The sequence below is a fragment of the Klebsiella sp. A52 genome (assembly GCF_018388785.1).
Lineage (GTDB): Bacteria > Pseudomonadota > Gammaproteobacteria > Enterobacterales > Enterobacteriaceae > Klebsiella > Klebsiella aerogenes.
Genome location: NZ_CP074437.1, coordinates 4246088 through 4476773, shown reverse-complemented (window position 1 = coordinate 4476773; position 230686 = coordinate 4246088). Strand labels below are relative to the sequence as shown.

The window sequence follows — 230686 nt, the reverse complement described above, 5'->3', positions numbered from 1 at the left end:
GCATCGCTGGCTTCGCGGACGTAGCCGACGATATCTTTCGGCTCCGCCGGGTTAATGACCGGCTGCATCTCGCCTTCGGCCACCGGCTGCTCCAGCATCGGTAGCGCCTGCCATTTATGCAGCGCGCTGTTAAGCAGCGAAGAGGAGAGGGAGGCCAGTCGGTGTTCGTTAGCCAGATCCAGACCGGCGGAGTTGCTGCGGCCGTTACCGTAGAGATCGCGCGGCAGCGGAATTTTCGGATGCGGCAGGCCGGCCTGGCCTTCCTGCTGCGCCAGTTTTTCGACCGCGCTGACCGGATCGGCCACCAGTTCGTCCAGCGGCAGGGTATTATCCGCGATACGGTTAACGAAGGAGGTATTGGCGCCGTTTTCCAACAAACGACGCACCAGATACGCCAGCAGCGTTTCATGGGTACCGACCGGCGCGTAGATACGACACGGACGGTTTAGTTTGCCGTCGGCGACTTTGCCCACGACCTGCTCATACAGCGGTTCGCCCATGCCGTGCAGGCACTGGAACTCGTACTGGCCAGGATAGTAGTTTTGCCCCGCCAACTGGTAGATAGCCGCCAGCGTATGGGCGTTATGGGTGGCAAACTGCGGATAAATCAGGTTCGGTACCGCCAGCAGCTTCTTGGCGCAGGCGAGATAAGAAACGTCGGTGTAGACCTTACGGGTATAAACCGGATAGCCTTCGAGGCCTTCCATCTGCGCGCGTTTGATTTCGCTATCCCAATAGGCGCCTTTCACCAGGCGGATCATCAGGCGACGACGGCTGCGGGTCGCCATGTCGATCAGCGAATCAATCACAAACGGGCAGCGTTTCTGGTAGGCCTGAATAACAAAGCCGATTCCGTTCCAGCCGGCCAGCTCCGGTTCGAAGCACAGTTTTTCCAGCAGATCGAGGGAGATCTCCAGACGATCGGCCTCTTCGGCGTCGATGTTAATACCGATGTCGTACTGGCGCGCCAGCAGCGTCAGCGATTTAAGGCGCGGATAGAGCTCTTCCATGACCCGATCATACTGCGCGCGGCTGTAGCGCGGGTGCAGCGCGGAAAGTTTAATCGAGATCCCCGGCCCTTCATAAATGCCGCGGCCGTTAGAGGCTTTGCCGATGGCGTGGATCGCCTGCTGATAAGAGACCATATAGGCCTGCGCATCGGCGGCGGTCAGCGCGGCTTCGCCGAGCATATCGTAGGAGTAACGGAACCCTTTCTCTTCCAGCTTGCGGGCGTTGGCCAGCGCTTCGGCGATGGTTTCGCCAGTGACGAACTGCTCGCCCATCAGGCGCATCGCCATATCCACGCCTTTGCGGATCAGCGGTTCGCCGCTCTTGCCAATAATGCGGTTCAGCGAGCGGGAGAGGCTGGTCTCATTATGCGTCGACACCAGTTTCCCGGTAAACAACAGCCCCCAGGTGGCGGCGTTAACGAACAGCGACGGGCTGCGGCCGATATGCGATTGCCAGTTGCCGTTGCTGATTTTGTCGCGGATTAGCGCATCGCGGGTGGCTTTATCCGGAATGCGCAGCAGCGCTTCGGCCAGGCACATCAGCGCCACGCCTTCCTGCGAGGAAAGCGAGAACTCCTGCAGCAGGCTCTGCACCATGCCGGCGCGGCCGCTGGCGGTTTTCTGGTTGCGTAGCTTTTCCGCCAGCTGGTAGGCCAGCTTGTGCGCCTGTTCGCCTAACGGCTGCGGCAGACGGGCCTGCTCCAGCAACATCGGTACCGCATCGGTTTCCGGGCGTCGCCAGGCGGCGGTGATCGCCGCGCGGCTGACCGATTGCGGCAGAATTTGTTCGGCGAACTCCAGGAACGGCTGATACGGCTCGTCCGCCGGAGCGCCTGCTTCATCGCTTTCATTGGCGGCGCCGGAAAGGAGCGCCGGCAGTTCCGGTAGCGTCTCGTCGTTTTCCAGCTTTTCCAGATAGTTGAAGATGGCTTGCTTAATCAGCCAGTGCGGCGTGCGGTCAATACGGCTCGCGGCGGACTTAATGCGTTCGCGCGTGGCGTCGTCAAGTTTTACACCCATGGTGGTGGTGCCCATTGCGGGAACTCCTGTTAGCTATGTAATGCCCTTTTATTGGTTGCGTAGAAATATCACCCATGTTGCAACTTTGTGCAACCTTGTTAATTGTGACCTGGCTAGCAAGCTGAGAAATGAATGAATTGTTAATAGCCTTGATAAGATTTTCCAATAAATAGCCTCATTCAAATAACGTATTTATCTGCGTTGCTTAACAGTTTTTTCAGGTGCAACCCGTAAAAACGTGAGGGAGTGCAACCTATAGAAAATTGCTATTTTTCCTGAGACAACTTTCGTGTAAATGCTGTGTTAAATCGTTTGTGAAATACCGACGCATCCGTCAGGATACGCTCGCCCAATACAACCAATACGCCATTACCCCGTTCCGGTAGTGGATAAAACGACAAAGTTGGACGTTGTCGAAATAAATTCTGGAGATTTGCATGGCTATTAGCACACCCATGTTGGTGACGTTTATTGTTTATATTTTTGGCATGGTACTGATAGGTTTTATTGCCTGGCGCTCAACCAAGAACTTTGACGATTATATTCTCGGCGGCCGCAGTCTTGGCCCATTTGTGACCGCGCTCTCTGCCGGTGCATCAGATATGAGCGGCTGGCTGCTGATGGGGTTACCGGGGGCGATTTTTCTCTCCGGGATTTCCGAAAGCTGGATCGCCATCGGCCTGACCCTGGGGGCGTGGATTAACTGGAAACTGGTGGCCGGGCGCCTGCGCGTGCATACCGAAGTCAACAACAACGCCCTGACGCTGCCGGACTATTTTACCGGACGCTTCGAAGATAAAAGCCGTGTGCTGCGTATTATCTCCGCGCTGGTTATCTTACTGTTCTTCACTATTTATTGTGCTTCCGGGATTGTTGCCGGCGCGCGTCTGTTCGAAAGCACCTTCGGTATGAGCTATGAAACCGCGCTGTGGGCCGGTGCCGCCGCGACAATCATCTATACCTTCGTGGGCGGTTTCCTGGCGGTAAGCTGGACCGATACCGTGCAGGCCAGCCTGATGATCTTCGCGCTGATTTTAACGCCGGTGATGGTGATTATCTCGGTCGGCGGTTTCGGCGATTCGCTGGAAGTGATTAAGCAAAAAAGCATCGAAAATATCGACATGCTCAAGGGACTGAACTTCGTGGCGATTATTTCGCTGATGGGTTGGGGTCTCGGTTATTTCGGCCAGCCGCATATTCTGGCGCGCTTTATGGCGGCGGATTCTCACCACAGCATTGTTCATGCGCGTCGTATTAGTATGACCTGGATGATCCTCTGTCTGGCGGGCGCGGTATCGGTCGGTTTCTTCGGTATCGCCTACTTTAATAACAACCCGAGCCTGGCGGGCGCGGTTAATCAGAACGCCGAACGGGTATTTATCGAACTGGCGCAAATCCTGTTTAACCCGTGGATTGCCGGGATCCTGCTGTCGGCCATTCTGGCGGCGGTCATGTCGACCCTGAGCTGCCAGCTGCTGGTCTGCTCCAGCGCGATTACCGAAGATCTGTATAAAGCCTTCCTGCGTAAAAACGCCGGTCAGAAAGAGTTGGTCTGGATCGGCCGCTTCATGGTGCTGGTGGTAGCGCTGATTGCGATTGCGCTGGCCGCTAACCCGGAAAACCGCGTACTGGGTCTGGTCAGCTACGCATGGGCAGGATTCGGCGCCGCATTTGGCCCGGTGGTGCTGTTCTCGGTGATGTGGTCGCGTATGACTCGTAACGGCGCGCTGGCCGGGATGATTATTGGCGCGGTTACGGTTATCGTCTGGAAACAGTTCGGCTGGCTGGGACTGTATGAAATCATCCCTGGTTTCCTGTTCGGCAGTATCGGGATTGTGGTCTTCAGCCTGCTTGGCAAAGCGCCATCGGCGGCCATGCAGCAGCGTTTTGCCGAAGCGGACGCGCATTACCATTCTGCGCCGCCGGTAGGCGCTACCGCTGAATAAAAGTAGCGAGCACCAGAAACCGCAACGGCTCCCATCAGGGAGCCGTTTTTTTTGCCGCCTGTACGGCCCGGCGGAGAACTGCTGGCGGTCAGGCGGTTACTTCGCCGCGCCTTCGTTTACCCAGTTCATGAAGATCAGATATCCGATGGAGAGCAGAGTGGCGCCAATAAACATCCCGAGAATGCCATCGGTGGCCATGCCGCCCAACGCGCCGAGCAGAACGATCGGCATCGGCGCGTCTACGCCGCGGCCCAGCATAAGCGGTTTGAGGACGTTATCGACCATCCCGGCGACAATCAGCAGGACGGTAAACACAATATTAACCGCGGTGCCGTGGTCGCCGGTCATCCACATAATGGCAATCGCCGGGGCGGTGACCAGTATCACCGGGATTTGCGCGATACCGAGCACCAGCGCCAGCACGAAGAAGATACCGGCGGCCGGGATCCCCGCCAATGCAATGATAATTCCCGTCAGCAAGGCCTGAATCAGCGCCACGCCGATCACCCCCTGCGCGACGGCGCGAATGGTGCCGGTGCACAGGCGGCTCAGGGCAACACCTTTAGTTTCATCGGTGATACGGATGGCGATACGTTTAGCGCTGTTGGCGCCTGCCGCGCCCCAGGTCATGATGGCGCCAGCGACAATAAAGGAGAGGACAAAGCCCAGCAGCCCGCCGCCCATACTTGCCAGCACGCCGAGCACCAGTTTCGCCGCCTCGCCAATTTGCGTGTGATAACTGCTCAGTACCGCCGGCAGGTCCGCCGAGGCCTTCAGCCAGAACGCATACAGCTTACCGCCGACGAGTGGAATAGAGGCGACGTTGGCCGATGGCGGCGGCAGCGTCAGATCGCTGCCGCTGACCTTATCAATCAGGCTACCGGCGCTTTCGCCAAGCGAGGTCACCATGAAAATGGTCGGGATGACGATAATCAGCAGGCCGAATAATACCAATATAGTTGATGCCAGCCCCTGTCGCCCGCCGATACGTCGCGCGATGTGTTGATGTAAAGGGTAGAGGGTGACGGCCAGGATCAGCGCCCATAGCATCATGTTCAGGAACGGCGAGAAGACGGTAAAGCAGAAGGAGGCCAGCGCCAGTATCAAGCCGAACTTAATAAACATATCGAGAAAGCGGGTGACAATTCTTTTCTCAATATTAGCTAACTCATTATTTTCTATCATGAATTATTCCAGTTGTTATTTTACGCGGCCGCCAGGCCAGTTAAAAACGCTCAACTATAGAGAAGTCTTTGAAATAAAAAACGCAGGAAATAATTTAAAAAAGAATTTCGCCCAGGCTGTGTTTATCAGTGTAGAACAAAAGAAAATACGCCGTATCGCCAGAGAGTAATGTTCGCGCTGCTCTTGCTAATTCACTGAAAATACGCTGATATCTGGGTACAAAAAACAATGAGGATAGCAAATGAAATTACCCCAAACCGCCGCGGCGCTGATCGTTGCCGCACTGTTGACAGGATGCGTGGCGCCATCCGAGAAAAGCGCCGCGCGCGTTGATAATAACGTCTGCCCGGCGGACAACGCGATGGTGCAAACCACCCTTTATTTCGGCCTTAGCCGGCCAGCGGGGAAAGATATTACCGCCCAGGAGTGGCAGCAGTTTGTCGACCGCGATGTGACGCCGCGTTTTCGCGATGGCCTGACGGTTTTTGATGCCCGCGGCCAGTGGTTAGGTAACAATGGCACAGTGGCCCGCGAGTCCAGTAAGGCGCTGATGCTGATTCACAGCAATGATGCGAAAAGTGAGCAGGGGATTGAAGCGCTGCGTAATACGTATAAGACGCGATTCGCCCAGGAGTCCGTTATGCGCGTTGATCAGCCGGTGTGCGTACATTTCTGACGAACAGGGCGGGGAGAGCCCCCGCCCGACGAGTTACAGCACCAGCCCGGCAAAACTGGCGGACAGCAGGCTAACCAGCGTCGCGCCATAGACCAGACGCAGGCCGAAGCGGGAAACGGTGTTGCCCTGTTGCTCGTTAAGCCCTTTAATCGCCCCGGCAATGATGCCAATGGAGGCGAAGTTGGCGAACGAGACGAGAAACACGGAAAGGATCCCTAGCCCGCGCGGCGTCATGCTGGCGGCAATTTTCTGCAGCTCGATCATCGCCACGAATTCGTTAGCGACCAGCTTGGTGGCCATAATACTCCCGGCATTTAGCGCGTCGCTTAATGGAATACCCACCAGCCACGCCAGCGGATAAAACACGTAACCGAGAATTTGCTGGAAGCTTAGGCCGAAAATGGTCGCAAATAACGCATTAACGGCGCTAATCAGGGCGATAAAACCGATTAGCATCGCCAGAATAATCATCGCCACCTTAAAGCCCGCCAGGATATATTCGCCCAGCATTTCAAAGAAACTCTGCGATTCATGCATCTTTTCAAGCTTTATTTCAGCTTCGCTGCCGGGGCGCGTAGGGTTAATAATCGACAGCACAATAAAGGTGCTGAACATATTAAGAATCAACGCCGCCACCACGTATTTCGCATCAAGCATGGTCATATAGGCGCCGACGATCGACAGCGATACCGTTGACATGGCGGTCGCCGCCATCGTGAACAGGCGACGCGGAGAGAGGTCCCCGAGTACGCCTTTGTAAGCAATAAAGTTTTCCGACTGGCCGAGGATCAGCGAGCTGACGGCATTGAATGATTCCAGCTTGCCCATGCCGTTCACCTTCGACAGCAGGGTGCCGATCAGACGAATAAAGATCGGCAGAATACGCCAGTGTTGCAGAATACCTATCAGCGCGGAAATAAAGACGATTGGACACAGTACGCCGAGGAAAATAAAGGCCAGCCCTTTTTCACCCATCCCGCCAAATACGAAGTTGGTCCCTTCAGCGGCGAACCCGAGTAACGAGGCAAAAAAGCCTGAAATATTTTTCACTACCCATAACCCGCTTTCGGCGTGAAGGAAAAAGAAAGCCAGGGTGATTTCAATAATAATTAACTGCAGAATGTAGCGAATGCGGATTTTTTGACGGTCATAGCTGGCAAGCCAGGCGAGGGCGAGAATAACCGCCAGCGCCAGCAGGAAATGCAAAATTTGAGTCATGTTATTTATTTCGCAGATAAATCAGGACCGCCATTTAGCCACAGCGCTATGGTCCGGTAAATATGCGACATAAAAAATCATGCTATTTGCCATTTTAATGCTTAGCTGGTGAGATATTTTCGTAAGTGACTATTTTGTAGCGATTAATTTACAACTTGTCATCATTCCCTGAACATTTCGCTTGTGTTTCTCATTGTTGTAATGATAATCACTATCATAAATATTTACCTATCTTTGCATCCGTTGACTGCGGTTCACATTTAAGGGTTTCGGCATGTTTGTTCCATTTCTCATCATGTTACGCGAAGGGCTGGAAGCCGCGCTGATTGTCAGCCTGATTGCCAGCTATTTAAAACGAACCCAGCGCGGCAGCTGGATCGGCGTCATGTGGATTGGCGTATTCCTCGCGGCGGCGCTCTGTCTCGGGTTGGGGATTTTTATCAACGAGACCACCGGAGAATTTCCGCAGCGCGAGCAGGAACTGTTTGAAGGCATCGTGGCGGTGATAGCGGTATTTATCCTCACCTGGATGGTGTTCTGGATGCGTAAAGTGTCGCGCAACGTCAAACAACAGCTGGAGCAGGCGGTGGATAACGCGCTACAGCGCGGGAATAACCACGGCTGGGCGCTGGTGATGATGGTGTTTTTTGCGGTTGCCCGCGAAGGCCTGGAGTCGGTTTTTTTCCTGCTGGCGGCATTCCAGCAGGATGTGGGCATCTGGCCGCCGCTGGGGGCGATGCTCGGGCTGGCGACGGCGGTAGTATTAGGTTTCCTGCTTTACTGGGGCGGTATCCGTCTTAATCTCGGCGTGTTCTTCAAATGGACCAGTCTGTTTATCCTGCTGGTGGCGGCTGGTCTGGCCGCCGGGGCGATTCGCGCCTTCCACGAGGCGGGATTGTGGAATTACTTCCAGAATGTCGCCTTTGACCTTAGCAACGTGGTATCGACGCATACGCTGTTCGGCACGCTGCTGGAAGGCATCTTTGGTTATCAGGAGACGCCCACCGTCAGTGAAGTGGCGGTTTATCTCCTCTATTTGATCCCGGCGCTGGTGTGCTTTGCCTTGCCGCCGGGCAGCAAAACGACAGCATCGCGAGCCGCGTAATTCAGGCGCCGCTGATTAATATAGTTACAACATACTTTTCGAAAGGGATGGTCATGATGATTCATTTTCGCCGTACTGCGCTGCAGTTAACCGTCGCCGCGCTGTTCAGTTCCGCCTTTTACGCTCAGGCTGCGGATATTCCGCAGGTCAAAGTTACCGTCAACGATAAGCAGTGCGAACCTATGCAGGTAACGGTGAAGGCGGGTAAAACCCAGTTCATCATCCAGAACCACAGCCAGAAAGCGCTGGAGTGGGAGATCCTGAAAGGGGTAATGGTGGTCGAGGAGCGGGAAAACATCGCGCCAGGATTCACGCAAAAATTGACGGCTAACCTGCAGCCGGGCGAATACGATATGACCTGTGGCCTGCTGACTAACCCGAAAGGTAAGCTGATTGTCACCGGTGAAACCAGCAAAGATGCGGCGAAAGCCGATGCGGTGCTGAGTCTTGGCGAGGCGATTACTGCCTATAAAGCCTACGTCACCGCGGAGACAGCGCAGCTGGTTAGCGGTACTAAAGCCTTTACCGATGCGGTAAAAGCCGGTGATATCGAGAAAGCGAAGGCGCTGTATGCCCCGACCCGGCAGCACTACGAGCGCATCGAACCGATTGCCGAACTGTTCTCCGACCTCGACGGCAGCATTGACGCCCGTGAAGATGATTTCGAGAAAAAAGCCGAAGACCCGAAATTTACCGGCTTCCACCGTCTGGAAAAAGCGCTGTTTGGCGATAACAGCGTGAAGGGAATGGAAAACTATGCCGAACAGTTGAACAGCGATGTGCTGGAACTGCAAAAACGCATTAGCGAGCTGGCCTTCCCGCCGTCGAAAGTGGTAGGCGGCGCGGCGGGGCTGATTGAAGAAGTGGCGGCCAGCAAAATTAGCGGCGAAGAAGATCGTTACAGCCATACCGACCTGTGGGACTTCCAGGCCAATATCGACGGCGCACAGAAAATCGTCGACCTGCTGCGCCCGCAGCTGCAAAAAGATAATAGCGCGCTGCTGGCCAAAGTTGACGCCAACTTCAAAAAAGTTGATGCCATCCTTGCTAAATACCGTACGAAAGACGGTTTCGAGACCTATGACAAGCTCACCACCGCTGACCGTAATGCGCTGAAAGGGCCGATCACGACGCTGGCAGAAGATCTGGCTCAACTGCGCGGAATTTTGGGCCTGGATTAATTCGATGACACAACAGAAACCACGCGACGTGAATGAACCGTCACGTCGCCGCTTACTGAAGGGGATCGGCGCGCTTGGCGGCGCGCTGGCCATCAGCGGCGGTTGCCCGATGGCGCAGGCGGCGAAAGCGGAAAGCTCCCCCGGCACGCTCGCTCCGGATGCGCGTCAGGAAAAACAGCCATTTTATGGCCCGCATCAGGCGGGCATCCTGACGCCGCAGCAGGCCTCGATGATGCTGGTGGCGTTTGATGTACTGGCGGCGGATAAAGCTGACCTCGAACGCCTGTTCCGCTTGCTGACCCAGCGGATCGCCTTTTTAACCGCAGGCGGTCCGGCGCCGGATACCCCGAATCCCCGATTGCCGCCGATGGATTCCGGGATTTTAGGGCCGTGGATTGCGCCGGATAACCTGACTATCACCGTCTCGGTCGGCCATTCGCTGTTCGATGAGCGCTTTGGATTAGCGGATAAAGCGCCAAAAAAACTGCAGGCAATGACGCGTTTCCCGAATGATTCGCTGGATGCCGCACTGTGCCATGGCGATTTACTACTGCAGATTTGCGCCAATACCCAGGATACGGTCATTCACGCGCTACGTGACATTATCAAACACACGCCCGATCTACTGAGCGTGCGCTGGAAGCGGGAAGGGTTTATCTCTGATAGCGCGGCCCGTAGCAAAGGCAAAGAGACGCCAATTAACCTGCTGGGCTTTAAAGACGGTACCGCTAATCCGTCGAGCCAGGATAAAGCGCTAATGGATAACGTGGTGTGGGTGACTGCCGACCAGGGCGAACCGGCCTGGGCGATCGGCGGTAGTTATCAGGCTGCGCGTATCATTCAGTTCCACGTTGAGTTCTGGGATCGTACGCCGCTGAAAGAGCAGCAGACGATTTTTGGCCGCGATAAACATTCTGGCGCGCCGTTGGGGATGAAGCATGAACATGATGTTCCGGACTACAGTCGCGATCCGCACGGTGAAGTGATTGCCCTTGATAGCCATATTCGTCTTGCGAACCCGCGTACGCCGGAAACGCAGTCCAGCCTGATGATGCGCCGCGGTTACAGCTATTCGTTAGGCGTCACCAACTCAGGGCAACTGGATATGGGGTTATTGTTTGTCTGCTATCAGCACGATCTGGAAAAGGGATTCCTGACGGTGCAGAAACGGCTGAACGGCGAGGCCCTGGAGGAGTACGTTAAACCTATTGGCGGCGGATACTTCTTTGTGTTGCCCGGCGTGATGAATGACCAGCATTATCTTGGACAATCGCTGTTACAAGCCTGATAGGCGTCCTGCCGGCTAAGGCAGGGCGTTTTCTGCTGTTTTTCTCGGATTCAATATATTTCCTGCCATGTGTTATATTTCTGTAATACAAATGACGGATAGTTTTCTACAATGATTTTAGAAATCATTGTTGCGTCAATGTAAAAAATAAGTTGCATTAAGAATAATTTTTGATGTACTTATTACATACGCGGTAGTTCCCGGCAGTGATGTCGCTCACTATGGAGATCGCGAATGGTAAGGTCCTGTAGCGGACAACGTAAAACCACATACCGTACTTTCCAGCACGGGGGCCCAGCTTCCGGCAGCGATTTTCACTCTGTAACCCCAATTTCTTCCACTACTAATCAGGCTAACTCTGGCAGGGTACGCGGTGCGCGTAGCCGCGACTCGTTGTCCATTCAACCGGCAAGCAATGGCTTACAAGGAAGCCAAACCTCAATCGTTCGTGCGCATAATCGCGTTGCTCTTGACGCGCGTGATGTAAACCAACAACGCAAGGTGCTATCCATGGGAAGACAAAAAGCAGTGATCAAAGCTCGTCGTGAGGCAAAACGTGTGCTGAGACGGGATTCGCGTAGCCATAAACAACGTGAAGAAGAATCGGTCACATCGCTTGTGCAAATGAGTGGCGTAGAAGCAATCGGCATGGCGCGGGATAGCCGCGATCTTTCACCGATTGAGGCGCGTAATGAAGCTCAGGCGCATTATTTGAATGCCATCGACAATAAACAGCTGATTTTCGCCACCGGCGAAGCCGGGTGCGGGAAGACCTGGATCAGCGCGGCTAAAGCAGCTGAAGCCCTGATCCATAAGGATGTGGACAGAATTATTGTTACCCGTCCCGTTCTGCAGGCCGACGAAGATCTCGGCTTCTTACCGGGAGATATCGCCGAAAAATTCGCTCCCTATTTCCGACCGGTATATGACGTGCTGGTGAAGAGGTTGGGCGCTTCCTTTATGCAATATTGCCTGCGCCCGGAAATCGGCAAGGTAGAAATCGCGCCGTTCGCCTATATGCGCGGACGCACCTTTGAAAACGCGGTGGTGATTCTGGACGAGGCCCAGAACGTGACCGCGGCGCAAATGAAGATGTTTTTAACCCGCCTCGGGGAGAACGTCACGGTGATCGTCAACGGCGATATTACCCAGTGTGATTTGCCCTCTGGCGTAAAATCGGGTCTGAGCGATGCGTTGTCGCGTTTTGAAGAAGACGAGATGATTGGCATTGTGCGCTTTACTACCGATGACTGCGTGCGTTCAACGCTTTGCCAGCGAACGTTGAAAGCCTATTACTAAACGCTAGTGAGTGTGCAAAGCCCGGGATATCCCGGGCTTTGTTGTTTTTGCAGCATTTTCCCGCGGCACTGTGCCTGGACGGGCTACTGGTGGTGGGGCCTGTGGGGTTTCCCGGCGGCGCTACGCCTGGACGGGCTACTGGCTGGTGCGGGCTGTGGGGTTTCCCGGCGGCGCTGCGCTTGGCCGGGCTACTGGTTGGTGGTGCGGCCTGTGGGATGGGTAGCCCGGGCGAGGCATTTATGCCGACCCCGGGAAGGGCGGCGGTGCCACATGCGAAAAAAGAGCCCGTACTTTCGTACGGGCTCTTATCTCGAATATGGCGGTGAGGGGGGGATTGACTCGCTTCGCTTGCCCCTGCGGGGCAGCCCGCTTACTGCGTTCGCGGTCTGTCCAACTGGCTGCGCCAGTTGTCGAACCCCGGTCGGGGGTTCTCATCCCCCCTAACGGAGAATATAAAAGAAAAGAGCCCGTACTTTCGTACGAGCTCTCATCTCGAATATGGCGGTGAGGGGGGGGATTGACTCGCTTCGCTCGCCCCTGCGGGGCAGCCCGCTTACTGCGTTCGCGGTCTGTCCAACTGGCTGCGCCAGTTGTCGAACCCCGGTCGGGGGTTCTCATCCCCCCTAACGGAGAATATAAAAGAAAAGAGCCCGTACTTTCGTACGAGCTCTCATCTCGAATATGGCGGTGAGGGGGGGATTCGAACCCCCGATACGTTGCCGTATACACACTTTCCAGGCGTGCTCCTTCAGCCACTCGGACACCTCACCATATTGTCTTGCTGCTCACCTTGGGTGGGCAACGGGGCGCTACTATAGGGAGTTGCGCTAAAACGGTCAAGCATATTTTTTTCTTTCTTTACCGTTCGGTTAAGCAATGAACACTGCCCCGTCGATTCATCGACGGGGCAGCTATTTTAACGCTGGGAATCCAGCTTTTCGTTGTTCTTCACGACATCCTGCGCCTTGCTGTAGCTTTCAATCAGCAACTGGTACGCCGGGAAGACTTTGGTATACACCTCAGCCCACTCGGCGGCATCCGGACGGTTCCAGGTGCGCTGCAGTTCAGAGGCTACCGCAGCAGTATCCATTGGCACTACACCGGCCTGGACTATGCGGGCCAGGGTGATCTCCTGCGCCATTTTGCTATAGGTACCCGAGGCGTCGATAACGGCAAACACCTTATAACCGTCGGCGACGGCGGCAATTGCCGGGAAAGCCATGCAGACGCTGGTAATGGTACCGGCGATGATTAAGGTTTTGCGCCCGGTCGCTTTCACCGCGGCGACAAACTCCGGGTTGTCCCAGGCATTGATTTCGCCTTTACGCGCAATATATTTCGCATGCGGCGCGTTCTCATGAATTTCCGGAATCAACGGGCCGTTCGGGCCTTGCGGTACGGAAGCGGTGGTGATCACCGGGATCCCGGCAAGGGATGCCATTTTCGCCAGCGCGGCGGCGCGAGCGCGCAGTTCCGGCATCGGCATATCGCCGACGGTCTGGAACAGGCCGCTTTGGTGGTCAATCAACAACATCGCGGTATCGTTAACATCAATCACCGGACGAGAACCGTTAAAGTTAGCTGGAGTAGACATATTCTTCACCTCAATTTCGTTAGATTTGGCCAAAACGGCCGCTGTTAAAATCGCGAATTGCCTCGGCAATTTGCGTTTTGGTATTCATCACAAACGGGCCGTAGCCCACGATCGGCTCCTGCAGCGGCTCGCCGGCCATCAGCAGAACCTTCGCGTCGGAGCCCGCTTCCAGATGGAAGGCTTCGCCTTTCTGGCTCAGTACTACCAGCTGTCCTTCCCGGGCGTTTTCCGTACCGTTAACGGTGACTTCGCCTTCCAGTACGACCAACGCGGTGCTCCAGCCTTCCGGCTGATGCAACGTCACATCGTGACTTTGCTTGAGCTGCATATCCCACACGTTCAACGCTGAGAACGTGTGCGCTGGGCCGGCGACATCGCCGTAACGCCCGGCAATCACTCTGACGGTCCCGGCATCGTCTTCCAGCGTCGCTTGCGGAATGACGTCTGCGGTAATGCTCTGATAGCCCGGAGTCGTCATTTTGTCTTTCGCCGGCAGGTTGACCCACAGCTGCATCATTTTCAGTTCACCGCCGGAGCGGGTGAACGCTTCGGAGTGAAACTCTTCATGCAGGATCCCGGCGCCTGCCGTCATCCACTGCACGTCGCCAGGGCCGATAACGCCGCCTCTGCCGGTTGAGTCGCGATGCTCTACTTCACCGGAGTAGACAATGGTGACGGTTTCGAATCCGCGATGCGGATGTTCGCCGACGCCGCGTTTACCGTTTCCCGCCGGAAAAGTGTGCGGGCCGGCGTAGTCGAGCAGTAAGAACGGGCTCAGTTGTTCGCCGTGGGTCTGGTAAGAAAACATTGAGCGAACCGGGAAACCGTCGCCCACCCAGTGCTGCGAAGGAGCGGTGTAAACGCCAGTAATCTGTTTCATGGTTATCTCCTGCATGTCTGTATCTGATGTGAATAAGCTTATATCTGGAGCTAATATTCCGGTAGATAGCGAAAATGACCTATACTGTTCTAAAAATGGAACGATGGAGAAAAGGATGCAGGATCTCAACGACCTGGCCTGGTTTGTTCAGGTGGTAGACCATGGCGGTTTTGCCGCTGCCGGTCGGGCGCTTGACCAGCCTAAATCCAAACTCAGCCGCCGCATTGCGCAACTGGAAGAACGCCTGGGCGTGCGCCTGATTCAACGAACCACCCGACAGTTCGCCGTAACGGAAGTCGGCCAAACCTTCTATCAACACTGCAAGGCGATGTTGATAGAAGCCGAAGCGGCGCATCAGGCGGTAGAAACGCTGCAGTCTGAACCGCGCGGCAGCGTTAAGCTCACCTGTCCGGTAACCCTGTTGCATGCCCATGTTGGCCCGATGCTGGCGCGCTTTATGGTGCGATACCCAGGGGTGACGCTACATCTTGAAGCCACTAACCGGCGGGTGGACGTGGTGGGCGAGGGGGTTGATGTGGCCATCCGCGTGCGGCCAAGGCCATTTGAAGATAGCGACCTGGTCATGCGGGTGTTGGCCGATCGCGGCCATCGCCTGGTGGCGAGTCCGGCGCTGATCGCTCGGCTTGGGCGCCCACAGGCGCCGGCGGAATTGAGTACCTGGCCGGGGCTAAGTATTGGCGCCGGAAAACATCAGCATAAATGGCAATTGACCGGCCCGGAGGGGGCGCGAGCCGAGGTTTATTTCACCCCGCGAATGGTGACCAGCGATATGCTGGCGCTGCGCGAGGCGGCTATGGCGGGCGTTGGCGTGGTACAGCTTCCTTTATTAATGGTGCGCGATCAGCTGGCATCAGGGGAGCTTGAAATCGTGCTTGATGAGTGGCAACCGCGACGGGAAGTCATTCACGCGGTGTTTGCCTCGCGGCGCGGTTTATTACCTTCCGTCAGAGCGTTGGTGGATTATCTCAGCGAGGAGTATCAGCGCATGGAAGAGGATTAGCTTAGGCTCTTTTTCCCCGGCGGCGCTGCGCCTGGCCGGGCTACTGGTGGTGCGGCCTACGGGGTTCCCGGCGGCGCTGCGCCTGGACGGGCTACTGGTGGCGGGGCCTGCGGGGTTCCCTGCGGCGCTGCGCCTGGGCGGGCTACTGGTGGTGCGGCCTGTGGGATTCCCGGCGGCGCTGCGCCTGGACGGGCTACTGGCTGGTGCGGCCTGCGGAATTCCCGGCGGCGCTTCGCTTGGCCGGGCTACTGGCTGGTGGTGCGGCCTTTGGGATGGGTAGCCCGGGCGAGGCATTTATGCCGACCCCGGGAAGGGCGGCGGTGCCACATGTGAAAAAAAGCCCATACTTTCGTACGAGCTTTAATCTCGAATATGGCGGTGAGGGGGGGGATTGACTCGCTTCGCTCGCCGTTACTCGGCCCATCCATGGGCCTCGCCCCTTCGGGGCCAACGCAGGCGTTGTTCAAAAACGCTCCCGGCGTTTTTGTCGGGGCAGCCCGCTTACTGCGTGCGCGGTCTGTCCAACTGGCTGCGCCAGTTGTCGAACCCCGGTCGGGGGTTCTTATCCCCCCAACGGAGAATATAAAAGAAAAGAGCCCGTACTTTCGTACGAGCTCTCATCTCGAATATGGCGGTGAGGGGGGGATTCGAACCCCCGATACGTTGCCGTATACACACTTTCCAGGCGTGCTCCTTCAGCCACTCGGACACCTCACCATATTGTCTTTCCCGTTGTTGCTGGGAACGGGCGCTAATGTAGGGAAATACGTATCTCCCGTCAATCAACTTTTTTAAAAAAAGATGCGTTTAGCCAAACTTCAAACAACTTGCTTCTTAAACGCGCGGGAATCGTTTTTTTTGTCACCATTCTCTTTATTCCTCGATAGCGATACGAAATTTGTTATGCTGGCAAACCAATACAAAACAAAGAGTAAAACACGACGCAAACCTCAACCTACTCACGCGTCAGTAATCAGGAGTCATTATGGAGATTATTTTTTACCACCCGACGTTCGATACCCCGTACTGGATAGCAGAGTTGGAAAAACATCTGCCGGGAGCGCGCGTTCGTGAGTGGAAACCTGGCGACAATCAACCAGCCGACTATGCGCTGGTCTGGCATCCACCGGTAGAAATGCTTCAGGGGCGCGAGCTGAAAGCGGTTTTTGCTCTCGGCGCTGGCGTGGATTCCATTCTTAGCAAGCTGCGGGAGCATCCGGAAATGCTGCCGCTTTCTGTCCCGCTGTTCCGCCTCGAAGATACCGGCATGGGCCTGCAGATGCAGGAATATGCGGTAAGCCAGGTACTGCACTGGTTCCGTCGCTTTGATGATTATCATGCGCTGAAGCAGGAATCCCGCTGGCAACCCTTGCCGGAATACCGCCGCGAGGATTTCACTATTGGCATCATGGGGGCAGGGGTGTTGGGCGGCAAAGTTGCGGAAAGCCTGTTGCGCTGGGGATTCCCGCTGCGCTGCTGGAGCCGTAGCCACAAATCCTGGCCGCAGGTCGAGAGTTTTGCCGGTCAGGAAGAGTTGGGCGCGTTTCTACGAGAAACCCGCGTGCTGATCAACCTGTTGCCAAATACGGCCGAAACTGTCGGTATCATCAATAAAACGCTACTGTCCCAGTTGCCGGATAACAGCTATGTTCTGAACCTTGCCCGCGGCGTGCATATCGTCGAGCCGGATCTACTGGCGGCGCTTGATAGCGGCAAACTGAAAGGGGCGATGCTGGATGTCTTTAGCCGCGAACCGCTGCCGAAAGAGAGCCCGCTGTGGGCGCATCCGCGCGTGGCCATGACGCCGCATATTGCCGCCGTTACCCGTCCGCAGGAAGCAATTGCCTATATTGCCAGCACCATTAGCCGCCTGGAGCGTGGTGAAACGGTCAGTGGGCAGGTCGACCGCCAGCGCGGCTACTAATCGATAGCCCCGCTACGGCGGGGTTTTTACTGATCATGACTCCTGATTCCTGCTATTCTTGCCACAAACAGAGGAGGAGATTGTGATGTATCCTGTTGACCTGCACATGCATACCGTCGCCAGCACCCACGCCTACAGTACCTTGCATGACTATATTGCCGAGGCCAAACGTAAAGGCATCAAACTTTTTGCCATCACCGATCACGGCCCGGATATGGCCGATGCCCCGCACTACTGGCATTTCGTCAATATGCGTATCTGGCCGCGTCTGGTTGATGGCGTCGGCATCCTGCGCGGCATTGAAGCGAATATCAAAAATACCCAGGGTGAAATTGACTGTACCGGACCAATGCTGACCTCGCTGGATCTGATCATTGCCGGTTTTCATGAGCCGGTATTCCCGCCTCAGGATAAAGCCACCCACACTGAAGCGATGATTGCCGCGATTGCCAGTGGCGCAGTCCACATGATTAGCCATCCTGGTAATCCGAAGTTCCCAATCGATATTCCGGCGGTGGCCGAAGCGGCGGCAAAGCATCATGTGGCGCTGGAAATTAATAATTCCTCTTTCCTTTCGTCGCGTATTGGTAGTGAGGATAATTGCCGGGCGATCGCCGCCGCCGTGCGTGATGCGGGTGGTTGGGTGGCGCTGGGTTCGGACTCGCATACCGCCTTTACCCTTGGCGAATTTACCGAATGCCGCAAAATTCTCGACGCGGTGAATTTCCCGGAAGAGCGGATCCTTAACGTCAGCCCGCGTCGACTACTGAATTTCCTTGAATCGCGTGGGATGCCGGCGATTGCGGAATTTGCAGACCTTTAATTAGAACCACTGGAACATATTGTATGAATGAATTTTCAATCCTCTGTCGCGTGCTGGGCTCGCTCTATTATCGTCAACCGCAGGACCCGCTGTTGGTGCCGCTGTTCACGCTGATTCGCGATGGCAAGCTGGCCGCCAGTTGGCCGCTGGAACAGGATGAATTACTGGAGCGTCTGCAGAAGAGTTGTGATACCCAGCCGTTAACCGCTGATTATAACGCCCTGTTCGTTGGGGAAGAATGTGCGGTCTCGCCTTATCGCAGCGCGTGGGTTGAAGGGGCAACTGAAGCGGAAGTTCGTGGTTTTCTGACGCAACACGGCATTCCTACTGGCGAAGGCCCAACCGATCATATTGGATCCTTACTGCTGGCCGCATCATGGCTTGAAGATCACGCCACGGAAGATGAAAGCGAAACGCTGGAAACGTTATTTGCCGATTATCTATTACCGTGGTGTGGTACCTTCCTTGGAAAAGTGGAGGCGCATGCGCAAACCGCATTCTGGCGCACCATGGCGCTATTAACGCGTGAAGCGATTTCCGCAATGTGGGATGAACTGCAGGAAGAAAACGACGAATAAATGTGACTAAAGTCACTTTTATTGTGAAACAGCAAACTCACGCTTTCATATTGTGTGTTCTGGATCGCATTTGGTTGCCGCGTATCTGCTATGATACGCGGCATGAACATACTCTTCGCAATCGCACTCACGACGGGCATTCTCTCCGGTCTCTGGGGATGGGTGGCGGTCTCACTTGGCCTGCTGAGCTGGGCCGGATTCCTCGGCTGTACGGCCTATTTCGCGTGCCCACAAGGCGGCCTGAAAGGGCTGTTGATTTCTGCCTGCACGGTCATGAGCGGCGTGATATGGGCGCTGGTGATTATTTACGGTAGCGCGCTGGCGCCGCAGTTAGAAATCCTCAGCTACGTGATGACCGGAATAGTCGCCTTCCTGATGTGTATTCAGGCGCGCCAGCTGCTACTTTCTTTTGTTCCCGGAACCTTTATCGGCGCCTGCGCGACGTTCGCCGCGAGCGGCGACTGGCGCATTGTCGTGCCGTCTCTGGCGCTGGGATTGGTCTTTGGCTATGCCATGAAAAACAGCGGACTGTGGCTGGCGGCACGAGCGACAAAGAGCAAGTCTCTGGCTAACGATAACGTCTGATTTTCTTCATATTTCCTCGATGACAGGAGCAAGGCTCCTGTCACGCACTACATGAAAGCCTTTTTGCATCAACCCCTCTTCGATTGTTTTTTCCTCTTAATGCAGACATTTTGAGCAAACAAACCATAATAATTTGATACCGTTTGCAAAAACGGAGAGAAAAAAGTATCTACAGGTACTTCATATATATACTGATTTTGTATGTAGTTGCTTGTATTCAACTGCGCTCATGGATGATTTGTAAGGTTTTTTTGACCGTTACGCAGAGGGGTTTTGCCGTGAAAAAAATGACTGGCGTACTACTTGCTACAGTTTGTTTCCTTCCCGCTTTATTGACGTTTTCAACTACCTCTAACGCCGCAAGCGGCGTGATTCGTTTCCACGGCGGCGTTGTCGAACCGCCTTGTAAAATTCGTTCTTCAGAAGATCAGGTCTCGATGGCCTGCGTGAAGCAGAAGTCAGTCACTTTTTCTGCTCAGCAGGTAGCCCGAGGGGATCTGCAACATGCCAATATCAAATCTACGCAATTAACCTACATTAATCCTCAGCACACTAACGCTATCCTCGAAGTGAATTATCGTTAACAGTACAGCCCCTGCCGGATCTGCAGGGGTTTTCCCGTCTCTCACCTGATATTCCCCGCAGATTTTTTGTAGCAAAATCAAGATGAATCGGTTTTGTTATCAAAAAGAAAACAAAAAGTAATATATTTGTGTTTTGTAACGCAATCATTGCCTTGCCGTAGTCTGGCGGCGCAGTGCGCTCAGGGATGGCCTGTTGCTTCTTTGCTATTCATACAGAGGAGTCTGCCGTGATAAAAAAAATCCACGCCTTAGCTGTGCCATGTCTGATGTTGTCATGCTTATTTGGCTCAGTGAATGCCGCGCCGACCGGCGGCGTTGTCGCCATTTACGGGCAGGTCGTTGACCCTTCCTGCGAGGCCAATAGTATGAATGGTAAGATTGAAATGGCCTGCCCGCGGCTGGGTAGCCAGGCGATTTCGCCGCAGGTGCTGACGACGGGGAATTTCAGTAATGACGCCGTCGGTTCGGCACAATTAAAGTATATTGATCCGCAACATACCCGCGCTATCCTCGAAGTGAATTATCGCTAATTACTGGCCCTCAGGCTTTCGCCTTGGGGGCTATCATGCCATAGTAGACATCACTCTGAGTATGAAGACGTTTGCCGACAGGAGGGGGAAATGGTGGTTCAACCTGAAGTGGTTCTCGGCGATATTACGACGTTGCAGGTAGATGTTATTGTCAATGCGGCAAACCCATCATTACTGGGTGGCGGCGGCGTTGATGGCGCCATTCATCGCGCAGCCGGCCCGGAACTACTGGCGGCCTGCAAAATAGTTCGTCAGCAGCAGGGCGAATGTCCTCCGGGGCATGCGGTTATCACCAGCGCCGGTAATCTACCGGCCAGCGCGGTGATTCATGCGGTCGGCCCCGTCTGGCACGGCGGCGGCGAGCAGGAAGCCGAATTACTGGCGGATGCCTATCGCAATAGTCTGTTGCTGGCGGCAGCCAATAATTATCGTTCTATTGCTTTTCCGGCTATCAGCACCGGCGTATATGGCTATCCGAAACAGGCGGCGGCGGAAATTGCGGTGAAAACGGTGAATGCTTTCCTCACCCGATATAATCCGCTGGAACGGGTGTGCTTCGTCTGCTTTGATAACGAAACGGCGGAGATCTATCAGCGATTATTGCGGGCGGAATGAATCGTTACACCGGCAGCACGCGGGCGCGCTGCCGGTTGAGGCGTTTAGTTAACCGACACCGGCGTTTTAGCCGGTTTTTGCTGCGGTTTACCCGAGAACAGGAAGCGGAGCAGCGGAATGCGTAGATGGATTTCGTACAATATCAGCGCAATCCCCACCACAAATACCAGTCCGGTGATAAAACCTAACAGGTTCGATTTTATTATCGGCGTAATCCATGCCCCATACAGCAGAGTCAGCGGATGGTGCACCAGGTAGATAAACAGCGAGGCGTTGACGAAGTAAGTCACCCGTGCGGACTGGAAGTTGAGCAGGCGGTGGCCCAGTGAGAACACCACGTTTACCATCCACAGCCCCAGTACCATCGTAATCACCGATTCGGTTTCATACATCCAGCCATCGCCAGAACCATACTGCTGGTTAAGACGATAGGCGATAAAGCCCAGCAGTGCGCCAACAAAACACCACGGTGATGAGGTGGTGAACATCGCTTTCAGTCGCGGATTGATGAACGTCTGCGCGCCGAGAATAAAGAACGGCAGATAGAACAGGGTCTGCATCACGATGAAGTTAAACAATCCGTTACTGAGAATAGGCGGGTAAATAATAAAAATGGTGCGACGGATCACCGCGTACAATACGCCAAGTCCCAGAAAAATCAGTGATAATTGACTGAATGTGACGGTGTCACCAAAGCTGTTGTCCTGCTTTTTCCGCCGATTGGCCAGCCATTTAAACAGCACTACCCCGGCGGTGGTCAGCACCACGAGCACCAGCAAAAACCACAGATGGGAGATAAGCTCCCAGGCCAGAGTATTGAATTTGTCATAGCCGGAGAGCGTATGCCAGTCCTGGGCTTTACCATTGACGTATTGCAGCATCAGAAACTGCGGCAGCGTAAGCAGCGGGATCGCGGTGAGCATCGGGATGCCAACTCGCTCTACGCGCACTTTCCACCATTTCTTCAGCGGATAGCGGAGAAACAGCATGTATGAGAAATAGCCGGAAATAACAAAGAAGACCTGCATACGGAAGGCATGGATAAAATCGTTGAACAGCGTTAGCCCCCAGGAGGGCTCCAGGCTATTCACATGCCAGCTGTGGCTGGAGTAGATAAGTGAGATGTGAAACGGGATCCCCAACAGCATCAGCCAGGCGCGGATACTGTCGAAGAAATATTCACGTTCTACTGGTGTTTTATTCATAAATTCACAACAATCTCAGACAATTCGTCTTATCACTCAGGGCGATAACGGGTACATTGCCAGCAACCCTACATGAACTCAGGGTATCTGTCTCCAGGATAAGTACGCAAAGTGCAATATGGGACAGAGAACTGTTTATTCCCTGGTCCGCTAAGCTGAACAATGCAGGGATTATGTTGTCGGATTGCCTGAGTTTCCATTAAAATAGATCGGATCGATTTAAGCACACAAAGGGGGAAGTGCTTACTTACTATGAAACATAAACCACAGATGATGAAAATGCGTTGGTTAAGCGCAGCCGTAATGTTGTCCCTGTGTACTTCATCTGCATGGGCATTCAGCATTGATGACGTAGCAAAACAGGCGAAAACGTTAGCCGGGAAAGGCTATGAAGCGCCGAAAAGTAACTTACCCTCCGCCTTCCGCGATATGAAATACGCGGATTACCAGCAAATCCAGTTCAATCACGATAAAGCCTACTGGAATAACCTGAAGACCCCGTTCAAGCTGGAATTTTACCACCAGGGTATGTATTTCGACACGCCGGTTACTATTAATGAAGTGACCAGCACCAGCGTACGTAAAATTAAATATAGCCCGGATTATTTTAATTTTGGCAATGTTCAGCACGATAAAGACACGGTGAAAGACCTTGGTTTCGCCGGTTTCAAAGTACTGTATCCGATCAATAGCAAAGACAAGAATGACGAAATCGTCAGCATGCTCGGTGCCAGCTACTTCCGCGTTCTGGGCCAGGGTCAGGTATATGGGCTTTCCGCCCGCGGCCTGGCTATCGATACCGCGCTGCCGTCCGGCGAAGAGTTCCCTCGCTTCCGCGAGTTCTGGATTGAGCGTCCGAAAGCGACCGATAAACGCTTAACCATCTATGCGCTGCTGGATTCCCCGCGTGCGACCGGCGCCTATCGTTTTGTGATTATGCCAGGCCGCGACACCGTGGTTGATGTGCAGTCGAAGGTCTATCTGCGCGACAAAGTCGGCAAGCTTGGTGTGGCGCCGTTGACCAGTATGTTCCTGTTTGGGCCGAACCAACCGTCGCCGACCACCAACTATCGTCCGGAATTACATGACTCCAACGGTCTGTCGATTCTTGCCGGTAACGGCGAGTGGATCTGGCGTCCGCTGAATAACCCGAAACATCTGGCCGTTAGCAGTTATGCGATGGAAAACCCGCAAGGGTTTGGCCTGCTGCAGCGTGGCCGCCAGTTCTCCCGCTTTGAAGATCTCGACGATCGTTACGACCAGCGCCCGAGCGCGTGGATCACCCCGAAAGGCGACTGGGGTAAGGGTAAAGTCGAATTGGTTGAAATCCCGACTAACGATGAAACCAACGATAATATCGTCACCTACTGGACCCCGGATCAGCTGCCGGAACCAGGCAAAGAGATGAACTTCAAGTACTCCATTACCTTTAGCCGTGATGAAGACAAACTGCATGCCCCAGACAACGCTTATGTGGTGCAGACTCGCCGCTCAACCGGTGATGTGAAGCAGTCTAATCTCATTCGCCAGCCAGATGGCACTATCGCTTTCATCGTTGATTTCACCGGCGCTGACATGAAAAAAATGGCGGCGGATACTCCGGTAACGGCGCAGGCGAGCATCGGCGATAACGCCGAAATCGTGGAAAACTCGGTGCGCTATAACCCGGTTATTAAAGGTTGGCGTATGACCCTGCGCGTGAAAGTGAAAGATCCGAAGAAAACCACGGAAATGCGCGCGGCGCTGGTCAATGGCGATCAGACGCTAAGCGAAACCTGGAGCTATCAGCTGCCTGCCAATGAATAAGATAACGAATTATATCGACGCATTGCCGCTGTCGGATGCAGAAAAAGCCGCTTTACCTGATGCGAACCTGCAAGCCGTACATGAAGCGCTTGACGCAGAGCATCATCATTTTCCGCGCGATGAAGATTCCCCGTTAGGATCGGTAAAAGCGCGGCTGGAGCATAGCTGGCCGGACTCTCTGGCCGGCGAGCAACTGGTGAAAGATGATGAAGGGCGCACGCAGCTTCATGCGATGCCGAAAGCCAAACGCTCTTCTATGATCCCGGATCCGTGGCGTACCAACCCGGTAGGCCGCTTCTGGGATCGTCTGCGCGGCCGCGACGTGACCCCGCGCTATCTCTCTCGTCTTACGCAAGAAGAGCGCGAAAGCGAACAGAAATGGCGTACCGTCGGCACCATTCGCCGCTACATTTTGCTGCTGCTGACGCTGGCGCAAACGGTAGTGGCTACCTGGTATATGAAGACCATCCTCCCTTATCAGGGCTGGGCGCTGATCAATCCATCCGATATGGTTGGCCAGGATCTGTGGGTCTCCTTCATGCAATTACTGCCGTACGTATTGCAGAGCGGCATCCTGATCCTCTTCGCGGTACTGTTCTGCTGGGTCTCGGCCGGTTTCTGGACCGCCCTGATGGGATTCCTGCAACTGCTGATCGGGCGTGATAAATACAGTATTTCGGCATCCACCGTTGGCGACGAGCCGCTGAACCCGGAACACCGGACCGCGCTTATCATGCCTATCTGTAACGAAGATGTTGATCGTGTGTTTGCCGGCCTGCGCGCCACCTGGGAATCGGTGAAAGCGACGGGTAACGCTGCGCACTTTGACGTTTACGTGCTAAGCGACAGCTACGACCCGGACATCTGCGTTGCCGAGCAGAAAGCGTGGATGGAGTTGATTGCTGAAGTGCAGGGCGAAGGCCAGATCTTCTATCGTCGTCGTCGTCGTCGCGTGAAACGTAAAAGCGGCAACATCGATGATTTCTGCCGTCGCTGGGGTAGCCAGTATAGCTATATGGTGGTGCTCGACGCTGACTCAGTGATGACCGGTGAGTGCCTGAGCGGGCTGGTGCGCCTGATGGAAGCGAATCCGAATGCCGGGATCATCCAGTCTTCGCCGCGCGCCTCCGGTATGGATACCCTGTATGCGCGCTGCCAGCAGTTCGCCACCCGCGTGTACGGTCCGCTGTTTACCGCCGGGCTGCACTTCTGGCAGTTGGGGGAATCACACTATTGGGGCCACAACGCCATTATCCGCGTGAAGCCGTTCATTGAGCACTGTGCGCTGGCGCCGCTGCCGGGCGAAGGTAACTTTGCCGGCTCGATTCTGTCGCACGACTTCGTGGAAGCCGCGCTGATGCGCCGTGCGGGGTGGGGCGTTTGGATCGCCTACGATCTGCCGGGCTCCTATGAAGAGCTGCCGCCGAACCTGCTGGATGAGCTGAAACGCGACCGCCGCTGGTGTCAGGGTAACCTGATGAACTTCCGCCTATTCCTGGTAAAAGGGATGCACCCGGTACACCGTGCGGTGTTCCTGACCGGCGTCATGTCCTATCTGTCGGCGCCGCTGTGGTTTATGTTCCTCGCGCTGTCGACGGCGCTGCAGGTCGTGCACGCCCTGACCGAGCCGCAGTACTTCCTGCAGCCGCGTCAGCTGTTCCCGGTATGGCCGCAGTGGCGTCCGGAGCTGGCTATCGCGCTGTTTGCCTCGACCATGGTGCTGCTGTTCCTGCCAAAACTGCTGAGTATCATTCTGGTGTGGTGCAAGGGGCCGAAAGAGTACGGCGGCTTCTTCCGCGTGACGCTTTCCCTGCTGCTGGAGGTGCTGTTCTCGGTGCTGCTGGCGCCGGTACGCATGCTGTTCCATACCGTGTTCGTGGTCAGCGCGTTCCTTGGTTGGGAGGTGGTGTGGAATTCACCGCAGCGCGATGATGACTCAACGCCGTGGGGCGAGGCCTTTATGCGTCATGGTTCACAGCTGCTGCTGGGGCTGGTATGGGCGGTGGGCATGGCGTGGCTGGATCTGCGTTTCCTGTTCTGGCTGGCGCCGATCGTCGTGTCGCTGATCCTCTCTCCGTTTGTCTCGGCGATTTCCAGCCGCGCGACGGTAGGTCTGCGCACTAAGCGTTGGAAATTGTTCCTGATCCCCGAAGAGTATTCGCCGCCGCAGGTATTGAAAGATACCGATGCTTATCTGACCCTGAACCGTCAGCGTTCGCTGGGCGATGGCTTTATGCACGCGGTATTTAACCCATCGTTTAACGCTCTGGCGACGGCAATGGCAACGGCGCGTCACCGCCACGGGCATATCCTGGATATCGCCCGGGAACGCCACGTCGAGCAGGCGCTAAATGAAACGCCTGATAAGCTTAACCGCGATCGTCGGCTGGTGCTGTTAAGCGATCCGGTAACGATGTCGCGCCTGCACTATCGCGTGTGGAACTCCCCGGAGAAATACTCCTCCTGGGTGGGTGAGTATCAGAAACTCACGCTGAACCCGCTGGCGTTGAAAACGAAGTAAGCCGTACGTTAAGGAAAATACCGGCAATTGTGCCGGTATTTTTTTGCCTGAGAGGAAGTGAATGAGAATATTTCTGCTTATCGCCATGACGCTGGTCCTCAGCGGCTGCGGCAGCATTATTAGCCGTACGGTGCCGGGGCAGGGCCATGGCAACCAGTATTACCCCGGTGTACAGTGGGATGTTCGCGATTCAGGCTGGCGCTATCTGACTATTCTCGATCTGCCATTCTCGCTGGTATTCGATACGCTGTTGCTGCCGCTAGACGCCAGCCATGGTCCCTACGAGTAATTAACGCTCATCCCACTCATCGGCTGCGGTCTGCCCCTCTTCGGTATCCAGGGAGGGCTCCAGCTGAAACTCGCCTTCGTCCCATTCGTGTAGCGTATTCTCTTCCACCCACTCCTGGCGTAGCTCGATTTCGTCATAATCGCCGTCAAATACGCTCTGTGCCGCCTCACCACTGAGCATGGGCAAACACTCGCCTTCTTCATCTTCGCTGGCGAAGAATTCGGCCCGCCAGGCGATATCGCCGTCCTGGAGAATGTATTTCTGCATATTGAACTGTTCGATATCGGCACTTTCTTCATCGCTGTCGGGATTATCGGCCAAAAACTCTTCCCGGGCGGCGTCGATTGCCTCTTCGAGCGTGGCGTAGAAAACTGATTCCGTTGACATAGCTAACCCCCTAAGAAGAATGAAAAAGGACACGTTTCAATCTATAGAAGGCGGTTAGCCTGGCGTCAAGGCGGAGTAGCGCTGAAGCGCTTAATTTACCGAACGTTTACCCGAGCCTCCGTCATCCGCTGAAGCGTTGTACCGTGGGCGGCGCAGACTGATGGTTGAGTAAAAGGCGTTAAACAGGACGACGCAGGCGGTGACGAGGAACACGGCGCGGAAGCCGTAGTTGGCCGAGACCGAGGCGCCGATTAACGGCCCGGTGACGTTACCAATATCGCGAAACGACTGGTTATAACTGAAGATGCGCCCTGATATCTGGCTGGTGGAGTTGTAGACCAGCAGAGTTTGTACGGCGGGTAACAGCGCGCCGTCGGCGGCGCCGAGCAAAAAGCGCAGAATGCCTAGCTGCAGCGGCGTCTGTACGAAGGACATCGGGATTAACAGCAGCACGGAAATAACCAGGGCAACGATCAGGATCTTTTCCGGCCCGATACGATCGCCGAGCTTGCCTAAACGTGGCGCGCTCAGCAGGGCGGCAATGCCGGGTACGGAGGCAATCATACCGCTAATAAAGGCGATATTACTGACGTTACCCGCCAGGTCGCGCACGTAGAGCGTCAGGATCGGCGCAATGGATCCGGTAGCGACCTGGATAATCAATGAGGTGACGAACAAGCTGAGCACCAGTTTCGGGTTCTTAAGCGAACCGAAAACGTCCCTGGCATTGAGCATCTCTTTTTTGTTCACCGGAACAAAGTTTTCGCGGATTAAAAACAGGGTGAACAGGAAGCAGATAAACAGCACCGTGGCGGTCATGAAGAAGACGGTGCGCAATCCCCAGTGGTCGGCAAGGAAACCGCCCGCCAGCGGGCCCAGCAGCGCGCCGCTTACCGCGCCGGTTGAAAGCGTTCCTAGCGCCCAGCCGCTTTTCTGACGCGGGATTTGGGTCGCGATCAGCGCATTGGCATTGGGGATAAATCCGCCCAGTAAACCCAGCAGCGCGCGCAGGATCAGGAATTGCCATATGTTCTGCGCCATGCCCATCAGCATCATGACGATGGCCATCCCCAGCGCCGAGCGTAGCAGCATAATCTTACGCCCTTTACGGTCGGCCAATCCGCCCCAGAACGGCGAGGCGATGGCGGAAAACAAGAAGGTAATGCTAAAGACCAGCCCTGACCACATATTCAGCGCGCTATGGCCGGTCACGCCCAACTGTTCGACGTAGAGCGGCAAAAAAGGCATCACGAGGCTAAAGGCGGCGCCGGTTAAAAAGCAGCCAAGCCAGGTGACGGTAAGATTTCGTTTCCAGTTGATAGGCGTATCAGCAGACGGCATAAGGTCTCACTGGCCCGCGGCGCGGGTCAAAATAAAGGAAAATATGAGCCTGCTAATTATGCGCCTGAGAAATGGTTGCCGCAATGGAGCGTAGCTTTTAAAGCTAAAGGAGTATTAAAAAGGACTGGCGGTAGAATTTATCCGGGCGAGGACCACCCGGATAGAGAGTCAATCAGTAGCGCGAAGGTACGCCTTCCGGACGAGTTTTAAAGCGGCGATGCAGCCACATATATTGCTCTGGCGCCATCATGATGCATTTTTCGACGATTTTGTTCATCCACGCGGCGGTGGTTTCTGCGTTTTCCAGAGGCGGATCGCATTCCGGCGGCAGCATAATGAGCTCATAGCCTTTGCCGTTTGGTTTACGTCGTGGGACAAACGGCACAATGCAGGCTTTGGACATTTTCGCCAGCATCCAGGTGCCGGAAGTGGTGGCGGCCTGGTCGACGGCGAACAGCGGCGCGAAGACGCTGGCGGTCGGGCCGTAGTCGTGATCCGGGGCGTACCAGACCACTTCGCCTTTTTTTAGCGCGCGGATCATGCCTTTGAGATCTTTACGGTCAATCATATCTTTGTTGGAACGCAGGCGGCCCCAGGTCTGCAGCCAGTCGATAACCGGGTTGTCATTTGGCCGATAAACCCCGATACCGGGCTCGTTCATGCCGAACATGCGCGCGCCCATTTCCAGCGTCAGGAAATGGATACCAATCAGCAGAATACCGCGGTTTTGCGCCTGCACGTCACGGACATATTCAAAGCCAATGGTATCGGTCCAGCGCGCAATGCGGCGGGTAGGCCAGAACCATGCCATGCCGGTTTCCATCAGGCCCATGCCGACGGACTCAAAGTTTTGCACTACCAGTTGATGACGCTCTTGTTCGCTCTTCTCAGGAAAGCAGAGCTCAAGATTGCGATAAGCGATTTTTGCGCGGCGCTTCATAAAACGCATTGCCAGGCGACCGATGGCATTACCGAGACGGTAGATAATCGGATAAGGGAGCTGGACGACTAACCACAACAGGCCAATGCCCAGCCACAGCAGCCAGTAGCGCGGATGGAGCAGCGCGGCGGAAAATTTCGGTAAATGGGTCATTTCATACCTGTCTGATTTAACAACGCGTTCTATTATCGCATTTTTTTCCGCTGTCGCCAAAAGCCGTCTCCTGCCGCAGATGATTGTTAATGACTGAAAATTGCGTGGATGAAATGTAGCGTAAAATGTAGGGATGTAAATTAACGGGGTTTGCTATATGATGCCCGCCGTTTATTTTACTCATTTCCTATGTCGAGCAGGTACACCATGCCAGTGTTACACAACCGCATTTCAAATGAGACGTTAAAGGCGCAGATGTTGGCTGAAACCGAGCCGCGCACGACGATCTCGTTCTATAAATATTTCACTATCGTTGACCCGAAAGCGACCCGTGATGCCCTGTGGCTGGCGCTGACTAAGCTGAATGTCTTTGGTCGCATCTATCTGGCGCATGAAGGTATTAATGCGCAGATCAGCGTGCCGGAAAGCAAGGTCGCGGCGCTGCGTGAATTTCTTGATGGCTTTGACCCGGCGCTGAAGGGGTTACGTCTGAATATCGCGCTGGATGATGACGGTAAATCCTTCTGGGTCCTGCGTCTCAAGGTCCGCGACCGTATTGTGGCCGACGGTATTGATGACCCGACCTTTAACCCCTCTGACGTTGGCGAGTACCTGAAAGCGGCGGAAGTGAACGCGATGCTGGACGATCCGGACGCGGTATTCATCGATATGCGCAACCATTATGAGTACGAAGTCGGTCACTTCGAGAACGCGATGGAAATTCCGGCGGATACCTTCCGCGATCAATTGCCGAAAGCGGTTGAGATGATGCAGGAGTATAAAGACAAGAAGATTGTCATGTACTGTACCGGCGGCATTCGCTGTGAGAAGGCCAGCGCCTGGATGAAACATAGCGGTTTCAATAAGGTGTGGCACATTGAAGGCGGGATTATCGAGTACGCGCGACGCGCCCGTGAACAGGGCTTGCCGGTACGCTTTATCGGTAAGAACTTTGTCTTTGACGAGAGAATGGGCGAGCGTATTTCTGATGATGTGATTGCCCACTGCCATCAATGCGGCGCACCGTGCGACAGCCACACCAATTGCCTGAATGACGGTTGCCATTTGCTTTTTATTCAGTGCCCGGCTTGTGCCGAGAAATTTGCCGGTTGCTGTAGCGAAGCCTGCATGGAAGAGCATAAACTGCCGGAAGAGGAGCAGCGCAAACTGCGGGCGGGACGAGAGAATGGCAATAAGATTTTTAATAAATCCCGCGGCCGTCTGAATACCAAATTAGGTATCCCGGATCCCGACCCGTCAGTAAAACCATAACCAGATGAGGTCGATTGCCGCTAGCAGCAGCCACAGCGCGAGATAAATCATAAAGTGCTCGCGCACGTTGTTGACTAACCAGTGATACAGGCGACGCATACACACTCTCTGATATGAAACGGCCTCGATTGAGGCCGTTTGGTTTTATGGCCGGCTATTATTGCGAAAAGCGCGCCAGCGAGAAGGGAGTCAGATCAAACTCCGTCGTTTCACCTTGCGCAAATTGCGTCGCAATTTCGCCTAGTACCGGGGCAAACTTGAAACCGTGACCGCTTAACCCGGTAATGAGTAATGTATTGTCGTGACCGGGAAGCGTATCGATGATGAAGTCTTCATCGACCGTATTATCGTAAGTGCAGGAGGCGCCGTGCAGGCAGCCGCCAATCCCGGGTAGCACGTTGCGCAGGAAGTTGAACGACTCCGAGCCATCGCTGGCCACCGCGCCAAACGGTTTCCGCTCTTCCGGTTCGGAAATCAGCTGGCCGCCGTTATGCTTGCCGATCTTCAATTCGTTGTCTTCTGCCGGGAAGCCATAATACTGATCGCCATTCGGCAGTTCGCCGGTGAAAGCAGGGAAGTTGTTTTTCGCGCTATAGCGACCATCGGCCTGGAACCAGGCGAAGACTTTACGTACCGGTTGAATGGGCAGTTCCGGCAATAATTTTGTTACCCAGGTTCCGGCGCTGATCAGCAGTTTTTTGCCGCTGTAGCTACCATCGGCGGTATCGATGGTCACGCCGTCGGTGTGATGGTGAATTGCGGTAACCGGGCAGTTGAACAGTTGGGCGCAGCCCGCTTCGCGCGCCAGGCGAATCCAGGTTTCTACCGCCAGCTCGCTGCGTAACACGCCGGAAGCCGGTTCAAAAATAGCCCGGTAATCTTGCGGAATACGAATCTCCGGCCAACGTTTCATGACCGCCTCAGCATCCAACTCTTCCACGTTAAGCTCGAACTGACGCGCGCTGTGAGCCACGTTATTGAGAAAATCGGAGCTAGCGGGGCCAAGGTTAATAACCCCAGTTTTTTCGAATACGGCCTCGCCGCTACTTTGCGCAAATTCGTCCCATAGCTGCTGGGCGCGTAGCACCAACGGCACGTATCTTTCGCCCTCGCCATAGGCGTGACGAATCAGCCGCGTACTGCCATGGTGGCTGCCTTCCTGGTGCGGCGGTTTGTGGGCATCGGTCATCAGGACATTCAGACCGGCGCGACGGGCGTAATAGCCGGCGGCAGCGCCAACGGAGCCACTACCGATAATGATGAGGTCGTATTGCATGGTGAGTTCCGGGTTATTGTTTTATTAGCAGGGTAATTAACATCAGCCGGATGTACAAGCGCGAAAAATAATTCAGGCACCCGCAGGTGCCTGTTCAGTGAATATTTAGACATCATCGGTGATGCTAATGTCTGCGATACTCATTTTCCTGGTAATCGCCAGATTCTATCTTCGCTATTCCTGCTTCCAGAATAGAAATAAACTGACGTGCGACATCCGTCGTTAGCCATAGCGTCTGGCCAATTTCTGCTTCTTTATTGCTTTCTTGCGTGGGGTTTTGGTAGTGCAGGCGCAACATCAGCGCATCGTAGCTATCAACGGTGCTGATGTCCCATCCGACGAGGGGATGGGTCTGGATGACTTCATTATTCTTTTCCATCATAACCCCTTATTCATATGTTAAAAGACAACAATTCTCGAGGTTTAATGCTTGTTTTCTGAAGCACGTTAATTATATCAGCAGTTAAGTACAAACTCGAGAAAATAAATAATTAGAGACAAATTTTGCTCTGATTGGCGGTTTTTTGCGCGAGTTTCGTCCTGGGTCTCATTATTTTTTAAGGAATTTATCAGGATATTAAGGAAAGTCTTAGTTATAAGCGGAGATAAAAAAGCCGGGGCGACCCGGCAAAAAAAAGCACAATGAGGGAGCAAATTGATTTTGCGTAAGCAAACCCGGAGGCTTAGTCGTGGATAAACCAGTCGTCGGCGCTTTCCCAGGTTTCCTGCAGGATTTCGCTAATCCGGTCTTTGTCTTCTTTCAAACCACCGATGACCGACAAATTATTGCCGGCGGCATAACGTACCGTGACCTGGTTTTCACGTTCCGGGTAGTGTTGAGCGATACGTTTAGAGAGTTCGTTATTCAGCGCTTCCAGCGCGCCGCTGGGTAAGGCTGTGGTTTTGGCAATTGACACTTCGATGCGCATAATGGCCCCCTGGGTAATATACTGTTTATTTATACAGTAATGCTTGCGCATTTACAACAGGGGGCAAAAAACTTTATTTTTTCATCGTCCAACGCACGGTTTCACCGGCCAGGAACGGCACCAACGTATCGCCTGGAAGGGCGATGCTTTCGGCAACGGTGCTTTCTTCGCGTACCAGTTCAACGTAGCTTTCATTCACCGGCAGGCCGTAGAAGCGCGGGCCATTCAGCGAGCAGAAAGCCTCAAAATGCGCCAGCGCGTTCATCTCTTCAAAGACGGTGGCGTAGCTGCCGAGCGCGGTTGGGGCATTGAAACAGCCCGCACAGCCGCAGCTGGCCTCTTTACGGTGGCGCGCGTGCGGGGCGGAGTCGGTGCCGAGGAAGGCGCGACTGAACCCGCTGGCGACCAGTTCACGCAGCGCCTGCTGGTGGACATTACGCTTGAGGATCGGCAGGCAGTATAGATGCGGACGAATACCGCCAACCAGCATATGATTGCGGTTAAACATCAGATGCTGCGGCGTGATGGTGGCGGCCAGCAGTTCGTTGCCGTCGCGCACGTATTCAGCGGCATCTTTGGTGGTGATATGTTCGAAGACCACTTTTAACCCCGGCAGCCGTTTGCGCAGCGGTTCCATCACCGTCTCGATAAAGCGCGCTTCGCGATCGAAGATATCAATATCAGCGTGGGTAACTTCGCCGTGCACCAGTAGCGGCATGCCCAGTTTTTCCATCCGTTCCAGCACCGGCATAATGGCATCGGTGCTGGTCACGCCGTGACTGGAGTTGGTGGTGGCGTTTGCCGGGTAGAGTTTGGCTGCGGTAAATACGCCTTCATGGAATCCGCGTTCCAGTTCGTCCGGGTCGAGCGTGTCGGTCAGGTAGCAGGTCATCAGCGGAGTGAAATCATGCCCGGCGGGAATCGCATCGATGATGCGCTGGCGGTAAGCAATGGCAGCAGCGACGGTCGTTACCGGCGGTACCAGATTCGGCATCACGATCGCCCGGCCATAAAACTCACTGGTGTAAGGCACGACGGTTTTTAACATATCATCATCGCGAAGATGGATATGCCAGTCGTCTGGGCGGCGGATTTTCAATACCTGGGGTTGTGCTGTCATGGAAGGCTCCGGCTAATTGGTTCAGTCATCAGGGCTGTTTTTTGCCGGGCACTAAGGATAAGCGTAAACGTTTTCCTTTGCACTCATTTCCGTAAAAAATTAAGGGCGCTATATTCAGCGCCCTTATCGTTTAGTCAGTGAAGGGGATGATTATCTCGCCCGGTTTCACTTCAATTCCTTTCGCGTATTTCTTCGCTAAGGCCTCGCCGGTGCTGGCATCTTCACGCAGAACGTAGGCCGGTTGCTGGTTGAAATAGCTGCGCAGCGACTGATTCAGATAGGGGATCAGCGTCTGTACCACGGAGGTGAGCTTTTCCGGCTTAACTTTCGCATCGACGACTTCCATTTCACGCAGATAAATCGCGCCTTGCTCTTTATTGAACACCGGCAGCGCTTTAAGCTTCAGGTCGATGGTCGCTTTCTGATTGCCAAACAGCGAATTCAGATCCAGATTAGCGGTTCCGCTCAGCGCCACTTTGTTAGGCTCTTCACGACCGATGGCGCTGGTCAGGTTTTGCAGTTCAATATGCGCATCCGCTACGCCAGGCAGGCCGATATCTTTGGCGAAGTGATTACGTTTCTGCAGCGCCTGGTTAATCTCCTGCTCGCTCACCGAGTATTGCGTAAGCTGGTTACATCCGCTCAGAAGGCCGCTGACAATCAGCGCGGCCGCGATCAACATCTTTTTCATTGGGTTCCTTAACGTCATGCCATGGCTAATGCTGACACAAAGCAGCATGGTCTGCTAGCCCCGCTTGTACTAGCGGAAAATGCTGAAAAAAAGGATTACCACTTTGGCCGCGCGTCAGATGCGCGGTTCCAGCATACCGGAAGCCGACCGTTTCTGGCTGAACTGCCACCACAATGCAATGAATGTCGCAAAGCCGATAATGCCCAACATCAACCACGGGAGTTCAGGCTGACTGAGCACTTTACCGGCATCAAACAGCCAGCCGCCGCCGGCGTACCCCAGCGCGCCGCCGAAGGCCAGGCCAAGGCGGCTGAAACCCATATAGCTGCCGCGAGCGCGGGCATCGGCCAGTGACGCGCCCAGCGTTTCGCGCGCGGGTTCGGCAATGATCGACCCGATATAAAAGATACAAATCAGGGTAAAGAGCTGCTGTAGCGTGCTGGTTAAGCCAATCGGCAGCATCGCCGCCGTCATTACCAGCAAACCCGCCATCAGACGATGCTCGAGGCGAAAACGTTTTTCGCTCCAGCGGGCGATGGGGTACAGCAGGGTCAGGGAAATTGTCGCTTCAATGGCATACATCCATTTCACCGCCGCCGGAGAACCCGCAATATCGTTAACCATAATCGGCAGCATGAGCATCACCTGTACGGCCAGCATGTAGTAACCGGTCAGGGTCAGCACGTAAGTGACAAAGCGCTTATCGCGTAACACCAGCCCCAACCCTTCGCGGACCGGCGTTTTGACCGTCGAGAGTTTCCAGGCCGGTAGGTACCAGGCGTTAAACGCGGCGCAGGCAATAAAAAGCGCCGCCCCCGCGCTGCATACCAGACGGAAATCGTACTGTAATAGCCAGCTGCCTAGCAGGGCGCCGATTACCGCGCCGGCGCTATCCTGCATCATCAGGATAGAGAAGAAGCGACCGCGTTGATGCGGGCGCACCAGCTTGACCACCAGCGCCGCTCGCGGCGGGTCGAACAGTGTGCCGCCGAGACCGGACAAAATGCACGAGAGCCAGAGTACCCAGGGCTCATGGGCGACGGCCATCGCCGCGAAACCGCCGGCGCGCATCAGCATCCCGGTGACGATCATCGGTTTAGCGCCAAAACGATCGGCGATCGCCCCACCGAAGATGCCTAAACCTTGTTGCACCAGCTGACGCAGACCGAGGGCAATACCGACCATCAGCGCTGCCCAGCCCATCTGGTCGACAAAACGGATCGATATCAGGGGGAATACGACAAAAAAGCCGAGAACAACCAGCATGTTATCGACTAACAGGAAATATTTACCCAGGCTCCTTGCCTGCGATACGCGGGACATTTCCCCTCCAGGGAAAAAGAAAGATAAGCTTAGATATTCTGCGGGTGCGCCGGTTATTTTCCCAGCATACTGGCGACAATATTTTTTTATCAAAAAGCAAGATCGATTGAGGCTATTCATCGAAAAATGGAGATGGTGCAGAAAATGGTATGTTGCTGTTTTCACACCTTCACTCAGGGAAGGTATAGTGAAAGATATCAGTTTGGGGCAGGGAACAGGAGTGAGGAATGTTTGGCTATCGCAGTAACGTACCCAAGGTGCGTTTGACGACGGACCGGCTGGTGGTGCGGCTGGTTCACGATCGTGACGCTTGGCGTCTGGCCGATTACTACGCGGAAAACAAAGGGTTCCTGAAACCCTGGGAGCCGGTGCGCGATGAAAGCCACTGTTATCCCTCCGGCTGGCAGGCGCGATTGTCGATGATTACGGAATTTCATAAACAAGGTTCGGCATTCTATTTCGCGCTGCTCGATCCTGATGAGAAAGAGATTATTGGCGTAGCGAACTTCTCCAACGTGGTACGCGGTTCATTCCACGCCTGCTATCTCGGCTATTCCATTGGTGAAAAGTGGCAAGGGCAGGGGCTGATGTTTGAAGCGCTGACCGCGGCGATTCGCTATATGCAGCGTACGCAGCATATCCATCGCATCATGGCCAACTATATGCCGCACAATAAACGCAGCGGTGACTTGCTCGCCCGACTGGGTTTCGAGAAAGAGGGTTACGCTAAGGACTACCTCCTCATTGATGGGCAATGGCGAGATCACGTATTGACGGCATTAACGACCACTGACTGGACCCCGGGGCGCTAAGGAGACAACATGAAATATCAGCTAACCGCACATGAAGCGCGCATTATTGGTTGCCTGCTGGAGAAGCAAGTGACCACACCCGAACAATATCCGCTGTCGGTGAATGCGGTGGTCACCGCCTGTAACCAGAAAACCAACCGCGAGCCGGTGATGTCGCTGGCGGAAAGCGATGTTCAGGATTTGCTGGATGAACTGGTTAAACGCCACTATCTGCGTACGGTAAGCGGTTTTGGCAATCGAGTGACCAAATATGAACAGCGCTTCTGTAATTCCGAATTTGGCGACCTCAAGTTAACAGCGGCGGAAGTCGCCATCGTCACGACGCTGCTGCTGCGCGGCGCGCAAACGCCAGGCGAGTTGCGCAGCCGCGCGCAGCGGATGTATGAATTCCGCGATATGGCCGAGGTGGAAAGCACGCTCGACAATTTGGCCAGTCGCGAAGACGGCCCGTACGTCGCGCGCCTTCCGCGCGAACCGGGTAAACGCGAAAGCCGCTATATGCACCTGTTTTGTGATGACATGGATTCGCTCATTACCGTCGTGGAAGCCGTGTCGCCGCCGAATGACGATCTGCAGGCGCGCGTTGAGGCGCTGGAGGCGGAAGTGGCTGAGCTCAAAGTACGCCTTGATTCACTGCTGGCTCACTTAGGAGAGTAATTGTGACGGCAAAATTACGCGTTGGCGTGGTGGGGCTCGGCGGCATTGCGCAAAAGGCATGGCTGCCGGTGCTTGGCGCCGCCGATGGTTGGACGCTGCAGGCCGCCTGGTCGCCGGGGAAAGAGAAAGCGTTACGCATCTGTGAAACCTGGCGCCTACCTTATGCCGAGTCTCTGGATGCGCTGGCGGCGCAATGTGATGCGGTATTTGTCCATACCTCAACCGCTTCACATTATGAAGTGGTGCATCATCTGCTGAATGCAGGAGTTCATGTTTGCGTGGACAAGCCGCTGGCGGACAAGCTCAGCGAAGCCGAATCACTGGTTGAACTGGCGGCGCGTCGGCGTTTAACGTTAATGGTGGGTTTCAATCGCCGTTTTGCGCCGCTGTATCGTGAATTAAAAGCGCATCTCAACGATGCGGCGTCATTGCGCATGGATAAGCATCGTAACGATAGCGTGGGTAAAGAGCTGCGTTTCACCCTGCTGGATGATTATCTGCATGTTGTCGATACCGCGCTGTGGCTGGCGGGAGATAAGGCGCGGGTGAATGGCGGGGTCCTGCAAACCACTTCTCAAGGGGAAATGCTTTACGCCGAGCATCACTTCAGCGCGGGGCAGCTGCAAATCACGACCAGCATGCATCGTCGCGCCGGAAGCCAGCGTGAGTGGGTACAGGCGGTGACCGATGGCGGGCTGTATGAGGTGAGCGATATGCGCGAATGGCGTGAAGAGCGGGGCAGCGGTATCCTGCAGCGCCCGGCGCCCGGCTGGCAAACGACGCTTGAGCAGCGTGGATTCGACGGCTGCGCGCGGCACTTCGTTGAATGCGTGCAAAATCAGACGGTTCCGGAAACCGCCGGTGAGCAGGCGCTCTTAGCCCAGCGGATCGTGGAAAAGCTCTGGCGTGAAGCGATGAGCGAATAACTGGTTGTAACAACTGACAGTAGTAATTCATTGCGAACCCGGTAGACTATCGCCACTTTCCAGCGCCCGCTTTTGCGGGCGTTTTACTCCATGGGTTGTGGAATAAGACAGTAATGAATCTATTAAAATCATTAGCGGCAGTCAGCTCGATGACCATGTTCTCGCGCGTACTGGGGTTCGCCCGCGATGCTATCGTCGCGCGTATTTTTGGCGCCGGGATGGCGACCGACGCCTTTTTTGTGGCCTTCAAACTGCCAAACCTTTTGCGGCGTATTTTTGCCGAAGGCGCCTTTTCTCAGGCCTTTGTGCCGATCCTCGCTGAATATAAAAGCAAACAGGGCGAAGACGCGACGCGGGTGTTCGTCTCCTATGTTTCCGGGCTATTGACCCTGGTTCTGGCGCTGGTCACGGTGGCGGGGATGCTGGCTGCGCCGTGGGTGATTACCGTTACCGCACCGGGCTTTGCCGATACGCCGGATAAGTTTGCCTTAACCACCCAGCTGCTGCGTATCACCTTCCCCTATATATTATTGATCTCGCTGGCATCGCTGGTGGGGGCGATCCTTAACACCTGGAACCGCTTCTCGGTTCCCGCCTTTGCGCCGACCTTCCTCAACGTCAGCATGATTGGTTTTGCCCTGTTTGCCGCGCCTTATTTTCATCCGCCAATGCTGGCGATGGCCTGGGCGGTTACGGTTGGCGGTATCCTGCAACTGGCGTATCAACTGCCGCATCTGAAAAAAATCGGTATGCTGGTACTGCCGCGGGTTAATCTGAAAGATGCCGGGGCGATTCGCGTGGTTAAGCAGATGGGGCCGGCGATCCTCGGCGTCTCCGTCAGCCAGATTTCGCTTATTATCAATACCATTTTCGCCTCCTTCCTGGTCTCAGGTTCGGTCTCCTGGATGTATTATGCCGACCGTCTGATGGAGTTCCCCTCCGGCGTGTTGGGCGTGGCGCTGGGGACTATCCTGTTGCCATCGCTATCAAAAAGTTTCGCCAGCGGCAACCATGATGAATATTGCCGACTGATGGATTGGGGGCTGCGCCTGTGTTTCCTGCTGGCCTTGCCGAGCGCGGTAGCCTTAGGCATTCTCGCTAAGCCGCTGACGGTATCGCTATTCCAGTATGGTAAGTTCAATGCTTTCGATGCGGCGATGACTCAACGCGCGCTGGTGGCTTATTCGGTTGGGCTGATGGGGCTTATCGTGGTGAAGGTGCTGGCGCCGGGCTTTTACTCGCGCCAGGATATCAAGACGCCGGTTAAAATCGCCATTGTTACTCTGATAATGACCCAGGTGATGAACCTGGCGTTTATTGGTCCGTTGAAGCATGCCGGCTTGTCACTGTCTATTGGTCTGGCCGCTTGTCTGAACGCCGCGCTGCTTTACTGGCAACTGCGTAAGCAGAAAATCTTCACCCCGCAGCCGGGCTGGTTCGTCTTCCTGCTGCGTCTGGTCATCGCGGTGCTGGTCATGGCGGCAGCGCTCGTCGGCGTGATGTATCTGATGCCGGAGTGGTCGCAGGGGACGATGCCGTTCCGCCTGATGCGCCTGATGGTAGTGGTGGTGGCCGGCGTAGTCGCCTATTTCGCAACCTTGCTGCTGCTCGGTTTCCGCCTGAAAGAGTTTGCCCGCCGCACGATTTAAATTCATCGCTACGTCGGGCCTGATTAACCCGTTCCGCTATGCGGAGCGGGTTTTTTTATCTCACGGCGCGGTCAGCGGCCTGTAGACGGGCATTTTCCAGCAGGCGGATAATCAGAGCAATCGCGCCGCTGCTCACCGCCAGAATCACCACGCCATTCCAGCCAGCCAGCACGTACAGTTTACTTCCCAGCACCGAACCCAGAGCCATACCAATGAAGACCACGGTAAACAGCAAGGCGTTAAGCCTGCCGCGGGCCTGGGGCTCCAGGCTGTAAACCAGATTTTGATGCGCCACCAGACTTGATTGCAGACCAAGGTCAAAACCGATAGCCGATAGTGCAATCAGCGCCAGTTGGCCATGTACCGGCAGGGCGGGCAGCAGCAACATCAGGGCAAAGGAGACGGTGACGAATGCCGCGCCGAGCTGGGTGACTCTCCCCGCGCCAACTTTATCCGCCAGACCGCCTGCCAGCGGTGCCGCCAGGGCGCCTGCCGCGCCCGCGATACCGAAGCCGCCGGCGACCGCGCTACCCATCTGGTAATGTTCGGCGAGCATCACCGCCAGCGTCGACCAGAACGCGCTAAAGGCGATAGATAAAAAGCCCTGAGCGAATGCCGCGCGGCGTAGCGCGGGATAGCGCTGCCACAGATGGGCCATCGACTTCATCAACTGCGGATAGCTGAGGGTAGAGTGGATCTCAAAACGCGGCAGAACACGCCACATTAACAGGCCGATGAAAGCGATACTGACTGCCGCAGCCTGGTACATGACTCGCCAGCCAAATAGCGCGCCGACCAGCCCGCTGACGGTACGCGAAAGTAGGATCCCCAGTAGCAGGCCGGTCATCACCGTACCGACCATTTTCCCCTGTTTGCCCGCCGGCGCAAGAATGGCCGCTGCCGGGACAATATCCTGCGCCATGGTCGCCGCCATGCCGATCAGCAGGCTGACGACCAGCAGCGAGGTCAGTTGTCCGGTCAGGCTGCAGAGCAGTAACAGCGCCGCCAGTACGGCGCTTTTCAGCAGGATAAGCGTTCTGCGATCGTGGCGATCGCCGAGCGGCAGCAGGAATAATATTCCCAATGCATAGCCTGCCTGGGTCAACGTGGGCACTAGCCCCATTCCTTCAACGCTGAGATGCAGGTTGGCGCCGATTAATGGCAGCAGCGGCTGGGCGTAGTAGATGGATGCGACGCTAAAGCCTGCGCCGAGCGCGAGAATAAATATAACCCAGCCGGCCTGGCGGGTGGATAAAGGAAGCGGTGTCATAGTAATGCCCTCGTAAATGCGTTGGCGCTATTGTTCCCCGAAGCGGACTGGCGTGGAAGATAGGGTAGTGGTAAAACGGTTATACGTAGCACGTATAGGCAAAATATAAATGAAGAAACATGAGCGTATAGATCGGATTGAGCTGATGCGGACGTTTATTCGCATCGTCGAAGCGGGTTCGCTCTCGGCGGCTGCTCTGCAGATGAGTACGACTCAGGCGACCGTTAGCCGACGCTTGCAGTCGCTGGAGACGTTACTCGGCGCAAGGCTTATTCTGCGCACGACCCATGCAATGAAACTAACCGATGACGGCGAGCGCTGCTATCAACATGCGCGGCGGCTGGTGGACAGCTGGCTGGCGCTGGAAGATGATCTACGCATCGAGGAAGACCGGCCGGTTGGCGTGCTGCGGGTGCGGGCGCCGCACGCTTTTGGCCAACAGCAGCTGCTGGGCCCGCTGGTTAGCTTTCTGCAGCGTTATCCTGAGCTTTCCGTTGAGTGGATGCTGAATGATAAAACCGTCGATTTTCTTAGCGATAATATTGATTGCGCGATCCGCGTTGGTGCGGAAGTGGATCCGTCAACCGTCTCGGTACTATTGGCTGTGGTTCCCCGCAGCCTGGTGGTTGCGCCTGAGCTATTGGCGCGCCATCCGGAACTCGGCGAACCGCAGGCGCTTTCCGCGCTGCCCTGGGTCGCTATTAGCACCTTTTACCAGCATGAAGTCACACTACAGCATCAGGTGGGCGGGCAGTTGATGAGTTTCCCGATCGTTCCTTGTCTGAGTACCGATAGCGTCTACGTTGCGCGTAATACCGCTCTGGCGGGGTTGGGAGCGGCAATTGTTTCCAGCTGGGCGGTGGAGGAGGATATTGCGGCAGGCAGGCTGATTGAGCCGTTTGCGCAGTGGCGGGCTTCGCCGCTGCCGGTGCATCTGGTTTATCCCTGGGCGCGCTATTACCCAACGCGGCTGCGCAAGTTTCTCGATTTGATGCGCGAAGTGATGCCGCAGGTGGCGGGGATGCAGCGCCCGGACGAGAACAAATAAAAAACCGGCCAGTTGGCCGGTTTTTTAGTCGTGCACCGTTACTCTACAGGTTGCGGGCGAGTCGCTTCCGCCGTGGCCTGATGAGTAGCGCTATGGCCGCCTGCGGACCCTTTACCCTCAAAGGCAAACGGTGGGCGAACCCAATCGCTTTGGCGCGGCGCTTCCGGCACGTATTCCGGCGCCGGGGCGCGGGTCATCGGCGCGGTCGCGTGTCGAGTTGCGGTGGTTGCCGGTTGCGCTTTTACCACTGGCGCGGCGCTGACGACCGGCGTCGGTTCAACAACCGGCGTGGTTTCTTCAGTTGCGGTAACGGTCGTTTCTTCGGCAACAGCGGTTTCTTCTGCGGCAATTGTTGGCTGCGCAGCGTCGGTTTCTTCAGTCACCGGAGCTGGCGTGGTCTCAGTTTCTTCGACAACGGCCTCTGCTGGCGCACTGACCTCTGCCTGCGGCGCAACGGTTTCTGCTACAACTGCAGTCTCTTCAACCACTGCCGTTTCTTCGGCAACCGGGGCTTCAACTACGCTTGCTTCTGCGGTCGGTTCGCTGGTCACTGTCGGTGCGACAGTTTCTGCTGCGACGGTTTCCGCAACGACAACCGGAGCGATAGTCTCCGCGACGACTGGCGTGATGATAGGCTCAACGCTGCTGGTTTCCTGCACCGGTAACTCTTCCTGCAGCTGATCCTGCACGCGAGCAATCGGATAACGGATCCACGCTTTACCTGATGCCAGCTCAGGCGACGCGCAGGCGATAGCCAGCGGCATCGGCGACTGGGTCGGATAACGCTCATCGCGGTAACGACGGCGACGTTGGCCGCTTACGCGCAGGTGGCGCGGAGAGCGACGTGAACGACGCGGCATACCGTTAGATTCACGAGCGTCGCCGTTTTCATCCTGCTCAGCGGCAGTTTCAACGACGGCCGGCAGATCGACTTTTGCCAGTTCGGTACGCGGCGTAGTGGATTCCGCCTGCTGCTCGGCAACGGCTTCGACAACCTGCTCGGTTTCTGCGGATTCAAAGCGGACTTTCTGCGCCAGCTGACGCGGTTTACGACGCGGCATGCTCTGAACGCGTTCTTCCTGCTCGGTCTCCTGCTGAACTACCGGTTCTTCGCGGGACTGAGATTTTGCTTCCTGCTGTGCCTGGCGCTTGTCATCATTCCGACGACGGTTGCGTTCACGGCGCGGTTGCTGCTGCTCATCGCGAGATTTACTGTTATCAGCCTCATTGCCAGCGGTTTGACGTGATTCGCGCTGTTCAGCGTTCTGCGGCTGTTTCTCACGGCGATTACGGCGGTTTTCCTCACGAGATTCGCGACCTTCCGCGTTTTCTCCGCGATTATCGCGATTGTCACGGTTATCGCGATTATCGCGGTTATCACGACGTTCATTACGATCGCGGCGATTATTAGAACGCGGTTTACGACGCTCTTGCTGACGTTCCGGTTTCTCTTCTGTTTTTTGCTCAGCCTTGACTTCCGCCGGTTTGACTTCTTCTGCGCCAGCAAAAATGTTTTTCAAAGCGCCAAAGAAACGGGACAGCAGGCCAGGCTGGGCAGGCGTTGCTACTTTTGCGGCTGGAGCGGCGGCGGCTTTCGCTGCGACCGGTGCGGCTGCGGTTTCTTCCTGTACCGGTACTGGCGGCGCATCCGGCATCACGAAAGCGGCAAGAGCTGGCTCTTCACGGCGCTTGCGTTCAGCTGGTTCATCGTCGGACGGCATCGCCATCTCTTCTTCGTGCAGTTTCGGCAGCAAATAGCTCAGGGTTGAGGTCTCTTCGCCTTTACGCACGCGCAGCACGGAGTAGTGCGGGGTTTGCATCTCATCGTTCGGGACGATGATGACGCGAATGTCGCTCTGACGGGTTTCAATCGCGCTGACTGCGGCACGTTTTTCGTTAAGCAGATAGGAAGCGATAGGTACCGGAACGATCGCATGGACTTCTTTGGTGTTCTCTTTCAGCGCTTCTTCTTCAATCAGACGCAGGATAGAGAGCGACAGCGATTCGTTGTCACGCACGGTACCGGTGCCGCTACAGCGTGGGCACACGTGGTGGCTGGACTCGCCCAGCGACGGGCTCAGACGCTGGCGGGACATCTCCAGCAGGCCGAAGCGCGAGATGTGGCTGATCTGGATACGCGCGCGGTCCTGACGAACGGCCTCACGCAGGCGGTTTTCAACCGCACGCTGGTGGCGCACCGGAGTCATATCGATGAAGTCGATAACGATCAGGCCGCCAAGGTCGCGCAGACGCAGCTGGCGCGCAATTTCGTCAGCCGCTTCGAGGTTAGTATTGAACGCCGTTTCTTCGATATCGCCGCCGCGGGTCGCGCGAGCGGAGTTGATGTCGATAGCGGTCAGCGCTTCGGTGCTATCGATAACGATAGAGCCGCCGGAAGGCAGGCGAACTTCACGCTGGAACGCGGATTCAATCTGGGATTCGATCTGGTAATGGCTGAACAGCGGGATTTCACCGGTGTACAGTTTGATTTTGCTGCTGAAATCCGGACGACCGAGGGCGGCGATATGCTGGCGCGCCAGCTCAAGCACTTTCGGGTTATCGATCAGGATTTCGCCGATGTCCTGGCGCAGATAGTCGCGGAAGGCACGTACGATAACGTTACTTTCCTGGTGGATCAGGAACGGAGCAGGGCGACTCTCAGCGGCTTTCTGAATCGCTTCCCAGTGCTTCAGGCGGAAGCTCAGATCCCACTGCAGCGCTTCAGCGGATTTGCCGACGCCCGCGGTACGTACGATAAGACCCATGCCGTCCGGCAACTGAAGGCTCGCCAGCGCTTCTTTCAGCTCGGTACGATCGTCACCTTCGATACGGCGCGAAATACCGCCGGCGCGAGGGTTATTCGGCATCAGTACCAGGTAGCTGCCGGCCAGGCTGATGAAGGTCGTCAGCGCAGCGCCTTTATTACCACGCTCTTCTTTATCAATCTGAACAATGACTTCCTGACCTTCACGCAGAACATCCTTAATGTTAGGACGACCATGAGAGCTGTAATTGGCAGGGAAGTATTCGCGGGCAATTTCTTTGAGGGGGAGGAAACCATGACGCTCAGCGCCGTAATCGACAAACGCGGCTTCAAGGCTAGGTTCAATACGAGTGATTTTGCCTTTGTAGATGTTCGCTTTTTTCTGCTCGTGCCCGGGGCTTTCGATATCCAGGTCGTACAGGCGCTGCCCATCAACAAGAGCGACGCGCAACTCTTCCTGCTGAGTTGCGTTGATTAACATTCTTTTCATCGTAACTTACTCATTATTCTTACATTGACGACTAAGCTACGGGCAGAGTAACGCCTTACCGGGTGAAAACCGATGGCCTCGAGTCTGGTTCACGTCGCCAACCTCACGGTTGTCGCGCGCTTAAGAGGCGCAGAGTGTCGGTCGCCTGTGTTTCAAACGGAAACACAGCGCAATTATTCAGGGGAACAGCCTGGGATGTATCACCAGAGAATATTCCATTTATACACTTCATCCTTTAAGTGATTTCGCGTTGGCCGCGCTTGTTCACTTCAATCGATTGCTTGTACAACCGACTGAAGATTCTCTCTTTTGCAGCCTTGACGCACCTCAAACGATGTTGCGTATATTCTCATCGTCTCTCACGTCGCAGGGGTAATGGCTTAACCTGTTCACCTCAATCGGAGGATTCAGATGAACTCCCGGTAGTCCCGGAGTCGTCGCCGTCCTGCCACGCAAAAATCTTATAGAGCCTGTGCCGGTAAGGACTGCAACCCGCAGCCCGCTAACTGTCTGAAAGATCAATACGTCTTACGCCATTGCTGCGTGGATGATCGGTCAGACAAAATTGGTCATTCCGCTAATTTCTTGTTCTAACAAGTGTCAACACGGAAAACGGCTTCATTATTCCATTGCTAACCTTGTTATAGCAAGTTCACTTTTACCTTTTATCACCGGGTTACTCACAGTTTTTTCACCAGCGTCTACAGATTGTTCTAATAACAAACAAAACGCCGATGAAGCATGCGATGAAATCCGGATACTGATAAATATAAGCATATAAAAATGAGTGGCGCTAATGCCCTCGGCTATTTAGAATCGCCGACCATGAAAACTGAGACTCCAACCGTAAAAATGGTTGCCATTTCCGCCGATGAAGCGGGGCAACGTATCGACAACTTTTTGCGTACGCAACTTAAGGGCGTACCGAAGAGCATGATTTATCGCATCCTGCGTAAAGGCGAGGTGCGGGTGAACAAAAAGCGCGTCAAGCCGGAATATAAACTGGAAGACGGCGATGAAGTGCGTATCCCGCCGGTGCGGGTCGCCGAGCGCGAAGAAGAGGCCGTTTCGCCGCATCTACAAAAGGTGGCGGCGTTGTCGGATGTGATCCTCTATGAAGACGATCATATCCTGGTGCTCAACAAGCCTTCCGGCACCGCGGTACACGGCGGCAGCGGTCTGAGCTTCGGCGTGATTGAAGGGCTGCGGGCGCTACGCCCCGAGGCCCGCTTCCTGGAGCTGGTTCACCGTCTTGACCGGGATACCTCCGGCGTTCTGTTGGTAGCAAAAAAACGCTCGGCGCTTCGCTCGCTTCACGAGCAGCTGCGTGAGAAAGGGATGCAGAAGGATTATCTGGCGCTGGTCCGCGGTCAGTGGCAGTCGCACACCAAGGCGGTACAAGCGCCGCTGCTGAAAAATATCCTGCAGAGCGGCGAGCGCATCGTGCGCGTGAGTCAGGAAGGTAAGCCGTCCGAAACGCGCTTTAAAGTGGAAGAGCGTTACGCGTTTGCCACCCTGGTGCGCTGTAGCCCGGTTACCGGGCGTACGCACCAGATTCGCGTTCACACTCAGTATGCGGGACATCCCATCGCTTTTGACGATCGCTATGGCGATCGCGAGTTTGACAAGCAGCTTTCAGGGACGGGCTTAAACCGCCTGTTTTTGCATGCCGCAGCGCTGAAGTTCACTCATCCAGGCACCGGTGAAGTGATGCGTATTGAAGCGCCGTTGGATAATCAACTGAAGCACTGCTTACAGGTTTTGCGCAATAGCAAATAACCACAGCGGCGGATTCATACTCCGCCGCTTTCTTTAATGGCTAGCTAAGCAGGGGGTTAAAGCCCTCCCGGCGCAACATCTGGCATAGCGCGATCAGCGGTAGCCCCACCAGCGAATTAGGGTCGCGTCCTTCCAGTCGTTCAAATAGCGTGATGCCTAAGCCTTCGCTTTTAAAACTGCCGGCACACTGCAGAGGGTTCTCTTTACGGATATAGGCCTCGATCTCCTGATCGCTCAAATGACGAAAATGGACGTCGAAAGGTTCGCATTCCGTTTGCAGGTGTCCGTTGGCCGAATTATAGAGCGCAAGACCAGTATAAAAAGTGACAATCGTGCCGCTGGCCTTGCGTAGCTGACGGTAGGCATTTTCTTCAGTGTGCGGTTTACCGGTGATGTCGCCGTCTAAGACACAAACCTGATCGGAACCTATAATAAGGTGTTGAGGGAAGCGGGATGCCAGCGCCTGGGCTTTGGCTTGCGCCAGACGCGTAACCAACTGGCGGGCGGATTCGCCGGGCAGAGGCGTTTCGTTAACCTCTGGCGCCGCGCATTCGAATGGCAGCGAGAGTTTTTCCAGCAGCATTCGCCGCCACGGCGAGGTTGAGGCCAGGAGAAGATTAGACATATTTTTTCATCCACATATAGCGCTTCGCAGAGCATCATTTTAAACTATGCGCCGCAATGTGTGCGAATAAATGGCAAAAGGCAACCTGAGGCTGCCTTTTTCTTTGACTCTATGACATTACAAAGTTAATATGCGCGCCCTATGCAAAAGGTAAAATTACCCCTGACTCTCGATCCGGTTCGCACGGCTCAAAAACGCCTTGATTACGAGGGTATCTACGCCCGTGATCAGGTTGGCCGTGTCGCCGATTCAGTCGTCAGCGTGGACAGTGATGTGGAATGCAGCATGTCGTTCGCTATCGATAACCAGCGTCTCGCCGTTATTACCGGTGATGCGAAGGTGTCGGTAACCCTCGAATGTCAGCGTTGCGGGAAACCGTTCCCTCATCATGTCCACACAACGTATTGTTTCAGCCCTGTCAGAAATGACGAACAGGCAGAAGCACTACCGGAAGCGTATGAGCCGATTGAGGTTAACGAATTCGGTGAAATCGATCTGCAGGCGATGGTTGAGGATGAAATCATTCTTTCCTTGCCGGTAGTTCCGGTGCATGATTCTGAACACTGTGAAGTGTCCGACGCGGACATGGTCTTTGGCGAACTGCCTGAAGAGGCACAAAAACCAAACCCATTTGCCGTATTAGCCAGCTTAAAGCATAAGTAATTGAGGAGTAAGGTCCATGGCCGTACAACAGAATAAACCAACCCGTTCCAAACGTGGCATGCGTCGTTCCCATGACGCTCTGACCGCAGTCACCAGCCTGTCTGTAGACAAAACTTCTGGTGAGAAACACCTGCGTCACCACATCACTGCCGACGGTTTCTACCGCGGTCGCAAGGTAATCGCTAAGTAATCACGCCTTACTCCGTGGATTTCACGTTGCAAGAAAACGTACCTAACGTCCTTGCAACGTGAAAGACAAGAGTAAAAGCGTGGTGAAGCTTAGTGAGGATCTCCCCGGGTAACTGGGGAATAACCGAACCGGGCAGCGACGAGACCTTGACACGTCTAACCCTGGCGTTAGATGTCATGGGGGGCGATTTTGGCCCATCCGTGACAGTGCCTGCAGCACTGCAGGCACTGAACTCTAATTCGCAACTCACTCTTCTTCTAGTCGGCGACCCCGACGCCATCACGCCATTACTTGCCAAAGCTGATTTCGAACAACGTTCGCGATTGCAGATTATTCCTGCACAGTCAGTTATTGCCAGTGATGCGCGACCCGCACAGGCTATCCGCAGTAGTCGCGGAAGCTCGATGCGCCTGGCGCTGGAGCTGGTAAAAGAGGGCCGAGCCGAAGCCTGCGTTAGCGCGGGAAATACCGGCGCGCTGATGGGGCTCGCGAAATTATTGCTCAAGCCCATTGAGGGGATTGAGCGCCCGGCGCTGGTGACGGTACTGCCGCATCAGCAAAAGGGCAAAACGGTGGTGCTGGATTTAGGCGCCAACGTCGATTGCGATAGCACCATGCTGGTGCAGTTCGCGGTGATGGGCGCGGTGTTAGCCGAAGAAGTCGTGGGGATTAAAAATCCGCGCATTGCGCTGTTGAATATCGGCGAAGAAGAGATGAAAGGCCTCAACAGCATCCGTGATGCGTCGGCGATTCTCAAAAAGCTGCCGTCGTTCAACTATATTGGTTACCTTGAAGCTAACGAGTTGCTGACGGGGAAAACGGATGTTCTGGTTTGTGATGGATTCACCGGCAACGTCACATTAAAGACGATGGAAGGTGTTGTCAGAATGTTCCTTTCGCTGCTGAAATCACAGGGAGAGGGAAAAAAAAGGTCGTGGTGGCTGATTTTATTAAAGCGTTGGTTACAAAAAAGCCTAAGCAGGCGATTCAGTCACCTCAACCCCGACCAGTATAATGGCGCCTGTCTGTTAGGATTGCGCGGTTCTGTGATCAAAAGTCATGGCGCTGCCAACCAGCGCGCATTTTGCGTCGCAATAGAGCAGGCAGTGCAGGCGGTGCAGCGGCAAGTTCCACAGCGGATCGCCGCTCGCCTGGAATCGTTATACCCAGCAGGTTTTGAACTGCCAGGGAGCAGCAGCGGTAACGGGAATGCCCGACAGCACACCGGGACCAACGGATACGACTGACGCCCTGCGGTTTTAACAACGCGGGTATATTACCCAAGAGTGACTGAGCGTACATGTATACAAAGATTATTGGCACCGGCAGCTACCTGCCTGAGCAAGTGCGTACTAACGCCGACCTGGAAAAAATGGTTGAAACGACTGACGAGTGGATTGTCACGCGTACAGGTATTCGTGAACGCCGTATTGCCGCAGCGAACGAAACAGTTGCTACGATGGGCTTCGAAGCCGCAAAGAAAGCGCTGGAAATGGCGAATGTCAACCCGGAGCAAATTGGTCTGATCGTTGTTGCGACCACCTCGGGCACGCATGCCTTCCCGAGCTCTGCGTGCCAGATTCAATCTATGCTGGGGGTAAAAGGGTGCCCGGCGTTTGACGTCGCAGCCGCCTGCGCGGGCTTTACCTATGCCTTGAGCATCGCCGATCAGTACGTGAAAAACGGCGCCGTCGATTATGCGCTGGTGATCGGTGCTGATGTGCTGGCGCGTACCTGCGATCCAACCGATCGCGGCACGATCATTATCTTCGGCGACGGCGCGGGCGCGGTGGTGCTTGGCGCTTCCGAAGAGCCGGGCATTATCTCTACGCATCTGCACGCCGATGGCCGCTACGGCGACCTGTTAACGCTGCCGAATGCCGATCGCGTTGAGCCGGAAAACCCGATTTATCTGACGATGGCCGGCAACGAAGTGTTTAAAGTCGCGGTCACCGAACTGGCGCATATCGTTGACGAGACGCTGGCGGCCAACAACCTTGAGCGCTCGGCGCTGGATTGGCTGGTCCCGCACCAGGCTAACCTGCGTATCATCAGCGCGACGGCGAAAAAGCTGGGGATGTCGATGGATAACGTGGTGGTCACGCTCGATCGTCACGGTAATACCTCTGCCGCTTCGGTTCCTTGCGCGCTCGACGAAGCCGTGCGCGATGGCCGTATTCAACGCGGCCAGTTGATTCTGCTGGAAGCCTTCGGTGGTGGTTTCACCTGGGGTTCCGCGCTGGTTCGTTTTTAGTATAAGGATTTAAACATGACGCAATTTGCTTTTGTGTTCCCCGGACAGGGCTCTCAGGCTGTCGGTATGCTGGCAGATATGGCCGCGACCTGGCCTGTGATTGAAGAGACCTTCGGCGAAGCTTCCGCAGCGTTGGGTTACGATCTGTGGGCGCTTGCCCAACAGGGCCCGGCAGAAGAACTGAATAAAACCTGGCAAACGCAACCGGCGCTGCTGACCGCCTCCGTCGCGTTATATCGCGTATGGCAGCAGCAGGGCGGTAAAGCGCCGGCGCTGTTAGCCGGTCATAGCCTTGGCGAATACTCTGCGCTGGTCTGCGCAGGCGTTATCAATTTCGCTGATGCCGTTCGTCTGGTTGAACTGCGTGGTAAATTCATGCAGGAAGCGGTACCGGAAGGCACCGGCGCGATGTCTGCAATTATTGGTCTCGACGATGCGTCCATTGCGAAAGCCTGTGAGGAATCTGCGCAAGGGCAGGTGGTTTCGCCGGTGAACTACAATTCTCCGGGCCAGGTGGTTATCGCCGGGCACAAAGAAGCCGTTGAACGTGCAGGCGCCGCGTGTAAAGCCGCAGGCGCCAAACGCGCGTTGCCGCTGCCGGTCAGCGTACCGTCCCACTGCGCGCTGATGAAACCTGCCGCAGAAAAACTGGCGGTTGAACTGCAGAAAATCACTTTTAACGCGCCGACGATTCCGGTCGTGAATAACGTCGACGTGAAGTGTGAAACCGCGCCGGATGCTATCCGCGATGCGCTGATTCGTCAGCTGTACAGCCCGGTTCAGTGGACTAAGACCGTTGAGTTTATGGCATCTCAGGGCGTCGAGCACCTGTATGAAATGGGTCCGGGTAAAGTCCTCACCGGCCTGACCAAACGTATTGTTGACACCCTGACTGCTTCTGCGCTCAACGAGCCGGCTGCGATGTCTGCGGCGCTTGAGCAATAAAAGAGGAATACCATGAGTTTTGAAGGAAAAATCGCGCTGGTTACCGGTGCAAGCCGCGGTATCGGCCGTGCAATCGCTGAAACCCTCGCCGCGCGCGGCGCGAAAGTTATCGGTACTGCCACCAGCGAAAGCGGTGCGCAGGCGATCAGCGACTATTTAGGCGCCAACGGTAAAGGTCTGATGTTGAATGTGACCGACCCGGCATCTATTGAATCTGTTCTGGAAAATGTTCGCGCAGAGTTTGGCGAAGTTGACATCCTGGTCAATAATGCCGGGATTACTCGTGATAACCTGTTAATGCGAATGAAAGATGATGAGTGGAACGATATTATCGAAACCAACCTGTCATCTGTATTCCGTCTGTCAAAAGCGGTAATGCGCGCTATGATGAAAAAGCGTCATGGACGTATTATCACTATCGGTTCTGTGGTTGGTACCATGGGAAATGCTGGTCAGGCTAACTACGCTGCGGCGAAAGCGGGTCTGATTGGTTTCAGTAAGTCACTGGCACGTGAAGTTGCGTCTCGCGGTATTACTGTAAACGTTGTTGCTCCGGGCTTTATTGAAACGGACATGACGCGTGCGCTGACCGATGAGCAGCGTGCGGGTACGCTGGCTGCAGTTCCTGCGGGGCGCCTTGGCTCCCCAAATGAAATCGCCAGCGCGGTTGCATTCTTAGCCTCTGACGAAGCGGGTTACATCACTGGTGAAACCCTGCACGTCAATGGCGGGATGTATATGGTCTGACCGAGATTTGCGCAAAATGTTCAGGAAGCGCGCAGTCTGCACGCTTGCGGGTACTGTTTTGTGCGAAATCATTTGCGTTATTAGGGCAAACAGCCGCAAAATAGCGTAAAATCGTGGTAAGACCTGCCGGGATTTAGTTGCAAATTTTTCAACATTTTATACACTACGAAAACCATCGCGAAAGCGAGTTTTGATAGGAAATTTAAGAGTATGAGCACTATCGAAGAACGCGTTAAGAAAATTATCGGCGAACAGCTGGGCGTTAAGCAGGAAGAAGTTACCAACAATGCTTCCTTCGTTGAAGACCTGGGCGCTGATTCTCTTGACACCGTTGAGCTGGTAATGGCTCTGGAAGAAGAGTTTGATACTGAGATTCCGGACGAAGAAGCTGAGAAAATCACCACCGTTCAGGCTGCCATTGATTACATCAACGGCCACCAGGCGTAAGTGAACATCTCCAGGCGGTCATTCGACCGCCTGAGTTTTATCTTTTTTTGTCCCACAAGAATCTATTTTCCCTCCCTGGAGGACAACCGTGTCTAAGCGTCGTGTAGTTGTGACCGGACTGGGCATGTTGTCTCCTGTCGGCAATACCGTAGAGTCTACCTGGAAAGCTCTCCTTGCCGGTCAGAGTGGCATCAGCCTGATCGACCATTTCGATACTAGCGCCTATGCAACGAAATTTGCTGGCTTAGTAAAGGATTTTAACTGTGATGATATCATCTCGCGCAAAGAACAGCGCAAGATGGATGCCTTCATTCAATATGGAATTGTCGCTGGCGTTCAGGCCATGCAGGATTCTGGCCTTGAAGTGACGGAAGAAAACGCAACCCGCATCGGCGCCGCTATCGGTTCCGGTATTGGTGGCCTCGGCTTGATCGAAGAGAACCACAGTTCGCTGGTAAATGGCGGACCGCGGAAGATCAGCCCGTTCTTCGTACCGTCCACAATTGTTAACATGGTGGCCGGTCATCTGACCATCATGTTTGGTCTGCGTGGACCGAGTATCTCCATCGCGACCGCGTGTACTTCAGGCGTACATAACATCGGCCACGCGGCGCGTATTATCGCTTACGGCGATGCCGACGCGATGGTTGCCGGTGGTGCAGAGAAGGCGAGTACGCCGCTGGGCGTAGGCGGCTTTGGCGCTGCGCGCGCGCTGTCTACCCGCAATGATAACCCGCAGGCGGCAAGCCGTCCGTGGGATAAAGAGCGTGATGGCTTTGTGCTGGGCGACGGTGCTGGTATGGTCGTGCTGGAAGAGTACGAGCATGCGAAAAAACGCGGCGCGAAAATCTACGCTGAGATCGTCGGTTTTGGTATGAGCAGCGATGCGTACCATATGACGTCTCCACCGGAAGATGGCGCTGGCGCTGCGCTGGCGATGGTTAACGCCATTCGCGATGCGGCGATTGAACCGGGCCAGATTGGCTATGTCAACGCCCACGGTACTTCGACGCCAGCCGGTGATAAAGCAGAAGCCCAGGCGGTGAAATCCGTGTTTGGCGATGCGGCAAGCCGCGTGATGGTGAGCTCCACCAAATCAATGACCGGCCACCTGTTAGGCGCGGCTGGCGCAGTAGAGTCTATCTACTCTATTCTGGCGCTGCGCGATCAGGCGGTTCCGCCGACCATCAACCTGGATAACCCGGATGAAGGTTGCGACCTCGACTTCGTTCCTCATGAAGCGCGTCAGGTTTCCGGTATGGAATACACCCTGTGTAACTCCTTCGGCTTTGGCGGTACTAACGGTTCGATTATCTTCAAAAAAGTATGATCAACCGCTAATGCTGGTTCAGCGTTGACGAAAAGACCCGCCTGGCGGGTCTTTTTTTATTCGGTTTTCTCCGCTTGTTCTCTGCTTTTTATCCTGAGACACTGTGCCATCGGTGAGAGGAGCCCCCTATGTTCTTGATAAATGGTGTCGAGCAGAGTGTACTGGCAGCTAACGACCGTGCTATTCAATTCGGTGATGGCTGTTTTACCACCTCACGAATCATCAACGGTCAGATAGCCTTCTTCAATGCCCATTTGGCCCGTTTGCAGGATACGTGCGAAAAACTCTTTATTCCTTTTACTGCGTGGCAAATGCTGGCCGCAGAGATGCAAGAACTCGCAAAGTCGCATCGTGAAGGCGTCCTCAAGGTGATCATTACGCGTGGTTCAGGAGGTCGGGGATATAGCGCGAGCGGATGCATTCAACCTACCCGCATGATGAGTGTGTCGTCTTTCCCCGCGCATTATGCGCGTTGGCGAGAAGAGGGAATAACTCTGGCGTTAAGCCCGATCCGCCTGGGGCGCAATCCTTCGCTGGCGGGGCTCAAACATCTTAATCGCCTCGAACAAGTCTTAATTCGTTCTCATCTTGAGCAGACGGACGCCGATGAGGCGCTGGTTCTTGACAGCGACGGGTGGCTTACGGAATGCTGTGCCGCGAATGTGTTCTGGCGTAAAGGAAGCCAGGTGTTCACGCCGCGCCTCGATCAGGCGGGCGTTAATGGCATTATGCGCCAGCACTGTATGGCTATGTTGGCACGTTCTTCTTTTGATGTTGTCGAAGTATCCATGCGCCCTGATGTACTGCGCGATGCCGATGAAGTGCTGATTTGCAATGCGCTTATGCCGCTGGTACCGGTTTGTCGTTGGGATGACGTCTGTTGGTCTGAACGCGATCTTTACCATTTTTTAGCCCCATTGTGTGAGCTGCCTGGTTAGTCATGAAGAAAATGTTACGTTTTGTCCTGCTGTTAGTCGTGGTGTTCGGTATTGCCGCAGCGGCAGGTATGTGGAAAGTCCGCCAACTGGCAGATAGTAAGTTGCTTATTAAAGAAGAGACCATCTTCACCCTTGAGCCAGGAACCGGGCGAGTGGTGCTTGGTCAGCAGCTGTATGGCGATAAAATCATTAATCGTCCACGCGTATTCCAGTGGCTGCTGCGCGTCGAACCTGAACTTTCTCATTTCAAAGCGGGTACCTATCGCTTCACACCGCGAATGACGGTGCGCGAGATGCTGCAGCTTTTAGCGAGCGGTAAAGAAGCGCAGTTCCCGCTACGGTTTGTTGAAGGGATGCGCGTTAGCGACTATTTGCGTCAGCTGCGCGATGCGCCGTATGTGAAGCACACTTTAGAAGACGACAGTTACGAAACGGTGGCCAAAGCGCTGGGTCTTGAGCACGCCGATTGGGTTGAAGGTTGGTTATGGCCGGATACCTGGATGTACACCGCCAATACCAGCGATATCGCCATTCTTAAACGCGCGCACCAGAAAATGGTCGCTGCGGTAGCGAAAGCCTGGGAAGGGCGGGCGGATAATCTGCCGTATAAAGATCAAAACCAGTTACTGACCATGGCCTCTATCGTTGAGAAAGAGACCGCGGTTCCTGCCGAGCGCGATCGCGTGGCGTCGGTCTTTATCAACCGTCTACGCATTGGCATGCGTTTGCAGACCGACCCTACCGTAATTTACGGCATGGGAGAGCGCTATAATGGTAAACTGTCGCGTAAAGATCTGGAGACGCCGACCGCTTATAACACCTATGTGATTAGCGGTATGCCGCCAGGGCCAATCGCCGTGCCGGGCGAAGCGTCTCTCAATGCGGCCGCGCATCCGGCGAAAACGCCGTACCTCTATTTTGTTGCCGACGGAAAAGGCGGCCATACGTTCAATACCAATCTGGCCAGCCATAACCGTTCGGTTCAGGACTATTTAAAAGTACTTAAGGAAAAAAATGCGCAGTAACTATATCGTCATCGAAGGCCTGGAAGGGGCGGGGAAAACGACCGCACGCAATCTGGTCGTTGAGACACTCGAACAGCTGGGTATCCGCGATATGGTGTTTACCCGTGAACCGGGCGGTACCATCCTGGCTGAAAAACTGCGCAGCCTGGTGCTGGATATCCAGTCTACCGGCGATGAAGTCATTAACGATAAAGCGGAAGTGCTGATGTTTTACGCTGCCCGCGTACAGCTGGTCGAAACCGTTATCAAGCCGGCGCTGGCCCGCGGTCAATGGGTCATTGGCGACCGTCACGATCTCTCAACTCAGGCCTACCAGGGCGGCGGACGCGGTATCGATCAGCGAATGCTGGCGACGCTACGCGATGCGGTGCTCGGCGATTTCCGCCCTGATTTAACGCTCTACCTTGACGTGACGCCGGAGGTCGGCCTCAAGCGCGCGCGAGCGCGCGGCGATCTGGATCGTATCGAGCAGGAGTCGATGAATTTCTTTAATCGTACCCGCGCGCGCTACCTTGAGCTGGCGGCGCAGGATCCGACTATCCGCACCGTGGATGCGACGCAGCCGCTGGAAGCGGTTGAGCGCGACATTCGCGCGGTTGTCACGCAATGGGTTGCGGAGCAGCGCGCATGAAATGGTATCCGTGGTTACGCCCGTCCTTCGAGCAGCTAGTCGCTGGTTATCAGGCAGGACGGGGTCACCATGCGTTATTACTGCAGGCGTTGCCGGGAATGGGGGGCGATGCGCTTATCTACGCATTATGCCGATTCCTGATGTGCCGCCAGCCGGAGGGGCATAAAAGCTGCGGCCATTGCCATAGCTGTCAGCTTATGCAGGCCGGCACCCATCCTGATTACTACACGCTTGTCCCGGAGAAAGGCAAGAGCGCGCTAGGCATCGATGCGGTGCGCGGCATCACTGAAAAACTCTATGAGCGCGCGCGTCTTGGCGGCGCGAAGGTGGTGTGGATCAACGATGCGACGTTGTTAACCGATGCTGCCGCGAATGCTTTGCTGAAGACGCTGGAAGAGCCGCCGGAAAACACCTGGTTTTTCCTGGCCTGTCAGGAGCCGGCGCGTCTACTCGCCACCTTGCGTAGCCGGTGCTTCTCATATCACCTTGCTCCGCCTTCTGAAGCCTGGGCATTAGGGTGGTTAGAGCGCGAAGTGACAATGTCACAAGATGCTTTACTGGCAGCGCTGCGCCTCAGCGCTAACGCTCCCGCGGCAGCGCTGGCGTTACTGCAAGAAGCCAACTGGGCGCCGCGACAACAGCTCTGCCAGGCGCTAGCGAGCGCGTTAACCAGCGGCGACTGGCTGTCATTATTACCGGTTCTGAATCACGAACAGGCTCCGGTGCGCCTGCACTGGCTGGCATCGCTGCTGTTGGATGCGCAAAAAAGGCAGCAGGGCATTTCGCTTCTGAGTAATCCGGATGCCTGGACGCTGGTCAACCAGCTGGCGCAAACACTTTCGGGCACACGTCTTGAGGCTATCACGCGCGATGTGAGCGCCTGTCGCGAACAGTTGCTGAGCGTGGTCGGCGTCAATCGCGAACTGCTGCTCACCGAGCGCCTTCTGCGCTGGGAACATTACCTGCAACCCGGGGCGGTTCTGCCCGTCTCGCATCTCTGAGAATAAGAATATGTTTTTAGTCGATTCCCACTGCCATCTTGATGGCCTGGATTATCAAACGTTGCATAAAGACGTCGATGATGTTCTGGCGAAAGCCGCCGCGCGTGATGTCAGGTTTTTCCTGGCTGTCGCCACGACGCTGCCGGGATACCGCGGGATGCGTGAATTAATCGGCCAGCGCGATGACGTTGTCTTTTCTTGCGGCGTGCATCCCCTGAACCAGGATGAAGCGTATGACTATGAGGAGCTGCGTACGCTGGCGGCGGAAGAGGGCGTAGTGGCGATGGGGGAAACCGGGCTCGATTACTTCTATACCCCGGAAACCAAACTGCGCCAGCAGGAGTCTTTCCGTCAGCATATCCGCATTGGCCGCGAATTAAATAAACCGGTGATTGTGCATACCCGTGATGCGCGCGCCGACACGCTTGCAATTTTGCAGGAAGAAAACGTGACGGATTGCGGTGGCGTACTACACTGTTTCACAGAGGATAGAGAGACCGCGGGTAAACTGCTCGATATGGGGTTCTATATTTCGTTTTCCGGTATCGTCACGTTCCGTAATGCCGAACAGCTGCGAGATGCAGCGCGTTATGTGCCGCTCGATCGCCTGCTGGTAGAGACCGATTCGCCCTATCTGGCGCCGGTGCCGCATCGCGGTAAAGAGAACCAGCCGGCGATGGTGCGTGATGTCGCCGAATACATGGCGGTCTTGAAGGGCGTGTCGCTGGAGCAACTTGCGCAACAAACCACCGAAAACTTTGCCAGCTTGTTCCACATCGACCCTGCCAGACTGCAACCTGCCTGATCTTTCTATTATTTTAAGGCTCGTAATTAATACTCAAAGCGAGTAAAGTTCACCGCCGCGACAGAGGCGGTGAACGCATTTCTGCAACATACAGATACACATTATGTAAATCAGTGTAAATTTTTATATGTTGACTGAATGAAACGTGATAGCCGTCAAACAATCTCCGCGTTAATTATTTTACTCTGTGTAATAAATAAAGGGCGCTTAGATGTCCTGTCCACGGCACGGTTCTCCCCCCGGGCCAATGCGTGAAAACGTAAAAAAGTACCAAATACTCAGGAGCACTCTCAATTATGTTTAAGAATGCATTTGCTAACCTGCAGAAGGTCGGTAAATCGCTGATGCTGCCAGTATCCGTACTGCCTATCGCAGGTATTCTGCTGGGCGTCGGTTCTGCCAACTTCAGCTGGCTGCCTGCCGTGGTTTCCCACGTCATGGCAGAAGCAGGCGGTTCAGTTTTCGCCAATATGCCGCTGATCTTCGCAATCGGTGTTGCGCTTGGCTTCACCAATAACGACGGTGTATCCGCACTGGCTGCAGTCGTAGCTTACGGCATCATGGTGAAAACCATGGCGGTAGTCGCGCCGCTGGTTCTGCATTTACCTGCTGAGGAAATCGCAGCGAAACACCTGGCTGATACCGGCGTGCTTGGCGGTATTATTTCCGGTGCGATTGCAGCCTACATGTTCAACCGCTTCTACCGTATCAAGCTGCCTGAATATCTCGGCTTCTTCGCGGGCAAGCGCTTTGTGCCGATTATCTCTGGTCTCGCCGCTATCTTCACCGGCGTGATCCTGTCCTTCATCTGGCCGCCGATCGGTTCCGCCATCCAGACCTTCTCTCAATGGGCGGCTTACCAGAACCCGGTTGTGGCGTTCGGTATCTACGGCTTCATTGAGCGCTGCCTGGTACCGTTTGGTCTGCACCATATCTGGAACGTACCTTTCCAGATGCAGATTGGTGAATACACCAACGCTGCAGGTCAGGTGTTCCACGGCGACATCCCGCGTTACATGGCCGGCGACCCGACTGCGGGTAAACTGTCTGGCGGCTTCCTGTTCAAAATGTACGGCCTGCCGGCTGCAGCTATCGCGATTTGGCACTCTGCTAAACCAGAGAACCGCGCCAAAGTCGGTGGTATCATGATCTCCGCTGCGCTGACCTCGTTCCTGACCGGTATTACCGAGCCGATCGAGTTCTCCTTCATGTTCGTTGCGCCGATCCTGTATATCATTCACGCGATTCTTGCAGGCCTGGCATTCCCGATCTGTATCCTGCTGGGTATGCGTGACGGTACTTCATTCTCTCACGGTCTGATCGACTTTATCGTTCTGTCCGGCAACAGCAGCAAGCTGTGGCTGTTCCCGATTGTCGGTATTTGCTACGCGATCGTGTACTACGTAGTCTTCCGTGTGCTGATTAAAGCGCTGGACCTGAAAACTCCGGGTCGTGAAGATGCCACTGAAGACAGCAAAGGCGCCGCTACCAGTGAAATGGCCCCAGCTCTGATTGCTGCTTTCGGCGGTAAAGAGAACATCACTAACCTCGACGCATGTATTACTCGTCTGCGCGTGAGCGTGGCTGACGTAGCGAAAGTTGATCAGGCTGGTCTGAAAAAACTGGGTGCTGCTGGCGTAGTTGTTGCAGGTTCTGGCGTTCAGGCCATTTTCGGTACCAAGTCCGATAACCTGAAAACCGAAATGGATGAATACATCCGCAACAGCTAAGACGTAGTGTGGGGAGACTAAGGCAGCCAAATGGCTGCCTTTTTTACGTCGGTATTCTGCTCATTGTTGGCAATGGCAGGAAAATGGGGAGAAATGCTTATTCCCTCAGCAGCTAAGTCTATAGTTGAATAAGAAAAACTGCATTCAGGTTGAAAGAGAGGGAGGAAGTCGCTCATACTCTTAGCTGATCCTGTGCATTCGTGTTTATCTGCAGAGGCAGGCCGGAGCACGGTATAAAACTAATAAGGAATCAGTCATGGCAGAAGAAACGATTTTCAGCAAAATCATTCGCCGGGAAATCCCGTCGGATATTGTTTATCAGGATGAGCTGGTCACCGCTTTTCGCGATATCTCTCCGCAGGCGCCGACCCATATTCTGATTATCCCGAATATCCTGATTCCGACCGTGAACGACGTTACGACTGAGCACGAACTGGCGCTGGGCCGTATGATGACCGTCGCGGCCAGGATTGCCCGTGATGAAGGCCTGGCTGATGACGGCTACCGCCTTATCGTAAACTGCAACCGCCACGGCGGCCAGGAAGTCTACCATATTCATATGCACCTGCTGGGCGGCCGTCCGTTAGGCCCGATGCTGGCGCATAAAGGCTAAACCGATGCGCGCTGCTTATTCAGGCGTTTTGATTCTGGCGGCGCTGCTGGCCGGATGTAGTTCGCGCCCGGAAATTCCGGTTGGCGAACAGCAGACTTTGGTGATGGAATCCAGCGTTCTGGCGGCGGGTATCAGCGCCGATCCACCGTCGGTCACCGCCTCGGAAATTCAGGCCACCGCTACCTCAAGATTATTTAACGAACGGCAACAGCCCATTACTGTGCACTACCGTTTTTTCTGGTATGACGCTCATGGGCTGGAGATGCATCCGTTGGAACCTGCGCGAAGCGTGACGGTTCCCGCCCACTCGTCCGTTGTGCTCTACGGCAGTGCAAATATTCTCGGGGCGCACAAAGCCCGCCTTTATCTTTATCTCTAAGAGGTCATCATAATGATTAAAATGTGTCGCTATGCGTTAATCACTGCACTGGCGATATTCCTGGCAGGCTGTGTGGGACAACGTAATGAACCTGCGCCAGTCGAGGAGGCCAAGCCGAAGCCGGAGCAACCTGCGCAGCCGCAGCCGACGGTGCCTGCCGTGCCGACGGTGCCAACGCAGCCGGGTCCAATCGAACACGGCAGCGAGCAGCCTTCACAGCCCTCTCAGCCTGCGCCGCGCGTGCGCCACTACAACTGGGACGGCGCTGTGCAACCGATGATCGGCCAGATGCTGCAGGCGGGCGGCGTGAACGCGGGCAGTATTCTGCTGGTGGATAGCGTCAATAACCGTACCAACGGATCGCTGAACGCGTCTGAAGCGACCTCCGCGCTGCGCAATGCGCTGGCGGGCAACGGCAAGTTTACGCTGGTCTCCCCGCAGCAGCTCTCCGTAGCGAAACAACAATTAGGTCTTTCGCCGCAGGATAGTCTCGGCAGCCGCAGCAAAGCGATGGGAATTGCGCGCACCGTTGGCGCTCAGTACGTGCTGTACTCGAATGCCACCGGTAACGTCAACTCGCCGGAGCTGAAAATGCAACTGATGCTGGTGCAGTCCGGCGAGATTATCTGGTCAGGCAAAGGTGCGGTTCAGCAACAATAAGCTTACGCGCGACGAGCTCTTGTCGCGCTTTTTCCCCCGCTATTCACCTGTCGCCGCGCTGACTGAAAACGGTCTTAGCGGCGGCAGCTGTATTATCAGCGATGGCGTCCGCCGGCTGGTGCTGCGCCAGCCGCACGATCCGCAGGCGCCGCTCAGCCATTTTTTACGCCAGTACCGCGCGCTTCAGCGCCTCCCCGCGACGCTGTCGCCGGCGGCGGTATTTTTTTCGCCGTGCTGGATGGTGGTGGAGTATTGCGCAGGGGAGGTGAAAAGCGCGCTGCCGGAGTGCCCTTCACTTGCCGGCTTATTGTATCATCTGCATCAACAGCCGCGTTTTGGTTGGCGTGTCGAGCTGGCGCCATTACTTGAATTGTACTGGCAGCAGTGCGATCCGACCCGGCGTACGCTTTTGTGGTTACGCTGGCAGAAACGGTTATTGCGCCGGCGAGAACCACAGCCGTTGCGTTTGGCGCCTCTGCATATGGACGTCCACGCCGGCAATATCATTCACCGCGACGACGGCCTGCGCTTGATTGACTGGGAGTATGCCGGAGACGGCGATATCGCGCTTGAACTGGCAGCGGTATGGTGCGATGCCCCTACGCGTTGCCAGCTGCTTAAAGACTATTCACGGCTCGCGCAGCTTGATGAGCGTCAACTGCGGCGGCAAATACAACGCTGGCGACCGTGGGTGCTCATGCTGATGGCGGGATGGTATGAACGGCGCTGGCAGCAGAGCGGCGACCGGCAATTTATTACGCTGGCGGATGCGACATGGCGTCAGTTAGAAACAGAAAACAAAGGATAAGAGAGGTCTGTGTGGGTCCGGTAATGTTGGATGTCGAAGGTTTTGAACTGGATGCGGAAGAGCGTGAGATTCTGGCTCATCCTTTGGTTGGCGGCTTAATTTTGTTTACCCGCAACTACCACGATCCGGCGCAATTGCGTGAACTGGTACGCCAAATCCGCGCGGCCTCGCGGAATCATCTCGTGGTGGCGGTTGATCAAGAAGGCGGGCGCGTGCAGCGTTTCCGCGAAGGTTTTACTCGCCTGCCCGCCGCGCAGTCTTTTGCGGCGCTGTTGGGGATGGAAGAGGGCGGTAAGCTTGCCGTAGAAGCCGGTTGGCTGATGGCCAGTGAAATGATCGCTATGGATATTGATATCAGCTTTGCGCCGGTGCTGGATGTCGGCCATATCAGCGCCGCGATCGGCGAACGCTCCTGGCATGAAGACCCGCAAAAGGCGCTGGCGATGGCTCGCCATTTCATTGACGGTATGCATGCTGCGGGCATGAAAACCACCGGTAAACACTTCCCTGGCCACGGCGCGGTGACGGCGGATTCACACAAAGAGACGCCGATTGATCCGCGTCCGGCGGCGGAAATTCGCGCCAAAGATATGGCGGTGTTCAAAAGTCTGATCGATGAACAACGGCTGGATGCGATTATGCCGGCGCACGTGATTTATCCTGATATCGATCCGCGTCCGGCCAGTGGTTCCGAATACTGGCTGAAGACGGTGTTGCGCGGCGAGCTGGGCTTTGACGGCGTCATCTTCTCTGACGACCTGTCGATGGAAGGAGCGGCGATCATGGGCAGCTATGCTGAACGTGGGCAGGCATCGCTCGATGCCGGTTGCGATATGATCCTGGTCTGCAATAATCGTAAAGGCGCGGTGAGCGTATTGGATAACCTGTCCCCGATCAAAGCAGAGCGTGTTACAAAATTGTATCATAAAGGTTCATTTACCCGTCAGGAACTGCGAGATTCCGCGCGTTGGCAGACGGTCAACGCACAGCTGGAGGCGCTCCATGCGCGCTGGCAAGAAGCGAAGTCTGCGTAATTAACCTGAAGGGCGTTGTTGTCTGGTGAGGATACGATGATTATCTATTTACACGGTTTTGACTCTAACAGCCCCGGTAACCATGAAAAGGTGCTGCAGCTGCAGTTTATCGATCCTGACGTACGGTTGATTAGCTACAGTACGCTCCATCCAAAACATGATATGCAGCATTTGTTGAAGGAAGTCGACAAAATGCTGCAGCTCACTGCCGACGATCGGCCGCTGATATGCGGTGTCGGGTTAGGTGGCTACTGGGCGGAAAGGATTGGTTTTCTCTGTGATATTCGCCAGGCCGTGTTCAACCCGAATCTGTTCCCTCACGAGAACATGGAAGGGAAAATCGACAGGCCGGAAGAGTATCAGGATATCGCCACCAAGTGTGTGAACAACTTCCGTGAAAAAAATCGCGACCGCTGCCTGGTGGTGCTATCACGTCATGATGAGGCGCTGGATAGCCAACGCTCGGCTGACTTGCTGCATCATTATTACGAAATCATCTGGGATGAAGAACAGACGCATAAATTTAAAAGTCTTTCGCCGCACCTGCAGCGAATAAAGGCTTTTAAGACCCTCGGTTAATCCTGTTTTCACCTATTCAGCCCGCGGCGTGCAAACGCCGCGGGCTTTTTCTTGTCCATAATTGACGTTGTTCGTTTAAAAAATATGCGGTAAAACTTGATGCACATCAATTTTGGTATGACCAATGTTCCGTTCATGCTATTCTCGGTGCTGCTGAATGGTTTCATCGCTGCAACCTATTGTTAACTAAGAGCTATTTGGATAACTTTTAATTAACAATTGGTTAATAATTTTAGGGGGTCTTGTGACTACGCCATTGAAAAGAATCGTTATTGTAGGTGGTGGTGCCGGCGGACTGGAACTGGCTACTCAGTTGGGTAGAAAGCTGGGCCGCAACAAAAAAGCGAAAATTACGCTGGTGGACCGCAACCATAGCCACCTGTGGAAGCCGTTGCTGCACGAAGTAGCGACCGGTTCTCTGGATGAAGGCGTTGACGCGCTGAGCTATCTGGCGCACGCGCGCAACCACGGTTTCCAGTTCCAGCTAGGCTCGGTGGTGGATATCAATCGCGAAGGGAAAACCATTACCCTCGCGGAACTGCGTAACGAGAAAGGCGAGCTGTTGGTTGCCGAGCGTAAGCTGCCGTACGACACGCTGGTGATGGCGCTGGGCAGCACCTCCAATGACTTTAATACTCCAGGGGTGAAGGAAAACTGCATTTTCCTTGATAACCCGCACCAGGCGCGCCGTTTCCATCAGGAAATGCTTAACCTGTTCCTCAAGTATTCTGCAAACCTCGGCGCGAACGGTAAGGTCAATATCGCTATCGTCGGCGGAGGGGCCACCGGGGTTGAGCTGTCCGCTGAGCTACATAATGCGGTGAAACAGCTGCATAGCTATGGCTATAAAGGATTGACCAACGAAGCGCTGAACGTGACGCTGGTCGAAGCCGGCGAACGTATTCTTCCGGCGCTGCCGCCGCGTATTTCCGGCGCCGCGCACAATGAGCTGACCAAACTTGGCGTTCGTGTCCTGACCCAGACTATGGTGACCAGCGCAGACGTTAACGGCCTGCATACTAAAGACGGGCAGTTTATTGATGCCGACCTGATGGTGTGGGCAGCGGGCATCAAAGCGCCTGATTTTATGAAAGAGATTGGCGGCCTGGAGACCAACCGCATTAACCAACTGGTGGTTGAGCCAACGCTGCAGACCACCCGTGATCCGGATATTTACGCTATCGGCGATTGCGCCTCCTGCGCTCGTCCGGAAGGCGGCTTTGTACCTCCACGCGCCCAGGCGGCGCACCAGATGGCAACCTGCGCGCTGAATAACATTCTGGCGCAGATGAAAGGCAAAGCGCTGAAACCGTATGTCTACAAAGATCACGGTTCACTGGTGTCGCTGTCGAACTACTCCACCGTTGGCAGCCTGATGGGCAACCTGATGCGCGGCTCGATGATGGTTGAAGGGCGAATTGCGCGCTTCGTGTATATCTCGCTGTATCGCATGCATCAGATTGCGTTACACGGCTATTTCAAAACCGGCCTGATGATGCTGGTGGGGCGTATTAACCGCATTATTCGTCCGCGTCTCAAGCTGCACTAAGCGGCAAGTAATCAGGATAGCGTCATCGCGACGCTATCCTGAAAACACAGCATATCCTTCTGCCTGAATCGCAACTTCCCGTTAGGAATCCTCTGAATCCCCTTGATTTGCCGTAGGTTCCCGCATTTTTCATCCGCTTTCTGATTTGCATACCCCCTGAGCAGAACGCAGAATTGCTAGTAACAGCAATGAAGGAGGAACTCCCGTGAATAAATCAATGTTGGCGGGTATTGGGATTGGCGTTGCCGCCGCGTTGGGCGTCGCCGCCGTTGCCGGTCTCAATGTATTAGATCGTGGCCCGCAATATGCGCAAGTGGTGTCCAGTACGCCAATAAATGAAAGCATAAAAACGCCGCGTCAGGAGTGCCGTAACGTCACCGTTACCCATCGTCGCCCGGTTCAGGATGAAAACCGTATTGCCGGTTCCGTTCTCGGCGCGGTCGCCGGCGGCGTGATTGGCCATCAGTTTGGCGGCGGTCGCGGTCGTAGCGTGGCAACCGTCGTCGGCGCGCTGGGCGGCGGCTATGCTGGTAACCAAATTCAGGGCTCGATGCAGGAAAACGACACCTATACCACCACCCAGCAGCGCTGTAAGACGGTCTACGACAAGTCGGAAAAAATGCTTGGTTATGACGTCACCTATAAAATCGGCGACCAGCAGGGCAAGATTCGCATGGACCATCAACCGGGGGCGCAAATACCCCTCGATAGCAACGGTCAGCTGATTCTGAATAACAAAGCGTAAAATAGCAGTTTTAAGCGATTAGCCCCTCAATCACTCAGGCTGAGGGGCTTTTTTTATCAGAACGTTAACGCGTAGTTCAGGCCGAAGGTCCGGCCGCGTCCTTTATATTCGTACAGCCCGGCGCTGCCATAGGTTGGGCTATACAACAGCGGCGCACGCTGTCCCCAGATGGTGACGTAATCTTCGTTCAGCAAGTTTTCGATGCTAAAGGTCAGTTTACCCACCGGCAGCAAATAGCTACCGATAAAATCGACGGTGTTGTACCCATCAAGCTTATTGCCACTGGCGTCGCTTAAATCAAATACCTGCTGGCTCTGCACACGCAGCGACCACGGGTCAGGCGCCCAGCCGACCCAGGCGGTGGCTTTCGACGGCGAGGCCAGGGTGACGTCCCACTTCTGCCAACTGCCATCGGTTTTAACTTGCGATTTCAGCACGTTGAAGTTAGCGCCCAGACTCCAGTCGCTATCAGGCACGAAGTAGTCCACCGCGCCTTCCACGCCGTAAATGCGACGTTTATCCGATTGCACATCAATGGTCATGTCGCTGCGGTTAACTACGATGGTTTTGTCTGATGTCGAGTAATAAGCGGCAAGCTGCGTGCGCAGGTTGTCGCCGGTGTAGCGCCAGCCCAGCTCCCAGGAGTTAACTTTGATCCCCTGCAGCGGCGAGTCGCCGACGTTAACGCTCGAGATCAGCGGCAGATGGCCGTTAACCGCCGCGCCGTAGCTGCCGATACCATAATATTTTCCCGGATCCGGCAGTTCGACGCCCTGAGAGAAGTTAAACCAGGTCTGCTGGCGTTCGGTAATGTGGGCGACGATCCCGGCATTAAAGAGGAAGTTATCATAATCGGTCTTGCCGCCAGGAATGGCGTCAGCCGACCGGTATTTGCCTTTAGCGACATCCTGCTGCTGCGCGTAGCCGACAAAATCATCGACCCGGTTTTCCGTCCACTGATAACGCACGCCGCCGCTAAGGGTGAAGATGTCGTTCAGGTCGTAACTGCTTTGCAGGAACGGCGCAAGATTGGTGATGCTGTAGCCAGGATAACGGCCGGTGGTATAGGCAGACTGATTATTCAGGCCGCCGGAAGCCATCGCCTTATCCAGATCGAAGAACATCTGGTTGGAATTAAAGGTTTCATGGTCGGCGTCAACGCCCCAGGTCAGATCCCATCCCGTTAGCGGCTGGCTGTTGAAGGTGATCTTAGCGCCGTACTGATCGGTATCCTGCTGTGAGGCGGAAAAACTGCTGATTTTACCTTTGCTCAAGGCCGGGAAGGGGTAGAAGGTCAGCGACTCATCGCGGTAGTAAATCTGGCTGACCAGATTCTGGCCGAAGAAGTCGGCGTCGGAATATTGCAGGCTGATCAAATGACGCTCGGTGCCGGGCACGCGGTCAGAGTTAAGCCCGTCAGAGGTCCAGGCTTTACTTTCACCAAGCACCGCCGACATATCTTTGCCCAGATTCAGACCATAATCATCGCCCTGGCTTTTATAGTACTGCGTGACCAGCTGGAGCTGGCGCTGGTCATCGATTTCTATGGTTCCGGTGCCCATCACGTCGAGTCGGTCCGAATGTTGTAAGCCGGTTTGCGTATTATCGAGGATCAGCGCGTCATTGTTGGCGTCATACCAGCCGCCGAAGCGTTGATACGCCACTGATAGACGGCCGGAAGCATGATCGGTACCGCCGCTGACGGCCGCCGCCACCCGTTCATCATGATCGTTGCTATTGGCAAAGCCGGTTTTACCACCCAACTCCAGATCCACCTGGCGTTCCTGCTGGCCCTTTTTCGTGACGATATTAATCAGACCGCCGGTACTGCCGCCGCCGTATAACGATGTGGCGCCGGATATAACTTCAATATGTTCGATGTTAAACGGATCGATGGCATCAAGCTGGCGGCTATCGGTGCGCGATGAATTGAGGCGCACGCCGTCGATCAGTACCACGATGGCGCGTCCGCGCATGTTCATGCCGTAGTTGGTACGCCCCTGGCTGCTGACATCTATTCCGGGGATCAACTGCGCGAGGACGTCTTTAAACTCTTTACCACCCTGAACCTGTTGCTCAATTTCCTGGCCTTCAATCACCCAGGTGGTTTGCGCCATCTCGGCGACGGTACGGTGGTTACGGTTGGCGCTGACGATGATATCGTCTTCATCGGCGGCCTGCGCGGCAAAGGCAGGCAGGGCGGTGGCCAGCAGCAGGGGATTGAGCAGCCAGAGGCGCTTGTTCATTCGCATTCCTTGATATGAGTTAGTCATTACTGTTGTTATTTTTTTCAGCCACAGGCGCGGCTGTTACAGCGTGAAACATATAGAAAGACAAATGCGAATTTTGCACATATTGATTATCGTTATCAATATCATTTACAACAAATCAACATAATGAAAATATTGAGAAAAGTAAGGGTATTTAGCAGAAGGGGAAAAAACCGGCGAGCGAGGGCCGCCGGTAGGGGATTAAGGTTGCAGGATTTGCGGCCACAGGCGCAGCGTAGTGTCGCTAATTTGTTTCAGCGTGGCGAAATCAGCGCCTTCGCGCGCGCTGATTGACATTCCTTGCAGCACGCAGTTTAAAAACTGCGCCAACTGCAAGACATTGCCCTGCGCAGGGAGTTCGCCGCGCTGCTGGCGCTGCTGTAAAAATTGCGTCAACGTTTGTTCCTGCACCGCGTGCCGCGACTTAATAGTGTTGGCGATATCGGTTGAAGAGGCGGCCAGCGCCGCGGAGGTGTTAATCATAAAACAGCCTGCCGGGGTATCTTTGCTGGTAAAGCAGGTAGCGACAGCGGTGAAATAGTCGCGCAGCGCCTGATCGACGGTTTTTTGGTCATCGAATAGCAGGGCTTCATGTTTCGCGGCAAAGCGGGAGATGTAGCGATCCAGCACCGCGCGGAATAAGCCTTCTTTGTTCACGAACTCGGCGTACAGCGTCGGGGCTTTCGCGCCGGTCGCTTCGACGAGATCGGCAAGCGAAGTTGCTTCATAGCCGTGCTGCCAGAAAAGTGTCATGGCCTTGTCCAGCGCCGCGTCCCTGTCGAACACTTTAGGTCGGCCACGGCTTTTTTTTGCGCAACTTTGAACGTCAGTTGTCATGATGCCGTTGTACCTATGTTGGGTTGTTGAACGGCCATTATAAAAATAAACGTGTCATGCCGCCAGCGGCAGAAGTCCAAAAATAAATAATTCATATATGTATGAAAATTAAGCATTTTATAAATAGTTAAATGATCGTTATAAAAATGAGTTGACCTGTGACATGGATCACATTATCATTTACCTATCGATCGTTAAGTTAATTCTTACGACCCTACTATAAAAATCATCTGCATAGGTATAATAATCATGAAAAACGTCCAAAAACTGGCACTTGCTGCCGTACTGAGCTCACTCTCATTTGCAAGTTTCGCCGCTGTTGAGGTGCAATCCACCCCAGCAGGCCAACATAAAATCGGTACCGTTTCCGCATCCGCCGGCACCAATCTGGGTTCGCTCGAAGATCAGCTGGCGCAGAAAGCCGACGAAATGGGGGCGACCTCTTACCGCATTACTTCGGTAACCGGTCCTAATACCCTGCACGGTACCGCAGTTATCTATAAATAAATGTTGTAACCCCTGTCATGCCACTGACAAAACGCGTTCCTGACCCCCTTCAGCAGAACGCGTGTAGTAAGCAGTAAACGTAGTTCCCTTTGTTATGCCACTCTCGCGACGCGGTCCACACCCCTTCATGGGACCGCGCCCCGCGAAACCTCGTCAGCGAAGCTGGCGATTGCCACAAAAAAACCCGCCGTGCCTGGCGGGTTTTTACTTTCTGCAATTCGCAAATGTATTACAAGGCTTGCTCGGCGGAAAGCTGGTGGTGGGTCACATCGACCGGCATTCCGGAACGCAGCGCCATTGCGCTTTCCATTACCTGCTGATTGGTCTGCGGCGCCTGCTTAAAGTTCTTCATGCTGGCGTTCAGGACGATTGGCAGCGTTTGCGGATCGTCATTGATATGTTCGGAGAGCGGCTGGTGGACTTCCACCAGACGGGTACCGTTTGGCTCTACCGAAACTTTGATAGGTTCGTTGATGATATTCACCCTGGTGCCCGGCGTGATTTTGTTATACAGAGACTTTATATCAGCATCGCGCAGGCGGATACAGCCTGAACTGACGCGCATCCCGATGCCAAAATCGGCGTTGGTGCCGTGCAGTAGATAGACGCCGCCGTAGGCCGCAAGACGAATCGCGTGATGTCCCATCGGGTTATTCGGCCCGGCCGGAACCACTGCCGGCAAATCGATCCCCATCGCTTTATAACGCGCGCGAATGTTGGCGGTTGGCGTCCAGGTCGGGTTGGCGCGCTTATCTGAAACGGTAGTGACCATCGTCGGAGTCAGGGTATCGCCGCCAAGCTGGCCGATACCGATCGGGTAAACGGTCACGCTATTCTGTCCCGGTGGGTAATAGTACAGACGCAGCTCGGCGATATTGAGCACCAGACCTTCACGGGGGGCGTCAGGCAGCAGTGTCTGCAGCGGGATGGTCAGCACGCTCCCGGCGCGCGGCACATAAGGATCGACACCGGGATTAGCCTGCAGCAGCGCGAGAAAACCAACGTTGTATTTTTTGGCAATCGCTTCCAGCGACCCGCCGTTATCCTGCACTACATGAAACTGATTCTGCCCGACCAGACGGCTACCGCTCGGCGGTAACGGCCAGGTATTGGCGCGGGCGGGAAGGGCCAGCGTCGCCGCGAGAGCGAATGCCGTCAGCCAGGTTGAAACACGCGAGATATTTATCATTACCATAATTCCACAATAAACAAACGGTTATTTTTATAAGATAATCAATGTCAATTATGGCGCGGGAGAGTGTTGGGAAATCCAGGTGGATTGCAAAATGTTTGTAAAGTTTGCTAACAGTGACAGGTAAAGAGATGCGGTTTTGACAACCGCATCTCTTCGTTCTCAAGCGGTAGCGTTTTCTTCCAGCTGACGCATAAACTGGCGTACCCAGTCCATGCGCGTTTTACGCTCATCAAGCTCCTGGAAGAATTTGAGCCTTGTCGGCCCATCCAGCCGGTAATGCTGCGGCTGCTTCTGCAATAGGCCGATAAGCCAGACCGGATTAACGTTATTTTTCTCGTTAAACTCGATCACGCCGCCTTTTTCATTGCACTCCAGCTTGCGGATCCCCAGCTTTTGCGCCTGCTGGCGTAGGCGCGTGATATCCAGCAAATTACGCGCCGCATCCGGCAATGTACCAAAGCGATCGATCAGCTCGACTTTGATCTCATCGAGATCGTGTTCGTTTTTGGTGCTGGCGATACGCTTATAGAACGACAGACGGGTGTTAACGTCGGGAATAAAGTCATCCGGCAGCAGCGCCGGCATGCGCAGCTCCACTTCCGTCTGCTGGCTGGTGAGATCTTCCAGCGACGGCTCGCGACCCTCTTTCAGGGCATCGACGGCGTTCTCCAGCAGTTCCATATACAGCGAGAAGCCAATGGTTTCCATCTGTCCGCTCTGACCTTCTCCCAGCAGTTCGCCGGCGCCGCGAATTTCAAGATCGTGGGTCGCGAGGGCAAAACCGGCGCCGAGGTCTTCCAGCGAAGCGATAGCTTCCAGGCGTTTCTGCGCGTCTGTAGTCATCGCTTTTGGATGTGGGGTGAGCAGCCAGGCGTAGGCCTGATGGTGCGAACGACCCACGCGGCCGCGCAGCTGGTGTAGCTGGGCAAGGCCGAAGTGATCGGCGCGCTCAATGATGATGGTATTGGCGGTTGGGATATCGATGCCGGTTTCAATGATTGTCGTACAGACCAGCACGTTAAAACGCTGGTGATGGAAATCATTCATCACCCGTTCCAGTTCGCGTTCGCGCATCTGGCCGTGACCGATGGCAATTCGCGCCTCCGGTACCAGTTCAGCCAGACGATCCGCCGCTTTCTGAATATTTTCAACATCGTTATACAGATAGTAAACCTGACCGCCGCGCAGGACTTCACGCAGGATCGCCTCGCGAACCACCAGCGCGTCATATTCGCGGACAAAGGTTTTTACCGCCAGACGGCGAGCTGGCGGGGTGGCGATAATGGACAGATCGCGCATTCCGCTCATCGCCATATTCAGCGTACGCGGAATAGGCGTGGCGGTCAGCGTCAGGATATCGACGTCCGCGCGCATCGCCTTGATGCGTTCTTTATGACGCACCCCGAAGCGGTGTTCTTCATCGACGATAAGCAGACCCAGGTCGCGCAGCTTGACTTCATTTTGCAGCAGCTTATGGGTACCGATCAGAATATCGATTTTACCTTCTGCCGCCTGTTCAAGTATCTGCGCCTGCTCTTTGGCGCTGCGGAAACGGGATAGCATCTCAATACGTACCGGCCAGTTGGCGAAGCGGTCGCGGAAGTTATCGTAGTGCTGCTGGGCGAGCAGGGTGGTCGGCACCAGCACGGCCACCTGTTTGTGGTTTTCGACGGCGAGGAAGGCGGCGCGCATCGCCACTTCGGTTTTCCCGAAGCCAACGTCGCCGCAGACCAGGCGGTCCATTGCCAGCGGCTGGCACATATCGCTGAGAACGGCGTTAATTGCCTGCGCCTGATCCGGCGTGGTTTCGAACGGGAAACCGTCGCAGAATAATTGATACTGCTCGCGGTCATGCTTAAAGGCGAAGCCTTCTTTGGCCGCGCGCTGGGCGTAGATATCCAGCAGTTCGGCGGCCACGTCGCGCACTTTCTCCGCCGCTTTTTGCCTTGCCCGCGCCCAGGCGTCGCCGCCCAGTTTGTGTAGCGGCGCATTTTCTTCCGCGCCGCCGGCGTAGCGGCTAATCAAATGCAGTGACGATACCGGGACGTACAGTTTGGCGTCGTTGGCGTAGGTCAGCATCAGATATTCGCCTTTGATGCCCCCGGCTTCGAGGGTGGTCATCCCGGCATAACGACCCACCCCGTGTTCAAGGTGTACCACCGGCTGTCCGATATGCAGTTCCGCCAGGTTGCGAATGAGCGTGTCGGGGTTAATGGTACGGCGGGAATCCTGACGGCGGCGGGCGACGCGTTCGCCCAGCAGATCGCTTTCGCAAATCAGCGCCAGATTTGCCTGGCTGTCGATAAATCCGTGCTCGGCGGCGCCGATCATCAGGAAGCGACCATTTCCGGTTGCTTCCTGCAGGCGCAATATATGTTTTGGCGCAACTTTGATGCGTGCCAGCATTTCGCTCAGCGCCTCGCGGCGGCCTTCGCTTTCCACTGAGAAAATCACCGGGCCGCTGAAGGATTCAAGGAAGCGACGCAGGTTGTCCAGCGGCGCTTTATTTTGCGCCTGAATCGCCAGCTCGGGCAGGGGTTGATAGCCGAGGTTAGTATGAGCGGCTTTCTCCGCCAGACGTTCAGTTTTTAACTGGACCCGCGGCCATTTTTTCAGCTCGCTAAAAAGCTCGTCGCTGCGCAGCCACAGCTGCTCCGGCGGTAGCAGCGGGCGCATCGGATCGACGCCGCGGTTTTCAAAGCGGGCGCGGGTCTCATTCTGGAAACGCTCGGCGCTGTGCTCCAGATCGCCGGTATTCACAATCAGCGTACTGGGCGGGAAATAGCTAAACAGCGGCGGCAGCGGCTCGTTGAAGAACAGCGGTTGCCAGTATTCGATCCCGGCGGGCAGGGTACCTTTGCTCACCTGCTGGTAGATATGTTCCGGGTCGCGCTTCACGTCAAAGCGATCGCGCCACTGGCTGCGGAACAGTTCGATCGCCGCCTGGTCGGTCGGGAACTCATGCGCCGGCAGCAGATTGATGGCCTCGACTTCTTCCAGAGTACGCTGGCTATCAACATCGAATAACCGCAGGCTGTCTATTTCGTCATCAAAGAAATCGAGGCGATAGGGCTGCTCGCTGCCCATCGGGAAGAGATCGAGCAGGGCGCCGCGGGTCGCGTATTCGCCGTGTTCCATTACCTGATCGACATGGCGGTAACCGGCGCTGTCCAACTGCGTGCGTAGCGCATCGCGCGACAGACGCTGCCCTTTTTTCATTACCAGCGCGTGACCGTGCAGATAATTATGCGGGCAGACCTTCTGCATCAGAGTGCTTACGGGAACGATAAGCACCCCGCGCTGCATGGTCGGCAACTGATATAAAGTCGCAAGGCGCGAAGAGATAATATCCTGATGTGGCGAAAAGCTATCGTAGGGCAGGGTTTCCCAGTCAGCGAGGCCGATCACCATGCTATCGGTAAATTGCCTGATTTCATCATTCAAACGCAGGGCGTTTTGCATGTCGGGCGCAACCAGCACCACCGGGCCATGATGGCGTTCGGCCATTTCGGCTACCAGCGTGGCGCAGGCGGCGCCGGTGAGTTCGCCAAGCTGGCGCTGATCGCCGGCTTTGACCGGCAGAGTATAGCGATATTGTTCAGGCATAACGGTTGTCAGGATCCCTTAGCGCCTATCCCATCAGGCGATTGTTTGTACTGTTTGGCCGCAGTCGGCCAACTCGCTCTACGATGTAGGGGCAAATTGCTGATATTCAATGTCTCTGATTATCCGCAATTGGTCTGATTTCGCCAACCCGATTGGCCTCCTGCGCCATGTTTTCTACAGCGCAAGGCGATTGATAAATATATACACTCTAAATTAACCCTCTGATTTAAAACTATTACTTTGTTATTTTGGCGAAAAAATCTACCGTATCAGCGATTTACGCGTTGGGCTATGCCATATATACTCGAACATCGGCTATCAGCAACCAGATGGATTACATGTACCAACCTGCCGCACTATTTATCGGCCTTCGCTACATGCGCGGGCGCGCAGCCGACCGCTTCGGCCGTTTCGTCTCCTGGCTTTCGACCATCGGCATTACGCTTGGCGTGATGGCGCTGGTGACCGTCCTGTCGGTGATGAACGGTTTTGAGCGTGAGCTGCAAAACAACATCCTGGGGCTGATGCCGCAGGCTATCATTAGCGCCCAGCAGGGCTCTATCAACCCGCAAAAAATGCCGGAAAGCGCCGTTAAGCTGCAGGGCGTGACGCGCGTCGCGCCGCTCACCACCGGTGATGTGGTGCTGCAAAGCGCCCGCAGCGTCGCCGTCGGCGTGATGCTGGGTATCGACCCGGCGCAAAAAGATCCGCTGACGCCTTACCTGGTGAACGTGAAACAAAGCGATCTGCAGGCCGGCAAATATAACGTCATTCTCGGTGAACAGCTGGCCGGCCAGTTGGGGGTTAACCGTGGCGATCAAATTCGCGTGATGGTGCCTTCCGCCAGCCAGTTTACGCCGATGGGCCGTGTCCCGAGCCAGCGTTTGTTTAACGTCATCGGCACCTTTGCCGCCAACAGCGAAGTCGATGGCTATCAAATGCTGACCAACATTGATGACGCCTCCCGCCTGATGCGCTATCCGCTGGGCAATATTACCGGCTGGCGTCTGTGGCTCAGCCAACCGCTGCAGGTTGATACGCTCAGTCAACAGAAGCTGCCCGACGGCACCAAATGGCAGGACTGGCGCGAGCGCAAAGGCGAGCTGTTCCAGGCCGTGCGAATGGAGAAAAATATGATGGGGCTGCTGCTGAGCCTGATCGTCGCCGTCGCCGCTTTCAACATCATTACCTCTCTTGGCATGATGGTGATGGAGAAGCAGGGCGAGGTGGCTATTCTGCAGACCCAGGGGCTGACGCCGCGGCAGATCATGGCCGTCTTTATGGTACAGGGCGCCAGCGCTGGTATTGTCGGCGCGCTGCTTGGCGCGCTGCTCGGCGTGCTGTTGGCCAGCCAGCTGAATAATTTGATGCCGATTATCGGCGCGTTTTTGGACGGCGCGGCCCTGCCGGTGGCGATTGAGCCGCTGCAGGTGATTATTATCGCTCTGGTGGCGATGGCGCTGGCCCTGTTGTCTACGTTGTATCCTTCCTGGCGCGCTGCCGCCACCCAACCCGCTGAGGCTTTACGTTATGAATAAGATCCTGCTGCAATGCGACAACCTGTGCAAACGCTATCAGGAAGGCAACGTGCAAACCGATGTGCTGCACGATGTCAGCTTCAGCATTCAAGAGGGTGAAATGATGGCGATTGTCGGCTCTTCAGGTTCCGGCAAAAGTACGCTACTGCACCTGCTTGGCGGGCTGGATACGCCGACCTCCGGCGATGTTATTTTCTCCGGTCAGCCGATGAGCTCGCTTTCTGCGGCGGCTCGCGCCGATCTGCGTAATCGCGAACTCGGGTTTATCTATCAGTTCCACCACCTGCTGCCGGACTTTACCGCGCTGGAAAACGTGGCGATGCCGCTGCTGATTGGCAAGAAAAAAGCGGCGGATATCGAACGCCAGGCGAAAGCGATGCTGCAGGCGGTCGGCCTGGAACACCGTAGCCACCATCGTCCGTCTGAGCTTTCCGGCGGCGAGCGCCAGCGTGTGGCGATTGCCCGCGCGCTGGTGAACAAACCGCGGCTGGTACTGGCGGATGAACCGACCGGCAACCTCGACGCCCGCAACGCCGACAGCATTTTTGAGCTGCTGGGCGAGCTCAACGTGGCGCAGCGTACCGCTTTCCTGGTGGTGACTCATGACCTGCAGCTGGCGAAACGGATGAACCGCCAGCTGGAGATGCGCGATGGCCGCCTGACGGCCGACCTGACCCTGATGGGGGCCCAGTAATGGCTTCACCGTTATCGTTACTGATTGCGTTGCGTTTTAGCCGCGGCAGACGCCGCGGCGGCATGGTTTCGCTGATTTCCGTCATCTCTACTATCGGCATCGCATTAGGGGTGGCGGTACTGATCGTCGGCCTGAGCGCGATGAACGGTTTCGAGCGCGAGCTCAATAATCGCATTCTGGCGGTGGTGCCGCACGGCGAAATCGAGCCGGTTAACCAGCCGTGGAATAACTGGAACGAGGCGCTGTCGAAGGTTGAAAAAGTGAAAGGCATCGTCGCCGCTGCGCCCTATATCAACTTTACCGGGCTGGTGGAGAGCGGCAGCAATATGCGCGCCATTCAGGTCAAGGGCGTCGATCCGCAGCAGGAGAGCCGCCTGAGTTCGCTACCAAACTTTGTGCAGAACAACGCATGGGCAGGTTTTAAGGCCGGCGAGCAGCAGGTTATTCTGGGCAAAGGCGTCGCCGATGCGCTGCATGTGAAGCAGGGCGATTGGGTGTCGATCATGATCCCCAATTCAGATTCCGAGCACCAGCTGTTGCAGCCGAAACGCGTCAGGCTACACGTGACCGGGATTCTGCAACTGAGCGGCCAACTGGACCATAGCTTCGCGATGATCCCGATGGCGGACGCCCAGCAGTATCTGGATATGGGCAGCAGCGTGACCGGCATCGCCATTAAAGTCACCGACGTTTTCCACGCCAATACGCTGGTACGCGACGCCGGCGAGGTGACCAACAGCTACGTCTATATCAAGAGCTGGATCGGCACTTATGGCTATATGTACCGTGATATTCAGATGATTCGCGCCATTATGTATCTCGCCATGGTACTGGTTATCGGCGTCGCCTGTTTTAACATCGTCTCGACGCTGGTGATGGCGGTAAAAGATAAAAGCGGCGATATTGCGGTGCTGCGCACGCTTGGCGCGAAAGACGGCTTAATCCGCGCGATTTTCGTATGGTATGGTTTATTGGCCGGTTCGGTCGGGAGCCTGATCGGGGTGGTTATCGGCGTGGTAGCCGCGCTGAAGCTGACATCGATTATCAACGGTATCGAAACGTTGATCGGGCATAAATTCCTTTCCGGCGACATCTATTTTATTGACTTCCTGCCGTCTGAATTGCACTGGCTGGACGTCGTTTATGTGCTGGTGACAGCACTGTTGCTGAGTTTGCTGGCCAGCTGGTATCCCGCCCGCCGCGCCAGTCGTATTGACCCGGCGAGGGTGCTGAGTGGCCAGTAATTTATCGTCGTGGCCCATCAAACGCCGCATCCCTTAGGCCAGTGCTGTGAAAGCAGATACAGCCCAAAGGATGAGGGGTTGGGGCCAATAAGAGGAATGGCTGAAATGTACTACGGATTTGACATTGGCGGCAGCAAGATAGCGTTGGGCGTATTTGATAACGCCCGACAACTGCAGTGGGAAAAACGCGTCCCCACTCCGACGGAAAGCTATGAGGCTTTCCTGCAGGCGATTGAAGCGCTGGTTCGCGAAGCCGATCGGCGCTTTGGCGTGGAGGGCGCGGTCGGTATCGGTATCCCCGGTATGCCGGAAACCGCGGACGGCAAGCTGTATGCCGCCAACGTTCCCGCCGCCAGCGGCCAACCGCTGCGCGTTGATCTCAGCGCACGCCTGGGGCGTGAAGTTCGTCTTGATAATGACGCCAACTGCTTTGCGTTATCTGAAGCGTGGGATGATGAATTTACCCAATATCCGCTGGTGATGGGGTTAATCCTCGGCACCGGCGTCGGCGGCGGGATCGTGCTTAACGGCAAATCAATAACCGGTCACAGCTACATCACCGGCGAGTTCGGTCATATTCGTCTGCCGGTGGACGCCCTGGAAGTAGTGGGGCGCGATTTTCCGCTAACCCGCTGCGGCTGCGGCCAGCTCGGCTGCATCGAGAACTATCTTTCCGGCCGCGGATTCGCCTGGCTGTATCAGCATTTTTATCATCAATCCTTAACTTCGCCACAGATCGTCGATCTGTGGCAGCAGGGTGATGCGCAGGCGCGGGAGCACGTCGAACGTTACCTCGATCTACTGGCCGTTTGTCTGGGCAATATCCTCACCATTGTCGATCCGGATCTGCTGGTGTTAGGTGGCGGATTATCTAATTTTACTGCTATAACCGAAGGGCTGGCGCAGCGCCTGCCGCGTCATTTGCTTCCGGTCGCCCGGGTGCCGCGCATTGAGCGCGCGCGTCACGGCGACGCCGGAGGTATGCGCGGTGCGGCCTTCCTTCATTTGACTCATTAATTACAGGGGTAGCTATGCTGTCGCGCCGCTTACATCGCTTAAGCCGTTTCCGCCGTAAAAAACGCCAGTTGCGCGATCGCTTACGGCAACGTGTCTTCTTCGGCGAAGACAAAACGCCGCCGCAGGCAATAGACAAACCGCGGGTGGTGGTGTTAACCGGCGCCGGTATTTCGGCGGAGTCGGGGATTAAAACCTTCCGCGCCGCCGATGGCTTGTGGGAAGAACATCGGGTGGAAGATGTGGCGACGCCGGAAGGTTTTGCCCGTGACCCGGCGCTGGTGCAGGCGTTTTATAACGCCCGCCGCCGCCAGTTGCAGAGCGCGGAAATCGCGCCCAATGCCGCGCATCTGGCGCTGGCGAGGCTGGAAGAGGCGCTGGGCGATCGTTTTCTGCTGGTGACGCAGAACATCGATAATCTGCACGAGCGCGCGGGTAACCGCCGGGTTATCCATATGCACGGCGAGTTACTGAAAGTGCGCTGTTCGTGGAGCGGACAGGTGCTGGAGTGGACCGGCGACGTGACGGCGGATGACAAATGCCACTGCTGCCAGTTCCCGGCGGCGCTGCGCCCGCACGTGGTATGGTTCGGCGAGATGCCGCTGGGCATGGATGAGATCTACAGCGGGTTGGCCGAGGCCGATATCTTTATCGCGATTGGGACTTCCGGTCACGTCTACCCGGCCGCAGGTTTTGTCCATGAAGCTCGTCTGCACGGCGCGCATACCGTCGAGCTTAACCTTGAACCAAGCCAGGTCGGCAGCGAATTCGCTGAGAAACATTACGGGCTGGCAAGCGAAGTCGTGCCAGCCTTCATCGATAAGCTGTTGCAGGAAAACTCGCTATAAACTGAATCAGCCTGCCGGGTAGCATGGGCACAGCCCTTTGCTTCCGGCAGAGCTGTTACCAAGGATGAAACGTCATGACAGGAGTCAGACTATGCATAACCCGCTGATTATCGAAGCGATCATGTTGATTGCGGCCATTATCGTCGGCGTATGGAGCCAGAACGCTTTACCTATGTACGCCGATAGTCGACCGATCCTCTTCCTGCTGTGCCTGGTCATTGGTATCGGCAGCACATTGTGCCTGCTACTGGATGGCTTAGCCCTGCTGTTCATCGGTCAGGTTGCAACAGGTAGCGTGCGGATATATGGCCCCATGCTGCTGCTGGTGGTGCTATGGAAACCCTTTAATGCGATCTTCGGCATCATTGAGGATTTTTTGCAGCGCAGAGAAGCCAGAGGGAAATCCCGGCGACAGAAGTGAAATTAGAAACGTCTTAACGGTCGGAAGCTTCCGACCGCGATGAATTATTGCTCAAAAAACTGAAAGCCCGTCAATCTGAATATTATGGACAGATTTTAATGCTCGCAACAACAGGTCTGTAAGCCACTCTGGCCACTTCTGATATTTAACTATCCGACGTCGATTCCGTCTGTGCGAAATCAGACCAGAGTGTATCGGGAAGTCTTCGCAGAATACTGCGCAGCGCCAGCGCATCGATTAATATAATTGGCACAAAAAGAAATGATATCAACCAAAAGAATGGATTACGGATAGGGAAAATGGTGGTCCAGCGATCGCTATCATCGACGCGTGATAACAATCTATTGCTCAGCGTCGTTACGCAGTATTTAAAGGTGGCGCGAGGTTGTGTCAAAAGAGTAACGGGAGAATTTATACCATTCATATAATCGTTACACCATTGCCAGGACTCGGCATAGCTAATAATCGTATCCTCAATGCTAATGAAGTAACGTGATGCGTAAAAAAATAAAGGTATATTATCATCGCTGATGATAATTTTGACCTTTGGGCTGTCAGGTGGATTAATATGCCAGGCATACCACGTCCGTGAACTTGCCGAACCGGAACCGTTTCTGAAACTGGGGCGAATAACGTCACTCCAGTCGAAAACTAGCGTTTCAACGGGCCATTTAGCAAAAATATTATGGTTATGGCAATGCTTCTGGATATAGATTTTCTGCTGACGGCGATTTAGCCGAATTATCATATCCTTGGGCTTGCTAATGAAAAGGCGTAGTGCATGTATTGCGCTATATAACAACAGGATAAGTATTGGGACAACAAATATTAGCTCCTGAAGGTAACCAACCAAAGGCACGATAATAAACAGGCCTAACAGCGAAACAAAAACTAAGGCAAAAGGTAAGGTGACGCCTAACCACTCACTTCGTGGTACATTCCTACTGATATCACAGTAAATATCATTAACTTCCGTAACGCCGAAGAGTGGCGGGGCTTTAATTTTTATGTTGTTTTTCATTCCATGTCCTTATGTAATGTCGGGGTTAATCCTTTAGATATTCATTTCGGTTATGTTTGGCGTGCTAAATAATGACGATTATCTCTTTCAGCGTTACCTTGTTTTATTTATGCAGATTAGCGCCACCCGTAAAGCAGCAAGAACGATGTAGAATAACGACAGCGCGAGTGAGAAGCAATATATATAGCGATTGAATAAGTTCGGGCGAAATGAATAACCCGCAGCACTTTATTTGTATATGCTTATTAGCGGATAATTGGTAGTGAATATATTAGCTTTTTATATGCTGGATAGCATCGACGCTATCCAGCATAGTATGACAATTAACGACCGGCTTTCAACTTCTGGTAATACTCTTCATAAATAGCGCTGGCGCTGCCGACATCATTTTGCCATTCGCCTTTTTCGATAGTGGCGGCATCCGGATACAGCGATTTATCGTTGGCGACTTCCGGGCTGAGCATTTTGCGCGCGGCCAGGTTCGGCGTCGGATAACCGATAGTTTCAGCTACCTGTTTCGCGACATCAGGGCGCAACAGGAAGTTAATTAGCTTCAGCGCGCCGTCAACGTTTTTGGCATTCGCCGGAATAGACAGGCTATCCATCCAGAAGATGCCGCCTTCTTTTGGCCAAATCACTTCCAACGGGGTACCTGCCTGACGCGCGACATAAGCGGAACCGTTCCATACCATGCCGAGGTTCACTTCGCCTTCCATATACGGGTTTGCCGGGTTATCGGAGTTGAACGCCGCGACGTTTGGCATCAGTTTTTTCAGCTCGTTATAAGCCGCTTCAATCTCTTTTGGATCGGTGGTGTTACCGGAATAGCCCAGTTTACGCAGCGCCATCTGGAACACCTCGCGCGCGTCGTCGGTCAGCAGCAGGCTGCTTTTATATTCCGGTTTCCACAGGTCGGCCCAACTGGTCACGGTTTTCGGGTCGATAGCATCGCTATTGACGCCGATTGCCGTCGCGCCCCAGATGTAGGGAATCGAGTAGTCGTTATTCGGATCGAAAGGTTTATTCAGCATCTGCGGATCGAGGTTGCTGAAGTTACTCAGCTTGCTCTTATCAATCTTTTGCAGCATACCTTCTTTACGCATTTTGTCGACGAAATAGGTCGATGGCACCACCAGATCGTAAGCGCCATCTTTATAGGTTTTGAGCTTGGCGTACATGGTTTCATTCGACTCGTAGGTCGAATAGATCACCTTGATGCCGGTCTCTTTGGTGAACTGTTCCAGCAGGCCTGGCGGCACGTATTCGGTCCAGTTATAGAAGTAGAGCGTTTTGCTATCGTCTGCCTGCGCGGCGCCCATGCCTAAAGCCAGAGCGCCCGCAGCGAGCAGGTGGCGTGACCATTTTTTCATTTTGACGTCCCCTGAGTTTTATCACGTGCAATTAACTGACTGGCGATGACCATCACCAGCGAAAGAACCAACAGAATCGTCGCCAGCGCGTTCACTTCTGGCGAAACGCCGACCTTAACCATGGAATAGATCTTCAGCGGCAGGATTTCATAACCCGGACCGGTGACAAACGAAGAGACCACCACGTCATCCATCGACAGGGTAAAGCTCAACAGCCACCCGGCCGCTACCGCCGGCAGCGCCAGCGGCAGGATAATTTTGCGCAGGATGGTCATCTCGCTGGCGCCGAGGTCTTTCGCCGCTTCCAGCATGCGCACATCAAAGCCTTTCAAGCGTGAGAACACGGTTACCACCACGAAGGGCAGGCAGAAGGTGATATGCGAAAACAGCAGCGACCAGAAACCCAATTGAATACCGATCAGCATAAACAGCACCAGCAGGGAGATAGCCATCACGATATCCGGCGACATCATCACGACGAATAGCATTCCGCTGACGAACGGCTTACCGCGAAAACGGTAGCGATACAGCGCCACGGCGGTGAGCGAGCCGATAAGCGTGGCGAAGGTCGCCGACAACACTGCCATGGTCAGCGAATGCTGGGCGGCCTGCAGCAGGCTATCGTTATTCATCAGCAGGCTATACCAGTCGGTGGTGAAGCCTTGCCAGTTGATGCCAAAGCGCGAGCGGTTAAACGAGTTAACGATCAGAATAATAATAGGGATGTAGAGATACGCGTAAATGGCGGTCATAAAGCCGCCGCGCAGCAGTCGACCGATCATTCCAGCTCCACCTTTTTATTCAGCAGGCGCGCCGCGCGCCAGTAAATCAACAACATCAGCCCCATCACCAGCGTTAAGGTGATACTGGTCGCCGCGCCGAACGGCCAGTCGCGGATATTCAGGAACTGACTCTTGATAACGTTGCCGATCAGCAGGTTTTTGGCGCCGCCCATCAGGTCTGAAACATAAAAGAGCCCCATTGCCGGCAGCATCACCAGCAGACAGCCGGCGATAATTCCCGGCATGGTGAGCGGTATAATGATGCGGATAAAGGTCTGCAGCTTGCTGGCGCCGAGGTCTTTTGCCGCCTCCAGCAGCGGACGATCCAGTTTTTCAATGCTGGAGTAGAGTGGCATCACCATAAACGGCAGCAAAATGTAGACCAGGCCGATGATCACTGCTGACGGCGTGTACATAATGCGTACCGGCGTATCGATAACCCCTGACCACAGCAGGAACTCATTCAGATAGCCTTTGGTACTGAGGAAAATCTTCAGCCCATAGATACGAATAAGCGAGTTAGTCCAGAACGGAACGATCAGCAGGAATAGCAGCAGCGGGCGTACTTTTTGCGGCAAGCGCGCCAGAAACCACGCGAACGGATAGCCCAACGCCAGGCAGGCGAGGGTCGCCAGCAGCGCCATATTCAACGAATGCAGCAGCACATCGTAATAGAGCGGATCCAGCAGCCGCGAGTAGTTATCGAGCGTGAAGACCATTTTGACGAAGTTCGCATCGTCGCGGGTCAGGAAGCTGGTGGCGATGATCATCAGGTTGGGCAGAAAGACGAACAGTACAAGCCAGCCCACGATGGTGGCGATCACCACATTCTGGAATTTACTGGTGTTCTTCATCGGCCAGCACAACCTCCCAGCTTTCTACCCAATTAATGGCCATTTTCTGGTCGAGCGAGTGGTCAAAGTCCGGATCGTCTTCATTGAAGAATTCGCTGACCATGACCATCTTGCCGTTTTCCAGCTCAACAACCGACTCAAGGGTCATTCCCTTGTAGTTGCGCTCGCGCACGTAGCCGATAAGGCCGTCCGCTTCGCTACCGTGATGAATTTCATCAACGCGTAGATCTTCCGGACGGAGCAGTACGTTCAGCTGTTGCCCTTTTTCAACGGCGAAGTTGACGTAGATATTGCACTCGCGGCCTTCGACGCAGGCGCGTACGCGCTGTTCATCCAGGCGTTCAATAACGGTTGCGTTGAATATGTTGATTTCGCCAATAAAACTGGCGACGAACAGATTCTTCGGCTCTTCGTAGATTTCACGCGGGGTACCGTCCTGCTCGATTTTGCCATCGCGCATTACCACAATGCGGTCGGACATCGTCAGGGCTTCTTCCTGGTCATGGGTGACGAAAACAAAAGTGATGCCGAGCTTGCGCTGTAGCGCTTTGAGTTCGTTCTGCATCTGCTTACGCAGCTTGTAGTCGAGCGCCGAGAGCGACTCATCAAGCAGCAGCAGACGCGGTTTATTGACCACCGCCCGGGCGATGGCGACGCGCTGCTGCTGGCCGCCGGAGAGCTGGTGGGGTTTGCGTTGGGCAAACTCCTCCAGCTGTACCATTTTCAATGCATCCACCACCCGCGGGGTGATTTCTGCCGCCGGGGTTTTTTGCATCCGCAGGCCGAAGGCAACGTTTTCAAACACCGTCATGTGCGGGAATAGCGCGTAGCTTTGGAATACGGTATTGACGTGGCGGTTTTCCGCCGGGACATGGGTGATATCCTGGTCTTCCAGGTGGATACGTCCGACATCGACGCTTTCCAGACCAGCGATTAGACGAAGAACGGTTGTTTTACCGCAGCCAGAGGGGCCAAGCAGGGTGAGAAATTCACCATTATTGATGGTTAAGTTGAGATCGGAGATAACGGTCTTACCATCAAAGCTTTTGCGAATTCCCGCGAGTTGTACCAGCGGAGAAAGCGAACGCGGTTGTATATTCAATTTTTGACTCTGTCCCATGTAGACGCAACGGAAAAGGGATCGCTGCGGGGTTTGTGATTAACCACCTTTGGGGTTGCACATAATTAATAAGGGCCAGCATTTTACGGCAAACGATTGTAATCGCCAATCATTGTTGTTCTGCGGTGTATCACCTTTACACAGAATGCACGCAAATGTATTAAATTTTGGTTTACGGGCTAAAAATGACCTGACGCAATATTTGTCTTTTCGCCCTTATTGATAATGTTGTCACAAAAAAAGAGGGTGGCCACATGGATAAATTGCTTGAGCGTTTTCTGCAGTATGTTTCTTTAGATACGCAATCGAAGCCTGGCGTACGTCAGGTTCCCAGTACCGAAGGGCAGTGGAAGCTGCTGCGTTTGCTGCAGAGCCAGCTGGAAGAAATGGGGCTGGTCAACGTGACGCTAAGTGAGAAGGGTACGGTGATGGGGACGCTGCCGGCCAATGTCGCAGGGGAAATCCCGGCCATCGGTTTTATTTCCCACGTCGATACCTCGCCGGATTTCAGCGGTAAGAACGTGAATCCGCAAATTGTTGAAAACTACCGCGGCGGCGATATCGCCCTCGGCATCGGCGATGAAGTGTTGTCGCCGGTGATGTTCCCGGTTCTGCATCAGCTGTTAGGCCAGACGCTTATTACCACCGACGGTAAAACGCTGCTCGGCGCCGACGACAAAGCGGGCATCGCTGAGATCATGACGGCGCTGGCGACGCTGCAGGCGAAAAAAATCCCTCACGGTGATATTCGTGTTGCTTTTACGCCGGATGAAGAGGTCGGGAAAGGCGCGAAGCACTTTGACGTTGCCGCGTTTGATGCCCGCTGGGCGTACACCGTTGATGGCGGCGGGGTCGGTGAGCTGGAATTTGAAAACTTCAATGCCGCGTCGGTCACTATCAAAATCGTTGGCAATAATGTGCATCCAGGTACCGCGAAAGGGGTGATGGTTAACGCTTTATCGCTGGCGGCGCGAATTCATGCCGAAGTGCCCGCCAATGAAGCGCCGGAAACCACCGACGGTTATGAAGGCTTTTATCACCTGACCAGCATCAAAGGCAGCGTTGACCGGGCGGAGATGCACTATATTTTGCGTGATTTCGATCGCAAGCAGTTTGAAGCGCGTAAACGCAAAATGATGGAGATCGCCAAAAAGGTCGGTAAAGGGCTGCACCCTGACTGCTACATTGAACTGGTGATCGAAGATAGCTATTACAACATGCATGAGAAGGTGATTGCCCATCCGCACGTAGTGGACATCGCGCGTCAGGCGATGGTGGACTGCGATATCGAGCCGCAGATAAAGCCAATACGCGGCGGTACCGACGGCGCCCAGCTCTCGTTTATGGGATTACCGTGCCCGAATCTGTTTACCGGCGGCTACAACTATCACGGTAAGCACGAGTTTGTCACGCTGGAAGGCATGGAGAAAGCCGTGCAGGTGATTGTGCGGATTGCGGAGTTGACGGCGAAACGCTAAACCAGAGCCCGATCCTGTAGGCCCGGTAAGGCGTGAGTCGCCACCGGGCAAAAAGAGTCCATATAAGCTGAAGAGGAGGGAACCTCTGATGTCAAATTATCGCCGTAGTTATCTCCCTGGCGGCTGCTGGTTTTTCACCGTAAACCTGCAAAATCGCCACAGCGATCTGCTGACACGACATACTGATCATCTTCGTGCCGCGATAGCCTGTGCTAAACGTAAGAGACCTTTCCAGATTAACAGTTGGGTTGTGTTACCTGAACATATGCACTGTATTTGGACGTTGCCGGAAGGTGATTCCGATTATTCTGGTCGTTGGCGGGAAATTAAAAAGTCTTTTACGCGTGCGTTAGCGCAGAGCCAGATCTGGCAGCCGCGTTTTTGGGAACATGCTATCCGTAATGATGAAGATTATCGGCGTCATATGGATTACGTTTATATCAATCCAGTGAAACACCGGCTTGTCGGACGCGTGAGTGATTGGCCATATTCAACGTTCCATCGTGATGTGAGGCTGGGGTTATATCCTGAGGATTGGGCAGGGCACATCGCCGAAATGGATGCCGGAGAGCGGCGGTAATATGCCGGATGGCGGCTACGCCTTATCCGGCCTACGGTGCTGATGCCATTTGTAGGCCCGGCAAGCGTAGCGCCACCGGGCAGGGTGTGGTTGATGCCGTTGTAGGCCCGGTAAGCGCAGCGCCACCGGGCAGGATGTAGGTTGATGCCGTTTGTAGGCCCGGTAAGCGCAGCGCCACCGGGCAGGGTGTGGTTGATGCCGTTGTAGGCCCGGTAAGCGCAGCGCCACCGGGCAGGATGTAGGTTGATGCCGTTTGTAGGCCCGGTAAGCGCAGCGCCACCGGGCAGGATGTGGGTTGACGCCATTTGTAGGCCCGGTAAGCGCAGCGCCACCGGGCAGGCTGTCGACTCAGTCCTCGAAGAACCAATAGCCGCTGTTGACCAGCGCCGCCAGCATGGCGAGGAAAGATGGGTCTTCCAACGCATCGCCGAAATGTTCGGCACGCAGCGACAGATGCGTTGCCAGCGCGTCAAGCGCCGGGCGGTGCGGAGAATTGATTTTCTCGCCGTTGACGAACACTTCGCCATCGATTCGCAGCACGCGCAGGCCGCCGAGGCGGGCGAGCTTATCGCCCTGCTGCAGCGCATCGTAAATTTCATCTGGCTGATATGGCGGCTCCGGCGGCGCCACGTCAAGCTCGTGGCGGGATTGGGTAATGAACTCGCCAAACCACTGCTTAAAGTGCTCAGGCTGGTTAATCAGCCCCAGCATCATCTCGCGCAGACGATCCAGCTCAACCGGCAGAATATCGGCCGGATGGTCGCGGGATGGCACGTCCGGGTCGGCATAGCGCTGACTACCCAGTTCTCGTTGCAAAATATAGTCAGCAAAGCCGCTGAACAGCTCGCGAGCGTTCGGCGCACGATAGCCGACCGAATAGTTAAGCGAATTTTCCAGCGAATAGCCTTCATGCGGGAATCCAGGCGGAATGTAGAGAATATCGCCAGGCTCCATCTCTTCATCGATGATGGCTTCAAACGGATCAACCTGCAGCAGATCCGGATGCGGGCAGTGCTGTTTCATCGGCACCTTTTCGCCCACGCGCCAGCGCCGGCGGCCGGTACCCTGAATGATAAACACATCGTATTGATCAAGGTGCGGGCCCACGCCGCCGCCGGGGACGGAGAAGGAGATCATCAGGTCATCGATACGCCAGTCCGGTAGGGCACGGAAGGGATGCATCAACGCCGCTGTCGGCTCGTGCCAGTTGTTCACCGCTTGCACCAGCAGCGACCAGTTGTTTTCGCTAAGATGATCGTAGCTTTCAAATGGACCATGGCTGACCTGCCATTTTCCGTCCTGATGACTCACCAGACGGCTGTCGACCTCGCTCTCCATGGCCAGACCGGCCAGTTCATCCGGGCTGATTGGGTCGATGAAATTGGCGAAGCCACGCTTTAACACTACCGGGCGTTTTTGCCAGTAGCGTTCGATAAAGTCGGGCCAGTTAAGCGTTAATTGATAGTCCATATTTATATTCCACAGCAGGTGTCTGTCTGGGATTATAACGGATGCGACGCCGCGGTGATGCAGGCGCCGTTAAAAAACTGTTGCGTTAGCTCTCTTTATCATCAGGAAGTTGTCGGCCAAAGATAACTTCCATGCAGGCGCCGCCGAGCAGGCTGTCGCCGGTCAGGATATCGCCATCATACTGTTCGACGATATCGCGGGCGACAGACAAGCCTACCCCCTGACCCGGACGCAACGTATCGGCGCGCTGGCCGCGATCGAACACCGCCGTGCGCTGGTTGCGGGGAATTCCTGGGCCGTCATCCTCCACCAGAATATGCAGCTGGTTGTCGTTGGTCTGGCGTACCGAGACTTCGACAAATTCCAGACAGTACTTGCAGGCGTTATCAAGCACGTTGCCCATCACTTCCATAAAGTCGTTCTGCTCGCCGACAAAGCTTATCTCCGGCGAAATATCCAGCGTGATGTTAACCCCTTTACGCTGGTAGACCTTATTCAAAGCCGAGGTCAGGCTATCCAGCAGCGGGGCGATCGGGTGCAGTTCGCGGCTGAGAAGCGCATTGCCGCTGCGCATGCTGGCGCGGTGCAGATAATAGCCGATTTGCTGTGAGATGCGGCTAATCTGCTCCAGCATCACCGGCTCTGCTTCGCTGACGCTAATTTTCTCGCCGCGAAGCGAGCGTAGGGTGCTTTGCAGCACCGCCAGCGGCGTTTTCAGGCTGTGGGTTAAGTCAGTAAGGGTGGTTCGGTATTTGTCGTAGCGGTCGCGTTCGCTTTTCAGCAGGCGATTAAGGTTGCTGACCAGACCGGTAAGTTCACGAGTGGTGTGAGAATCGAGCCTCTCACGATGATGTTCTTCCAGTTCGCGGACCTCTTTCGCCAGTGATTCGATAGGGCGTAAACTCCACCAGGCGGCAAGCCACAGCAGCGGGATGACCAGCAGCAGGTTAGCCGCCAGCACGTAGATAAACCAGCTCCACACCATATAAGAGCGTTTAAGCTCCACCGGAATGGTGTCGACCACCACAATGCTTAATTGCGGCATCTTCGCGGTGGCCGGATAGAGATTAATCGCCACCGAGTGCGTCATCTCCGAGGAGTCATCTTCCTCGCGGATGGCGTCAAGCTGCTCGCGAATTTCATCATTATTGCGCAGCAGCATACTACTGCTGCCAACATCGGCTTCGATTTCATGAAAACCGTTGCTTTTCAGCCATTCAGGTTGGATCCGCTTCACCAGCCAGGGGACGTCATGTTGTGCCCACAGCAGTTTACCTTTGGCGTCGTAAATCAGCGTCACCGTCGGGCTCTGCATATTCAGGTGTTCCGGAATATCGACATCGATGTGGTTATTTTCCCACTTCGCCAGCATGTAGAACAGGTTGCTCTCGCCGCGCAGCAGACGGAAAGTGGTTTTATCGAAACTGACGCTGTAGCCTACCAGCGCAACCATGCCGTAGGCCAGCGACAGGATCAGCACCACGGCGGCCGTCGCCAGCAGGAAGCGGACGCGCAGTGAAAGCGGGAGAATATGTCGCAACACGCCTTTCATCCGCGCAGTTCGAATAAGTAGCCCTGACCGCGCACGGTGGTGATCACCTCTTGCGGATATTGCGTCTGGATTTTCTTACGCAGCCGCCCCATCAGCACATCAATAGTGTGGCTTTCGCGGAGTTCGGCATCCGGATAGAGCTGCAGCATCAGCGAATCTTTGCTCACCACTTTGCCGCGGTTACGGATCAGCGTTTCCATAATGGTGTACTCAAAGGCGGTGAGCTTAATCGGCTGGTCATTGACCGATAATTCGCGGCGCGATAAGTCAACCTGGAAAGGCGGAATCGAAATTACCTGTGACGCCAGGCCGCTATTGCGACGCAGCAACGCCTGCATGCGGGCGGCGACCTCTTCGATATGGAAGGGTTTGGTGACGTAGTCATCGGCGCCGGCGCTCAGCACCTCGACTTTATCCTGCCAGCCTTCACGGGCGGTCAGTACCAGTACCGGTACCGATACGTCGTGACTACGCCAGCGGCGGATCAGCGACAGGCCGTCTTCATCCGGCAGGCCAAGGTCAACGATGGCGACATCCGGGATATGCTCGCCCAGGTAGTAATCTGCTTCCTTTGCATCTTCCGCGGCATCCACCTGATGCCCCAGTTCCTGTAGCTGGACCTTGAGGTGATGGCGCAGCAGAGCATTATCCTCAACGACGAGTACGCGCATGCCCATTCTCCATTTCATTTTCGATTTGAATAGTTTAACGCGATTATGTGGCGCTGGGGGTAAACATTATTTAAACCAGGCGGGAGAGAGATTTTTTTGCGTGGAAAGTGGAAGGTTGCCAGGTAGCATGTGCGAAGAGATTGCCCATGCTACCTGAGGCAGGCTGGTTACTTCAGCTCGTCGACCATGGTGATCGCGCGGCCGATGTAGTTAGCCGGGGTCATCGCCTTCAGGCGGATTTTTTCTGCTTCTGGCAGCGGCAGGCCGTCGATGAACTGCTGCATACCTTCGGCGTCAACGCGCTTACCGCGGGTCAGCTCTTTCAGCTTCTCGTACGGCTTTTCGATACCGTAGCGGCGCATCACCGTCTGGATCGGCTCAGCCAGCACTTCCCAGTTGTGATCCAGTTCGTCCAGCAGACGATCCTGGTTCAGCTCCAGCTTGCTCACGCCTTTCAGAGTGGATTGGTACGCGATCAGCGCATAGCCGATACCCACGCCGAGGTTACGCAGCACGGTGGAGTCGGTCAGGTCGCGCTGCCAGCGGGAAACCGGGAGCTTGCTGGCCAGGTGCTGCATCACGGCGTTCGCCAGGCCCAGATTGCCTTCGGAGTTTTCGAAGTCAATCGGGTTCACTTTATGCGGCATGGTTGAAGAGCCGATTTCACCCGCGATGGTTTTCTGTTTGAAGTGGTTGAGCGCGATGTAGCCCCACACATCGCGATCGAAATCGATCAGGATGGTATTGAAGCGCGCGATGCAATCAAACAGTTCGGCGATGTAGTCGTGCGGTTCAATCTGGGTGGTGTACGGGTTCCACTGAATACCCAGTGAGGTAACGAACTCTTCGCTGAACTGATGCCAGTCAACTTCCGGATAGGCGGCGATGTGGGCGTTGTAGTTACCGACCGCGCCGTTGATTTTACCGAGGATTTCCACCTGGTTCAGCTGACGGTACTGGCGCTCCATACGGTAGGCGACGTTAGCCATCTCTTTGCCCATGGTGGACGGGGTCGCCGGTTGACCGTGGGTACGAGAAAGCAGCGGCACGTCACGGTATTGGGTCGCCAAATCTTTAATCGCGTCAATCAGTTTACGCCAGTACGGCAGAACCACTTCGTCACGTGCGGTTTTCAGCATCAGCGCATGCGACAGGTTGTTGATGTCTTCAGAAGTACAGGCGAAGTGAATGAATTCTGACACCGCGTGCAGCTCGGCGATATCGGCGACTTTTTCCTTGAGGAAATATTCTACCGCTTTCACGTCGTGGTTGGTGGTGCGTTCGATGGTTTTGATACGCTCCGCGTCCTCTACGCTGAAGTCGGCAACGATTTTATCAAGGAAACCGTTTGCGTCGGCAGCAAAAGCAGGAACTTCCTTGATCGCTGCGTGCGCGGCCAGTTTTTGCAGCCAGCGGACTTCTACCTGTACACGGAATTTCAGCAAACCGAATTCGCTGAAGATACCGCGCAGCGCGCTGACTTTATCGCCGTAGCGGCCGTCTACGGGGGAAACGGCGGTCAGTGAGGATAATTCCATAAATCATAACTCCGGGGTTAAATGAGCAAGAATTTGTTTTGCCTGGTTAACCAGACGATTGCGAGAAAACATGAGCTGCAGACGTCCGCCGCCAACCTGATGCCAGAGCACGGCGGAACGAATGCCGGCGAGCAGGGTAGAGCGTACCTTCGCCTGAACCTGCGGGCTTTGCAGCACGGCAGGAGAACCGGTGACCTGAATGCGCGGCCCCAACGGGCTGATGACGTCAACGTAAATGCCAGCCATCGCGCTGAGCAGCGTTTCAGATTGTAGATCAAAATGTTCCAACTGACGGCGCAGGCCGCCGATGCGGTTGCCGAGAGTATCCATCGCCCCTTTGCTGGCGGCGAGTTTACGTTCCAGCACCATCAGGCTTAATGTGTAGCGGGTGAGTTCCGCGTTGAGGCCCTGACGGCTGCTGGTATTCAGCACGCCGAGCAGAGTCTCAAGCCCGAGACGAAGATTGGCTTCACTACCACCGAATACCGCCAGCGTTGAATCCGGGTCGAGATCGATGATGCTGTTCAGCGAAACGTGCAGGGCGTCGCTGTCGCAATGCCCCTGATGCGCCAGTTGCTGAACCAGCCGCGCTGCCTGGCATACGCCCGCCAACGCCAGAGTGATGTCATAATAATTCTTCGCCACGCTTACTCCTTGTAACCCGCCGGGCGTTAATCAGGCGTCCGGCGGAAAATGGTCGATCAGGATACCAGCGGCAGGCGCTGTTCGATAATTCCGCCGCCGAGGCACACTTCGCCGCTATAGAATACAGCCGACTGTCCCGGCGTCACGGCGGCGACGGGTTCATCAAAGATAACTTCGATGCGGTCGTCATCCAGCGCCTTCACGGTGCAGGGGATGTCGGTCTGGCGGTAGCGGGTTTTTACCGTACAGCGAAGGGTGCCCTGAAGCGGCTGACGATCGACCCAGTGTAACTGCTGGGCAATCAGGCCGACGGACATCAGACGCGGGTGATCGTGACCCTGGGCGACAATCAGCACGTTGTTTTCCACGTCTTTATCGACCACGTACCATGGATCTTCGCTACCTTCTTTGGTGCCGCCGATGCCGAGCCCTTTACGCTGTCCGAGGGTGTGATACATCAGCCCCTGGTGTTCGCCTATCTCATCGCCATCGACGGTGATGATTTTGCCCGGCTGCGCAGGCAGATAGCGGCCCAGGAAGTCGCGGAATTTACGCTCGCCGATAAAGCAGATGCCGGTAGAGTCTTTTTTCTTCGCAGTGATCAGATCCAGTTCTTCGGCGATTTTGCGCACCTGCGGCTTTTCCAGCTCACCGACCGGGAACAAGCTTTGCGCGATTTGTTCGTGGCTGAGGGTGTAGAGGAAATAGCTCTGGTCTTTATTGCCGTCGAGCCCGCGCAGCAGTTGGCTTTTGCCGTTGACATCGGCGCGGCGCACGTAGTGACCGGTGGCGATGTAGTCAGCGCCGAGATCTTCTGCGGCAAACTCAAGGAAGGCTTTGAATTTGATCTCTTTGTTGCACAGGATATCCGGGTTCGGCGTACGGCCGGCTTTATACTCTTCGAGGAACAGCTCAAAGACGTTATCCCAGTATTCTGCGGCAAAGTTGACGGTATGCAGTTCAATACCGAGCTTATCGCAGACGGCTTGCGCGTCGGCGAGGTCGGCAGCGGCGGTGCAGTATTCCTCACCGTCGTCTTCCTCCCAGTTCTTCATGAACAGGCCTTCCACCTTATACCCTTGCTGTTGCAGAAGGTAGGCGGAAACAGAGGAATCGACGCCGCCGGACATGCCGACGATCACTTTTTTTGGACTTTCTGACATTGGAATACTCACCACATTGAACTTCAAGGCGGCGTATTCTAGCACGCGCTAACCGTTCAGGCACCCCCTGTGAACGGCCAGTTAAATTCCGCAATCAGCGACAGCGGATGCCGCGGATCCTGCTGATAGCTGCGAATGCTTTCCGCCACCAGCGGCGAACGCAGGTTTTTCGCGTTAAGAATTTCCTCAGCACCGAGCCACAGACAGCGATCGATGTCGCTGTCGTGCGGTTCAGTCGCGCACGTATCGTTAAGCTCAATGGCAAACAGGAAGCGCAGGAACGGCGTGTTATCCGGGGCCTGCCACTGGTGCATGCGGATGAAGTGCTGCGGCGCGGCGCGAATACCGGTCTCCTCCCACAGTTCGCGCTCGGCGGCCTGCGCCAGGGTCTCATTGGCTTCGAGATGACCGGCTGGCTGGTTCCATAGCGCTTTGCCGTTAATTGTCTCTTCAACAATCAGGAATTTGCCTTTGGCGTGAACCACGCAGGCGACGGTGACGTGCGGTTTAAACATCGAGCTTCCTTATGAATGCTGTTATTCGGTTTGACGCCACTCGCCGTTGGCTAAACCATCAAGCGTATAGCCGCCCATGGCGTAGCGAATCAGCCTTAGCGTCGGAAAACCGACGTGGGCGGTCATCCGGCGAACCTGACGGTTGCGTCCCTCATAGAGGGTGATTTTTAGCCAGCGAGTGGGAATCGATTTACGCTCGCGAATCGGCGGATTGCGCGGCCAAAGCCAGGCGGGTTCATCCACCAGCTCCACGCCGGCGGGTAGGGTGGGTCCATCGTTTAGCGTCACTCCGTCGCGCAGTGCGCGGATCGCTTCTTCTGTAGGTTCGCCTTCCACCTGAACGTAGTAAATTTTGCCGGTGCGCTTACCGGGCTGGGTCAGTTTTGCCTGTAGCGCGCCGTCGTTGGTCAGCACCAGCAGACCTTCGCTGTCGCGGTCAAGACGACCGGCGGCGTAAACACCGGCGACAGGAATAAAATCCTTCAGCGTGCTGCGCCCGGACTCGTCGGTAAATTGCGGCAACACATCGTAGGGTTTATTGAACAAGATCACAGTTTTAAGCTGGCGTTCTTTACGTTGTCTGGTCACTTGTTGTGTGCTGAATCGCTCAACGCGATGTTTTCTAAATGAAGTTTTCTGCATGGTATTTTCAGGCTCTCTCAATTGCCGCATTATAGCCTAATTACGAATGCCTTTCATGGACGCAAACATTCAGGTAGTATTGACATGCTCATTACAAATTATTAACAAAAAATTGCTCAAACCGATTCGCAATACAGGCAGGAAGGCAACACGGACGCGAATCTCCGGTTAGCGGGGCGACCCGGTACTCAGGAGTAGGCCGACTAAGCCAACACCAGGCTCGCGTGAAGAGGGAAGAGCAGAACCAGAAGCGCTCGAAGGAGAGGTTAATGGAAAGCAAAGTAGTAGTTCCGGCGGAAGGTCAGAAAATCACCCTGCAAAACGGCAAACTGAACGTCCCTCATAACCCGATTATCCCGTTCATTGAAGGCGACGGTATCGGTGTCGACGTTACCCCAGCGATGCTGAAAGTGGTTGATGCCGCCGTTGAGAAAGCCTATAAAGGCGAGCGTAAAATTTCCTGGATGGAAGTTTACACCGGTGAAAAATCTACCCACGTTTACGGCCAGGATGTCTGGCTGCCTGCTGAAACCCTCGATCTGATTCGTGATTACCGCGTTGCTATTAAAGGTCCTCTGACGACGCCAGTTGGCGGCGGCATCCGTTCTCTGAACGTGGCGCTGCGTCAGGAGCTGGATCTCTACGTTTGCCTGCGTCCGGTACGTTACTATCAGGGTACCCCGAGCCCGGTTAAACACCCGGAACTGACCGATATGGTTATCTTCCGCGAAAACTCCGAAGATATTTATGCGGGTATCGAGTGGAAAGCAGATTCTGCCGAAGCTGACAAAGTTATCAAATTCCTGCGCGATGAGATGGGCGTGAAGAAAATTCGCTTCCCGGAACATTGCGGTATCGGCATCAAGCCGTGCTCTGAAGAAGGGACCAAACGCCTGGTACGCGCCGCTATCGAATACGCGATCACCAACGATCGTGATTCCGTGACCCTGGTGCACAAAGGCAACATCATGAAGTTCACCGAAGGCGCGTTCAAAGACTGGGGTTACCAGCTGGCTCGCGAAGAGTTCGGCGGTGAGCTGATCGACGGCGGCCCGTGGGTGAAAATCAAGAACCCGAACACCGGCAAAGAGATCGTAGTTAAAGACGTGATCGCCGATGCGTTCCTGCAGCAAATCCTGCTGCGTCCGGCTGAATACGATGTTATCGCCTGTATGAACCTGAACGGCGACTACATTTCTGACGCCCTGGCGGCGCAGGTTGGCGGTATCGGTATCGCGCCGGGCGCCAACATCGGCGACGAGTGCGCGCTGTTCGAAGCCACCCACGGTACTGCGCCGAAGTATGCCGGCCAGGACAAAGTGAACCCAGGTTCCATCATCCTGTCCGCAGAAATGATGCTGCGTCACATGCAGTGGTTCGAAGCCGCAGACCTGATCGTTAAAGGCATGGAAGGCGCCATCGCCGCTAAGACCGTGACCTATGACTTCGAACGTCTGATGGAAGGCGCTAAGCTGCTGAAATGTAGTGAGTTTGGCGACGCGATCATCAAAAACATGTAATCCAGTTTTCTGGGGTTATGCAAAACGGGAGCCTCAGGGCTCCCGTTTTTATTTGCTGTGTACCGGGTTATCCATAATTAAATAACAGTGAGCTATTCATGTTCGCTGCCGCTTGCTACGGTAATTCATCAATTGGCTTTATTGATTGCCATATTTTACCTGGTTATTCAGGTTATTATTATTAGAGGTGATATGATGAAAAAGATTATTTTGACCCTGGTATTAGTATCAGCAAGTATTTCTGCGTTTGCGGGTTATCATCCGGTCGCAAGGACCGCAGCCGTAGCCTCAGCCGATCATCCGGTGGCGGTAGCGGCGGCAACCAGCGATAACGGCAACCATCCGGTGGCGCGCACCGCGGCTGTCGCTTCGGCTGACCATCCGGTGGCGGTGGCGGCGGCAACCAGCAATAACGGTCGCCACCCAGTTGCGCGTACCACGGTTGTCGCTTCAGCGGATCATCCGATAGCGGCGGCGACAGTCACCAGCCATTAATAATCGTCTTCCCGGCGCCACGCCGGGATTTAGCTACCGCTCACGTCAGCGCATCGATTTCCTTTCCTGCTCCGTTTTACGCTATATTGGCGCTATTATCGTAAATTATCTCTTTATCACAGGTAACATCTACCATGGCTTTGATCCCCAAAAACTATGCCCGCCTGGAAAGTGGCTATCGCGAGAAGGCGCTTAAAATTTATCCATGGGTCTGCGGACGCTGCTCGCGCGAGTTTGTCTACTCCAACCTGCGTGAACTGACGGTACATCACATCGATCACGATCATACCAATAACCCGGAAGATGGCAGCAACTGGGAGCTATTGTGCCTCTATTGTCACGATCACGAGCACTCCAAGTATACCGAGGCCGATCAGTACGGCACCAGAGTAGTGGCAGGTGAAGATGCGCAAAAGGATGTCGGTGAAGCCACCTACAATCCTTTTGCTGATTTAAAAGCCATGATGAATAAGAAGAAGTAGTCACGCTTCGTCGTAATAGAGCACAGCCTGGCTGCTAATTGACGCCCAGGCGCAGGGCTAAATCCTGCGGGTAGGGATCAAAATAGTTTTGCGCCTGCAGATAGCGGTCGGGATACTCGGCCAGGTAGTGCTTAAGCAGCGTCAGGGGCGCCAGAATAGGGAGCAGCCCCGCGCGATAATCCAGTATTACGTCACGCAGCTCGCCGCGCTCACGGCTATTCAACCTTTCGCGGAAATAGCCCTGAATGTGCATCAGCACGTTGGTGTGGTTTTTCCTGGAGGCGGTGTTTTTCAGGATCGCCATCAGCTTATCGCGGTAGGCGACGAAAAAGGCATCCAGATCTTGCCATTGATGCATTGAGGCGACGAAAGGGCCGATTTCGCGATAGCCGGCCTGATGATGCGCCAGCAGCTGCAGTTTATAGCGGCTATGAAAATCCAGTAACCCCCGACGGGTCAGGCCATTGGCCCGCAGCGTATTCAGTTCATGCAGGGCGAAAAGACGCTCGACAAAATTCTCTCTTAGCTGCGGGTCATGCAGTCGTCCATCCTCTTCTACCGGTAACCAGGGATAGGCGTCCATCAACGCGCGGGTAAACAGGCCGGTTCCTTCTTTGCGCCCGCGGTTGCCTTTTTCATCATACAGGCGCACGCGTTCCATGCCGCAGCTCGGTGATTTGGCGCAGACGATAAAACCTGCTAATTCGCCGAGCCCAGGCAGGTAACCGGCGGTAAAGTCCGCCATTTTGCGCGTGACATCGTCGTGCGGTTCGCTGCTAAAACGCATCTGAATATCACCTGCACCGGTCTGCACCAGGCGCAGGGCCGGACGAGGGGAACTCAGACCGATGGCCATTTCCGGACAAATGGGTTTGAAGGTTACCCACGGCGCCAGTTCATCCATAGCGAATGGCAATCGTTTATGTCCGCCATCAAAGCGCACGGACGAGCCGGTTAAACAGCCGCTGATGCCAATGACAGGTTGCTTATTCATGGCGTACTCCTCGCTTTGTTCTCACTGTTTGGGCCATCGCGCAAAAACGGTTAGCCCGATACATTAAACTTACACAATCACGAATTTTTGTCCAAGTTTTTGGCGCGATTTTTTAGCGGAGAACATGGCGCAGGGGAGCAAAGCTATTTTTTACAGAGAGATAACGTCCAGAGAAATAACCAACTGACGCCAGAGATCTATCTGTCTCTGGCGGGCGGCGGTGAGCTGGCCCGTGGTCACCAGTAACCAGTGACGCTGAGGAAATATTTCCGGAGCCAGGGCGGCCGGCGGCATCGGCAGCACATCAATGCGATGACCTTGTCCGGTACGCATGAGCGCTTCCAGCCAGATTTCACATGGGTCGCTCAGGTGCCAGCCGGTAATCAGATAGTTATCGCCCGGCGCGCGTTTATCGCCTTCAAGACAAAAGGAGGTGTAGGAGATGATAATGCCGTCGAGGATCTCACGCAGGGTCTGCATCGCCGGCACATTAGCCGATACCTTACTGCGTAACGGGCGCAATACGTTGGTAACCAGCTCAGGGCGGGGATATTCCCGGCCGGAATCGTAGATCAGCTGGCGTAGGGATTCGATTTTTCCCTCTTTCAGCCGCTGCAGCATGTTGTCCTGCAGGACAAGCCAGTTATTGCCTGGGCCGCCGTCAGGGCGGGTCAACAGCGGTTTGACCTGGCTTACGGGAACCCCTTTTTTAACCCAGTCGAGAATTTTCAGCGCCAGCTGGACATCGTTATCGTTATAGAGGCGGTGGCCTCCATCGGTGCGCTCGGGTTTAAGCAGGCCGTACCGGCGTTGCCAGGCCCGCAGCGTGGTTGCGTTGATGCCGCAAAGACGGGAAAATTCGCCGATGGAGTAAGACATTGCAATTACCTGATAACCGAGACTGCTTCTAATATACTACGGATGACGGCCGGTTGAATGCCGTATTGCTGGTAATAAAGCGCGGGTCTTATGGTTTAAAATCGACCGTGACATTATTAAATCCTTGATAAGTTTCATCATCCGGCGCGGCAGGAATTTTAGCTTGCTTGATCGCAGCTAATACCTTGTCGCAGAGTTGCCGATCGCCTTTTTCTACGCTGGCGGAACTCACGGTGCCATCACGCTGCAGCGACAAACGAACCCGACAGCTTTGCCCGGAATATTCCGCGGAATCAGGCATTTTGGCCTTGACGGCGCTCATTATCTGATAAGCGTAGGTAGCCCTACTCGATGGCTTCGCCGAAGGGGTGCTGGCGAACAGATCGTCGACTTCGGTGGCGCTCGCCGCCGCGTGCGACGTGGACTGAGGATGATGACAGCCTGCCAGCAGTAAAGGAAACAATAACAACACCACCGGTGATTTGTTCAGCATGGTAACGCGTCCTTGTTTGTTTGGTATGGACCAATCATAACGGTAGGTCCAACGCCCTGATAGCTGCTAAACATAGGTGCTTCTACCGTTCGCTCACCGTTTCCCTGAGGACGATTCTCACGACGGTAAGCGCAGTGGCGGTGTTTGGGAGCCGGAGACGCTTCGTCGCCAGGCGCCGGGCGCCTGACCATACTGGCGTTTGAAGCTGCGGTTAAAGGATTGCTGGGAGTCGAAACCCAGTGCGATTGCCACGTTTAAAATGGGCTCGTCGCTGTTGGCTAAGCGTTCGACCGACCTTTGCAGCTTATGCATGCGAATATACTCAGCGAGAGGGTAACCGGTGTGCTCCTTGAAGATCCGCTGCAGGTGCCATTTTGAATAGCCCGCTCGCCTGGCAACGGTCTCAATATCCAGACGGCTCTCGAGATTGTTGTCGATCCAATCCAATAGATCGTGAATAACCGCAGCAGTGTTCATTTTGTTGCCCCCATGCAGAAAATAAAAGTACCTTTTACAATTGCATTTAAAGGTGGCCCGTTTGGGGATTAATTGCAAGTTTTATTGTTGCATTTAATGCCGTGTCGGGAACAGGCTTTTTTTTCGGCCTAAGAATAGCACATAAAGTGCAACAATTATTCTTGCACTTAGTTAAGCGCCTTCCTACAATCGCCGCGATAGTGTATTCGCAACTGTTACAGTTTTGTGGCGATGAACGACACAAATGGCCTCAAGCCTACCCGGACAAAGGAAGTGGCGCGGCGTCTCCCGCAGCGTCTTGTCCGGCGGCGATAATTACCGGAATAAAAATAATGAGCCTGCAAAAAACCTGGGGAAAACGTCATCTGACAGCAGTAGGTATGGTGCTACTCTCGGCGCTGCTCGCTGGCTGCGATGAAGGCGTCGCGCAAAACGCCGCGCCGCAAGCTCCCGCCGTCAGCGCCGCTGACGTGGTGGTGAAATCTATTAGCCAGTGGGATAGTTTTAATGGTCGGATTGAAGCGGTGGAAAGCGTGCAGCTACGACCACGCGTCTCTGGCTATATTGATAAAGTGAATTACACCGACGGTCAGGAGGTGAAGAAGGGGGATGTGTTATTCACCATTGACGATCGAACCTATCGTGCCGCTCTGGAACAGGCGCAGGCGAATCTGGCAAGAGCCAAAACACAAGCTAACCTGGCGCGAAGTGAAGCAAACCGCACCGATAAATTAATCAATACCAATCTGGTTTCCCGTGAAGAGTGGGAGCAGCGCCGCTCCGCCGCCGTTCAGGCGCAAGCGGATATTCGCGCCGCCCAGGCGGCGGTCGATGCCGCGCAGCTTAATCTGGATTTCACCAAAGTGACCGCGCCCATCGATGGCCGCGCCAGCCGCGCGTTGATCACCAGCGGTAATCTGGTCACCGCTGGCGATACCGCCAGCGTGCTCACCACGCTGGTGTCGCAAAAAACGGTTTATGTCTACTTTGACGTGGATGAGTCGACCTATCTTCACTACCAAAATCTTGCCCGTAGCGGGCAAGGGGCCTCCAGCAGTCACCAGGCATTACCGGTTGAGATCGGCCTTGTGGGCGAAGAGGGTTACCCTCATCAGGGTAAAGTGGATTTTCTGGATAATCAGTTAACGCCGAGCACCGGTACGATCCGCATGCGCGCGCTGCTGGACAATTCGCAGCGTCTGTTCACGCCAGGGCTCTTTGCCCGCGTCCGCTTGCCGGGCAGCGCTGAATTCAAAGCCACGCTTATCGACGACAAAGCGGTACTGACCGATCAAGACCGTAAATATGTCTATATCGTTGATAAAGAAGGTAAAGCTCAGCGTCGTGATATTACGCCAGGGCGGCTTGCTGCCGGTTTACGTATCGTCAAACAGGGGCTGAACCCAGGCGACAAAGTTATCGTCGATGGCTTACAAAAAGTGTTTATGCCGGGAATGCCGGTTAACGCGAAGACCGTCGCCATGACCACCAGCGCCGCACTTAACTGATCCCTTTTCTGAGAATCCGATCTATGGACTTTTCCCGCTTTTTTATCGACAGGCCGATTTTTGCCGCCGTGCTGTCGATTTTGATTTTTATTACCGGTTTGATCGCCATTCCGCTATTGCCGGTCAGCGAATATCCTGACGTCGTACCGCCCAGCGTGCAGGTGCGGGCGGAATATCCCGGCGCCAACCCGAAAGTGATTGCGGAGACCGTGGCGACGCCATTGGAAGAAGCCATCAACGGCGTCGAAAATATGATGTACATGAAGTCCGTAGCAGGCTCTGACGGCGTACTGGTAACTACCGTCACTTTCCGTCCGGGAACCGATCCCGATCAGGCGCAGGTTCAGGTGCAAAACCGGGTATCACAGGCCGAGGCGCGTCTTCCGGAAGATGTGCGGCGTTTAGGTATCACCACCCAGAAGCAATCGCCAACGCTGACGCTGGTGGTGCATCTGTTTTCGCCCGGCGGTAAGTATGATTCCCTGTATATGCGTAACTACGCCACGTTGAAAGTCAAAGATGAACTCGCGCGTCTGCCCGGCGTCGGCCAGATCCAGATATTTGGCTCGGGCGAATATGCGATGCGCATCTGGCTGGATCCCAATAAGGTTGCGGCGCGCGGGTTAACCGCATCGGATGTGGTGACGGCGATGCAGGAGCAAAACGTTCAGGTTTCCGCCGGTCAGTTGGGCGCCGAGCCGCTGCCGAAAGAGAGCGATTTTTTGATCTCTATTAACGCTCAGGGGCGTCTGCATACGGAAGACGAGTTTGGCAATATTATTCTGAAAACGGCGCAAGACGGTTCGCTGGTGCGCCTGCGCGACGTGGCGCGTATCGAAATGGGCTCGGGTAGCTATGCGTTACGTTCCCAGCTTAACAATAAAGACGCGGTGGGGATTGGTATTTTCCAGTCGCCGGGGGCGAATGCTATCGATTTGTCTAATGCCGTACGCGCGAAAATGAACGAACTCTCCACCCGTTTCCCGGAAGATATGAAATGGGCGGCGCCTTACGATCCGACCGTGTTTGTGCGCGATTCCATTCGTGCGGTGGTGCAAACGCTATTGGAAGCGGTGGTGTTGGTGGTGCTGGTGGTGATTTTGTTCCTGCAGACGTGGCGCGCGTCGATTATTCCGCTGATCGCGGTGCCGGTATCGGTGGTGGGTACCTTCAGCATTCTTTATCTGCTGGGCTTTTCGCTGAATACCCTGAGTCTGTTCGGGCTGGTACTGGCGATCGGTATCGTCGTGGATGATGCCATCGTGGTGGTGGAAAACGTCGAACGAAACATCGAAGAGGGGCTGGCTCCGCTAGCGGCGGCGCACCAGGCGATGCGCGAAGTCTCCGGGCCGATTATCGCTATCGCGCTGGTGTTGTGCGCGGTATTTGTGCCGATGGCATTCCTCTCCGGGGTAACGGGGCAGTTTTACAAGCAGTTTGCGGTGACGATTGCGATATCGACGGTGATCTCCGCCATCAACTCGCTGACGCTCTCGCCGGCGCTGGCGGCGCTGCTGTTAAAACCGCACGGCGCGGCGAAAGACTTCCCGACCCGGCTTATCGATCGCTTGTTCGGCTGGATTTTCCGTCCGTTTAACCGTTTTTTCCATCGTAGCTCAAATGGCTATCAGGGGTTGGTGGGCAAAACGCTCGGCCGACGCGGCGCGGTGTTTGTGGTCTACGTTCTGCTGCTCTGCGCCGCTGGCGTGATGTTTAAAGTCGTACCCGGCGGGTTTATTCCGACGCAGGATAAACTGTATTTAATTGGCGGCGTGAAAATGCCGGAAGGTTCTTCGCTGGCGCGTACCGACGCCGTGATTCGTAAAATGAGCGAAATCGGGATGAATACCGAAGGCGTGGATTATGCGGTCGCTTTTCCCGGTCTTAATGCGCTGCAGTTCACCAATACGCCGAATACCGGGACTGTCTTTTTTGGTCTGAAACCGTTCGACCAGCGTAAACACACCGCTGCGGAAATTAACGCCGAGATTAACGCCAAAATCGCGCAAATTCAGCAGGGCTTTGGTTTCTCGATTCTGCCGCCGCCGATTTTAGGACTGGGTCAGGGTTCCGGCTATTCGTTGTATATTCAGGATCGCGCCGGTCTGGGTTATGGCGCGTTGCAAAACGCGGTGAACGCGATGTCGGGTTCAATTATGCAGACGCCGGGAATGCATTTCCCGATCTCTACCTACCAGGCGAACGTGCCGCAGTTGGATGTGCAGGTCGATCGTGATAAAGCGAAAGCGCAGGGCGTGTCGTTGACCGACCTTTTCGGTACGCTGCAAACCTATCTGGGGTCATCGTATGTGAATGACTTTAACCAGTTTGGGCGTACCTGGCGCGTAATGGCGCAGGCCGATGGGCCGTTCCGCGACAGCGTGGAAGATATTGCTAATTTACGCACCCGCAATAATCAGGGCGAAATGGTGCCGATTGGCAGTATGGTGAATATTAATACCACCTACGGGCCGGATCCGGTGATTCGCTACAATGGCTATCCGGCGGCGGATTTGATTGGCGATGCCGATCCCCGCGTGCTCTCGTCCACGCAGGCGATGACGCAGCTGGCAGACATGTCTAAGCAGATACTGCCGAACGGCATGAATATTGAGTGGACGGATCTCAGCTTCCAGCAGGCTACGCAGGGCAATACGGCGCTGATCGTCTTCCCGGTCGCGGTTCTGCTGGCGTTCCTGGTGCTGGCGGCGCTGTATGAAAGCTGGACGCTACCGCTGGCGGTGATCCTTATCGTCCCGATGACCATGCTCTCCGCGCTGTTCGGCGTCTGGCTGACCGGCGGCGACAATAACGTATTTGTGCAGGTGGGGCTGGTGGTGCTGATGGGGCTGGCGTGTAAAAACGCGATTCTGATTGTCGAGTTTGCCCGCGAACTGGAAATTCAGGGTAAAGGGATCATGGAAGCGGCGCTGGAAGCCTGTCGCCTGCGTTTACGCCCGATTATCATGACCTCGATTGCCTTTATTGCCGGGACGATCCCGCTGATTCTTGGCCACGGCGCGGGGGCGGAAGTGCGCGGCGTCACCGGGATCACGGTATTCTCCGGTATGCTCGGCGTGACGCTGTTTGGTTTGTTCCTGACGCCGGTGTTTTACGTGACGCTGCGAAAACTGGTGACGCGTGGCAAACAGGCAAGGGACGTCTTGCCCGCGTAGGTCGCTGCAAATAACAAAAAACCGCCTTTTCGTTTAAGGCGGTTTTTTTCGCAACAAGAAAAGTTAATGCGCTTCTTTATAGCGGGCAGTCAGCTCAGGCAGCGGATCGCAGCCGCTGGTATCGGCTTTTTTGACCTCTTCCAGGGCGCTTGCCACGGTGTGGCGAGCTAACACCGCGAGCGACGCCTGCTCGGCTTCATCGGCTACGGACTTAAAGTACCAGCAGGCGTTGGCGCTGACCACGCAGCGAGCCGGGACCTCAGGGCGGGACGCCCACAGTTTTTTATCTTCAATAACGGAAAGATAGATATCACGCAGCGTGATTTGGTCGGCAGGGCGGCCAAGATGAATAGAGCCGTTGCGGCCAAGCGTGGAGACGATGATGCCGTCGCGGGTGAGCGGAACCATGAGTTTACGGATAAAGCTCGGGTTGGCTTCCAGGCCGTAGGCCAGAATCGCGCTCGTCGAACGTTCACCCAATTGCTCCGCCATCGCTACGCTGAGAACCATCTGCAAAGCTGTCGGGAAGCGGTAATCTAACATTTTCTTATCCTGGGTTGCGGTGAATCTTGTTCTTTTTGGCACCGCAGAGGTAAATAATCAGTGAGTAACACTATAACAAATACGGTAATTTTTTTGAAGCAATCTTAGCCAGGTCCCTCGCTTGCGGCCGCCAGCAGCGGTACGACGACATCGCTGATGGGGGTGGCAACGCCCAACCTTCGGCCATAGCGTTGTATGACGCCGTTGCGGATGTCCCATTCCAGCGGACGATTGGCCTGACGGTCGGCGAGTATCGAGGTGCTCAAATCCGCCGGCGCCTGATGAAACCCATCAACAATTTCCTGCGGCACGCTATCGGCGAGTACCGCCCCTGCGGCGCGCGCCACCGCCAGACATTCGTGCAAATAGGCCAGCGCCAGCCCGGTGATGTCCTGGCGCGAAAACATCCCGGCGCGGCGATTCGCCAGCACCATCAGGCCAGCGACGGCATTTTGCAATAGTTTCCGCCACGCGACCGATGTGAAATCTGCCGTCAACTCAACCGCGCAACGGGTTCCGTCGAGAACCTCGACTATTTTCTTCGCTTGCGGCGTATCGGGTAGCGTCAGGCGCGGTTTGGCGCGTAACCATACCGACGCATCCGCCTCTCGTTGTGCCGGAAACCAGACAACTGAAGGCAACACCTTTGCGCCGTTAACATAGTGGTCAAGCAGGCTTTCCTGTTCAACGCCGTTCTGTAGCGCGCAGACCACCGTGTTTTCATCGCACAGCGCGTTAAGCCAGCCCGCGCAATCCGCTACCTGGGTGGTTTTCACCGCCACAAATAGCAGCTCAACCGGGCGTTCCAGCGTATGCGGATCGGTCAATACCGGCCCAGGAATGATCGTTTCGCCGTCATCCCGGCGTAAAATCAACCGCTGATGCGCGGTGCGCCCGCAGAGCACCGGTTTGCGGCCCGCTTCATGCAGTACGGCGGCAATGGTGGTGCCGATAGCGCCAGGACCTAGCAACGCGACTGAGGCAAGATGAGACATCATGCATTCTCCTGATTGAACCGTACTCATTAATGAATCAAATTTTCGGCAAAAGCCAGGATCAATTGTCGATATCGGGCAACACTTAGAGCAAAGGCATGGTCTACGCTGGCATTGTGCTTTAAACTGCGCGCAGCAAAATTGAGTAGATAAACGATTAATCAGGCGGTAATGGCGATGAACGGTACGATCACAACGTGGTTTAAAGATAAAGGTTTCGGATTTATCAAAGATGAAAATGGCGATAACCGCTATTTTCACGTGATTAAGGTTGCCAATCCGGATCTGATTAAGAAAGACGCGGCGGTCACGTTTGAACCCACGACCAATAATAAAGGTTTATCGGCTTACGCGGTGAAAGTCATCCCGGAAAGCAAACATCTGTATATTGCCGGTGAGCGCCTGAAGCTGACCTCAATTAAGTCTTACCTGGTCTACAGTGAGGAAGTGCCGGCCGATACGCGTATCGATAAGGAAAATGCGGTGCTCTCCGTGGGACTGCTGATGAACAGCATCAAGCCGAAAGCGAGCGTCAAGCCGGGCGAAATGCGCACGCTGAAAAAGCTGGCGATCACTACCTTTCAGGGCACGACGCTCATCTTCTCTGAAGATGAAATCGACATCGACGCCACGGTGAAGCTCCTTAAAGTTTGACCCTGATTTACCGTATCCGAAGCAGAATTCCAACGATTGTAGAAACGACGATGACAAAACTTACTTTACAAGAACAGATGCTGAAAGCGGGTCTGGTCACCAGTAAAAAGATGGCTAAGGTTCAGAGAACGGCGAAAAAGTCACGTGTTCAGGCGCGTGAAGCCCGCGAGGCCGTAGAAGAAAACAAAAAAGCCCAGCTTGAGCGCGACAAGCAGCTCAGTGAACAGCAAAAGCAAGCGGCTTTAGCAAAAGAGTATAAAGCGCAGGTTAAGCAGCTGATTGAAATGAACCGAATCACGATTGCGAAAGGCCATATCGCTTTTAACTTTACGGATAATAATCTCATCAAAAACATTGATGTGGATAAAACCACCCAGGCGCAGCTCATTAGCGGCCGTCTGGCGATTGCCCGCCTTGCTGTTGATAATAACGGTAAATATGAATACGCGATTATTCCCGCCAGCGTGGCGGATAAAATCGCCCAGCGCGACGCCGAAAGTATTGTGTTGAACAGCGCCCTGAGCCAGGAAGCCGAGGACGAAGACGATCCGTATGCTGACTTTAAAGTACCTGATGATTTGATGTGGTAATCAGGGCCAGTAGGCTGATGCTATTTATTGTGCGCCTACCGTCATGGGGCGGGGGCGCAATTTCAGATATCGATCACAATTTTCCCGTTTATAAATATCCTTTCTGTCACTGGATGTTATCATCCGGCTGGTAAATACCTTTCAACTCTACCGAGGCTTTGATGCTGGAGAATGTAATCATCTGATAATCAGTTTGCCGACCTTTCAGGCCGGGCTGGTTATCAATGCGCTGAAATCGAATGCGGGCACCGCTGCGTGTTTGCACGTTTTGCACATGATGATTAAACAGGTTTTCCAGTATGAATTTATCCCGTCAGGAACAACGTACCTTACACGTTCTCGCGAAAGGCGGACGTATTGCGCACATTCGCGACACCTCAGGCCGCGTCATCGCCGTAGAGTGCTATAGCCGCGAAGGCCTACTGCTCAGCGACTGTACGCTCGCCGTCTTCAAAAAACTCCGCACTAAAAAACTGATTAAATCCGTTAACGGCCAGCCGTACCGCATCAACACCAGCGGGCTGAATAATGTTCGCGCCCAGCCGGATAACCGCTAAGGAGAGTGATATGACCATAACTATCGATATCCCACGTATCTTTACCATCAGCGAAAGTGAACATCGTATCCATAACCCCTTCACGGCGGAAAAATATGCCACGCTTGGCCGCGTACTTCGCCTGCAGGCGGGGGCGCAAATCCTCGACCTTGGCAGCGGTTCTGGTGAAATGCTCTGCACATGGGCGCGGGATCATGCTATCGGTGGTCTGGGCATTGATATGAGCCCATTGTTTACCGCCCAGGCTAAACAACGCGCCGCAGCGCTTGGCGTCAGCGATCGCGTCACTTTTATCCATAGCGATGCGGCAGGTTACGTCGCCGAACGGCAATACGATGTGGCGGCCTGTATTGGCGCGACGTGGATCGCCGGCGGCGTCGCCGGAACCGTGGCGCAGTTAGCCCGCAGCCTTAAGCCTGGCGGTATGCTACTTATCGGGGAGCCCTGGTGGCGTAAGGTCCCCGCGACAGAAGAAGAAGCGCGCGTCTGCGGTGTTTCTGCGGTGGCTGATTTGTTGCCGCTTCCGGCGCTGGTCACCTCTTTTGGCGAACTGGGCTATGACATCGTTGAAATGGTGCTGGCTGACCGCGAGGGGTGGGACCGTTATGAAGCCGCTAAATGGCTGACCATGCGCCGTTGGCTGCAGGCCCACCCCGAGGATGAATTTGCGTTTGAGGTCCGTGCGCAGCTTAATGCCGCGCCGCTTCGCCATGTCACCTATACCCGGGAATATTTTGGCTGGGGCGTATTTGCGCTAATGCAGAAATAGCGATCGTTATATTTGGTCAATTTATTTGAACTATTCTGTTAAATAAACGCCATTTATACATTTTGGCTAAGGGGTAGAGTAGGGGAACCACAAGCAGACGCGGAATCGTATCTCCGCGTCTGCTGAATGTTATGCCAAATCAGGGGCTATCCTCATGAAAAAGATCGGATTTTTGTCATTTGGCCACTGGACGCCATCGCCGCAGTCGGCGACCCGTTCCGCTGCCGACACGCTCTTACAATCCATCGATCTGGCCGTTGCCGCCGAAGAGTTAGGCGCGGACGGCGCCTATTTTCGGGTTCACCATTTTGCCCGTCAGCTCAGTTCACCGTTCCCGCTGCTGGCCGCTATCGGCGCGAAAACTAAAAAGATTGAGATTGGCACCGGCGTTATCGATATGCGCTATGAAAACCCGCTATATATGGCGGAGGATGCTGGCGCTGCGGATTTGATCTCGGGAGGGCGTTTGCAGCTTGGCATCAGCCGCGGTTCGCCGGAACAGGTGATTGATGGCTGGCGTCATTTTGGTTTTCAACCACAGGATGGCGAGTCCGACGCTGACATGGCGCGGCGGCACACTGAGGTGCTGTTGGATGTGCTGCGCGGCGAAGGTTTCGCGAAACCCAACCCGCAACCCATGTTTCCCAACCCGCCGGGATTGCTGCGTCTTGAGCCGTACTCCGCCGGATTACGCGAACGTATCTGGTGGGGCGCGGGCTCTAATGCTACGGCGATGTGGGCGGCGAAGCTCGGCATGAACTTGCAAAGCTCGACGCTGAAAGATGATGAGACGGGCGAACCATTCCATATCCAACAGGCGAAACAGATCCGCGCCTATCGTCAGGCCTGGACGGAAGCGGGGCACACGCGTACGCCGCGGGTATCGGTCAGTCGAAGTATCTTTGCCCTGATGGACGATCGCGACCGGATGTATTTCGGCTCCAGCCGGGATAACAGCGACAGTATTGGTTTTCTTGATGAGAAAACCCGCGCCATTTTCGGCCGCAGCTATGCCGCTGAACCCGATAAGCTCGTCGAGCAACTGAAACAGGATGAAGCGATCGCGGAAGCCGATACCTTATTGCTGACCGTACCGAATCAGCTGGGCGTGGATTATAACGTTCATGTGATTGAGTCTATTCTGAAGCACGTTGCGCCAGCAATGGGATGGCGTGATTAAAAGAATGCCTCGCGGGGCATTAATTGATGCTCCGCGATGATATAAAAGTATTAGCTTTGTTTATCTTTTGAACAAAAAGTGTGATCTTGATCAAGCCATACCCGCGCAGACTTAAAGAATATTGCAATGCTGTAACAATATTATTCATGGCGAGGGATTTATGGCAATTAAGGATTTTTTTGTACAGACTGCACCTGGTCGGCGTCGCTATGGCGTCGCCTTATTGGTTGGGGTTATTGCCGGAATTATGTCGGCATTCGTTAAGTGGGGGGCGGAAGTACCTCTGCCGCCGCGAACATTTTCCGGTGGGCGTGATGAATTTAATCCTCCTTATCTCTTTTTACGCGACTATCTTGGCATTGACCCTACACATACCGTGTACACCTTCTCTGAGCATATCATCAACCCGGTAATGGTCACGCATATCATCTTTTCGCTGGTGTTCGCGATTGGCTATTGCGTGGTGGCGGAGATATTCCCAAAAGTTAAATTATGGCAGGGAGTATGGGCCGGGATTGTCGCCACCATTGCGGTACACTGGATTTCATTTCCGCTATTAGGACTTACGCCGTCGTTATTCAATATTCCGGCTGATGAATATATTTCTGAACTGCTTGGCCATATTTTTTGGTTCTGGGCAATTGAAATGATTCGTCGCGATCTGCGTAACCGAATTACCCACGAGCCTGACGCAGAAATTCCTTTAGATGCGCCGTTCAGATAATTTAAAGCCTCGCGAGTGATAAAACTCGCGAGGCTTTAAAATGAAAAATCCGCGCCGGGGCGCGGATTTTATCGGCAGGGATTTAGACGTTGAACAAGAAGTTCATCACGTCGCCATCTTTAACGATGTAGTCTTTGCCTTCCGCACGCATTTTACCGGCTTCTTTCGCGCCTTGTTCACCTTTGTAAGCAATGAAGTCTTCATAGGCGATGGTCTGGGCGCGGATAAAGCCTTTTTCGAAGTCGGTGTGGATTTTACCGGCGGCCTGCGGCGCGGTCGCGCCAACCGGAATAGTCCATGCGCGAACTTCTTTCACGCCAGCGGTGAAGTAGGTCTGCAGGTTCAGCAGAGCGTAGCCTGCGCGGATCACGCGGTTCAGGCCCGGCTCTTCCAGGCCCAGCTCGGCCATAAACTCGTCGCGCTCTTCGTCGTCCAGTTCGGCAATGTCGGATTCAACGGCAGCGCAAACCGGAACCACTACGGAACCTTCTTGCTCAGCGATAGCGCGAACCTGGTCGAGATACGGGTTATTTTCAAAACCGTCTTCGTTAACGTTGGCGATATACATGGTTGGCTTCAGGGTCAGGAAGCTCAGATAGCGGATGGCGTCTTTCTCTTCTTTGCTCAGATCCAGCGCGCGCAGCATGCCCGCTTTTTCCAACTGCGGCAGGCATTTTTCCAGCGCGGCCAGCTCAATCTTAGCGTCTTTATCGCCGCCTTTGGCTTTCTTGGACACGCGGTGGATAGCGCGTTCGCAGGTATCGAGGTCAGACAGCGCCAGCTCGGTGTTAATTACGTCAATATCTTCCGCCGGATCGACTTTACCCGCGACGTGGATAATGTTGTCGTTTTCAAAGCAACGCACTACGTGGCCGATGGCTTCGGTTTCACGGATATTGGTCAGGAACTGGTTGCCCAGACCTTCGCCTTTGGACGCGCCTTTAACCAGACCGGCGATATCTACGAATTCCATGGTCGTCGGCAGGATACGCTGCGGCTTGACGATCTCAGCCAGTTTGTCCAGACGCGGATCGGGCATCGGTACGACACCGGTGTTCGGCTCAATGGTACAGAACGGGAAGTTGGCCGCTTCAATACCTGCTTTGGTGAGCGCATTGAACAGGGTGGATTTGCCGACGTTGGGCAAACCGACGATACCGCATTTGAATCCCATGATTTAAATCACCTTAATCTTTGGATAATCAGTCAGTTATGAATAACAGACTGTAGAAAAGTAAATAGCTTTGCCTATTATACACGGTGTGCGGCAAAAATTCCGCACGTCGACCGTTTATTGCGCTTTAAAGGCGTGTAAACGGTTAGTCGCTTTGGTTAAACCGTCTTTCAGCCACACCTCGGTACAGCGCGCCGCTTCATCAACCGCTTCGTCAATTAGCTTCTGTTCGCTGACCGGCGGTTTACCCAGCACAAAACCGACAACTTTGTTTTTGTCGCCCGGATGACCGATTCCGACGCGTAAGCGGTGAAAGTTCGGGTTATTGCCCAGCTTACTGATAATGTCCTTCAGGCCATTATGGCCGCCGTGTCCGCCGCCGAGTTTAAATTTAGCGACGCCGGGTGGTAAATCGAGCTCGTCGTGAGCGACCAGAATTTCATCCGGATTAATACGGTAAAAGGTAGCCATCGCGGCCACCGCTTTACCGCTAAGATTCATAAAGGTGGTCGGCACCAGCAGGCGCACGTCTTCCCCCGCCAGGTTGAGGCGCGAAGTATAGCCGAAGAATTTGCTCTCTTCGCGCAGCGGCGCGCGGTGGCGCTCCGCCAGTAAATCTACGTACCAGGCGCCAGCGTTATGGCGCGTTGCCGCGTATTCCGCGCCGGGGTTAGCCAGGCCGACAATCAGTTTTATCGTCACTTTTTATTCCTGCATGGGTCGTTCTTTGCCGCGTAGTGTACTGCCTGCGTCGGCGCTTGACAAAATTCTGCCGACGAAACGGTATCATTGTTGATAATTTCTTCTTTGAACCATTAGAATTTGATGTTGTTCAGTGGCTTATTTGTAAACTTTTGTTGATCAGATGTTCCCGAATGTGATCACTCACGCAATCAGGCTTATCCCCATTGTCTATACTTAACCTATAAATTTTGGGGATATTCCCATGCAGCCCAAGGTCCGGAGGTGACATATGAAACGCAGAAACGCTTCGTTACTCGGTAACATACTGATGGGTTTAGGGTTGGTTGTGATGGTGGTCGGCGTTGGTTACTCTATTTTAAACCAGCTTCCACAGCTTAACCTGCCGCAATTTTTTGCTCATGGCGCGGTGTTGAGTATCTTCGTCGGCGCCGTTTTGTGGCTGGCGGGCGCTCGCGTAGGCGGTCATGAAAGAGTCACCGACCGCTATTGGTGGGTTCGCCATTACGATAAACGCTGCCGTCGCGATCCGCACCGTCACAGCTAACGGAATTCAGCTCGCCGGATAGCCCTTCCGGCGAGCCTCTCATTTATTGCCCTAATTCTATATCCGCCAGCGCCGCATTGCGGTCCGGATAGAAGCTTAGTCGTCCTGGAATCGGCTGGACGCCTGCGCGCGCCAGGGTACGCAGCGGCTGGAATTCGAGATTCGATACCCGCAGCTCGCAGCCTTCCGGCAGGCGTTTCACGAAGCGCAGGAACGCGTCAAGACCACCGGCATCCAGCACCGGTACCGCATCCCACTTCAGCACCACTACGCGTTTGCCTTCAATCCGGCTTTCCAAATCGGTAAATAGTCCTTCCGCCGCGGCGAAAAACAGCGGGCCGATAACTCGCAGCACCAGAACATCACCCGGTACTTCAACGTTCACCGGCGCAAGGCGCGTCATGCGAGCGATGCGGCGCATAAACAGCAGCGAAGCCAGCACGATGCCGACGCTAATGGCGATGACCATATCGAACAGTACGGTCAACGACATGCACATCAACAGCACGACGATGTCGTCTTTGGGCCCGTGGCGTAGCAGGTTAATCACCTTATGCGCTTCGCTCATGTTCCACGCGACCATCAGCAGCAGGGCGGCCATCGCCGACAGCGGCAGCCATGAGAGCAGCGGGGCGAGGATTAACAGCGCGAGGATCACCAGCAGGGCATGGATCACCGCGGAAATCGGCGAGGTCGCGCCGGCGCGCACGTTAGCCGCGGAGCGGGCAATCGCCGCGGTGGCGGTTATCCCGCCAAAGAACGGCGCGACGATATTGCCAAGGCCCTGGCCTACCAGCTCGCTGTTAGCTTTGTGTTTGGTGCCGGTCATACCGTCGAGCACCACTGCGCAGAGCAGTGATTCAATGGCGCCAAGCATCGCCATAGAGAAGGCGGCAGGCAGCAGCGCGCGCAGCGACGACCAGCTCAGGGTAAACTCCGAGCCCGGCATATCCCACGGCAGCACCAGTTGCGGCAGCAGCTGCGGGATACCGTTGCCCTGGCTGCCGTCGGCGAGTACATAGTGGAACTGCGAGCCGATGGTCGCTACATGCCCGCCGAGTAAATTAACGATGCCCATCACCGCACAGCCCGCCAGCAGCGCCGGCAGATGCCCCGGCAGGCGGATCCCCAGGCGCGGCCAGAAAATCAGGATACCCAGCGTCACGATACCGATGGCGGCATCGCCAACGTTAATTGTCGGCAGCGCCATCACCAGCGCGCCGACTTTCTGCAGATAGTGCTCCGGGACGTGCGCCATCTGCAGACCAAGGAAATCTTTAATTTGCATGGTACCGATGGTGATGCCGATACCGGAAGTAAAGCCAAGGGTGACTGAAAGCGGGATATATTCAATCAGGCGGCCAAAGCGGGCGAGGCCGAAAAGGATTAAGAAGATACCCGACATTAGCGTCGCCACCAGCAGGCCGGCCAGGCCAAACTGCTGTGACACTGGATAGAGGATCACCACGAAGGCCGCGGTTGGGCCGGAAACGCTAAAGCGTGAACCGCCGGTCAGGGCAATGACTATTCCCGCCACCGCCGAGGTGTATAGCCCATATTGCGGCGCGACGCCGCTGCCAATTGCTAACGCCATCGCCAGTGGGATTGCGATAATCCCGACGGTTATCCCGGCAATCAGATCGCGGGTAAAGCGCGATGCGGTATATTTTTCTTTCCAGCAAGCGTCGATGAGGGCGCGGAAAGGCATCACATGTGAGGAAAATAATCTATTCACAATAATGTTTCATCCATGAGCGCATCATCTGTCAACTGAATGGCAGGTGAAGGAGGCATTAGTCATACAAATATGAACCAGAGACAAAAAAACCCGCCGCAGCGGGTTTTTCGGCTGGGCTCGATTAGTGCTCGAACATAGCAGAAATGGATTCTTCGTTGCTGATACGACGAATCGCTTCGGCCAGCATACCAGACAGGGTCAGGGTACGGACTTTGTCCAGCGCTTTGATTTCCGGCGTCAGCGGAATGGTATCGCAGACGACGAATTCATCAATCACAGAGTTTTTAATGTTCTGGATAGCATTGCCGGAGAAGATCGGGTGAGTCGCGTAGGCGAAGACACGTTTCGCACCGCGCTCTTTCAGCGCTTCCGCTGCTTTACACAGGGTGCCGCCGGTATCGATCATGTCATCAACCATCACGCAGTCACGGCCAGCGACGTCGCCGATGATATGCATCACCTGAGAGACGTTAGCGCGCGGGCGGCGTTTATCGATGATCGCCATGTCGGTGTCGTTCAGCAGCTTCGCGATAGCGCGAGCGCGAACCACGCCGCCGATGTCCGGAGAAACCACGATCGGGTTGTCCAGATTCAGCTGCAGCATATCTTCGAGCAGAATTGGGCTACCGAATACGTTATCAACAGGCACATCAAAGAAGCCCTGAATCTGTTCAGCGTGCAGGTCAACGGTCAGTACGCGGTCAACGCCGACACTGGACAGGAAGTCAGCGACGACTTTAGCGGTGATTGGCACACGAGCGGAACGTACACGACGGTCCTGGCGGGCATAGCCGAAGTAAGGGATAACAGCGGTGATACGGCCTGCAGAAGCGCGACGCAGGGCATCAACCATAACAACCAATTCCATCAGGTTGTCATTGGTGGGAGCACAAGTGGACTGGATGATGAAAATATCACCACCGCGTACGTTTTCGTTGATTTGTACGCTGACTTCGCCGTCGCTAAAACGACCTACAGCGGCGTCGCCAAGAGAAGTGTACAGGCGGTTGGCAATACGTTGTGCTAGTTCCGGGGTGGCGTTACCAGCAAAAAGCTTCATATCAGGCACGAGAAGAACCTCAGGCATGCGTCCAGTGGTGGATGAAACGGGCCATTAAACTGTGCGGGCCGGCGCCATCTCATCCAGGCGGTGTATTAAAGAGCACGATGCAACGTCTGGAACAGGGTGACGTTGTCACCGATACTCTGTTTGCCCGGCAAACTTGCCGTTATTCATGCAAAAAGCAGAATTACTTCAGTAGGGCTTGCTTCAGCGGCGAGACATTAATTCCTCGCGCAACAAAGCCTTGCAGCCATTCCGGGGCTTTTTCCAGCACCTGACGAGCGGCGGATTCGGTGTCAAATTCAGCAAAGACACAGGCTCCTGTGCCAGTCAGGCGCGACGGCGCGTATTCTAACAGCCAGGAAAGCGTTGCATCAACCTCACGAAAACGTTTTCTTGCGATAACCTCGCAATCGTTGCTGAATTCACAGTTTAGTAAGGTATTAATTGACCTGCTCGGGGTATTTCGTGGTAACTCCGGATCGCGAAAAATGATCGGCGTCGGGATACTCACGCCCGGGTGGGCGACCAGATACCATTTTTCCGGCGGATCGACCGGCGTCAGGATTTCGCCGACGCCTTCGGCAAACGCCGCGTGACCGCGAACGAAAACCGGGACATCGGCGCCGAGCTGTAGCCCAAACGTCGCCAGTTGGTCTTCGCTAAGCCCGCAGCCCCACAGATGATTGAGGGCTACCAGCACCGTCGCGGCGTTAGAAGAGCCGCCGCCTAAGCCGCCGCCCATCGGCAGGCGTTTGTCGATGCTGATATCCGCGCCGCTGCCAGCGGGAAGTTGACCGTGAGACTCCGCAGCTGCCATCAGTAGCCTGGCGGCGCGAATAATCAGGTTCTCTTCATCCGGGACGCCGGCGACCGGCGTTAACAGCCGCAGTTTCCCGTCGCGGCGGGGTTCAATGGTCAGCGTGTCGCCATAGTCGAGAAACTGAAACAGCGTCTGCAGAGTGTGATATCCATCGGCGCGTTGACCGGTGATATACAAAAACAGATTCAATTTTGCAGGAGCGGGCCAGCGACTCATCATTTCACAATCCAGTTATCCATTTTCAGCTTGATGCGCTGGCTGCCGTTGTTGAGTTCCATATTAGACGGCAGGGTGGGTTTGGTGTCGCTGGTATAGCCGCTGTAGGTCACGTGCCAGGTTTTGCCGTTCTGCGTGTAGTTGAGTTCGCGCAGGCGGTACTGGTCATCCAGCGCATAGTCGGTGGCGTCGCCCGGCAGGCCGATAATCCACTGACGCAGGCTGTTAAGCGGGATCGGCATGCCGGTCAGGCGGCCAATCATCTCTTCGGCATCGGTAGCGTTATAGGTCTGGCCTTTGTTATCGATCAACTGGACGCCGCCCGGCTGCGCGGTCAAAGACAGTTCGGTGCTGCCAAGCGGGTTGGTCAGCAGCAGGCGGTAGCGGTCCTGGCCGGTTTGTTGCCAGAAGAAACGGGCATACACTTTCTGCTCATCGGACAGATAGGCGAACGCCCCGCGGGTCTGGAACTGGTTAAGGTTGCGGACATCCTGCTGGTGCTGGCGCCACTGCGGGGAGTCCGGGCTTTTACCTGGCCCTTGCGGCGGAGTATTGATTGCACAGGCGGTCAGAACGAGGCTTGCCAACGGCAGCAGGCGGAACAGTCGATTCATAATGATGACAAATCCTTGATGTCTACAGTGAAATGCGGCGACTGATGGTTCGCACACCGATTTGTGTAGCGGGTTGCAATAATAACCCTTAATGCTAGCGTCGCTGGCCGATAGCGTCTACGTTCAAGTTGTCTGAAATCAAAAAATTACCGTTAGTGGCTTTTAAGCCCTGACTATTACTCCAAAAGGGGGGCGTCTCTTTTATTGAGTACGCGCATCCTGTATGATGCGCTCAGACTAACCTTAGCAACGCTGGTACTATTCCCTCACCATGACCCTTTTAGCTCTTGGCATCAACCACAAAACAGCTCCGGTAGCGCTGCGAGAACGCGTAACGTTTTCGCCGGATACGCTCGACAAGGCGCTGGAGAGCTTGCTGGCTCAGCCGATGGTGCAGGGCGGGGTGGTGCTATCAACCTGTAATCGCACGGAGCTGTATCTCAGCGTTGAAGAGCAGGACAACCTGCAGGAAGCGCTGATTCGCTGGCTATGCGACTTCCACGGTCTGAATGAAGAAGACCTACGTAAAAGTCTTTATTGGCATCAGGATAACGACGCCGTCAGCCATCTGATGCGCGTCGCCAGTGGCCTGGATTCGCTAGTGCTTGGCGAGCCGCAAATCCTCGGGCAGGTGAAAAAAGCGTTTGCTGATTCCAGCCGCGGTCATCTGAACGTCAGCGAACTGGAGCGCATGTTCCAGAAATCGTTCTCGGTGGCTAAGCGTGTGCGTACCGAAACCGATATCGGCGCCAGCGCCGTTTCCGTTGCCTTCGCCGCCTGTACGCTGGCGCGACAAATTTTTGAATCGCTCTCCAGCGTCACGGTGTTACTGGTTGGCGCGGGGGAAACTATCGAACTGGTCGCCCGCCATCTTCGCGAACATAACGTTCGCAAAATGGTGATTGCCAACCGCACCCGTGAACGCGCCCAGGCGCTGGCGGATGAAGTCGGCGCGGAAGTTATCGCCCTCAGCGATATCGACGAGCGCTTAAAAGACGCCGATATTATTATCAGTTCTACCGCCAGCCCGCTGCCGATTATCGGCAAAGGGATGGTCGAGCGCGCGCTGAAGGCGCGCCGCAATCAGCCGATGCTGCTGGTGGATATCGCGGTGCCCCGCGACGTCGAGCCGGAAGTCGGCAAGCTGGCCAACGCCTATCTGTACAGCGTTGATGACCTGCAAAATATCATTCAGCACAATCTGGCGCAGCGTAAGGCCGCGGCGGTGCAGGCGGAATCGATCGTCGAGCAGGAAACCAGCGAATTTATGGCCTGGCTGCGCGCCCAAAGCGCCAGCGAGACTATCCGCGAATATCGTTCCCAATCTGAGCAGGTTCGCGAGGAGCTGACGGCGAAAGCGCTTGCTGCGCTGGAGCAGGGCGGCGATGCGCAGGAAATCATGCAAGATCTGGCCCGTAAGCTGACCAATCGCCTGATCCACGCTCCAACCAAATCTCTTCAGCAGGCTGCCCGTGACGGGGATGATGAACGCCTGCATATTCTGCGCAACAGCCTCGGGCTGGAATAGCGCACATTTCTCTATTTAAAGACAGGGTGAATTCACGCCTATGAAGCCTTCTATTGTTGCTAAACTGGAAGCTCTGTACGAACGCCATGAAGAAGTTCAGGCGCTGCTTGGCGACGCCGCCACCATTGCCGACCAGGACCGTTTCCGCGCGCTGTCGCGCGAATATGCGCAGCTTGGCGATGTCGCCCGCTGCTATACCGACTGGCGCCAGGTGCAGGACGATATCGAAACCGCGCAGATGATGCTCGACGATCCGGAAATGCGCGAAATGGCGCAGGAAGAGCTGCGCGATGCCAAAGAAAAAAGCGAAGCGCTGGAGCAGCAGCTGCAGGTTCTGCTATTGCCGAAAGATCCTGACGATGAACGTAACGCCTTTGTCGAAGTTCGCGCCGGTACCGGCGGCGATGAAGCGGCGCTGTTCGCCGGCGATTTGTTCCGCATGTATACCCGCTACGCTGAAGCCCGCCGCTGGCGGGTAGAAATCATGAGCGCCAACGAAGGCGAGCATGGCGGATTTAAAGAAGTGATTGCCAAAATCAGCGGCGATGGCGTCTATGGGCGGCTGAAATTTGAATCCGGCGGCCATCGCGTCCAGCGCGTTCCGGCGACCGAATCCCAGGGGCGTATCCACACCTCCGCCTGTACCGTGGCGGTGATGCCGGAGCTGCCGGAAGCCGAAATGCCGGATATCAACCCGGCTGACCTGCGCATCGATACCTTCCGCTCCTCGGGCGCGGGCGGCCAGCACGTCAACACCACCGACTCCGCTATCCGTATTACCCACTTGCCGACCGGTATTGTCGTGGAGTGTCAGGACGAGCGTTCACAGCATAAAAACAAAGCCAAGGCGCTGTCGGTGCTGGGCGCGCGTATTCGCGCCGCCGAAGTCGCCAAGCGTCAGCAGGCGGAAGCGTCTACCCGCCGTAACCTGCTGGGCAGCGGCGATCGCAGCGATCGCAACCGGACCTACAACTTCCCGCAGGGGCGCGTGACCGACCACCGTATCAACCTGACTCTTTACCGTCTGGATGAAACCATGGAAGGCAAACTGGATATGCTGATCGAACCGATTGTGCAGGAATTCCAGGCTGACCAGCTGGCGGCGCTTTCCGAGCAGGAATGATGACCTTTCGACAGTGGCTCACTCAGGCGATAGCCCGGCTCGGCGCGAGCGACAGCCCGCGTCGCGACGCCGAGATCTTACTGGGGCACGTCACCGGCAAAGCGCGAACCTGGATCCTCGCTTTTGACGAAACCCTATTGACGGCGGAACAGTTGGCGGAACTGGAAGCATTGCTGGCGCGCCGCGCCAACGGCGAGCCGGTGGCTCATCTGGTGGGGCAGCGTGAATTCTGGTCGCTGCCGCTGTTTGTCTCGCCGGCGACGCTTATCCCGCGCCCCGATACCGAATGCCTGGTCGAGCAGGCGCTGGTACGCCTGCCGCAGACGGCCTGCCGCATCCTGGATCTTGGCACCGGCACCGGCGCTATCGCTCTGGCGCTGGCCAGCGAGCGGGCGGACTGTCAGGTCACTGCCGTTGATTTTATGCCTGACGCCGCGGCGCTCGCCGCGCGCAATGCCGCCCATCTCGCTCTCAACAACGTGACCATCCTGCAGAGCGACTGGTTTAGCGCGCTCAAAGGGCAGCGGTTCGCGATGATTGTCAGTAACCCCCCTTATATCGATGAAACCGATCCGCATCTTGCTGAGGGCGATGTTCGCTTTGAACCGAGAACGGCATTGGTCGCCGCCGATCAGGGGCTGGCCGATTTGGCGCATATTATCCGTGAGGGACGACAGTATCTGTTGCCTGGAGGTTTTATGCTACTGGAACATGGCTGGAAGCAGGGTGAGGCGGTACGCGCATTATTTATTGAAGCAGGATACAGCGATGTCGAGACCTGCCGCGATTATGGCGATAACGAACGTCTGACACTCGGGCGTTGGCCGCACAAGGAGCAAACCGGCGAATGAATTTATTTACTGCAGTACTCTATTTACATATTGCCTGCGTGGTGACATCCGTCGGGCTTTTCGTGCTGCGTTACTGGTGGACCTACAGCGGCAGCGCGATGCTGAATCAGCGCTGGGTGCGTATTGCGCCGCATTGTAGCGATACGCTGCTGTTCCTCAGCGGCGCGGGATTAATGGCGATAACGCACTATCTGCCGTTTACCGAAGATGGCGCATGGCTGACTGAAAAGCTGTTTGGCGTTATCATTTACATCGCATTAGGATTTATCGCGCTGGGCCGACGTCGCCCGCGCCGCCAGCAGACCCGGTTCATCGCCTTTCTGCTGGCGCTGGTGGTGTTGTTCTTTATCGTTCAACTCGCCATCACAAGAATACCGTTACTGGGGTAAGGCATGAGGTCATTAGCTGATTTCGAATTTAACAAAGCGCCATTATGCGAAGGCATGGTCCTCATTTCTGAATTGATCCGCGACGACTTTCCGACGCACTTTGTGCAGGATGAGCTGCAGCGGTTGTTAACACTGGCGCAGGAAGAGATTGCCACCTCCTGGGATCAGGAGCGTCAGCTCGACCGGCTGCTGGAATTGTTCTATCACGAGTGGGGTTTCGGCGCATCGCAGGGCATCTACCGCCTGTCCGATGCGCTATGGCTGGATAAAGTGCTGGTGAATCGCCAGGGGAGCGCCGTGTCGCTGGGAGCGATTCTGTTGTGGATTGCTCAGCGTCTGGATCTGCCGGTGGTGCCGGTTATCTTCCCGACGCAGATGCTGCTGCGCGCCGACCCGGATACCAGCGAAGAGATGTGGCTAATTAACCCATTCAACGGCGAGACGCTCGATGAACACACCCTGGAAGTGTGGCTGAAGGGGAATATTAGCCCGGTGGCGGAGCTGTTTAATGAAGATCTCGATGAGGCCGACAACGCCGAAGTGATCCGCAAACTGCTCGATACGCTGAAATCGGCGCTGATGGAAGAGCGGCAGATGGAGCTGGCCCTACGCGCCAGCGAAGCGCTGCTGCAGTTTAATCCAGAAGACCCGTATGAAATTCGCGACCGCGGGCTCATCTACGCCCAACTAGAGTGCGATCACGTGGCGCTGCTGGATCTTAATTATTTCGTTGAGCAGTGTCCGGAGGATCCGATTAGCGAGATGATCCGCGCGCAGATCAACACGATTTCACATAAACAAATTACATTGCATTAGTCTGGAACCATTCCGGTTACACCCTGATAAGGCGATCTTATGAAACAAAAAGTGGTTAGCATTGGTGATATCAACGTAGCAAACGACCTGCCGTTCGTGCTGTTTGGCGGAATGAACGTGCTGGAGTCCCGCGATCTTGCGATGCGTATCTGCGAACATTATGTGACCGTCACGCAAAAGCTGGGCATTCCGTATGTGTTCAAAGCCTCTTTTGATAAAGCCAACCGTTCTTCCATCCACTCCTATCGTGGGCCGGGTCTGGAAGAAGGGATGAAGATTTTCCAGGAGCTGAAGCAGACTTTCGGCGTGAAAATCATCACTGACGTCCACGAAGCCAGCCAGGCGCAGCCGGTGGCCGACGTGGTTGACGTGATCCAACTGCCGGCGTTCCTCGCGCGTCAGACTGATCTGGTGGAAGCGATGGCCAAAACCGGCGCTGTCATCAACGTTAAGAAACCGCAATTCGTCAGCCCGGGTCAGATGGGCAACATCGTCGATAAGTTCATTGAAGGCGGTAACGACAAAGTGATCCTCTGCGATCGCGGTGCCAACTTCGGCTACGACAACCTGGTCGTAGATATGCTCGGCTTCGGCGTAATGAAGAAAGCGTCCAACAACTCGCCGGTTATCTTTGACGTAACCCACGCCCTGCAGTGCCGCGACCCGTTTGGCGCTGCCTCAGGCGGCCGCCGCGCTCAGGTGACGGAACTGGCCCGCGCCGGGATGGCGGTGGGTATCGCCGGTCTGTTCATTGAAGCGCACCCGGATCCGGATCACGCGAAATGTGACGGCCCGTCCGCGCTGCCGCTGGCTAAACTGGAACCGTTCCTGAAGCAAATGAAAGCAATCGACGATCTGGTGAAAAGCTTCGACGAGCTGGATACCAGCAACTAAGTTTCGTTGAGCAGTAAAAAAGCCTGCCGGTTTCGCCACCGACAGGCTTTTTTTTGGGCTTTATTGCTGATTACCCGGTCAGGCAAATATCGTCATCAGGTAGGCGGCGAACAGTGCCAGATGCGCCGCGCCGTTAAGGACATTGGTGCGTCCGGTTGAGAACGAAATATGGCACAGCACCAGCGACGCTACCATCACCACCATTTCCGGCGCGCCAAGGCCGAAGCGGAGTTCATTGCCGGTAAGGAAGGCGATAAGTGTAACGACAGGCACCGTCAGGGAAATCGTCGCCAGTACCGAACCAAAGAAGAGGTTCATCGCGCGCTGCACCTGGTTATTCAGCACCGCTTTCAAGGCGCCGAGTCCTTCGGGTGAGAGGATCAGCAGCGCCACCAGGAAGCCGGTAAAGGCGACAGGCGCGTTCATACTGGTCAACAGCGTTTCCAGCGGATTAGCGTTCATTTTGGTAACGGCGATAACCGCAACCAGGTGTACCAGTAACCAGGCCGTGTGCCAGCCGCTGCTGTGCGCCGATGGCTTACCGTGATGCGGGTCGTCATCGTCGCTGTCATCTTCATGCTCGTACACGAACAGACTCTGGTGTGTTTTGGTCTGAATGAGCAGAAACACGCCGTACATGGCGGCGGAAATCAGCGCCACCAGCAGCGCCTGGCCGGTGCTGAAGTTGGCGCCCGGCAACGCCATCGGGAATACCAGCACGATAATCGCCAGCGGGAAGAGGGCGATCAGGTACTGCTTGATACCAAACAAATTCATATACTGCGTGGCGAATTTACGCCCGCCCAGCAGTAATGAGAAACCGACCAGACCGCCGGTGACGATCATAATGATTGAATATAACGTATCGCGCATTAGCGTTGGCGCGGCGTCGCCGGTCGCCATTAATGCGGAAATCAGGCTCACTTCAAGAATGACCACTGACAGGCTCAAAATTAATGAACCATAGGGCTCGCCGAGGCGGTGAGCAAGGACGTCGGCGTGGCGAACCACGCTAAATGCGCTACTCAGAATCCCGACCAGCGCCAGAATATTAATCGCAACGACCACTGGTAGTGATTGACTGCTTCCCCAGAGAAACAGCACCACCAGTGCTAAAACCGGAAAAACGAGGGAGGTCTCCTTGTGGCGGGTCTTAACCGCCTCATGTGCATGTGTCATGAACCATCTCCATTTATGCAGGTGTTATAATTATAGATAACGTAAGTTGATAAAATAACAGACATTGATAGGTTTAATTTGTATTTTTACTTAAATTTACCACTCTTGCATAAGAAATGCGTTGGCCTGTCAAAAAAGGCTGTTACGTATGTTTTATACATATTTTTCAGATGATTACTAAAATTCATTTCTCAATATTCCTGTGATTTGCCAACCCGGGAATTGTGTTCCAGACTTAGCTTTTACCCTGATTCTGGAGGTCATTATGCCTTACCGTAGTAAACAAGAACTTCCCGATAGCGTTCAGCACGTCTTGCCGGAACACGCGCAGGAAATTTATAAAGAAGCTTTCAATAGCGCGTGGGATCAATATAAAGATAAAGCCGACCGTCGCGATGATGCCAGCCGTGAGGAGACGGCGCATAAAGTCGCCTGGGCGGCGGTGAAAAATGATTATCAAAAGGGCGATGACGACAAATGGCATAAGAAAAAGTAATCACTTTTGCGATCTAATTTTTTTTCAGACCCCTTGTCAACGCTCCGTTAATTGCTTATTGAGTAATAAAGCTGGATAATAATTCAGCAATATTCACGGATGGCACAGATTATCGCCGGGAAGCAGGCAGTGGCGGAGGTAGTAGAAAGTGTTAACTCGTGATTTCTTAATGAATGCGGATTGTAAGACGGCGTTTGGCGCGATTGAGGAATCGCTGCTGTGGTCGGCAGAGCAACGGGCGGCCTCGCTGGCGGCGACCCTGGCCTGTCGTCCGGACAACGGTTCGGTGTGGATTTTCGGCTATGGTTCGCTGATGTGGAACCCGGCGCTGGAATACAGCGAATCCTGTACCGGTACGCTGCCAGGTTGGCATCGCGCGTTTTGCCTGCGCCTGACCGCCGGTCGCGGTAGCGCGCATCAGCCGGGCAGGATGCTGGCGCTGAAGGAAGGCGGGCGCACCACCGGAGTAGCCTATCGTCTGCCGGATGAGACGCTGGAGCAAGAGCTGACGCTACTGTGGAAGCGAGAAATGATCACCGGCTGCTATTTGCCCACCTGGTGCCGTCTTGAGCTTGATGACGGGCGCACGGTGAATGCGCTGGTGTTTATCATGGATCCGCGCCATCCGCTGTATGAATCCGATACCAGCGCGCAAACCATCGCGCCGCTAATTGCCCGCGCCAGCGGGCCGCTCGGCACCAATGCCCAGTATCTCTTTTCGTTGGATCAGGAATTACGCAAGCTCGGCATGCGTGACGCCAGTCTTGACGATCTGATTATCCAGGTGCGGCATCTGGTCGGCGAGGCGAGCCAACCCGGGCTTGCATAAAAAACGCCCGGTCAGCCGGGCGTTGAGGTTCAGGCGGGAACGTAGCTAATGGAGTGCTCCAGCGACTGGCTATGACTGTCGATAAGCACGTTCCAGGTGCCGCTGTAGGGCACGGTGAGATAAGCGCTGTCCCTGTCCTGCACGCTAAAAATATCGGCGTGGCTGTCGCCGGCGGCCTTGGCGCTCATTAAGTGAATATGACAGCGCTCCGAACAGCGCACCACCAGCGTATCACCGCCGAATAACGTCAAACTTGCTTTTACCATTGCCATTTTCATACCCCGTTTCTGTCTCTGAATACATCAACCCGCGCGTGATATTGTTCACACTTTGCTCGTTGCATAACACCAAAGGGGGAGCGTGTGGATGATGATTTCGATCAACAAAATGAATAACGATTAAACAAAAATGACAATCTTCCTGAAAGCGTTCAGCTGGCGTACTTTTGCATCAGCAATAGCCACCAGCCTGACATTTAATCCTGTTAATGGCGATTAATTCAGAAGGTCAGCACTTTATCCGCCGCCAGCGTCCACTGCGCCAGCTCGACCAGGGTTCCCACTTCCACGCCATCGACTAATGGCAAATGGGTGATCCCGCGTCCGTCCGTACAGGTTTTGCAGAGTTTTACCGGCACATTCTGCGCGGTGAGGATCTCCAGCATCTGCTGAATGTTATAGCCTTCCGCCGGTTTCTGTCCGCGCAGCCCGGCGGTCACCGCATCGGACATTAAAAACAGCTTCAGATCGAGGTCTGAATCCTGCTCGCGCAGGGCGATAGCCAGACGCAGGCTATTAAACAGGGATTCGCTGCCGTAGGCGGCGCCGTTGGCGACAATCACAATACGTTGCATAAAGACTCCTTTTATCAGGCACGGTTATTGCTTAGCTTTACCTAAAGACGTATTTCGGGAGGGGGTATCAATAATACGACCGGCATGACGCCTGAAGCAAACGCCAACCGGTTTCAGTTTATTCCTGGAATGGCCCGCAGGGCTGCGGGGAAGGGCAAAAAACGATAAACTAACAAGATGTTGTTATTCCCTGTGAGCTTACGTTAATCCGTTTGATGCCTTTGCCGTACCGCTTAACCCCATCACTGATGCTTCTCCTGCTGCTGACAGGCGCTCCCGCCTGGGCGCTGATTACCAACGATACCAGTATGCCGCCGCAAACTACGCTGCCCGATTTAGGAATAGCGCCGCAGGTTGACGACGATGCCAAACATTTCGCCGAGATGGCAAAAAAATTCGGCGAAGCCAGCATGAGCGATAACGGACTGACCACCGGCGAGCAGGCGCGGATGTTCGCCATCAGCAAAATCGGCAATGAGTTCAGCCATCAGCTAGAAAACTGGCTGTCGCCGTGGGGTAATGCCAATATCGACCTGTTGGTGGATAAAGAGGGTAACTTCACCGGCAGCAAGGGTAGCTGGTTTGTGCCGCTGCAGGACAATGAACGTTACCTCACCTGGAATCAATATTCGGTTACCCGGCGCGAGAACGATCTGGTGGGCAATGTTGGGCTCGGTCAGCGCTGGCGTGTCGGTAGCTGGCTGCTGGGTTATAACTCGTTTTACGACAAAGTGCTCAGCGAGAGCCTGGCGCGCGGCAGCATCGGCGCGGAAGCCTGGGGTGAGTACCTGCGCTTATCGGCCAACTATTACCACCCACTCGGCGACTGGCAGTTGCGGGAAAATCAGACCCAGGAGCAGCGGATGGCCGTTGGCTATGACGTGACTGCCCAGGCGCGATTGCCGTTTTATCAGCACATTAATACCAGCGTCAGCGTTGAACAGTACTTCGGCGATAGCGTCGATCTGTTTCATTCCGGTACCGGATACCACAATCCGGTGGCGGTTTCGGTGGGACTGAATTACACCCCGGTACCGTTGGTGACGGTCACCGCTAAACACAAACAGGGTGAAAATGGCGTCAGCCAGAATAATGTCGGCCTGAAGCTGAATTATCGTTTTGGGGTACCGCTGAAACAGCAACTGGCGGCGGATGAAGTGGCTATCAGCAACTCGCTACGCGGCAGCCGCTACGATAGCCCGGAACGCGATAATCTGCCGGTAGTGGAGTATCGCCAGCGTAAGAATCTGACGGTCTATCTGGCGACGCCGCCGTGGGATCTGCACTCCGGCGAAACGGTACAGCTGAAGCTGCAAATTAATAGCCTGCACGGTATTAAATCGCTGCACTGGCAGGGGGATACTCAGGCGCTAAGCCTGACGCCGCCGGTTAATGCCAACAGTGCGGATGGCTGGAGCATCATTATGCCGGTGTGGAACAGCGAGCCGGGCGCGGTGAATCGCTGGCGTCTGTCGGTGGTGGTTGAAGATAAATCGGGTCAGCGCGTCTCTTCCAATGAGATCGCACTGGCGCTGACCGAGCCGCTGGTGACGTTTACGGCTCCCGACGTTTCCTGGACGGAATCGCCTTAGAAGATCCGTTCCTGGTGAACCCAGACGGCGGCTTCAACGCGTGATTTCAGCTTCATTTTCTTCAGCATATGCTTCACATGCACTTTAACCGTGCTTTCGGTGATATCCAGGCGGCGGGCGATCATTTTGTTCGGCAGGCCCTGGGCAATCAGCTTCAGGATATCGCGCTCGCGCGGGGTCAGCTGGCTGATGTCGCGGTCGGACGTGGCGCGATTAGCGCGCAGGCTGGCGGCCAGTACCGGGGTTAACGCTTCGCTTAATACCATTTCGCCCGCCGCGGCCTGCTGCAGCGCTTTCAGCAAATCTTCCGGTTCCATATCTTTCAGCAGGTAGCCGTCGGCGCCGCGTTTCAGGGCGGTCACCACGTCCTCTTCATGATTGGAGACGCTGAATACGACCACGCGGCCGGAGAGCGATTTTTCCCGCAGCTTGTCGAGGGTTTCGAGGCCGTTCATCCCCGGCATATTAAGGTCCAGCAGAATAAGATCCGGATCCAGCGATTCCGCCAGTTCAATACCTTGTTCGCCATTGCTGGCTTCGCCGATAACCTGAATGTCCGGCGCCATGCTAATCAGTTGCTTGACGCCAGTGCGCAGCATGGGATGATCATCAATGAGAAGGATGGTTGCCCGTTCCTGTTGACTCATAGGGGTCTCCTTATTGGATTGAGAACGCTTTTTCCGGGATAAATGTCACCACGACTTCGGTACCGCCGGTCTCCCGGCGGCGGACCTGACAGTCGCCGCGCAAGCTTTGCGCGCGATCCCGCATAATAATTAAACCGTAATGGTTACTTCGCTCCGCGTTTTCCGGTACGCCGCGACCGTTATCGGCAACGACTAAACGTACCTGATTATCGCGTTGTGACACGGTCACGGTGACTTCCGTCGCGTTGGCATGCTTCAACGCATTGCTTAACGCCTCGCGGGCGATCTGCAACAGGTGAATCGCCTGATGCGACGGGACAAATCGCGGCGGCAACTGGTAATCGAGTTGCACCGTGAAACCAAAATGGGCGCTGTACTCCTGGCAGCTGGCCTCCAGCGCCGGACGCAGTCCTGCTTCGGTAAGCTGCAGGCGGAAGGTGGTTAATAACTCCCTCAACTGCGCCCACGAAGTATTCAGTTCGTTGCGTATTTGCCCCAGCAGCAGGCGGCTTTCATCCGGCAGGCTGTCGCCCTGCATCTGCAGACAGCTGACCTGCATCTTCATGCACGAGAGCGACTGGGCGATGGAGTCATGCAGCTCGCGGGCAATGGTGGCGCGCTCTTCCATCACAATAAGCTGCTGCTGCTTCTCCTGATGGCGGTCCAGCGCGAGCGTGCTGGTCAGCTGTTCCACCAGCGTATCCACCAGTTGCTGTTGGTCGTGGCTCAGGTGGCGGCCAACCGGCAGCGTGGCCAGCAGGATGCCATACTGGTTATGCGCGTCTGAAAGCCGCCATTTCAGCGTTGTGCCGCCATCCGGCAGCGGGGGAAGATCGCGCGGACACAGATAACAGCCTTTATCATCGCATTCGATATCGGAGTGGCAGGCAAACTCCTGATGATTGTCTTCATCCTCGAGATCATATACCCGCACTTCAATATCACGCAGCAGCGTCAGCCCCTGCAGGCCATTCAACACCGGTGAAATGCGCTCGCACAGCGGGGCGCTGGAGTGTAGCCGACGGTTGGCCTGCCATAAAAAGGCCAGAATCTCGTTTTTCTGCTCGAGGCCGGCGGTCTTTTCCTGTACTCGCCGTTCAAGCACGGCGTAGCTTTCCGCCAGCTCTTCCGACATATTATTCAACGCCATACCGAGCGTCGCCATTTCGTTACGCCCGCTAATGTGCGCGCGCTGGGTAAAATCGCGCTGGCTGACCGCCCGCGCCATACCCAGTAACTGTTTCCATGGCCGTAGCAGACGGGCACGCAGCCAGATGATGGTAAAGATCAGCAGCACCGCCATGCCGATGGCGAGAATGCGATGGATCCAGACCACGCGCTCGATACGCTGTTCTGTCGTGTGGTCGAAAGCGGTAACCAACCGGTCAATACGGTCGACAAAATCGGCGACATCCTGCGCCACGTCGCTTTGCCTGACCGCCTGTTTCATGCCTGGTCCCAGCGACAACTGCCAATATTGCTGCAGCGCTTTCAGCTGTACTTCCTGGCCGTCACGACGCGCGGAGTATTGCAACTCCGGGCTAAATACGGTTGCAGTCATATCGTTAAACAACTTTTGATCGTTGTCCGTCAGCGGAATAGCCGCCAGCAGGCGATAGCTCTGCATACGCAGCGAGCCGGCCTTGTTAATGGCGTGGGCGCTGCCCTGCACCCCATGCACCAGGCGGGCGGATATCGCCATGCCGGCCACGCCGATGATGGTGGCGAGCAGTACGATTAACGCCAGCTGATTAACCAACGTCAGCGGCGTAAAAAGACGTTTTAACATGGAATGGGTGGCTCCTGATGGGTCATCTCTCCGGGAGTGGCGCTTATTCTCGGCTATCCCCTGGAGTATACCCATACCCCTAAGGTATTACTCCTTAATTGTCGGTGGTAGGCGCCGTGGTGGGAGGGATAACCAGAAACCCGGCAGTCGCGTGAAAAACCACACTTTTTTTCTCACAATTATCTACTCACTTCGGAGCATGATTTATTTTTGTACAAAATGGCCCGCGCTTTTCCTTTGATTTATATCAACTTACAGCCTTGAGCAACCCCTAAGGTAGCATCAGGAAATATGAATAATCAGAGGTATCTATGAGTCACTCTTCAATCCCGGAGAAGGCTAACAGCTCAGTCATCACCGACTGGCGTCCTGAAGATCCTGAGTTTTGGCAACAGCGCGGCCATCGTGTGGCGAGCCGTAATTTGTGGATCTCCGTTCCCTGCCTTCTACTGGCGTTCTGTGTCTGGATGTTGTTCAGCGCCGTCGCCGTGAACCTTAATAAAGTTGGCTTTCAGTTTACTACCGATCAGCTGTTTATGCTGACCGCCCTCCCGGCGCTTTCCGGCGCATTATTACGCGTACCTTATGCCTTTATGGTTCCGCTGTTCGGCGGCCGCCGCTGGACGGCGTTCAGTACCGGTATCATGATTATTCCGTGCGTATGGCTGGGCTTCGCGGTACAGGATACCTCCACGCCGTTTAGCGTGTTCGTGATTATCTCTCTGCTGTGCGGCTTTGCCGGCGCTAACTTTGCATCCAGCATGGCGAACATCAGCTTCTTCTTCCCGAAAGAGAAACAGGGCGGGGCGCTGGGGGTTAACGGCGGTCTGGGTAACATGGGCGTTAGCGTAATGCAGCTGGTTGCGCCGCTGGTGGTCTCGCTCTCTATCTTTGCTGTGTTCGGCGGTAGCGGTAGCGAGCAGCCGGACGGCTCGATGCTGTATCTGGAAAACGCCGCGTGGATCTGGGTGCCTTTCCTGATTATCTTTACCCTGGCCGCGTGGTTCTTTATGAACGACCTGTCGGCCTCAAAAGCGTCGCTGAGCGAACAGTTACCGGTACTTAAACGCCTGCATCTGTGGATCATGGCGCTGCTGTATCTCGCAACCTTCGGCTCTTTCATCGGTTTCTCCGCCGGGTTTGCGATGCTGTCAAAAACCCAGTTCCCGGACGTGCAGATCCTGCACTATGCCTTCTTCGGTCCGTTTATTGGCGCGCTGGCGCGCTCAATGGGCGGCGCGATTTCCGACCGACTCGGCGGGACCCGCGTGACGCTGGTCAACTTCGTGGTGATGGCTATTTTCTGCGCGTTACTGTTCCTGACTCTGCCGACCAATGGTCAGGGCGGCAACTTCATTGCCTTCTTCGCGGTATTTATGGTGCTGTTCCTGACCGCGGGATTGGGCAGCGCCTCCACCTTCCAGATGATTTCCGTTATCTTCCGTAAGCTTACGATGGATCGCGTCAAAGCGCAGGGCGGCAGTGAAGCGCAGGCGATGCGTGAAGCGGCGACGGATACCGCCGCGGCGCTGGGCTTTATTTCAGCGATTGGCGCGATCGGTGGTTTCTTTATTCCGAAAGCGTTCGGTATTTCGCTGGATCTGACCGGATCGCCGGCCGGGGCAATGAAAGTCTTCCTCGTGTTCTATATTGCCTGCGTGGTGATCACCTGGGCGGTATACGGCCGTAAACAGAAATAAGTCTTTTCTTAACGGTAAGTGACAGGGCGCGCCACAGGGTGCGCCTTTTTTATGAGTGGCTATTAGTTACAGCATACTTTTGATCTGCGCAAGGTGGTTAAATTCAGGGAGATAACGCTGGTAAGCCATCTACCACTTAATACCTAAGCGTGGCATAAATCCCGGTTAACATTCTGTCATATTTAAAATAATCCTTATAAAACAAAGCGATAATCAATGAATGTTGTTACTACTTTGGTGGTAATTATGATTTGAGGGCGGATTTATAAGGTATTTCGCATTGATCGTCATCAATTCTCCTCCTTCGGCATGGCGCTATTTTCGCTGCAAATCCAGCAATGTCGATTTATCAGAGAGCCGTCAGGCTCCATATCAGGAGAAACCCGATGAGTAAATTTCTGGACCGGTTTCGCTACTTCAAACAGAAGGGTGAAACCTTTGCCGATGGGCACGGCCAGCTTCTTAAAACCAACCGGGATTGGGAGGATGGATACCGCCAGCGTTGGCAGCATGACAAAATCGTGCGTTCCACTCACGGTGTGAACTGCACCGGCTCATGCAGCTGGAAAATTTATGTCAAAAATGGTCTGGTCACCTGGGAAACCCAGCAGACCGATTACCCGCGCACCCGCCCCGATCTGCCGAACCATGAGCCACGCGGCTGTCCGCGCGGCGCCAGCTACTCCTGGTATCTGTACAGCGCTAACCGCCTGAAATATCCGCTGATGCGTAAACGTCTGATGAAAATGTGGCGTGAAGCGAAAGTTCAGCATAGCGATCCGGTTGAGGCATGGGCTTCTATTATTGAAGATGCCGATAAAGCGAAAAGCTTTAAACAGGCCCGCGGCCGCGGCGGTTTTGTTCGTTCTTCATGGAAAGAAGTGAACGAACTGATTGCCGCCTCAAACGTTTATACCGTCAAAACTTATGGTCCAGACCGCGTGGCAGGGTTCTCGCCAATCCCGGCGATGTCGATGGTTTCCTACGCGTCCGGCGCCCGTTACCTGTCGCTGATTGGCGGTACCTGCCTGAGCTTCTACGACTGGTACTGTGACCTGCCGCCGGCCTCGCCGATGACCTGGGGCGAACAGACCGACGTGCCGGAATCCGCTGACTGGTATAACTCCAGCTATATCATCGCCTGGGGCTCCAACGTCCCGCAGACCCGTACCCCGGACGCGCACTTCTTTACCGAAGTTCGCTATAAAGGGACTAAAACCGTGGCAATTACTCCGGACTATGCCGAAATCGCCAAGCTGTGCGATCTGTGGCTGGCGCCGAAGCAGGGTACCGATGCCGCGATGGCGCTGGCGATGGGCCACGTTATGCTGCGTGAGTTCCACCTCGATAAACCGAGCCAGTACTTCACCGATTACGTACGCCGCTACACCGACATGCCGATGCTGGTTATGCTAGAAGAGCGCGATGGCTACTATGCCGCTGGCCGTATGCTGCGCGCTGCCGACCTGGTTGACTCCCTGGGCCAGGAGCAGAATCCGGAATGGAAAACCGTCGCCTTTGACGAGAAGGGCGAAATGACCGTACCTAACGGTTCTCTGGGCTTCCGCTGGGGCGACAAAGGCAAGTGGAACCTCGAGCAGCGCGATGGTAAAACCGGCGAAGAGATTGAACTGCGTCTGAGCCTGCTTGGCAGCCACGACGATATCGCCAACGTCGGCTTCCCATACTTTGGCGGTGAAGGTTCCGAGCATTTCAACAAAGTCGACCTCGAAAACATTCTGTTGCACAAACTGCCGGTGAAACGCCTGCAGATGGCCGACGGCTCTACCGCGCTGGTGACCACCGTTTATGACCTGACCATGGCTAACTATGGCCTGGAACGTGGGCTGAACGATGAAAACTGCGCGACCAGCTACGATGACGTCAAAGCGTACACTCCGGCCTGGGCTGAAAAAATTACCGGCGTACCCCGCGCGCACATCATCCGTACCGCCCGCGAATTTGCCGATAACGCCGATAAGACCCACGGCCGTTCGATGATTATCGTCGGCGCGGGCCTGAACCACTGGTTCCATCTGGATATGAACTACCGCGGACTGATCAACATGCTGATCTTCTGCGGCTGCGTTGGCCAGAGCGGCGGCGGCTGGGCGCACTACGTTGGTCAGGAAAAACTGCGTCCGCAGACCGGCTGGCAGCCGCTGGCGTTCGCCCTTGACTGGCAGCGTCCGGCACGCCACATGAACAGTACATCGTACTTCTATAACCACTCCAGCCAGTGGCGCTATGAAACGGTCACCGCGCAGGAACTGCTGTCGCCGATGGCGGATAAATCCCGCTACAGCGGACATCTGATCGACTTCAACGTGCGCGCTGAGCGTATGGGCTGGCTGCCGTCGGCGCCACAGCTGGGCGTGAACCCGCTGCGTATTGCTGACGAAGCGAAGAAAGCCGGCATGACGCCGGTCGATTACACCGTGAAATCGCTGAAAGAGGGGTCTATTCGCTTTGCGGCCGAACAGCCGGAGAACGGTAAAAACCATCCGCGTAACCTGTTTATCTGGCGTTCCAACCTGCTGGGTTCCTCCGGTAAAGGTCATGAATACATGCTCAAGTACCTGCTGGGTACCGAGAATGGCATTCAGGGCAAAGACCTTGGCAAGCAGGGCGGCGTGAAGCCGGAAGAAGTCGAGTGGCGGGATAACGGCCTCGACGGCAAACTGGATCTGGTCGTCACGCTCGACTTCCGTCTGTCGAGCACCTGTCTCTATTCCGACATCGTACTGCCGACCGCAACCTGGTACGAAAAAGACGACATGAATACTTCGGATATGCATCCGTTTATTCACCCGCTGTCGGCCGCCGTTGACCCGGCCTGGGAATCGAAGAGCGACTGGGATATCTATAAAGGTATTGCTAAGAAATTCTCTGAAGTCTGCGTGGGTCACCTCGGAAAAGAAACCGACGTCGTGACGCTGCCGATTCAGCACGATTCCGCCGCGGAAATGGCGCAGCCGTTTGACGTTAAAGACTGGAAAAAAGGCGAATGTGACCTGATTCCAGGGAAAACCGCGCCGCATATTATTCCGGTCGAGCGCGATTATCCGGCGACCTACGAGCGCTTCACCTCTATCGGCCCGCTGCTGGAAACCATCGGCAACGGCGGTAAAGGGATCGCCTGGAATACCCAGAGCGAGATGGATCTGCTGCGTAAGCTCAACTACACCAAGGCGGAAGGCCCGGCGAAAGGCCAGCCGAAGCTGGAGACCGCTATCGACGCCGCTGAAATGATCCTCACTCTGGCGCCGGAAACCAACGGTCAGGTGGCCGTGAAGGCGTGGAAAGCGCTGAGCGAATTTACCGGCCGCGAGCATGCGCACCTGGCGTTGAATAAAGAAGACGAGAAGATCCGCTTCCGCGATATTCAGGCGCAGCCGCGTAAGATCATCTCCAGCCCGACCTGGTCTGGCCTGGAAGACGAACATGTCTCCTATAACGCTGGCTATACCAACGTTCACGAGCTCATCCCTTGGCGTACGCTGTCCGGCCGTCAGTCGCTGTATCAGGATCACCAGTGGATGCGCGACTTTGGCGAAAGCCTGCTGGTCTATCGTCCGCCGATCGACACCCGTTCGGTGAAAGCGGTGATGGGCGAGAAGTCCAACGGCAATCCAGAGAAGGCCTTGAACTTCCTGACGCCGCACCAGAAGTGGGGGATTCACTCCACTTACAGCGATAACTTGCTGATGCTGACCCTGTCGCGCGGCGGGCCGATCGTCTGGATGAGCGAAGCGGATGCGAAAGATCTGGGTATCGAAGATAACGACTGGATCGAAGTATTTAACGCCAACGGCGCCCTGACGGCGCGTGCGGTAGTGAGCCAGCGCGTACCGGCCGGAATGACCATGATGTATCACGCGCAGGAACGTATCGTGAACCTGCCAGGCTCTGAAGTTACCGGTCAGCGCGGCGGGATCCACAACTCGGTCACCCGTATTACGCCAAAACCGACCCATATGATCGGCGGCTACGGCCACCTGGCGTACGGCTTTAACTACTATGGCACCGTCGGTTCCAACCGCGATGAGTTTGTTGTGGTACGTAAGATGAAGAACATTAACTGGTTAGACGGCGAAGGTAATGACCAGGTACAGGAGAGCGTAAAATGAAAATTCGTTCACAAGTCGGCATGGTGCTGAATCTCGATAAATGCATCGGCTGCCACACCTGCTCCGTAACCTGCAAAAATGTCTGGACGAGTCGTGAAGGGATGGAGTACGCCTGGTTCAACAACGTAGAAAGTAAGCCAGGCGTCGGTTTCCCCAACGACTGGGAAAACCAGGAAAAATGGAAAGGCGGCTGGATCCGCAAAATCAACGGTAAGCTGCAGCCGCGGATGGGCAACCGCGCGATGCTGCTAGGTAAAATCTTCGCCAACCCGCATCTGCCGGGGATCGATGATTACTACGAGCCGTTTGATTATGACTACCAGAATCTGCATAACGCGCCGGAAAGTAAACATCAGCCGATCGCCCGTCCGCGCTCGCTGATTACCGGCCAGCGGATGGACAAAATTACCAGCGGCCCGAACTGGGAAGAGATCCTCGGCGGCGAGTTTGAAAAACGCGCCAAAGACCAGAACTTCGAAAACATGCAGAAGGCGATGTACGGCCAGTTCGAAAACACCTTCATGATGTATCTGCCGCGCTTGTGCGAGCACTGCCTGAACCCGGCGTGCGTCGCGACCTGCCCAAGCGGCGCCATCTATAAGCGTGAAGAAGACGGCATTGTGCTGATCGACCAGGATAAGTGCCGCGGCTGGCGGATGTGCATCACCGGCTGCCCGTACAAGAAGATCTACTTCAACTGGAAGAGCGGGAAATCCGAGAAATGCATCTTCTGCTACCCGCGTATTGAGTCCGGGATGCCGACGGTGTGTTCCGAAACCTGTGTGGGCCGTATCCGCTACCTTGGCGTACTGCTGTATGACGCGGACGCAATTGAAAACGCCGCCAGCACCGAGAACGAGAAAGATCTGTATCAGCGCCAGCTGGACGTGTTCCTCGATCCAAACGATCCAAAAGTGATTGAGCAGGCGCTAAAAGATGGCGTACCGCAGGGCGTAATTGAAGCCGCGCAGCAGTCTCCGGTATACAAAATGGCGATGGACTGGAAGCTGGCGCTGCCGCTGCACCCGGAATATCGTACCCTGCCAATGGTCTGGTACGTGCCGCCTCTGTCGCCGATTCAGTCCGCCGCCGATGCGGGCGAACTGGGTAGTAACGGGATCCTGCCTGACGTAGAAAGCCTGCGAATTCCGGTCCAGTATCTGGCGAATCTGCTAACCGCGGGCGATACCCAGCCGGTACTGCTGGCGCTGAAACGTATGCTGGCGATGCGCCACTTCAAACGAGCGGAAACCGTCGACGGCGTCGTCGATACCCGCGCGCTGGAAGAGGTGGGGCTGAGCGAAGCGCAGGCGCAGGAAATGTATCGCTATCTGGCCATCGCCAACTACGAAGATCGTTTCGTGGTACCGAGCAGCCATCGCGAACAGGCCCGCGATGCCTTCCCGGAGAAGAGCGGTTGCGGCTTTACCTTCGGCGATGGTTGCCACGGTTCTGACAGCGAATTCAACCTGTTCAACAGCCGTCGCATCGACGCCATTGACGTTACCAGCAAAACGGAGCCGCACTCATGATTGAACTCGTGATTGTGTCGCGTCTGCTCGAATACCCTGACGCTGCCTTGTGGCAGCATCAGCAGGAGATGTTCGAGGCTCTCGCGTCATCGGAAAAACTCGCCAAAGAAGATGCCCATGCGCTGGGCGTTTTCCTGCGCGATTTGGTGGCTCAGGATCCGCTGGACGCCCAGTCGGCGTACAGCGAGCTGTTCGACCGCGGCCGCGCTACCTCGCTGCTGTTGTTTGAACATGTTCACGGCGAATCCCGCGATCGCGGGCAGGCGATGGTCGACCTGATGGCGCAGTACGAGCGCCATGGTCTACTGCTGGATAGCCATGAGCTGCCGGATCACCTACCGCTGTATCTGGAGTATCTGGCGCAGTTACCGGAAGAGGAAGCGCTTGGCGGCCTGCGGGACGTTGCGCCGATCCTCGGCCTGCTCAGCGCGCGTCTGCAACAGCGCGAAAGCCGCTATGCGGTGCTGTTCGAGCTGCTATTGAAGCTGGCCAATACTCAGGTCGATAGCCAGAAAGTGGCGGAGAAGATCGCCGACGAGGCCCGTGACGATACGCCGCAGGCGCTGGATGCCGTCTGGGAAGAAGAGCAGGTCAAATTCTTTGCCGACCAGGGCTGCGGCGAGTCGGAGATTTCCGCTCACCAGCGTCGTTTTGCCGGAGCCGTGGCCCCGCAATATTTGAATATCTCTAACGGAGGACAGCACTAATGCACTTCCTGAATATGTTCTTCTTTGACATTTATCCGTACATTGCGGGTTCGGTGTTCCTTATTGGCAGCTGGCTGCGCTACGACTACGGTCAGTACACCTGGCGCGCCGCCTCCAGTCAGATGCTGGATCGTAAAGGGATGAACCTGGCGTCAAACCTGTTCCATATCGGGATCCTGGGTATTTTCGCCGGCCATTTCCTCGGCATGCTGACTCCGCACTGGATGTATGAATCCTTCCTGCCGATCGACGTGAAGCAGAAAATGGCGATGTTCGCCGGCGGCGCGTGCGGCGTGATGACGTTGGTGGGCGGTTTACTGCTGCTTAAGCGCCGTCTGCTGAGCCCACGCGTTCGCGCTACCACCACGACAGCGGATATTCTGATCCTCTCGTTACTGATGGTGCAATGCGCGCTGGGACTGCTGACCATTCCATTCTCCGCCCAGCATATGGACGGTAGCGAAATGATGAAACTGGTCGGCTGGGCGCAGTCGGTGGTGACCTTCCACGGCGGCGCTTCGCAGCATCTTGATGGCGTGGCGTTTGTCTTCCGCGTGCACCTGGTGCTGGGGATGACGCTGTTCCTGTTGTTCCCGTTCTCACGTCTGGTTCATATCTGGAGCGCGCCGGTCGAATACCTGACGCGCAAATACCAGATTGTACGCGCGCGTCGCTAGTTCATCCGCGACGGCTGACTCACCCCGCCATGGCGGGGTTTTTTTTCACCCCAACCAAGGTTGTTGCCGGCAGCGGCAAGCAAAATCAGCACCCCTCCTGCCAACTGCAACGGCGCCAGCGCATGATGGAAAACCAGATAGTCCACCAGAATAGCCACCAGCGGATAGATAAACGAGAGCGAACCGGTGACCGGCGTCGGTAGCTTTTGAATCGCACTATATAAAAGCTGGTACATAATCCCGGTATGGACAACGCCGAGGATCAGCAGATAGCGCCAGGGGAAGTGGCTGTTAAACTCAGGAGCATGAACCAGCGGCAAAAGCATTACCGTGCCAACGATAACCTGAATAAAAGCGATATGCTGCGCCGGGAGCGGCTGCAGTTTGCGGGCAATAATAGCGGTCAGGGCATAAAAAAATGCCGCGCCTAATGCCAGGATAATACCGGTGACGAGATTATCGCTGTGGGCGGGAGTCAGCTCGCTCGACAGCAGAATCACCACGCCGCTAAAGGCCAGGAGTAACCATGCCCATTTTACCGCGCTTACCTTTTCACCCAGCATCATGCTCAGTAATACCAGCATAAAAGGCTGGGTATTGTAGACCACGGTGGCCATCCCAATAGAAACGCGTGAGTAGGCGGCAAAAAGCAGCAGCCAGTTAATGACCAGCGCGACGCCGCCAAGGATTGCCAGCGCCAGGGTGAGACGCGTCAGGCGGCTGAAGGGCTGTCGGCTTAACAAAATAAACAGCAATAATGTGACTGCGCCGATAAGACAGCGCCAGAAAACCACGTCGATTACCGGCAACCCTGAGAGCAGCACGAACGCGCCAATCGAGCCGGAAATTATCATCGCCAGACTCATTTGCCAGACCCCACGAGAAAGCTGCATATTTCACCTCCAGAAGTTTTCCATTATTGTCGTGAAAAGCCTGACAGCTTGATATATCTGAATTAAGGTAAAAACAGATAAATACCTTTATTAATTAGGTGAAATAAATGGAATACATTATTGATGAAATAGACCGGGCGATTCTGGCCTGCCTGACGCAAGATGCCAGAGTTTCGCTTAAGGTATTGAGTGCGCAGGTGGGATTGACCTCCCCGAGTACCGCCGAGCGGGTAAAACGCCTTGAGGAAAAAGGAGTGATTCAGGGTTATAGCGCACGGGTTAATCTGGCAGCATTGGGATATAGCCTGCAGGCATTAGTACGGGTGAGGCCGCTACCGGGATTGCTACAAAAAGTGGATAAATATATTCAGGCTATACCGGAGTGTATTGAAAGCGACAAGGTCACCGGAGAGGATTGTTTTGTTATGCGTCTCGTGGTGCGTGATATTGCGCAGCTGGATACGATATTGGATGGTCTGGCAGAATATGCGCAATGCAATACGTCGGTGGTGAAAAGCTCGCCGGTAAAAAGGCGCTTGCCCCCGCTGTGAGTTTTCCCGGAGGCGGTGCTGCGCACCTGTCCGGGCTACCAGACGGCACCACCTGTAGCCTCGCTAAGCGAAGCGCGAGCGAGGGGATAGCAGAACCGGTGGCTGAGAGAGTGCAAGAGTATGTAGCCTCGCTAAGCGAAGCGCGAGCGAGGAGATAGCAGAACAGGTGGCTGAAGGGAGATGGTGGTGGGGGAAGGATTACTCGGCGCTAAAGCGCCTCGCCCTTCGGGCCGTTGCCTGCGGCAACGTTCTCTCGCTAACGCTCGAGTCGAACCTTAGTCGAAGCTTCTCATCCTTCCCCGTAGGGCAGAATATAGAATATCGCAAGTAGATTAAGCTGGGCATGACATGAGGAGATGGTGGTGGGGGAAGGATTACTCGGCGCTAAAGCGCCTCGCCCTTCGGGCCGTTGCCTGCGGCAACGTTCTCTCGCTAACGCTCGAGTCGAACCTTAGTCGAAGCTTCTCATCCTTCCCCGTAGGGCAGAATATAGAATATCGCAAGTAGATTAAGCTGGGCATAACATGAGGAGATGGTGGTGGGGGAAGGATTCGAACCTTCGAAGTCGATGACGGCAGATTTACAGTCTGCTCCCTTTGGCCGCTCGGGAACCCCACCAGGGGTAAAATCAAATTGTAGGTTATTCAGCAAAATGAATGGTGGAGGGGAAAGGATAACTCGTCGCTATCGCTCCTCGCCCTTTGGGCAGTTGCCTACGGCAACCTTCTCTCGCTGGCGCTCGAGTCGAACCTTAATCGAAGGTTCTTACCCTTCCCGCTAAGTGCAAACATCGTTTACGCTTGTCGGGGAAACCATATCACTGTAGTGAATAATGGTGGTGGGGGAAGGATTCGAACCTTCGAAGTCGATGACGGCAGATTTACAGTCTGCTCCCTTTGGCCGCTCGGGAACCCCACCACGGGGTAATGCTTTGTACTGGCCTGCTCCCTTCTCGGGGAGCGGGGCGCATCATACCAAATGACGCGCCCCTGTAAAGCATTCCTTTGACAAAATTAAACTGGTTGCCTGATTTTTACGCGTAACGCCGTAAAGCTAACCAATTCATTTCGCTGTCGATTAAAGAATAATCGTCCGGTTACCGTAAACAAAGACGCGCTGCGCCAGCACCTGATAAAGCGCTCGGCTTAAGACGTTTTTTTCAACGTCGCGCCCCGCGCGCATCATATCTTCGGCGGTATAGGTATGATCGACGTGAATCACGTCCTGCATGATGATTGGGCCTTCATCCAGATTATCATTCACGTAGTGGGCGGTGGCGCCGATAATCTTCACCCCGCGCTCATAGGCCTGATGATACGGACGCGCACCGATAAACGCCGGCAGGAACGAGTGGTGAATATTAATGATTTTGTTCGGGAAACGAGCAACAAACGCCGGAGTTAGCACGCGCATGTACTTTGCCAGTACCACGTAGTCCGGATCGTGGGCGGCTATCGCATCGCCCATTCGCTGGTCGTGCTCTTCACGGCTCAGTCCTTCATGGCTCACCAGCTCAAAAGGAATACCGAAACGTTCCACCAGCGTGCGCAGCGTTTCATGGTTGCCGATTACCGCGGCGATGTCGACATCCAGTCCGCCGTAGTTGGCTTTCATCAGTAGATCGCCGAGACAGTGCGCTTCTTTGGTGACCAGAATCACCACCCGGCGACGGCCGGCCGGGTTGAGTTCGCGAATTGAACCTTCCGGCAGCGCGCTATCGAGGTCGGCCAGCAGTGTGGCGTCGTTAAAAATACCTTCGAGCTCGGTACGCATGAAGAAGCGACCGGTACGGTGGTCGACAAACTCATTGTTCTGCACGATGTTTAACTCGTGCTTGTAGCAGATATTCGTGATACGCGCGATGAGGCCTTTCTGATCAGGGCAAATGGTGCGTAGTACTTTACGTTGTAATGAATGCATCGCGGGGGAAATCCTGTTGTGTTTGCAATTGCTGATGCCGGGCCTTACTGGCCGCAGCATTTTTTAAATTTTTTACCTGAACCGCAAGGGCAGGGGTCATTACGACCAATTAATGGCCGGGTGCCGTCAATATAGTACCACTGTCCGTTTTCTTTTAAGAATCTGGAACGTTCAATAATCGCGCCGGGGCGGTTATCTTCAGTAAAACGTGCGATAAAACTGACGAAGCCTTCGTCGGGATTACGTCCGTTATCGGTGGCGAAAACGGTTAAGCCGAGCCATTGCGTATTGGCAAAGCCTTTTTCAATATCGGTGCGAAAACGTGACGCTTCACAGGTCGGATGCCAGGTTTTGATTAAATAATCGACATCTTTCATCACGAATGCGCTATAGCGGGAACGCATCAGCTGTGACGGGCTCGGCGCTAGCTGACCGCCGTCCAGATATCGCTGGCAACATGAGCTATACTCGAGAGCGCTGCCACAGGGGCATAATTGCGACAAAATCGCCTCCATGGAAAAGAATGACGGCGCCTGAGCGCCAACCTGCATTATGTTAACTGAGCGATGGCGCTGATGTCATGCTCGGAGTGGAAGGATATGTATCAGTACTAATGAGAAAGTTGAAGATTGGTTTAGCGCTAGGGGCTGGCGCCGCGCGCGGTTGGTCGCATATCGGCGTGATAAAAGCGCTGCATCGGGCGGGAATTGATGTCGATGTAGTGGCGGGATGTTCTATTGGTGCCTTAGTCGGTGCGGCTTACGCCTGCAATCGTCTCCCTGCGTTGGAAAAGTGGGTTAGCTCCTTTAGCAACTGGGATGTGCTGCGCTTGATGGATCTCTCCTGGCGGCGCGGCGGTTTGTTACGCGGCGAGCGGGTGTTCAATCAATACCGGCAAATTATGCCTGTTGCGCAAATCGAAGAGTGTGAACGTCGTTTTGCCGCCGTGGCGACAAACCTGAGCACCGGGCGTGAATTATGGTTTACGGAAGGTGACCTGCACATGGCGGTCCGCGCTTCTTGTAGTATGCCGGGCCTGATGTCGCCGGTGATGCATAACGGCTACTGGCTGGTAGATGGTGCGGTGGTCAATCCGGTCCCGGTCTCGCTAACGCGAGCCTTGGGGGCGGATATTGTGATTGCCGTCGACCTCCAGCATGACGCCCATCTTATGCAGCAGGACCTATTATCAATCGAATCGCCGCGTCCGGAGCCGATAGAAGAGCTAAGTTGGCATTCCCGCCTGCGATCCCGGTTGGGGAGAATGAGCTCTCGTCGTGCGACAATAACCCCCACGGCGATGGAGATTATGTCCACCTCGATTCAGGTGCTGGAAAACCGCCTGAAACGTAATCGTATGGCAGGCGATCCGCCAGATATCCTGCTACAGCCGTTTTGTCCGCAAATCTCCACTCTCGATTTTCATCGTGCTGGCGAAGCGATGGCCGCAGGACAGCTGGCCGTTGAGAAAAAAATGGATGAATTATTACCCTTGGTGCGCACTTCCGCGTAGCGCACTTGTCCAACACTTAAGTAAATTCTGACAGGCGATAGCGTGAATAGCGTGCCACTATTTAATTATCGTCAGCCAGGGGAGAGAACATGACGCAGCCATTGGCGGGAAAACAGATTCTGATAGTTGAAGACGAACCCGTTTTCCGCTCTCTTCTGGATAGCTGGCTCACTTCACTGGGGGCGACCATCCGCCAGGCGGAAGACGGCATTGAGGCGCTGCAGCAAATCGCGATTTCGAAACCGGATCTGATGATTTGTGATATCTCGATGCCGAGAATGAACGGCCTGGAGCTGGTTGAACAGGTTCGCAACCAGGGTGAACAACTTCCTATTTTGATGATTTCCGCGACCGAAAACATGGCGGACATTGCCAAAGCGCTGCGTCTTGGCGTGCAGGATGTCTTACTGAAGCCGGTAAAAGATTTTAATCGCCTGCGTGAAACGGTGTATGCATGTCTCTACCCGACAATGTTTAGTTCTCGAGTAGAAGAGGAAGAGCGATTATTTGAAGACTGGGATGCGTTAGTTAGCGACCCTCTGGCCGCGTCAAGGTTATTGCAGGAGCTTCAGCCGCCGGTACAGCAGGAGATATCTCATTGTCGCATTCATTACCGTCAGCTTATCTCTGCGGATAAACCGGGGCTGGTGCTGGATATTGCGCCGTTATCAGAAAACGATCTGGCGTTTTATTGCCTGGATGTTACCCGTGCCGGTGATAATGGCGTTCTGGCCGCATTATTATTACGCGCTTTGTTTAATGGCTTGTTGCAAGAACAGCTTGCTCATCAGGGGCAGCGACTGCCGGAAATGGGCGCATTGTTAAAACAAGTTAACCAATTACTCCGCCAGGCCAATTTACCAGGCCAATTCCCATTGTTGGTTGGTTATTATCACAGCGGATTAAAAAATTTGATTCTGGTTTCTGCCGGCCTTAACGGCACGCTGAATACCGGAGAGCATAAAATTCAAATTAGTAACGGCGTTCCGTTAGGAACGTTGGGCAACGCATACCTCAACCAAATTAGCCAGCGCTGCACATCATGGCAGTGTCAAATTTGGGGAGCAGGGGGACGTTTACGCCTGATGTTGTCTGCAGATTGAACAATTCTATCTATTTTTAGTAGGTGGGATTACCGGGCCTACATTTCCGGTGGTACTATCACTGCGTTTTATGCGTAAAAGTCCTAATTCGAGGGTATCCAAACCTTTTCAGACCAGGTTTATCTGATCAGACTGATATACTCGATGCGTTATTTATTGACGATTAAGTTCAAAAAACGAACAGTCCAGGAGATTTCAATGGCTGCCCTTAATTCTAAAGTAAGAAAAGCTGTTATCCCGGTAGCGGGATTAGGCACCAGGATGCTACCCGCCACCAAGGCTATTCCGAAAGAAATGCTGCCACTGGTAGATAAACCATTAATCCAATATGTTGTTAACGAATGTATCGCCGCTGGGATTACTGAAATTGTTCTGGTGACACACTCTTCGAAAAACTCTATTGAAAACCATTTCGATACCAGCTTCGAACTCGAAGCGATGCTGGAAAAACGTGTAAAACGTCAGCTTCTGGAAGAAGTTCAGTCTATTTGTCCGCCGCACGTCACCATCATGCAGGTACGTCAGGGGCTGGCTAAAGGTCTGGGCCACGCGGTGCTGTGCGCGCATCCGGTTGTCGGCGACGAACCGGTTGCGGTTATTCTGCCGGACGTGATTCTGGACGAATATGAATCCGATCTGACCCGCGATAACCTGGCGGAAATGATTGCTCGCTTTGACGAGACGGGCGCCAGCCAGATCATGGTTGAGCCGGTTGATGACGTTACGGCCTATGGTGTTGTTGACTGCAAGGGCGAAAGCCTGCAGCCTGGCGAAAGCGTGCCGATGGTTGGCGTTGTTGAGAAACCGAAGGCAGACGTCGCGCCGTCTAATCTGGCGGTAGTCGGTCGTTATGTGCTGAGCGCCGATATTTGGCCGCTGCTGGCGAAAACCCCTCCGGGAGCTGGCGATGAAATTCAGCTGACTGATGCTATTGATATGCTGATCGAGAAAGAAACCGTTGAAGCCTACCACATGAAAGGCAAAAGCCATGACTGCGGTAATAAGCTCGGTTATATGCAGGCCTTCGTAGAATATGGCGTTCGCCATAAAACTCTGGGCGAAGATTTTAAAGCCTGGCTTGAGCAGGCTGTCGCGAAGTAATATTCGCCAGCAGAACAACCGGATCGTCTGATGATGATCCGGTTTTTTTATGCCTGTTACTTTAAGAGTGTAGCGATAAAAAAAATCCCGCCGAAGCGGGATTTTTATATCAAGCATAAAGCTAATTAGAGCAGGAAATCGTCCAGTGTTTTACCTTGCTCGTCCATTGCTTTCTTGATGACTGCCGGAGTACGACCCTGGCCAGTCCAGGTTTTAGTTTCGCCGTTTTCATCAACGTAGCTGTATTTAGCCGGACGTGCAGCACGTTTAGTTTTGGTGCCAGCTTTAACTGCCGCCATGGTGCTCAGCAGTTCATTCGGATCAATACCGTCAGCGATCAGCATTTCGCGGTACTGTTGCAGTTTACGAGTGCGCTCTTCAATTTCTGCAGCAGCGGCGCTTTCTTCTTCGCGACGTTCGTTAACGACAACTTCTAATTTTTCCAGCATCTCTTCAAGCGTTTCAAGGGTGCATTCTCTTGCCTGCGCACGAAGAGTACGGATGTTGTTCAAAATTTTAAGTGCTTCGCTCATTGTAGTAATCTCAAACTTATATTGTGGGGTGGTTTGTTGAAGTAATAATAGAGCGATAAAATCAGATGTGCAATAGGGGAGAATGTAAGGAATTCAAAATTACTTGTTATTTGTCTGGTTGATTAAATAATTTAAGTTAAATTTTCGCGCGACTTCACATCTTCTCGCTTATAGCTTAAGCATACGCACTGGCGCTAAAACCATGAGTCAGGATGGTTTTCCTGCGTTTCGAGAGTAAATTTATACTTTACGTGGATAAATATCACTCTTCAGTTTTAGCGCATTAGTTACGGTGATGCTTAATATAAATTGGCGGCCAAAACCCATTATAGTTGTCCGGAGAATGGCGGTTTAAGCACAAAACGACAATGATTTGTATCTGCTGGCGCAGTAACGGTCTTGCCTGAAGCTATTCATTCACCGTCCGTTTCATTTTTTGTAAAGCATTATCGTTAAGTCGGCAATACCCCCTGTGAAAGCACGGTCGGCTCGGTAATATATGATACAATTGCGCAGTAAAACACATTGATTGGGGTTACGCAGCCGATGGCACAACTTTATTTTTACTATTCTGCAATGAATGCCGGTAAGTCTACCGCACTGTTGCAGTCTTCGTACAATTACCAGGAACGAGGGATGCGTACAGTCGTTTATACCGCTGAAATCGACGACCGCTTTGGTTCTGGCAAAGTGAGCTCGCGAATCGGGCTGTCTTCTCCGGCGCGGCTGTATAATCCTCAGACGTCATTATATGCCGATATAGCGTCAGAACATGCCCGCCAGCCTATTCATTGCGTGCTGGTGGACGAAAGCCAGTTCCTGACCCGTGAACAGGTCCACGAGCTCTCAGAAGTGGTGGATGAGCTCGATATCCCTGTATTGTGCTACGGCTTGCGTACGGACTTTCGCGGTGAGTTATTTAGCGGTAGCCAGTATTTGTTGGCATGGTCGGATAAGCTGGTTGAATTAAAAACTATTTGCTTCTGTGGGCGAAAGGCAAGCATGGTTTTGCGTCTTGACCAGGAGGGGCGACCGTACAATGAGGGCGAGCAGGTGGTGATTGGCGGTAATGAGCGCTACGTTTCCGTATGCCGTAAGCATTATAAAGAGGCGTTGAATATCGGTTCGTTAACCCAGGTGCAAAGTAAGCTGCGCCACTGCGAATAATTCTTTAATTTCATTATCTTCAGGCGCCTGTATGGCGCCTGTTGTCTTTTATGGAATCGGTTCCTGTATTCAGATATTACCCAGTGTATTGCTTCTTGTACTTCTGTATGTGAACACGAATAAAGTACGAATATAAAAAAAGCCCCATCAATAGATGGGGCTTCGTTCATATCAATGCCGTGAATTAAGCGGATTTTTTCGCTTTTTTCTCAGCTTTGACTGGAGCCGCTTCTTTTTTCACAGCCGCTGCTTCGCCTTCGACAAAGTCACGACCGTAGTAGGTGTCCAGCAGAATCTGTTTCAGCTCGGCGATCAGCGGGTAGCGCGGGTTAGCGCCGGTGCACTGGTCATCGAAGGCGTCTTCAGACAGCTTATCAACGTGAGCCAGGAAATCAGCTTCCTGAACACCGGCTTCACGGATAGATTTCGGAATACCCAGCTCCGCTTTGAGGCTTTCCAGCCATGCCAGCAGTTTCTCGATTTTCGCAGCAGTGCGGTCGCCCGGAGCGCTCAGACCCAGGTGGTCTGCGATCTCGGCGTAACGACGGCGTGCCTGCGGACGGTCATACTGACTGAATGCGGTCTGCTTGGTCGGGTTGTCATTCGCGTTATAGCGGATAACGTTGCAGATCAGCAGGGCGTTCGCCAGACCGTGAGGAATGTGGAACTGTGAGCCCAGTTTGTGCGCCATAGAGTGGCACACGCCCAGGAAGGCGTTAGCAAACGCGATACCGGCGATAGTGGCGGCACTGTGCACACGTTCGCGGGCTACCGGGTTCTTAGAACCTTCGTGGTAAGAGGCCGGCAGATACTCTTTCAGCAGTTTCAGCGCCTGCAGAGCCTGACCATCGGAGAACTCGGAAGCCAGTACGGAGACGTAAGCTTCCAGGGCATGAGTCACGGCGTCCAGACCACCGAAGGCGCACAGGGACTTCGGCATATCCATGACCAGGTTGGCATCGACAATCGCCATATCCGGAGTCAGCGCGTAATCGGCCAGCGGATATTTCTGTCCAGTTGCATCGTCGGTTACCACGGCGAACGGAGTCACTTCAGAGCCGGTACCGGAAGTCGTGGTGATGGCAACCATCTTCGCTTTAACGCCCATTTTCGGGAACTTGTAGATACGTTTACGGATATCCATAAAGCGCAGCGCCAGTTCTTCGAAGTGGGTTTCCGGATGCTCATACATAACCCACATGATTTTGGCTGCATCCATCGGGGAACCGCCGCCCAGCGCAATGATTACGTCTGGTTTGAAGGAGTTGGCCAGATCCGCGCCTTTACGCACGATGGTCAGAGTTGGGTCAGCTTCAACTTCAAAGAACACTTCGGTTTCTACGCCAGCCGCTTTCAGTACGGAAGTGATCTGGTCTGCATAACCGTTGTTGAACAGGAAGCGGTCAGTCACAATCAGCGCGCGTTTGTGACCATCAGTAATCACTTCATCCAGTGCGATTGGCAGAGAGCCACGACGGAAGTAGATAGATTTCGGAAGTTTATGCCACAACATGTTTTCAGCTCGCTTAGCAACGGTTTTCTTGTTGATCAGGTGTTTCGGACCAACGTTTTCAGAGATGGAGTTACCACCCCAGGAACCACAACCCAGAGTCAGGGAAGGTGCGAGTTTGAAGTTATACAGGTCGCCGATACCACCCTGAGAAGCCGGGGTGTTGATCAGGATACGCGCGGTTTTCATCATCTGGCCGAAGTAGGCCACGCGAGCCGGCTGGTTGTCCTGGTCGGTGTACAGGCAAGAGGTGTGACCGATACCGCCCATGGCGACCAGTTTTTCTGCTTTATCGACCGCGTCTTCGAAATCTTTCGCCCGGTACATTGCCAGCGTCGGGGACAGTTTTTCGTGAGCGAACGGTTCGCTTTCGTCAACGTCGGTAACTTCGCCGATCAGAATCTTAGTGGTGGCCGGCACGGTGAAGCCTGCCAGTTCAGCGATTTTTGCCGCCGGTTGACCAACGATCGCCGCATTCAGCGCGCCATTTTTCAGGATGATGTCCTGAACGGCTTTCAATTCTTTGCCCTGCAGCAGGTAGCCGCCGTGGCTGGCAAAACGTTCGCGAACGGCATCGTAGACCGAGTCGACAACAACAACAGACTGTTCAGAAGCACAGATAACGCCGTTATCGAAGGTTTTTGACATCAGTACGGACGCTACTGCGCGTTTAATATCGGCAGTTTCATCGATAACAACCGGCGTGTTACCTGCACCAACGCCGATAGCTGGTTTACCAGAACTGTAAGCAGCTTTAACCATACCTGGGCCACCGGTGGCGAGGATCAGGTTGATGTCAGGGTGGTGCATCAGCGCATTAGACAGTTCTACTGAAGGTTGGTCGATCCAACCAATCAGATCTTTCGGCGCACCGGCAGCAATCGCCGCCTGCAATACGATGTCAGCCGCTTTGTTGGTAGCGTCTTTAGCACGCGGGTGCGGGGAGAAGATAATGGCGTTACGCGTCTTCAGGCTGATCAGCGATTTGAAGATAGCCGTTGAGGTCGGGTTGGTAGTCGGAACGATACCGCAAATAATACCGATTGGTTCAGCAATGGTGATGGTACCGAAAGTGTCGTCTTCAGACAGGACGCCACAGGTTTTTTCATCTTTATAGGCGTTGTAGATATATTCGGAGGCGAAGTGGTTTTTGATCACTTTATCTTCAATAATACCCATGCCGGATTCGGCAACGGCCATTTTTGCGAGAGGGATTCGAGCATCTGCAGCGGCCAGAGCGGCGGCACGGAAGATCTTATCAACTTGTTCTTGAGTGAAACTGGCATATTCACGCTGGGCTTTTTTTACGCGCTCTACAAGTGCGTTAAGTTCAGCGACATTAGTAACAGCCATAATGCTCTCCTGATAATGTTAAACTTTTTTAGTAAAACAGTAGCTCGATTCGACATTATAGACAGGCTGTTAACAGCTTGCATGTAAATGTTAACGTAAAGATTTCTAACGCTTTGAACACACTGATTTACTAAAAAAGCTTTATCTCACTACGCACTCAGGTACTTCGGCCTTTCACTCTCTTGATGTAGCCAAGATTACTCACTTCTGAGTATGAATTACGTGATTTAGATCAATATTTGGCGATGCTGATACCTTTCAGCAGGGCAATAATTGACCAGTTAGATGATGGGGAGTGATAAGGTATGCATATTTAATGAATAAAGCCCATCCGCTAAACAAATATATAACAAATAAAAGCAAACAGCCGCGGCTGCATATTTGAGATGAATTGTGGCTATGAAAAGGGTATCTTCTGCCAAATTAATTTGTACTGACACTGTCAACAGCCTTTTTTAATGGTGCTGCGGAGTTCACTGTGACCCTACCGTTGTTTGATTTCGCTGTTTATTTTAAATTTTTTATCGGCCTTTTCGCGCTGGTCAACCCGGTCGGCATCATCCCGGTTTTCATTAGCATGACTAGCTACCAGACGGCGCTGGTGCGCAATAAGACGAATCTGACGGCTAATCTGTCGGTGGCTATCATTCTCCTTACCTCGCTCTTCCTTGGCGATGGCATCTTGCAAATTTTCGGCATCTCTATTGATTCTTTCCGTATTGCGGGTGGGATCCTGGTGGTGACTATCGCCATGTCGATGATTAGCGGCAAACTCGGTGAAGATAAACAAAACAAACAGGAGAAGTCGGAGACGGCTATTCGTGAAAGTATCGGTGTCGTACCGTTAGCGTTACCTTTAATGGCGGGGCCAGGGGCGATAAGCTCCACGATCGTTTGGGGGACTCGCTATCACTCCATTGCCCACCTGATCGGTTTTTCAATCGCCATTGCGCTGTTTGCCGCCTGTTGTTGGGGAATTTTCCGCATGGCGCCATGGTTGGTCAGATTGTTAGGGCAGACCGGGATTAACGTCATTACTCGTATCATGGGTCTGTTGCTGATGGCTTTAGGGATTGAGTTTATCGTCACCGGGATTAAAGCGCTGTTTCCTGGATTGACAGGGTAACTTACTTGGCAGGCGCGGGGCGCGTGGCCTCGCGTTTGAAAGATTATTAGCAAAACTTATTTCTGCAACTGATATAAAAGACAAACTATAACTTTTACTAATAATGATTTAATTTTATATTTATCATATGGTTAGTTGTTTTTATTCTATCTCGCCGTACTGTCTTTCTCCCCCCATCACTGTTATTTTCGTCACATCATTCTCTGGCGCTTGCTGTCGGATCATTGAAATGATATTAGTAATTTCTGCGAGACAGCAGATTAATGTGCTAAAAATTAGACAATTGTTAAATTATTGTGCAAAAAAGCAACTTTGCGCGCAGAGCGGGAACGCAAAATGACAGGGTGTTCCTATCTTGCTGATTAAAAGCAATATTTTTGCTTTTTTAACATGATAAGTCTTACGTTAAGTGCGGCTAAAAAAACAATAAAAGAGAATCCGGTAACATATTTGCAAATTGCATTGGCGGACATGAAACCGTTTTGGTACTTTCCGGCCTGATCGCTAACTAAATAATGTGCACAAATGAGAATTATTATTACATAACTCATTGTGCCGGAATTCCCCTCTGGACAGGGGGATAAAGAATCGACGTCAAGGCTGCCGTTTGAGCGGTCGTAATAAATAAGTCGGTGATAGCAAGCAGTAGAATCTGACAGCGGCAAAGACTCCTGCACTGTACAGAATCCCTTTAAGGGAAAAATAACAGGCTGGTTAAATAACCAGTAATTATAATGAGTGGAGTAACAACACATGACCATCATCACTAAAAAAAGTCTGGTAGCGGCGGGAATTTTATCTGCGCTAATCACCGCAAATGTTGCTATGGCAGCAGATGTTCCTGCCGGGGTGCAACTGGCGGATAAACAAACGCTGGTGCGTAATAACGGGGCAGAGGTGCAATCTCTGGATCCGCATAAAATTGAAGGTGTCCCGGAGTCCAACGTTAACCGCGATCTGTTTGAAGGGTTAGTGATTGGCGATCTTAACGGCCATCCTGTGCCGGGCGTTGCCGAATCGTGGGATAACAAGGATTTTAAAGTCTGGACCTTCCATATCCGCAAGGATGCCAAATGGTCCGACGGTTCACCGGTTACCGCGCAAGATTTCGTTTATAGCTGGCAGCGTCTGGCCGATCCGAAAACGGCATCTCCTTACGCCAGCTATCTCCAGTACGGCCATGTCGCCAACGTCGATGAGATTATCGCTGGCAAAAAACCTGCAACAGACCTTGGCGTCAAAGCGATTGACGACAAAACGTTTGAAGTCACGCTGAGCGAACCGGTTCCTTATTTCTATAAACTCCTCGTCCATCCATCCGTTTCTCCAGTACCAAAAGCTGCCATTGAAAAATATGGTGAGAAATGGACTCAGCCGGCGAATATTGTCACCAACGGCGCTTATAAATTAAAAGACTGGGTGGTCAACGAGCGTATTGTGCTCGAGCGTAATACGAATTACTGGGACAACGCCAAAACCGTTATTAACCAGGTAACTTACCTGCCAATTTCTTCTGAAGTTACCGATGTGAACCGCTATCGCAGCGGCGAGATCGACATGACCTATAACAACATGCCGATTGAACTGTTCCAGAAGCTGAAAAAAGAGATCCCGAAAGAAGTTCACGTCGATCCTTATCTGTGTACTTATTATTACGAAATCAATAACCAGAAAGCGCCATTTACCGACGTACGCGTCCGTACCGCGCTCAAGCTGGCGCTGGATCGCGATATTATCGTCAATAAAGTGAAAAACCAGGGCGATCTGCCGGCTTACAGTTATACCCCGCCATACACCGACGGCATGAAACTCGTTGAACCGGAGTGGTTCAAATGGTCTCAGGACAAGCGTAATGAAGAAGCGAAAAAATTACTGGCGGAAGCCGGTTATACCGCTGATAAGCCGCTGACCTTTAATCTGCTCTACAACACTTCCGATTTACATAAAAAACTGGCTATCGCCGTGGCGTCCATCTGGAAGAAAAACCTTGGCGCTAACGTTAAGCTGGAAAATCAGGAGTGGAAAACCTTCCTCGATAGCCGTCATCAGGGCACCTTCGATGTCGCTCGCGCCGGCTGGTGCGCTGATTACAACGAGCCGACATCGTTCCTGAACACCATGCTCAGCGACAGCTCTAACAACACGGCGCATTATAAGAGCCCGGCATTCGATAAGATCATCGGCGATACCCTGCAGGTCACCGATGAAGCGAAACGCGCCGAGCTGTACGCGCAGTCGGAACAACAGCTGGATAAAGATTCCGCGATTGTGCCTGTTTACTACTATGTGAACGCGCGCCTGGTTAAACCGTGGGTTGGCGGTTATACCGGTAAAGACCCGTTGGATAATATTTACGTGAAGAACCTTTATATTATCAAACATTAATGGCAAGACGTGGGGCAGGCTGAGCTTGCCCCACCGTGTCTGAATTCATCGCACTCGATAGGCACAGGCCAGAAGGTACGGGCAATGTTAAAATTCATATTACGTCGCTGTCTGGAAGCGATTCCGACGCTATTCATTCTTATTACTATCTCTTTCTTCATGATGCGCCTCGCGCCGGGCAGTCCTTTTACCGGTGAACGCACGCTGCCGCCGGAAGTCATGGCGAATATTGAAGCGAAATATCATTTAAACGACCCCATCATGACCCAGTACTTCAATTATCTGAAGCAACTGGCGCACGGTGATTTCGGTCCTTCCTTCAAATATAAAGATTATTCGGTCAACGATCTGGTCGCATCAAGCTTCCCGGTTTCCGCCAAACTGGGCCTTGCTGCCTTCTTGTTAGCCGTGATTCTTGGCGTCAGCGCCGGGGTTATTGCCGCGTTAAAACAGAATACCAAATGGGACTACGCGGTGATGGGGGTGGCAATGACCGGCGTCGTCATACCGAGTTTCGTGGTGGCGCCGCTGCTGGTGATGATTTTCGCCATCACGCTGCACTGGTTGCCTGGCGGCGGCTGGAACGGCGGGGCGCTGAAATTTATGATCCTGCCGATGGTGGCGTTATCGCTGGCCTATATTGCCAGTATCGCCCGTATCACCCGCGGTTCGATGATTGAAGTTTTGCACTCTAACTTCATTCGCACCGCAAGGGCGAAAGGTCTGCCGATGCGCAGAATTATCTTCCGCCACGCGCTAAAGCCTGCGCTGCTGCCGGTGCTTTCCTATATGGGGCCGGCGTTCGTCGGCATTATCACCGGTTCAATGGTTATCGAAACGATTTACGGCCTGCCGGGTATTGGCCAGTTATTCGTCAACGGCGCGCTTAACCGCGATTACTCGCTGGTGCTCAGTCTGACGATTCTGGTCGGCGCACTGACCATTCTGTTTAACGCGATCGTCGACGTGCTGTACGCCGTTATCGATCCGAAAATTCGCTACTGAAGCCGGAGTTCGCCATGATGTTAAGTAAGAAAAACAGCGAGGCGCTGGAGCACTTCAGTGAGAAGCTGGAGGTTGAGGGCCGTAGCCTGTGGCAGGATGCGCGTCGCCGCTTTATGCATAACCGCGCGGCGGTAGCCAGCCTGATTGTGCTGGTGATTATTGCGCTGTTTGTGACTATCGCTCCAATGTTGTCGCAGTTCTCCTATTTCGATACCGACTGGGGGATGATGTCCAACGCTCCGGATATGGAGTCTGGTCACTATTTTGGTACCGATTCATCCGGTCGCGACCTGCTGGTGCGCGTAGCGATTGGCGGACGTATTTCGCTGATGGTTGGCGTGGCCGCAGCGCTGGTGGCGGTGATCCTCGGCACCCTCTATGGTTCACTTTCCGGTTATCTCGGCGGCAAAGTGGACTCGGTGATGATGCGTTTGCTGGAAATCCTCAACTCCTTCCCGTTCATGTTCTTCGTGATCCTGCTGGTTACCTTCTTTGGTCAGAACATCCTGCTGATCTTTGTGGCGATCGGGATGGTATCTTGGCTGGATATGGCGCGTATCGTACGCGGTCAGACCCTGAGTCTGAAACGTAAAGAGTTCATCGAAGCCGCGCAGGTCGGAGGGGTCTCCACCGCGAATATCGTTATTCGTCATATCGTGCCGAACGTCCTGGGCGTGGTGGTGGTTTACGCTTCACTGCTGGTACCCAGCATGATTCTGTTCGAATCCTTCCTGAGCTTCCTCGGCCTTGGTACCCAGGAGCCGCTGAGCAGTTGGGGCGCGTTACTCAGTGATGGCGCCAACTCAATGGAAGTCTCGCCGTGGCTGTTATTGTTCCCTGCCGGGTTCCTGGTGGTAACGCTGTTCTGTTTCAACTTTATCGGCGATGGCCTGCGTGATGCCCTCGACCCGAAAGACCGCTAAGGAGCGCCGTCATGAGCACAATTGAAATGACTAAAGCGCCGCAGGCCGCGCAGCAAAGCGGTCTGCTGCTAGATGTGAAGGATCTTCGGGTGACGTTTAAAACGCCGGATGGCGATGTCACCGCGGTTAACGATCTGAATTTTAACCTGCGGGCTGGTGAAACCTTAGGTATCGTCGGTGAGTCAGGTTCCGGTAAATCGCAAACGGCATTCGCTTTAATGGGGCTGCTGGCGGCGAATGGCCATATCGGTGGTTCCGCCACTTTTAACGGTCGTGAAATCCTCAATTTGCCGGAGCGCGATCTGAATAAGCTGCGTGCCGAACAGATTTCGATGATTTTCCAGGATCCGATGACGTCGTTGAACCCTTATATGCGGGTCGGCGAGCAGCTGATGGAAGTGCTGATGCTGCATAAAGGGCTGAGCAAAGCCGCGGCTTTTGAAGAGTCGGTACGGATGCTCGATGCGGTGAAGATGCCGGAAGCGCGTAAGCGCATGAAGATGTTCCCGCACGAGTTCTCCGGCGGAATGCGCCAGCGCGTGATGATCGCCATGGCGCTGTTATGTCGGCCAAAACTGCTGATTGCCGATGAACCGACCACCGCGTTGGACGTCACCGTGCAGGCGCAGATCATGACCCTGCTTAACGAGCTGAAGCGCGAGTTTAACACCGCGATTATTATGATTACCCACGACCTCGGCGTGGTGGCGGGGATCTGCGATAAGGTACTGGTGATGTATGCCGGGCGTACCATGGAATACGGTCAGGCGCGCGATGTGTTCTACCGACCGTCGCACCCGTACTCGATCGGTTTACTCAATGCGGTACCGCGTCTCGATGGCGAAGGCGATTCCTTGCTGACGATTCCAGGCAACCCGCCGAACCTGCTGCGTCTGCCGAAAGGATGTCCGTTCCAGCCGCGCTGTCCGCATGCTATGGAAATCTGTAATAGCGCTCCGCCTCTGGAGTCGTTTGCGCCAGGTCGCCTGCGCGCCTGCTTTAAACCGGTAGGGGATCTGCTATGAACGCCGTGATCGAACAAAGAAAAGTGTTGCTCGAAATTGCTGACCTGAAAGTACATTTTGATATTAAAGATGGTAAGCAATGGTTCTGGCAGCCGTCAAAAACGCTCAAAGCGGTGGATGGCGTTACTCTGCGCCTGTATGAAGGCGAAACGCTCGGGGTGGTTGGTGAATCCGGCTGCGGTAAATCGACCTTCGCCCGCGCCATCATCGGCCTGGTGAAAGCTACCGACGGTAAAGTGGCCTGGCTTGGAAAAGATCTGTTAGGCATGAAGCCGGAAGAGTGGCGCGACGTGCGCAGCGATATCCAGATGATCTTCCAGGATCCTTTAGCATCGCTGAATCCGCGTATGACCATTGGCGAAATCATCGCTGAACCGCTGCGGACCTATCACCCGAAGATGCCACGTCAGGAAGTGCGCGATCGCGTGAAGGCGATGATGATGAAGGTCGGACTGCTGCCGAACCTGATTAACCGCTATCCGCACGAATTCTCCGGCGGCCAGTGTCAGCGCATTGGTATCGCTCGCGCGCTGATCCTTGAGCCTAAGTTGATTATTTGCGATGAGCCGGTATCGGCGCTGGATGTTTCCATCCAGGCGCAGGTGGTGAACTTACTACAACAACTGCAGCGGGAGATGGGGCTGTCGTTGATTTTTATTGCCCATGACCTGGCGGTAGTAAAACATATTTCCGACCGCGTGCTGGTCATGTATTTGGGTCATGCGGTGGAGTTAGGTACCTATGATGAGGTGTACCATAATCCGCTGCATCCTTATACCAAAGCGCTGATGTCGGCCGTACCGGTGCCGGATCCTGATCTTGAGAAGAATAAAACCATCCAACTGCTGGAAGGGGAGTTGCCTTCGCCGATTAATCCGCCTTCGGGTTGCGTGTTCCGCACCCGATGTCCATTGGCCGGGCCCGAATGCGCCAAAACGCGTCCGGTGCTGGAAGGCAGTTTCCGCCATGCGGTTTCCTGCCTGAAGGTAGACCCGTTATAATCACTTGGGCTGACTGATGTCAGCCCTTTTTTATTGTGAGGTTAACGTGGCAGTTTCGCTTTCCGCCGCCCGTTTGCGGCTTTACCATTTACTTTTCGATCAAACTCGTCGCTCCGGCCGCCGTTTTGAAGGGCTTTGCGGTTTATTCGCCCTGTTGAGCGTGGTCATTATTTTTGTTGAGTCCGGACTCGGTTCGCAGTATCACCTGTCGCTAGATGAATGGCATATTTTTGTCTGGCTGGAGTTGGGGGTCACCGCGGTCTTCACCGCGGAATATATTTTACGTGTTATCAGCTGGCCGAATCCGCTGCGCTATATCTTCAGCTTCTGGGGATTTATCGATCTGGCGACCGTTTTGCCGCTGTATGTGATGTGGCTATGGCCGGAAATGAGCCTCGAGTATGTTTTTGCCTGGCGGGCCATGCGGGTTATCCGCGCGCTGCGTATTCTTAAACTGCTGCGTTTTATGCCGTCGCTGAATATTTTTTGGCGGGCTATCGTCAGCGCCCGCCATCAGCTCATTCTGTTCTACTCGTTTATTGCTATTGTGATGGTGATTTTCGGCTCGCTGATGTATTTAATTGAAGGGCCGCAATACGGGTTTACCACCTTAAATGCTTCGGTCTATTGGGCAATCGTCACCATTACTACCGTGGGGTATGGCGACATTACGCCGCATACGCCGCTAGGGCGGATACTCGCCTCGGTGTTAATTCTCATCGGTTATTCTATCATCGCCATTCCAACCGGGCTGATAACGACACATATGACTACGGCGCTGCAAAACCGACGCGCCCGCCGCGTTTGCCCAAACTGCAATAACGCCGAGCATGATAAAAACGCCCGTTTCTGCCACGCCTGCGGAACAGAATTACCGCAATAACGTATAAAACAAAAAGCCTGCCGATGTTACCGTCGGCAGGCTTTTTTACAGGCGCATTAGCTTAATGCTTATTCACGCCACAGAATGTGGCACAGCTTGTGATCTTTTTCGCGGCACAGCAGAACGCGAGCGAAGATATCGTTGATCTCACCGCCATCGGTATCGGCCAGGCCAATGACAACTTCGGCGAAGAAATCTGGATTGAGGTCGTAATCGACATGCTCCTGCCAGTCTTCCGCCGGGTCAAACAGCTCGGCGCCGCCGCGCTCTTCAAACTGCAGATTGAAAAGAATGATATCCGCTGGGTCTAGGTTATCTGCCGCCAGCTCAAGAAAGATATCGTAGGCCTGTTCGAGCGTTTCGTCTTCGGTCAGGCGATTGTTTAAATCCATATCCATGATTGCTACCCGTTAAGCATCTGATGGGCACGTTTTACAGCAACGGGCTGAAGAAGTAAAACAGTCGCTCTGCGATCCGCTGCCATAGCGGACGTTTGGCCCACAGTTTTGCATCCAGCAGGCGCGATCGGGAGATGTAATCGTCCTGTACCGCCGCCAGGTCTCCGCCGAAGCCCACGTCGTCTATCGCCAGCGTGATCTCGAAATTAAGCCACAGGCTGCGCATATCGAGATTAACGGTACCGACCAGGCTCAATTCGCCATCCACCAGCACGCTTTTGGTATGTAGCAGACCGCCTTCGAATTGGTAAATTTTCACGCCAGCGGCAAGCAGTTCAGTGAAGAAGGCGCGACTGGCCCAGCCTACCAGCAAGGAGTCGTTTTTACGCGGCATGATAATACTCACCTCGACACCGCGTTGGGCGGCGGTACAGATGGCGTGCAGCAGGTCATCGCTGGGGACGAAGTAGGGGGTGGTCATGATCAGATGTTCTTTCGCCGCATAGGCTGCGGTTAACAACGCCTGATGAATCAAATCTTCCGGGAAGCCGGGACCAGAAGCAATGGTATGGATGGTATGTCCATTGGCTTCCTCAAACGGCATGATGTTGACGTCCGGCGGCGGCGGCAAAATTCGCTTGCCGGTCTCAATTTCCCAGTCGCAGGAGTAGACGATACCCATCGCCGTCGCCACCGGACCTTCCATTCGCGCCATCAGATCGACCCATTGGCCGACGCCGGAATCCTGTTTGAAGTAGCGCGGGTCAACCATATTCATGCTACCGGTGTAGGCAATATAGTTGTCAATCATCACCATTTTACGGTGCTGACGCAGATCCATACGGCGTAAAAATACACGCATCAGATTCACTTTCAGCGCTTCGACCACCTCGATACCGGCGTTACGCATCATTGCCGCCCACGGGCTGCGGAAAAAGGCGACGCTACCGGCCGAATCGAGCATCAGCCGGCAATGCACGCCGCGTCGTGCGGCTGCCATCAGCGATTCCGCCACCTGGTCGGCCATCCCGCCGGGCTGCCAGATGTAGAACACCATTTCGATGTTATGCCGCGCCAGCTGGATGTCTCGAATCAGCGCCTGCATGACATCATCAGATTCGGTCAGCAGCTGTAGCTGGTTACCTTTTACGCCAGCGATCCCCTGGCGACGTTCGCACAGTTTGAACAGTGATTCGGCAACCGGGCTATTTTCTTCAGCAAAAATATGTTTGCAGCTTTTCAGGTCCGTTAGCCATTTGGCGGTGGAGGGCCACATGGCGCGAGCGCGCTCGGCTCGACGCTTACCAAGATGCAGTTCGCCGAAAGAGAGGTAAGCGATAATTCCCACCAGCGGCAGGATGTAAATGATCAGTAACCATGCCATGGCGGAAGGCACTGCGCGACGTTTCATTAAAATGCGTAATGTAACGCCGGCAATCAGTAGCCAGTAACCAAGAATGACTAGCCAGTTTACGACCGTGTAAAAGGTTGTCATAGATGAAAAATCCTTTTGAATAGCCCGATGCCATGAGTTTACGCATCATCATCCATCTGGCAAATAAAAACGCAGCGAAAGCGATGGTCAGACAGATTCATCGGTTTATAATGAGGGCTGTTTTTCACTCGTAGAGTAGTAGCAATGAAGCGTAGTAGAACGGAAGTAGGGCGCTGGCGCATGCTTAGACAAGTAAGTCGCCGTAAATCGCGCTGGCTGGAAGCCCAATCTCGCCGCAACATGCGGATTCTTTCAATCAGGAAGTGCCTGGTCAAACGGCAGCGTCATGCTTTGCTGTTCACCTTCTCTGAATTCTGAGAGTTAAAACGAAAGGCACCGCTTGCGGTGCCTATGTGTTTTAAGTGGTTGATTAAAATACTTTTTTGTAAGGTTTCACCGAGACGTGCTGATAGACGCCTGCGGCGATATAGGGGTCATCGTTGGCCCAGGACTGCGCCGCTTCCAGCGATTCAAATTCTGCGATAACCGTTGAGCCGCTAAATCCTGCCGCGCCAGGTTCATTGCTATCTACCGCGGGCATTGGGCCTGCGGTCAGTAAACGGCCTTCATCATGTAATAGTTGTAGGCGCGCCAGATGGGCAGGGCGCACCGCCTGGCGTTTTTCCAGAGAATCGGCGATATCTTCTGCGTAGATGACGTAAAGCACGGCAAGGCTCCTTAATCAAAAAATAGGCAAATCACGTGACGTGAAAGCGTTATGAGCAGCAATGTAAGATGCGCACGCCTTTAGCATGCCACGGCACGCCGGTTTTTTTCCACAAAACGAGGCAAAATTTGATGCAAGATAACACGTCTTATTGAATATGATTGCTATTTGCATTTAAAATCAGGGCATCATTTTTCAACAGAAACGACTATGAGCGCAATGACCCTTGATTTACCTCGCCGCTTTCCGTGGCCAACGCTGCTGTCCGTGGCTATCCACGGTGCCGTTGTGGCGGGGTTGCTTTATACCTCGGTACATCAGGTTATTGAAAAGCCTTCGCCTTCACAGCCAATCGAAATAACGATGGTGGCGCCGGCGGATTTAGAGCCTCCACAGGCGGCGCAGCCGGTCGTTGAACCCGTTGTTGAACCGGAGCCGGAGCCGGAACCTGAAGTGGTGCCTGAGCCGCCAAAAGAGGCGCCAGTGGTAATCCACAAACCGGAGCCGAAGCCCAAACCTAAGCCGAAACCAAAGCCTAAGCCAGAGAAAAAGGTCGAGCCGAAACGTGAGGTGAAACCCGCTGAGCCGCGTCCGGTCTCGCCGTTTGAGAATAACAATACGGCGCCTGCGCGTACCGCCCCGAGTACGACGGCGGCAACGGCAAAACCGATGACCACCGCGCCGAGCGGTCCTAAAGCGTTGAAACGCGGCGACCCTTCTTACCCGCAACGTGCGCAGGCGCTACGTATTGAAGGTGACGTGAGCGTGAAATTTGATGTTACTGCCGATGGTCGCGTGGAGAACATCCAGATAGTCTCCGCCAAGCCGGCCAATATGTTTGAGCGTGATGTCAAAACAGCGATGCGTAAATGGCGCTACGAGCCTGGCAGACCGGGTACTGGCCTGACGATGAACATCCAATTCCGCTTAAATGGCGTGAAAATGGATTAATCCTGCTGATGAAAAAGGCCCCTTTGAGGGCCTTTTTTTACGCTTCTTGCAGGGCTTCATCGAGCGCTTTTTGCGCGGTAACCAGGTGTTGGCCGCCGAACAGAATCGCCCGATTAAGTAAGGTATATAGCTGGTAAATCGGTTGTCGTTCAAGGAAGCCAGCAGGCAGCGGCGAGACCGACTGGTAACCGTCATAAATCTGCGGCGGCTGTTCCGGATGAAGTGGCAGCATAGCCAAATCGCATTCGCGATCGCCCCAATAACACGCCGGATCGAAAATATACGGGCCATTGGGCCCCAGCGCGCAGTTCCCTGACCACAAGTCGCCATGTAATAAAGAAGGCTGCGGCTGATGGTTGCTGAGCCGCCGCTGTACGGTGTCGACAATGCTGTCGATATCGCCGAAGTGCAGCCCTTTTTCCGCCGCTAGCTCCAGCTGCCAGCCAATGCGTTGTTCAGCGAAAAACGTTGACCAGCGGCGCTGCCAGGCATTCGGCTGCGGGGTCGTCGACAGATCGTTGTCAAAATCAAGGCCAAACTGCGGCTGATCGCTCCACTGATGTAAATGGGCTATTTGCTGACCGAGAAGAAACGCGTTATGTGCATCCAGCGGGCGCGGCGGTAAATATTCCATCACCAGAAAGCTGTAATCCCGATCGCTGCCGACGGCGAAGACCTGCGGAACGCTAACGGTTTTACAGCGCGAGAGCAGCTCCAGCTGATCGGCCTCCGCGGTAAAAATGGGGAGCAGCTCGCGTTCATCGCATTTGACGAAATAATCTTTCCCGCCAAAACGTAAATGCCAGGCGGCATGGATTTCTCCGCCGGGTAGCTCGTTGCGCAGTTCGATTTCAGCGCCGTCAGTGTGCTGCTCGCTTAACAAATTGCTAATAGCTTGCCACATGCTGTCTCTCCCCATGTTTTCCACCATATCATAAGGTTAGCGTATAAACTGGCCGTAAAGTTCGAGCTAACGCACAACTGGCGCCTTCCGCGATGGTAATCGCACTTATTGAGCTTTTAACCATTCGCTAAATGTGGTGATGGCGATATCTGCCGGTCTGCCTAAGGCAGTTTCCGCAAGACCTGCGCTTAAAGCCCGGACGTCGTCGGCGCTCTGCGCGCTCAGCAGGCCAAATGTGTTGGTGCCTAATTCATGAGTTTTGCCATCATCATCGTTGAGCGTCAGGACAAAACCTGCGCGGATGAAATGATTGCTGAGCTCATTTATCTCGGTCAGCGCCTGTTCCTGAAATTTAACGGTGATCACGTGCGCGGTAATATCGTTGCTCATTTTTCACTCTGTTGTTATGCATGGAATTTCTAGCATAGACCATGATGGCGAATTGACCCCCTTCACCGGAGCGAAGGGGGGCGAGGCTAGCGGCCGCACAGGTAATCGTAGATTTTCTGCGTATTGGCTAAGGAACAGAGACGGGTGCCGTGGTTAATCGTGGCGGCGCTGCCGGCGGCGACGCCAAAGCGGACCATATCTTCCAGCGAGGCGTGCTCGGCGAGACGCAAAGTCATCGCGCCGACCATACTGTCGCCGGCGCCGACGGTGCTTTGGCTTTTCATCGGCGGCGGCACCACCTGTACGCTACCGTTGGAATCAACCCCCAGCGCCCCCTGCGGGCCCAGCGAAACCACTACCCGGCGTACTTTTCCGGAGCGGATGAGCTCCAGCGCGGCATTGCGCACATCGTCCGGCTGGCTGAGGTCGCGCTGTACCAGCGCGCTGAGTTCTTTCTGGTTAGGTTTGACCAGTTCGATATTGCCAACGTCCAGCGCGGCGGCCAGCGCATCGCCAGAGCTGTCGATGATGCAACGCAGCCCGTGTTGCTGGGCATTTTTTACCAGTTGAGTCAGATGCCCGACGCTGATACCGGGCGGCAGACTGCCGCTGATAACCAGCAGAGAACCGGGCTCAATCGCCAGCACTTTCTCTTCCAGGCGGCGGAATTCATCTTCGGTTAGCGCCGCGCCGGGCATGACAAAGCGATATTGTTCGCCGCTGGCATCGACATGCACATGTAAGTTTTGCCGCGTCCAGTCGCGGGTTTCTACTGTTTCGACCGGGACCTGCTCATCAGCCATCAGGGCTGAAAGATGCTCGCCGGTGGCGCCCCCAACCGGAAAAATCGCCGTCGCTTTACCGCCCAGAAAAGTAATCGCCCGGGCGACGTTGATGCCGCCGCCGCCGGGTTCGAAAACCGGAGCGCTACAGCGTAATTTGCCTTCGGGGTAAATTTGCGGCGTCAGCGTTGCGCTGTCGAGTGATGGGGCTAGCGTGAGCGTATAAATTTTGGTCATCCTGTTCCTCCTTAATACGAATAAAGCTGCTTTTTTAAGCATGGCACCGAAATGGAGTGAGGGGAAGCGGGGCGGGCGGCGGATTTACAAAGATGTCTGTGTTTTTATCTTTATGAAATAAAGATTGTTTTGGGAACCGTCTTATTCAAAAAACGAAATAGCAACTGATTGCTAAGTTATTCGTGCTTTTTTATAATCAAGCGCCTTTCTTAAGACTCGCATTCAGCGCGCCTCGCGAAAGTTTCCGGGACCTGTCGGGTCTCCTTAAATGTTGTACGGACTCTAAATTCAATGAAGGGATCTCTGGTCCATTCATCATTTGTACTGTCCTGAAGATATGTATTTTAGAGAGTTATAATGAAGCTTTTGAAGACAGTACCCGCAGCGGCATTGCTGGCGGGGGGGCTTTTTGCGTCTGTAAACGCACTGGCCGATGATTCCGTTTTTACCGTCATGGATGACCCTTCCACTGCTAAGAAACCTTTCGAAGGTGCTGTGAATGCGGGTTATCTCGCTCAGTCCGGCAACACGAAAAGCTCCTCAATGACCGCTGACTCAACGCTGACCTGGTACGGCGATACCACGGCCTGGTCACTGTGGGGCAACGCGAGCAACACGTCCTCTAACGATCAACGCTCTTCGGAAAAATATGCCGTTGGCGGTCGTAGTCGTTATAACCTGACCGATATGAACTACGTATTTGGTCAGGCCAGCTGGCTGACCGACCGCTACAACGGTTATCAACAGCGCGACGTCCTGACCGCCGGTTATGGTCGCCAGATCCTCAACGGCCCGGTTCACAGCCTGCGTTTTGAATTTGGTCCGGGCGTGCGTTATGACGAATATACCGATGGCGATAACGAAACTCAGCCGCTGGGTTACGCGTCCGGAACCTGGGCGTGGCAGATGACCGACAACGCTAAATTTACGCAAGGTGTTTCGGTATTCGGGGCTGAAGACACGACGCTGAATTCGGAAAGTGCATTAAACGTGGCCATCAACGCCCACTTTGCGCTACGCGTCGCCTATAACCTGACGTGGAACTCGCAGCCGCCGGCCTCGGCGCCGGAGCATACCGACCGCCGCACCACCTTGTCGCTCGGTTATAAAATGTAATTTTTCAGGCCGGGCAGCCGGCCTGATTCCTGTTGTTTCCTGCCGGGTATGAATACTCACTATAACGGATGATTTTTTCATTCGTTTTTTAGCGGTGGGGGGATTTATTTATGTATGCAGATAATTTATCGATTAATTAACCGCGTGGTATGAGCGGGAATTGCCACGATTAATTGTCAGCGCCCCTTGCTATTTAAAAGAAGAATAACCATTTAGTTATTGCGTCTTTAATCGCGCACTAATGATGTGTACACTAACACCCGGTGTTATCAACGAGCGGCTGCAGGTGAGGGCGGTTCAATAGATAGACGGGCGTTCTCATATTTTCGCAGAGTGAAGCGGGAGCTGAGCCACAACTCGTTGATAATTATGATTATATTGTTTTGTATGTGCTCTTTCGTGTGGGGCACCACTGCAAATAAGGACATAAAATGCCTGTAATTACGCTTCCTGATGGCAGCCAACGCCATTTCGACCACGCAGTTAGCCCGATGGATGTTGCTCTGGATATCGGTCCAGGCCTGGCAAAAGCCACCATCGCCGGACGTGTTAACGGTGAGCTGGTTGATGCCTGCGACCCGATCGAAAATGATTCCACGCTTTCTATTATCACCGCAAAAGATGAAGACGGTCTGGAGATCATTCGTCACTCCTGCGCGCACCTGTTAGGTCATGCGATCAAGCAGCTGTGGCCGAACACTAAAATGGCCATTGGCCCGGTTGTCGACAACGGTTTTTACTATGATGTCGATCTGGACCACACCCTGACTCAGGAAGACATCGACGCGCTCGAAAAACGTATGCACGAGCTCGCCGAGAAAAACTACGATGTCATCAAGAAGAAAGTCAGCTGGCACGAAGCGCGTGAAACCTTCGTGAAGCGCGGCGAAACCTATAAAGTTTCCATTCTTGACGAAAACATCGGCCATGATGACAAGCCTGGCTTGTATCATCACGAAGAATATATCGATATGTGCCGCGGCCCGCACGTACCGAATATGCGTTTCTGCCATCACTTCAAACTGATGAAAACCGCTGGCGCGTACTGGCGTGGCGACAGCAACAATAAAATGTTGCAGCGTATCTACGGTACCGCGTGGGCAGATAAAAAAGCGCTGAACGCCTACCTGCAGCGTCTGGAAGAAGCCGCTAAGCGTGACCACCGTAAAATCGGGAAACAGCTTGACCTGTATCATATGCAGGAAGAAGCACCGGGTATGGTGTTCTGGCACAATGACGGCTGGACCATCTTCCGTGAACTGGAAACTTTCGTTCGCTCGAAGCTGAAAGAGTATCAGTATCAGGAAGTCAAAGGCCCGTTCATGATGGACCGTGTGCTGTGGGAAAAAACCGGCCACTGGGACAACTACAAAGATGCGATGTTCACCACCTCTTCCGAGAACCGTGAATACTGCATTAAGCCGATGAACTGCCCGGGTCACGTGCAGATCTTCAACCAGGGGTTGAAATCTTACCGCGATCTGCCGCTGCGTATGGCTGAATTCGGTAGCTGCCACCGTAATGAGCCGTCGGGCGCGCTGCATGGTCTGATGCGCGTTCGCGGCTTTACTCAGGATGATGCGCATATCTTCTGTACTGAAGATCAGGTTCGCGATGAAGTGAACGCCTGTATTCGTATGGTTTATGATATGTACAGCACCTTTGGCTTCGAGAAAATCGTCGTCAAGCTGTCTACTCGCCCGGAAAAACGTATCGGTAGCGACGAGACCTGGGATCGCGCGGAAGCGGATCTGGCGGTGGCGCTGGAAGAAAACAACATCCCATTTGAATATCAACTGGGCGAAGGGGCGTTCTACGGCCCGAAAATTGAATTTACCCTGTATGACTGCCTCGATCGTGCATGGCAGTGCGGTACTGTACAGCTGGACTTCTCCCTGCCGCAGCGTTTAAGCGCCTCTTATGTTGGCGAAAACAACGAGCGTCAGGTACCGGTAATGATTCACCGCGCGATTCTCGGCTCGCTGGAGCGCTTCATCGGCATCCTGACCGAAGAGTTCGCTGGCTTCTTCCCAACCTGGCTTGCGCCAGTGCAGGTAGTGGTCATGAATATTACTGATTCTCAGTCTGAATACGTTAACGAATTGACGCGTAAACTACAAAATGCGGGCATTCGCGTAAAAGCGGACTTGAGAAATGAGAAGATTGGCTTTAAAATCCGCGAGCACACTTTACGTCGTGTCCCGTATATGTTGGTCTGTGGCGACAAAGAAGTCGAAGCCGGCAAAGTGGCCGTGCGTACCCGTCGCGGTAAAGACCTCGGCAGCATGGACGTAAATGAAGTGATCGAGAAGCTGCAACAAGAGATTCGCAGCCGCAGTCTTCAACAACTGGAGGAATAAGGTATTAAAGGCGGAAAACGAGTTCAAACGGCACGTCCGAATCGTATTAATGGCGAGATTCGCGCCCAGGAAGTTCGCTTAACTGGTCTGGAAGGTGAGCAGCTGGGTATTGTGAGTCTGAGAGAAGCTATCGAAAAGGCTGAAGAGGCTGGAGTAGATTTAGTTGAAATCAGCCCTAACGCCGAACCGCCAGTTTGTCGTATCATGGACTACGGCAAGTTCCTTTATGAAAAGAGTAAGTCTTCTAAGGAACAGAAGAAGAAGCAGAAAGTTATCCAGGTTAAGGAAATTAAATTCCGCCCTGGTACTGATGAAGGTGACTATCAGGTAAAACTCCGCAGCCTGATTCGCTTTCTCGAAGATGGCGATAAGGCCAAGATCACGCTGCGTTTCCGCGGTCGTGAGATGGCCCACCAGCAGATCGGTATGGAAGTGCTTAATCGCGTGAAAGACGATCTGGTTGAACTGGCAGTAGTCGAATCCTTCCCAACGAAGATCGAAGGCCGCCAGATGATCATGGTGCTCGCTCCGAAGAAGAAACAGTAAGGCCATCAAGTAACATTCCGGTGGGCTTCGGCTCACTGGTTTGTTCGCCTTTGTTTCGTTTATTAACAATGCGAAGTGGAAGTTATTAAAATGCCAAAAATTAAGACCGTACGCGGTGCTGCAAAGCGCTTCAAAAAAACCGGTAAAGGTGGTTTTAAGCACAAGCACGCTAACCTGCGTCACATTCTGACCAAAAAAGCTACCAAGCGTAAACGTCACCTGCGTCCGAAAGCCATGGTTTCCAAAGGCGATCTGGGCCTGGTAATCGCGTGCCTGCCGTACGCATAAGTCGTTAACCCTTTTAACTTTTTAATTAGAATAGATACAGGAGAGCACATATGGCTCGCGTAAAACGTGGTGTAGTTGCCCGTGCACGTCACAAGAAAATTTTGAAACAAGCTAAAGGTTACTACGGTGCGCGTTCTCGCGTATACCGCGTTGCCTTCCAGGCTGTTATCAAAGCTGGTCAGTACGCTTATCGTGACCGTCGTCAGAAAAAGCGTCAGTTCCGCCAACTGTGGATTGCGCGTATCAACGCAGCAGCACGTCAGAACGGTATTTCTTACAGCAAATTCATCAACGGCCTGAAAAAAGCCTCTGTTGAAATCGACCGTAAGATCCTGGCTGACATCGCCGTATTCGACAAATTAGCGTTCACCGCTCTGGTCGAAAAAGCGAAAGCAGCTCTGGCATAAGCCAGTTGAAAGAGGGAGCTTGTCTCCCTCTTTTCGTTTCAACACTATCAATACATTGACTTTTATCCGTGCAGGCTTTTCAATACAGGTCTGACATTTCTTACCAGACAAGGTAATGCAAGCATGAATGCTGCTATTTTCCGCTTCTTTTTTTACTTTAGCACCTGAACTCAGGAGGCTAGCGCGTGAAAGAAGAAACGGAAAACAGCGCCAGAAAGCCTCCCCTGTGGAGGCTTTTTTCGTATATAGATTCGGGATATTTATTTCACTAAAACCGGTGTCTGCACCGACATAATGAGGAAAACCATGTCACATCTCGCAGAGCTGGTTGCCAGTGCCAAGGCAGCCATTAACGAGGCATCAGATGTTGCCGCGCTGGACAACGTCCGCGTTGAATATCTGGGTAAAAAAGGGCATCTGACCCTGCAAATGACCACCCTGCGTGAGTTGCCGCCGGAAGAGCGTCCGGCAGCGGGTGCGGTCATTAACGAAGCGAAAGAGCAGGTGCAGCAGGCGCTGAACGCGCGTAAGGCTGAACTGGAAGGCGCCGCGCTCAATGCCCGTCTGGCCGCAGAGACCATCGACGTCTCGCTGCCGGGTCGGCGCATCGAAAATGGTGGTTTGCATCCGGTTACCCGCACTATCGACCGTATCGAAAACTTCTTCGGCGAACTCGGCTTCACCGTGGCGACTGGCCCGGAAATCGAAGATGATTATCATAACTTCGATGCGCTGAACATTCCGGGTCACCATCCGGCGCGCGCTGACCACGATACCTTCTGGTTCGATGCGACCCGTCTGCTGCGTACTCAGACTTCTGGCGTACAGATCCGCACCATGGAAAACCAGCAGCCGCCAATTCGTATTATCGCGCCGGGCCGCGTCTATCGTAACGATTACGATCAGACCCACACCCCGATGTTCCATCAGATGGAAGGTCTGATTGTCGATAAGAACATCAGCTTCACCAATCTGAAGGGTACCCTGCACGATTTCCTGAATAACTTCTTCGAAGAAGATCTGCAGGTACGATTCCGTCCGTCCTACTTCCCGTTCACCGAACCGTCTGCAGAAGTTGACGTTATGGGTAAAAACGGTAAATGGCTGGAAGTACTGGGCTGCGGCATGGTGCACCCGAACGTTCTGCGTAACGTCGGCATCGATCCGGAAGTTTACTCCGGCTTCGCCTTCGGCATGGGCATGGAGCGTCTGACCATGCTGCGTTATGGCGTGACCGATTTGCGCGCATTCTTCGAAAACGATCTGCGTTTCCTCAAACAGTTTAAATAAGGGCAGGACAGAACAATGAAATTCAGTGAACTGTGGTTACGCGAATGGGTTAACCCGGCGATCGACAGCGAAGCGCTGTCCGATCAGATTACCATGGCGGGCCTGGAAGTTGACGGCGTTGAGCCGGTGGCCGGTAGCTTCAACGGCGTGGTCGTCGGTGAAGTGGTCGAGTGCGGCCAGCATCCGAATGCTGACAAACTGCGCGTTACTAAAGTTAATGTCGGCGGCGAGCGTCTGCTCGATATCGTCTGCGGCGCGCCGAACTGCCGCCAGGGGCTGAAGGTGGCCGTCGCGACCATTGGCGCCGTACTGCCGGGTGATTTTAAAATTAAAGCGGCGAAACTGCGCGGCGAACCGTCGGAAGGGATGCTGTGCTCTTTCTCCGAGTTGGGTATTTCCGACGACCATAGCGGTATCATCGAACTGCCGGCCGATGCGCCGATCGGTACCGATATTCGCGAATACCTCAAGCTTGACGATAACACCATTGAAATCAGCGTTACGCCAAACCGCGCCGACTGCCTGGGTATCATCGGCGTGGCGCGCGATGTCGCTGTGCTGAACAAAGCGCCGCTGAACGCGCCGGAAATCACTCCGGTTGCCGCCACCATCGATGACGTGCTGCCGATTCAGGTTGACGCGCCGCAGGCGTGCCCGCGCTATCTGGGCCGCGTGGTGAAAGGCATCAACGTCAAAGCGCCAACCCCGCTGTGGATGAAAGAGAAACTGCGTCGCTGCGGTATCCGCTCCATCGATGCGGTGGTTGACGTGACCAACTACGTGCTGCTTGAGCTGGGCCAGCCGATGCACGCCTTTGACCGCGACCGCATTGACGGCGGTATCGTGGTGCGGATGGCGAAAGAGGGCGAAACGCTGGTGCTGCTGGACGGCTCTGAAGCTAAGCTCGACAGCGATACGCTGGTCATTGCTGACCATAATAAAGCGCTGGCGATGGGCGGTATCTTCGGCGGCGAACATTCCGGCGTTAACGACGAAACACAGAACGTGCTGCTGGAATGCGCGTTTTTCAGCCCGCTGTCTATCACCGGCCGCGCGCGCCGTCATGGCCTGCACACCGATGCATCCCACCGCTACGAGCGCGGCGTCGATCCGGCCCTGCAGTATAAAGCGCTGGAGCGTGCAACCCGTCTGCTGATCGACCTGTGTGGCGGTGAAGCCGGTCCGATTATCGATGTGACCAACGAAGATACGCTGCCAAAACGCGCCACCATCACTCTGCGCCGCAGCAAGCTGGATCGCCTGATTGGCCATCATATTGATGACGCGCAGGTGAGCGATATTCTGCAGCGCCTGGGTTGCGAAGTGACCGTTGGTCAGGACGAGTGGCAGGCCGTTGCGCCAAGCTGGCGTTTCGATATGGAGATCGAAGAAGACCTGGTTGAAGAAGTGGCCCGCGTCTATGGCTACAACAACATTCCTGACGAGCCGGTACAGGCGGGTCTGATCATGGGTACTCACCGTGAAGCGGACCTGTCGCTGAAGCGCGTGAAAACGCTGCTGAACGACAAAGGTTATCAGGAAGTCATTACCTACAGCTTTGTTGACCCGAAAGTACAGCAGCTAATCCATGCCGGTGAAGAAGCGCTGATTCTGCCAAGCCCGATCTCCAGCGAAATGTCGGCGATGCGCCTGTCGCTGTGGACCGGACTGTTGGGCACCGTCGTCTACAACCAGAACCGTCAACAGAGCCGCGTACGCATCTTTGAGAGCGGTCTGCGCTTCGTGCCGGATACGCAGGCGCCGCTGGGCATTCGTCAGGATGTGATGCTGGCCGGGGTGATTAGCGGTAACCGCTACGAAGAGCACTGGAACCTGGCAAAAGAAACCGTCGATTTCTATGATTTGAAAGGCGATCTGGAATCCGTTCTTGACCTGACCGGTAAATTAGCCGATATCGAATTCCGCGCAGAAGCGGCTACCGCACTGCATCCGGGACAATCCGCGGCGATTTATCTGAAAGGTGAACGCATTGGTTTCATTGGGGTTGTTCATCCGGAACTGGAACGTAAACTGGATCTCAACGGCCGCACTCTGGTGTTTGAAATCGAGTGGAACAAGCTTGCAGACCGCGTGGTGCCTCAGGCGCGCGAAATTTCCCGCTTCCCGGCGAACCGTCGCGATATCGCGGTACTGGTCGCGGAAAACGTCCCTGCAGCCGATGTTTTGGCCGAATGTAAGAAAGTTGGCGTAAATCAGGTAGTTGGCGTAAACTTATTTGACGTGTACCGTGGTAAGGGTGTGGCGGAAGGCTTTAAGAGCCTTGCGATTAGCCTGATCCTTCAGGATACCAGCCGTACACTCGAAGAAGAGGAGATTGCCGCTACCGTTGCCAAATGTGTAGAGGCATTAAGAGAGCGATTCCAGGCATCATTGAGGGATTGAACCTATGGCGCTTACAAAAGCTGAAATGTCAGAATATCTGTTTGATAAGCTTGGGCTTAGCAAGCGGGATGCCAAAGAACTGGTAGAGTTGTTTTTCGAAGAGATCCGTCGTGCTCTGGAAAACGGAGAACAGGTAAAACTCTCCGGGTTTGGCAACTTCGATTTGCGTGATAAGAACCAACGCCCGGGACGTAACCCGAAAACGGGGGAAGATATTCCCATTACAGCCCGGCGTGTGGTGACCTTCAGACCCGGACAGAAGTTAAAAAGCCGTGTCGAAAACGCTTCACCCAGAGAGAAATAATCTGGACTGACTAATTAAAAAGGCCGCTATGCGGCCTTTTTTCTTACCTAATTTATCTTACGCTTTTACGGCGGTGACCATGATCTCCACCAGAATATCTGGCCGCGCCATCTCGGCCTGAACGGCTGCCCGCGCCGGGCTATGGCCTTCCGGCATCCACTTCACCCAGACCTCATTAAACGCCGCAAAATCGCGTGAGATATCTTTAAGCCAGATTTGTGCGGAAAGGATGTGCTGCTTGTCGCTATCGGCCGCGGCCAGCAGGGCGTCGATCTTCCCCAGTACTTCGCGGGTTTGCAGCGCAATATCATCAGTGCTGCTTTTCGGCGTTTGGCCGGAGAGGAACACCAGATTGCCATATTCGACGCTGGCGGAAAGTCGGGGTTGCGGATTATTACGAATAATTGTCATGCGGATTGTTTCCATGTCAGACCATCTAAAGAAATTGCCGGCGCTTCGCCGTCGAGGAGCGCTCCCAGCACCACGGCGCTGCCGGCCGCGAGCGTAAAACCAAGGCTACCCTGGCCGAGATTCATCCACAGATTCTGGTATCCGGCGCGCCCCAGCATCGGTGGGCCCGCGGGCGTCGACGGACGCATACCGGTCCAGGCTTCGGCCTCATCCAGCCCCTGTAGATCGGGAAAGCTGCTAGCGACGATTTTCTTCAGCGCCTGAACGCGGCTATCACGTAGTTCATCCCCGTCGTAGCCGATATCCACCATCGCCGCGATGCGCAACTGTTCTCCCAGGCGGGCGTAAACGATTTTGTGTCCGTAGTCGGTCACGCTGATATCCGGCGCGATCCCGGCCTCTTTAGGATAGGGAAGGGTCAGGCTGTATCCCTTCAGCGCGCACAGCGGCACGCGCACGCCCAGATGACCCAGCAGCGGGCCGCTACCGTTGCCGGCGGCGACGACATAATCATCGCCGGTTATCGTACCGCGGCTGGTCTCAAGCGAACTGATGCGCCCGTCGCGTTTATTGAGCTTGAGCACCTCGCAGTGGGTGAGCAGGCTGAAGTTGCTACTGGCATTGAGTTTGTCGAGCAGGGCGAGACAGAATTTATGGCAGTCTGCCGTTTCATCTCCCGGTGAATAAATCCCGCCCTGTAGCGAATGGCTGATGTGTTTCAGCGCCGGTTCCAGCTGCAGGCAGGCTTCGGCGCTTAGCGCATGCTGGTACTGCGGATTCATTCCTTTCGCTGCTTTATGAAAGTCATATTCCCGGCGATGGATAATAAGTTTGCCGCTACGCCGCCAGTGAAAATCGGCAAGATTATCTTCATCAAGCCACGACTGCATGACCTGACGACTGAGCAGGGATAAGCGCAAAATATGATCGCCGTTAATTTTGTTGCTTTGGCTATTGCAGGCACGCAGAAACTGCAACAGCCAGCGCCACTGCTGGAAAGACATTTGCAGGCGCATATTCAGCGGCGAATCGGCTTTGCCCATCCATTTAATTCCCTGCAGGGGGACGCCGCGGTCGGCAAGCGGCGCGACGTAGCGGTAGCTTAGCTGCCCGCCGTTGGCAAAGCTGGTGGCGCTGCCCGGCTCGGCGTTGCGCTCCAGCAGTTGAACCTGGTGTCCGCTCTTAATTAATACCCAGGCGGTGGCCAGTCCCACCACGCCGCCGCCGATAATCACAATGCGTTTTTTCATAACCTGATATATCCACCGCTGATAAATATCTTGCGGTTATGTCAAAGCATTTACCCTTGCGGCGCAATTGACTTTTTATGGTCAGGGTATAACTGCAGGTTAATTCCTTTGAGCTGTTGACGCAGCTGTCGACACAGAAAATCGACAAATTTCTGCGTGATTGGGCTGAGCGAAACATCGGCGCGACGCAGCAGGCAAAGGTTAATTTTCATCGGCGGCGTAATGGGGTGAATCATTTCCGGCGACAGATTATGCCGCGCCGAGAAAATATCGGTAATGCTGCAGCCGATGCCGCGCTTCACGAACTCGGTGGCCATGTAATAGGTCTGCACGTTAAGCCGGGTGGTGGAAAAGTCACGGCGAGTGGCGATGGCGGCAGAGAGCGAATGCGGCCCCGGCGAGATCCAGCGCTGCTGATCGATCTCCTTGATGTCCACCGCGCCTTGTCGGTAGTCGCGGTCGATATAGACCAGCGGCACTTCGGCAATCAGGGTGGTGATGATCTCCCCCTGCTGGACCGGCTGCAGCGTCAGCGCTAAATCTATTTCGCGCAGATCCAATTTCTTGACCAACGTCTCAGTATGCTCGGTGGTTAAGGTCATCACCAGATTACTGTTTTGCTGATAAAAATCGGTCACCAGCTCCGGCACCAGGCTTAATCCAAGGCTTGGTAAACAGCCTAAGGCGATCTTGGCGCGCGGGTCGCGGGCCAGATTATCGGCCAGCAGGCGCAGGTTATCGAGATCCTGATAAATGCTCTGCGCCTTTTCAAAAAGTGTGAGCGCTTCGCTACTCGGCAGCAGCTTGCCTCGTACCCGCTGAAACAGCTTAAAGCCGAGCTTAAGCTCGGCGTTTTTTAACGCTTTACTGGCGGCCGGCTGGGAGATATTCAGCGATTCCGCCGCGCGTGAGAGAGAGCCGCAAGTCATCACGGCGTAGAAGATTTCCAGATGGCGCAGTTTCATGAACAGTTAACTCAGGGTTATAGCTTGCCGATAAAAAGTCATTTTCTACTAACACTAAATTAACATAAATTTAATCGCCAATCAGCGCTTCGGTTACATATTGCGCTGCTGGTACCGTCTTCAGGCGGTCTTTTACGTTCTCAGAACCATTCCCTTTGTACCCTGCAAACCCTCAGGCCATGAAGCCAATAATGATAACGAGGGGGGATATTTTCTGAGCAGGCCCGAATACGCCAACCTGCAATTACGGTCGGTTTTAATGGCTTTAAGGAGTTATATGAGTGACTCAACGCTCGCTGGCAATACCCTCGCCAGACGAAATATCACGAGAAAAAACGTTGTTATTGGCCTGTTATTGGTGCTTTTTGTGTTAACCGCGTGGTGGTGCCATGGCCGCCCGAGCAGTGAACTCGGCCTGTTGGGCTTTACGCCATTAGTGGCGTTAGCGGTGCTGTCGCTGGTCGGTGTCGATATTGTGTTGGCGGTGATTTCTTCGATTATCATCGCCATGATTATGACCTCGACCGGATTGCCGGAAATGGGCACCATGCTGGCGAAATCCACCGGTTCGTTTATTGCCACCGTCGGGCTGATTATTATGCTCGGCGCCGGGGTGGGTGAAGTCGCCACTCGTACCGGCGCCGCGGTTGAGTTAGTGAAATTTGTGGTTCACCGCATCGGCCTTTCCAGCCAGACGCGGGTGAAGTTCGGCATCGTTGTATCTTCGATTTTAATCTGCGGCTCGCTGGGCACAATGGCCGGTGGTAACGCGATTATCGTCGCGGTGATCATCCCGGTGGCGGCTGCGGTACGCTTAACGCCGCCGACGGTGGCTGCGCTGATGATGACCGCCGGTTCGGTAGGGTTGTTTACCGGGCCGTTTACGCCCAGTACCGTCACCATCCTGAGCCTCGGCGGATTGAGCTATCCTGATTATCTGCTGTACGTTGGCCTGCCGATGAGCGCAGTCACGTTATTGGCTGGCTGGGTGATGGCGGGGCGGATCCAGAAGATGACCGAAGGTAAACTGCGCTATGAAGTCGATCTCACGGAGAAGCCAACAGAAGCACTGAGCGCCGCGCAGCTGCGTCGGCGTAAGCTTAGCGCGCTGGCTTTCGCGGCAACGATTATTGTAATGGCGGTCATTGGCGTGGTGATCAAAGCCGGATTCAGCTTTGCGATTATCGTGATGCTGCTGGTGGCCCTTATTACCGGGCTGGTGGGCGGCCTGCGCCCGACTCAGATCCTGCAGGCGCTGTACCACGGTTGTGGCCGTCTGGTGTGGATGTTTATCCTCTACTGGCTGTATAACCCGATCCTGGAGCTGATGGATGGCCTTCATGCCTATCAGGGGCTGCTCGACTATACCCAGCCACTGCTGGAAGGTATTTCGCCTGCCTGGCTGTGCTTTTGCATCTTCGCTTTCAATATTATTGGCCACGTACCGGGGGCGGCGGTGGCGCAGATGACCTTCACCCACAAAATTTTCGGCCCGATGCTAATGGCCGCTGGCGTGCCGCCGCAGGGGACTACCGCGGTGTTACTGGCCTCTTCGCAGGTCGACTGGTTTGGCCCATTCCCCTCTTCGGATATGTTTGGTCAGATGGGGCTGGCGCAATCTACCCATCTGAAATATATGCTCTATAACGGCTGGGCGATTGTGGTGGCGAATATCATTCTCTTCGCGCTACTGTTCCAGATACTGGTGTAACTTCCGTTTTCACGCAGGCGTCCTGGCGAGCACTGACGTCTGCGTGAAGATTGCTCTGCGTTTTTCCTTTTCTCCCCGCCATCGCCACCGTAAAATCAATCACCTCGCTCACTTGCCTCCGGGACTTATGCAGACCTTCGTCGATATTCAACAGCGCCATAACCGTCGTTGGCTAACCGCCTTAACGCTGATTCTGCTCGTCACATTGACTATTAGCCTGTGCGCCGGTGACCAGTGGATCCCGCCGCAGGAGTGGTTTAGCGCCAAAGGCGAGCTGTTTATCTGGCAAATCCGCCTGCCGCGCACGCTGGCGGTGCTGTTAGTGGGGGCGGCGCTGGCGCTTTCCGGGGCGATCATGCAGGCGCTGTTTGAAAATCCGTTGGCGGAGCCGGGTCTGCTGGGCGTTTCTAACGGTGCGGGCGTTGGGCTGATTGCCGCCGTGCTGTTAGGCCACGGCGTGTTACCCATGTGGGCGCTGGGGCTGTGCGCCATTGCCGGCGCGCTGCTGATTACCTTTATTCTGCTCCGTTTCGCCCGGCGCCACCTGTCCACCAGCCGTCTGCTGCTGGCGGGCGTGGCGCTCGGCATTATTTGTAGCGCGTTGATGACCTGGGCGGTCTATTTCTCAACCTCTTTTGACCTGCGCCAGCTGATGTACTGGATGATGGGGGGGTTTGGCGGCGTCGACTGGCAGCAGCTGTGGCTGATGCTGGCGCTAATACCGGTGCTGCTGTGGGTATGCTGGCAGTCGCAGCCGCTGAACTTACTGGCGTTGGGCGAAGTCTCGGCGCGTCAGCTCGGCCTGCCGCTGTGGTTATGGCGAAAACTACTGGTGGTGGCCACCGGCTGGCTGGTCGGCGTCAGCGTGGCGCTGGCGGGGGCGATTGGCTTTATTGGTCTGGTGATCCCGCATATTTTGCGCCTGTGCGGCCTGAGCGATCATCGGGTGCTGCTTCCCGCCTGCCTGTTAGCTGGCGCCAGCGCGCTGCTCGGCGCCGATATCATCGCCCGTCTGGCGTTATCGGCGGCGGAATTACCGATCGGCGTGGTGACGGCGACGCTGGGGGCGCCGGTGTTCATCTGGTTGCTGCTGCGTTCGGGGCGACGGGGCTAGGGAGACGCCGTCATAGTGGACGGCGTCGGGGGACGATTACCAGCCTTTGATGGCATCGCCTTTATAGACTTCCTGCGCTTTATCGGCGACTTCCCTGGTCTGGAAGGCCTCTTTCAGCTCCTGAATTTTCTTGCTGTCTTTATTATCCTCGCGCGAGACGATCGCATTCACATAAGGTGAATCCGGGCCTTCCATAAACAGGCCATCGCGGGCGGCGGATAAACCGACCTGCGCCGAGAAATTAGTGTTGATGATGGCAAGCGTAACGTTCGGATCGTCGAGCGTACGGGTCAGCTGCGGAGTATCGACTTCAACAATCTTCAGATGCTTCGGATTATCGATGATATCCAGCGTGGTGGGCAGATAGCCGACACCATCTTTCAGCTTGATTAATCCTTGCGCCTGTAACAGCAGCAGGCTGCGGCCGAGGGTGGTGGTTTCGTTAGAGATAGAGACGGTCGCGCCGTCAGGCAGTTCGCTGATATTTTTGATTTTGCGCGAATAGGCGGCAATCGGGAAGACGAACGTTTTACCGACGATAGCGAATTTATAGCCGCGCTCTTTCGACTGCGCCTCGAGATAGGGCAGCGTCTGGAAGGCGTTAGCATCGACATCTTTATTATTTAACGCTTCATTCGGCAGGACATAATCATTAAAAGAGATAACCTCAACGTCGAGGTTATATTTGTCTTTTGCTACCTGCTCTACGACTTTCCAGATAGCTTCATCCGGGCCGGTATTGATCGCGACTTTAACCTTATTGTTATCGTCCGGAGAGCAGGCGGATAACAGCGCCACCGATGTGGCGATTAACACCGAGCTTAACAACTTCTTCATCTCTAAAAACTCTCTTAAATTAACAAGTAACGAAACACTATTACATACTTTTCACACTGTACACTGATTTGTCCGCTGCGGATATTGAGAGGAATTCATGTTGCCGTCGACAAGCGCAGCGCTGTCACATCAAGCGACATTTGCCCGCGAATCAAAGTAGAATCAAGCGCGTTGAATCCGCTACAGTAGATAGGGATCTCCTTAACCTGCATTATTGACTGAGGGAAGGCTATGCAACACGACATTCTTAATACCGAAGTGACGACCATCGATGGCGAAAAAACCACCCTGGCGGCGTATGCCGGAAAGGTGCTGCTGATCGTCAACGTGGCCTCAAAATGCGGCCTCACGCCGCAGTATGAGCAACTGGAAGCGCTGCAAGAAGAGTTTGCCCCGCAGGGATTTAGCGTCCTTGGCTTCCCTTGTAATCAGTTTCTCGGCCAGGAGCCGGGCAGCGAAGAAGAGATTAAAACGTTCTGTAGCGTAACCTACGGCGTCACCTTCCCGCTGTTCAGTAAAATTGACGTCAACGGCGAACATCGCGCGCCGCTGTATCAAAAATTGATTGCCGCCGCGCCGAAGGCCATCGCGCCGGAAGGGAGCGGTTTCTATGAGCGGATGGCCAGTAAAGGCCGCGCGCCGCTGTACGTTGACGACATCCTGTGGAACTTTGAAAAATTCCTCGTGGGCCGCGATGGTCAGGTGATTCAGCGTTTCTCGCCGGATATGACGCCGGACGATCCGCAACTGCTGGCTGCGGTAAAAGGAGCGCTAGCGCAATAATGCCGTTTTTGATGCAGCTACAGGATGTAGCGGAAGCGGGGCGGCTGTCGCCGTTTACCGCTGACGTTCGGCCCGGAGAGATAGTCCATCTGGTGGGGCCGAACGGCGCGGGTAAAAGTACCCTGCTGGCGCGGATGGCCGGGCTGACCGTCGGCCCTGGCCTGATCACCCTTAACCAGCGGGCGCTGGATCAGTGGCCCGCGGCGGAACTTGCCCGCCATCGCGCCTATTTGAATCAGCAGCAGCTCCCGCCCTTTGCGATGCCGGTGTGGCACTATCTGTCATTACATATGCAAGACAGCTCCCCGCAGGGGTTGCTCAACGAGATAGCCGGGCAATTGGGGTTAAGCGATAAGCTGGGGCGCCAGGTCAACCAGATCTCCGGCGGCGAGTGGCAGCGGGTGCGTCTGGCGGCGGTGATCCTGCAGATTCACCGCCGCGCGAATCCCGCCGGGCAGCTGTTATTGTTAGATGAACCGATGAACAGCCTCGATGTCGCGCAGCAGGCGGCGCTGGATAGCGTGCTGGCGTCGCTGAGCGCGCTGGGGGTCGCTATCGTGATGAGCAGCCACGATCTCAACCATACGCTGCGTCATGCGCAGAGGGCGTGGCTCATTTGTGAGGGGCGGATGATTGCCTGCGGAGAAACGTATGAGGTGTTAAGTGAAGAGAATTTGACCGCCGCTTATCATATCGCGTTTCAGCGGGTGGAAGTCGCGGGTCATCTAATGCTCGTGGCGTCACAGTAGCGGTTAAGGATCTTGCCTGTAAGCCGCTAAACAGGCTAAATTATTTCAATAACAGGACAGGGAACAGAGGAATCGTCTGAGATGCGTGTGTGGTTCATTTTTATTGCGGCGATGGTGCTGGCAGGCTGTAGCAGCCACCGGGCGCCGCCGCCGAATCCACGGCTGGCTGATTCCATTACCGTGGTAGCGAATCTCAATGAGCAATTGCGTAACTGGCGTGGGGCGCCGTACCGCTATGGCGGCATGACGCCGCGCGGCGTCGACTGCTCTGGCTTTGTGGTACGCACGTTCCGCGATAAATTCGCCATGCAGCTGCCGCGGGAAACTCGTGAGCAGGCGGAAATCGGCACCCGCATTGATAAAAGCGATCTGTTGCCCGGCGATCTGGTGTTCTTCAAAACCGGCTCCGGCGAAAGCGGCCTGCACGTCGGTATCTATGATACCGACAATCAATTTATTCACGCCTCTACCAGCCAGGGCGTTACCCGCTCGTCGCTGGACAACGTCTACTGGAACAAGAAATTCTGGCAGGCGAGGCGCATTTAAGCCGCATTCGGCGAAAAAAGGGAGCGATGGCTCCCTTTTTTAATTGCCATAACCCTGCAGTTCGCCCGTGTTAATCCCCTGTTTAAGGCACTACACTGGCGGCAGGAGGAACCATGACCCTGTCTTTTACTACTCACTGGCGCGATCGGCTGCCGGGTTTTTACACATCGCTGGCGCCTACGCCGCTGGATAACGCGCGTCTCATCTGGCGCAACACCGCTTTAGCGCAAACGCTGGGCGTCCCGGAGACGTTATTTAATCCGCAACATGGGGCGGGCGTCTGGGGCGGCGAAGCGTTGCTGCCGGGAATGTCGCCACTGGCGCAGGTCTATAGCGGCCATCAGTTCGGCGCCTGGGCCGGCCAGCTTGGCGATGGACGCGGCATTCTGCTTGGCGAGCAGCAGTTGCCGGATGGTCAACGTTTTGACTGGCATCTTAAAGGCGCGGGTCTGACGCCCTATTCGAGAATGGGCGATGGCCGGGCGGTACTGCGCTCGACTATCCGCGAAAGCCTTGCCAGTGAAGCAATGCATGCGCTGGGCATTCCCACTACCCGCGCGCTGGCGATGGTGACCAGCGACACGCCGGTTTACCGCGAACGCGAAGAACGCGGCACGATGCTGATGCGCATCGCCGAAAGCCACGTACGCTTTGGCCATTTCGAACATTTTTATTATCGTCGCGAAGCGGAAAAAGTGCAGCAGCTGGCAGATTACGTGATTGACCACCACTGGCCGCATCTGCAGCAGGAGGTGGATAAGTATATTCTCTGGTTCCGTGACGTTGTCACGCGCACCGCGGAGATGATAGCCAGCTGGCAGACCGTTGGCTTTGCCCACGGGGTGATGAATACCGATAATATGTCGATTCTTGGCCTGACCATGGATTATGGTCCGTATGGCTTCCTCGATGATTTCCAGCCCGGGTTTATCTGTAACCACTCTGATTACCAGGGGCGCTACAGTTTTGATAACCAACCGGCGGTAGGGTTGTGGAACCTGCAGCGTCTGGCCCAGTCGCTCTCGCCGTTTATCAGCGCCGACTCGCTGAACGCGGCGCTGGATGACTATCAGCATGCCTTATTGACCGCCTACGGCCGCCGCATGCGCGACAAACTCGGCTTCTATACTCAGCAAACCGGCGATAACACACTGCTTGATGGACTGTTCAGCCTGATGGAGCGTGAAGGGAGTGACTACACCCGTACCTTCCGGATGCTGAGCCGAAGCGAGCAGCACAGCGCGGCATCGCCGCTGCGCGATGAATTTATCGACCGCGCGGCGTTTGATAGCTGGTTTGCCGACTACCGGGCGCGGCTGCGCGATGAACAGATCGACGATAGCGAACGCCAGCAGCGGATGCAGGGCGTCAACCCGGCGGTGGTGCTACGTAACTGGCTGGCGCAGCGGGCGATAGAACAGGCCGAAGCTGGCGATATGCGCGAGCTGGAACGTCTGCATGAAGCCCTCGCGCAGCCGTTCGCCGATCGTACTGATGATTACGCCAGCCGCCCGCCTGATTGGGGAAAACATCTGGAAGTGAGCTGCTCCAGCTAACCGTAAAGCCTCGCCATCGCGCGGGGTTTTATTTGGTCAAAATTAGCTTACCGGCGTGGGTCTGGCGCAGCAGATAGCGCTGGCCGTCATGTTCGATCACCACGCGTCCTTCCGGGCCTAACAGCGTCCGGCTGCTGATTTGGCGATCGCTGGCAATAGGATAGGGAGCATTGTCTTTTGTTTTCTCTGCTGTGGCAGTGTTATCCATACGCGTCATAGCACCAAAATAAAAATAAAAGAAACAATGATAATCATTATCAGTAATGTTAATTTTCACGGCAAGCCTTTTTTGTCGTGGCTTACCATTTCAGGTAGCTATTGCGCAGAGGATGAACGGCGAGCGGTGAAAACCCGCCGCGAGCGCGGCGGGGGAAGGGATTACAACCGTGTAGCGGTGGCTGCAGCCAGTTCAGCGAGCATTTTTTCGCTATCTTCCCAGCTCAGGCACGGGTCGGTAATCGACTGGCCCCAGGTCAGCGGCTGACCTGGGATCACTTTTTGCGTTCCTTCGGTGAGGAAGCTCTCCGCCATGATCCCGGCAATGGCGGTGGATCCATCGCGGATCTGCTGGCAGATATTGGCGCACACTTCCAACTGACGGCGATGCTGCTTCTGACAATTGCCGTGGCTGAAGTCGACGACCAGTTGCTCAGGGAGATCGAATTCCCGTAGCGCTTCACCGGCGGCGGCGATATCCGCTGCATGATAATTCGGCCGTTTACCGCCGCGCATAATGATATGGCCGTACGGGTTACCGCTGGTCTGGTAGATGGTCATCTGGCCTTGTTTATCCGGCGACAGGAACATATGGCTGGCGCGCGAGGCGCGTATCGCGTCGACCGCGATGCGGGTGTTGCCATCGGTACCGTTTTTAAAACCAACCGGGCAGGAGAGCGCCGAGGCCATCTCGCGGTGAATTTGGCTTTCGGTGGTGCGCGCGCCGATGGCGCCCCAGCTAATCAGATCGGCGATAAACTGTCCGGTCACCATATCCAGAAATTCGGTGGCGGTGGGGATACCCAGCTCGTTGACCTGCAGCAGCAGACGACGCGCCAGTTCAATGCCGTGGTTGACCCGGTAGCTGCCGTTGAGGTCAGGGTCGGAAATGAGTCCTTTCCAGCCCACGACGGTGCGCGGTTTTTCGAAATAGGTGCGCATGACAATTTCCAGCTGCGGCTGGTAACGTTCGCGCATGCCCTGCAGGCGGCGCGCATATTCCAGCGCCGCTTCGGGGTCGTGAATGGAGCAGGGGCCGATAATCACCAGCAGGCGGCGGTCTTCGCCGTTGAGGATCTTTTCAATCCGCCGGCGGGAAGCGGAGACGTGGGCGGCAACCTCGGCCGACACGGGATGGCGCTGCGCCAGTTCCGCGGGCGTTACCAGGCTTTCAATGCGCGCGGTACGCAATTCGTCTGTTTTATTCATTGGGGTCTCAAAAATCTGTTTCTTCCGCGGCGAAAATGCCGGGAAGTGATGCGCATCACGATAAACCAATCCCTGCTTATTGCAAGAGCAGGGCATGATCCTGTATAGGCCACGAGCGATAGCATAAACAAATTTTCAATAATGTACTAGTGTATTAGTACATCCTGCGATTTAGCCCCATGATATCCATGATTTTGGTGGCAATTTCCTCTACCGAATAGTTGGTACTGTTAAGGCAGGGGATCTTGTTTTTGCGATATAGCGCTTCGACTTCGGTTACTTCCATGCGGCACTGGCGCAATGAGGCGTAGCGGCTGTTTTCGCGGCGCTCTTCGCGGATTGCCGCCAGTCGCTCCGGGTTAATCGTCAGGCCGAACATCTTGTGCTGCAGCGGCTTTAACGAGGCCGGGAGAACCAGATTGTCCATATCGTCGGCGATAAAAGGGTAGTTAGCGGCACGAATACCATACTGCATGGCCAGGTACAGGCTGGTCGGCGTTTTACCGCAGCGCGAAACGCCGAGCAGGATCACCTGCGCCTGATCGAGATTGCGCAGCGAAATGCCGTCGTCATGGGCGAGCGTGTAATCGATGGCGGCGATACGCGCATCGTATTTAATCAGGTTACCGGGATTCAGGCCGTGGGTGCGGTGAGCCACCGGCGTAGGATCCAGATGTAATTCTTGCTGCAGCGGGGCTACCAGCGCCTGCACGATATCCTGACAAAAACCCTCGCTTTGCAAAATTATGTCGCGAATTTCGGGGATAACGATGGAATAGAAGACCAGCGGACGGATGCCGGTTTGTTGAAAAATGGCATCGATTTGCTCTTTTACCGCCCGGGCTCGACTGACATTTTCGACGAACGGCAATGTCACGCTACTGATGGCCACCGGGAATTGCGACATTACCGCATGGCCTAAAACTTCCGCCGTAATAGCGGTACCGTCAGAAATATAAAATACGTGGCGATCTACAGCACTGTCCATTTTGACCATCCGGTATAATTATCTAAAAGCAGAGTAAATTTAAGCACAGAGCTTTAACCTTTGTCTCACTTAAAAAAATGAAACGCTATTTTTGTTTTTAATGAAATGGCAGGTTCAGTTTCTGTTTTTGCACACTATTTGTATCAAATATCAATAGAATCCATTTTAATCATATAGTTAGGGAATTCCGGAAAACAATCCTAAAAACAGAAAATTAATTTGCTTGAACGATTCACCGTTTTTTTCAGCGGCATAAATATGTCAGGATGAATACCGTAGTCGATCGTGTGTTTTCTATAATTTGTATTAAATCACAAAAGGATTGTCTCGATGTCCAACAATGGCTCGTCACCGCTGGTGCTTTGGTATAACCAACTCGGCATGAATGATGTAGACAGAGTTGGGGGCAAAAATGCCTCCCTTGGTGAAATGATTACTAACCTGTCCGGTATGGGTGTCTCCGTGCCAAACGGGTTCGCCACCACCGCTGATGCTTTCGATCAGTTCCTGGACCAAAGCGGCGTTAACCAGCGCATTTATGCACTGCTGGATGAAACCGACATTGACGACGTTTCCGCATTAGCGAAAGCGGGCGCGCAGATCCGTCAGTGGATCATCGACACCCCCTTCCAGAGCGAACTGGAAAACGCGATTCGCGAAGCTTATGACCTACTGTCCGCCGATGACGCCGAGGCCTCGTTTGCCGTGCGTTCTTCGGCGACGGCGGAAGATATGCCGGATGCCTCCTTCGCCGGCCAGCAAGAGACATTCCTCAACGTGCAGGGCTTTGACGCCGTGCTCGTTGCCGTGAAGCACGTATTTGCTTCACTGTTTAACGATCGCGCGATCTCCTATCGCGTGCATCAGGGTTACGATCACCGCGGCGTGGCGCTATCCGCCGGGGTGCAGAGGATGGTGCGCTCCGACCTGGCCTCCTCCGGCGTGATGTTCTCCATCGATACCGAGTCCGGTTTCGACCAGGTGGTGTTTATCACCTCGGCGTGGGGGCTTGGCGAGATGGTGGTGCAGGGCGCGGTGAACCCGGACGAATTTTACGTTCACAAACCGACCCTGGCGGCTAACCGCCCGGCTATCGTGCGCCGTACCATGGGGTCGAAAAAAATCCGCATGGTGTACGCGCCGACTCAGGAACACGGCAAGCAGGTGCGGATTGAAGATGTGCCCCAGGCGCAGCGCGATGTTTTCTCGTTAACCAACGAGGAAGTGGAAGAGCTGGCGAAGCAGGCGGTGCAGATCGAGAAGCATTACGGCCGTCCGATGGATATCGAGTGGGCGAAAGATGGCCACACCGGTAAGCTGTTTATCGTCCAGGCGCGCCCGGAAACCGTCCGTTCACGCGGTCAGGTGATGGAGCGTTATACCCTGCATGCCCAGGGGCAGATCATCGCCGAAGGGCGAGCTATCGGCCACCGCATCGGCGCCGGCCCGGTTAAGGTTATTCACGATATCAGTGAGATGAACCGCATTGAGCCCGGCGACGTGCTGGTCACCGACATGACCGACCCGGATTGGGAACCGATCATGAAGAAAGCCTCGGCTATCGTCACCAACCGCGGCGGACGTACCTGTCACGCGGCGATTATCGCCCGTGAGCTGGGGATCCCGGCGGTGGTCGGCTGCGGCGATGCGACCGACCGTATCCAGGAAAACCAGAATGTCACCGTTTCCTGCGCCGAAGGCGACACCGGCTACGTCTACGCAGAGTTACTGGACTTCAGCGTGAAGAGCTCCAGCGTCGGCGAGATGCCGAACCTGCCGCTGAAGGTGATGATGAACGTCGGCAACCCGGATCGCGCCTTTGACTTCGCCTGCCTGCCGAATGAAGGCGTGGGGCTGGCGCGTCTGGAATTTATCATTAACCGCATGATTGGCGTTCACCCGCGCGCACTGCTGGAGTTTGACGACCAGGAGCCGGGCCTGCAGAACGAAATCCGCGAGCTGATGAAAGGCTACGACTCACCGAGAGAGTTCTACGTTGGCCGCCTGACCGAAGGGATCGCTACCCTTGGCGCCGCCTTCTACCCGAAACGGGTGATCGTGCGTTTGTCCGACTTTAAATCTAACGAATACGCCAACCTGGTGGGCGGCGAGCGTTACGAGCCGGAAGAAGAGAACCCGATGCTTGGCTTCCGCGGCGCCGGACGCTACGTTTCAGAAAGCTTCCGCGATTGCTTCGCGCTGGAGTGTGAAGCGATGAAACGCGTGCGTAACGACATGGGGCTGACCAACGTGGAAGTGATGGTGCCGTTCGTACGTACCGTCGCGCAGGCGAAAGCGGTGGTCGAAGAGCTGGAGCGTCAGGGGCTCAAGCGCGGCGAAAACGGGCTGAAGATCATCATGATGTGTGAAATCCCGTCGAACGCGCTGCTGGCGGAGCAGTTCCTCGAGTACTTCGATGGCTTCTCGATCGGTTCGAACGATATGACGCAGCTGGCGCTGGGCCTTGACCGCGACTCCGGCGTCGTGTCTGAGCTGTTTGATGAACGCAACGACGCGGTGAAAGCGCTGCTGTCGATGGCCATCCGCGCGGCGAAAAAACAGGGCAAATACGTGGGCATCTGCGGCCAGGGGCCGTCCGACCACGAAGACTTTGCCGCCTGGCTGATGGAAGAGGGGATCGATAGCCTGTCCCTGAACCCGGATACCGTGGTGCAAACCTGGTTAGGTCTGGCTGAACTGAATAAATAAGTTCAACGCGGCTAGCACAATCCCTGGCAGAGATGCCGGGGATTTTTTTGCCTTCAGCAACGTTTCGCTATTTGATTTTGACGTAAAAAAAAGCCCATCGTGGGAGATGGGCAAAGACTACACACAGCAATTCGTTGTTTCACTCAGGGGATTTCCATGCTTATAAATCAATATCTTGATCTATAACCGTGGGCTAATAGTAGGCATCAGGGCTGTTGGCGTCGATCGGATTCTTCTCAATAGTTAAATCAGTGTGAAGAATATGAGAGGTAAATATCGAGCTGGAACATGAATATGCCGGAAGTGGCGAGGGATTGATAAATTTAGCTTAAGTTTAAGGCGGGTTTCCCCGCCTTTCTGTTACTTTTCGCTTTTGTTATGGCTGGCATTAAGCTCGGCGAGTTCCGCCAGAACCAGATCGGGGTCCAGCGGCGGCGGCGGTACTTCTTGCACCCAGGCGTCGTAAAGACGCCAGGAGACGGCCAGCAGCACCGGGCCGATAAACAGGCCAATCATGCCGAAGGCGATCAGGCCGCCGATAACGCCGGAGAGGATCAGAATCATCGGCAGGTCGGCGCCCATGCGAATTAGCACCGGGCGAATCACGTTATCCATCGTACCCACCACGCAGCTCCACACCAGCAGCACCGTGCCCCAGGTCGTATCGCCGGTCCAGTACAGCCAGATAATCGAGGGCACCAGCACGATAAGCGGCCCCAGCTGTACCAGACAGGTGAAAATCATCACCACGGTCAACAGCGCGGCGTAAGGTACGCCGCTTATCGCCAGCCCGATACCGCCTAGAACCGCCTGCGCCAGCGCGGTGACAACCACGCCCAGCGCCACGGCGCGTACCGCCTGTCCGGCAAGGACCACCGCAGCATCGCCACGCTTTGAGGCCAGACGGGTTGCGAAGTAGCGGAAACCATAAGCGACGCGTTCGCCGCGCCAGTAAAGCAGGGCGCTGAACAACAGCATCAGTCCGCAGTAAACCAGCAGTTTACCAATATGCGCCGCCTGGCCGACAAACCAGGTGGTGGTGGCGCCGATATAAGGGCGGACCTTGGCCATAATCGCCGCGCCGCCCATCTCCAGCAGGCTATGCCAGGCGGAATAGAGTTTATCGCCGATCAGCGGAATCGAATTCAGCCAGGCGAAATCCGGTAGCGTCACCTGCCCGGTGCTGACGATTTTAATCAGCGGGGCGCTATTATCGACCAGACTATTCACCAGTAAGGCGATGGGAATGACAAATAATAAAAACAGCAGCAGCGTCATTACCAGCACCGCCAGCGCGCGTTTGCCGAACAGCAGCTTTTGCAGACGCAGCAGCACCGGCCAGGTGGCGATGACCACCGTACCGGCCCAGGCAAAAGAGAGAATAAATGGTTGCACAACCCACAGGCAGGAAATAATTATCAGGGACAAAAACAGCACCGACAGCAGAATTTGCGGTATGTCCCGGGGCTGATGTTGGTTAATCATAGAGAAAATTTACCTTTCCAGTCGCGTCTCAATGCTGACGCAGCGTAATTCCATGTACAGATAATAATATCAATAATTTCGCGCGCCTGATTTTGCCCGTAAATCTCGTGGGCGGATATGAAAAAAATGTGATAAAAAGTTGAGTGCGCCACGCAAACGTTTAATTTGCGCATTATTACATCATCTAAACACAACATATTCAGGCAGGGTCAAGCGTCATGATCCCACAGATTTCTCAAGCGCCGGGCGTCGTTCAACTGGTGCTGAATTTTTTGCAGGTACTGGAGCAACAAGGATTCACCGGCGATACCGCCACCAGCTATGCCGACCGGCTCACCATGGCGACCGATAACAGCGTCTATCAGCTGTTACCGGACGCCATTCTGTTTCCCCGTTCCACCGCGGACGTCGCTTTACTGGCGCGGCTGGCGGCGGAACCGCGCTTTCAATCGCTGATTTTTACCCCACGCGGCGGCGGTACCGGCACCAATGGTCAAGCGCTGAATGCGGGGATCATCGTCGATATGTCGCGCTATATGAACCGTATTATCGAAATCAATCCTGAAGAGGGGTGGGTGCGGGTCGAAGCCGGGGTAATCAAAGACCAGCTCAACCAGTTTCTTAAGCCCTACGGCTACTTCTTCGCGCCGGAACTGTCGACCAGTAACCGCGCGACGCTCGGCGGAATGATCAATACCGATGCTTCCGGACAGGGTTCATTGGTTTACGGTAAAACCTCCGATCATGTGCTTGGGGTGCGATCGGTACTGATGGGCGGCGATATCCTTGATACCTTGCCTATTCCCGCCGCGCTGGCGGAAACGCTGGGGCGAGAGCAGTCAGCGATTGGCCGCATCTATCGTACCGTCTATCTACGCTGTAAAGCGCAGCGTCAGCTGATCATCGATAAATTCCCGAAATTGAACCGCTTCCTGACCGGCTACGATCTGCGTCATGTCTTTAATGATGAGATGAGCGAGTTCGACCTGACGCGCATTCTGACCGGCTCCGAAGGCACGCTGGCATTTATCACCGAAGCGCGGCTCGATATTACGCGTCTACCGAAAGTGCGCCGCTTGGTCAACGTCAAGTATGACTCCTTTGATTCGGCGCTGCGTAACGCGCCCTTCATGGTTGAAGCGAAGGCGCTGTCGGTGGAGACCGTCGACTCGAAGGTGCTTAATCTGGCCCGCGAAGATATCGTCTGGCACTCGGTAAGCGAACTGATCGCCGATGTGCCGGATAAAGAGATGCTGGGTCTCAATATCGTTGAGTTTGCCGGGGATGATGCTGAATTAATCGACGGCCAGGTAACCACCCTGTGTCAGCGTCTTGATGAACTCATGTCGCAGGGCGCCGCGGGAGTCATTGGCTGGCAGGTCTGTCATGAACTGGATGGCGTCGAGCGCATCTATGCCATGCGTAAAAAGGCGGTTGGTCTGCTGGGCAACGCTAAAGGCGCAGCTAAACCGATTCCTTTTGCTGAAGATACCTGCGTGCCGCCGGAGCATCTGGCGGATTACATCACCGAGTTTCGTGCTTTACTCGACGGGCATGGCCTGAGCTACGGCATGTTTGGACACGTCGACGCCGGGGTGCTGCACGTTCGTCCGGCGTTGGATATGTGCGACCCGCAGCAGGAGGTGCTGATGAAGCAGATCTCCGATGAGGTGGTGGCGCTGACGGCCAAATATGGCGGCCTGCTGTGGGGCGAACACGGTAAAGGGTTCCGCGCCGAGTACAGTCCGGCCTTTTTTGGCGAGGAGTTATATAGCGAACTGCGTAAAGTGAAAGCGGCATTTGATCCGGACAACCGATTGAATCCGGGGAAAATTTGCCCACCTGAAGGCGTCGATGCGCCGATGATGAAAGTCGATGCGGTGAAGCGCGGCACCTACGATCGTCAAATTCCCATTGCCGTGCGTAGCGCCTGGCGTGGCGCGATGGAGTGTAACGGTAACGGTCTGTGCTTTAACTTCGATGTAAAAAGCCCGATGTGTCCGTCAATGAAGGTCAGTAATCAGCGCATTCATTCGCCGAAAGGCCGCGCGACGCTGGTGCGTGAATGGTTACGTCTGCTGGCCGACCGCGGGATAGACCCGAACAAACTGGAGCAAGAACTTCCGGAAAAAGGTGTGAGCCTGCGCGCTCTGATCGAGCGTACCCGTAATAGCTGGCATGCGCGTAAAGGCGAATATGATTTCTCGCATGAAGTGAAAGAGGCGATGTCCGGCTGCCTGGCCTGTAAGGCCTGTTCAACCCAGTGCCCGATTAAGATCGACGTGCCGGAATTCCGCTCCCGCTTCCTGCAGCTGTATCACAGCCGCTACCTGCGCCCGGTACGCGATCATCTGGTGGCGACGGTCGAATCGTACGCGCCGCTGATGGCCCAGGCGCCGAAAACATTCAACTTCTTTATCAATCAGCCGTGGATGCGCAAGCTGTCGGAAAAACACATCGGCATGGTCGATCTGCCGCTGCTCTCCGTACCGTCGCTCAAGCAGCAGCTGGCAGGCCATCGCTCCGCCAATACCACGCTTGAGGATCTGGAAGCAATGAGCGTCGAACAGCGCGCGAAGAGAGTGCTGGTGGTGCAGGATCCGTTTACCAGCTACTACGAAGCGCAGGTGGTGGCTGACTTTGTCCGCCTGATTGAAAAAGTCGGCTATCAGCCGGTACTGTTGCCGTTCTCACCGAACGGTAAAGCGCAGCATATCAAGGGGTTCCTGACGCGCTTCGCGCGCACGGCGCAGAAAACCGCTGATTTCCTCAACCGCGTAGCGCAGCTGGATATACCGATGGTTGGCGTCGACCCGGCGCTGGTGCTTTGCTATCGCGATGAATATAACCAGACGCTGGGCGAGAAACGCGGCGATTTTCGCGTGATGCTGGCGCATGAATGGCTGACCGAGGCGATAGCGCCTTCAGCCGGGCGGGACAACAGCGGCGAACCCTGGTACCTGTTTGGCCATTGCACCGAAGTGACGGCGCTACCGGCCGCGCCTAAACAGTGGGCAGAGATCTTTGCCCGTTGCGGGGCGAAAATGGAGTACATCAGTACGGGTTGCTGCGGCATGGCTGGCACCTACGGCCACGAAGTGAAAAACCACGCCAACTCGCTGGCGATTTACGCGCTTTCCTGGCAGCAGGCGATGGCGCGTTTACCGCGCGGTCGCTGTCTGGCCACCGGCTATTCCTGCCGAAGCCAGGTGAAGCGTATCGAAGGTAGCGGGGTTCGTCACCCGCTGCAGGCTCTGCTGGAGATTATGGGATGATTTGGAAACGTCAGGCTTCGCTGCCGCAGCTTAACGCGATGGGCGAGGGAAACATGGTTGGCCTGTTGGATATTCACTTTGTGTCCATCAGCGATAACGCGATTGAAGCGACGATGCCGGTGGATCACCGTACACATCAGCCTTTTGGTCTGCTACACGGCGGCGCATCGGTGGTTCTGGCTGAAACCCTTGGCTCGGTCGCGGGCTATCTGTGTACCGAAGGAGAACAAAAAGTGGTCGGCCTGGAAGTCAATGCCAACCATATTCGTTCGGTGCGCAGCGGGCGGGTGCGAGGGGTTTGTACCGCCTTGCATGTTGGCTCTCGCCATCAGGTGTGGCAAATCGATATCACCGATGAGCAGGGGCGACTGTGCTGCTCCTCACGGCTGACCACCGCCGTGGTGTAACGGTCTCCACATTATTTTAAGGGGATGCGCTTGCATCCCCTTCTTGTTATTGCGTTTCGTCCTTGATGACCTCGCTGGCGCCGTTTTTCTGCACCGAGGCGATACCCTTTTTAGCCGCATCTTTCGACGAGTACATCTCGCTGGTGGCGATGGTCTCATGGTTGTCAGCCTTCAGCAGAAAATACCACGGCTGCGAGACACTCTTTTCAGACTTTTTCAGTACGTAATATCCCATTTCTCACTCCTTCGGCGTTAACGAGCACTGAATAATCTGTAGACCATGGCTAACGGCACGGCAAGCAATCATCTAATAAATATATATTTGTTAAATCATTCGTTATAATTATGCTACTATTTTAATTACGAATTACATTCACGGTAACAAAGAGGACGGAGTTAACCATGGGTATCATTTCCTGGATCATTTTTGGTTTGATCGCTGGTATTTTGGCTAAGTGGATTATGCCGGGCAAAGACGGCGGTGGATTTATTGTCACCGTGATCCTCGGTATTATCGGTGCGGTAGTCGGTGGCTGGATCAGTACGTTATTCGGCTTTGGCAAAGTTGACGGTTTTAACTTCGGTAGCTTTGTCGTGGCGGTAATTGGCGCACTTGTGGTGCTGTTTATCTACCGTAAAGTGAAGAGCTAATACGCCGAGCGCTTATTCACGCTGAGACAGCAAACCGCCGTGAATCACGGCGGTTTTTTTGTGCTCATGATAGCCGCAAGCAAACAAAAAAAGCCCGCTGGATACCGGCGGGCGAACCCATTTTGGCAAATTTTTCGGATGCTTCCTTACAAAGGGCGTAAACACCGTTTTGCCGGATGTTAAGGCGCAGCCCGACCGCTTCCCGGCTGGAGAAGCGGCTGGACAATTTTATGCCCAATTCAGTGGTAAAATAAGCTAACAAAAACGGTAGGGGAAGGGGGGATGGTTACTCCAGTAACACGCTCATCACCAGCAGCACTACCATGCACATCGACATAATACTGATATCAATCATCCTGTAAGACACAAGCTCCCGTAAATAATAGCCCAGCGTTGCTCCGGCAAGTATTCATCAACGACGTCAATTGTACATGAGTAAACGCAGACTTAACCAACCCTGCTTTTAAGAATTAACTCACTTCATCACAAAATTGAATCGTTCTGCAAACAAGGCTTGCTATTAATTGCCAGCAGCGTCGATTGGCGCTTTGGGGAAAATCTGTAGTCGGGCTTCGGATGTGTAAAATGGAATCAGCAGAAAAGCTAAACCTGCACCACCGGTTGCATACTGCACTGCCAGATCGGCGCTGCGGGTGATAAATATTTGATGACCTCCCCAACTACAAGCCACGCTCATATCCGGCGTACAGTTTTTCCATTTGCTCAGTAACTCGCCACTTTTTGTCAGGTATAAGTACTTCTTGTCCGAACCCGATGGCGGCGCCGCGGATTCGGCTAACAGGATGAACGTTTGAGTGCTTACTACTTTCCCTTGTCCGTCTAACGATGAGGCCTGTAGCGTTGCGGTAGGGTAGTTGAAGCGTAATTCAACGGTTGCGGCATTTTTATCACTGACGTAAAAAACCTGCGTTAAATTATCCGCGCCCCAATACTTTCCGCCGCTGGATTGAAGCGGTTTGATCTTAAATCGATATACGTTCTGCGTGCGTATATCCTGGCGCTGGGAGTATTCGGCATTGTATTGCGCGCTTTGCGGCGCGTTAACCGAGCAGCCGGTAAGTAACCCCATTAATATTAATGCTGAAATTTTGCGCATGCCTTCCCCGTCCATCATTCATCTATTGCCGCCGGTTGATTATGCCCGTTAAGCCAAACGATAAAAAACGCAGAACGCTACCAAACTCGGTAGGTCGTTGCATCACGCGCCATCTGTCATATAGTTAAAATAAGTGGTGGCACGCTTGTTATTGCATCATGGAACAGAGAGGGAGATATGACAATTACGCTTTGCAAAGCTTGCGGTACCTCCTATGAATTTAGCGAAGGCCCTGCACAACAACATTGCCCGATCTGCGAAGACGAGCGTCAATTTGTTCCTGTGGGCGGGCAGCAGTGGATTACGTTAAATAAGCTTACCGCATCGCATAACAATAAGTGGCAGCAGCATAACAGTGGGCTTTTTAGCATTCGCACCATCCCCAGTTTTGCCATTAACCAGCGTGCATTTCTGCTGCGTACGCCGCAGGGCAATATTCTGTGGGACTGCATCGCCAACCTCGATGAGGCGACAAAAACGCTGGTTTCCGCGCTGGGCGGCCTGAAGGCCATCGCTATCTCACATCCGCATTACTACAGTTGTATGCAGGATTGGGCGGCGGAGTTCAAGGCGCCAATCTATCTGCATGGGGATGACCGCCAGTGGGTCATGCGCGACAGCCCGTGGATTACCTTCTGGGAGGGCGATAGTCTGCAACTGACGGCCGATGCCAGTCTGATCCGCCTTGGTGGGCATTTTGCTGGTGGCTGCGTCCTGCACTGGGCGCAGGGCGACGGCCTGCTATTATCCGGCGATATAGTCCAGGTTGCGCCGGGAGCTAACGCCGTTTCTTTCATGTGGAGTTATCCCAATATGCTGCCGCTGCCGGCTGCCACGGTGAGTGATATCCTCCGACGTCTCGACGGGGTGAAGTTTAGTCAAATCTACGGCGCGTTTGAAGGGCGGGAAATTCTGGTTAATGCCCAAGAAATCGTACGTCAATCGGGGAAAAAGTATGTGGCATGTTTGGCCAGACATAGCGTCTAGTTATGCCGGGCTCTCTTTAGGACGAAAAAAACTGAATCGGAAGTATTCTTGAACCAGTAATATGCCCGGCGAAAGTTCATGAGGAATTGGCCATGAATATTTCTGGTCTTGAGCGACACTTATTATTTTGTGTCAATGTTTCTGGTTTATTTACCACAAAAATGATAATCGATAGTCTGCATTGGGCATTGCTTGTAGCGGTTTTTTACAATGGGGTTTATATCATTGTTTTCTTCGCCAGCGAGTCACTTACCGTGGTGCAATAAATATTCTATGGAAAAGTCATTAAAGGCATGGCGAAGAGCGTCAGCGTGGGGGGCGTTTCTTGTTGTGTCTGTATGCCCCTGTGACGGGGCATGATTGAAAATTATAATGGAAAGTCTTTTGATAGAAGTGGGGAATAATATTTGAGTTATTAATATTTCTTTTTGAATGTGTTTTTTTGTTTTTTTCGATCCTTGATATAGGAGATGAAAACAGCAACGGCAAGTAACAAAAGAATTATCACAATAATAACGAAAAATAAATTTTCCATTTGAGATATCCTCAGGAATGAAGATCGGCGATTTTATTGTTATGGCGAAGAATCTACCTCTCTACCAGGAAAAATCCTAGTAAAAAATACGCGTCAGATAACAAAAAGTATAACCGAATGATGGTTCATAATAGAGGTGGCATTAAATTCCGAATTCCAGCGGCAGAAACGCTATTTTCTATAGCTAATTACTATTATTTCCCTTTGATGACATCCTGAAGGCACAAGCGTTCTCAATCCTGGCGCTGAAAAGAAAGCTGCCTGTGGCTACCACATAGACGGGCCTTTTGCCTATTCAATAAATAGGTATTTTCGATACATCTTTCTTCATTGCCACTTTATCTACGCGCTTATCCTAATAACTTATTATTTATCAATCTATTAATTGCAAAAAATGCGGCCTGATAACCTCTCGACCAGGGTCTATGCTTATAGAAAAGCGTAAAAAGGGGCGAAATGGCCGAATACCCCTGTTCCCGCAGGGTTGAAGTGATAATCATTATCACTAACATGAGGGTAGGGCCCGATAGCGGCAATCGATGAGGTAGAGCGATGGAATTACAAACAAGCACCTTTAATCCCGACGATTTTAACTGGCAGGGGCTGACGATGACCCCCGCGGCGGCGGCCCATATCCGCGAACTGATGCATAAACAGCCGGACAAGCAGGGGCTACGTCTGGGAATCAAAACCAGCGGCTGCGCCGGTTTTGGCTACGTGCTGGAGATGATTGCCGAACCGGCGGACGACGACCTGCTGTTTGAGCGCGACGGCGCGAAGCTGTTTGCGCCGCTGCAGGCGATGCCGTTTATTGATGGCACCGAACTGGATTATGTTCGCGAAGGCTTAAATGAAATATTCAAGTTTCATAACCCGAAAGCGCAGCACGAATGCGGCTGCGGCGAAAGCTTCGGGGTGCAGGCGGAGTAACTATGTCTCGAAATACTGAAGCAACTGACGATGTCAAAAGCTGGACCGGCGGCCCGCTCAACTATAAAGAAGGCTTCTTTACTCAGCTACAAACCGATGAGCTGGCCAAAGGCATTAACGAAGAGGTGGTTCGCGCGATTTCCGCGCGTCGTAATGAACCGGATTGGATGCTCGAATTTCGTCTCAACGCTTTTAAGGCGTGGCAGGAGATGGAAGAGCCGCACTGGCTGAAAGCGCATTACGATAAGCTCAATTATCAGGATTACAGCTACTACTCGGCGCCATCCTGCGGTAACTGCGATGACACCTGCGCCTCGGAACCCGGCGCGGTACAGCAAACCGGGGCGAATACCTTCCTGACGAATGAAGTCGAGGAAGCCTTTAACCTGCTTGGCGTACCGGTGCGTGAAGGCAAAGAAGTGGCGGTGGACGCCATTTTCGACTCGGTATCGGTGGCGACCACCTACCGCGAGAAGCTGGCGGAGCAGGGGATCATCTTCTGCTCCTTTGGCGAAGCGATTCACGATCATCCAGAACTGGTGAAAAAGTACCTTGGTACCGTAGTGCCGGGCAACGACAACTTTTTCGCCGCGCTGAACGCCGCGGTCGCCTCTGATGGCACCTTTATCTACGTGCCGAAAGGCGTGCGCTGCCCAATGGAACTGTCGACCTATTTCCGTATTAACGCCGAGAAAACCGGCCAGTTTGAACGTACGATTCTGGTCGCCGACGAAGGTAGCTATGTGAGCTATATCGAAGGCTGCTCGGCGCCGGTACGCGACAGCTATCAGCTGCACGCGGCGGTGGTGGAAGTCATCATCCATAAAGATGCAGAAGTGAAGTACTCCACCGTGCAGAATTGGTTCCCCGGCGATAACAATACCGGCGGCATCCTTAACTTCGTCACCAAGCGCGCGCTGTGCGAAGGCGAAAACAGCAAGATGTCGTGGACCCAGTCGGAAACCGGTTCGGCTATTACCTGGAAATACCCGAGCTGCATCCTGCGCGGCGATAACTCGATCGGCGAATTCTTCTCGGTGGCGCTGACCAGCGGCCATCAGCAGGCGGATACCGGGACCAAAATGATTCATATCGGCAAGAACACCCGCTCGACCATTATCTCAAAAGGGATCTCCGCCGGACACAGCCAGAACAGCTATCGCGGGCTGGTCAAAATTATGCCGACCGCCACTAACGCCCGTAACTTCACCCAGTGCGATTCGATGCTGATCGGCCCGGACTGCGGGGCGCATACCTTCCCCTATGTTGAATGCCGCAATAACAGCGCCCAGCTGGAACACGAAGCCACCACCTCGCGTATTGGCGAAGATCAGCTGTTCTACTGTCTGCAGCGCGGCATTAGCGAAGATGATGCGATCTCGATGATCGTCAATGGATTCTGTAAAGACGTGTTCTCAGAATTGCCCCTGGAGTTCGCCGTCGAAGCGCAAAAATTGCTGGCTATTAGCCTTGAACATAGCGTCGGCTGATAATTAAGGAAAAAAGATGTTAAGTATTAAAGATTTGCAAGTCGCCGTAGAAGACAAAGAGATCCTGCGCGGGCTGAACCTTGAGGTGCGCCCCGGCGAAGTGCACGCGATCATGGGCCCTAACGGCTCAGGGAAAAGTACGCTCTCGGCGACTCTCGCCGGACGGGAAGATTACGAAGTCACCGGCGGCAGCGTCGAGTTTAAGGGCAAAAACCTGCTCGAATTAGCCCCGGAGGATCGCGCCGGGGAAGGCATTTTTATGGCTTTTCAGTACCCGGTGGAAATTCCCGGCGTCAGTAATCAATTTTTCCTGCAAACCGCGCTCAATGCGGTGCGCGGCTATCGCGGCCTGGAGGCGCTGGATCGTTTCGATTTCCAGGATTTAATGGAAGAGAAGATCAAACTGCTGAAGATGCCGGAAGATCTGCTAACTCGTTCGGTGAACGTCGGTTTCTCCGGCGGCGAGAAAAAACGCAACGATATTCTGCAAATGGCGGTGCTTGAGCCTGAGTTGTGTATCCTGGATGAATCGGATTCCGGGCTGGATATAGATGCCCTGAAGATTGTCTCGGAGGGGGTTAACTCGCTGCGCGACGGCAAACGCGCCTTTATTATCGTAACCCACTATCAGCGTATCCTCGATTACATCAAACCGGATTACGTCCACGTGCTGTATCAGGGGCGGATCGTCAAGTCAGGCGATTTTACTCTGGTTAAACAACTGGAGGAGCAGGGCTATGGCTGGCTTAGCGAACAGCAGTAACGCGCTGCAGCAGTGGCATCATCTGTTTGAAGCACAGGGCGAGGCGCGCACGCCGCAGGCCAATCAGCATCTGCAGCAGCTGTTGCGCCTGGGACTGCCGACGCGCAAACATGAAAACTGGAAATACACCCCGCTGGATACGCTGCTAAGCGGCACTTTTGTTGCAAGCCCGGCGACGCTCGGCGTGGCGCAGCGCGACGCGCTGGCGCTCAATCTCGACGCCTGGCGGATGGTGTTTGTCGATGGCCGCTTCAGCCCGGCGCTCAGTGACGATCTCGCCGCTAGCGGTTTTGACGTCAGCGTTGATAACCAGCGCCAGCATCTGCCGGAAGCGGTACAGCCGGAAGTGTTTCTGCATCTCACCGAAAGCCTGGCGCAGACGGTGACTCGCATCAGCGTGAAGCGTAACCAGCGCCCGGAAAAGCCGCTGCTGCTGATGCATATCACCAGCGGTCTGGCCGGCGACGAGCTTAATACTGCCCACTATCGTCATCATCTGGCGCTGGAGAGCGGGGCGCAGGCGACCATCATCGAACACTATACTAGCCTTGATGAGCAGCGGCATTTCACCGGCGGACGCCTGACCATGTCTGTCGCCGACAATGCCCATCTGCAGCATATCAAGCTGGCATTTGAAAATGGGCAAAGCTATCACTTTGCCCATAACGATCTGCTGCTTGGCCGCTATGCTTCGGCTTTCAGCAGCAGCTTCCTGCTGGGCGGCGCGGTGTTACGACACCATACCAGCACCCGTCTGGCTGGTGAAAACAGCAATCTGCGTATTAACTCGCTGGCGATGCCGGTGAAAAACGAGGTCTGCGACAGCCGCACCTGGCTCGATCACCGCGTTGGCTACTGCAACAGCCGTCAACTACACAAAACCATCGTCAGCGATAAGGGGCGGGCGGTGTTTAATGGTCTGATTAACGTCGCGAAACACGCGCTGAAAACCGATGGTCAGATGACCAATAACAATCTGTTGTTGGGAAGGCTGGCGGAAGTCGATACCAAACCACAGCTGGAAATTTACGCCGACGACGTCAAATGCAGCCACGGCGCTACCGTCGGGCGCATTGATGACGAACAGCTGTTTTATTTGCGCTCGCGTGGTATCGATCAACAGGCGGCGCAGCAGATGATCCTTTACGCCTTCGCTGCCGAGCTCACTGAAGCTATTAGCGATGATGCGCTGAAACAACAGGTGTTGGCGCGCATTGGCAAGCGCCTGCCGGGAGGAGATGCATGACATTTTCAGTAGAACGCCTGCGTGCCGATTTCCCGGTGCTGAGCCGCGAGGTTAATGGTCAGCCGCTGGTTTATCTCGATAGCGCCGCCAGCGCGCAGAAACCGGAAGCGGTGATTAGTGCCGAAGCCGAGTTTTATCGCCACGGTTACGCTGCCGTCCATCGTGGTATCCATACCCTGAGCGCCGAAGCGACGGCGCGGATGGAGCAGGTACGCCAGCAGGCGGCCGCTTTCCTTAATGCCCGTTCGCCGGAAGAGCTAGTGTTCGTGCGCGGTACCACCGAAGGCATCAATCTGGTGGCCAATAGCTGGGGCGGGGCTAACGTCGGGGCTGGCGATAATATTATCGTCAGCGAGATGGAACACCACGCCAATATCGTGCCGTGGCAGATGCTCTGTGCCCGCGTCGGCGCCGAGCTAAGAGTGATCCCCCTCAATCAGGATGGCACCCTACAGCTCGACGTTATCCCCGGCCTGTTTGATGACCGTACCCGGCTGCTGGCGATAACCCAGGTGTCGAACGTGCTGGGGACGGAAAACCCGCTATCGGCGCTGATCCCGCTGGCGCATCAGCATGGCGCGAAGGTGCTGGTGGATGGCGCGCAGGCGGTGATGCATCACCCGGTGGATGTGCAGGCGCTGGACTGCGATTTTTACGTCTTCTCGGCGCATAAGCTCTACGGGCCGACCGGTATCGGCGTGTTGTACGCCAAAGAAGCGTTGCTGCAGGAGATGCCGCCGTGGGAAGGCGGCGGGTCGATGATCGCCACCGTCAGCCTGAAGGAGGGCACCACCTGGGCGAAAGCGCCGTGGCGCTTTGAAGCCGGTACGCCGAATACCGGCGGAATTATTGGCCTCGGCGCGGCGCTGGACTATGTCAGCCAGATCGGGCTTGAGCAGATTGGCGAATATGAGCAGACGCTGATGCGCTATGCTCTCGAGGAGCTGAAAAAGGTGCCGGATTTGACGCTGTACGGCCCGCAACATCGGTTGGGCGTCATCGCTTTTAACCTCGGGAAACATCATGCCTACGATGTCGGCAGTTTTCTCGATAACTACGGAATCGCGGTGCGCACCGGCCACCACTGCGCGATGCCGCTGATGGCGTTCTACCAGGTTCCGGCGATGTGCCGGGCATCGCTGGCGATGTACAATACGATGGAAGAGGTGGATCGGCTGGTGGCCGGGCTACAGCGGATCCACAAATTACTTGGTTAAAGGACGCGACTATGGCGGCATTACCAGACAAAGACAAATTGCTGCGCAACTTTACCCGCTGCGCCAACTGGGAAGAGAAGTATCTCTACATCATTGAACTCGGCCAGCGCCTGGCGCCGCTCAGCCCGGAAGAACACATCGCGCAGAACATTATTCAGGGCTGCCAAAGCCAGGTGTGGATCGTGATGGAGCAGGAGCCATCCGGCGTGATTACCCTTCGTGGCGATAGCGATGCGGCCATCGTCAAAGGGCTGATTGCGGTAGTCTTCATCCTTTATGACCGCATGACCGCGCAGGATATTAGCGAATTCGATGTGCGTCCGTGGTTTGAAAAAATGGCGCTGACCCAGCATCTTACCCCCTCCCGCTCGCAGGGCCTTGAAGCGATGATCCGCGCAATTCGCGCGAAAGCTGCAAATCTTAGCTAGAATAAACAGGTAGATTTCATTCTGTTACGTGCGACGAAGGCGAGTGCTTTCGTCGCCGCGCAGATCCTGGCGTTTTATCAGCGAAAGAAGGAATCTCAGTATGAAACGCGCGTCTCTCATCACGATGACCCTTCTCGCAGCTCTGAGCGCGCAGCACGGCGCCTGGGCTGTCGATTATCCACTTCCCCCTGCCAACAGCCGTTTGATTGGCCAAAACCAATACTGGACGGTACAGGAAGGGGATCGCAACCTGCAGGCTATCGCCCGCCACTTCGACACGGCGGCGATGCTGATTCTTGAAGCCAACGATACGATTGCGCCGGTGCAGCCGAAGCCGGGCACCCGGGTCTTAATCCCATCGCAGATGCTGCTGCCGGATGTGCCGCGTGAAGGCATTGTCGTCAATCTGGCCGAGCTGCGGCTGTACTATTTCCCGCCGGGGCAAAATCAGGTGCAGGTCTATCCCCTCGGCATTGGCCAGTTGGGGCTGGAAACGCCGGAGATGACTACCCGCGTCGGGCAGAAAATCCCTAACCCGACCTGGACGCCAACTGCCGGTATTCGCGCGCGCTCGCTGGAGAAGGGCATTAAGCTGCCGCCGGTGATCCCTGCCGGGCCTAATAATCCATTAGGCCGTTACGCCCTGCGGTTGGCCTACGGTAACGGCGAATATCTGATCCACGGTACCAACGCCCCTGATAGCGTCGGGCTACGGGTGAGCTCCGGCTGTATGCGGATGAATGCCGATGACATTAAGGCGCTGTTCAGCCAGGTGCGCGCCGGGACGCCGGTGCGGATTATCAATCAGCCGGTGAAGTTCGCGGTAGAACCCGATGGTAAACGCTACGTAGAGGTCCACAGGCCGCTTTCGCAAACCGAAGGGGAAAATACCCGGACAATCTCTTACTCGCTTCCTGCCGCGTTTCAGGCCTTTTCTGACGATAAAGCGGTGGATGATCTGCAGCTGAAAAAAGCGCTGTCGCGAAGAGCGGGGTATCCGGTGGTGGTTTCGGAAGGGGCGGGCAGCGCGACGACGGAGCTGTCGGCGCAGAATAGCCAGCACAACGACGCTAAGCTGACGCAGTAGGGTAAAACGACAGGCAAAAAAAATGGCGCACAATGTGCGCCATTTTTATTACCAGAACTCTTACTTACGGTAAGAGTGAGCCTGGTTGTCCAGACGCTGGTTAGCGCGAGCTGCGTCGTCTTTAGCAGCCTGAACGTCAGAACGCATTGCGTTCACGTCGTTGCTCAGCTGGTCAACTTTAGCGTTCAGAGTCTGAACGTCAGAAGACAGCTGATCGATTTTAGCATTGCTGGAGCAACCAGCCAGCAGAGTAGAACCCAGGATTACCGCGCCCAGTACCAGTTTAGTACGATTCATTATTAATACCCTCTAGATTGAGTTAATCTCCATGTAGCGTTACAAGTATTACACAAACTTTTTTGGGATGAGAATATTTTTTTTATCCGAATGCACTTATTTTTGATCGTTCGCTCAAAGAAGCATCGAATTCGTCGATCTGGTTTAAAAAGCGCTGTGAAAACAGAAGGCTTCCATCGGATTCATCTTAGATAATCTCTTATTAAATAGTAAAATCCGATTTGCATTTTTATTAAGAACAGCTAGGGAATGAATAAAAAAAAGCGCCCCGGAGGGACGCTTTAAAAAAAGATAAAATAACCTGTAAATTATTACAGCACGTGCACGGAGGCTGTGTTAGTGGTGCCGCTTGGAACCAGCGCGCCGGAAACCATCACAACCACGTCGCCTTTACGCGCCAGGCCGCTCTGCAGCGCCAGCTCTTTACCCAGGTGGTAGAAATCATCAGTAGAGGCGATCTCTTTCACCAGCTGCGGTACCACGCCTTTGCTGAGAACTAACTGACGAGCGGTGGTTTCGTTGGTGGTCAACGCAAGGATAGTGGCGTCCGGGAAGTATTTACGCACTGCGCGCGCAGATTTACCGCCCTGGGTGGCGACGACGATCAGCGGCGCTTCCAGTTTCTCAGCGGTTTCAACAGCGCCGCGGCAAACCGCTTCGGTAATGCGCAGTTTACGGTTGTCGTTGTTGTAATCCAGACGGCTGGTCATCACGCGGTCGGTACGCTCGCAGATGGTCGCCATAATGGTAACGGCTTCCAGCGGGTATTTACCTTTCGCGGATTCGCCGGACAGCATAACGGCATCGGTGCCGTCGAGGATGGCGTTAGCGACGTCGCCTGCTTCAGCGCGGGTCGGGCGCGGGTTTTTGATCATGGAATCCAGCATCTGGGTCGCGGTGATAACGACTTTGCGCGCGCGGATACATTTTTCGATGATCATCTTCTGCGCGAAGATAACTTCTTCAACCGGGATTTCAACGCCCATATCGCCGCGAGCAACCATGATGCCGTCAGAAGCTTCGAGGATTTCGTCGAAGTTGTTCAGACCTTCCTGGTTTTCGATTTTGGAGATGATCTGGATGTTTTCGCCGCCGTGCGCCTTCAGGTGCTCGCGGATTTCAACGACGTCAGAACGTTTACGGATAAAGGAAGCCGCAACGAAATCAACGCCTTGCTCACAACCGAAGATCAGGTCCTGCTTGTCTTTGTCAGCCAGCGCCGGCAGAGCGATGGAAACGCCCGGCAGGTTAACGCCTTTGTTCTCGCCGAGGTCGCCGTTGTTCAGCACTTTACAGATAACTTTGTTACCTTCGATAGCGGTCACTTCCATGCCGATCAGACCATCGTCGACCAGCACGGTGTTGCCGACGCTCAGGTCGGTAGTGAAGCCTTCGTAGGTCACCGCAACGATTTCATTGTTGCCGACCACGGACTTGTCAGTGGTAAAGGTAAAGGTCTGGCCCGCTTTCAGGGAGACGTCGTTGCCGCCTTCCAGCTTAATGGTGCGGATTTCCGGCCCTTTGGTATCCAGCAGGATTGCGGCTTTCTTACCGGTTTTGTTCATCACATTGCGCAGGTTCTGGATGCGCTGACCGTGTTCCGCATAGTCGCCGTGAGAGAAGTTCAGACGCATGACGTTCATGCCCGCGTCCAGCATTTTGGTCAACATCTCTTCGGATTCGGTTTTCGGACCGATGGTGCAAACAATTTTGGTCTTTTTCATGACAGTCTTAGTCTTTAAGTTGTGAAGGATATGGAAATCTCGCTCCGGGGGCGCACTGCCGCGGAGTCAAACCTGTGTTACGAAAGTTGCAATGCCACGCTCTAAGGATAGGTGACAACAAAAGAGCGTGCAGAAGAATGTGTGCTGGCGGTTCAGCCCATGAAAAGTGGCAATGTTTTGTACGTTTTTTTGTGCAGTCCAATGCGCTGAAACCATTCAAGAAAGAATCGAGGCGCATTATACGCTGCCGAAACCAAAAAGGAAAATAAAAACGGCGTTTCATTTTTAGTGTGATTAATGTAACAAAATTCACACGATTTGCTCGCGAACCTGCAACACACTTTTGCCGCAGCGGATCAGATTAAACGGCGTTTTATCATATTTACTAACCGATTAAAGGCAGTAAAACGCCTCATTGAACGAAAAAAATAGCGCAGTTTGCTTTATTATAAAATCGTATCAATAATGAATTGATTGATAATGATAATTTACGAGTCTTAATAATGGGAAATAAAGCGAAAGACGACGAGCTCTATCAGGAAATGTGCCGCGTAGTGGGTAAGGTGGTATTGGAAATGCGCGATCTTGGCCAGCAGCCAAAACATATTGTTATTGCCGGTGTCGTACGCACCGCGCTGGCAAATAGCAAAATTGAACGTTCCGCGCTAACCCGCGAGGCGATGGAAAGGGTGATTCACGCGTTATCGGGGCACTGATCGCCGCGCCCCGACATAAGTAATGCTTAAGAGATAACGAACCGAATCACCGCTTTCACCGCAATCTCGCAGTGGTGTGAAACCATTGCTTCGTCGTCGATTTCAGGCAGCGGATCGTCGAGGTACAGGCTACTGAAGGTATAAAAATTCGATACCTGATAGAAGCTGAAGCTGCTAATCAGCCGGTGCACGTCGCGCGCCTGCAGACCGGCCTGGAAAATCCCCTGTTGCTGGCCGCGTTGTAAAATATCCTCGATTATCGACAACGCGGTACGGTTCAGCGGCTTCAGCTCCTCTGAACCCTTGAGCCACTTCCCGCGCTGCATGTTTTCCATGCAGATAACCCGCATATAGTCGGCATGCGTGGCGTGATAGCGCACGCTCCATTTCACCAGTTGCGCCAGCGCCTCTACCGGGGGCAGATGTTCCAGCCCCAGCTGTTGTTCCGTTTCACGGATCTGCGCATACACATGTTGCAGTACCGCCTGGTACAGCTGCTCTTTGCTCTTGAAGTAGTAAACCACCATACGCTTGGTGGTTTGCGCCTCGATGGCGATCTGCTCCATACGCGCGCCGGGAAGGCCATATTCGGCGAACACGGTAATGGCGGCGGCGAAGATGCGCTCTTTCAGGGATTGTGCTTCATCATGAGCAACGAGGGACATAACGACTCCTTTTTCTGTGGAGACAAAAAATACACATAATGATCACAATTCAGCAACCAAATCTGGCGCCTGTGAACCAAATGATACATAGTCAGTGCTCATGTCGAATGATGACCCGAGGACTCTTATGTTGCGTTCCATCGCTACCGTTTCGATATCCGGTACTTTACCTGAAAAGCTGCACGCTATCGCCGCGGCCGGTTATCAGGGCGTTGAAATCTTTGAAAACGATCTGCTCTATTATACGGGCACGCCGCGCGATATTCGCAACCTTGCCGCTGAATTAGGGCTAAAAATCACGCTTTTTCAACCCTTTCGTGATTTCGAGGGCGCCAGCCGCGCGCAGTTTGCCGCTAACCTGCAGCGGGCGAAGCGGAAATTCGCCCTGATGCATGAATTAGGCTGCAACACCATGCTGCTTTGTAGCAACGTTCAGCCGGACTGTTCTGCCGATATCGAACTGCAGGTCGCCGACCTGCGCGCGCTGGCTGAGCTCGCCGAGCAGGAGGGGATTATCATCGGCTACGAGGCGCTGGCGTGGGGAACCCACGTCAACCGCTGGCGTCAGGCATGGGAACGGGTGCAGCGGGTGAACAGCCCGGCGATGGGCATTGTACTTGATAGCTTCCATATTCTGTCGCTCGGGGATGATCTACAAGGCCTTGCCGCGGTGCCGGTTGAGAAAATCACCTTCCTGCAGTTGGCTGACGCGCCGATGATGAAGATGGATGTCCTTGAATGGAGCCGTCATTTCCGCTGCTTCCCGGGCCAGGGGCAACTGCCGCTGGTGGAATTCGCCTGTGAACTGACGCGCTGCGGCTACCGCGGACCCTGGTCGCTGGAGATTTTCAATGACGGCTTTCGCGCCTCACCCAACGGCGCCACGGCAAAAGATGGCTACCGTTCATTGCTGTGGCTCGAAGAGCAGACTCGTCGGCAGCTTGCGGATAGCGACGCGGCGTTATTTTCGCCACCTGCGCTACCGCACTATGACGGTCTGGAGTTTATCGAGTTCGCCGCCAGTCCGGCGGAGTCTACCGCGCTAGGCCAGCGCCTGACGCAACTGGGCTTTAAGCTTCAGGGCAAGCATCGTTCCAAGCAGGTTGCGCTCTGGCGCAATGGCGAGGCGCGGGTGATTGTTAATGCGCAGCCGCACAGCTGGGCCGACCATTTTCATCAGCGCCACGGCGTCTCATTGTGCGCGATGGCGCTACGGGTAAGCCGCAGCGCGCCGGTGGTGGAACGCGCCCGCGCCTACGGTTATGCCACCTGGCAGGGGGATGCGGGGCCAAATGAGAGTTCGATCCCGGCGGTTTGCGCTCCGGATGGCAGCCTGATCTACCTGGTCGAAGCCGGTGACGATATCTACGCCCGCGATTTTCATTTACAGGCAGCGGCGCCGCGCGACGACTACCGCGGTATTGACCATCTGGCGTTAGGCATGGAGGCCGATAGCCGCGACAACTGGATTATCTTTTTCCGTACGGTTTTCGGCTTCAGTCTCGAACATGAACAGACGTTGCCTGACCCGTATGGACTGGTGCGCAGCCTGGCGGTTCGTAGCCCGCAGGGCGATATTCGTCTGGCGCTGAATATATCGCAAAGCCGAGCCACGCAGATTGCGCGTTCGGTCGCCTGTTATCAGGGGGCCGGGCTGCAGCACGCCGCTTTTGCCTGTCGCGATTTACCCGCAACGCTCGAAAGTCTGCCGCAGGCTGCGCTGAACGCGCTGCCTATCCCGGCGAATTACTATGAGGATCTGCTGGCGCGCTTTGGCGAAGAGCCGCAGGTAGAGACGCTGCAACGCCTGCAAATTCTCTACGACCGTGACGCCCGCGGCGGCGAATTCCTGCATCTTTATACCCGTCCATTCGTGGCGGGGCGCTTCTTCTTCGAATTGACCGAACGGCGCGACGGTTACGCCCAGTACGGCGCGGTAAATGCCGCCGTCCGCCTTTCGGCCATGCAGTACAGTTAAACGTAGCAAATGGTTCACAACACAACATCGCAAACACAATAACAACATTCATCTGTACTCAAGACAGGAAACGACTATGAATTCTTATAGCCATAACCAGGCGACGGCGGCGGATACTGCGACCACCGCGCCTCGCTCCCGGCGGCGTATCGGGATCCTGGCGCTGCTGGCCGTCGGCACGATGATTAACTATCTCGACCGCACGGTGCTCGGTATCGCCGCGCCGAGACTGACCGCCGAGCTTGGCATTGATGCCGCCATTATGGGAATTGTTTTTTCGGCCTTTGCCTGGACCTATGCGCTGGCGCAAATTCCCGGCGGTATTTTCCTCGATCGTTTCGGCAATAAGGTGACCTATTTTCTCTCCCTGGCGCTGTGGTCGCTGTTCACTTTATTTCACGGTATGGCAATTGGCTTGAAAACGCTGTTGCTGTGTCGTTTTGGGCTTGGCGTCAGTGAAGCGCCCTGTTTTCCGGTTAACAGCAGGGTAGTGAGTACCTGGTTTCCGCAGCAGGAGCGCGCGAAGGCCACGGCGGTCTACACCGTCGGCGAATATCTCGGGCTGGCCTGTTTCTCGCCGCTGCTGTTCTGGATTATGGGCAGCTTCGGCTGGCGTGCGCTGTTTATCAGCGTCGGGGTTGTTGGCATCCTGTTCGCGCTGGTCTGGTGGCGTTGCTACCGCGAACCCCATCAGGACAGCCGCCTGAGCGACAGTGAACGCGAACATATTCTTTGCGGCGGCGGACTGGCTAGCGCGCAGCAGCAGCAAAACGCTTTTAGCTGGCCGCTGGTGCGCCAGCTGGTGGCAAAACGACAGGTAATTGGCGCCAGCGTCGGTCAGTTTGCCGGTAACACCGTGCTGGTCTTCTTCCTGACCTGGTTTCCAACGTATCTGGCGACCGAACGCCACATGGCGTGGTTGAAAGTGGGCTTCTTCGCCATCCTGCCGTTCCTTGCCGCGGCGGGAGGCGTGCTGTTTGGCGGCTGGCTCTCCGACAAGCTGCTGAAAGCCACCGGTTCGGCCAATCTGGCGCGTAAGCTGCCTATCGTCGTCGGGCTGATGATGGCCAGTAGCATTATTTCCGCCAACTGGCTGCCGAGCGACCTGGCGGTGATCCTGATGATGTCATTTGCCTTCTTTGGCCAGGGAATGGTCGGCCTCGGCTGGACGTTAATTTCCGATATTGCGCCGCAGGGGATGGGCGGGATAACCGCCGGCATCTTTAATTTTTGCACCAATCTGGCGGGGATCCTCACGCCGCTGATTATCGGTTTTATCGTTGCCGCTTCCGGTAGTTTTTTCTACGCGCTGGTCTATATCGGCGGCGCGGCGCTGCTTGGCGTGGTGGCGTATCTGTTTATTCTTGGCGATGTCAAACGCATCGAACTTTCGCAGTAACGACAGGAGTAGGGCATGATCATTAGTGGTCATACGCGGCTGATAGCGCATCTTGGTTATCCGACCGCCAGTTTTAAAGCGCCGATGATTTATAACCCATGGCTGGCCCATTGCGGGGCGGACGTCAAAGTGGTGCCGATGGGGGTAAGGCCGGAGGATTACGCGGCGCTGGTGCCAGCGCTGTTTTCCATGACCAACATCGTCGGCGCGCTGGTCACCATGCCGCATAAAATGGCGACCTGCGGGTTGGTCGACCAGCTGAGCCCGACGGCGGCAATCGCCGGCGCCTGCAATGCCATCCGCCGCGAAGCCGACGGCAGCCTGCGCGGCGATATGTTCGATGGCGCAGGCTTTGTGCTGGGGATTACGCGCAAAGGCTTTCAACCACAAGGGGCGAGGGCGCAGGTGTTCGGCTGCGGCGGCGTCGGCTCGGCGATTGCCGCATCGCTGGCGGCCGCCGGGGTCAGTACCTTGACGCTGTTCGACACCTGTGTCGCCGCCGCCGAGGCGCTGGCGCAGCAGCTGCATCAGCACTATCCGCGTCTGGAGATCGTTCTGATGCAGCGCGATCCCGCCACGCAGGATCTGGTGGTCAACGCCACGCCGCTGGGCATGAAAGCGGATGATCCCCTACCGCTGGATGTTTCGCGCCTGTCGCCGCGTACCTGGGTCGGCGAGGTGGTGATGAGCGTTGAATATACTCCGCTACTGCGGGCGGCGCAGGCGCTGGGGTGCCCGATTCAGCGCGGTACCGATATGCTGTTCGAGATGATCCCGGCCTATCTCGAGTTCTTCCAACTGCCGGTGGCGACGCCGGAACAGCTGCGTGAACGGGCGGAAATTCGCTACTGAATCAGCAAAAAAGGCGTTACCCTAGCGCTATATTCTCATCTTTATAGCGATTGTTGTGATGACCACTTCATTGACCCTGCTGGCGGCGGGAAGCCTGAAAAGCGCTTTCCTCCCGCTGCTGGCGCGATTTCAGCAGCTTAGCGGCATTCTGGTCGAGGCGCAGTTCGGCCCGGCCGGTCTGCTGCGCGAACGCATTGAAGGCGGCGAACGCTGCTCGCTGTTCGCCAGTGCGAATACCGAACACCCTCAGGCGCTGCTGCAGGCCGGGCTTGCGATAAACTGCTGTTCGTTTGCCGCCAACCGGCTGATGCTGACTGCGCGCCGCGCGCCTGACACCGATCGCGCTGACTGGCTGGCGTTACTTCGCGACGGGCGACTGCGGCTGGCGACCTCGACGCCGGGTTGCGATCCTTCCGGTGATTACACCTGGCAACTCTTTGCTCGCCTTGAAGCCAGCTATCCGGGCCTCGGCCGGGCGTTGATGTCCCGGGCGCAGCAGCTGGTCGGCGGTCGGGCGTCGCTGACTGTTCCGTCTGGCACAAGCGCAGGAGAGTGGCTGATTGGCGAAGACTTTGCCGACCTGTTTATCGGCTACGCCCACTATGCGGTTCAGATGACGGAGAGCGCGCAGTTTCGCACGCTACTGATTCCCGAGCCGTGGAATATTCGCTGCGAGTATCAGCTGGCGCAAATTGAGGAGAGCGCTGCCGCGCGGCAGCTACGGCGCTATATAACCGCAGAAGAAGGGCAGATGTTTCTGCGCGCGGCAGGATTTTTGACCGTTAGCGATGGATCGTAAACTGCGGCGCCAGTAACGGCACTGCGCTACCGGGATGGTCGATTTTGTGAACCGGCAGGCCGTAGGCACGCTGCAGGTTCGCTTCGCTGAGTACCGCGAACGACTCTCCCGCCAGCCATTCGCCGCCGGGCAACAGCAGCAGGGTGTGGCTGGCTATCTGCAGAGCATGAGTCGGGTCATGGGTGGTGAATACCACGGTGCGCCTCTGCCGATGAGCAAGATTGCTAATCAGCTGTAATACAACCTGTTGATTAGCCAGATCCAGCGCCGAACAGGGTTCGTCTAACAGAATATTTTGACTGGCGCCGACCAGCGCGCGGGCAATGAGCACCAACTGCTGCTGGCCGCCGGACAGAGCGCGAAACACCTGATTGGCCAATGCGGCGATCCCCAGCAGCGCCAGCGCCTGTTGAACCTCCCGCTCGTCTTCCGGCCCCGGCTGCGCGAACAGATCGACGAGTCGCGCGCGGCCCATCAGCACCACATCCCGTACCCGCCAGCCAAACGCCGGGCGGAACGATTGCGGCACGATGGCGATGCCGCCTTCTACGTTAAACTGCCCGCCGAGCGGCGGCAGGACGCCGGTCAGGGTATCCAGTAGCGTACTTTTGCCGCGACCGTTGGCGCCCAGTATCGCCCAGATTTCCCCGTGACGGCACTGCATGGACAGCGGGGCGAAGAGCGGCTGACGATGGCCGTAGCGCAGGGCGTTCAGTGATAATGAAATGTTCATTGGGCCACACCGCGGCGTTGGGACTGAATCAGTAAAAGGGTAAACAGCGGTGCGCCGAGCAGGGCGGTAATAATGCCAATCGGAATCTCCGCCTGGGTTAACGTGCGCGCCAGGTCGTCCACCACCACCATAAACGCGCCGCCGAGCCAGAATGCCGTTGGCAGCAGGCGGCGGTGATCGGCGCCGACCAGCAGTCGCGCCAGATGCGGAATAACCAGCCCGACCCAGGCGATGCTGCCGCTGACCGCGACCTGGGCGGCGACCAGCACCGCGCAGCAGACCAACACTCCGCGGCGCAACTTGACCACCGAAACGCCAAGACCGCGCGCATCTTTATCCTCCAGCGCCAGCAGGTTGATACGCCAGCGCAGCTTTAGCAGGATAACGGCGGCGACGGCGACCGGCAGCGCCATGGACAGCACTTTATGCCAGTTGGCGGTGGCAAAGCTGCCGAGCAGCCAGAAAACGATATTCGGCAGGGTTTCTTCAGTATCGGCAAGGTACTGCATCAGGCTGACCAGCGCGGCAAAGAAACCGCTGAGAATAATGCCGGAAAGGATCAGCGCCAGCGTGTTTTCACGCCCCTGCAGCGTGGCGATGAGATAAACCAGCGCGAGCGCGGCGAGGCCGAAGAAGAAGGTGCAACCCATCATCGATACGATGTCGAAGCCCAGCAGGATAGCAAGCGTCCCGCCGAAGGCGGAGCCGGAGGTTACCCCGATGATATGCGGGTCGACCAGCGGGTTATGGAATACGCCCTGTAGCGTCGCGCCGCATAGCCCCAGCGAGCCGCCGGCCAGCAGCGCCATCGCTACCCTGGGAAGTCTGACTGACCAGACTATCTGCCCGGCGACGCCACTGCCGGGCGCGCCATGGGTGAGCTGGTGAAGGACCTCGTTCAGGCCGAGGTGGTACTGCCCCAGGCATAGCGAAGCGATAGCGATAAACAACGTCGCCGCCGTCAGCCCTCCGTGCAGCAGGGCCCAGTGAAGGTTACTGCGCATTCGGCGTCCATTTCACGCGGTAGAAGCGTTGATAGTAATCCTGCGCTTTCGCATCGACATCGACGTTCCGGTAGCGGGAAGGATAGAGCTTTTTCGCCATCCACAGTTCGCCTATCGCCAACGCTTCCGGCATTGGGTAGCCCCAGGCCTTGGCGTATTCCGGCATCAGCCATACCCGGTGGTTTTTCACCGCGTCTATCGCTTGCCATTGCGGGTCGTTTTCAATCTGTTTGACCACCTGCGGATAGCGGTCCTGGACGAAGATAACCTCAGGGTTCCATTGCAGAATCTGTTCCAGCGAGACCTGGCGTGCGCCCTTGACCGTGGCGGCGGCGACGTTTAGCGCTCCGGCATGCTTCATCATCAGCCCGGTATATTTGCCGGAACCGTAGGTGTTGAGGTCCGGGTTGGCCATGTAAACGCGCACCCGCTGGCTGTCAGGGATAGCGGCGACCGGGGCGTTAGCTTCTGCCCGCGCCGCGAAGGTGTAATCAATCAGCGCTTCGGCCTGGCTTTGGCGTTCGACCACTTCGCCAATCAGGCGGATCCCCTGTTTAAGGCCGTCGTTATAGGCATGTTCTTCATTGGCCATTGTCGGGTTCATTTTGTTTTTCTCACCCGCCGCGTCCTGACGCAGGGATATCGCGACGACCGGAACCCCGGCGTTTTGGATCTGCTGGATCATCGCCTGCGGCGCGTAGTTAGCGACGAACACCACCTGCGGATGCAGTGCCAGCAGGCTTTCGATATTGACCTGAGTTAAATCGCCCGGCGTCGGCAGCTTTTCAATAGTGGGCATAAAGCGGACAAACTGCGGCCCGAGCTGTTTTTTCCAGCTGCTTAACACGCCAACGATATCGTCGGCGGCATTCAACTGGACCAGGAGATTAAGCGTCTGGTGCTGCAGGACAACCGCGCGGGTGATGTGATCCGGCAGCGTAACCTGGCGGCCCAGCTGGTCGGTGACGGTGCGCTCGGCAAAAGCCTGGCTGGTGAACAGGCTGGCGCAGCACAACGTCAGCGCCAAAAGTAAACGGTGTGGTGACATGGATTGACCCGGTTGGATAAGAATAATCGATGTATATTAAATTATATAGCGGTGCCGGGTGCAAATAATTACTGCGTTCCCACCTTGTTATGGCCGGCAGCGAGCTTGAGGTCCCGCCGGGAACAAAGCATCCACATCTTGCGTATCGATGGGCTTTGGCCTACGGTAAATCCACCACCAATTTATTTACGCGCCGTTATGTCTTATCCATCCCGCTTATTAAGTGATATCCCCGGTATTCGCTACGCTTTTCTTGATGTGCACGAAACCGCCGCCTTTCCGTACAGCGAAATGGCGCCGGTGAAGCTGGTGCACGGCAATGTGGTTCATCACTATCAGGGGCCGCAGGCAGAGCGGCCGCACGCCGATGCGGTGTTTACGGCCCTGCGTGGGCAAAAGGTCGGCGTCGTTACCGCCGACTGTTTACCGTTATTGATGGCCTCGCGGGATGGGCGCTATGTTTGCAGCGTGCATGCCGGCTGGCGCGGAGCGGCGAGCGGCATTATTGAAAACAGCCTGGCGCTGTTTCACCAGCATCAGGTGGCGCCAGAAGAGATAGTGGTGGTCTGCGGGCCGCATATTCACGCCTGCTGCTATGAGGTTTCGGCCGAGTTTTATCAAACGCTGTTGACCATGCCGGCGGGCGAGTTGGTACGACGCTACAGCGACGAGCTCTTTCATCAGCGCCTCGCTCCGCCAGAAGCGGGGCAAGCGCGGGCTAGCGGTAGCGATAATCTGTGGTTCGATCTCCGCGCGCTGGCGCAACGGGTGCTGCAACAGGCCGGGGTGGCGGCGGAAAATACCGAATGGCTGGGGAGCTGTACCTACTGCACGCCGCAGGCGCTCGGCTCCTACCGTCGGCGCACCCATTTTCCGGCGGCGAAAACCTTCCAGTACTCATGGATTATGCGTGAATGAGATAAAATGATGTTTGCTGATGTGTAACATCGGCGCCGGTTTGCTATCTCTGCGGTCCTTCAAACAAGGAGGATCGTAAAATGAAAGCTAACTCAATTGTACTGGCCCTGACCCCGCTGCTGGCCGCCAGCGCTTTTTCCGCCCATGCAGGACCGCAAGCCCAGGCGGTATGCGGCTACAGTCATACCCTTGGCGACGACGCGATTATGATGTTCGGCATGCCAAACCAGGCGATGTGGCATGATTTTTTCGGCAATACCCACACCGATGCCGTTTCTACCTATCAAACCCTGCGCGCACAGCCAGAAACCACCTGTGATAACAAGGCCGACAGTTCTGCTTACTGGGCGCCGTCGATGAAGTTGCCGGATGGACAAATTGTCACTCCGGCTTATCAGAAAACCTATTATCAGGCGACCAAAGTCGAACGGTATCCGCTGCATCCTTTCCCGTCGGGGCTGGAGCTGCTGGCTGGCGACCACCACGGCTCCGCGCCGAGCTCGCGGATAACCTTCCTGTGCGCCAACGGTAAAGGCTATAGCAACAAAGCCGGTGAGGTTTGCGGCCTGCGTAAAGCGGGAGATGCGGTGCAGTTTAATATCGGTATTCAGTTCCCCAACTGCTGGGATGGCGTCAACCTGAAACCGAGCCATGACCACAGCAACGCCGCTTATGATGTCAACGGCGCCTGCCCGGCCGACTATCCGGTAAAAATCCCGACGGTCAATATGAATATCGCCTACGTACTGCCGCAGATTACGTCTCTGGACACGGCGAAAATTGAGCTGTCGATGGACCCGGTTATGAATGGTGATAAACGTGAAGAGAAGTGGGGCAGCATCTATACCGCCCATGCTGATTTCATGAACGGCTGGACGGTAGAAGGGGCGCACTTCATGACCGAACACTGTATGAATGAAGGCATGGATTGCGGTACCAACGTGCCTTATAGCTTCTCGCTGGCGGAAGAAAACGCGGTGGTTGAGAGCGCGCAGCCGAATGTTAACTTCGGCGCGCCCGAAGCGCTGCAAATTTCCGATAACTGGAAGAACGGCGGCCGCACCAGCAACCCGGAAACCCTCACCCTGGTGAAGTTTAAAATCCCGGCGCTGCCGAAAGATCAGGATGCGTCGCTGTTTAAATATCGCCTGCGTCTGTATGGTGGCAAGGTTGAAACCAACGGCGCGGATCAGATTTTCTTCTATCCGGCCAGCAACAGCTGGAGCGCGTCAAGCGTGACCTGGAAGCATCGCCCGACCTGCAGCTACAATTCAGATGCTCAACTGTATCTCAATTCATCTCGTGAGTATCGGATGGTGGATATCGATAAAGCGGTACGTAAAGCGCTGGCGGAAGGGAAAACCGAGATCTCCTGGTACATCGGCGGCGATCGTCAGGGTAACCACTATCAGTTTGACGCCGCATCGGCGCAGAAGCAGCCGATCCTGATGCTGGTTGGTTTTAAAACCACTCCGGAAATTTAATTCACAATAAAGGTAAGTTATTCCCGGTGGCCCTGTTGCCACCGGGTTTTAACCTACAACACCTTAAAGCCGTGGGTGCCATCGCGCGCTAGCTGTTCCACCAGGCCAAACTCCCAGTCGAGATAAGCCTGCATCGCCTCTGCGGTGTTATCGGTTCCTTCATATGGCCGTCGGTAGCGATCGCTACGTGCTGTCGCCAGATGCGTCTCGCCCTGTTCCAGCGCCAGCCCGGCATTAATCCACGCCAGCGTCCCGCCGCTTAACAGCTGTACCGGCTTACCGGTCAATGCCGCGACTTCAGGCGCGGCGTAGCGGGCCAGCAGACTGCTGCCGCAGGTGACAACGTAACGTTCGGCGGGAGGAATGACTTCCAGCGCCTGACGCAGCTGCGAACGCACCAGCCACCAGGCGCCGGGGATATGCCGTGCGACATAGTTAGCGCTAGTGGTGAAATCCAGTACCACGGTGCCGGGTTCGCGCAATTGTTCCGCCAGTTGCAGGGGGGCAATCTCCTCAACCTGCGGCGCAGGCGGTACGCTGGCGGGCGGAAGGCCGCGTTCGCTCAATTGTTCCACGCGGACATCGCATAATACCACCACTTCCCAGCCCATTTGCGCCAGCCAGGACGCCGCGATCGGCGCGCGTATCTCATCATCGGCGACCAGCACAATCCGCGCTCCGCGTACGCTGGCGTAATGATCGGTTTCCTGCACCAGCTGGCCGCCGGGGGCATTCACGCTGTGCGGCAGATGGCCTGCGGCATACTCCTCGGGGCTGCGAACATCAAACAGATAGGTGGTGCGGCTCGGCTGCTGTTGCCAGCGGGCTAAAGTCGGGGCATCAATGAAGGCCACGCCAGCGCGCTCGGCCAACTGCGTCACTGCAGCCACGCGTTGCGCTGAGGCGCGGAAATCGGCGTCGTAGCGCCGCTGCTGGCCGTGCTGGAGCTCCAGTCCGGCTAAGGTCCAGCCGATGGTGCCGTTGCGCAGCGCGTAAACCGGATTGGCTAAACCGGCATTACGTAGCGATTGGCTGCCGATAATGCTGCGGGTACGGCCGGCGCAATTAACGATAACCGGCGTTTGCTGCGATGGCAGCAGGCCTTCGATGCGTAACGCCAGCTCGCCGCCGGGCACGCTAATGCTGCCGGGAATATTCATCGTTTGATATTCATCAAAACGACGCGCATCGACCACCACGACCGGCTGTGGACTCTCGATTAGCGCCTTCACTTCCTCGGCGCTCAACGAGGGCGTCTGGCGCTCGCTCTCTACCAGCTCGCCGAACGCTTTGCTCGGGGAGTTAACGTCCTGAAAAAGCTCGCCGCCGCTACGCTGCCAGCCCGTCAGGCCGCCTGCCAGTAGCGCAACATCCTGATAGCCCCAGCGTTGCAGCCGCTTAACGGCCTGCTCCGCGAGACCTTCGCCATTGTCGTAGAGGGTAATCGGCGTCGTCAGGCGCGGTACGCGGCGAAAAATCTCCAGCTCCAGCTTGCTGAGCGGCAAATTAGCGGCAAATAGCGGATGGTTAGTGGCAAATGCGGCCTCTTCGCGAACATCGATGAGCGCCACTTCCGCGCCATCGATCAGCGCCTGGCGCACCTCGGCTGGCTGGCGGTAATTGTAATCAGGCATATGAATTATCCTTTGAGAGATCCCAGATATTGGGCAAGTGCCGGTTGGAGTAACCGGAGACGAAAGGTTTGGCGATCCCATCCGCGCTATAAACCGCACGCCTGACGCCGCCGATGTTAGCGCCATAGACGTGAATACTGATTGAGACGTGGTCCGCGAGCGCGTTACTCACCCGATGAATATCGCCATCGCGGGAAGAGACTTTTTCTACTTTGCCGGTAGAAAGCCGTTCAGCAGGACCATTGGCTATCGGTAAACCGCGTTCGTCGAGTCGATAGCGCTGATTTTCCTCCGCGCCGCGCAACATACCGATGGCCCCCCATACCCGATGGTCGTGGATAGGCGTCGATTGCCCCGGTCCCCAGACGAAGCTGACAATCGAAAAGCGTTGGCCGGAATCGACATGCAGCAAATACTGCTGATAGTGGTGGGGATGCGGCAGGGTGTACTCTTCCGGCAACCAGTCATCTTTTTGCACCAGCGAAGCCAGGCGCACGGCGACGGCGTCGAGCAGGGTGGCCTCATCGGTAAACTGGCGATGCAGGGCATCAAGGTCTTGAATGAACTGGCGTAATTTTTCCACTCGCGGTGCGGTCATGGTGATTTCCTGTTGTCGGGACTGGTCATTACGCTAGCAAAGGCGTTAATATAATTAAAATGCAATTTCCGCATATATTAATATGCAAAAATCACATTAAGGATTGTATGCGTATCGATGACATTGATGCTCTGCTGGCTACCGTGCAGTTTTCCTCTCTGAATCAGGCGGCGGAATACCTTGGCATTACCCAATCGGCGATTACCCGTCGGCTCCAGCGTCTGGAGCAAACCCTCAATGTGACGCTGCTGGAGCGCCAGACCCGGCCCCTGACGCTCACCGCCGCCGGACATCGGGTGTATGAGCAGTGCCTGAGCATCAAGCGGGAAACCAAAAAGCTGTACGGGCTGCTCGATCCGGAGGCGGAGCCGCAGGGCGTTCTGCGTCTCGGCGTGCCGCAGAGCGTGGCGGAAATCGCCCTCCAGCCGGCGCTGAGCGCGCTACGCCAGCAGTTCCCGGCCCTTGAGCCGCAGGTGACCTGCGGCTGGAGCGGGCTGCTGCAAAAACGGCTGGAGAGCGTCGAACTGGATGGCGTGCTGGCGATGGGACCACAACAGCAGCGCTTTGCTGACGGTTACAGCGGGAGACTGCTGTGTCCGCTGGATATCGTGGTCATCGCGGCGAAAAGCTGGCGACTGCACGCCGGAGCGCTGCGCGACTGTGCGCAGCGAGGCTGGATACTCAATCCTGACGGCTGCGGCCTGCGGGCCGGGCTAATCCGCGAACTGCACTCGCAGGGGCTGCGGCTGGCGCTGAACGTCGAGACCGCCGGCGCCCAGTTGCAAATCAGCCTGGTGGCGCAGGGGCTGGGGCTTGGCCTGGTGCCTCGCGCCGCGCTGGCCGCCAGCCCGTGGCGCGATGAAGTGTCCACGCTTGCGCTCGCGGATTTTCAGCCGCAAGTGCATCTGTGGCTGGTACAGGCGCAGAATCTGGCTAATCTCAGCCAGCCGCTGACTTTTTTCGCCGGAAAAGTGGTCCAGCAACTTAATGCATCTGACTGATACGTATATGTTATTTTTATAAATGCTTATCTTGCATATTAAGTTATGACAAAAATGCATTTTGCTCATTAAGGGCCTGTGTATAGGGTAATGAAAACGCGCCGCCGCCGCGGCCCATTCATTACCTTACTACCAGGAGTTCTGTATGAGCATTCAGTTTCTCGGCATGATCGGCCACCGCCTGTCGTCGGAAACCATCGCCCCGGTAGGGCCGATTTTTGACCGTGATTATATTGTGCGCTTCGCGCAAACACATGAAGCCGCGGGTTTTGACCGCCTGCTGGTGGGGCACTGGTCCGATCAACCCGACGGCTTTTTGGTGACCGCGCTAGCGGGGTTGTCGACGCAAAAGATAGCTTTCCTGCTGGCGCACCGCCCCGGTTTTGTCTCGCCAACTCTCGCCGCGCGTAAATTCGCCACCCTTGAACATCTGCTTGGCGGCCGGCTGGCGGTACATATCATCAGCGGCGGCAATGACGCCGAGCAGCGCCGTGACGGCGATTATCTCGACCACGACCAGCGCTATGCGCGCACCGACGCCTTCCTCGATACCATCCGCCAGGTCTGGACCGCCGAACAGCCGGTGGACATCGACAATGATTTTTATCAGGCGCAACAGGCCTGGTCAGCTATTCGCCCGCTGCAGAAACCGCATATTCCCCTCTATTTCGGCGGTTCATCGGAAGCGGCGATTACGGTGGCCGGTAAACACGCTAACGTCTTCGCGCTATGGGGGGAGTCGCTGGCGCAAACGGCGGAAACTATCCAGCGGGTACGGGCGGAAGCGGCAAAACATCAGCGCGAGATCGGTTTCAGCGTGTCGTTCCGGCCGATTATCGCCGATAGCGAAGCGGAAGCCTGGGAGAAGGCCGAGCATATTCTGCATGTCGCCACCGAGCGGGCGGCGCAGAGTGAAGGGGGCTTTAAAGCCAAGCCCGATAGCGTTGGCGCGCAGCGTCTGCGGGCTACGGCGGCGCAGGGTAAGGTGGTGGATAAACGCCTGTGGACCGGCATCGCGCAGCTGGTGGGCGGCGGCCACAATTCCACCGCGCTGGTCGGCACGCCGGAACAGGTTGCCGATGCGCTGCTCGACTACTACGACCTCGGCGTACGTAACTTCCTGATCCGCGGATTCGACCCGCTGAACGATGCGCAGGAGTATGGCAAAGCGCTGCTGCCGATTACCCGCGAAAAAGCCGCGCTGCGCGCCGTGGCGGAGCGCGCATCATGAGGCCTCACCCCAGCGATGAATGGGTGCGGCAGCTCGCGGAGATCCGCCATCTGATGACGGAGGAGGCGGCCAGCCTTGATGCCAGCGGCGATTTCCCCCATCGCAATATTGACGTTCTGCGCCGACGCGGGTTTTTAAGCCTTGCCGTACCGCAGCAGTACGGCGGATCAGGCGCCAGTTTAGCCAAGCTGCAACAGGCCATTGCCGCCATCGCCTGGGGCGAACCGGCGACCGCGCTGATTGTCTGCATGCAGTACCTGCATCATCTGCGGCTGGCGGAAAATGTCCATTGGGCTGAGCCGCTACGCCAGCGCGTATTTGATGATGCGCTCACAAACGGCGGGTTGATGAATAGCCTGCGCGTCGAGCCGGATCTGGGCTCTCCGGCGCGCGGCGGTCTGCCGCAAACGATAGCCAGCCGGAACAGCCGGGGCTGGCTGATTAACGGCCACAAAATTTATACCACCGGGATCGAAGGGTTGAGCTGGCTGGCGCTGTGGGCGCGTAGCGACGACAATCCGCCGCTGGTCGGTAGCTGGCTGGTTCCTGCCGACAGCGAGGGCATCAGCGTAGTGAAAAGCTGGGATCACCTCGGCATGCGGGCCACCGGCAGTCACGAGGTGGTGCTGAAAAACGTGCAGGTATCCGCCGGGCACGCGGTAGACGTTTGGCCCGCCGACGAGCCGCCCGCGCCGGACGCCGAACAATTTCGTCTGTTTGCTAACCGTCATACGGCGTTGCTGGCGGCGATTTACGACAGCGTGGCCCGCGCGGCGCGCGACTGGCTTGTCGCGTGGCTCGGCGCGCGGGTTCCCGGCAATCTTGGACAACCGCTTTCCAGTCTGCCGCGGGTACAGGAAAAAGTGGGGCAGATAGAGGGGCTGCTGCTGGTTAACCGCGCGCTGCTGGAGAATGCCGCGGAGCTGGGCTTTTCCGCTATTGAGGCCAATCTGGCGAAAGTCACTATCACCGATAACGCCATTCAGGCGGTCAATCTGGCGCTTGAACTCACCGGCAATCATGGTTTAAGCCGGCAAAATCCTCTGGAACGCCACTATCGCAACGTCCTGTGCGGGCGGGTACATACGCCGCAGAACGACAGCGCGTGGCAGGCGGCGGGTAAACACGCTTTTCAACAACAAGGATAATTCAGATGCGCATACCTCATTTTACCCGCATAGCCGGGGCGCTAATGCTATTGACGCTGAGCGGCTATGTTGCGGCTCAGGAAAGAATCACCCTGCGAATTGCCGATCAAAAAGGCGGCATGCGGTCGCAACTGGAAGCTGCTAACGCCTTGCAAAACCTCGCTTACGATATTAAATGGGCCGAGTTTCCTGCCGCCGCGCCGCTGGCTGAAGCGCTCAACGCCGGCGCGGTTGACGTGGGGATTATCGGCGATGCGCCGCTGCTGTTCGCGCTGGCGAACGGCGCGCCGGTAAAAGCTATTGCCGTCGATAAGAGCAACCCGGCGGGGACCGCCGTGCTGGTGCCGCCCGGCAGCGCGTTAAAAAGCGCGTCGGATCTAAAAGGTAAACGCATTGCCACCGGTAAAGGATCGATTGGCCATTTTGTGGCGCTGAAAGCGCTGGAGCAGGCGGGGATTTCGCCGAAGGATGTGCAGTGGGTATTCCTTGGCCCGGTGGATGCGAAAGTCGCGCTGCTTAACGGTTCGGTAGATGCCTGGGCGACCTGGGAGCCCTATACCACGCAGTTGGTGAAAACCGCCGAAGGGCAGATTCTGGTGAGCGGCAAAGGGCTGCTGCCGGGTAATACTTTCCTGGCCGCCACCGATAATGCGCTGAAGGATCCGCAAAAGCGCGCGGCGCTTCAGGATTATCTCACCCGACTGGCCGGCGCCGAGCGTTGGGCTTATGCCAATCTCGATAGCTATGGCAAAACGCTGGGGGAGATCATTCGCTTCCCGGCGGAGATCGCCCGCGCGCAGTTTGCCAACCGCCAGTCGCAGTGGCAGCGGCTGGACGCGCCGACGGTCGCCCAGCAGCAGTCGACGGCGGACTTTTATCTTGCCAACGGCCTCATTCGCGCAAAGCTCGATGTAACGCCGACATTTGATAACGGCTTCAGCGTGCCCGTCGCGCCGGTTCATGCGGAGGCGGCGCCATGATGACCACACGTTTTACCCGTCGTCGTTTCTTACAGTTTACCGGCGGTCTGGCGCTGGCCGGGGCGTCTGCGCCGCTATGGGCTCACGATATGGCGGAGATGGCGAGCGGCGATGAATATCCGGCGCTGCGTCTGGCGCAGCCTTACAAAATCAAGCTGGCGATCAACAAAAGCGCGGTGTGCCTGGCGCCGGTCGCCGTCGCGGAGCAGCAGAAGATTTTTAGTAAATATAATCTCGACGTTGAGTTTGTTAACTTCGGTAACTCGACGGATGTCCTGCTGGAAGCGATTGCCACCGGCAAGGCCGACGCCGGGGTCGGCATGGCGCTACGCTGGCTGAAGGCGCTGGAGCAGGGCTTTGATGTCAAGCTCACCGCCGGGACGCACGGCGGCTGCCTGAATCTGCTGACGGCCAAAAACTCGCCTTTTAGCGCGCTGGAGAGTCTGAAAGGGCAAACCATTGGCGTCACCGATATGGCCGGGCCGGATAAAAACTTCTTCGCCATCTTGCTGAAACGCCACGGTATCGACCCGATTAGCGATGTGCAGTGGAAAGTCTATCCGGCCGACCTGCTCAGCGTGGCGCTGGATAAACGCGAAATCGCCGCCATCAGCGGCAGCGAACCCTTCAGCTATCGCCTGCTGGAAACCGGCAAATATCAGCTAATCGCCAGCAATATGACCGGCGATTACGCCAACCTTAGCTGCTGCGTGCTGGGCGTCAGCGGCTCCCTTGCGCGCGATCATAAACCGGCGGCGGCCGCGCTTACCCAGGCGATTCTGGAAGCGCACAGCTACGCCGCCGCGCACCCGGAAAGCGTGGCGCAATCTTTTCTCGCCCATGCGCTAAACACTAACGAAGCGGAGGTGAGCGGCATTCTTCACGGCCAGGGGCACGGCCATCATGCGGTGGGCGAGGCTTTTGTTAAAGAGCTGACGCAGTATGCCGTGGATCTGCAGCGGGTACAGGTCATCAAACCGGGAACCGATCCTCATCAGTTTGCGGAGAGTATTTATGTCAACGTTTTCGCCTGATCGCGCGCTCGCCCGACCGGGGCCCGGCGCTCTGCTATGGACGGAGGGCGGGCTTGCCGCCGCGCTATGGCTGCTGGGCGGCCTGTTCTCGCAGGCATGGCCCGATGCTGGTCGGCGCTGGCCGTTTAGCGAGGAGTGGGCGCTGGCGCAGTTCACTCTCGGCGGCGGCCTGCTGTTACTGACGCTGAGTTACCGTTACTGGCGCCAGCGGGGGGCGCGTTTGCAGCGTGCCGGGAAATGGCTGGCGCTGCTGCCGGTGCTCTTTGCGCTATGGGAAGGGCTGACGGCCAAAACGGCGTTGTTGCCGGTGCCGTTTTTCGCTCCGCCGCAGGCGCTGGTTGAAGTGCTGCACGATGACTGGCCGCGGCTGCTTGATAGCCTGCTGCATTCGCTGGGGCTGCTCGGACTCGGAGTGCTGCTTGGCACCAGCTGCGGGTTTATCAGCGGGCTGGCGATTGGCTGGTCTCAGCGTATTGGTTATTGGGTGCATCCGATTTTACGCCTGCTGGGGCCGGTGCCTTCCACTGCGCTGCTGCCGCTATGCCTGTTTATCTTTCCTTCCAGCTTCGGCGCCAGTGTGTTTTTGATTGCGCTCAGCACCTGGTTCCCGGTCACGGTATTGACCTGGTCCGGGGTCATCGGTATCGATAAAGCGTGGTATGACGTGGCGCGAACGCTGGGAGCCAGCCAGCGATTTCTGATCCTGCGCGTGGCGATCCCCGCCGCGCTGCCGAACGTGTTTGTCGGCTTGTTTATGGGGCTTGGCGCGTCGTTTTCGGTGCTGATTGTCGCCGAAATGGTCGGCGTCAAATCCGGGATCGGTTTTTATCTACAGTGGGCGCAGGGCTGGGCGGCCTATCCGAATATGTACGCGGCGCTATTCGTGATGGCGTTGTTATGTTCCGGCCTGATTAGCGGGCTATTTATGATTCGCGATCGGCTGCTGAGCTGGCAGCGCGGAGGAATGCAATGGTAAGTGCCCAGACAATTTCGACCGGCGCGGCGGTGGCGGTACGTCATCTTCATCATGCGTTTACGTTGGGCAAACAAACGGTGCCGGTGCTGGAAAATATCAGCCTGCAGCTGCGGCCAGGCGAGAGCGTTGCGCTGCTTGGCCCTTCAGGATGCGGTAAATCGACGCTGCTGCGCCTGCTGGCGGGGCTGGAGCCACAGCAAAGCGGGTATATTGAGATTGACGATGCGGCGATGGGCGGACCGGGGCCGGAACGGATCCTCGTTTTCCAGGACCCGACGCTTTATCCGTGGCTGACGGTGCGGCAGAACGTGCTGCTAGGGCCGCAGGCGCAGGGGAAAAAGGGGCTGGAGCCGAAGGCCGACGCGCTGATTTCGCGCATCGGGCTGCAGGCGTTCAGCGAGGCGTGGCCGCGGCAGCTTTCCGGTGGGATGGCACAGCGTGCGGCGCTGGCGCGCGCGTTGCTCAATGAACCGCGTTTACTGCTGCTTGATGAGCCGCTGGGTAAGCTGGATTCACTTACTCGCATCAGCATGCAGCGCGAACTGATTGCGCTATGGCAGCAGCAGGGTTATACCAGCCTGCTGGTCACTCATGATATCGAAGAAGCGCTGCTGCTATGCGAGAGAGTGCTGGTGATGTCGCCGCGGCCGGGGCGAATTATCGCTGAGTTTACGCTGCCGCTGGCGTTTCCCCGCCATCGCGACAATCCGCTGTTATTGCAGCATCGGCAGGATATTTTGCGTATCCTCGGCCAGGAAGAGGATTGGTAAGCCAGGTGCGTTGTCCGGTATTTCCCCGCAGAAGGGGCTGGGGGGAAGTAGCCCGGATAAGGCGCAGCGCGCCGCTATCCGGGGCAGGGCAAGGTTTAAAAATCCATTTTCACCGTAAACTGCACTTCACGCGGGTCGCCAATCTGGTTGCCGAGATTATTGGTGCCAATTGACGAGGTGTAATAGGTCTTATCGAACAGGTTCTTCACATTCACCTGTAGCGTTACCGGATACTGCAGCTTCATTTTGTAAGCCGCGAAGACGTCGGCCACCGCATAGCCCTGCAGATAATAATCCGCGCCGTTGGTGCCGGACCGTTTGCTGACCGCGTGGCCGCCGCCGCCAACGGTCAGGGTGTTGCTGTTATAGACGTTATGAATGTCATAGGTCAGGAACAGCGAACCGGTATGTTTTGGCACGTTCGGTAGCGGTTTACCGGCATAATCGGGATCTTCCAGCACTTTAGCATCGGTATAGCCGTAGCTGGCGATGATGCTGAGGTTATCGGTGAGCGAGCCCGCCAGATCCACCTCCACGCCGCGCGAGCGAACCTTACCCGCGGTCTTCGCCACCGTCTCGTCGCCGATACTTTCGGTATACAGCACGTTACGTTTATGAATATCAAATAATGCGATATTGGCGGTAATACCCTCTAACAGGTCGAATTTGGCGCCGACTTCGTAAGAGGTGGACTCTTCCGGCGGCAGTTCGCCGATGTAGCTGGCAATCGACGACTGCGGCATAAACGACTGGGCGACGTTAGCAAACAGCGACACGTTTGGCGTTACCTTGTAGACCAGGCCTGCCTTCGGCGTCCATTTCTCATCGCGGCTATCGGTATTGACGTTAAACGGTCGGCCTTTCCCGGCATACTGGG

223 protein-coding genes, 4 tRNA genes, 4 other RNA genes, 1 pseudogene and 1 other annotated feature (2 of these 233 cut by a window edge) are annotated in these 230686 nt (G+C 55.0%); of the genes and pseudogenes, 139 read left to right on the top strand and 93 right to left on the bottom strand.

All coding sequences use genetic code 11. From position 1 onward, the window contains the following. A protein-coding gene (putA, locus tag KGA69_RS21205; RefSeq protein ID WP_047050552.1) for a trifunctional transcriptional regulator/proline dehydrogenase/L-glutamate gamma-semialdehyde dehydrogenase crosses the window boundary here: on the bottom strand, positions 1-2045 show its 5' portion. Its footprint begins 1918 nt before the window's first position; the window shows 2045 of its 3963 coding nt (coding positions 1-2045); the start codon lies at positions 2043-2045; its stop codon lies beyond the left edge, outside the window. Positions 2046-2467: 422 nt separating this feature from the next. Here putA and putP point away from each other — a divergent pair, with 422 nt between their 5' ends. Further along, a complete protein-coding gene (gene putP / locus KGA69_RS21200) occupies positions 2468-3976 on the top strand; it encodes a sodium/proline symporter PutP (protein WP_047050551.1) in 1509 nt (502 codons plus the stop codon). 96 nt (positions 3977-4072) lie between these two features. Here putP and KGA69_RS21195 read toward each other — a convergent pair whose 3' ends face one another. Beyond that, positions 4073-5161, bottom strand: a complete 1089-nt coding sequence (locus tag KGA69_RS21195; RefSeq protein ID WP_074165786.1) for an AI-2E family transporter — start codon at positions 5159-5161, stop codon at positions 4073-4075. A 241-nt stretch (positions 5162-5402) separates the two neighbouring features. Between KGA69_RS21195 and KGA69_RS21190 the strand changes: the two genes are divergently transcribed. After that, positions 5403-5837, top strand: a complete 435-nt coding sequence (locus KGA69_RS21190; protein ID WP_045396952.1) for a DUF3574 domain-containing protein — start codon at positions 5403-5405, stop codon at positions 5835-5837. A 33-nt stretch (positions 5838-5870) separates the two neighbouring features. Here KGA69_RS21190 and KGA69_RS21185 read toward each other — a convergent pair whose 3' ends face one another. Next, the gene (locus KGA69_RS21185; protein ID WP_213292635.1) at positions 5871-7055 is read right to left on the bottom strand and encodes a NupC/NupG family nucleoside CNT transporter; all 1185 of its coding nucleotides are present in this window, start codon (positions 7053-7055) and stop codon (positions 5871-5873) included. A gap of 274 nt (positions 7056-7329) precedes the next feature. Between KGA69_RS21185 and efeU the strand changes: the two genes are divergently transcribed. The 4 genes from efeU to phoH all read left to right on the top strand — a co-directional run bounded on the left by efeU (position 7330) and on the right by phoH (position 11928). Then, on the top strand, positions 7330-8160 hold the full coding sequence (gene efeU / locus KGA69_RS21180; RefSeq protein ID WP_047043553.1) for an iron uptake transporter permease EfeU: 831 nt from the start codon (positions 7330-7332) through the stop codon (positions 8158-8160). Positions 8161-8213: 53 nt separating this feature from the next. Beyond that, a complete protein-coding gene (gene efeO / locus KGA69_RS21175; RefSeq protein WP_047050548.1) occupies positions 8214-9341 on the top strand; it encodes an iron uptake system protein EfeO in 1128 nt (375 codons plus the stop codon). Between the two features lie 4 nt (positions 9342-9345). After that, positions 9346-10629 (top strand): iron uptake transporter deferrochelatase/peroxidase subunit, encoded by a 1284-nt coding sequence (efeB, locus tag KGA69_RS21170; RefSeq protein ID WP_045396940.1) that lies wholly within the window; start codon positions 9346-9348, stop codon positions 10627-10629. Positions 10630-11139: 510 nt separating this feature from the next. Continuing rightward, positions 11140-11928 (top strand): phosphate starvation-inducible protein PhoH, encoded by a 789-nt coding sequence (gene phoH, locus KGA69_RS21165; protein WP_045396936.1) that lies wholly within the window; start codon positions 11140-11142, stop codon positions 11926-11928. A gap of 682 nt (positions 11929-12610) precedes the next feature. Here the strand turns inward: phoH and KGA69_RS21160 are convergent. From KGA69_RS21160 to KGA69_RS21150, 3 genes are all read right to left on the bottom strand, one after another. Beyond that, positions 12611-12698, bottom strand: a tRNA-Ser gene (locus tag KGA69_RS21160). Between the two features lie 146 nt (positions 12699-12844). Continuing rightward, positions 12845-13522 (bottom strand): isochorismatase family protein, encoded by a 678-nt coding sequence (locus KGA69_RS21155; protein ID WP_045393608.1) that lies wholly within the window; start codon positions 13520-13522, stop codon positions 12845-12847. A gap of 19 nt (positions 13523-13541) precedes the next feature. Continuing rightward, on the bottom strand, positions 13542-14402 hold the full coding sequence (locus KGA69_RS21150) for a pirin family protein (RefSeq protein ID WP_049059470.1): 861 nt from the start codon (positions 14400-14402) through the stop codon (positions 13542-13544). 115 nt (positions 14403-14517) lie between these two features. Here KGA69_RS21150 and KGA69_RS21145 point away from each other — a divergent pair, with 115 nt between their 5' ends. Then, on the top strand, positions 14518-15423 hold the full coding sequence (locus tag KGA69_RS21145; RefSeq protein WP_015367227.1) for a LysR family transcriptional regulator: 906 nt from the start codon (positions 14518-14520) through the stop codon (positions 15421-15423). Positions 15424-15469: 46 nt separating this feature from the next. Continuing rightward, entirely contained in the window at positions 15470-15703 is a 234-nt protein-coding gene (locus tag KGA69_RS24255; protein WP_063447265.1) for a hypothetical protein, read from the top strand. Between the two features lie 349 nt (positions 15704-16052). Here the strand turns inward: KGA69_RS24255 and KGA69_RS21135 are convergent. Further along, positions 16053-16140 (bottom strand) — tRNA-Ser (locus tag KGA69_RS21135). A 268-nt stretch (positions 16141-16408) separates the two neighbouring features. Here KGA69_RS21135 and ghrA point away from each other — a divergent pair. The 7 genes from ghrA (at position 16409) to ymdB (ending at position 21062) form a co-directional block, all read left to right on the top strand. Then, positions 16409-17347: a glyoxylate/hydroxypyruvate reductase GhrA gene (gene ghrA / locus KGA69_RS21130; RefSeq protein ID WP_045393613.1), complete on the top strand. Its 939-nt coding sequence runs from the start codon at positions 16409-16411 to the stop codon at positions 17345-17347. Positions 17348-17432: 85 nt separating this feature from the next. Next, a complete protein-coding gene (locus KGA69_RS21125; protein ID WP_015367224.1) occupies positions 17433-18170 on the top strand; it encodes a phosphatase in 738 nt (245 codons plus the stop codon). 23 nt (positions 18171-18193) lie between these two features. Beyond that, positions 18194-18748 carry a TorD/DmsD family molecular chaperone gene (locus tag KGA69_RS21120; protein ID WP_045393616.1) on the top strand — a complete coding sequence of 185 codons (555 nt, stop codon included), beginning with the start codon at positions 18194-18196 and terminating at the stop codon, positions 18746-18748. Positions 18749-18850: 102 nt separating this feature from the next. Beyond that, positions 18851-19333 carry a DUF1097 domain-containing protein gene (locus tag KGA69_RS21115; RefSeq protein WP_045393821.1) on the top strand — a complete coding sequence of 161 codons (483 nt, stop codon included), beginning with the start codon at positions 18851-18853 and terminating at the stop codon, positions 19331-19333. A gap of 287 nt (positions 19334-19620) precedes the next feature. Beyond that, a complete protein-coding gene (locus tag KGA69_RS21110) occupies positions 19621-19917 on the top strand; it encodes a fimbrial assembly protein (RefSeq protein WP_223683743.1) in 297 nt (98 codons plus the stop codon). 227 nt (positions 19918-20144) lie between these two features. Beyond that, the gene (locus tag KGA69_RS21105; RefSeq protein ID WP_049059541.1) at positions 20145-20447 is read left to right on the top strand and encodes a hypothetical protein; all 303 of its coding nucleotides are present in this window, start codon (positions 20145-20147) and stop codon (positions 20445-20447) included. Positions 20448-20537: 90 nt separating this feature from the next. After that, positions 20538-21062 carry an O-acetyl-ADP-ribose deacetylase gene (ymdB, locus tag KGA69_RS21100; protein WP_045393619.1) on the top strand — a complete coding sequence of 175 codons (525 nt, stop codon included), beginning with the start codon at positions 20538-20540 and terminating at the stop codon, positions 21060-21062. A 44-nt stretch (positions 21063-21106) separates the two neighbouring features. Here the strand turns inward: ymdB and mdoC are convergent, their stop codons facing one another. Continuing rightward, positions 21107-22267 (bottom strand): glucans biosynthesis protein MdoC, encoded by a 1161-nt coding sequence (gene mdoC / locus KGA69_RS21095; protein WP_045393621.1) that lies wholly within the window; start codon positions 22265-22267, stop codon positions 21107-21109. 252 nt (positions 22268-22519) lie between these two features. Here mdoC and mdoG point away from each other — a divergent pair, with 252 nt between their 5' ends. The 3 genes from mdoG (at position 22520) to KGA69_RS21080 (ending at position 26883) form a co-directional block, all read left to right on the top strand. After that, a complete protein-coding gene (gene mdoG / locus KGA69_RS21090) occupies positions 22520-24073 on the top strand; it encodes a glucans biosynthesis protein MdoG (protein WP_047046915.1) in 1554 nt (517 codons plus the stop codon). After that, positions 24066-26594 (top strand): glucans biosynthesis glucosyltransferase MdoH, encoded by a 2529-nt coding sequence (mdoH, locus tag KGA69_RS21085; protein ID WP_047050065.1) that lies wholly within the window; start codon positions 24066-24068, stop codon positions 26592-26594. Before mdoG ends, mdoH begins: the two co-directional genes overlap by 8 nt. A 61-nt stretch (positions 26595-26655) precedes the next feature. After that, positions 26656-26883, top strand: a complete 228-nt coding sequence (locus KGA69_RS21080; RefSeq protein WP_045393628.1) for a YceK/YidQ family lipoprotein — start codon at positions 26656-26658, stop codon at positions 26881-26883. Here the strand turns inward: KGA69_RS21080 and KGA69_RS21075 are convergent, their stop codons facing one another. The 3 genes from KGA69_RS21075 to KGA69_RS21065 form a co-directional block, all read right to left on the bottom strand. Further along, the gene (locus KGA69_RS21075) at positions 26884-27270 is read right to left on the bottom strand and encodes a MysB family protein (protein ID WP_045393629.1); all 387 of its coding nucleotides are present in this window, start codon (positions 27268-27270) and stop codon (positions 26884-26886) included. It lies immediately after the preceding gene. Positions 27271-27360: 90 nt separating this feature from the next. Beyond that, a complete protein-coding gene (gene mdtG, locus KGA69_RS21070) occupies positions 27361-28611 on the bottom strand; it encodes a multidrug efflux MFS transporter MdtG (RefSeq protein ID WP_047050066.1) in 1251 nt (416 codons plus the stop codon). A 172-nt stretch (positions 28612-28783) separates the two neighbouring features. Then, the gene (locus tag KGA69_RS21065) at positions 28784-29704 is read right to left on the bottom strand and encodes a Kdo(2)-lipid IV(A) acyltransferase (protein WP_047046907.1); all 921 of its coding nucleotides are present in this window, start codon (positions 29702-29704) and stop codon (positions 28784-28786) included. Positions 29705-29911: 207 nt separating this feature from the next. Here KGA69_RS21065 and KGA69_RS21060 point away from each other — a divergent pair, with 207 nt between their 5' ends. Next, positions 29912-30976 carry an oxygen-dependent tRNA uridine(34) hydroxylase TrhO gene (locus KGA69_RS21060; protein WP_049061350.1) on the top strand — a complete coding sequence of 355 codons (1065 nt, stop codon included), beginning with the start codon at positions 29912-29914 and terminating at the stop codon, positions 30974-30976. Here KGA69_RS21060 and KGA69_RS21055 read toward each other — a convergent pair. The 7 genes from KGA69_RS21055 to mdtH all read right to left on the bottom strand — a co-directional run bounded on the left by KGA69_RS21055 (position 30962) and on the right by mdtH (position 36315). Beyond that, positions 30962-31075: a DUF2770 family protein gene (locus KGA69_RS21055; protein ID WP_064571551.1), complete on the bottom strand. Its 114-nt coding sequence runs from the start codon at positions 31073-31075 to the stop codon at positions 30962-30964. The genes KGA69_RS21060 and KGA69_RS21055 overlap by 15 nt on opposite strands. A 58-nt stretch (positions 31076-31133) precedes the next feature. Then, positions 31134-32252, bottom strand: a complete 1119-nt coding sequence (gene solA, locus KGA69_RS21050; protein WP_213292633.1) for an N-methyl-L-tryptophan oxidase — start codon at positions 32250-32252, stop codon at positions 31134-31136. Between the two features lie 124 nt (positions 32253-32376). Beyond that, entirely contained in the window at positions 32377-32631 is a 255-nt protein-coding gene (gene bssS, locus KGA69_RS21045) for a biofilm formation regulator BssS (protein ID WP_045393644.1), read from the bottom strand. Positions 32632-32935: 304 nt separating this feature from the next. Continuing rightward, on the bottom strand, positions 32936-33181 hold the full coding sequence (gene dinI, locus KGA69_RS21040; protein WP_045393647.1) for a DNA damage-inducible protein I: 246 nt from the start codon (positions 33179-33181) through the stop codon (positions 32936-32938). A gap of 73 nt (positions 33182-33254) precedes the next feature. After that, complete coding sequence (gene pyrC / locus KGA69_RS21035) at positions 33255-34301, bottom strand: dihydroorotase (protein WP_045393650.1); 1047 nt, start codon at positions 34299-34301, stop codon at positions 33255-33257. Between the two features lie 130 nt (positions 34302-34431). After that, positions 34432-34992, bottom strand: coding sequence for a lipoprotein (locus KGA69_RS21030; protein ID WP_015367205.1), 561 nt, complete (start codon positions 34990-34992; stop codon positions 34432-34434). Positions 34993-35106: 114 nt separating this feature from the next. Next, entirely contained in the window at positions 35107-36315 is a 1209-nt protein-coding gene (mdtH, locus tag KGA69_RS21025) for a multidrug efflux MFS transporter MdtH (RefSeq protein WP_045393652.1), read from the bottom strand. Between the two features lie 227 nt (positions 36316-36542). Here mdtH and rimJ point away from each other — a divergent pair, with 227 nt between their 5' ends. The 4 genes from rimJ to murJ all read left to right on the top strand — a co-directional run bounded on the left by rimJ (position 36543) and on the right by murJ (position 40359). Continuing rightward, complete coding sequence (rimJ, locus tag KGA69_RS21020; RefSeq protein WP_045393654.1) at positions 36543-37127, top strand: ribosomal protein S5-alanine N-acetyltransferase; 585 nt, start codon at positions 36543-36545, stop codon at positions 37125-37127. A 9-nt stretch (positions 37128-37136) separates the two neighbouring features. Further along, the gene (locus tag KGA69_RS21015; protein WP_045393656.1) at positions 37137-37784 is read left to right on the top strand and encodes a YceH family protein; all 648 of its coding nucleotides are present in this window, start codon (positions 37137-37139) and stop codon (positions 37782-37784) included. 2 nt (positions 37785-37786) lie between these two features. Continuing rightward, entirely contained in the window at positions 37787-38710 is a 924-nt protein-coding gene (locus tag KGA69_RS21010) for a Gfo/Idh/MocA family protein (RefSeq protein ID WP_213292632.1), read from the top strand. Positions 38711-38823: 113 nt separating this feature from the next. Then, positions 38824-40359 (top strand): murein biosynthesis integral membrane protein MurJ, encoded by a 1536-nt coding sequence (gene murJ / locus KGA69_RS21005; protein ID WP_015367200.1) that lies wholly within the window; start codon positions 38824-38826, stop codon positions 40357-40359. Positions 40360-40414: 55 nt separating this feature from the next. On the opposite strand, the gene KGA69_RS21000 is transcribed toward murJ, so the two are convergent. Further along, positions 40415-41629, bottom strand: coding sequence for an MFS transporter (locus tag KGA69_RS21000; RefSeq protein WP_045393660.1), 1215 nt, complete (start codon positions 41627-41629; stop codon positions 40415-40417). A 109-nt stretch (positions 41630-41738) separates the two neighbouring features. Here KGA69_RS21000 and KGA69_RS20995 point away from each other — a divergent pair, with 109 nt between their 5' ends. Continuing rightward, positions 41739-42677: a LysR family transcriptional regulator gene (locus KGA69_RS20995; RefSeq protein WP_213292631.1), complete on the top strand. Its 939-nt coding sequence runs from the start codon at positions 41739-41741 to the stop codon at positions 42675-42677. A 38-nt stretch (positions 42678-42715) separates the two neighbouring features. Here the strand turns inward: KGA69_RS20995 and rne are convergent, their stop codons facing one another. Then, complete coding sequence (rne, locus tag KGA69_RS20990) at positions 42716-45931, bottom strand: ribonuclease E (RefSeq protein WP_213292630.1); 3216 nt, start codon at positions 45929-45931, stop codon at positions 42716-42718. An 825-nt stretch (positions 45932-46756) separates the two neighbouring features. On the opposite strand from rne, the gene rluC reads away from it, so the two are divergent. Then, positions 46757-47710 (top strand): 23S rRNA pseudouridine(955/2504/2580) synthase RluC, encoded by a 954-nt coding sequence (gene rluC / locus KGA69_RS20985; protein WP_072251500.1) that lies wholly within the window; start codon positions 46757-46759, stop codon positions 47708-47710. Between the two features lie 40 nt (positions 47711-47750). On the opposite strand, the gene KGA69_RS20980 is transcribed toward rluC, so the two are convergent. Further along, complete coding sequence (locus tag KGA69_RS20980) at positions 47751-48335, bottom strand: Maf family protein (protein WP_047046888.1); 585 nt, start codon at positions 48333-48335, stop codon at positions 47751-47753. 141 nt (positions 48336-48476) lie between these two features. On the opposite strand from KGA69_RS20980, the gene yceD reads away from it, so the two are divergent. From yceD to KGA69_RS20870, 22 genes are all read left to right on the top strand, one after another. After that, positions 48477-48998, top strand: a complete 522-nt coding sequence (gene yceD / locus KGA69_RS20975; RefSeq protein WP_015705036.1) for a 23S rRNA accumulation protein YceD — start codon at positions 48477-48479, stop codon at positions 48996-48998. Between the two features lie 16 nt (positions 48999-49014). Continuing rightward, positions 49015-49188, top strand: a complete 174-nt coding sequence (gene rpmF, locus KGA69_RS20970; protein WP_000290724.1) for a 50S ribosomal protein L32 — start codon at positions 49015-49017, stop codon at positions 49186-49188. A gap of 146 nt (positions 49189-49334) precedes the next feature. Beyond that, entirely contained in the window at positions 49335-50435 is a 1101-nt protein-coding gene (gene plsX / locus KGA69_RS20965; protein ID WP_088389843.1) for a phosphate acyltransferase PlsX, read from the top strand. Positions 50436-50488: 53 nt separating this feature from the next. Continuing rightward, entirely contained in the window at positions 50489-51442 is a 954-nt protein-coding gene (locus KGA69_RS20960) for a beta-ketoacyl-ACP synthase III (RefSeq protein WP_045393676.1), read from the top strand. Between the two features lie 15 nt (positions 51443-51457). Further along, positions 51458-52387 (top strand): ACP S-malonyltransferase, encoded by a 930-nt coding sequence (gene fabD, locus KGA69_RS20955; protein ID WP_015367191.1) that lies wholly within the window; start codon positions 51458-51460, stop codon positions 52385-52387. A gap of 12 nt (positions 52388-52399) precedes the next feature. Continuing rightward, positions 52400-53134, top strand: a complete 735-nt coding sequence (gene fabG, locus KGA69_RS20950) for a 3-oxoacyl-ACP reductase FabG (protein WP_015367190.1) — start codon at positions 52400-52402, stop codon at positions 53132-53134. 210 nt (positions 53135-53344) lie between these two features. Further along, complete coding sequence (gene acpP / locus KGA69_RS20945; protein ID WP_000103754.1) at positions 53345-53581, top strand: acyl carrier protein; 237 nt, start codon at positions 53345-53347, stop codon at positions 53579-53581. An 88-nt stretch (positions 53582-53669) separates the two neighbouring features. Beyond that, positions 53670-54911 carry a beta-ketoacyl-ACP synthase II gene (fabF, locus tag KGA69_RS20940; RefSeq protein WP_015705037.1) on the top strand — a complete coding sequence of 414 codons (1242 nt, stop codon included), beginning with the start codon at positions 53670-53672 and terminating at the stop codon, positions 54909-54911. A 128-nt stretch (positions 54912-55039) separates the two neighbouring features. Further along, complete coding sequence (gene pabC, locus KGA69_RS20935; RefSeq protein ID WP_045393682.1) at positions 55040-55849, top strand: aminodeoxychorismate lyase; 810 nt, start codon at positions 55040-55042, stop codon at positions 55847-55849. A 2-nt stretch (positions 55850-55851) separates the two neighbouring features. Then, positions 55852-56874 (top strand): cell division protein YceG, encoded by a 1023-nt coding sequence (yceG, locus tag KGA69_RS20930; protein ID WP_045393684.1) that lies wholly within the window; start codon positions 55852-55854, stop codon positions 56872-56874. Next, a complete protein-coding gene (tmk, locus tag KGA69_RS20925) occupies positions 56864-57505 on the top strand; it encodes a dTMP kinase (protein WP_045393687.1) in 642 nt (213 codons plus the stop codon). The genes yceG and tmk overlap by 11 nt, the downstream gene beginning before the upstream one ends. Beyond that, positions 57502-58506 carry a DNA polymerase III subunit delta' gene (holB, locus tag KGA69_RS20920; protein WP_045393690.1) on the top strand — a complete coding sequence of 335 codons (1005 nt, stop codon included), beginning with the start codon at positions 57502-57504 and terminating at the stop codon, positions 58504-58506. Before tmk ends, holB begins: the two co-directional genes overlap by 4 nt. Before the next feature lie 10 nt (positions 58507-58516). Next, a complete protein-coding gene (locus KGA69_RS20915; RefSeq protein WP_047046875.1) occupies positions 58517-59311 on the top strand; it encodes a metal-dependent hydrolase in 795 nt (264 codons plus the stop codon). Between the two features lie 296 nt (positions 59312-59607). After that, positions 59608-61041 (top strand): PTS glucose transporter subunit IIBC, encoded by a 1434-nt coding sequence (gene ptsG, locus KGA69_RS20910; RefSeq protein WP_045393695.1) that lies wholly within the window; start codon positions 59608-59610, stop codon positions 61039-61041. A 256-nt stretch (positions 61042-61297) separates the two neighbouring features. Then, positions 61298-61654, top strand: a complete 357-nt coding sequence (gene hinT / locus KGA69_RS20905; protein WP_045393698.1) for a purine nucleoside phosphoramidase — start codon at positions 61298-61300, stop codon at positions 61652-61654. Positions 61655-61658: 4 nt separating this feature from the next. Next, positions 61659-62033, top strand: a complete 375-nt coding sequence (locus tag KGA69_RS20900; protein WP_045393699.1) for a YcfL family putative periplasmic lipoprotein — start codon at positions 61659-61661, stop codon at positions 62031-62033. 21 nt (positions 62034-62054) lie between these two features. Continuing rightward, positions 62055-62693, top strand: a complete 639-nt coding sequence (lpoB, locus tag KGA69_RS20895) for a penicillin-binding protein activator LpoB (protein ID WP_161801944.1) — start codon at positions 62055-62057, stop codon at positions 62691-62693. Further along, complete coding sequence (gene thiK, locus KGA69_RS20890) at positions 62674-63501, top strand: thiamine kinase (RefSeq protein ID WP_213292629.1); 828 nt, start codon at positions 62674-62676, stop codon at positions 63499-63501. The genes lpoB and thiK overlap by 20 nt, the downstream gene beginning before the upstream one ends. Before the next feature lie 23 nt (positions 63502-63524). Beyond that, on the top strand, positions 63525-64535 hold the full coding sequence (gene nagZ / locus KGA69_RS20885) for a beta-N-acetylhexosaminidase (protein WP_161801943.1): 1011 nt from the start codon (positions 63525-63527) through the stop codon (positions 64533-64535). Between the two features lie 36 nt (positions 64536-64571). Beyond that, positions 64572-65114 carry an alpha/beta hydrolase YcfP gene (gene ycfP, locus KGA69_RS20880; RefSeq protein WP_047046860.1) on the top strand — a complete coding sequence of 181 codons (543 nt, stop codon included), beginning with the start codon at positions 64572-64574 and terminating at the stop codon, positions 65112-65114. A gap of 244 nt (positions 65115-65358) precedes the next feature. Beyond that, entirely contained in the window at positions 65359-66663 is a 1305-nt protein-coding gene (locus tag KGA69_RS20875) for an NAD(P)/FAD-dependent oxidoreductase (protein ID WP_015367177.1), read from the top strand. Between the two features lie 205 nt (positions 66664-66868). Beyond that, positions 66869-67408 carry a glycine zipper 2TM domain-containing protein gene (locus KGA69_RS20870; RefSeq protein WP_213292628.1) on the top strand — a complete coding sequence of 180 codons (540 nt, stop codon included), beginning with the start codon at positions 66869-66871 and terminating at the stop codon, positions 67406-67408. Between the two features lie 56 nt (positions 67409-67464). Here KGA69_RS20870 and KGA69_RS20865 read toward each other — a convergent pair whose 3' ends face one another. The 3 genes from KGA69_RS20865 to KGA69_RS20855 form a co-directional block, all read right to left on the bottom strand. Next, positions 67465-69654: a TonB-dependent siderophore receptor gene (locus KGA69_RS20865; RefSeq protein WP_045393710.1), complete on the bottom strand. Its 2190-nt coding sequence runs from the start codon at positions 69652-69654 to the stop codon at positions 67465-67467. A gap of 225 nt (positions 69655-69879) precedes the next feature. After that, the gene (locus KGA69_RS20860; RefSeq protein ID WP_045393711.1) at positions 69880-70515 is read right to left on the bottom strand and encodes a TetR/AcrR family transcriptional regulator; all 636 of its coding nucleotides are present in this window, start codon (positions 70513-70515) and stop codon (positions 69880-69882) included. Next, positions 70512-70631, bottom strand: a complete 120-nt coding sequence (locus KGA69_RS20855; protein WP_162184065.1) for a hypothetical protein — start codon at positions 70629-70631, stop codon at positions 70512-70514. The genes KGA69_RS20860 and KGA69_RS20855 overlap by 4 nt, the downstream gene beginning before the upstream one ends. Positions 70632-70764: 133 nt before the next feature. Here KGA69_RS20855 and bhsA point away from each other — a divergent pair, with 133 nt between their 5' ends. Next, entirely contained in the window at positions 70765-71022 is a 258-nt protein-coding gene (bhsA, locus tag KGA69_RS20850; protein ID WP_045375056.1) for a multiple stress resistance protein BhsA, read from the top strand. A gap of 229 nt (positions 71023-71251) precedes the next feature. Here the strand turns inward: bhsA and ldtC are convergent, their stop codons facing one another. Together ldtC and mfd are read right to left on the bottom strand one after the other, a co-directional pair. Then, positions 71252-72211 carry a L,D-transpeptidase LdtC gene (gene ldtC, locus KGA69_RS20845; RefSeq protein WP_045393713.1) on the bottom strand — a complete coding sequence of 320 codons (960 nt, stop codon included), beginning with the start codon at positions 72209-72211 and terminating at the stop codon, positions 71252-71254. Between the two features lie 165 nt (positions 72212-72376). Then, positions 72377-75823, bottom strand: a complete 3447-nt coding sequence (mfd, locus tag KGA69_RS20840; protein ID WP_045393716.1) for a transcription-repair coupling factor — start codon at positions 75821-75823, stop codon at positions 72377-72379. Between the two features lie 338 nt (positions 75824-76161). Between mfd and lolC the strand changes: the two genes are divergently transcribed. From lolC to KGA69_RS20810, 6 genes are all read left to right on the top strand, one after another. Then, entirely contained in the window at positions 76162-77361 is a 1200-nt protein-coding gene (lolC, locus tag KGA69_RS20835; protein ID WP_072251518.1) for a lipoprotein-releasing ABC transporter permease subunit LolC, read from the top strand. Then, entirely contained in the window at positions 77354-78055 is a 702-nt protein-coding gene (lolD, locus tag KGA69_RS20830) for a lipoprotein-releasing ABC transporter ATP-binding protein LolD (protein ID WP_015367168.1), read from the top strand. The genes lolC and lolD overlap by 8 nt, the downstream gene beginning before the upstream one ends. After that, positions 78055-79299 carry a lipoprotein-releasing ABC transporter permease subunit LolE gene (lolE, locus tag KGA69_RS20825; protein ID WP_045393724.1) on the top strand — a complete coding sequence of 415 codons (1245 nt, stop codon included), beginning with the start codon at positions 78055-78057 and terminating at the stop codon, positions 79297-79299. Before lolD ends, lolE begins: the two co-directional genes overlap by 1 nt. A 105-nt stretch (positions 79300-79404) precedes the next feature. Then, entirely contained in the window at positions 79405-80316 is a 912-nt protein-coding gene (gene nagK, locus KGA69_RS20820; protein ID WP_045393727.1) for an N-acetylglucosamine kinase, read from the top strand. 14 nt (positions 80317-80330) lie between these two features. Continuing rightward, positions 80331-81161, top strand: coding sequence for a Sir2 family NAD+-dependent deacetylase (gene cobB / locus KGA69_RS20815; RefSeq protein ID WP_047050069.1), 831 nt, complete (start codon positions 80331-80333; stop codon positions 81159-81161). A gap of 91 nt (positions 81162-81252) precedes the next feature. Further along, positions 81253-81582 (top strand): hypothetical protein, encoded by a 330-nt coding sequence (locus KGA69_RS20810; RefSeq protein WP_213292627.1) that lies wholly within the window; start codon positions 81253-81255, stop codon positions 81580-81582. Positions 81583-81727: 145 nt separating this feature from the next. Here KGA69_RS20810 and KGA69_RS20805 read toward each other — a convergent pair whose 3' ends face one another. The 5 genes from KGA69_RS20805 to potA form a co-directional block, all read right to left on the bottom strand. Continuing rightward, positions 81728-82603 (bottom strand): DUF6708 domain-containing protein, encoded by an 876-nt coding sequence (locus KGA69_RS20805; RefSeq protein ID WP_045393733.1) that lies wholly within the window; start codon positions 82601-82603, stop codon positions 81728-81730. A 323-nt stretch (positions 82604-82926) separates the two neighbouring features. Continuing rightward, positions 82927-83973, bottom strand: a complete 1047-nt coding sequence (gene potD, locus KGA69_RS20800; protein ID WP_020079135.1) for a spermidine/putrescine ABC transporter substrate-binding protein PotD — start codon at positions 83971-83973, stop codon at positions 82927-82929. Beyond that, on the bottom strand, positions 83970-84755 hold the full coding sequence (potC, locus tag KGA69_RS20795; RefSeq protein ID WP_045393735.1) for a spermidine/putrescine ABC transporter permease PotC: 786 nt from the start codon (positions 84753-84755) through the stop codon (positions 83970-83972). Before potC ends, potD begins: the two co-directional genes overlap by 4 nt. Then, on the bottom strand, positions 84752-85609 hold the full coding sequence (gene potB / locus KGA69_RS20790; RefSeq protein ID WP_041908286.1) for a spermidine/putrescine ABC transporter permease PotB: 858 nt from the start codon (positions 85607-85609) through the stop codon (positions 84752-84754). Before potB ends, potC begins: the two co-directional genes overlap by 4 nt. Beyond that, complete coding sequence (potA, locus tag KGA69_RS20785) at positions 85593-86729, bottom strand: spermidine/putrescine ABC transporter ATP-binding protein PotA (protein WP_045393738.1); 1137 nt, start codon at positions 86727-86729, stop codon at positions 85593-85595. The genes potB and potA overlap by 17 nt, the downstream gene beginning before the upstream one ends. A gap of 254 nt (positions 86730-86983) precedes the next feature. Between potA and pepT the strand changes: the two genes are divergently transcribed. Both pepT and KGA69_RS20775 read left to right on the top strand, forming a co-directional pair. Beyond that, positions 86984-88207 carry a peptidase T gene (gene pepT, locus KGA69_RS20780; RefSeq protein WP_045361297.1) on the top strand — a complete coding sequence of 408 codons (1224 nt, stop codon included), beginning with the start codon at positions 86984-86986 and terminating at the stop codon, positions 88205-88207. An 88-nt stretch (positions 88208-88295) separates the two neighbouring features. Then, positions 88296-88787, top strand: coding sequence for an REP-associated tyrosine transposase (locus tag KGA69_RS20775; protein ID WP_045393742.1), 492 nt, complete (start codon positions 88296-88298; stop codon positions 88785-88787). 348 nt (positions 88788-89135) lie between these two features. Here KGA69_RS20775 and KGA69_RS20770 read toward each other — a convergent pair whose 3' ends face one another. The 8 genes from KGA69_RS20770 to rluE all read right to left on the bottom strand — a co-directional run bounded on the left by KGA69_RS20770 (position 89136) and on the right by rluE (position 97013). Further along, the gene (locus KGA69_RS20770) at positions 89136-90257 is read right to left on the bottom strand and encodes a ribosomal protein uL16 3-hydroxylase (protein WP_045375085.1); all 1122 of its coding nucleotides are present in this window, start codon (positions 90255-90257) and stop codon (positions 89136-89138) included. Between the two features lie 85 nt (positions 90258-90342). Further along, a complete protein-coding gene (phoQ, locus tag KGA69_RS20765; protein ID WP_045393745.1) occupies positions 90343-91809 on the bottom strand; it encodes a two-component system sensor histidine kinase PhoQ in 1467 nt (488 codons plus the stop codon). Continuing rightward, positions 91806-92480, bottom strand: coding sequence for a two-component system response regulator PhoP (phoP, locus tag KGA69_RS20760; RefSeq protein WP_047046826.1), 675 nt, complete (start codon positions 92478-92480; stop codon positions 91806-91808). Before phoP ends, phoQ begins: the two co-directional genes overlap by 4 nt. 167 nt (positions 92481-92647) lie before the next feature. Continuing rightward, complete coding sequence (gene purB, locus KGA69_RS20755; protein ID WP_045393751.1) at positions 92648-94018, bottom strand: adenylosuccinate lyase; 1371 nt, start codon at positions 94016-94018, stop codon at positions 92648-92650. Between the two features lie 3 nt (positions 94019-94021). Then, positions 94022-94663 (bottom strand): high frequency lysogenization protein HflD, encoded by a 642-nt coding sequence (gene hflD, locus KGA69_RS20750; RefSeq protein WP_015367144.1) that lies wholly within the window; start codon positions 94661-94663, stop codon positions 94022-94024. A gap of 56 nt (positions 94664-94719) precedes the next feature. Next, a complete protein-coding gene (gene mnmA, locus KGA69_RS20745; protein ID WP_045393753.1) occupies positions 94720-95826 on the bottom strand; it encodes a tRNA 2-thiouridine(34) synthase MnmA in 1107 nt (368 codons plus the stop codon). 56 nt (positions 95827-95882) lie between these two features. Continuing rightward, the gene (locus tag KGA69_RS20740) at positions 95883-96341 is read right to left on the bottom strand and encodes an NUDIX hydrolase (RefSeq protein WP_045393756.1); all 459 of its coding nucleotides are present in this window, start codon (positions 96339-96341) and stop codon (positions 95883-95885) included. A 21-nt stretch (positions 96342-96362) separates the two neighbouring features. After that, complete coding sequence (gene rluE, locus KGA69_RS20735; RefSeq protein ID WP_045393759.1) at positions 96363-97013, bottom strand: 23S rRNA pseudouridine(2457) synthase RluE; 651 nt, start codon at positions 97011-97013, stop codon at positions 96363-96365. Positions 97014-97252: 239 nt separating this feature from the next. On the opposite strand from rluE, the gene icd reads away from it, so the two are divergent. The 3 genes from icd to yajD all read left to right on the top strand — a co-directional run bounded on the left by icd (position 97253) and on the right by yajD (position 99480). Beyond that, positions 97253-98503 (top strand): NADP-dependent isocitrate dehydrogenase, encoded by a 1251-nt coding sequence (gene icd / locus KGA69_RS20730; protein ID WP_015705065.1) that lies wholly within the window; start codon positions 97253-97255, stop codon positions 98501-98503. 192 nt (positions 98504-98695) lie between these two features. Next, the gene (locus tag KGA69_RS20725; RefSeq protein ID WP_227508957.1) at positions 98696-98998 is read left to right on the top strand and encodes a hypothetical protein; all 303 of its coding nucleotides are present in this window, start codon (positions 98696-98698) and stop codon (positions 98996-98998) included. Positions 98999-99132: 134 nt separating this feature from the next. Next, positions 99133-99480, top strand: a complete 348-nt coding sequence (gene yajD, locus KGA69_RS20720) for an HNH nuclease YajD (RefSeq protein WP_015367133.1) — start codon at positions 99133-99135, stop codon at positions 99478-99480. Between the two features lie 34 nt (positions 99481-99514). Here yajD and KGA69_RS20715 read toward each other — a convergent pair whose 3' ends face one another. The 4 genes from KGA69_RS20715 to KGA69_RS20700 all read right to left on the bottom strand — a co-directional run bounded on the left by KGA69_RS20715 (position 99515) and on the right by KGA69_RS20700 (position 102323). After that, on the bottom strand, positions 99515-100474 hold the full coding sequence (locus KGA69_RS20715; protein ID WP_213292626.1) for a YbgA family protein: 960 nt from the start codon (positions 100472-100474) through the stop codon (positions 99515-99517). A 150-nt stretch (positions 100475-100624) separates the two neighbouring features. After that, positions 100625-101353 carry a MerR family transcriptional regulator gene (locus KGA69_RS20710; protein WP_047066487.1) on the bottom strand — a complete coding sequence of 243 codons (729 nt, stop codon included), beginning with the start codon at positions 101351-101353 and terminating at the stop codon, positions 100625-100627. Between the two features lie 88 nt (positions 101354-101441). Beyond that, positions 101442-101846 (bottom strand): cell envelope integrity protein TolA, encoded by a 405-nt coding sequence (gene tolA / locus KGA69_RS20705; protein WP_045393769.1) that lies wholly within the window; start codon positions 101844-101846, stop codon positions 101442-101444. 117 nt (positions 101847-101963) lie between these two features. Continuing rightward, positions 101964-102323, bottom strand: a complete 360-nt coding sequence (locus KGA69_RS20700; protein WP_045393772.1) for a helix-turn-helix domain-containing protein — start codon at positions 102321-102323, stop codon at positions 101964-101966. A gap of 332 nt (positions 102324-102655) precedes the next feature. Between KGA69_RS20700 and KGA69_RS20695 the strand changes: the two genes are divergently transcribed. Both KGA69_RS20695 and oqxB read left to right on the top strand, forming a co-directional pair. Beyond that, positions 102656-103831, top strand: coding sequence for an efflux RND transporter periplasmic adaptor subunit (locus KGA69_RS20695; RefSeq protein WP_213292625.1), 1176 nt, complete (start codon positions 102656-102658; stop codon positions 103829-103831). A gap of 23 nt (positions 103832-103854) precedes the next feature. Then, a complete protein-coding gene (gene oqxB, locus KGA69_RS20690; RefSeq protein WP_045393776.1) occupies positions 103855-107007 on the top strand; it encodes a multidrug efflux RND transporter permease subunit OqxB in 3153 nt (1050 codons plus the stop codon). 63 nt (positions 107008-107070) lie between these two features. On the opposite strand, the gene KGA69_RS20685 is transcribed toward oqxB, so the two are convergent. Both KGA69_RS20685 and KGA69_RS20680 read right to left on the bottom strand, forming a co-directional pair. Further along, a complete protein-coding gene (locus KGA69_RS20685) occupies positions 107071-107550 on the bottom strand; it encodes an RrF2 family transcriptional regulator (RefSeq protein WP_045393779.1) in 480 nt (159 codons plus the stop codon). A 104-nt stretch (positions 107551-107654) separates the two neighbouring features. Beyond that, a complete protein-coding gene (locus KGA69_RS20680; RefSeq protein WP_411710445.1) occupies positions 107655-108548 on the bottom strand; it encodes an oxidoreductase in 894 nt (297 codons plus the stop codon). A 168-nt stretch (positions 108549-108716) separates the two neighbouring features. Here KGA69_RS20680 and KGA69_RS20675 point away from each other — a divergent pair, with 168 nt between their 5' ends. From KGA69_RS20675 to KGA69_RS20650, 6 genes are all read left to right on the top strand, one after another. Next, complete coding sequence (locus tag KGA69_RS20675; RefSeq protein ID WP_045375123.1) at positions 108717-109199, top strand: cold-shock protein; 483 nt, start codon at positions 108717-108719, stop codon at positions 109197-109199. Between the two features lie 50 nt (positions 109200-109249). Beyond that, positions 109250-109789, top strand: coding sequence for a DUF2058 domain-containing protein (locus KGA69_RS20670; protein WP_015367123.1), 540 nt, complete (start codon positions 109250-109252; stop codon positions 109787-109789). Between the two features lie 299 nt (positions 109790-110088). Then, positions 110089-110346 (top strand): YjhX family toxin, encoded by a 258-nt coding sequence (locus tag KGA69_RS20665; RefSeq protein ID WP_015705074.1) that lies wholly within the window; start codon positions 110089-110091, stop codon positions 110344-110346. Between the two features lie 22 nt (positions 110347-110368). After that, entirely contained in the window at positions 110369-111115 is a 747-nt protein-coding gene (locus tag KGA69_RS20660; RefSeq protein WP_045393829.1) for an SAM-dependent methyltransferase, read from the top strand. Positions 111116-111269: 154 nt separating this feature from the next. After that, positions 111270-112295 (top strand): LLM class flavin-dependent oxidoreductase, encoded by a 1026-nt coding sequence (locus tag KGA69_RS20655; RefSeq protein WP_045393782.1) that lies wholly within the window; start codon positions 111270-111272, stop codon positions 112293-112295. 160 nt (positions 112296-112455) lie between these two features. Continuing rightward, on the top strand, positions 112456-113019 hold the full coding sequence (locus tag KGA69_RS20650) for a YagU family protein (RefSeq protein WP_045393784.1): 564 nt from the start codon (positions 112456-112458) through the stop codon (positions 113017-113019). Between the two features lie 82 nt (positions 113020-113101). Here the strand turns inward: KGA69_RS20650 and ychF are convergent, their stop codons facing one another. Together ychF and pth are read right to left on the bottom strand one after the other, a co-directional pair. Beyond that, entirely contained in the window at positions 113102-114193 is a 1092-nt protein-coding gene (ychF, locus tag KGA69_RS20645) for a redox-regulated ATPase YchF (protein ID WP_015367117.1), read from the bottom strand. Positions 114194-114310: 117 nt separating this feature from the next. Further along, entirely contained in the window at positions 114311-114895 is a 585-nt protein-coding gene (pth, locus tag KGA69_RS20640; RefSeq protein ID WP_047046770.1) for an aminoacyl-tRNA hydrolase, read from the bottom strand. 271 nt (positions 114896-115166) lie between these two features. Between pth and ychH the strand changes: the two genes are divergently transcribed. After that, positions 115167-115442 (top strand): stress-induced protein YchH, encoded by a 276-nt coding sequence (ychH, locus tag KGA69_RS20635; protein WP_045393789.1) that lies wholly within the window; start codon positions 115167-115169, stop codon positions 115440-115442. Positions 115443-115485: 43 nt separating this feature from the next. Here the strand turns inward: ychH and dauA are convergent, their stop codons facing one another. The 4 genes from dauA to lolB all read right to left on the bottom strand — a co-directional run bounded on the left by dauA (position 115486) and on the right by lolB (position 119896). Continuing rightward, positions 115486-117177 (bottom strand): C4-dicarboxylic acid transporter DauA, encoded by a 1692-nt coding sequence (gene dauA / locus KGA69_RS20630; RefSeq protein WP_072056761.1) that lies wholly within the window; start codon positions 117175-117177, stop codon positions 115486-115488. Positions 117178-117301: 124 nt separating this feature from the next. Further along, positions 117302-118249 (bottom strand): ribose-phosphate diphosphokinase, encoded by a 948-nt coding sequence (prs, locus tag KGA69_RS20625; protein ID WP_015367113.1) that lies wholly within the window; start codon positions 118247-118249, stop codon positions 117302-117304. A 181-nt stretch (positions 118250-118430) separates the two neighbouring features. Next, positions 118431-119282 carry a 4-(cytidine 5'-diphospho)-2-C-methyl-D-erythritol kinase gene (gene ispE, locus KGA69_RS20620; protein ID WP_213293150.1) on the bottom strand — a complete coding sequence of 284 codons (852 nt, stop codon included), beginning with the start codon at positions 119280-119282 and terminating at the stop codon, positions 118431-118433. Next, positions 119282-119896: a lipoprotein insertase outer membrane protein LolB gene (gene lolB, locus KGA69_RS20615; RefSeq protein ID WP_045393797.1), complete on the bottom strand. Its 615-nt coding sequence runs from the start codon at positions 119894-119896 to the stop codon at positions 119282-119284. The genes ispE and lolB overlap by 1 nt, the downstream gene beginning before the upstream one ends. A gap of 271 nt (positions 119897-120167) precedes the next feature. Here lolB and hemA point away from each other — a divergent pair, with 271 nt between their 5' ends. Genes hemA through kdsA form a run of 6 tightly spaced genes read left to right on the top strand, consistent with a single transcriptional unit; the run spans position 120168 to position 125497 of the window. Then, the gene (gene hemA / locus KGA69_RS20610; protein WP_015367110.1) at positions 120168-121424 is read left to right on the top strand and encodes a glutamyl-tRNA reductase; all 1257 of its coding nucleotides are present in this window, start codon (positions 120168-120170) and stop codon (positions 121422-121424) included. Between the two features lie 40 nt (positions 121425-121464). Then, complete coding sequence (gene prfA, locus KGA69_RS20605; RefSeq protein ID WP_015367109.1) at positions 121465-122547, top strand: peptide chain release factor 1; 1083 nt, start codon at positions 121465-121467, stop codon at positions 122545-122547. Then, positions 122547-123398 carry a peptide chain release factor N(5)-glutamine methyltransferase gene (gene prmC / locus KGA69_RS20600; RefSeq protein WP_047046764.1) on the top strand — a complete coding sequence of 284 codons (852 nt, stop codon included), beginning with the start codon at positions 122547-122549 and terminating at the stop codon, positions 123396-123398. The genes prfA and prmC overlap by 1 nt, the downstream gene beginning before the upstream one ends. Next, positions 123395-123787 (top strand): invasion regulator SirB2, encoded by a 393-nt coding sequence (gene sirB2, locus KGA69_RS20595; protein WP_015367107.1) that lies wholly within the window; start codon positions 123395-123397, stop codon positions 123785-123787. Before prmC ends, sirB2 begins: the two co-directional genes overlap by 4 nt. A gap of 3 nt (positions 123788-123790) precedes the next feature. Further along, entirely contained in the window at positions 123791-124603 is an 813-nt protein-coding gene (gene sirB1, locus KGA69_RS20590) for an invasion regulator SirB1 (protein WP_045393803.1), read from the top strand. Positions 124604-124642: 39 nt separating this feature from the next. After that, entirely contained in the window at positions 124643-125497 is an 855-nt protein-coding gene (gene kdsA / locus KGA69_RS20585; RefSeq protein WP_015367105.1) for a 3-deoxy-8-phosphooctulonate synthase, read from the top strand. 78 nt (positions 125498-125575) lie between these two features. Here kdsA and chaA read toward each other — a convergent pair whose 3' ends face one another. Further along, complete coding sequence (gene chaA, locus KGA69_RS20580; RefSeq protein WP_015367104.1) at positions 125576-126676, bottom strand: sodium-potassium/proton antiporter ChaA; 1101 nt, start codon at positions 126674-126676, stop codon at positions 125576-125578. Between the two features lie 265 nt (positions 126677-126941). On the opposite strand from chaA, the gene chaB reads away from it, so the two are divergent. Together chaB and KGA69_RS20570 are read left to right on the top strand one after the other, a co-directional pair. Continuing rightward, the gene (gene chaB, locus KGA69_RS20575) at positions 126942-127172 is read left to right on the top strand and encodes a putative cation transport regulator ChaB (RefSeq protein WP_015367102.1); all 231 of its coding nucleotides are present in this window, start codon (positions 126942-126944) and stop codon (positions 127170-127172) included. 148 nt (positions 127173-127320) lie between these two features. After that, the gene (locus KGA69_RS20570) at positions 127321-128001 is read left to right on the top strand and encodes a gamma-glutamylcyclotransferase (RefSeq protein ID WP_015705085.1); all 681 of its coding nucleotides are present in this window, start codon (positions 127321-127323) and stop codon (positions 127999-128001) included. Positions 128002-128030: 29 nt separating this feature from the next. Here KGA69_RS20570 and KGA69_RS20565 read toward each other — a convergent pair whose 3' ends face one another. Together KGA69_RS20565 and KGA69_RS20560 are read right to left on the bottom strand one after the other, a co-directional pair. Beyond that, entirely contained in the window at positions 128031-128273 is a 243-nt protein-coding gene (locus KGA69_RS20565; RefSeq protein ID WP_015705086.1) for a DUF1883 domain-containing protein, read from the bottom strand. 227 nt (positions 128274-128500) lie between these two features. Beyond that, positions 128501-128854 (bottom strand): DsrE/DsrF/TusD sulfur relay family protein, encoded by a 354-nt coding sequence (locus KGA69_RS20560; protein ID WP_047050105.1) that lies wholly within the window; start codon positions 128852-128854, stop codon positions 128501-128503. Positions 128855-129069: 215 nt separating this feature from the next. Between KGA69_RS20560 and KGA69_RS20555 the strand changes: the two genes are divergently transcribed. Next, positions 129070-130446: a YchO/YchP family invasin gene (locus KGA69_RS20555; RefSeq protein ID WP_049061413.1), complete on the top strand. Its 1377-nt coding sequence runs from the start codon at positions 129070-129072 to the stop codon at positions 130444-130446. Here KGA69_RS20555 and narL read toward each other — a convergent pair. Both narL and narX read right to left on the bottom strand, forming a co-directional pair. Next, the gene (gene narL, locus KGA69_RS20550) at positions 130443-131093 is read right to left on the bottom strand and encodes a two-component system response regulator NarL (protein WP_045375156.1); all 651 of its coding nucleotides are present in this window, start codon (positions 131091-131093) and stop codon (positions 130443-130445) included. The two genes, KGA69_RS20555 and narL, sit on opposite strands and share 4 nt — an antisense overlap. 10 nt (positions 131094-131103) lie before the next feature. Further along, positions 131104-132882, bottom strand: a complete 1779-nt coding sequence (gene narX / locus KGA69_RS20545) for a nitrate/nitrite two-component system sensor histidine kinase NarX (protein ID WP_045393808.1) — start codon at positions 132880-132882, stop codon at positions 131104-131106. Positions 132883-133193: 311 nt separating this feature from the next. On the opposite strand from narX, the gene KGA69_RS20540 reads away from it, so the two are divergent. From KGA69_RS20540 to narI, 5 genes are all read left to right on the top strand, one after another. Then, positions 133194-134582 (top strand): NarK family nitrate/nitrite MFS transporter, encoded by a 1389-nt coding sequence (locus KGA69_RS20540; protein WP_045393811.1) that lies wholly within the window; start codon positions 133194-133196, stop codon positions 134580-134582. A 386-nt stretch (positions 134583-134968) separates the two neighbouring features. Next, entirely contained in the window at positions 134969-138712 is a 3744-nt protein-coding gene (locus KGA69_RS20535; RefSeq protein ID WP_045393812.1) for a nitrate reductase subunit alpha, read from the top strand. After that, positions 138709-140244 (top strand): nitrate reductase subunit beta, encoded by a 1536-nt coding sequence (narH, locus tag KGA69_RS20530; RefSeq protein WP_045393813.1) that lies wholly within the window; start codon positions 138709-138711, stop codon positions 140242-140244. Before KGA69_RS20535 ends, narH begins: the two co-directional genes overlap by 4 nt. Continuing rightward, positions 140241-140951, top strand: a complete 711-nt coding sequence (gene narJ / locus KGA69_RS20525) for a nitrate reductase molybdenum cofactor assembly chaperone (protein WP_045393815.1) — start codon at positions 140241-140243, stop codon at positions 140949-140951. Before narH ends, narJ begins: the two co-directional genes overlap by 4 nt. Further along, complete coding sequence (narI, locus tag KGA69_RS20520; protein ID WP_015367083.1) at positions 140951-141628, top strand: respiratory nitrate reductase subunit gamma; 678 nt, start codon at positions 140951-140953, stop codon at positions 141626-141628. The genes narJ and narI overlap by 1 nt, the downstream gene beginning before the upstream one ends. Here the strand turns inward: narI and KGA69_RS20515 are convergent. Beyond that, complete coding sequence (locus tag KGA69_RS20515) at positions 141625-142521, bottom strand: DMT family transporter (RefSeq protein ID WP_045393818.1); 897 nt, start codon at positions 142519-142521, stop codon at positions 141625-141627. The two genes, narI and KGA69_RS20515, sit on opposite strands and share 4 nt — an antisense overlap. A 107-nt stretch (positions 142522-142628) precedes the next feature. Here KGA69_RS20515 and KGA69_RS20510 point away from each other — a divergent pair, with 107 nt between their 5' ends. Then, entirely contained in the window at positions 142629-143072 is a 444-nt protein-coding gene (locus KGA69_RS20510; RefSeq protein WP_045393819.1) for an Lrp/AsnC family transcriptional regulator, read from the top strand. Between the two features lie 181 nt (positions 143073-143253). Here KGA69_RS20510 and KGA69_RS20505 read toward each other — a convergent pair. The 7 genes from KGA69_RS20505 to KGA69_RS20475 form a co-directional block, all read right to left on the bottom strand. After that, a non-coding RNA gene (locus tag KGA69_RS20505) (RtT sRNA) lies at positions 143254-143386 on the bottom strand. 43 nt (positions 143387-143429) lie between these two features. Continuing rightward, positions 143430-143562: non-coding RNA, RtT sRNA (locus tag KGA69_RS20500), on the bottom strand. 43 nt (positions 143563-143605) lie between these two features. After that, positions 143606-143690: transfer RNA gene (locus KGA69_RS20495), tRNA-Tyr, on the bottom strand. Between the two features lie 39 nt (positions 143691-143729). Beyond that, positions 143730-143862, bottom strand: a non-coding RNA gene (locus KGA69_RS20490) — RtT sRNA. Between the two features lie 43 nt (positions 143863-143905). Then, positions 143906-143990 (bottom strand) — tRNA-Tyr (locus KGA69_RS20485). Between the two features lie 159 nt (positions 143991-144149). Beyond that, a complete protein-coding gene (gene purU / locus KGA69_RS20480; protein WP_045397565.1) occupies positions 144150-144992 on the bottom strand; it encodes a formyltetrahydrofolate deformylase in 843 nt (280 codons plus the stop codon). Positions 144993-145036: 44 nt separating this feature from the next. Further along, positions 145037-145495, bottom strand: coding sequence for a YchJ family protein (locus KGA69_RS20475; protein WP_045397568.1), 459 nt, complete (start codon positions 145493-145495; stop codon positions 145037-145039). A 110-nt stretch (positions 145496-145605) separates the two neighbouring features. On the opposite strand from KGA69_RS20475, the gene rssA reads away from it, so the two are divergent. The 3 genes from rssA to galU all read left to right on the top strand — a co-directional run bounded on the left by rssA (position 145606) and on the right by galU (position 148709). After that, entirely contained in the window at positions 145606-146505 is a 900-nt protein-coding gene (rssA, locus tag KGA69_RS20470; protein ID WP_045397562.1) for a patatin-like phospholipase RssA, read from the top strand. Positions 146506-146594: 89 nt separating this feature from the next. Further along, positions 146595-147608 carry a two-component system response regulator RssB gene (gene rssB, locus KGA69_RS20465; RefSeq protein ID WP_045397559.1) on the top strand — a complete coding sequence of 338 codons (1014 nt, stop codon included), beginning with the start codon at positions 146595-146597 and terminating at the stop codon, positions 147606-147608. Between the two features lie 198 nt (positions 147609-147806). After that, entirely contained in the window at positions 147807-148709 is a 903-nt protein-coding gene (gene galU, locus KGA69_RS20460) for a UTP--glucose-1-phosphate uridylyltransferase GalU (RefSeq protein WP_045397556.1), read from the top strand. 125 nt (positions 148710-148834) lie between these two features. Here galU and hns read toward each other — a convergent pair whose 3' ends face one another. Further along, the gene (hns, locus tag KGA69_RS20455) at positions 148835-149242 is read right to left on the bottom strand and encodes a histone-like nucleoid-structuring protein H-NS (protein WP_004103116.1); all 408 of its coding nucleotides are present in this window, start codon (positions 149240-149242) and stop codon (positions 148835-148837) included. A 546-nt stretch (positions 149243-149788) separates the two neighbouring features. On the opposite strand from hns, the gene tdk reads away from it, so the two are divergent. Continuing rightward, positions 149789-150409, top strand: coding sequence for a thymidine kinase (gene tdk, locus KGA69_RS20450; protein WP_045397553.1), 621 nt, complete (start codon positions 149789-149791; stop codon positions 150407-150409). A gap of 184 nt (positions 150410-150593) precedes the next feature. On the opposite strand, the gene adhE is transcribed toward tdk, so the two are convergent. Next, on the bottom strand, positions 150594-153272 hold the full coding sequence (gene adhE, locus KGA69_RS20445) for a bifunctional acetaldehyde-CoA/alcohol dehydrogenase (RefSeq protein ID WP_045397551.1): 2679 nt from the start codon (positions 153270-153272) through the stop codon (positions 150594-150596). 478 nt (positions 153273-153750) lie between these two features. Here adhE and KGA69_RS20440 point away from each other — a divergent pair, with 478 nt between their 5' ends. From KGA69_RS20440 to KGA69_RS20410, 7 genes are all read left to right on the top strand, one after another. Next, complete coding sequence (locus tag KGA69_RS20440; protein WP_045397549.1) at positions 153751-154398, top strand: YchE family NAAT transporter; 648 nt, start codon at positions 153751-153753, stop codon at positions 154396-154398. Positions 154399-155151: 753 nt separating this feature from the next. Then, complete coding sequence (gene oppA, locus KGA69_RS20435) at positions 155152-156783, top strand: oligopeptide ABC transporter substrate-binding protein OppA (RefSeq protein ID WP_045397547.1); 1632 nt, start codon at positions 155152-155154, stop codon at positions 156781-156783. 84 nt (positions 156784-156867) lie between these two features. Continuing rightward, positions 156868-157788 (top strand): oligopeptide ABC transporter permease OppB, encoded by a 921-nt coding sequence (gene oppB / locus KGA69_RS20430; protein WP_015367069.1) that lies wholly within the window; start codon positions 156868-156870, stop codon positions 157786-157788. 14 nt (positions 157789-157802) lie between these two features. After that, on the top strand, positions 157803-158711 hold the full coding sequence (gene oppC, locus KGA69_RS20425) for an oligopeptide ABC transporter permease OppC (RefSeq protein ID WP_015367068.1): 909 nt from the start codon (positions 157803-157805) through the stop codon (positions 158709-158711). Positions 158712-158722: 11 nt separating this feature from the next. After that, positions 158723-159736, top strand: a complete 1014-nt coding sequence (locus tag KGA69_RS20420; protein ID WP_045397545.1) for an ABC transporter ATP-binding protein — start codon at positions 158723-158725, stop codon at positions 159734-159736. Continuing rightward, on the top strand, positions 159733-160737 hold the full coding sequence (gene oppF, locus KGA69_RS20415) for a murein tripeptide/oligopeptide ABC transporter ATP-binding protein OppF (protein WP_015367066.1): 1005 nt from the start codon (positions 159733-159735) through the stop codon (positions 160735-160737). Before KGA69_RS20420 ends, oppF begins: the two co-directional genes overlap by 4 nt. A gap of 16 nt (positions 160738-160753) precedes the next feature. Further along, positions 160754-161620: an ion transporter gene (locus tag KGA69_RS20410; protein ID WP_045368707.1), complete on the top strand. Its 867-nt coding sequence runs from the start codon at positions 160754-160756 to the stop codon at positions 161618-161620. Positions 161621-161688: 68 nt separating this feature from the next. Here the strand turns inward: KGA69_RS20410 and KGA69_RS20405 are convergent, their stop codons facing one another. After that, positions 161689-162018 carry an HI1450 family dsDNA-mimic protein gene (locus tag KGA69_RS20405; protein ID WP_015367064.1) on the bottom strand — a complete coding sequence of 110 codons (330 nt, stop codon included), beginning with the start codon at positions 162016-162018 and terminating at the stop codon, positions 161689-161691. Positions 162019-162052: 34 nt separating this feature from the next. Then, on the bottom strand, positions 162053-163513 hold the full coding sequence (cls, locus tag KGA69_RS20400; protein WP_045397543.1) for a cardiolipin synthase: 1461 nt from the start codon (positions 163511-163513) through the stop codon (positions 162053-162055). Positions 163514-163657: 144 nt separating this feature from the next. Between cls and KGA69_RS20395 the strand changes: the two genes are divergently transcribed. Next, entirely contained in the window at positions 163658-163831 is a 174-nt protein-coding gene (locus KGA69_RS20395; protein WP_086538044.1) for a YciY family protein, read from the top strand. Between the two features lie 52 nt (positions 163832-163883). Here KGA69_RS20395 and KGA69_RS20390 read toward each other — a convergent pair whose 3' ends face one another. Continuing rightward, complete coding sequence (locus KGA69_RS20390; protein ID WP_015367051.1) at positions 163884-164180, bottom strand: YciI family protein; 297 nt, start codon at positions 164178-164180, stop codon at positions 163884-163886. A 210-nt stretch (positions 164181-164390) separates the two neighbouring features. Here KGA69_RS20390 and tonB point away from each other — a divergent pair, with 210 nt between their 5' ends. Continuing rightward, positions 164391-165131 (top strand): TonB system transport protein TonB, encoded by a 741-nt coding sequence (gene tonB / locus KGA69_RS20385; protein WP_045397540.1) that lies wholly within the window; start codon positions 164391-164393, stop codon positions 165129-165131. Positions 165132-165168: 37 nt separating this feature from the next. Here tonB and KGA69_RS20380 read toward each other — a convergent pair whose 3' ends face one another. The 3 genes from KGA69_RS20380 to pfkB form a co-directional block, all read right to left on the bottom strand. After that, positions 165169-166035 carry a fructosamine kinase family protein gene (locus KGA69_RS20380; protein WP_047046724.1) on the bottom strand — a complete coding sequence of 289 codons (867 nt, stop codon included), beginning with the start codon at positions 166033-166035 and terminating at the stop codon, positions 165169-165171. Between the two features lie 105 nt (positions 166036-166140). Next, a complete protein-coding gene (gene ghoS / locus KGA69_RS20375; RefSeq protein ID WP_047050213.1) occupies positions 166141-166425 on the bottom strand; it encodes a type V toxin-antitoxin system endoribonuclease antitoxin GhoS in 285 nt (94 codons plus the stop codon). 86 nt (positions 166426-166511) lie between these two features. Next, positions 166512-167444, bottom strand: coding sequence for a 6-phosphofructokinase II (gene pfkB, locus KGA69_RS20370; protein ID WP_045397531.1), 933 nt, complete (start codon positions 167442-167444; stop codon positions 166512-166514). Positions 167445-167801: 357 nt separating this feature from the next. Between pfkB and KGA69_RS20365 the strand changes: the two genes are divergently transcribed. The 9 genes from KGA69_RS20365 (at position 167802) to ihfA (ending at position 176158) form a co-directional block, all read left to right on the top strand. Beyond that, positions 167802-168560: a DUF481 domain-containing protein gene (locus tag KGA69_RS20365; protein ID WP_015705111.1), complete on the top strand. Its 759-nt coding sequence runs from the start codon at positions 167802-167804 to the stop codon at positions 168558-168560. A 431-nt stretch (positions 168561-168991) separates the two neighbouring features. Then, positions 168992-170920 carry a threonine--tRNA ligase gene (gene thrS, locus KGA69_RS20360; protein ID WP_045397528.1) on the top strand — a complete coding sequence of 643 codons (1929 nt, stop codon included), beginning with the start codon at positions 168992-168994 and terminating at the stop codon, positions 170918-170920. Between the two features lie 3 nt (positions 170921-170923). Then, positions 170924-171466, top strand: a complete 543-nt coding sequence (gene infC / locus KGA69_RS20355) for a translation initiation factor IF-3 (protein WP_004189469.1) — start codon at positions 170924-170926, stop codon at positions 171464-171466. 90 nt (positions 171467-171556) lie between these two features. Continuing rightward, positions 171557-171754 carry a 50S ribosomal protein L35 gene (rpmI, locus tag KGA69_RS20350; protein ID WP_001124225.1) on the top strand — a complete coding sequence of 66 codons (198 nt, stop codon included), beginning with the start codon at positions 171557-171559 and terminating at the stop codon, positions 171752-171754. Between the two features lie 50 nt (positions 171755-171804). Further along, positions 171805-172161, top strand: coding sequence for a 50S ribosomal protein L20 (rplT, locus tag KGA69_RS20345; protein ID WP_004102963.1), 357 nt, complete (start codon positions 171805-171807; stop codon positions 172159-172161). A 118-nt stretch (positions 172162-172279) separates the two neighbouring features. Continuing rightward, positions 172280-172404, top strand: a sequence feature (Phe leader region). Next, positions 172285-172329, top strand: coding sequence for a pheST operon leader peptide PheM (gene pheM / locus KGA69_RS20340; RefSeq protein WP_001386830.1), 45 nt, complete (start codon positions 172285-172287; stop codon positions 172327-172329). (Overlaps the previous feature by 45 nt.) 63 nt (positions 172405-172467) lie before the next feature. Then, entirely contained in the window at positions 172468-173451 is a 984-nt protein-coding gene (pheS, locus tag KGA69_RS20335) for a phenylalanine--tRNA ligase subunit alpha (protein ID WP_015367044.1), read from the top strand. A gap of 15 nt (positions 173452-173466) precedes the next feature. After that, on the top strand, positions 173467-175854 hold the full coding sequence (pheT, locus tag KGA69_RS20330; RefSeq protein WP_213292624.1) for a phenylalanine--tRNA ligase subunit beta: 2388 nt from the start codon (positions 173467-173469) through the stop codon (positions 175852-175854). Between the two features lie 4 nt (positions 175855-175858). After that, positions 175859-176158: an integration host factor subunit alpha gene (ihfA, locus tag KGA69_RS20325; protein WP_015367042.1), complete on the top strand. Its 300-nt coding sequence runs from the start codon at positions 175859-175861 to the stop codon at positions 176156-176158. Positions 176159-176215: 57 nt separating this feature from the next. Here ihfA and KGA69_RS20320 read toward each other — a convergent pair whose 3' ends face one another. From KGA69_RS20320 to KGA69_RS20310, 3 genes are read right to left on the bottom strand one after another with little or no spacing between them, the layout of a single operon-like run. Next, on the bottom strand, positions 176216-176569 hold the full coding sequence (locus KGA69_RS20320) for a RidA family protein (protein WP_213292623.1): 354 nt from the start codon (positions 176567-176569) through the stop codon (positions 176216-176218). Next, positions 176566-177819, bottom strand: coding sequence for a D-amino acid dehydrogenase (locus KGA69_RS20315; RefSeq protein WP_047046716.1), 1254 nt, complete (start codon positions 177817-177819; stop codon positions 176566-176568). The genes KGA69_RS20320 and KGA69_RS20315 overlap by 4 nt, the downstream gene beginning before the upstream one ends. A gap of 50 nt (positions 177820-177869) precedes the next feature. After that, positions 177870-178784: an HTH-type transcriptional regulator AdmX gene (locus tag KGA69_RS20310; protein WP_049060848.1), complete on the bottom strand. Its 915-nt coding sequence runs from the start codon at positions 178782-178784 to the stop codon at positions 177870-177872. Positions 178785-179061: 277 nt separating this feature from the next. Here KGA69_RS20310 and KGA69_RS20305 point away from each other — a divergent pair, with 277 nt between their 5' ends. Together KGA69_RS20305 and btuC are read left to right on the top strand one after the other, a co-directional pair. Next, positions 179062-180495: a gluconate:proton symporter gene (locus KGA69_RS20305; protein WP_045396055.1), complete on the top strand. Its 1434-nt coding sequence runs from the start codon at positions 179062-179064 to the stop codon at positions 180493-180495. Positions 180496-180622: 127 nt separating this feature from the next. Then, the gene (gene btuC, locus KGA69_RS20300; RefSeq protein WP_045396058.1) at positions 180623-181609 is read left to right on the top strand and encodes a vitamin B12 ABC transporter permease BtuC; all 987 of its coding nucleotides are present in this window, start codon (positions 180623-180625) and stop codon (positions 181607-181609) included. Between the two features lie 36 nt (positions 181610-181645). Here btuC and KGA69_RS20295 read toward each other — a convergent pair whose 3' ends face one another. Then, positions 181646-182446, bottom strand: a complete 801-nt coding sequence (locus KGA69_RS20295; protein WP_045362713.1) for a MetQ/NlpA family ABC transporter substrate-binding protein — start codon at positions 182444-182446, stop codon at positions 181646-181648. A gap of 231 nt (positions 182447-182677) precedes the next feature. Between KGA69_RS20295 and KGA69_RS20290 the strand changes: the two genes are divergently transcribed. The 4 genes from KGA69_RS20290 to selO all read left to right on the top strand — a co-directional run bounded on the left by KGA69_RS20290 (position 182678) and on the right by selO (position 186080). After that, entirely contained in the window at positions 182678-183229 is a 552-nt protein-coding gene (locus tag KGA69_RS20290; protein WP_045396063.1) for a glutathione peroxidase, read from the top strand. After that, on the top strand, positions 183229-183978 hold the full coding sequence (btuD, locus tag KGA69_RS20285) for a vitamin B12 ABC transporter ATP-binding protein BtuD (protein ID WP_213292622.1): 750 nt from the start codon (positions 183229-183231) through the stop codon (positions 183976-183978). Before KGA69_RS20290 ends, btuD begins: the two co-directional genes overlap by 1 nt. An 81-nt stretch (positions 183979-184059) precedes the next feature. Beyond that, on the top strand, positions 184060-184524 hold the full coding sequence (locus tag KGA69_RS20280; RefSeq protein ID WP_045396070.1) for an NlpC/P60 family protein: 465 nt from the start codon (positions 184060-184062) through the stop codon (positions 184522-184524). A gap of 113 nt (positions 184525-184637) precedes the next feature. Beyond that, the gene (gene selO, locus KGA69_RS20275; RefSeq protein WP_213292621.1) at positions 184638-186080 is read left to right on the top strand and encodes a protein adenylyltransferase SelO; all 1443 of its coding nucleotides are present in this window, start codon (positions 184638-184640) and stop codon (positions 186078-186080) included. A 28-nt stretch (positions 186081-186108) separates the two neighbouring features. Here selO and hemP read toward each other — a convergent pair whose 3' ends face one another. The 3 genes from hemP to KGA69_RS20260 form a co-directional block, all read right to left on the bottom strand. Beyond that, positions 186109-186288, bottom strand: a complete 180-nt coding sequence (gene hemP / locus KGA69_RS20270) for a hemin uptake protein HemP (RefSeq protein ID WP_161799839.1) — start codon at positions 186286-186288, stop codon at positions 186109-186111. 170 nt (positions 186289-186458) lie between these two features. Continuing rightward, positions 186459-187505 carry a 3-deoxy-7-phosphoheptulonate synthase AroH gene (aroH, locus tag KGA69_RS20265; RefSeq protein ID WP_045396219.1) on the bottom strand — a complete coding sequence of 349 codons (1047 nt, stop codon included), beginning with the start codon at positions 187503-187505 and terminating at the stop codon, positions 186459-186461. Between the two features lie 154 nt (positions 187506-187659). After that, entirely contained in the window at positions 187660-188493 is an 834-nt protein-coding gene (locus KGA69_RS20260) for a posphoenolpyruvate synthetase regulatory kinase/phosphorylase PpsR (protein ID WP_015367027.1), read from the bottom strand. A 330-nt stretch (positions 188494-188823) separates the two neighbouring features. Between KGA69_RS20260 and ppsA the strand changes: the two genes are divergently transcribed. Continuing rightward, positions 188824-191202 carry a phosphoenolpyruvate synthase gene (gene ppsA, locus KGA69_RS20255; protein WP_015367026.1) on the top strand — a complete coding sequence of 793 codons (2379 nt, stop codon included), beginning with the start codon at positions 188824-188826 and terminating at the stop codon, positions 191200-191202. 82 nt (positions 191203-191284) lie between these two features. On the opposite strand, the gene rprA is transcribed toward ppsA, so the two are convergent. Then, an RNA gene (gene rprA, locus KGA69_RS20250) (antisense sRNA RprA) lies at positions 191285-191392 on the bottom strand. Between the two features lie 170 nt (positions 191393-191562). Beyond that, a complete protein-coding gene (ydiK, locus tag KGA69_RS20245; protein WP_045396076.1) occupies positions 191563-192687 on the bottom strand; it encodes an AI-2E family transporter YdiK in 1125 nt (374 codons plus the stop codon). 218 nt (positions 192688-192905) lie between these two features. Between ydiK and KGA69_RS20240 the strand changes: the two genes are divergently transcribed. Both KGA69_RS20240 and menI read left to right on the top strand, forming a co-directional pair. Next, positions 192906-195962: a D-2-hydroxyglutarate dehydrogenase YdiJ gene (locus KGA69_RS20240; protein ID WP_047050193.1), complete on the top strand. Its 3057-nt coding sequence runs from the start codon at positions 192906-192908 to the stop codon at positions 195960-195962. Then, complete coding sequence (gene menI / locus KGA69_RS20235; RefSeq protein WP_045396082.1) at positions 195959-196369, top strand: 1,4-dihydroxy-2-naphthoyl-CoA hydrolase; 411 nt, start codon at positions 195959-195961, stop codon at positions 196367-196369. Before KGA69_RS20240 ends, menI begins: the two co-directional genes overlap by 4 nt. Before the next feature lie 46 nt (positions 196370-196415). Here menI and KGA69_RS20230 read toward each other — a convergent pair whose 3' ends face one another. Continuing rightward, positions 196416-196604 carry a YegP family protein gene (locus KGA69_RS20230; protein ID WP_045396087.1) on the bottom strand — a complete coding sequence of 63 codons (189 nt, stop codon included), beginning with the start codon at positions 196602-196604 and terminating at the stop codon, positions 196416-196418. 167 nt (positions 196605-196771) lie between these two features. Between KGA69_RS20230 and KGA69_RS20225 the strand changes: the two genes are divergently transcribed. Next, positions 196772-197020, top strand: a complete 249-nt coding sequence (locus tag KGA69_RS20225) for a GlsB/YeaQ/YmgE family stress response membrane protein (protein ID WP_020079088.1) — start codon at positions 196772-196774, stop codon at positions 197018-197020. A 520-nt stretch (positions 197021-197540) separates the two neighbouring features. Here KGA69_RS20225 and KGA69_RS20220 read toward each other — a convergent pair. Then, entirely contained in the window at positions 197541-198137 is a 597-nt protein-coding gene (locus KGA69_RS20220; protein ID WP_045396221.1) for a hypothetical protein, read from the bottom strand. 177 nt (positions 198138-198314) lie between these two features. Between KGA69_RS20220 and KGA69_RS20215 the strand changes: the two genes are divergently transcribed. Both KGA69_RS20215 and KGA69_RS20210 read left to right on the top strand, forming a co-directional pair. Then, the gene (locus tag KGA69_RS20215; RefSeq protein WP_045396090.1) at positions 198315-199124 is read left to right on the top strand and encodes an MBL fold metallo-hydrolase; all 810 of its coding nucleotides are present in this window, start codon (positions 198315-198317) and stop codon (positions 199122-199124) included. Positions 199125-199216: 92 nt separating this feature from the next. Then, positions 199217-199390, top strand: a complete 174-nt coding sequence (locus tag KGA69_RS20210; RefSeq protein WP_155956331.1) for a hypothetical protein — start codon at positions 199217-199219, stop codon at positions 199388-199390. Positions 199391-199539: 149 nt separating this feature from the next. Here the strand turns inward: KGA69_RS20210 and KGA69_RS20205 are convergent, their stop codons facing one another. Then, positions 199540-199659, bottom strand: coding sequence for a small membrane protein (locus KGA69_RS20205; RefSeq protein ID WP_152906392.1), 120 nt, complete (start codon positions 199657-199659; stop codon positions 199540-199542). Between the two features lie 552 nt (positions 199660-200211). On the opposite strand from KGA69_RS20205, the gene sufA reads away from it, so the two are divergent. The 7 genes from sufA (at position 200212) to ldtE (ending at position 206820) form a co-directional block, all read left to right on the top strand. Then, positions 200212-200589, top strand: a complete 378-nt coding sequence (gene sufA / locus KGA69_RS20200; RefSeq protein WP_045396094.1) for a Fe-S cluster assembly scaffold SufA — start codon at positions 200212-200214, stop codon at positions 200587-200589. 2 nt (positions 200590-200591) lie between these two features. Further along, positions 200592-202079, top strand: coding sequence for a Fe-S cluster assembly protein SufB (sufB, locus tag KGA69_RS20195; RefSeq protein WP_045396097.1), 1488 nt, complete (start codon positions 200592-200594; stop codon positions 202077-202079). A gap of 16 nt (positions 202080-202095) precedes the next feature. After that, a complete protein-coding gene (sufC, locus tag KGA69_RS20190; RefSeq protein ID WP_045396098.1) occupies positions 202096-202842 on the top strand; it encodes a Fe-S cluster assembly ATPase SufC in 747 nt (248 codons plus the stop codon). Continuing rightward, the gene (gene sufD, locus KGA69_RS20185) at positions 202817-204088 is read left to right on the top strand and encodes a Fe-S cluster assembly protein SufD (protein ID WP_063447696.1); all 1272 of its coding nucleotides are present in this window, start codon (positions 202817-202819) and stop codon (positions 204086-204088) included. The genes sufC and sufD overlap by 26 nt, the downstream gene beginning before the upstream one ends. After that, positions 204085-205305, top strand: coding sequence for a cysteine desulfurase SufS (sufS, locus tag KGA69_RS20180; protein ID WP_045396104.1), 1221 nt, complete (start codon positions 204085-204087; stop codon positions 205303-205305). Before sufD ends, sufS begins: the two co-directional genes overlap by 4 nt. Before the next feature lie 11 nt (positions 205306-205316). Next, complete coding sequence (gene sufE, locus KGA69_RS20175; protein ID WP_045396108.1) at positions 205317-205733, top strand: cysteine desulfuration protein SufE; 417 nt, start codon at positions 205317-205319, stop codon at positions 205731-205733. A 100-nt stretch (positions 205734-205833) separates the two neighbouring features. After that, on the top strand, positions 205834-206820 hold the full coding sequence (ldtE, locus tag KGA69_RS20170; protein ID WP_047046679.1) for a L,D-transpeptidase LdtE: 987 nt from the start codon (positions 205834-205836) through the stop codon (positions 206818-206820). Positions 206821-206880: 60 nt separating this feature from the next. Here ldtE and KGA69_RS20165 read toward each other — a convergent pair whose 3' ends face one another. Then, entirely contained in the window at positions 206881-207117 is a 237-nt protein-coding gene (locus KGA69_RS20165) for a major outer membrane lipoprotein (RefSeq protein WP_002908860.1), read from the bottom strand. A gap of 311 nt (positions 207118-207428) precedes the next feature. Continuing rightward, positions 207429-208841, bottom strand: coding sequence for a pyruvate kinase PykF (gene pykF, locus KGA69_RS20160; RefSeq protein WP_045396113.1), 1413 nt, complete (start codon positions 208839-208841; stop codon positions 207429-207431). Between the two features lie 137 nt (positions 208842-208978). Between pykF and KGA69_RS20155 the strand changes: the two genes are divergently transcribed. Together KGA69_RS20155 and fumD are read left to right on the top strand one after the other, a co-directional pair. Continuing rightward, complete coding sequence (locus KGA69_RS20155) at positions 208979-209110, top strand: hypothetical protein (protein WP_161801916.1); 132 nt, start codon at positions 208979-208981, stop codon at positions 209108-209110. Positions 209111-209344: 234 nt separating this feature from the next. Then, positions 209345-209557 (top strand): fumarate hydratase FumD, encoded by a 213-nt coding sequence (fumD, locus tag KGA69_RS20150; RefSeq protein ID WP_045396115.1) that lies wholly within the window; start codon positions 209345-209347, stop codon positions 209555-209557. Between the two features lie 26 nt (positions 209558-209583). On the opposite strand, the gene KGA69_RS20145 is transcribed toward fumD, so the two are convergent. Further along, positions 209584-210222: a TetR/AcrR family transcriptional regulator gene (locus tag KGA69_RS20145; protein ID WP_045396118.1), complete on the bottom strand. Its 639-nt coding sequence runs from the start codon at positions 210220-210222 to the stop codon at positions 209584-209586. A gap of 127 nt (positions 210223-210349) precedes the next feature. Between KGA69_RS20145 and KGA69_RS20140 the strand changes: the two genes are divergently transcribed. The 4 genes from KGA69_RS20140 (at position 210350) to KGA69_RS20125 (ending at position 215250) form a co-directional block, all read left to right on the top strand. Next, on the top strand, positions 210350-212200 hold the full coding sequence (locus KGA69_RS20140; protein WP_063447698.1) for a bifunctional sugar phosphate isomerase/epimerase/4-hydroxyphenylpyruvate dioxygenase family protein: 1851 nt from the start codon (positions 210350-210352) through the stop codon (positions 212198-212200). Positions 212201-212276: 76 nt separating this feature from the next. Then, complete coding sequence (locus KGA69_RS20135; RefSeq protein ID WP_047050182.1) at positions 212277-213599, top strand: MFS transporter; 1323 nt, start codon at positions 212277-212279, stop codon at positions 213597-213599. A gap of 15 nt (positions 213600-213614) precedes the next feature. Then, positions 213615-214451, top strand: coding sequence for a shikimate dehydrogenase family protein (locus tag KGA69_RS20130; protein WP_213292620.1), 837 nt, complete (start codon positions 213615-213617; stop codon positions 214449-214451). Between the two features lie 55 nt (positions 214452-214506). After that, a complete protein-coding gene (locus KGA69_RS20125) occupies positions 214507-215250 on the top strand; it encodes a substrate-binding domain-containing protein (protein ID WP_223683742.1) in 744 nt (247 codons plus the stop codon). On the opposite strand, the gene KGA69_RS20120 is transcribed toward KGA69_RS20125, so the two are convergent. Genes KGA69_RS20120 through KGA69_RS20110 form a run of 3 tightly spaced genes read right to left on the bottom strand, consistent with a single transcriptional unit; the run spans position 215234 to position 218035 of the window. Next, positions 215234-215983, bottom strand: coding sequence for an ABC transporter ATP-binding protein (locus KGA69_RS20120; protein ID WP_047046668.1), 750 nt, complete (start codon positions 215981-215983; stop codon positions 215234-215236). The genes KGA69_RS20125 and KGA69_RS20120 overlap by 17 nt on opposite strands. Beyond that, a complete protein-coding gene (locus KGA69_RS20115) occupies positions 215980-216987 on the bottom strand; it encodes a FecCD family ABC transporter permease (RefSeq protein ID WP_045396140.1) in 1008 nt (335 codons plus the stop codon). The genes KGA69_RS20120 and KGA69_RS20115 overlap by 4 nt, the downstream gene beginning before the upstream one ends. Further along, positions 216977-218035 carry an ABC transporter substrate-binding protein gene (locus KGA69_RS20110; RefSeq protein WP_049060284.1) on the bottom strand — a complete coding sequence of 353 codons (1059 nt, stop codon included), beginning with the start codon at positions 218033-218035 and terminating at the stop codon, positions 216977-216979. Before KGA69_RS20110 ends, KGA69_RS20115 begins: the two co-directional genes overlap by 11 nt. 198 nt (positions 218036-218233) lie before the next feature. On the opposite strand from KGA69_RS20110, the gene KGA69_RS20105 reads away from it, so the two are divergent. Next, the gene (locus KGA69_RS20105; RefSeq protein ID WP_047078791.1) at positions 218234-218953 is read left to right on the top strand and encodes a purine nucleoside phosphorylase YfiH/LACC1 family protein; all 720 of its coding nucleotides are present in this window, start codon (positions 218234-218236) and stop codon (positions 218951-218953) included. Positions 218954-219033: 80 nt separating this feature from the next. Further along, positions 219034-220437 (top strand): CBM96 family carbohydrate-binding protein, encoded by a 1404-nt coding sequence (locus KGA69_RS20100; RefSeq protein WP_045396145.1) that lies wholly within the window; start codon positions 219034-219036, stop codon positions 220435-220437. A 53-nt stretch (positions 220438-220490) separates the two neighbouring features. Here the strand turns inward: KGA69_RS20100 and KGA69_RS20095 are convergent, their stop codons facing one another. Both KGA69_RS20095 and KGA69_RS20090 read right to left on the bottom strand, forming a co-directional pair. Continuing rightward, entirely contained in the window at positions 220491-222071 is a 1581-nt protein-coding gene (locus KGA69_RS20095) for a rhodanese homology domain-containing protein (protein WP_045396146.1), read from the bottom strand. Further along, positions 222064-222669, bottom strand: coding sequence for a cysteine dioxygenase family protein (locus KGA69_RS20090; RefSeq protein WP_049061035.1), 606 nt, complete (start codon positions 222667-222669; stop codon positions 222064-222066). Before KGA69_RS20090 ends, KGA69_RS20095 begins: the two co-directional genes overlap by 8 nt. A 107-nt stretch (positions 222670-222776) precedes the next feature. Between KGA69_RS20090 and KGA69_RS20085 the strand changes: the two genes are divergently transcribed. The 7 genes and pseudogenes from KGA69_RS20085 to KGA69_RS20055 all read left to right on the top strand — a co-directional run bounded on the left by KGA69_RS20085 (position 222777) and on the right by KGA69_RS20055 (position 229809). After that, entirely contained in the window at positions 222777-223670 is an 894-nt protein-coding gene (locus KGA69_RS20085; protein ID WP_045396152.1) for a LysR family transcriptional regulator, read from the top strand. A 145-nt stretch (positions 223671-223815) separates the two neighbouring features. Beyond that, positions 223816-224920 (top strand): annotated as a pseudogene (locus KGA69_RS20080) (LLM class flavin-dependent oxidoreductase). Further along, positions 224898-226049, top strand: coding sequence for an acyl-CoA dehydrogenase family protein (locus KGA69_RS20075; RefSeq protein WP_213292619.1), 1152 nt, complete (start codon positions 224898-224900; stop codon positions 226047-226049). Before KGA69_RS20080 ends, KGA69_RS20075 begins: the two are co-directional and overlap by 23 nt. Positions 226050-226054: 5 nt before the next feature. Then, positions 226055-227029: an ABC transporter substrate-binding protein gene (locus KGA69_RS20070; RefSeq protein ID WP_047046645.1), complete on the top strand. Its 975-nt coding sequence runs from the start codon at positions 226055-226057 to the stop codon at positions 227027-227029. Next, on the top strand, positions 227026-228063 hold the full coding sequence (locus KGA69_RS20065) for an ABC transporter substrate-binding protein (protein ID WP_045396161.1): 1038 nt from the start codon (positions 227026-227028) through the stop codon (positions 228061-228063). Before KGA69_RS20070 ends, KGA69_RS20065 begins: the two co-directional genes overlap by 4 nt. Next, on the top strand, positions 228044-229039 hold the full coding sequence (locus KGA69_RS20060) for an ABC transporter permease (RefSeq protein ID WP_213292618.1): 996 nt from the start codon (positions 228044-228046) through the stop codon (positions 229037-229039). The genes KGA69_RS20065 and KGA69_RS20060 overlap by 20 nt, the downstream gene beginning before the upstream one ends. Then, entirely contained in the window at positions 229033-229809 is a 777-nt protein-coding gene (locus KGA69_RS20055; RefSeq protein WP_045396165.1) for an ABC transporter ATP-binding protein, read from the top strand. The genes KGA69_RS20060 and KGA69_RS20055 overlap by 7 nt, the downstream gene beginning before the upstream one ends. Before the next feature lie 95 nt (positions 229810-229904). Here the strand turns inward: KGA69_RS20055 and KGA69_RS20050 are convergent, their stop codons facing one another. Further along, positions 229905-230686, bottom strand: the end of a protein-coding gene (locus KGA69_RS20050; RefSeq protein WP_213292617.1) for a TonB-dependent siderophore receptor. It continues 1291 nt past the right edge of the window; only the last 782 of its 2073 coding nucleotides appear in the window; its start codon lies beyond the right edge, outside the window; its stop codon occupies positions 229905-229907.

Coding starts and splice junctions, on each gene's coding strand:
- KGA69_RS21120 (WP_045393616.1), top strand. CDS start 18,194: ATGAATGAATTTTCAATCCTCTGTCGCGTGCTGGGCTCGCTCTATTAT.
- cobB (WP_047050069.1), top strand. CDS start 80,331: ATGCTGTCGCGCCGCTTACATCGCTTAAGCCGTTTCCGCCGTAAAAAA.
- nagK (WP_045393727.1), top strand. CDS start 79,405: ATGTACTACGGATTTGACATTGGCGGCAGCAAGATAGCGTTGGGCGTA.
- lolC (WP_072251518.1), top strand. CDS start 76,162: ATGTACCAACCTGCCGCACTATTTATCGGCCTTCGCTACATGCGCGGG.
- ymdB (WP_045393619.1), top strand. CDS start 20,538: ATGGTGGTTCAACCTGAAGTGGTTCTCGGCGATATTACGACGTTGCAG.
- KGA69_RS21195 (WP_074165786.1), bottom strand. CDS start 5,161: ATGATAGAAAATAATGAGTTAGCTAATATTGAGAAAAGAATTGTCACC.
- sufD (WP_063447696.1), top strand. CDS start 202,817: ATGGCTGGCTTAGCGAACAGCAGTAACGCGCTGCAGCAGTGGCATCAT.
- rplT (WP_004102963.1), top strand. CDS start 171,805: ATGGCTCGCGTAAAACGTGGTGTAGTTGCCCGTGCACGTCACAAGAAA.
- narI (WP_015367083.1), top strand. CDS start 140,951: ATGCACTTCCTGAATATGTTCTTCTTTGACATTTATCCGTACATTGCG.
- potB (WP_041908286.1), bottom strand. CDS start 85,609: ATGAAGAACACCAGTAAATTCCAGAATGTGGTGATCGCCACCATCGTG.
- mdtG (WP_047050066.1), bottom strand. CDS start 28,611: ATGCCGTCTGCTGATACGCCTATCAACTGGAAACGAAATCTTACCGTC.
- tmk (WP_045393687.1), top strand. CDS start 56,864: ATGCGCAGTAACTATATCGTCATCGAAGGCCTGGAAGGGGCGGGGAAA.
- KGA69_RS20310 (WP_049060848.1), bottom strand. CDS start 178,784: ATGAAACTGCGCCATCTGGAAATCTTCTACGCCGTGATGACTTGCGGC.
- KGA69_RS21125 (WP_015367224.1), top strand. CDS start 17,433: ATGTATCCTGTTGACCTGCACATGCATACCGTCGCCAGCACCCACGCC.
- KGA69_RS20555 (WP_049061413.1), top strand. CDS start 129,070: ATGCCTTTGCCGTACCGCTTAACCCCATCACTGATGCTTCTCCTGCTG.
- kdsA (WP_015367105.1), top strand. CDS start 124,643: ATGAAACAAAAAGTGGTTAGCATTGGTGATATCAACGTAGCAAACGAC.
- pabC (WP_045393682.1), top strand. CDS start 55,040: ATGTTCTTGATAAATGGTGTCGAGCAGAGTGTACTGGCAGCTAACGAC.
- KGA69_RS20420 (WP_045397545.1), top strand. CDS start 158,723: ATGAGCACAATTGAAATGACTAAAGCGCCGCAGGCCGCGCAGCAAAGC.
- KGA69_RS20070 (WP_047046645.1), top strand. CDS start 226,055: ATGCGCATACCTCATTTTACCCGCATAGCCGGGGCGCTAATGCTATTG.
- KGA69_RS20995 (WP_213292631.1), top strand. CDS start 41,739: ATGAAGAAACATGAGCGTATAGATCGGATTGAGCTGATGCGGACGTTT.
- sufB (WP_045396097.1), top strand. CDS start 200,592: ATGTCTCGAAATACTGAAGCAACTGACGATGTCAAAAGCTGGACCGGC.
- KGA69_RS20090 (WP_049061035.1), bottom strand. CDS start 222,669: ATGACCGCACCGCGAGTGGAAAAATTACGCCAGTTCATTCAAGACCTT.
- hemA (WP_015367110.1), top strand. CDS start 120,168: ATGACCCTTTTAGCTCTTGGCATCAACCACAAAACAGCTCCGGTAGCG.
- dinI (WP_045393647.1), bottom strand. CDS start 33,181: ATGCGCATCGAAGTGTCAATTGCCAAAACCACAGCCTTACCCAGCGGC.
- KGA69_RS20725 (WP_227508957.1), top strand. CDS start 98,696: ATGATGAAAAAGATTATTTTGACCCTGGTATTAGTATCAGCAAGTATT.
- chaA (WP_015367104.1), bottom strand. CDS start 126,676: ATGACACATGCACATGAGGCGGTTAAGACCCGCCACAAGGAGACCTCC.
- bssS (WP_045393644.1), bottom strand. CDS start 32,631: ATGGAAAAGAATAATGAAGTCATCCAGACCCATCCCCTCGTCGGATGG.
- KGA69_RS21115 (WP_045393821.1), top strand. CDS start 18,851: ATGAACATACTCTTCGCAATCGCACTCACGACGGGCATTCTCTCCGGT.
- KGA69_RS20395 (WP_086538044.1), top strand. CDS start 163,658: ATGAAGCGTAGTAGAACGGAAGTAGGGCGCTGGCGCATGCTTAGACAA.
- efeU (WP_047043553.1), top strand. CDS start 7,330: ATGTTTGTTCCATTTCTCATCATGTTACGCGAAGGGCTGGAAGCCGCG.
- KGA69_RS20110 (WP_049060284.1), bottom strand. CDS start 218,035: ATGTCACCACACCGTTTACTTTTGGCGCTGACGTTGTGCTGCGCCAGC.
- KGA69_RS20700 (WP_045393772.1), bottom strand. CDS start 102,323: ATGAACACTGCTGCGGTTATTCACGATCTATTGGATTGGATCGACAAC.
- sufA (WP_045396094.1), top strand. CDS start 200,212: ATGGAATTACAAACAAGCACCTTTAATCCCGACGATTTTAACTGGCAG.
- KGA69_RS20100 (WP_045396145.1), top strand. CDS start 219,034: ATGAAAGCTAACTCAATTGTACTGGCCCTGACCCCGCTGCTGGCCGCC.
- mdoH (WP_047050065.1), top strand. CDS start 24,066: ATGAATAAGATAACGAATTATATCGACGCATTGCCGCTGTCGGATGCA.
- ghrA (WP_045393613.1), top strand. CDS start 16,409: ATGGAGATTATTTTTTACCACCCGACGTTCGATACCCCGTACTGGATA.
- ldtE (WP_047046679.1), top strand. CDS start 205,834: ATGAAACGCGCGTCTCTCATCACGATGACCCTTCTCGCAGCTCTGAGC.
- ydiK (WP_045396076.1), bottom strand. CDS start 192,687: ATGATTAACCAACATCAGCCCCGGGACATACCGCAAATTCTGCTGTCG.
- aroH (WP_045396219.1), bottom strand. CDS start 187,505: ATGAATAAAACAGACGAATTGCGTACCGCGCGCATTGAAAGCCTGGTA.
- hinT (WP_045393698.1), top strand. CDS start 61,298: ATGGCAGAAGAAACGATTTTCAGCAAAATCATTCGCCGGGAAATCCCG.
- mnmA (WP_045393753.1), bottom strand. CDS start 95,826: ATGTCAGAAAGTCCAAAAAAAGTGATCGTCGGCATGTCCGGCGGCGTC.
- mfd (WP_045393716.1), bottom strand. CDS start 75,823: ATGCCTGAACAATATCGCTATACTCTGCCGGTCAAAGCCGGCGATCAG.
- nagZ (WP_161801943.1), top strand. CDS start 63,525: ATGTTGGATGTCGAAGGTTTTGAACTGGATGCGGAAGAGCGTGAGATT.
- purB (WP_045393751.1), bottom strand. CDS start 94,018: ATGGAATTATCCTCACTGACCGCCGTTTCCCCCGTAGACGGCCGCTAC.
- acpP (WP_000103754.1), top strand. CDS start 53,345: ATGAGCACTATCGAAGAACGCGTTAAGAAAATTATCGGCGAACAGCTG.
- KGA69_RS20140 (WP_063447698.1), top strand. CDS start 210,350: ATGTTGCGTTCCATCGCTACCGTTTCGATATCCGGTACTTTACCTGAA.
- pykF (WP_045396113.1), bottom strand. CDS start 208,841: ATGAAAAAGACCAAAATTGTTTGCACCATCGGTCCGAAAACCGAATCC.
- KGA69_RS20095 (WP_045396146.1), bottom strand. CDS start 222,071: ATGCCTGATTACAATTACCGCCAGCCAGCCGAGGTGCGCCAGGCGCTG.
- KGA69_RS20240 (WP_047050193.1), top strand. CDS start 192,906: ATGATCCCACAGATTTCTCAAGCGCCGGGCGTCGTTCAACTGGTGCTG.
- potA (WP_045393738.1), bottom strand. CDS start 86,729: ATGGGACAGAGTCAAAAATTGAATATACAACCGCGTTCGCTTTCTCCG.
- KGA69_RS20515 (WP_045393818.1), bottom strand. CDS start 142,521: ATGCAGCTTTCTCGTGGGGTCTGGCAAATGAGTCTGGCGATGATAATT.
- icd (WP_015705065.1), top strand. CDS start 97,253: ATGGAAAGCAAAGTAGTAGTTCCGGCGGAAGGTCAGAAAATCACCCTG.
- sufE (WP_045396108.1), top strand. CDS start 205,317: ATGGCGGCATTACCAGACAAAGACAAATTGCTGCGCAACTTTACCCGC.
- oppB (WP_015367069.1), top strand. CDS start 156,868: ATGTTAAAATTCATATTACGTCGCTGTCTGGAAGCGATTCCGACGCTA.
- KGA69_RS20085 (WP_045396152.1), top strand. CDS start 222,777: ATGCGTATCGATGACATTGATGCTCTGCTGGCTACCGTGCAGTTTTCC.
- pyrC (WP_045393650.1), bottom strand. CDS start 34,301: ATGACAGCACAACCCCAGGTATTGAAAATCCGCCGCCCAGACGACTGG.
- oppA (WP_045397547.1), top strand. CDS start 155,152: ATGACCATCATCACTAAAAAAAGTCTGGTAGCGGCGGGAATTTTATCT.
- KGA69_RS20315 (WP_047046716.1), bottom strand. CDS start 177,819: ATGAAAAAACGCATTGTGATTATCGGCGGCGGCGTGGTGGGACTGGCC.
- rssB (WP_045397559.1), top strand. CDS start 146,595: ATGACGCAGCCATTGGCGGGAAAACAGATTCTGATAGTTGAAGACGAA.
- KGA69_RS20295 (WP_045362713.1), bottom strand. CDS start 182,446: ATGAAGAAGTTGTTAAGCTCGGTGTTAATCGCCACATCGGTGGCGCTG.
- phoP (WP_047046826.1), bottom strand. CDS start 92,480: ATGCGCGTACTCGTCGTTGAGGATAATGCTCTGCTGCGCCATCACCTC.
- lolB (WP_045393797.1), bottom strand. CDS start 119,896: ATGAATCGACTGTTCCGCCTGCTGCCGTTGGCAAGCCTCGTTCTGACC.
- galU (WP_045397556.1), top strand. CDS start 147,807: ATGGCTGCCCTTAATTCTAAAGTAAGAAAAGCTGTTATCCCGGTAGCG.
- ychH (WP_045393789.1), top strand. CDS start 115,167: ATGAAACGCAGAAACGCTTCGTTACTCGGTAACATACTGATGGGTTTA.
- efeO (WP_047050548.1), top strand. CDS start 8,214: ATGATGATTCATTTTCGCCGTACTGCGCTGCAGTTAACCGTCGCCGCG.
- adhE (WP_045397551.1), bottom strand. CDS start 153,272: ATGGCTGTTACTAATGTCGCTGAACTTAACGCACTTGTAGAGCGCGTA.
- narJ (WP_045393815.1), top strand. CDS start 140,241: ATGATTGAACTCGTGATTGTGTCGCGTCTGCTCGAATACCCTGACGCT.
- pheT (WP_213292624.1), top strand. CDS start 173,467: ATGAAATTCAGTGAACTGTGGTTACGCGAATGGGTTAACCCGGCGATC.
- KGA69_RS21075 (WP_045393629.1), bottom strand. CDS start 27,270: ATGTCAACGGAATCAGTTTTCTACGCCACGCTCGAAGAGGCAATCGAC.
- KGA69_RS20220 (WP_045396221.1), bottom strand. CDS start 198,137: ATGCGCAAAATTTCAGCATTAATATTAATGGGGTTACTTACCGGCTGC.
- KGA69_RS20900 (WP_045393699.1), top strand. CDS start 61,659: ATGCGCGCTGCTTATTCAGGCGTTTTGATTCTGGCGGCGCTGCTGGCC.
- KGA69_RS20980 (WP_047046888.1), bottom strand. CDS start 48,335: ATGTCTAATCTTCTCCTGGCCTCAACCTCGCCGTGGCGGCGAATGCTG.
- lpoB (WP_161801944.1), top strand. CDS start 62,055: ATGTGTCGCTATGCGTTAATCACTGCACTGGCGATATTCCTGGCAGGC.
- KGA69_RS21000 (WP_045393660.1), bottom strand. CDS start 41,629: ATGACACCGCTTCCTTTATCCACCCGCCAGGCCGGCTGGGTTATATTT.
- KGA69_RS20560 (WP_047050105.1), bottom strand. CDS start 128,854: ATGCAACGTATTGTGATTGTCGCCAACGGCGCCGCCTACGGCAGCGAA.
- putP (WP_047050551.1), top strand. CDS start 2,468: ATGGCTATTAGCACACCCATGTTGGTGACGTTTATTGTTTATATTTTT.
- KGA69_RS20305 (WP_045396055.1), top strand. CDS start 179,062: ATGAGTGACTCAACGCTCGCTGGCAATACCCTCGCCAGACGAAATATC.
- bhsA (WP_045375056.1), top strand. CDS start 70,765: ATGAAAAACGTCCAAAAACTGGCACTTGCTGCCGTACTGAGCTCACTC.
- KGA69_RS21190 (WP_045396952.1), top strand. CDS start 5,403: ATGAAATTACCCCAAACCGCCGCGGCGCTGATCGTTGCCGCACTGTTG.
- rpmF (WP_000290724.1), top strand. CDS start 49,015: ATGGCCGTACAACAGAATAAACCAACCCGTTCCAAACGTGGCATGCGT.
- ychF (WP_015367117.1), bottom strand. CDS start 114,193: ATGGGATTCAAATGCGGTATCGTCGGTTTGCCCAACGTCGGCAAATCC.
- KGA69_RS20380 (WP_047046724.1), bottom strand. CDS start 166,035: ATGTGGCAAGCTATTAGCAATTTGTTAAGCGAGCAGCACACTGACGGC.
- hns (WP_004103116.1), bottom strand. CDS start 149,242: ATGAGCGAAGCACTTAAAATTTTGAACAACATCCGTACTCTTCGTGCG.
- prmC (WP_047046764.1), top strand. CDS start 122,547: ATGACCTTTCGACAGTGGCTCACTCAGGCGATAGCCCGGCTCGGCGCG.
- KGA69_RS20065 (WP_045396161.1), top strand. CDS start 227,026: ATGATGACCACACGTTTTACCCGTCGTCGTTTCTTACAGTTTACCGGC.
- KGA69_RS20210 (WP_155956331.1), top strand. CDS start 199,217: ATGAATATTTCTGGTCTTGAGCGACACTTATTATTTTGTGTCAATGTT.
- tolA (WP_045393769.1), bottom strand. CDS start 101,846: ATGCTGAACAAATCACCGGTGGTGTTGTTATTGTTTCCTTTACTGCTG.
- KGA69_RS20565 (WP_015705086.1), bottom strand. CDS start 128,273: ATGGCAATGGTAAAAGCAAGTTTGACGTTATTCGGCGGTGATACGCTG.
- KGA69_RS21155 (WP_045393608.1), bottom strand. CDS start 13,522: ATGTCTACTCCAGCTAACTTTAACGGTTCTCGTCCGGTGATTGATGTT.
- hemP (WP_161799839.1), bottom strand. CDS start 186,288: ATGGATAACACTGCCACAGCAGAGAAAACAAAAGACAATGCTCCCTAT.
- KGA69_RS20410 (WP_045368707.1), top strand. CDS start 160,754: ATGTCAGCCCTTTTTTATTGTGAGGTTAACGTGGCAGTTTCGCTTTCC.
- KGA69_RS20685 (WP_045393779.1), bottom strand. CDS start 107,550: ATGTTAGATTACCGCTTCCCGACAGCTTTGCAGATGGTTCTCAGCGTA.
- KGA69_RS20120 (WP_047046668.1), bottom strand. CDS start 215,983: ATGAACATTTCATTATCACTGAACGCCCTGCGCTACGGCCATCGTCAG.
- thrS (WP_045397528.1), top strand. CDS start 168,992: ATGCCTGTAATTACGCTTCCTGATGGCAGCCAACGCCATTTCGACCAC.
- tonB (WP_045397540.1), top strand. CDS start 164,391: ATGAGCGCAATGACCCTTGATTTACCTCGCCGCTTTCCGTGGCCAACG.
- yceD (WP_015705036.1), top strand. CDS start 48,477: ATGCAAAAGGTAAAATTACCCCTGACTCTCGATCCGGTTCGCACGGCT.
- KGA69_RS20680 (WP_411710445.1), bottom strand. CDS start 108,548: ATGATGTCTCATCTTGCCTCAGTCGCGTTGCTAGGTCCTGGCGCTATC.
- prfA (WP_015367109.1), top strand. CDS start 121,465: ATGAAGCCTTCTATTGTTGCTAAACTGGAAGCTCTGTACGAACGCCAT.
- fabD (WP_015367191.1), top strand. CDS start 51,458: ATGACGCAATTTGCTTTTGTGTTCCCCGGACAGGGCTCTCAGGCTGTC.
- KGA69_RS20535 (WP_045393812.1), top strand. CDS start 134,969: ATGAGTAAATTTCTGGACCGGTTTCGCTACTTCAAACAGAAGGGTGAA.
- KGA69_RS20365 (WP_015705111.1), top strand. CDS start 167,802: ATGAAGCTTTTGAAGACAGTACCCGCAGCGGCATTGCTGGCGGGGGGG.
- oqxB (WP_045393776.1), top strand. CDS start 103,855: ATGGACTTTTCCCGCTTTTTTATCGACAGGCCGATTTTTGCCGCCGTG.
- KGA69_RS20115 (WP_045396140.1), bottom strand. CDS start 216,987: ATGCGCAGTAACCTTCACTGGGCCCTGCTGCACGGAGGGCTGACGGCG.
- KGA69_RS20675 (WP_045375123.1), top strand. CDS start 108,717: ATGGCGATGAACGGTACGATCACAACGTGGTTTAAAGATAAAGGTTTC.
- mdtH (WP_045393652.1), bottom strand. CDS start 36,315: ATGTCCCGCGTATCGCAGGCAAGGAGCCTGGGTAAATATTTCCTGTTA.
- KGA69_RS20205 (WP_152906392.1), bottom strand. CDS start 199,659: ATGGAAAATTTATTTTTCGTTATTATTGTGATAATTCTTTTGTTACTT.
- KGA69_RS20665 (WP_015705074.1), top strand. CDS start 110,089: ATGAATTTATCCCGTCAGGAACAACGTACCTTACACGTTCTCGCGAAA.
- ihfA (WP_015367042.1), top strand. CDS start 175,859: ATGGCGCTTACAAAAGCTGAAATGTCAGAATATCTGTTTGATAAGCTT.
- KGA69_RS20320 (WP_213292623.1), bottom strand. CDS start 176,569: ATGACAATTATTCGTAATAATCCGCAACCCCGACTTTCCGCCAGCGTC.
- ppsA (WP_015367026.1), top strand. CDS start 188,824: ATGTCCAACAATGGCTCGTCACCGCTGGTGCTTTGGTATAACCAACTC.
- KGA69_RS20540 (WP_045393811.1), top strand. CDS start 133,194: ATGAGTCACTCTTCAATCCCGGAGAAGGCTAACAGCTCAGTCATCACC.
- KGA69_RS20960 (WP_045393676.1), top strand. CDS start 50,489: ATGTATACAAAGATTATTGGCACCGGCAGCTACCTGCCTGAGCAAGTG.
- ghoS (WP_047050213.1), bottom strand. CDS start 166,425: ATGAGCAACGATATTACCGCGCACGTGATCACCGTTAAATTTCAGGAA.
- rssA (WP_045397562.1), top strand. CDS start 145,606: ATGAGAAAGTTGAAGATTGGTTTAGCGCTAGGGGCTGGCGCCGCGCGC.
- fabG (WP_015367190.1), top strand. CDS start 52,400: ATGAGTTTTGAAGGAAAAATCGCGCTGGTTACCGGTGCAAGCCGCGGT.
- KGA69_RS20650 (WP_045393784.1), top strand. CDS start 112,456: ATGGCAATTAAGGATTTTTTTGTACAGACTGCACCTGGTCGGCGTCGC.
- murJ (WP_015367200.1), top strand. CDS start 38,824: ATGAATCTATTAAAATCATTAGCGGCAGTCAGCTCGATGACCATGTTC.
- KGA69_RS20810 (WP_213292627.1), top strand. CDS start 81,253: ATGCATAACCCGCTGATTATCGAAGCGATCATGTTGATTGCGGCCATT.
- solA (WP_213292633.1), bottom strand. CDS start 32,252: ATGCAATACGACCTCATCATTATCGGTAGTGGCTCCGTTGGCGCTGCC.
- sufC (WP_045396098.1), top strand. CDS start 202,096: ATGTTAAGTATTAAAGATTTGCAAGTCGCCGTAGAAGACAAAGAGATC.
- rpmI (WP_001124225.1), top strand. CDS start 171,557: ATGCCAAAAATTAAGACCGTACGCGGTGCTGCAAAGCGCTTCAAAAAA.
- mdoC (WP_045393621.1), bottom strand. CDS start 22,267: ATGAATAAAACACCAGTAGAACGTGAATATTTCTTCGACAGTATCCGC.
- KGA69_RS20770 (WP_045375085.1), bottom strand. CDS start 90,257: ATGGACTATCAATTAACGCTTAACTGGCCCGACTTTATCGAACGCTAC.
- KGA69_RS20135 (WP_047050182.1), top strand. CDS start 212,277: ATGAATTCTTATAGCCATAACCAGGCGACGGCGGCGGATACTGCGACC.
- btuC (WP_045396058.1), top strand. CDS start 180,623: ATGCAGACCTTCGTCGATATTCAACAGCGCCATAACCGTCGTTGGCTA.
- KGA69_RS20280 (WP_045396070.1), top strand. CDS start 184,060: ATGCGTGTGTGGTTCATTTTTATTGCGGCGATGGTGCTGGCAGGCTGT.
- rluC (WP_072251500.1), top strand. CDS start 46,757: ATGAAAACTGAGACTCCAACCGTAAAAATGGTTGCCATTTCCGCCGAT.
- KGA69_RS20060 (WP_213292618.1), top strand. CDS start 228,044: ATGTCAACGTTTTCGCCTGATCGCGCGCTCGCCCGACCGGGGCCCGGC.
- KGA69_RS21060 (WP_049061350.1), top strand. CDS start 29,912: ATGCCAGTGTTACACAACCGCATTTCAAATGAGACGTTAAAGGCGCAG.
- KGA69_RS20740 (WP_045393756.1), bottom strand. CDS start 96,341: ATGTTTAAACCGCACGTCACCGTCGCCTGCGTGGTTCACGCCAAAGGC.
- sufS (WP_045396104.1), top strand. CDS start 204,085: ATGACATTTTCAGTAGAACGCCTGCGTGCCGATTTCCCGGTGCTGAGC.
- pheS (WP_015367044.1), top strand. CDS start 172,468: ATGTCACATCTCGCAGAGCTGGTTGCCAGTGCCAAGGCAGCCATTAAC.
- KGA69_RS20260 (WP_015367027.1), bottom strand. CDS start 188,493: ATGGACAGTGCTGTAGATCGCCACGTATTTTATATTTCTGACGGTACC.
- KGA69_RS20510 (WP_045393819.1), top strand. CDS start 142,629: ATGGAATACATTATTGATGAAATAGACCGGGCGATTCTGGCCTGCCTG.
- sirB1 (WP_045393803.1), top strand. CDS start 123,791: ATGAGGTCATTAGCTGATTTCGAATTTAACAAAGCGCCATTATGCGAA.
- KGA69_RS20865 (WP_045393710.1), bottom strand. CDS start 69,654: ATGAACAAGCGCCTCTGGCTGCTCAATCCCCTGCTGCTGGCCACCGCC.
- rimJ (WP_045393654.1), top strand. CDS start 36,543: ATGTTTGGCTATCGCAGTAACGTACCCAAGGTGCGTTTGACGACGGAC.
- potD (WP_020079135.1), bottom strand. CDS start 83,973: ATGAAAAAATGGTCACGCCACCTGCTCGCTGCGGGCGCTCTGGCTTTA.
- mdoG (WP_047046915.1), top strand. CDS start 22,520: ATGAAACATAAACCACAGATGATGAAAATGCGTTGGTTAAGCGCAGCC.
- KGA69_RS20855 (WP_162184065.1), bottom strand. CDS start 70,631: ATGCTTAATTTTCATACATATATGAATTATTTATTTTTGGACTTCTGC.
- KGA69_RS21150 (WP_049059470.1), bottom strand. CDS start 14,402: ATGAAACAGATTACTGGCGTTTACACCGCTCCTTCGCAGCACTGGGTG.
- rne (WP_213292630.1), bottom strand. CDS start 45,931: ATGAAAAGAATGTTAATCAACGCAACTCAGCAGGAAGAGTTGCGCGTC.
- KGA69_RS20290 (WP_045396063.1), top strand. CDS start 182,678: ATGCAACACGACATTCTTAATACCGAAGTGACGACCATCGATGGCGAA.
- narH (WP_045393813.1), top strand. CDS start 138,709: ATGAAAATTCGTTCACAAGTCGGCATGGTGCTGAATCTCGATAAATGC.
- purU (WP_045397565.1), bottom strand. CDS start 144,992: ATGCATTCATTACAACGTAAAGTACTACGCACCATTTGCCCTGATCAG.
- KGA69_RS20165 (WP_002908860.1), bottom strand. CDS start 207,117: ATGAATCGTACTAAACTGGTACTGGGCGCGGTAATCCTGGGTTCTACT.
- ldtC (WP_045393713.1), bottom strand. CDS start 72,211: ATGATAAATATCTCGCGTGTTTCAACCTGGCTGACGGCATTCGCTCTC.
- ptsG (WP_045393695.1), top strand. CDS start 59,608: ATGTTTAAGAATGCATTTGCTAACCTGCAGAAGGTCGGTAAATCGCTG.
- KGA69_RS20775 (WP_045393742.1), top strand. CDS start 88,296: ATGTCAAATTATCGCCGTAGTTATCTCCCTGGCGGCTGCTGGTTTTTC.
- potC (WP_045393735.1), bottom strand. CDS start 84,755: ATGATCGGTCGACTGCTGCGCGGCGGCTTTATGACCGCCATTTACGCG.
- KGA69_RS20075 (WP_213292619.1), top strand. CDS start 224,898: ATGAGGCCTCACCCCAGCGATGAATGGGTGCGGCAGCTCGCGGAGATC.
- phoH (WP_045396936.1), top strand. CDS start 11,140: ATGGGAAGACAAAAAGCAGTGATCAAAGCTCGTCGTGAGGCAAAACGT.
- selO (WP_213292621.1), top strand. CDS start 184,638: ATGACCCTGTCTTTTACTACTCACTGGCGCGATCGGCTGCCGGGTTTT.
- oppF (WP_015367066.1), top strand. CDS start 159,733: ATGAACGCCGTGATCGAACAAAGAAAAGTGTTGCTCGAAATTGCTGAC.
- KGA69_RS20145 (WP_045396118.1), bottom strand. CDS start 210,222: ATGTCCCTCGTTGCTCATGATGAAGCACAATCCCTGAAAGAGCGCATC.
- KGA69_RS20230 (WP_045396087.1), bottom strand. CDS start 196,604: ATGGGATATTACGTACTGAAAAAGTCTGAAAAGAGTGTCTCGCAGCCG.
- efeB (WP_045396940.1), top strand. CDS start 9,346: ATGACACAACAGAAACCACGCGACGTGAATGAACCGTCACGTCGCCGC.
- narX (WP_045393808.1), bottom strand. CDS start 132,882: ATGTTAAAACGTCTTTTTACGCCGCTGACGTTGGTTAATCAGCTGGCG.
- KGA69_RS21030 (WP_015367205.1), bottom strand. CDS start 34,992: ATGAAAAAGATGTTGATCGCGGCCGCGCTGATTGTCAGCGGCCTTCTG.
- KGA69_RS20715 (WP_213292626.1), bottom strand. CDS start 100,474: ATGAATAAGCAACCTGTCATTGGCATCAGCGGCTGTTTAACCGGCTCG.
- KGA69_RS20655 (WP_045393782.1), top strand. CDS start 111,270: ATGAAAAAGATCGGATTTTTGTCATTTGGCCACTGGACGCCATCGCCG.
- rluE (WP_045393759.1), bottom strand. CDS start 97,013: ATGCGGCAATTGAGAGAGCCTGAAAATACCATGCAGAAAACTTCATTT.
- KGA69_RS21055 (WP_064571551.1), bottom strand. CDS start 31,075: ATGCGTCGCCTGTATCACTGGTTAGTCAACAACGTGCGCGAGCACTTT.
- KGA69_RS20695 (WP_213292625.1), top strand. CDS start 102,656: ATGAGCCTGCAAAAAACCTGGGGAAAACGTCATCTGACAGCAGTAGGT.
- KGA69_RS20105 (WP_047078791.1), top strand. CDS start 218,234: ATGTCTTATCCATCCCGCTTATTAAGTGATATCCCCGGTATTCGCTAC.
- ispE (WP_213293150.1), bottom strand. CDS start 119,282: ATGAGTCGCTGGCCCGCTCCTGCAAAATTGAATCTGTTTTTGTATATC.
- ycfP (WP_047046860.1), top strand. CDS start 64,572: ATGATTATCTATTTACACGGTTTTGACTCTAACAGCCCCGGTAACCAT.
- KGA69_RS20155 (WP_161801916.1), top strand. CDS start 208,979: ATGTGTGCTGGCGGTTCAGCCCATGAAAAGTGGCAATGTTTTGTACGT.
- lolE (WP_045393724.1), top strand. CDS start 78,055: ATGGCTTCACCGTTATCGTTACTGATTGCGTTGCGTTTTAGCCGCGGC.
- phoQ (WP_045393745.1), bottom strand. CDS start 91,809: ATGAAAGGCGTGTTGCGACATATTCTCCCGCTTTCACTGCGCGTCCGC.
- KGA69_RS20225 (WP_020079088.1), top strand. CDS start 196,772: ATGGGTATCATTTCCTGGATCATTTTTGGTTTGATCGCTGGTATTTTG.
- KGA69_RS21015 (WP_045393656.1), top strand. CDS start 37,137: ATGAAATATCAGCTAACCGCACATGAAGCGCGCATTATTGGTTGCCTG.
- KGA69_RS21185 (WP_213292635.1), bottom strand. CDS start 7,055: ATGACTCAAATTTTGCATTTCCTGCTGGCGCTGGCGGTTATTCTCGCC.
- KGA69_RS20215 (WP_045396090.1), top strand. CDS start 198,315: ATGACAATTACGCTTTGCAAAGCTTGCGGTACCTCCTATGAATTTAGC.
- yajD (WP_015367133.1), top strand. CDS start 99,133: ATGGCTTTGATCCCCAAAAACTATGCCCGCCTGGAAAGTGGCTATCGC.
- KGA69_RS20710 (WP_047066487.1), bottom strand. CDS start 101,353: ATGTCTTACTCCATCGGCGAATTTTCCCGTCTTTGCGGCATCAACGCA.
- sirB2 (WP_015367107.1), top strand. CDS start 123,395: ATGAATTTATTTACTGCAGTACTCTATTTACATATTGCCTGCGTGGTG.
- KGA69_RS20405 (WP_015367064.1), bottom strand. CDS start 162,018: ATGGATATGGATTTAAACAATCGCCTGACCGAAGACGAAACGCTCGAA.
- KGA69_RS20805 (WP_045393733.1), bottom strand. CDS start 82,603: ATGAAAAACAACATAAAAATTAAAGCCCCGCCACTCTTCGGCGTTACG.
- KGA69_RS21110 (WP_223683743.1), top strand. CDS start 19,621: ATGACTGGCGTACTACTTGCTACAGTTTGTTTCCTTCCCGCTTTATTG.
- oppC (WP_015367068.1), top strand. CDS start 157,803: ATGATGTTAAGTAAGAAAAACAGCGAGGCGCTGGAGCACTTCAGTGAG.
- KGA69_RS20130 (WP_213292620.1), top strand. CDS start 213,615: ATGATCATTAGTGGTCATACGCGGCTGATAGCGCATCTTGGTTATCCG.
- yceG (WP_045393684.1), top strand. CDS start 55,852: ATGAAGAAAATGTTACGTTTTGTCCTGCTGTTAGTCGTGGTGTTCGGT.
- fumD (WP_045396115.1), top strand. CDS start 209,345: ATGGGAAATAAAGCGAAAGACGACGAGCTCTATCAGGAAATGTGCCGC.
- lolD (WP_015367168.1), top strand. CDS start 77,354: ATGAATAAGATCCTGCTGCAATGCGACAACCTGTGCAAACGCTATCAG.
- pfkB (WP_045397531.1), bottom strand. CDS start 167,444: ATGACCAAAATTTATACGCTCACGCTAGCCCCATCACTCGACAGCGCA.
- KGA69_RS21145 (WP_015367227.1), top strand. CDS start 14,518: ATGCAGGATCTCAACGACCTGGCCTGGTTTGTTCAGGTGGTAGACCAT.
- tdk (WP_045397553.1), top strand. CDS start 149,789: ATGGCACAACTTTATTTTTACTATTCTGCAATGAATGCCGGTAAGTCT.
- KGA69_RS20860 (WP_045393711.1), bottom strand. CDS start 70,515: ATGACAACTGACGTTCAAAGTTGCGCAAAAAAAAGCCGTGGCCGACCT.
- KGA69_RS20915 (WP_047046875.1), top strand. CDS start 58,517: ATGTTTTTAGTCGATTCCCACTGCCATCTTGATGGCCTGGATTATCAA.
- pepT (WP_045361297.1), top strand. CDS start 86,984: ATGGATAAATTGCTTGAGCGTTTTCTGCAGTATGTTTCTTTAGATACG.
- holB (WP_045393690.1), top strand. CDS start 57,502: ATGAAATGGTATCCGTGGTTACGCCCGTCCTTCGAGCAGCTAGTCGCT.
- KGA69_RS21065 (WP_047046907.1), bottom strand. CDS start 29,704: ATGACCCATTTACCGAAATTTTCCGCCGCGCTGCTCCATCCGCGCTAC.
- chaB (WP_015367102.1), top strand. CDS start 126,942: ATGCCTTACCGTAGTAAACAAGAACTTCCCGATAGCGTTCAGCACGTC.
- cls (WP_045397543.1), bottom strand. CDS start 163,513: ATGACAACCTTTTACACGGTCGTAAACTGGCTAGTCATTCTTGGTTAC.
- KGA69_RS20670 (WP_015367123.1), top strand. CDS start 109,250: ATGACAAAACTTACTTTACAAGAACAGATGCTGAAAGCGGGTCTGGTC.
- KGA69_RS21080 (WP_045393628.1), top strand. CDS start 26,656: ATGAGAATATTTCTGCTTATCGCCATGACGCTGGTCCTCAGCGGCTGC.
- btuD (WP_213292622.1), top strand. CDS start 183,229: ATGCCGTTTTTGATGCAGCTACAGGATGTAGCGGAAGCGGGGCGGCTG.
- narL (WP_045375156.1), bottom strand. CDS start 131,093: ATGAGTCAACAGGAACGGGCAACCATCCTTCTCATTGATGATCATCCC.
- menI (WP_045396082.1), top strand. CDS start 195,959: ATGATTTGGAAACGTCAGGCTTCGCTGCCGCAGCTTAACGCGATGGGC.
- KGA69_RS20055 (WP_045396165.1), top strand. CDS start 229,033: ATGGTAAGTGCCCAGACAATTTCGACCGGCGCGGCGGTGGCGGTACGT.